Here is a 230001-nt window from a genome sequence, read left to right as displayed (position 1 = left end):
GTTCAAGCACTACATCACCGATGCCGGCGCCAGCGTGGTGATCTGCAGCGATGATCTCGCCGCCAACGTGACCGCCGCCAACGCCGACCTGCCCCAGGCGCAGCGCGTGCGGCACCTGCTCGCCACGTCCTATGCCGACGCGCTGCCGGCCACCTGCGACCATTCCGAGGATGTGCCACCCGCGTGGCTGACCGCGGCGCATCCGCCCCAGCCCGGCGCGGTTGCGTGGAAGGACGCCCTGGCGCAGCGCCTCGTGCCCGGCCCGCACACCGCCGGGCCCGACGACCTGGCCGTGATGCCGTACACCTCGGGCACCACCGGCTTTCCGAAAGGCTGCATGCATCCGCATCGCACCGTCATGCACAACGTCGTGGGCGGCGCGCTGTGGTCGCAGGCCACGATGGAGGGCGTGAGCCTGTCGATCATTCCGCTGTTCCACGTGACCGGCATGCAGTACGGCATGAACGCGCCGATCTACATGGGCTCCACCGTGGTGATGCTGCCGCGCTGGGACCGCGAGGTGGCCGGCCGGCTGATCTCGCGCTACAAGGTCACGCACTGGACCAACATCCCGACCATGGTGATCGACTTCCTGGCAAGCCCGCAGCTGGCGGCGTTTGATCTGTCCAGCCTGGTCTACATCGGCGGCGGCGGCGCGGCCATGCCGCAGGCGGTGGCCGAGCGCCTGCACAAGGCGTTCAACCTGCTGTACCAGGAGGGCTACGGCCTGTCGGAGACCATCGCACCCACGCACAGCAACCCGGCGGACCGGCCCAAGCTGCAGTGCCTGGGCATGCCCGTCTTCAACACCGACGCGCGCGTGATCGACCCGCAGACGCTCCAGGAGCTGCCGCCGGGCGAAGTGGGCGAGATCATCGTCAACGGTCCGCAGGTCTTCCTCGGCTACTGGGGCAAGCCGCAGGCCACCGCCGAGTCCTTCATCGAGTTCGAGGGCCAGCGCTTCTTCCGCACCGGCGATCTGGGCCGGATGGACGAGGAGGGCTACTTTTTCCTGACCGACCGCCTCAAGCGCATGATCAACGCCTCGGGCTTCAAGGTCTGGCCGGCCGAGGTGGAGAGCCTGATGTACAAGCACCCCGACATCCAGGAAGCCTGCATCATCGGCACGCACGACGCCTATCGGGGCGAGTCGGTCAAGGCGGTGGTCGTGCTCAAGGCGCATGCCAGGGGCAAGACCACCGAGGAAGACATCATCGGCTGGGCGCGCGACAACATGGCCGCGTACAAATACCCGCGCGTGGTGGAGTTCGTCGACGCGCTGCCCAAGTCGGGCACGGGCAAGGTGATGTGGCGCACGCTGCAGGAGCAGGAGAACGCGCGCAACGCGGCGGCGGAGAAGCCGGCCGCCGCCTGAGGCGCGGGCCGCCGGTGTGAAGACGAGGCAGAGGAAGGGGGCGCGGCCCCCTTTTTCAGTGGCCGCGCGCCTTGAACAGTAGCGCGCCGATGCCGTGGAAGCCGCGCTGCCGCGCATGGCGCATCGGCGTGATGCCGCCGCGGTCGGGCAGGTTGGGATCGGCGCCGCCGTCGAGCAGCAGCTGCACGGTCTTCTCGTATTTGTCGCTGCCGTCGCCCAGTGCCACGGCTTCGATGAGCGCGGTCAGGCCCAGGTTGTTGGTGGCGTTGACCGGCACGCCCGCCTTGACCAGCTCGTTCACCACTTCCACGTAGCCGCGCCGCGCGGCCGGGATCAGCGCGGTGTCGCCGTCGGCATTGGTGGCGCGCAGGTTGGCGCCGTGCGACAGCGCCAGCCGCACGGTCTCCGCATCGCCCTGGGTGGCCGCCAGCAGGAAGGCGCTGCTCTGGGCGTTGTCCTGCAGATTGACGTCGGCGCCGGCCTGGATCAGCAGGCGGGCCGCCGCGCCCATGTGGGCATAGAGCGCCGCGATCAGGGCCGTGCGGCCTTCGGCATCGCGCGCCCTGAGGCTGGCGCCGTCGGCCAGCAGGGACTGGATGGCCATCGTGTTGCCGGTCTGCGCGGCGACGATCAGGTCGTGGTCGCGCGTGGCGGAGTCGGCGCGGCGGGCGGCGCGGGCGTCGGGCCCGCTGCCGGCCGGGACGACCTTGGCCGGCGTGGTCGCCCGCACCGACGGCAGGTGCCGCTCCTGCCAGGCGCTCGCCATGTCGCCCAGTGCCAGCGCGATGCCCAGCATGATGCCGAGGACCTGGTTGAGCGCGGGGTGCGGGGCGAGGAGCATGGTAGGTTGGGCTCAGGCGCTGAGATAGGGATCGGGCAACGGGCCCGTGCCGTCGGTATCCGCGGTCTGCGATGGCGCGTTGGCCGCGTTTATGTCCATGGCCTGCAGCCGCTGCCAGAGCCGGTCGAGGTACGGATCGTGCAGCCCGTTGCTGGCCAGGCCGATCAGCGTGCGCTGCAGGTATTCGCGGGCCGGGCCGTACAGTCCGACGGCCTTGTGCAGGCAGCCGACCACGCGCTCGTCGGGCAGGCGGCCGGCATAGGCTTCATGGGTACGGTTCATCACGAAGGCCAGCGCGAGGATGCGCTCGCCGTGGATTTCCGTCGGCAGCCAGCGCGGCAGGTAGGCGCCGGTCAGCATCTCGCGGCGCCACAGCACGCGGAATTCGCGTTCGGCATGCGCGCGCGGCACGCGGAAGGCCACGCCGCTGCAACTGCCGCCGCGGTCGAGGCCGAGCACCAGGCCGGGATTGTCCCAGGTGCCCCGGTTGATGCGGGAATACAGGTAGAAGCCCCGGTGATAGCCGCGCACCGTGGCGCGCGCGACCTCGGTGTGGAAGATCATCGGGTTCCAGATCAGGGAGCCGTAGCCGAACACCCAGGCGTCCTGCCCCTCGCAGGGCGCCGCCGACAGCCGTGCGAGCGTCGATGCGAGCGACGCTTCCAGCGCAGCCTCGGTCAGCAGCGTCGACGCGACGGGTGAATCACCCAGGGCGGCGCGCAACCGGTTCTGTTCGAGGTCCTCTCGGGTGACGGCCATGTCGCAAGCATAGAGCAATCGTTCTGGGCGGTCACGCCGGGGGCGTGCGCGCGTGCCGGAAACGTGTGTTGCGGGCTGCTGGAAGCGTTTGGCTATGGCGTGGCCGCAACGGTCGGGCGTGCCGCCTGCATCCTCGGGGCGGTGGGCAATGCCGTGGCCGGCACGATCGCGGCGATCGGGCGGCCGCCATTTGTGATGCTGTGATGCCGCATCGACGTGGCGATTTGCCGGGGCCCGGACGGCAGGCTGCCCAACGGGTTGCCGGGGACGAAGGTCGGGGGCGGGGGGGAGGTGCTTGGATGCCGCGCCGGGCGATTGCCCTGCAGCCAGGGTAGCCAGCAGCGAGGAAGAACCGGCTCGCCGGATTCGGGAGACTGGAGGCGGGGGAACGGAATCGAACCGACTTATACGGCTTTGCAAGCCGCAGCATTGACCACTCTGCCACCCCGCCAGGGGAGGGATCGGCCGGCGCCCGTGCGATGCAGCATCGGCCGGCCGCGATTCTAGCGCAGGATCAGACTTCCAGCAGATCGACCTCGAAAAGCAGCGTTGCGTTCGGGGGAATCACCCCACCCGCGCCGCGCGCACCGTAGCCCAGCTCGGCCGGGATGATCAGCTTGCGCGTGCCGCCGACCTTCATGCCCTGCACGCCTTCGTCCCAGCCCTTGATGACGTGGCCGGCGCCCAGCGGGAAGGCGAACGGATCGTTGCGGTCCTTGCTGGAATCGAACTTGCGGCCGGCCTGGCCGTTCTCGTACAGCCAGCCGGTGTAGTGCACGGTGACGTACTTGCCGGCGGTGGCTTCGGCGCCGTCGCCCACGGTGACGTCTTCGTATTGCAGGCCGCTCTGGGTGGTGGTGATGGTCATGGTGAGCCTCGTGTGGGAAAGGTTGAGAGAGAGGGGCTCAGGCGCCGGCGGCCTTGAGCGTATCGAGCCGGACCTGGATGTTGTCCGCGTCGTCGGCGATCCAGATGTCGCCGTCCTGGATGGTGACCTGCAGCCGCATCGAGCGCTCCACCAGCGCGGCGAGCGCGGCCACGGTGTCGGGCGCGACTTCATAGACCGACAGGTTGGCGAAGCGCGCCACCTTGGTTCCGGTCTGCTGCCACCACACGCGCGTGGCGTTGCCGCTGTGGGTGTACACGGCCACTTGCTGCGAGCGGTTGCATGCCTTGCGGATGCGCGTCTCGTCCGGATTGCCCAGGTCGATCCACAGTTCCACGGCGTCGGTCAGGTCGCGCTGCCACAGGTCGGGTTCGTCGGGCTCGGAGAGGCCGCGCGTGAAGGCGAGCGTCTCGCTGGCGTGCCGGGCGAAGGCGAGCACGCGCACCATCATGCGCTCGTCGTTCTCGCTCGGATGGCGGGCGACGGTCAGCGCGTGGCTGCCGTAGTAGTGGCGATCCATGTCGGCGATCTGCAGATCGACCTTGTAGATCGTGGATTTCAGTGCCATGCGGACAGGTCTGGGGGCAGGGGTTGTTCAACGGAGCGCGCATTGTCGCACGGGCCGGTGACACGCATCGCACGCTTCTGTACTTTGGTGCATTCCCATTCCACGCCGATTGCGGTATATGCAAGCGGTGCATGCGTTTCGGGCCGGCGTCGGGAAGCCCGGGTGCAGGGGCAGGCACGCCACTTGCCCAACCAACAGGACAACCAGAACGATGCGTTGGATATTCGGAATCATCGGCTTGATCGTGGGCGCCGCGGTGGGCGGTGTCATGGGCGCCTTCCTGGGGGCGCTGATCGGCGTCGGCCTGGCGGCGGTCATTCTGCACCTGGACCAGCGCGCCAGTTCGCGGTGGACGCACCCGGACGCCGACGCGCCGCCTGATGCGGGCACCCAGCCCGGCGTGCTGCCGGTCACCGAGCGCGTGGCGCGGCTCGAGCACGAGGTGGCGCTGCTGCGGCGGCAGATCGCGGAGCTGAAAGGGCAGTCGTTCGCGACCGCGCCGTCGGTGCCGGAGGCGCCGGAGCAGGCTGCGGCCGCACCGTTGCCCGATCTTGCTTCGGCAACGACCGAGGTGCCGCCGCCCGTCATCTCGCCCGCGCCGACCATCGCGCCGCAGCCGGCGGCCGTGTCCGCCCCCGCCGCGGAGCCGGCGCCGCTGGAGCCGACATGGGCCGACCGGGCCGTGTCCGCCGCGCGCGACTGGCTGCTGGGCGGCAACAGCGTGGTGCGGGTCGGCATCCTGATCCTGTTCTTCGGCGTGGCCTTCCTGCTCAAGTACGCGGCGGACAACCGCCTGCTGCCGATCGAGTTCCGCCTGGCCGGCGTGGCGCTGGCATCGATCGTGCTGCTCGCCGTCGGCTGGCGCCTGCGCGACAAGCGCCCCGGCTATGCACTGGTGCTGCAGGGGGGCGGGGTCGGCGTGCTCTACCTGACGGTCTTCGCGGCGACACGCATGGTGCCGCTGCTCCCGCCGGGCGCGGCGTTTGCGCTGCTGGTGCTGATCTGCGCGCTGGCGGCCGGGCTGGCGGTCCGGCAGAACGCGCCGGCGCTGGCCTTCACCGGCAGTGCGGGCGGGTTCCTGGCGCCGATCCTGATCTCGACCGGCGCCGGCAGCCATGTCGCGCTGTTCGGCTACTACGCGCTGCTCAACGCGGGCATCTTTGCCATTGCGTGGTTCCGCGCGTGGCGAATGCTGAATCTGCTGGGCTTCGTGTTCACCTTCGGCATCGCCACGGCGTGGGGCGTGCTGCGCTATGAGCCCGCGCTGCTGGCGAGTACCGAGCCCTTCCTCATCCTGTTTTTCCTGATGTACGCGGGCATTGCGCTGCTGTATGCGCTGCGCCGCCAGGTCAGCCTCAGGCACTACGTGGACGGCACCCTGGTATTCGGCACGCCGCTGGTGGCGATGGGCCTGCAGGCCGCGCTGGTGCAGCACATCCCGTTTGCGATGGCGTGGAGCGCGACGGCGCTGGCGGCGTTCTACCTGGCCGTGGCGGCCTGGTTGGCGCCCCGGCGCTCGCAGCTGGGCCTGCTGTTCGAGGCGATGCTCGCGCTGGGCGTGATCTTCATCACGCTGGCGATTCCGCTGGCGTTCGACGGGCGCACCACCAGCGCCGTGTGGGCGCTGGAAGGCGCCGCCGTGGTGTGGGCGGGCGTGCGCCAGCAGCGCCGGCTGGCGCTGGCGGCCGGCTTGCTGCTGCAGTTGGCGGCGGGCGTGGCCTTCGGGATCGGGCAACGCTTCGAGTGGTCGGCGTCGGCGGGCTGGCCGGTGCTCAACAGCCGTTGCATCGGCGGGCTGCTGATCGCGGCGGCCGGCGTGTTCAGCGGCTGGCGCCTGCAGGGCAAGACCGAGGCGCGCGACTGGCTGAAGGCCGCGCCGGGGCTGGGCATCGCCGCGTCGGTGTGGGGGCTGCTGTGGTGGCTGGGCAGCGGCAGCGGAGAAATCGACCGCTGGGCATGGCGCCTGCGCAGCGCGCTCGTCGACCGGCCGGACATTCCGCTCTACGCCGCCTTTGCCGTGCTGACCGCGTGGCTGGCGCACGGGCTGCGCCGCCGGCTCGACTGGGCGCTCGCCGAGTGGCCGGCATTGGCGTTGGCTCCCGCGCTCGGGCTGGTGGCGATCGCGGCGTGCGGGCACTGGGTGCCGTCGCCGCTGGCGGGCTGGGGCGGGCTGGCGTGGATCGCCTCGGTGGCGCTGGCCTTCGCGCTGCTGCGCCGCCAGGAGCGCGACGTGGGCGATGCCATCCTGGCGCCGCTGCACACCGTGCTGTTCTGGCTGATCTGCGGCGTGCTGGCCACCGAAGGCTACTGGCGCCTGAACGCCTACGTGCCGGAAGGCACCTGGAGCTTCGCGGCCTGGGCGTACGCCTATGGCACGTTGCTGGCGCTGCTGGCCGGCGCGGGCTGGCGCATCCGCTGGCCGATCGCCCGCTTCGAGCGCGCCTATCTGCTGTGGGGCGCCGCGCCGCTGGCCGCGCTGCTGTGGCTGTGGAGCCTGGCGGGCGCCGCCAGCGACGGCAACGCCGCGCCGCTGTTCTACCTGCCGATCCTCAACCCGCTGGACGTGGCACAGCTGCTGGTGTTCCTGGCGATCGCGCTGTGGATGCGCCGCACCGCGCTGCAGCACCTGGTGCCGCAGCCCGCGGTGATCGGCTACGCGGTCGGCGCGACCCTGTTCATCTGGGCCAACGCGGTGCTGCTGCGCACGCTGCACCATTGGGCGCACGTGCCGTACACCGCGGACGGCCTGGGCAACTCGATGCTGGTGCAGGCTTCGCTGTCGATGTTCTGGACCGTGCTGGCGCTGGCGGTGATGGTGGCCGCCACGCGGCGGGCCAGCCGCGCGCTGTGGTTCACCGGCGCGGTGCTGCTGGGGGTGACCGTGGTCAAGCTGTTCCTGTTCGACCTGTCGCGCGTGACGGGGGTCGAGCGCATCGTTTCGTTCATCGGCATTGGCGTGCTGCTGCTGCTGATCGGCTATCTGTCGCCGTTGCCGCCGAAGGCCAGGGCGGAGGAGACGCCGGCATGAGCCATCAACGGATCGCGGGAGGCCGTATGAAATCGATCGTATGGGCGGCTGCCGCCGCGCTGTGCTGGTCCGCGCCGGCCGGGGCCGAGCGCTTCGAGCTGACCGGCGCGCCCGGCGCGCCGTATTACGCCGTCACGCTCGGCGCGGAGGTCTATGCCCATAGCCGCGATGCCGGCCTGGCCGATCTGCGCATCCTCAACGGCGACGGCGAGCCGGTGCCGTTCTCCATCGACAGGCCGCGCGATGCGGCGCCGCAGGCCCGCACGCTGCAAACGGTGCGCTGGTTCGCCGCGCCGGCCGAAGAAGACGGCAAGCCCGGCACAGCCGGCGTCGTGCTCGGCACCGACGGCGTGCTGCGCGCGACGGGGCCGCTGCCGGCACAGGCGTCGGCGCGCGCCTGGCTGCTCGACCTGAGTCCGCTGCGCGACACGGTGACGGCCGTGGTGGTCGGCCTGCCCGCCGCCGAATTCCAGGGCGAGGTGTCGGTGCAGGCCAGCGACGACCTGCAGCACTGGCGCCCGGTCACCCGCGCCACGCTGTTCCACCTGGCCAACCAGGGCAGCACGCTGGTGCAGGACCGCATCGAACTGGCCGGCGTGCATGCCAAATACCTGCGGCTGACATGGCAGGGCAAGCCACCGGTGCCCGATGCCGTGCGCGTGGAACTGGCCAGCGGCATGCCGGCCGCGCCGGCCGACAGCGACATCCAGTGGCGCACCGGCCTGGCGCCGGTGCAGGTGCCCGCCACCGGCGACTACCTGTTCGATACGGGCGGCGCGTTTCCGGTGGAGCGCGTGAAGGTTCGCCTGCCGCAGACCAATACGGTGGTGCAGGCGACGCTGTCCGCGCGCGCGAATGCCCGGGCGCCGTGGCGGCCGGTGACGTCGGCGCGGCTGTTCCGGCTGGCCGGCGCGGGCGGCCGGGGCGAGCAGGAAAGCCCGCCGATGGTCGTGCCGGCCACGGGCGAGCGCTATTGGCGCCTGCAGGTCGATACCCGCAGCGGCGGCCTGGGCGCGGGGGCGCCGGCGTTGTCGATCGGCTGGCGGCCGGCCACCGTCACCTACGCGGCGCGCGGCAACGTGCCGTTCGTGCTGGCGGTGGGGGAGGTCGCCGACGGCAGCCCGGTCGCCCGCACGGAACTGCTGGCGGGCGCATCGCCTGCGATCGTGCCGGCGCAATCGGGGACGATGACGGCCTCGCCGCCGGAGGCGCTGCGGCGCGAGCCGCCGGGCGGTGCGACGCGCCGGTGGATCCTGTGGGGCGCGTTGGTGGCCGCGGTGGCCGTGCTGGGCGGCATGGCCTGGCGGCTGTTCCGCGTATCGGGCACCCCGGCCGACACGCCGCACTAGCCCGCAATGGAAACGGCGCTCGTCACGGCGCCGTTTTCGTTCCGGGCACGGGTTGCGTCAGTGCACGAAGGCCGGCTGCACGAACAGCGCGATGGTGAGGACGAAGCCCACCGTCCACACCAGCGAGCGCGCCGTCGCCCAGTTCGCCAGGTAGCAGGCTGTGTAGAGCACCCGCACGGCGATGAACGCCACCGCCAGCCCGTTGACGCGATCCACCGGACTGCCGCCCAGGATCGCCACCAGCACCGCCACCGCGAAGAACGGGAACACCTCGAAGTGGTTCTGCTGGGCACCGTTGGCGCGCTGCGCCACGCCGGTCAGGCCGGCGGCCCATTGGCGCGGCTGGCGGTTGTCGCGCCTCGGTCCCGTGAACCGGGCGATCTGGATGCAGACATACGGCAGCAGGGCGGCGATCAGGACGCACCACAGGGCGATCGGCATGGTCGGTCTTCCTCGGCGGCGGGGGCGGGTGGTGTGGCCGGGCGCTACTCGGCGCCGTGCACGGCGATGCGCACGTCGCCCAGCATCACTACCTGGCCGGCGCGGATCTTGGCGGTCTTGCGGGTCTCGGGCTGGCCGTCGACGGTGACGCCGCCATCGGCGACCACCGCCTTGCCGGCGCCGCCGCTGTCGACCACGCCGGTCAGCTTGAGCAGCTTGTGCAGTTCGATGTAGTCGGTGGTCAGTTGGAAGTCGATGTTGGCCATGTGAGGGTCAAGGTTGTTTGGGCGAGGCTTCCACGCTGATCTCCAGATCGACGCGGTCGCCGACTTCCGGCAGGAAGCGCGTCATGCCGAACGCGCTGCGCCGGATGGCGAGGTGGAAATCGCCGCCGCAGACGTGCAGCGTGGCGGCAATCAGTTTGATATCGCCGCAATTGAAGCGGCGCACGTCCAAGCGCACCGGCTGTGTCACGCCATGCAGCGTCAGCCTGGCCTCCACGGCGACCAGCTTGCCGCCTTCCACGACGAAGCGGTCGCTGCGCAGGCGGATGATCGGGAACTGCGCGGCGTCCAGGAACTGCTCGGATTTCAGCACGCCGTCCAGTTCCGACAGACGGGTGTTGATCGAGGCGGCATCGATCGTGAAATCGAAGCCGCCCTGGTTGTCCGCTTCGTTGAAGTCGATGGCGCCGTCGATCTTGTCGAAACGGCCGCGCAGGGTGGTGCGGTCGAAATGCGATGCGCCGAAATAGACCGCCGTGTGCGCCAGGTCCGGCGTGAACGGCGCGGCAAGGGCGGAGGTGCTCAGCCCCCCCGCCAGCATCCAGATCCATGCACGCATGATGCCTCCTTGGTCAGGGGCCCACGGCGAGCATGGGCCCGTGCTTACTTGCCCCAGCTGTCCTTCAGGCCGACCACGCGGTTGAACACGGGCTTGCCCGGCTGCGAGTCGATGCGGTCGGCCACGAAGTAGCCGTGGCGCTCGAACTGGAAGCGGTCTTCCGGCTTGGCGGTTGCCAGCGTCGGTTCCAGGTAGGCCGTGACGACCCGCTTGGCGTCGGGGTTGAGCGCGTCCAGGAAGTTCTTGTCGCCCGAGTCCGGCTGCGGGTCGGTGAACAGGCGATCGTACAGGCGCACCTCGGCCTCGAGCGCATGCGCGGCGCTGACCCAGTGGATGTTGCCCTTGACCTTGACGCTGTCCGCACCCGGCGTGCCGCTCTTGGTGTCCGGGATGATGTTGGCGTGCACGGCGGTGATGTTGCCGTCGGCATCCTTGTCGCAGCCCGTGCATTCGATCACGTAGCCGTAGCGCAGGCGCACCTTGTTGCCCGGGAACAGGCGGAAGTAGCCCTTGGGCGGCGTCTCGGTGAAGTCCTCGCGCTCGATCCACAACTCGCGCGTGAGCGGGAACTCGCGGCGGCCCAGCTCGGGCTGCTTCGGGTGCACGGGGGCCGAGCACGGCTCGTTGAAGTCCGCCGGCACGTTGTCGAGGATGAGCTTGACCGGGTCCAGCACCGCCACCGAGCGCGGCGCGCGCGCATCGAGGTCGTCGCGCACGGCGGCCTCCAGGATGCTCATGTCGATCCAGCTGTCGGCCTTCGAGACGCCCACGCGCTCGCAGAACAGCTGGATCGATTCTGGCGTGTAGCCGCGGCGGCGCATGCCCACCAGGGTGGGCATGCGCGGGTCGTCCCAGCCGTCCACGCGCTTTTCGTTCACCAGCTGCAGCAGCTTGCGCTTGCTGGTGATGGCGTACGTGAGGTGCAGGCGCGCGAATTCGTACTGGTGCGGCAGCGGCGCGGGCAGCGCGCCGGCGTCGCGCAGGTGATCGAGCACCCAGTCGTACAGCGGGCGGTTGTTCTCGAACTCCAGCGTGCACAGCGAATGCGTGATGTTCTCCAGCGCATCGGAGATGCAATGCGTGAAGTCGTACATCGGGTAGATGCACCATGCGTCGCCGGTGCGGTGGTGGTGTGCGTGGCGGATGCGGTACAGCACCGGATCGCGCATCACGATGTTGGGCGCGGCCATGTCGATCCGGGCGCGCAGCACGTGCTGGCCGTCCTGGTACTTGCCGGCTCGCATGTCGCGGAACAGCGCGAGGTTCTCTTCCACCGAACGGTCGCGGAACGGCGACGGCGTGCCCGGCCTGGTGAAGTCGCCACGGTTGGCGGCGATCTGCTCGGCGCTCTGGCTGTCGATATAGGCGGCGCCGCGCTGGATCAGCACCTCGGCAAAGCCGTAGAGCTGCTCGAAGTAGTCGCTGGCGTAGTAGAGGTGCTCGCCGGTGCCGTTCTGCCACGAGTAGCCGAGCCAGTGCACGGCGTCGATGATGGAGTCGACGTACTCGGTGTCTTCCTTGACCGGGTTGGTGTCGTCGAAGCGCAGGTGGCAGCGGCCGCCGTATTCCTTGGCCAGGCCGAAGTTCACCCAGATGCTCTTGGCGTGGCCGATGTGCAGGTAGCCGTTGGGCTCCGGCGGGAAGCGCGTGATGATGGGCGGCAGGGCGTGGCCGGCGGTGTCCTGGCGCCCGGCGTAGGTGCCCTGCTCCAGGTCGGTATCGATGATCTGGCGCAGGAAGTTGGACGTGGAGGCGGCAGCGGCGCCGGTGGCGTTGTCTTGGCTCATGGGCAGGCGAAATTCGGCAATCCTGCGATTTTACAGTGACGGGCGCTTCGTGCTGCGTTGCCGTGTTTCATTCGTGCCGCGGGCTGCCGTTCAGTGCCTGTGCGCGCAACGCCTCATTCGATGCATGGAACGTTTGCCGGCGCAGCTGCGCGACCCGCGCGGCGCGGTCGGCCGCCGACAGGCCGGGGACGGCAGTGAGGCGGTCGCGCTCGCGGGCGTAGGCGGCGTAGCGGGCGTGCCGGTCGGCCCCGGCCTGGTCGGCGCGGACCAGCCGATCGGCGACGGCGGCATCGACGTCTTCGGTGGCCAGTTGCCGGCGGATCCGCGCTTCCGACGGCCCTTGCGCGTGCCACTGCGCCAGATCGGTGGGCAGCCGCGCGGGAGCGCCGGCGTCGATGGCGGTGATCTTCGCGGCGCGCACCAGCGAAAACCGGAGGGCGCGCCTCCGGTTGCGTGGTGTGCGTTGCAGCGAGGCGCGCGCCGCTATTCCTCCTGGAACGCCTGCTCGCGCTTGCGGCCGATGGCCGGCATCGCCACCAGCAGCACCAGCGCCGCCGCCCCGATCAGCAGCCCCAGCGACAGCGGCCGCGTGACGAAGATCGAGAAATCGCCGCGCGAGAACTGCATGGCGCGGCGGAAGTTCTCTTCCATGAGCGGCCCGAGCACAAAGCCGAGCAGCATGGGCGCCGGCTCGCAGCGCAGCTTGACGAACAGGTAGCCGAGCAGCCCGAAGACCGCCGTCTGGAACACGTCGAACGTGGTGTTCGACACCGAATACACGCCGATGCAGCAGAACACCAGGATGGCCGGATACAGGAAGCGGTAGGGCACCTTGAGCAGGCGCACCCACAGGCCGATCATCGGCAGGTTCAGCACGATCAGCATCAGGTTGCCGATCCACATCGAGGCGATCAGGCCCCAGAACAGCGCCGGGTTGCTGGTCACCACCTGCGGGCCGGGCTGGATGTCGTGCATGGTCATGGCGCTGACCATCAGCGCCATCACCGCGTTGGACGGAATGCCCAGCGTGAGCAGCGGAATGAACGAGGTCTGCGCCGCCGCGTTGTTGGCCGATTCCGGCCCGGCCACGCCCTCGATGGCGCCCTTGCCGAATTCATGCGCATACCTGGACGCCTTCTTCTCCAGCGAATACGACGCGAACGAGGCCAGCGTCGCGCCGCCGCCCGGCAGGATGCCCAGCAGCGAGCCCAGCGCGGTGCCGCGCAGCACGGAGGGGACCATGCGCCGGAAGTCTTCGCGGCTGGGCCACAGGTTGCGCACGTGGTCGACGAAGGTTTCGCGGTGTTCCTTCTGCTCGAGGTTGATGATGATTTCCGCAAAGCCGAACACGCCCATCGCCACCGACACGAAGTTCAGGCCGTCGGCCAGCTCCGGCACGTCGAACGCATAGCGCGCGGCGCCCGAATTGACATCGGTGCCCACCAGCCCCAGCAGCAGCCCGAACACGATCATGGCGATGGCCTTGAGCAGCGACCCCGAGGCCAGCACCACCGCGCCGATCAGCCCCAGCACCATCAGCGAGAAGTATTCCGCCGGCCCGAACCGGAACGCGAATTCCGACAGCGGCGTGGCGAACGCGGCCAGCACCAGGGTGGCGACGCAGCCCGCGAAGAACGAGCCCAGCCCGGCGGTGGCCAGCGCCACGCCCGCGCGTCCGCGCCGCGCCATCTGGTAGCCGTCGATGGTGGTCACCACCGAGGACGATTCGCCCGGCAGGTTGACCAGGATGGCCGTGGTGGAGCCGCCGTACTGCGCGCCGTAGTAGATGCCCGCCAGCATGATCAGCGCGGCCGCGGGCGGCAGCGTATAGGTGACCGGCAGCAGCATGGCGATGGTGGCGATGGGGCCGAGCCCCGGCAGCACGCCGATCAGCGTGCCGAGCACGCAGCCGATGAAGGCGTAGACCAGGTTCTGGAGCGACAGCGCGGTGGAAAAGCCCAGCGCGAGATTGGCAAGGAGGTCCATGTCGCGCGCTCAGCCGCCGATGAAGGCCGGCCACACCGGGAACTGCAGCTTGAGCCCGTAGACGAAGGCCGCCAGGCTCATCAGCACCATCACGACGGCCGTGCCGGCCGCGCCCTTCCAGGTGAATTCATGGCTCGCCATGCTGGAGACCAGCACGAGCACCACCAGCGACAGCACCAGCCCCAGCGGCTGCAGCAGCAGCCCGAACAGCACGACCGAGCCGAGGATCCACAGCAGCGTCTTGACGTCCCAGCGCGGGATGCGGTCGGCCACGCCCTTGCGCGACAGTGACCGCGCCATCACCACCGCGCCCAGCAGCGCCAGCACCACGCCGAGCCAGAACGGGAAATAGCCCGGGCCCATGTTGCTGGCGGTTCCCATGCGGTAACTGCGCGCCAGGATGGCGAAGGCTGCGCCTGCGATGATGAACAGGATGCCGGAGGCGAAATCCTGGTGACTGCGGATCACCGGAGGACGCAGCGGATCGGTGGGCAAAGCGGGTCTCCTCGTGCGGGCGCGGTAGGCCGCCGGCGGACCGGGGCCTGATGGGCGCCCAAGTGTGCACGCGAAGCCGGCCGACTTTCAAGCACCTTGCAGAGGGGTGGCGGGCCGCCGGGATGCCCCGGCGGGCGTGTCGGTAAAGGGGTTCAGGGTTGGTCCCGAGCCGTGCCGCAGGCGCGCTTGGCGCGGCGAGCGCGCACGCCGCATCACATGCCGATGCCGCGTGCCATCAGCACCGCCGCCAGCGGGATGAAGATGATCAGGTGCGCTTCGAGCATGACCCAGCGGCGCACCTTGGCGATCTCGGCGGGCGTCGGCACGAAGTCGGGCAGCGTCTTGCCCTGCCGCTTCCAGCGCAGGATGGCGAGGGTGGGCGGGATCGACATCAGCGCCACCAGGACGAACAGCCCCATCTTGATATGGAAGACCGGGTTGTGCACGTAGAACGCCACGCCCTTGGCGCCGTAGAACAGGCGCAGCAGGCCGCTGATCAGCACGGCACCCGCCGAGGCGCCGTAGACCGCGTCGTAGATCGCCAGGCGCTTGCGGATCGCCGGCGTCATGTCCGGGCGCAGCACCACGGCCTCGGCGGTGACGAAGACGATCAGCGTGAAGATCGACAGGTAATGCAGGTAAGCCAGCAACGCATCGGACCACATGGTGACCTCGTCTCGGTGGGGAATCGGAAGGCTAGATGACGCCCTGCGCGCGCAGCGCCGCGATCTGCGCCTGCGGCAGGTCCAGCACGTCGCGCAGCACGGCCTCGGTGTGCTCGCCCAGCAGCGGCGGATGGGCGACGGCCTGCGGCGGTGTCGCGCTCATCCTGACCGGGCTGCCGACCAGCGGCACGGTGCCCGCGCTCGGGTGGGGCAGGTCGACGCGCAGGCCGCGCGCCTTGACCTGCTCGTTGTCGAACACCTCGTCGAGCGAGTTGATCGGGCCGCAGGGCACGCCGGCGGCTTCGAGCCGGCGGATCCACTCGGCCTTGCCGAGGCGCCGGACCATGTCGGCCAGGATCGGCACCAGCACGTCGCGGTTGGCCACGCGCTGCGGGTTGGTGGCAAAGCGCGGGTCGTCGGCCAGTTCGGGGTTGGCGCCGGCCACGACAAAGCGGCGGAACTGCCCGTCGTTGCCGACCGCCACGATGATCCAGCCGTCCGCGGTCTGGAAGGTCTGGTACGGCACGATGTTCGGGTGCGCGTTGCCCCAGCGCCTGGGGGCCTGGCCGCTGGCCAGGTAGTTGGTGTTCATGTTGGCCAGCATGGCGACCTGCACGTCGAGCAGCGCCATGTCGATGTACTGGCCCTCGCCGGTGCGGTCGCGGTGCGCCAGCGCGGCCAGCACGGCGACGGTGGCGTACATGCCCGTCATCAGGTCCGAGATGGCCACGCCGGCCTTCTGCGGGCCGCCGCCGGGCAGGTCGTCGCGCTCGCCGGTCAGGCTCATGAAGCCGCCCATGCCCTGCACGATGAAGTCGTAGCCGGCGCGCGCGGCGTAGGGGCCGGTCTGGCCGAAGCCGGTGATCGAGCAGTAGACCAGGTCCGGCCTGACGGCCTTGAGCGCGTCGTAGTCCAGGCCGTATTTCTTCAACTGGCCGACCTTGTAGTTCTCGAGCACCACGTCGCTGTGGGCGGCGAGCCGGCGCACGATCTCCTGGCCCTCGGGCGTGCTGATGTCGACCGTGATGGAGCGCTTGTTGCGGTTGGCGGCCAGGTAGTAGGCGGCCTCGGCGGTGTCGCTGCCGGCCGCGTCCCTGAGCCAGGGCGGCCCCCACGCGCGGGTGTCGTCGCCCGCGCCGGGGCGTTCCACCTTGATGACATCGGCGCCGAAGTCGGCGAGGTTCTGCGCGCACCACGGGCCGGCAAGCACGCGGGTCAAGTCGAGGACTCGGAGATGGCTCAGGGCGCCCATGGGCAAGCGTTTCGGCATGGTTGGGACGCGTGCACTGTACACCAGCCTTCCGCGTCACCCCAGCCCCCTGCGACGAATGGGCGCGAACGCGGTGCGAACCCCGTATAATCAACGGTTTGCACTAATCCAAGACGCGCGGGAGCGGGTTGCTCCCGGGCGCGATGCTGACACCGGCACCCCGCGACATGAAAGCCTCCGATATCCGCCAAAAATTCCTGACGTTCTTCGAGACGAAGGGCCACACCGTGGTGCGCTCCTCGCCGCTGGTGCCGGGCAACGATCCGACGCTGCTGTTCACCAACTCCGGCATGGTGCAGTTCAAGGACGTCTTCCTCGGCACCGACAAGCGCCCCTACGTGCGCGCGGCCTCCGTGCAGCGCTGCCTGCGCGCCGGCGGCAAGCACAACGACCTCGAGAACGTCGGCTACACCGCGCGCCACCACACCTTCTTCGAGATGCTGGGCAACTGGTCGTTCGGCGACTACTTCAAGCGCGACGCGCTGGTGTGGGCGTGGGAGCTGCTGACCCAGGAATACAAGCTGCCGGCCGACAAGCTGTGGGCCACCGTCTATCAGACCGATGACGAGGCCTACGACATCTGGACCAAGGTCATCGGCCTGCCGCCCGAGCGCGTGGTGCGCATCGGCGACAACAAGGGCGCGCCGTACGCCTCCGACAACTTCTGGCAGATGGCCGAAACCGGTCCGTGCGGCCCGTGCTCGGAAATCTTCTACGACCACGGCCCCGAGATCTGGGGCGGCCCCCCGGGCTCGCCGGAAGCCGACGGCGACCGCTACATCGAGATCTGGAACAACGTGTTCATGCAGTTCGACCGCCAGCTCGATCCGCAGACCGGCGAGTACACGCTGACCCCGCTGCCTGCCCCGTGCGTGGACACCGGCATGGGCATGGAGCGCCTGGCCGCGATCCTGCAGCACGTGCACAGCAACTACGAGATCGACCTGTTCCAGGCGCTCGTGAGTGCCGCCGCGCGCGAGACCAACACGAAGGACCTGGCCAACAACTCGCTGCGCGTGATCGCCGACCACATCCGCGCCTGCGCGTTCCTGATCGTCGACGGCGTGATCCCGGGCAACGAAGGCCGCGGCTACGTGCTGCGCCGGATCATCCGCCGCGCCATCCGCCACGGCTACAAGCTGGGCTGCCGCGCCGCGTTCTTCCACAAGCTGGTGGACGATCTCGTCAAGGAAATGGGCGAGGCCTACCCCGAACTGCGCGAAGCGCGCGACCGCGTGGTCGATGTGCTGCGCACCGAAGAGGCCCGCTTCTTCGAGACCATCGAGCACGGCATGTCGATCCTCGACGGCGCGCTGGGCGAGCTCAAGGCCGCCGGCAAGGATGAGAAACAGCGGATGCTCGACGGCGAACTCGCCTTCAAGCTGCACGATACCTACGGCTTCCCGCTCGACCTCACGCAGGACGTGTGCCGCGAGAACGACGTCATCGTCGACGAGGCCGCCTTCGACGCCGCCATGAACCGCCAGCGCGAGCAGGCGCGCGCCGCCGGCAAGTTCAAGATGGCCGCCGGCACGCTCGACTACACCGGCGACAAGACCACCTTCCACGGCTACGACCAACTGCTGTCCGAGACCTCGCGCGTGACGGCGCTGTTCGTCGATGGGGCTTCGGTGCCGGAGATGCGCCCGGGCCAGACCGGCGTGGTGGTGCTGGACCACACGCCGTTCTACGCCGAATCGGGCGGCCAGGTCGGCGACCAGGGCACGCTCAAGGCCGCCACGGTCTGGTTTGACGTGGCCGATACGCAGAAGGTGCTGCCGGAGGTGTTCGGCCACCAGGGCACGCTGCGCACCGGCGTGCTGAAGGTCGGCGATGCGGTGGGCGCCGAGGTCGATGCCGTGCGCCGCGCGCGCACCATGCGCAACCACTCGGCCACCCACCTGATGCACAAGGCGCTGCGCGAAGTGCTGGGCGCCCACGTGCAGCAGAAGGGCTCGCTGGTCGACGCTGACAAGACCCGCTTCGATTTCTCGCACAACACGCCGATGACGCCGCTGCAGATCCGCGAGGTGGAAGCGCGCGTCAACGCCGAGATCCTCGCCAACGCGTCCACCAACGCGCAGATGATGGGCTTCGATGATGCGGTCAAGAGCGGCGCCATGGCGCTGTTCGGCGAGAAGTACGGCGACGAGGTGCGCGTGCTGACGATCGGCTCGTCCAAGGAACTGTGCGGCGGCACCCACGTGGCGCGCACCGGTGACATCGGCCTGTTCAAGATCGTCGGCGAGTCCGGCGTGGCCGCCGGCATCCGCCGCGTGGAGGCCATCACCGGCGACAACGTGCTGCACTACCTGCAGACGCTCGACACCCGCATCGGCGAAGCGGCTGCCGCCCTGCGCGCGCAGCCGTCGGAACTGACGCAGCGCATCGTCCAGGTGCAGGACCAGGTCAAGTCGCTGGAGAAGGAGCTGGAGCGCCTGAAGTCGAAGCTGGCCGCGAGCCAGGGCGATGAACTGGTCAGCCAGGCCGTGGACGTGGCCGGCATCAAGGTGCTGGCCGCCAAGCTCGACGGCGCCGACGCCAAGACGCTGCGCGAGACCATGGACAAGCTCAAGGACAAGCTCAAGACCGCCGCCATCGTGCTGGGCAGCGTGAGCGACGGCAAGGTCGCGCTGATCGCCGGCGTGACGGCGGACGCCACCGCCAGGATCAAGGCGGGTGAACTGGTCAACTTCGTCGCCCAGCAGGTCGGCGGCAAGGGCGGCGGCCGTCCCGACATGGCCCAGGCCGGCGGCACCGAGCCCGACAAGCTGCCGCAGGCGCTGGCTGGTGTGACGGCGTGGGTGCAGCAGAAGGTGTGATGCGGTAATCCGGCTTCTCGATCGGGTTGCGCCAGACGGCGCGCGCTTCCGGCAACGGGGCGCGCGCCGTTTTGCTTTTGGGGCGTGCGGTCGGGCATCGCGCACGCCGGTGGGGGTTGTCTACACAATGTGGACAAGTGCTTGGTACCCCTCATGCTGGTGACAGGCCGCGCCGTCGCCTATACCGGGGAAGCGCGCGGGTGGCAGGCAATTTGCATGGGTGGCGCCCGCTGTTTTTGCAGTCCCTGCAGTGTTCCCGCTGTTCCCCAATCCCCAAACGAGGAGAACCATGAGCGTCCTATCCGAACAGGTCGACGGCCGGCCGCCGCAGCCGCCGTCTGGGCGGCGCGGCAAACGATGGCTCCGGGCCATCGCCGCCGGCGCGCTGCTGGCGGCCGGCGTCGGCGCGTCCACGCAGCCGGTCGCGCAGCAGGCGCCGCAGTCGCACGCGCGCAAGGTCAAGGTGCTGATCATCAGCATGTTCGCGCCCGAGGCCCAGCCGTGGATCGACAAGCTGGGCCTGACGCAGGCGGTGCCGGTGCCGGGCCTGTCGATCGACTACCCGAGCGTCCACTGCAACGCCAGCGACGTCTGCCAGCTGACCACCGGCATGGGCAAGGCCAATGCGGCATCGTCGGTGTCGGCACTGATCCATAGCGGGCAGTTCGATCTGTCGCGCGCGTATTTCCTGGTGGCGGGCATTGCCGGCATCGATCCGTCGCAGGGCACGCTCGGCACGGCGGCGTGGGCGCGCTACCTGGTCGACAGCGATCTGGCCTGGGAGATCGACGCGCGCGAGGTTCCCGCCGACTGGCCCAACGGCTTCATCGGCATCAATACGCAGGGGCCGGGGCAGAAGCCGCCGCTGAACTACAAGACGGAAATCTTCCGCGTGAACGAGGCGCTGCTGCAGAAGGCGCTGGCGCTCTCGAAGGGCGCCGTGCTGGACGACAACGCCACCGCGCGCGCCTACCGCGCCAACTACCCGAGCGCGCCGGCCAACCAGCCGCCCGCCGTCGTGCAGTGCGACACCGCGGCCGGCAATACGTACTGGCACGGCGCGCTGCTCGGCCAGCGCGAAGCCGCCTGGGTCAAGCTGCTGACCGACGGGCAGGGCACGTACTGCACCACCCAGCAGGAAGACAACGCCACCTTCGAGGCGCTGACGCGCGGATCGAAGGCCGGCCTGCTCGATCTGCAGCGCGTGGCCGTGCTGCGCACCGCCTCCAACTTCGACCGGCCGTATCCGGGGCAGACGCCGTACGACTCGCTGGTGGGCAGCAACTCGGGCGGCTTTGTGCCGTCGCTCAACAACCTCTATCTGGCGGGCGGCCCGCTGGTCAACGACATCGTCACGCGCTGGAGCGTGTGGAAACACGGAGTGCCCTCGCCATGACCCATGCCCCGACCACGACGCCCCTGCGCACCGCCGCCAAGCTGCTCGCCGCCGGCGCGGCGGTGCTGACCCTGAACAGCTGCGCCTACGATGGCATCAAGGTCATCGTCATCAACATGTTCCAGGGCGAAGCCCAGCCGTTCATCGATCGCTACGACCTCAAGGAGAAGGTCTATATCGCCGGCCTGTCGCCCGACGCGCCGAACCTGCTGTGCAACTACGACGGCATCTGCCAGGTCACCACCGGCATGGGCTACGCCAACGCCGCCGCGACGCTGTCCGCGCTGCTCTACCGCAGCAAGCTGGACCTGACGCAGACCTATTTCGTGATCGCCGGCATCGCGGGCATCGATCCGGGGCAGGGCACGGTGGGCTCGGCCGCGTGGGCGCGCTATGCGGTGGACTACGGCCTGTCGCACGAGATCGACGCGCGCGAGATGCCCGCCGCCTGGCCCTACGGCTACTTCGGCATCGGCACCAAGGGGCCGGGCGAGAAGCCGCCGATGAACTACCGCACCGAAGTGTTCAGGCTCAACGAGGCGCTGCTGCAGAGGGCGTACGCGCTGTCGAAGCCGGTCACGCTGGAGGACAGCCCCGAAGCGATCGCCTTCCGCAAGCACTACGCGTACGCGCCGGCCAACCAGCCGCCCGCGGTGATCCAGTGCGATGTCGCCTCCGCCGATACCTGGTGGGCCGGCCGCAACCTGGGCCAGCGCGCGCGTGACTGGACCAAGACCATGACCGACGGCAAGGGCACCTACTGCACCACCGCGCAGGAGGACAACGCCACGCTGGAAGTGCTGGCGCGCGGTGCCCGCGCAGGCAAGGTCGATTTCAGCCGCGTCGCGCTGCTGCGTACCGGCTCGGACTTCGACCGCCCGTACGACGGCCAGTCCGCCGCCGACGGCCTGGTCAACTACGCGCAGCAGGGCGGCTTCGTGCCGGCCACGCACAACCTCGTCAATGCCGCCAAGCCGCTGCTGGACGACATCGTGTTGCGCTGGCCGCAATGGGCGCAGGGGGTGCCGGCGAATTAACCATTGCTTACATCTCATCTATCACTTTATAATGAGAACCATTCTCATCTGGTGGGCGGCAAAGGGTATCCTGCCTGAGCGCTGGCCATCGTTCCTGCCGGGCGAGCCAGCGGGCTTTTCAGCCGCAAGCCAGTTGACCGACGCGCTGCATGCCGACCGCATCGGCGCGTTTTCCATTCCCCAGCATCGTTCTGGGCGCGTCCGGTTTTCGCCAATCCTGATGGACCCTTGCTCGCGATGACCAGCCGTCTCGCGGCACGCGCGCTGTCGTGCGCGCTCGCCGCCATTCCTCTTGCCGTGTCGACCCTGGCGCGTGCCGATGCCGCCTCCGGCACGGATGCCGCCGCCACCGTCGATCTCGACGCAACCACCGTCACCGCGCGCAGCCAGCGCGGGTTCGCCGCCAGCACGGCCGAGGTCGGCTCGTTCCGCGGGCAGTCGCTGCGCGACATCCCGGCCACCGTCAACGTCGTCACGCGCGAGGCGCTCGACGCGCAGCAGGACCGCACGCTGTACGACGCGCTGCGCAACACCGCGGGTGTGACGCGACAGCAGCTCTCGGGCGAGACTTTCGACAACCTCGCCATCCGCGGCGTGACGCTGGAGAACCGCACCAACTTCCGCCTCAACGGCTCGATGCCGGTCTTCAACCTGATGGCGATCCCGCTGGAGGACAAGGAGCGCGTGGAGGTGCTCAAGGGCGTGTCGGCGCTCTACTACGGCTACACCACGCCGGGCGGCATGGTGAACCTCGTCACCAAGCGCGCGGGCAACACGCCGGTCACCTCGGTCGGCATGTCGGTCGACAGCAACGGCACCGCCATCGCCAACGTCGACGTGGCCCGCCGCTTCGGCGAAGACAACCAGTACGGCCTGCGCTTCAATGCCGCGGGCGGCCGGCTGGGATCGGCCACCAGCGGCATCGACGGCGATCGCCAGATGGCGAGCCTGGCCTTCGACTGGAAGGTCAACAGCCGCCTGAGCCTGAAGGCCGATGTGGAGTACGCGCGCCAGGTCATCACCGAGCAGTCGGTGGTGACGCTGCCGGCCGCGAAGAACGGCGTCATCTCGCTGCCCGCCATGCCGGACCCGACCAAGCGCCTGTCGCCGGACTGGGCCAAGTTTCGCGCCAACAGCACCACCGCGATGCTGCGCGCCGATTACGCGCTCAACGACGACTGGCTGGTGACGGTCGAGGGCGGCACCTCGGAGCTGGCGCGCACGCGGGCCTTCACGGAAATCGGCAGCGTCAACGCGGTGACCGGCAAGGGCACGATCTCGGGCAACCGCCAGGACGGCCGCTGGACCACCGGCCACCTGCGCGCCGACCTCAACGGCACCCAGATGACCGGCTCGGTCAAGCACGAGCTGACCTTCGGCGTGGCGCGCTCGGAGATGCGCCAGGCCGCGGTGTATTCCAGCCGCTTCTCCGGCACGCAGAATCTGTACAACCCGGTCGACCTCGGCTGGCTGCCGACCACCGGCACCAGCGTCACCGCCGCGCAGCGCGCCGTCGACACCGGCGTCTACGCGCTGGACCGCATGACCCTGACGCAGCACTGGCAGGTCATCGCCGGCCTGCGCTACACCAGCTACACCAGCGTGCAGGCGCCCAACCGCTACGAGGCCAGCAAGACCACGCCGCTCGGCGCGCTGATCTACAAGTTCACCCCGACCCTGTCGGCCTATGCCTCGTACGCGCAGGGCCTGGAGGCGGGCGACCGCGCGCCCAACACCGCCGCCAACGCCAACGTGGCGATGCCGCCCGCGGTCAGCAAGCAGAAGGAAGTGGGCGTGCGCTATGAAACGCCGGCCGGCACCCAGCTGTCGGCGGCGCTGTATGAGATCGACCGGGCCGCCAGCTATACCAACGCTTCCAACGTCTACGTGCAGGACGGCCGCCAGCGCATCCGCGGCCTGGAGCTGAATGCGCAGGGACGTGTCACGAACGACCTGTCGCTGCTGGCCTCGGCCGGCTGGATCGACGCCAAGTTCCGCGGCGTCGGCAACGGCCTCGACGGCAAGACGCCGGAGAACACGCCGCGCGCCACCGCCAGCCTGTTCGCCGAATACACCCTGCCGATGCTGCGCTCGGTGTCGTTCAACGCCGGCGCCTATTACGTCGGCCCGCGCCCGGTCAACGACGCCGACCAGGCGTGGCTGGGCGGCACCACGCTGTTCGGCGCCGGCGCGCGCTATGTCACGCGCGTCGCCGGCAAGCGCACCACCTGGCAGCTCAACGTCGACAACCTGACCGACAAGCGCTACTGGGCGGGTGCCGGCAACAACCGGCTGTCGATGGGCGCGCCGCGCGTGTTCAAGCTGTCGATGAAGATCGATCTCTGATGCCGTTCACTTCCGGAGCCAAACCGATGAAACCGTTCCTTCGCCTGTGCGCGGTCGCGCTGATGGCATGCGCCTGCCTGCGGCCCGCCGCCGCCGCCGCCGCCGAACCGCAGCCGGGCGCCGGCAAGACCGTGCTGATGGTGGTGCGCATGGAGGGCAAGAGCCTGCCCATCGACAAGCAGATCGCGGCGCACCTCGAAACGCGCGGCTATGCCGTCACGCTGTACGACCAGTCCCAGCCGACCGAGCGCGCCAAGGCGTTCGACCTGGTGGTGCTGTCGTCCACCGTGCGTTCGCGCGACCTGCTCGGCGCCTACCGAAACGTGCCGGTGCCGCTGGTCACATGGGAGAACGACCTGCTCGACGACATGGCCATGACCGGCAAGCGCCGCGATGTCGACTTCGGCATGGTCGACAAGGAACACTACCTGTGGATGGTCAATGCGCCGCATCCGCTGTCGGCCGGTCTGCCGGCGGGCGTCGCGGTCGGCTATGCCAAGGATGCGCCGATGGGCTGGGGCAAGCCGGGCCTGGGCGCGAGCATCATTGCCACGGTGTCGGGCGACCCGGCCAAGGCCGTCATCTTCGGCTACGAGAAGGGCGCGACGATGGACTACGAGGCGCTCGCCCCGGCGCGCCGCGTGTTCTTCTTCCTCGACAACGAGACCTTCCCCAACCTGACGCCCGCCGGCCGCAAGCTGTTCGACGCGGCCATCGACTGGGCCGCGACCGGCGGCAAGTGAGCGTCCGCGCTACGCCTTTTTGACCGCGCCCAGCATGTCCATCGGCAATGGGAACACGATCGTCGAGCTCTTGTCGCCGGCGATCTGCGTGAGCGTCTGCAGGTAGCGCAGCTGGATCGCCTCGGGCTGCTGGGCCAGCATGCGCGCGGCTTCCAGCAGCTTCTCGGCGGCCTGCAGCTCGCCCTCGGCGTGGATCACCTTGGCGCGCCGCTCGCGCTCGGCCTCGGCCTGCCGGGCGATCGCGCGGATCATCGACTCGTTCAGGTCGACGTGCTTGATCTCCACGTTGGCGATCTTGATCCCCCACGGGTCGGTCTGGATGTCGAGCACCTTCTGGATGTCGAGGTTGAGCTTTTCGCGCTCGGCCAGCATCTCGTCCAGTTCGTGCTTGCCGAGGATGGCGCGCAGCGTGGTCTGCGCCAGTTGGCTGGTCGCCTCCAGGAAATTGGCGACCTGGATGATGGCGCGCTCCGGATCGACCACGCGGAAGTACACCACCGCGTTGACCTTGACCGACACGTTGTCGTGCGAGATCACGTCTTGCGGCGGCACGTCCATCACGATGGTGCGCAGGTCCACCCGCACCATCTGCTGGATGGCCGGCACGATCAGCACCAGCCCCGGCCCTTTTACGCGCCAGAAGCGGCCGAGCAGGAACACCACGCCGCGCTCGTACTCGCGCAGCACGCGGAACGACGAGATCACCAGCAGCACGATCAGGAAGATGAAGCCGCCTGCGCTGAAGAAGCCATAGAACATTTTTATTCTCCTCAGGATGCCGCCGCCGCAGGTGCGACAGGCTCGACCATCAGCGTCAGCCCGTGGCGGGCAATGACGCGCACGCGGTCACCGCGCGTGATGCCGGCATCGCATCGCACGCGCCACCGTTCGCCGCGGATGTGTGCCCAGCCGTTGCTGTCGGCGTCCGCTTCCGGTGTGTCGACGTCGACGACTTCGCCGGTCATGCCGATCAGGGTGTCGCCGCCGGATACCTTGGGGCGACGCCGTGCACGGACCGCCAGGCTGGAGAGCGCCAGGATCACCGTCAGGCTGACGAAGGCGAGTCCGACGATCACGGGGATCGGCACGCCATAGCCCGGCGTCTGCGTATCGATCAGCATCACCGCGCCCAGGATGAAGGCGATGATGCCGCCCACGCCCAGCGCGCCGAAGGTCGGCAGGAAGGCCTCGGCCACCATGCAGCCCAGGCCGAGCGCCAGCAGCGCCAGCCCGGCATAGTTGATGGGCAGCATCTGCAGCCCGTACAGCGCCACCAGGATGCACATCGCCCCCAGGATGCCCGGCACCACCATGCCCGGCGTCGAGAACTCGAAGATCAGCGCATACACGCCCACCGTCAGCAGCAGCAGGGCCAGGCTCGGATCGGTGATGACGGCCAGGAAGTGGTTGCGCCAGTCGGGCTCGAGTGTCTCGGTGGGGGCCCCTGCCGTATGCAGCGTGACCAGACCCGTGGCGGTGCGCAGCGCGCGTCCGTCCACTTGCCTGAGCAGGTCGGGAATGTTCGTGGCGATCAGGTCGATCACGCGCTGCGTGGCGGCTTCGTCGGCCGACAGGCTGACCGCTTCGCGCACGGCGCGCTCGGCCCATTCGGCGTTGCGCCCGCGCAGGTGGGCCAGGCCGCGGATGTAGGCGGCCGCATCGTGCATCTGCTTGCGGGCGAGGGTGTCTTCGTTGCTGGAGGCCGCCGCCGGTGCGCTGGCCGGCTTGGCGGTGTCGCCGGGGGTGGGCGTCGGCCCGGTGGGCGCATGGCCGCCGATGCCGATCGCCACCGGTGAGGCGGCGCCCAGGTTGGTCGCCGGCGCCATCGCGGCGATGTGGCTGGCATAGAGAATGTAGGTGCCGGCACTGGCTGCCCGCGCGCCACCCGGCGCCACATAGCCCGCCACCGGCACCGGCGAGGCGAGAATGGCCTGGATGATCTGCCGCATCGAGGCATCGAGCCCGCCCGGCGTGTCCATCTGCAGCACCACGAGCTGCATGCCTTCCTTGCGGGCCAGCTCCAGCCCGTGCACCACGTAGGCCGCGCTGGCCGGCCCGATGGCGCCGGTCAGCGGCAGCACCATCACCGGGGCGGCGGCCGCGATGGCAAGGCCGCTCCAGGCGGCGGCCAGGCCTGCCGCCAGCCAGCCGATCCACTGCCGTATCCGCAACGACGGTCGCATGCGCGCCTCCGTTCGTTACTGCCGCGCTTGCTTGCGCTTCTTATTAGACCTGCGGCGGGGTCTTCGCATTCAGTTTAGGCGGCGACAGCCTCACCGGTGGGTGAAGGCGCGGCGGCATGCGCCTCGCTCAGCACCTGCACCAGCGCCTGCAGCGCCGGCCCGGCCATATCGCGGTGCCAGGCCAGCAGCGTGTCGACGCGCCCCGGATTGCCGAGCGCATGCACGCTGATCTCCGGCGCGTTGGTGTACAGATCCAGCACCGAGCGCGGCACCAGCGCCACGCCGATCCCCGCCGCCGCACACGCGATGATGGCGTGGTACGAACCCAGCTCCAGTACGCGCGAGGGCACCACGCCGCCGGCCTCGAACCAGTCGTCGATCAATTGGCGATAGGCGCAGCCGGGCTCGAAACCGAGCAGGGTGGGGGTCTGCACGTCGGCGGCGCGGCGGATGGGCGGATGCGCGCGGTGGGCAATCAGCACCAGTTCTTCGGCAAACGCCGGCAGCGTCGTCAGTGCGGAACGCATGTTGGCCAGGCACGTCGTCTCGGCAATGAAGGCGCAATCGACCTCGAAGCGGGACAGTGCCTGCACCGATTGCCGCGTCGTCATGGTGACGAGCTCGAGCTGGACCCTGGGCCAGCGCTGATGCAGCGACGCCAGCAGGGTCGGCAGGCGGCTGGCGGCCGTGCTTTCCATCGAGGCAATGCGCAGGCGGCCGTGCGGCTCGCGCGGCTGCACGGCCTGCCGGGCTTCCGCGGCCAGGCGCAGGAGGTCGTCGGCATAGGTCAACAGGGTCTGGCCGGCCGGCGTCAGCACCATGCGCTTGCCTTCGCGCACGAACAGCGGCACGCCCAGCGATGCCTCGAGCTGGCGGATGCGGGTCGTCACGTTGGACTGCACCCGATGCAGTTGCGCCGCCGCGCGTGTGACGCCGCCTTCGCGGACAACGGTGCGGAAGATTTCCAGCGAGGCCAGATCCATGGTGCATCTCAAATATGAATGGATCTGTTCAATATAATTCATTTTTCAGGATGGGTTGGCTTGCATAGCATGAGGTGCCGATTGCCTTCGTACGGATCCATGCCCGCCATGCAGCACACGCTCTCATCGTCGTTGTCTTCCCTGCCCGCCGCCCATGCGACACGCACCGCCGCCTGGCGCGTGGCGATTGCCGGCATGGTCGCGCTGTCGGTGGCCATGGGCATCGGCCGCTTCGCCTTCACGCCGATCCTGCCGATGATGCTGCACGACGGCAGCGTCACCCTGGGGCAGGGCAGTTGGCTGGCGACGCTCAATTACCTCGGCTACTTTGTCGGCGCGCTGGCCTGCATGGCGCTGCGCGGCGACGCGGCGCGGCTGATCCGGATCGGGCTGGTCGCGACCGTGCTGCTGACCGCCGGCATGGGCGTGCTGCAGGGCCAGCCCGCGTGGCTGGTGCTGCGATTCGCGGCCGGCGTGGTGAGCGCGCTGGTGTTCGTCTTCACGGCGGGCTGGTGCCTGCACCGGCTGACCGAACTCGGGCATGCCGCCCTGGGCGGCATCATCTTCTGCGGGCCCGGGCTGGGGATCGCCGTTCCGGGGCTCGTCGCCAGCGGCATGGTGGCCCTCGGCTGGCATGCGTCGTCGGCGTGGATCGCGTTCGGCGTGCTGTCCGCAGTGCTGTCGGCGGCCGTGTGGTCGACCGTTCGCCCGGAGCGCCGGCCGCATGCGGCCGCATCCGCGCCGGGCATATCGGGCGCGGCGCCCGGCCTGGGCCTGCCGACCGTCATCATCACGCTGGCCTATGGGTTGGCCGGCTTCGGCTACATCGTCACCGCCACGTTCCTGCCGGTGATCGCGCGCAGGGTGCTGCCGGCCGGCTCGATCTGGCCCGACCTGTTCTGGCCGATCTTCGGCGTGGGCGTAGCGCTGGGCGCGCTGCTGTCCACGCGCATCAGCCTGGCGCGCGACAACCGTACGCTGCTCGCCGCGGCGTATGCGATGCAGGCGGTTGCCGTGGCAGCCAGCATCGTCTGGCCGACGGTGGGCGGGCTGGCGCTGTCCAGCCTGCTGCTCGGCTTGCCGTTCACGGCCATCACGCTGTTCGCCATGCGCGAGGCGCGCCGCCTGTGGCCGCATGCCGTGCCGCGCCTGATGGGGCTGATGACGGCGGTGTATGGCATCGGCCAGATCGCGGGGCCGCCGCTGGCCAACCGGCTGTTCGCGGCCACCGGCGGGTTCGACGCCTCGCTGGCGGCGGCGGCGGCGTCCCTCGTGCTCGGCATGGCGATGTTCCTGGCGGTCAGGCGTATCGCGCCGGCCGGTGCGTGATGCCCGGCAGGCAGGGCACGGTGCCGCGCCGGTCGCCCGGCCGCTCTAGAATGCTTCCTCCACTGCCACTGGAGGCGCCCCGATGTCGTTTGCCATACGCCCCGGCGCCGCCGCATCCGGCGGCCGGATCAGCGAGGCCGAGCGCGCCGTGCGCATCGACCTGGCCGCCGCCTACCGGCTGGCCGCGCTCAACGGTTGGGATGACCTGATCTACACCCATCTGTCGGCCACCGTCCCCGGTGAGCCGGAGCACTTCCTCATCAACGCCTTCGGCCTGGCCTTCGACGAGATCACCGCCTCCAGCCTCGTCAAGATCAACCGCGCCGGCCAGCTGGTCGGCGACTGGCCTGATCCCGCCGCGCGCCCGTCCGTCAACGTCACCGGCTTCGCGCTGCATGCCGCCGTGCATGCGGCGCGTCCGGACGCGCATTGCGTGATCCACCTGCACAATACGGCGGGCATCGCGGTCTCCGCCCAGCAGCACGGGCTGCTGCCGCTGTCGCAGCACGCGCTGCGCTTCCACCGTCGCCTCGCCTATCACGACTACGAGGGCCTGGCCTTCACGCAGGAAGAGGGCGCGCGGCTGACCGCCTCGCTGGGCGGCCACCGCGCCATGCTGCTGCGCAACCATGGCACGCTCACGGTCGGCCGCACCGTGGCCGAGGCCCATGTGCTGATGGCCACGCTCCTCAAGGCCTGCGAGATCCAGATCCAAGCGCTGACGGCCGGCGCGGTCATCACGCCCGCACCACGTGTTGCCGACCGCGCCGCCGAGCAACTGGAGGACGGCGGCGCCATCGAGGGCGTGCTGGAGTGGCCGGCCCTGCTGCGCAAACTGGATAGAATGAACCGCTCGTATCGCGACTAACCCGGGACCACCATGCCGACATTCCACATCGAGATGTTCGAGGGCCGCAGCGCCGACCAGAAGCGCAAGCTGGTCGAGGAGGTCACGCGCGTCACCTGCGAGACCCTGGGCTGCGCGCCCGGCGCGGTCGACATCATCATCGCCGAGGTCAAGCGCGAGAACTGGGCCACCGGCGGCGTGCTCTGGTCCGAGCAGAAGTAAGCGCAAGACGATCTTCCCGCCCTCCCGCCCTCCCGCCTGGCCCCGCCAACCCGACCCGCCATGCAACACTTCGCCTCCGACAACTACGCCGGCTTCTGCCCGGAATCCCTGAAGTACTTCCTGGAAGCGAACGGCAGCGGCCACGAGCCCGCCTACGGCGACGACTCCTGGACGCAGCGCGTATGCGACCGCATCCGCGACCTGTTCGAGACCGATTGCGAAGTCTTTTTCGTCTTCAACGGCACCGCCGCCAATTCGCTGGCGCTGTCCGCGCTGTGCCAGTCGTACCACTCCGTCATCTGCCATGAGCTGGCGCACATCGAGACGGACGAGTGCGGAGGCCCCGAGTTCTTCTCCAACGGTTCCAAGCTGCTGACCGCCGAGGGCGCCGACGGCAAGCTGACGCCCGACGCGGTGGAGGCGCTGGTCACGCGCCGCTCCGACATCCACTACCCCAAGCCCAAGGTGGTCTCGCTCACGCAGTCGACCGAGGTGGGCACGGTCTACACGGTGGACGAGGTGCGGGCGATTGCCGCTGTCGCCCGCCGCCGGCAGCTGCGCGTGCACATGGACGGCGCGCGCTTCGCCAACGCGGTGGCCTCGCTCGGCGTGCATCCGTCCGAGATCACCTGGCGCGCGGGGGTGGACGTGCTGTGCTTCGGCGGCACCAAGAATGGCCTGCCGGTGGGCGAGGCGGTGGTGTTCTTCAACCGCCGCCTGGCCGAGGACTTCGCCTATCGCGTCAAGCAGGCCGGGCAACTGGCCTCCAAGATGCGCTTCATCTCCGCGCCGTGGCTGGGCCTGCTGGAGAACGACGTGTGGCTGCGCAACGCGCGCCATGCCAACGCGATGGCGCAACTGCTGCACCAGCGCATCCGCGAGGTGCCGGGCGTGCGCATCATGTTCCCGCCGCAGGCCAATGCCGTGTTCGCCGAGCTGCCGCTGCCCGCCATCGAGACGCTGCGCGCGCGCGGCTGGCGCTTCTACACCTTCATCGGCGCAGGCGGCTGCCGCTTCATGTGCGCGTGGGACTTGCAGCCCGAGACGGTGGAGGCGCTCGCAGGCGACATCCGCCTGGCCTGCGGACAGGTCGCATAGCACCGGGCACGACACGCCATGGGCTTCGATTACCGCTTCTGCCCGCAATGCGCGGCGCCGCTCGTCGAGCAGCATGCCGGCGGCCGGCTGCGCATCGCGTGCCCGGCGCCGGACTGCGGCTTCGTGCACTGGAACAATCCGCTGCCGGTGCTGGCGGCGGTGGTCGAGTATCGCGGACAGATGTTCCTGGCGCGCAACGCGCTGTGGCCGGAGGGCATGTTCGCGCTGGTCACCGGCTTCCTGGAGCGCGATGAGACGCCCGAGCAGGGCATCGCGCGCGAGCTCAAGGAAGAGACCCGCCTCGATGCCCGCGCGATCTCACTGATCGGCGTCTACGAGTTCATCCGCAAGAACGAGCTGATCATCGCCTACCACGTGGTGGCCGACGGCGAGATCGCGCTGTCGGAAGAACTGGCCGAATACCGCCTGCTGCCGTTCGAGCAGGTCCGCCCGTGGACGGCAGGCACCGGCTACGCGGTGGCGGACTTCCTCGCCGCGCGCGGCCTGCCGATCCGCTACATCGACCTGCGTACCGGCGCGCCCGCCGAACCGCCGCCGCGCCACTGGCAACCCGACGGCACGGCTACAATCACGGCATGAGCGCGGCGCGGCTGCCGCGCCAGCCCACAGAGGTCAGTCATGGAGTTCCAGAAAGAAATCGACGCGCGCGGCCTGAACTGCCCGCTGCCCATCCTGCGCACCAAGAAAGCGCTCGCCGACATGCAGAGCGGCGAGGTGCTCAAGGTGCTGGCCACCGACCCCGGCGCCACGCGCGATTTCCAGGCCTTCGCCAAGCAGACCGGCAACGAGCTGCTCGCGCACAGCGAGCAGGACAAGGTCTTCACCTTCTACATGCGCCGCCGCTGAGGCCGCATCCCGTCTAGGGCGCCGCGGGCCGGGCCGGCGCCGTCTCACTGGCGCGTTCGGCGCCGTAGGTCTTCACCAGGTAGTCCACCATGGCCGGGATGTCCTCTTCGGGGAAGGGCGCGCCGAACGACGCTTTCATCTTCTTGACGGTGGCTTCCCAGTAGCTGCGCGGCAGTGTCGGCGGTTGCCTCTGCACGTACTGCGCGGCGTGGCAGATCATGCAGTGCTGCAGCACCAGCCGGTACCCCGGCAGTTCGCTGGGGCGGTACTGCGCGGTCTCCGGCGGCAGCGTCACGTCCAGTGCCCAGACGGGCGCCGCCCAGGCGGCAGCGCAGGCCAATGCGGCACCCACGATGCCGCCGCGCGGGGGTTTGCGATCGGACATGGCAGTCTCCTCAGGCGGCGGTGACGCGCGTGGTCTCGACCACGTTGCGCATGTAGCCCGCCGGATTCCACAGCGCCGTCAGCGGCTGGCTCTGCCCGATGCGGTTGACAGCGCGCACCTTCAGCGCATAGGCGCCGCGCCGCGCGGGCCTGAACGGCGCACGCCATTCGCGAAACGCATACCTGCCCAGGTCTTCGCCCAGTTGCGCCTCGCTCCAGGTGCGTCCGCCGTCGGCCGAGAAGGCGACCTCCGCGATGCCATAGCCGCCGTCGAAGGCGATGCCCCGCACGATGTGCTCGCGGCCGGCCGCCACCGTCGCGCCGTCGGTCAGGCTGGTGATGAACGCGCGCACGTTGAGGCGGCCGATCGGCACCGTCCGCGCTGGCGCGGTGCCGGGTGCGACGCATGCGCAGGGGTCGTCGGGAATGCGGTAGGCCGTGCGCATCCAGAATCCATCGAACGGTTTGTCGACCACCCGGATCGCCGACAGGTGCTTGACCCAGTAGGTGCCGTAGTAGCCCGGCACGACCAGGCGGATCGGATAGCCGTTGAGCATCGGCAGGTCAGTGCCGTTCATGGCCCAGGCGATCATCACCTCGCCGTCGCGCGCGTGGTCGATGTCCAGGGCCTTGATGAAGTCCGGGCTGTTGGCATCGGCCAGCGGCGGGTGGTCGAGCCCGTCGAACACGACCTGCACGCTGCCGGCCCGCACGCCGGCCCGATCGAGCACCTGCCTGAGCGGCACGCCCGTCCAGCGCGCATTGCCCATCGCCCCGTTCGACAGCTGCCCACCGCCGACGCGCGGCTGGAAATAGCCCCGTCCGTTGCCCGAGCACTGATTGACGGCGACGATCTCGCGCGTCTCGCCAAGTGCTCTCAACTCGCTCAGCGACAGATCGAGCGGGGTGTCGACGTTGCCGCCCACCTGCAGCCGGTAGGTCGCCGGATCGATCGAGGTGGGGATGCCGCTCCAGTGGTAGCGCACGAAGAACGCGTCATTGGGCGTGATGAGGCCTTCGTTGAACACCGCAAACGGTGTCTCCAACTGCGGCGGCCGGCTGGTCTGCAGGATCAGCGCACGCTTCTGCGGAAAGACGACGAGCTCGCGCTCGCCGTTGTCGAACGGCAGGGTGATGCGGCTTGCGGTGGCGGCCAGCGCCGTCAGTGCGGGGTGGCCCAGGGTGGCGCCGGCACCGAGCGTGCCCAGCGCCTTGAGGATGCCGCGCCGGGTGGCGCGTCGCGGCGGATCGGGGGGAACCATGCGGTCGTCTCCTTGGTAGCGGCCTACAAGCTATCCAAGGACATGGCGACCGCCATGTCAATCCGGCGGGCTTACTTGCGGGCTTCCATCGCCATGCGCAGCGCCAGCCCCGTCAGCACCGAGCCCATCAGGTAGCGCTGGAGCGCCAGCCAGCTCGCCTTGCGGGAAAGCAGCGCGGCGATGCTGCCGGCGGCCGAGGCGATCATCGAGTTGATGGTCAGGCTCACGCAGATCTGCGTCAGCCCCAGGCAGACCGACTGCACCAGCACGCTGCCGTGCGCCGGCTCGATGAACTGCGGCAGCAGCGACAGATACAGCACCGCCACCTTCGGGTTGAGCAGGCTGGTCAGCAGGCCCATCGAATACAGGCGGCGCGGACTGTCTTCAGGCAGCTCGCGCAGCTGGAACGGGGCGCGCCCGCCGGGACGCACCGCCTGCCATGCCAGATAGAGCAGGTAGATCGCCCCGCCGAAGCGCAGCGTGTCGTAGGCAAACGGCACCGCCATCAGCAGCGCCGTGATGCCGAATGCCGCGCACAGCATGTAGAACACGAACCCGGTGGCGATGCCCGCCAGCGAAATCAGCCCCGCGTTGCGCCCCTGGCTGATCGACCGCGAGATCAGGTAGATCATGTTGGGGCCGGGGGTCAGGACCATGCCCAGGGCGACCAGGGCGAAGGTGAGGAGGTTGGTCAGGGTGGGCATGGCGGAGCGCTGCGGGTGGCGGAAAGATGAGCCTGCAGGCTAGCATCCATGCCACGGCGCATGACAGGTACAGAACGTCGGGTATTTGGCGAATTCTGTACCGGTCGGGCAGGCCGGCGCCGTGCGGTGGCGTCACCTCACCAGCGTGACCGGCACCCGCGACATGCGGATCAGCCGGTTCGGCAGCCAGCCCGCCATCAGCGAGCCCAAGCCATCGCCGCGCCTGCCAACGACCGGTCAAAATGTGCACGCTCCGCCCGGTGGCAACGGGCGGAGGATGCATCCCGTCACACTGTTGCAAGCATTCTTACCCAACGGTACGGCAACCGCATCCTAGACTGGATGGCACGTCCGGCATGAGGTGGACGTTTTCCTGGAGAACCGAACGATGCGGAAGACCAAGATTGTTTCCTGCCTGTTACTCGCGGCCAGCGCGCTGCTGCCGCTTGCCGGCCATGCCCAGGACCGGGGTCGGGGCGATGAGCGTGGCGGGCCCCCCATGGGCCGGGGCCACGGGGACAGGGATCGCGGTTGGGACCGCCACCACGGCGACGAGGGCCGTGGCCCGGTCGACATCGACCGCCGCGCCGATCGCGACCGTCCGGGCCGCTGGGCCAAAGGCGACCGGATTCCCCCGGAATACCGCCAGCGCCAATATATCGTCGACGACTGGCGCGCCTACCACCTGGCCCCGCCGCCGCGCGGCTACCACTGGGTCGGCGTCGGCGGCGACTATTTCCTGGTCGCCCCGACCGGTATCGTCTTCAACGTGATGATCGGCGGCTGACGCGCGCCTGCCGCAACAAAAACCCGCGAAGCCGCCTGGCGATCGCGGGTTTTTTGTTGCCTGGACGGCGCTCAGGCCGAGGGCGGCGAACTGTCCAGCGCGTGCCGCACGACCCGTCCGCGCGACTCGAGCGCATGCAGGCGCAGGCTCAGGACGCGCGCCGAAATCCGCGGCAGGTCATGGCGCAGCTCACCGAAGCGCCGGGCCTGATCGCGCAGTTGCCAGACGACGTTCAGCGCCCTGGCCCCGCGCAGGAATCCGAGCGCCTCGGTGACTTGGCACGCCGGCGGCGGCGCGGCTCTGTCCTTGCGTAGCGGCAGACCCATGGATGTTCGTTTCGGCGACAGCCGGTAACTTCAGCGTGACCGGATACTATCGGCGGCCCTGTGCCGCAGACCGATGGACTCGACTACCATGCACCGCGCGCGGCGAGTCCGGCGGAGGGTTTCCGGAGGCCCCGCGCCGTTGTCCAACCAATCGGAAAACACGATGAAGCTTTACTACTTTCCCGGAGCCTGTTCACTCTCGCCGCACATCGTGGCGCGCGAGGCGGGCATCCCCCTGCAGCTCGTCAAGGTCGACCTCAGCACCAAGCGCACGGAACACGGTGAAGACTTCCACCGGATCAGCCCCAAGGGCGCCGTGCCCGTCCTCGAACTGGACAGCGGCGAGCGGCTGACCGAAGGCCCGGCGATCACGCAGTACCTCGCCGACCTCGAGCCCGAAAGCGGCCTGGTTCCCGCCAACGGCACCATGGCACGCTATCGCCTGCAGGAATGGCTGGGCTGGATCAACTCGGAACTGCACAAGAGCTACTCGCCGCTGTTCAATCCGTCCACGCCCGAGACGGTTCGGCAGGACCGCAAGGATGCCCTGCACCGGCAGTACGCGCTGGTGGAGCAGCACCTGGCGGCCCATCCCTGGCTGCTGGGCGAACGTTTCTCGGCGGCAGACGCCTATCTGTTCACGGTCACCAACTGGGCCGGGCAGGTGGGCCTCGACCTGTCGGCATTCACGGCGCTGGCCGCATTCCAGCAGCGCGTCGCGTCACGGCCGGCCGTGCTGGCGGCGCTGGAGGCCGAGGGGCTGTTGAGCGAGGCGGGGGCGTAAGGCAGAAACGTTGTCAGCAACAATGCGCCAGTCAGAAACCGGGCTTTCGAGCCCGGTTTTTTTATCGGAATCCGGCAGCCGATTCGACACTCGAATGCTGCGTCATGGCCCGGGTGTCATGGAGCTGAACCTGCCAATGTCCGGCGACCCTGGGGCCGCGGGCTGATGCGGTCCGGTGAATCGATCGACTGGTCAGGAACGACGCCGCCGACCAGTGGTGACGGTCTCTTCCGCTTGTCGTCCGTGGTCGGCGCTGTTGATTCAATACGGATCAAATTACAAAAATTGGAGCAATGATTGCAAATCGATTCGATGCCGATTTTTAAACTTCATGTCGAAAATATTCTGGTCTATGGTGAATAGCCTTTCCACGCTCAATGCAGGAGGTGCGACATGCCATGTTTGAAGAAATGGCGATGGATTGCGGTCATGCTGCTGTCTCTTTCGGTTTGGAGCATGCATGCCAATGGCCAGGTCGTTGCGGCCGACAATGCCACCGCCGCGCAGCCTTCCTGTCTCGGCACCGGCACCACCGCGCCGGCCAACACCTGGGGCAGCACGTTCACCGGCATTGCGACCGCAACCGGCTCGGGCTATTCGGGCGGTGCTTTCCTGCTCGATCCGATCACCAAGGACCGGGAAATCACCGCGCTCAACCCGGCGCAGGCAAACCTCGGCGGCATCCCCGCGGCAATGGCCGGGGCCTATCTGCGCGTGCAGGGCCCCAAGGGCTGTACCACGGTGTACGTGACCGATCTCTACCCCGAAGCAGCATCGGGCGGTCTGGATCTTTCATACAACGCCTTCGCCAAGATCGGCGACCTGCAGCAGGGACGGATTCCGGTCCAGTGGAGGCTGATCCCGGGCCCGGTCACCGGCAACGTCGTCTACCGCATCAAAGAGGGCAGCACGATGTGGTGGGCCGCGATCCAGGTGCGCAATCACACCTTCCCGGTGGTGAAGCTGGAAGTCTTCCAGGGCAAGGCCTGGGTGAGCCTGCCGAAAGCAGACTACAACCACTTTGTCGGCACGCAGCTCGGCGACAAGCCCCTGGTCATCCGGATCACCGACATCCGAGGACGGATTCTTGTCGACAAGCTGCCCCCGCTGCTCAAGGATTGCACACCCCAGAAGGCGGGCGAGGCATCGCCGTGCAGCAAGCCTTATTTTGTCCAGGGGAAGGTGCAGTTTTCCGAGTAAGCGGTGGTGGGTGATCAGGGCTCGCCCGAGAGCTGCCGATGGATGTCCATGCGATCGAAGTGCGCTCGCTTCTCGATGATCTTCCCATCCGAGATCGTCAGCAGCATCAGCAGCATCAGCAGCGAAAAGCGCAGGCGCTTGCCCGCAGGGGCGATGCCATCGATCACGCCGCTCTTGTGCTCGCCGTCGAAGACCAGGTAGGCGGCCACCTGATCACCCTCGGCGACCATCCGCTCGATTTGGAAGCTGAAGCCCGGAAACGCCGGAAAGGTTCTGTACCGATCAGTCCTGAACGTCAAGGCGTGCGGAGATCCCGTAGCGAATAGGTTGCCTGGCCGTGATGGCCTCGGCTCCCGAACGGGGTAGATGGCTGACGCGTAATACGCTGGCACCCTCTTCAGCGTGCCGCGCCGGGGCGTTGCCGACACGTTGCCAAGCCCATCGAGCGCACTCTGATGTCAACGCTTCGAGCGGGTTGCCTTCTTCACGGGCACGCGCCCGATTTCAACGGCAGATCTTGCCGCTGGGCGTCGGAAGTACCCCTCCAAAAGCGCAACGACCTCATCGACGAAATCGGGGCGATCGAACAGTTCAGGCTGATGCGAGGCCGCTTCGTGGATGACGGCGTGCGCCGCGATGCGTGCGATCCGGAGCGCAAAGTGGGGATCGGGCACGTTCTTCATGAAGGGTTGCAGCACTTGCAAAGGCTGGTCGCCGCCGCGACTCTCGTCACCCAGCGGAACCCTTACCGATCGCGGCAACTCCGCATCGATCGCTCGATGAACCGCGGGCGCAACGCGATGCTCATCAATCATCGCGACGACAAGCAGGGTCAGCGCCTCGCGCAGCGAGCGCTGCTCGGAGACTTGCGGAAGCGCCTTTGACAGTATCTCGCGTGTCTGAAGGACATGGCGCCGCTGCAGTTCGGCAATGATCGCCTGCTTGTTCGGAAAGTATTGATAGAGCGAGCCGATGTTCACGCCGGCACGCTCCGCGATCGCGTTGGTTGTCAGGCGTTCCCACCCGAACTTCACCAGAATGTAAGTTGCTGCTTGCATTATGGCGTCCACGGTGGCCCGCGAACGCTCCTGTGTGGGAAGTTTCCTGGGTTTGACGGGTGTACGGGCTGTCTTCACGCGTTGCGTCCGAATGCGAGTATCAGAAAAATAAGCTAAAGCTTACGATCTCGGCATGAAAACGCAAGACACATCCATACTTTGGGGCGCCTTCCAGGCGCTGAACGGTCGACGCCGCGCCATACGCGACTTCGACGGCATCGCCATCCCGGACGAGCACGTACGTGAACTCCTGGCCGAGGCAGCGCGCGCGCCTTCCAGCGGGAATCTCCAGCCGTACCGGTTTCACTGGATTCGCGACACGACCCTCAAGGCGCGCGTTGCCGCCGTCTGCAACGGGCAGCGCGCGGCCGTTTCGGCATCGACGCTGATCGTGGTCACGGCCAGCCGGCAAATCGCGCTCAGCACAGCGGCTCAGCAACTGGCCTATCTCAACGCATCGACGGACTTGCCTGAGGCATCGAAGGCCTACCACCGCAAGCAAATGCAGATGTTTCTTCGCATCCTGAACGTCGGGTCATGGCCGGTCTGGACGCCGCTCACCGCGCTTGCCGGACTCTTCCGGCCCAGCCTCTCTTTGCTTCCAGTGGGGCACTTGGGCAACCGGTCCTGGGCGGCTCGCAACGCCACCTTTGCCGCGCAGACACTCATGCTGGCCGCTGCGGCCAAAGGGGTCGATTCCTGCCCGATGGAGGGCTTCTCGGCACCGAAGCTGACCGAGATGTTGTCCTTGCCGCGGGGGACCGTGATACCGCTGGTCATCGCGCTTGGGTATCGATCGCAGAACGCGAGGATCGAGCGCCAGTGGCGCAGGTCGTTGACTGACCTGATCGTGGAGCATTGACGTGGAGAGGTTCAGAGCAAAGATGGCCCTGGCCGATATCAACGATTTCGCAAACGCGAAGGCGACCGGCTGCGACGGCTATCCGGCAAGCCTTCCCCGGTAAGCGGGATGCATGGGCCGGCGTCTTCGAGAGCGGGGGGCACCGGCTTGAGGTGATCAGTGACTTGGAGCCGATCGGTCAGAAATCGAGCGGCGCCCGGGCCCCGATCTGGGGCGCCGTCGAATGGGATCACGATCGCCCCGGAGCGCGAGACTCCACGCCATCTGAATCCGGCTCGACCTCACCACAATGGATCACTGGCCCCTCTTTTTGTTGAGTGGCTGTTAGTCCGCCCTAGTCATCGTGACACCGATTTCGGACGATCTACCTTGATTGCGCGTCGGGCGCCTACTGTAGTGGTCAACCCATCCCGGACACTGCGTTAAGTTTTTGTTCCGCGACAGCCGGCGCGAGTCCGTCATTGAACTGATGTGGCCGTATCCAGTTGTACCGGTGCATCAGGTAATGGCTGATGTCCCGGTGTGCTTCATGCGCCGTCATGTAACCCACTGGCGGCAACCACTCGGTTTTCAGGCTGCGGAACAGTCGCTCCATCGGGGAGTTATCCCAACAGTTGCCACGACGGCTCATGCTCTGCTGTATCCGATAGCGCCACAGGCGCTGCCGGAACTTCCGGCTGGCGTACTGGCCACCCTGGTCCGAGTGAAACAGCAGTCCCTGCGGTCTGCCGCGCTGCTCATAAGCCATGTCCAGCGCCTGCACGACCAGATCGGCGTCGTGGCGTGTCGAGAACGCCCAGCCGACGACGCGCCGCGTGAACAGATCAAGCACCGCTGCCAGGTAATGCCAGCGACCCTGCGCCCAGACGTAGGTGATGTCACCACACCAGACCTGATTCGGCGCATCGACCTCGAACTGGCGATTGAGGTGGTTTGGAATGTCGATTCGCTCGACCGTGGCCCGTTGGTAGGCGTGACAGCCCGGCTGCTTGCAGATCAGCCCCAACTCCTCCATCAGCCGACTGACCTTGACGCGGCCAATGACCGTGCCTTCCTCGCGCATCATGCCCATGATGCTTCTGCTGCCAGCCGAGCTTCGGCTCTCGACGAACAGTTCGGGGACGCGACTGCGCAGCGCCATGCGCTCGACATCGACATGCCGAGCCCGCTCCCGATGGGCATACAGACAAGAGCGCAGCACATCACAGACCCCGCACACCAGTTCGACTGATTCGGTTTGGCAGACCCGATCGATTACCTCGTACGTTCGATGCCTTCCGACATCAAGAGCGCGGTAGCCTTTTTTAAAATGGCCTTCTCGCGCTCGAGGCGCTCAATGCGCGCTTCAAGCTCCTGGATATGCTGCTGATCCGGCGTCATGGCCAAGCCCCGCGGCGTGATGCCCTGGCGTTCCATCTGAAGCTGCTGCACCCAGCGACGCAGCACCGACTCGGCGACGCCGACCGAGCGACTCGCTTCGATATGGCTGTAGCCCTGGTCGAGAACCAGGCAGGCAGCCTGCTGCTTGAACTCGGGGGAAAACGAACGTCGTTGCTTGACCATCAGGCACCTCTCTCCTGCGAGCATTCTCGCCTAAGAGTCGCTTATGTGGACGCCTCCCGGATTGCAAGCTGTTTGGCATGTTGGTCGGCAGGTAAAGGCAGCACGCTTATGTCCGGCCCGTTGATGCAGGCCGTTTGGCCTGCTGGCCCATATGGATTTCGCTGACGAGGGTCTCATCTAACAATCGAACACGAAGGTTCATTTTTCTTACCAGACTTTCCTCGTCCCGGTCCAACCTGTTAGCCATTATGCGTAGTTGCTTGCGCTCCTTGGTGAAGAGGAACCGATGTACTCGAACCCAGCAATGTCGGCTTGTTTAGGCCGCACCATGGTACGGAGTACCTCGAGATAGAACCGCCCAGATCGTGCGGGCGAGCTTGTTTGCCAGTGCGGCAACCACCACGTTAAAGGGACGTCGAGCAAGCAGGCCGTCGAGCCACGGGGATCGCGTACCACGAGTAATAACTGATCGCGCACCGTGCATCAGTAGTGTTCGCAAATAGGTATCGCCGCGCTTGCTCAGTCCAAGTTGTCGAACTTTGCCGCCCGTTCCGACTTGTTTTGGCACCAGCCCGAGCCAGGCAGCAAATTCGCGGCCGGAGCGGAAGGTATGGGGGTCGCCGATGGTGGCGACGGCGGCGGTTGCAGTCAGCAAGCCAATACCAGGGATTTCAGCGATCCTTTGGCATTGCTGACTGTCGCGAAGTGCGAGCTTGAGCCGATGCTCAAGTAGGTTGATGTCTTTGTCCGTAGCCTGCACGCGAGCCCACTGCTCGCGCAGGCTGTCGATCAGCATGGCCGGCAAGCGATCCGAGACCTTGGCAAGGGCCGCAGGAATCTCCTTTGAGAGGGCCTGATAGCCTTCCGGCAACGCTTCGCCGAACTCGTGGAGCAAGCCACGCAGCGCGTTGGTCTGCATGATCCGGAACTTCATCAGTTGGGCGCGCAGGCGGTGCAGGGCGAGGATGGTTTGTTGCGCCTCGCTCTTGACCGCAACAAGGCGTGCCTCGGGTTGTTGCACTGCTGTCCAGATGGCACGCGCGTCGGCAGCGTCGCTCTTGTTGCGCAACACGAAGGGGCGTACGGACCGAGGGCAGATCAGCTTGACGTCATGTCCGAGCTGCAACAACTCTCGGGCCCAGTGATGCGCGCCACCGCAAGCTTCCATCGCCACCAACGAACGCTCCCGCTTCGCAAAAAACTCCAGAAGCTGGCTGCGCCTGAGCTTGATGCGCTCGATTTCGCCGGTGCTAGGGTTGACCGCGTGCAATTGAAAGACATGCTTGGCAATGTCCATGCCGATTACAGTAAGCTTCATTTTGGGTCCTCCCGCTCGGGTGGTTACTTGACATCTCCACTCTGGCACAGCGTTGCCGTCGCGGCGAGGATCCCTCGGATTCCGACTCTCATGGTCGGGCCTGCTCGTTGCCGGGGGGAGGCGTCCATACCATCTAACAAAACCGATCAACAAATCGCCCGCAGATGACAGCGCAAGCCAGGGTGAGCAAAGCGAGGTGAGTCTGAAGAGAACGCTCGAAACGAATGCGCAACTTGCCGAAGCCAGCAAGCCAGGCATGGGTGCGTTCGACCACCCAGCGATGCTTGCCGAGCCGGTCGTTCTTCTCGATGCCACGGCGAGCGATCCGGGGAGTCATGCCCCGCTTGCGCAGATGCCGGCGGCATCGCGCGAAGTCGTATCCCTTATCCGCGTGAAGCTTGTCGGGGCGGCATCGCGGGCGGCCATCGAGTCCTGGCACGCTCGGGATGGCGTCAACGAGCACCTCGAACACCACCGAGTCGTGACGATTGGCACCGGTGACCATCAGCGCCAACGGCACGCCGCGCCGATCTACGACGAGATGGCGCTTGCTACCGAGCTTGCCGCGATCTGTTGGATTCGGCCCCGTCTGCTCGCCCCCCGGGGGCTGGCCACCGTTGCACCGTCGACACTGGCTCGGCTCCAGTCGATCTGGTCGTGTTCGCGTAGGCGCTTGAGCAGAGCCAAATGCAGCCGCTCCCAAACGCCGTTGGCCTGCCACTCCCGCAGGCGACGCCAGCACGTCATGCCGCTGCCAAAGCCCAGTTCTTTAGGCAGCTCTTCCCACGGGATACCGGTATGCAGAACAAACAGGATGCCGTTGAGCGCCGCCCGATCATCCACGCGCGGACGACCGCCTTTGGTCGAAGGCTCCACAACCGGCAGCAGCGGTTGCAATGCCTTCCACAGTTCATTGCTGATCTTCTTTCGTGCCATGCCAACAACAACGCTCAACCACCTGCGTTCGATGACTTGGTTTTGTTAGCGACTCTAAGTCAGTGTCCGGATTCATTAGACCACTACACGCTGGCCTCGATGTTCTCGGTGAATGCGGCTGCAGTGAGGTTGTGGCTCCCGATAACCGCAGCTGTTTCGCCGCCCAAATCGAACGTATAGACCTTCGGATGAAAGAGCGAACCGTTCGGCGGATTAACCCTAAAGCTATCAAGATCTAAGAATTTTTCTAGCACGGCGGGGCTCGTGACGTAATTGTGAGTTCCGACGAGGAGATAGCTGAACTTCGCTTTGAGTTTGTAAGCTGTCTCGACGAGATCGTTATCGGTGGCCCACGCGACAGTCCAAGCCATGGACTCGCACTGCTTAGCCAAGCGAAGGATGGTGTCCCTAGCTGCCTTATTATTGGTCAGATACGTCACGTTCATCGCCGCCCCTTCCGTTTTTCGCTTGTGGAAGCCGCCTTGCATTCTCATCGGTGCAGTGTTTTGCGCCGCGTCGTCCTCTGACAATTCTCTATCGTCGTTCAATATAGGTGGGCAATAACCGTATCAGCATCCTTGTCGCGCTCGACGGTGCGGACGAGGGGCTCAAACGCGCCATCGCATCCGCCGAGCGTAGCCTCGGTGAACTGGTCGCATCCGCGAAGTCCGCAGGCGAGAAGGCCGCAGCCGGCCTCGCACAAGTGAAGGCGGGCGTCTCTGTCATCAGCGACGGTCACCACCGCCAGGACACAACTGCTCGCTTTCCTCTCGATCAATTGGGCAGTCGGCAAGACCCAGGAGATCGTTCAGGTCGCCGACGCGTGGAACATATTGGCCGGGTCGGTAGGAAGCGCTTCAAGGCACAGATTGCCGAGCTGATGCGTGGGGCAATGCCTACTTCGTGAAGAGCGGCCGGTGGAATGTCGTGCTGATGGCCGCGAACACCGGGGAGCGTGACTGGCCGCTGGTGGGTTTCAAGCGCATCAAACGTGGCGCCGACGTTCCGATTGCAGTGCCGGTGCCGAGGGTCGTGTTCAGGAAGCGGCTCGGCATTGATCTGCTGGTGGCGCGGCGGATCCCGCGCTTGGCCACCGCCATCGAGGCACGTATCCGGCAACTGGGCTGAGCGGTGTGCGACTCGTGGCGGCAGGCGACGCTTGTCGGCGGTAGCCCCAAGCGGGGCAGTGAGCTTTGCCGCCCTCTGTGGACTGTGTTGCCGGAACACTCCCTGTGTTACTTGATTCTTTCCAGCAACTGTTGCACTTGGGTTGGATTCATGTTTTGGGACAGAGCTGACGAAGCCGTTTTTGCGACCGCCTGCCGCGCATTAGCTTGGTCGCTATCGCTTTGCGCGATCCTTCCGATCATATCCGTAATGTTCTTGAGCATCTCATTAACGGTTTTCGCGTCCAGATCGTTATTGATTGATAGCTCGCATAGCCGATAAAGCGATTCGCGTGCGAGAAGAACGGTTTTGGTCCGACCAGCAAGCGCTACCACCTCAGCGGCGGATTCGAATTGGCCGCTACCGAGATCGACGCCTTGCGCTTTGACATCCGCCTGAACTTTGTTGACAAGACTCAGGGCAACATCCGGAGATTGCTCGGCGCAGTACTTATAGTTATCGCTTTTCGGTAGAATCACCGCACCACGCCGGGCTGCATCGTAGTTCAGCCAATATCCCCCATTTGGAAGATCCTGCTTTTGTGCGGGTGGAAAGAACGCTGTGCAACCGCTCATCAAGCAAGTAAGAAGCCCTACAGAAATTGCTCGCATGATTGTCTCCCACCTCTTGCCATGATCGTGGCCAGTCATTCTGGACAGTTCGCCCGAACCTCGTTTGACTGGCCATCTGTTTTACGACACTTTATTTTTATTTTGAGCGCTACTTTTCAGTATCAAATTTTCATCGCTCCTTGTGGAATGATTGGAGCGGGCGAGTTTTCTCCTCCAGGAGGCTGGTTGCCGCCAGGAGGCGTGGGGCCATCATTGGCACTGAAGCTCTGAACCACCTTGCCGATCATCAGAATTCCGATAAGTGTCAGGACGGAATTATCAATGCCGTGCGCTGATTCGGGGTGTGTTACTGATACGACTGCCCATACCACCAAGACGCCAATCACCCATAAAAGAAAGCCGAGTCGAGTGGCAGAGAGGGTGCCGGATCCATCTTGCAAAAATTGAACGATTTTCATACTCCCTCCATCCAGGAAAATAATTATTTTTGACGCGAGATTGAGTCATCCGAAAAATTTATTGCAATTTTTTGCAATGAACAGGAGATTCTCGCTTGCGTGGAATCTAGTTCTTGGAAACTGCCTCCGATACCCCTCTTCAGTGTTATGTTGTCGCGTTTAATCCTGGATTTAATTGGATTTATTTGAGCTGGCCGTGAGCGGGGGGCATGCAGAAAATTGTCCAGTCACACTTTTCGATTTTGACAATATCTGCTGGCGGAGCCGCTTCTAGTTAACCCTATGGCTACCAATCGCATTTCTATCCTCGTAGCCTTGGAAGGGGCTGACGAGGGGCTCAAACGCGCCATCACCTCCGCCGAGCGCAGCCTCGGCGAACTGGCTTGGCTGCATCAGCCAAGACCGCAGGCGACAGGGCCGCAGCAGGTATCGCCCAGGTCAAGGCAGGCGTGTCCGTGCTCAGCGAACAGGTCGCCGCAGCCAGGACTCAGGTGCTGGCCTTCCTGTCGATCAACTGGGCCGCTGGCAAGGCTCAGGAGATCGTGCAGGTCGCCGACGCCTACTTCGTGAAGAGCGACCGGGGGAACGTGGTGCTGATGGCCGAGAAATTGGGGAGCACGACCGGCCGCTGGCGGGTTTCAAGCGCCGCTACCGCAAGGCCGAAGGCGTCAAACGCATCAAGCGCGGCGCGGACATCCCGATTGCGGTGCTGGTGCCGCGTGTCGTGCTCAAGAAGCGGCTCGACATCGACCAGTTGGTGGCGCGGCGCATTCCGCGCCTGGCCGCTGCCATCGAGGCGCGCATCCGGCAACTGGGCTGAGCGGTGCGCGCCTCGTGGCGGCAGGCGGCGCCTGCCGGTGAATCAAGCGATCAGGTCGAATTTGCGTCCTCGCTGCGCTGAATGCTCGTAAGGTCTTGACTGCTTGAAAAGAACTCCGGATCTGCCGGGCTTCTTCTTTTTAATCCGTTTGCTTCAGCGCGCGAGCTCCGCACATTGTTGCCCTAGCAATATCGCGGCACTGAATGCGAGGTCTGACGAAATGAATCCTTCCGGGATTTCGGCCGTTGCCCAGCCGGTGGCGCGTCCATCATCGGGCGTGAAGCGATATTCGGAAAACCATCGCTGGTCGCCACGTTGCGTCGTGCGTATCTCAAGCTTTCCGTTTGTTAAGTTAAGCGAACTGATCATAGCAAGCCTCGTTGCGATTGACCCGGGATGCCGGAATGTGCCGGTGCACTGTTATTTTGTGATCCCAGCGTAGTTTGCGGGCAAGACCCTGTCGGCTCGGTACCGTACAGAAGTCGGTCAGTTATTGCCCTAGGTCGAAGCAGTTACATCGCCGCCAGCATGCGCGAAGATAGTGCAGCGTCAGGCACGCGACCAACGCGTCTGCCACCGTACCGACACCTTTCCAGCGAGAGAGGATCTTGGTTCCCGAGGCATTCGCGCGACACCTATCTGTTGCCGCAGGGATGGCCTGATGGGCTGTACGCCGTTCATGGGCTGTACAGAAAATTCAAGTCTCGCTTCGACGTCCTTCGCAACAAGATGCTTGAGGGTGCGATCGAGACGGAGGTGCACAAAATGCGTAACGATCGAATAGCAGGACTGTGCGGCGCGATGTTGCTGATCGCGACACTCGCAAGTGGGTGTACCGGGATGTCTCGGCGAGGCGCGGATACGGCAATCGGCGCCGGTGTCGGCGGTGTGGCCGGCGCGGCGCTTACAGGCGGGAGTGCGGCGGGGACAGTGGGCGGTGCAGCCGTAGGCGGGGTTGTGGGCAACCAGATCGGTAAATAGTCGCGGCCATGGAAATGAAATCGGCATTCCCACACCGTCGGGAATGCCGTCGAAAATCTGGCTGCAATGGCTACTTCTGCCGAGCCTAGGATGACGCGGAATTCGATACACCTGAGCGCTTTGTCCATCCGAAGACACGTGACCGGATATCGCCTTCAAAATCGATGGGCCAGTCCGGCCCCAGACTACCGTCGTATTCGTGGACAGTTTTGCCTATCCGCACAGTGACAGAGCGGTCCGGCGCCTCGGGGGCGAGACGCACGAACGCTATCCGGTACGGAAACGACCAGAGATGGCGGTTTGGCGAATGTACCGGGAGGGCTAGCTAGCGGTGATCGCGATCACGATCACGATCACGAGATTCTGAGCGATCGCCTTCATAGCCGCCATGTCGTTCGCTCTGATAGCCGTCATGTCGTTCGCCTCCGTAATAGCCGCCATCAGGGACCCACAGACAACCCGCCAAGATGGCTACCAACATCCCAAGACACATATAAATCACTGCGCGCATGCTGTCCTCCTGACAAGGCGACCGAAAAATGGCGCGTCGACGCGCCAACCACATGGAAACGGTCCGATTGCCCGGCCGCCGTGTCTGTACGCTTTCGTTCAAACGGGCTGCATGCCACTGGGGCAGACGGAGGCAATGGCGCCCGATGCGCGGGCGGTCAGATCGCCTGGAGGTCGGGCAGGAGACGGTCAAACTCCCGCTTGACCACGGCGTAGCATTCACAGACGCGGCATTCGAGGCCGGGCCGGTCCAGCACTTCGATCGTCCCGTGGCTATAGCGGATCAATCCTGCGGTCTGCAGCTTCAACGCAGCCTCGGTGACACCGGATCTGCGCACACCGAGCATGTTGGCGATCAGTTCCTGCGTCATCCGCAACTCATTGGACGGCAGGCGGTCCAGGCTCAGCAGCAGCCAACGACACAACTGCTGGTCGATCGAATGGTGGCGATTGCAGACAGCTGTTTGCGCCATCTGCGTAATGAGCGCCTGGGTGTAACGCAACAGCAGGCGTTGCATGGCACCGGCGCGGATGAACTCCTGTTTGAGAATGCGAGCGCTCAGGCGGTACGCGGCGCCCGCGCTTTGTACCACGGCGCGGCTGGGCGTGGTTTCGCCGCCCATGAAGATGGCAATGCCGATCAACCCCTCGTTCCCGACAATCGCAATTTCTCCCGACGAACCATTCTCCATGACATAGAGCAGGGACACGATGGATGTGGTGGGAAAGTAAACGTAGTCAGGCCGATCACCCGATTCGTAGACAACGTGCCCTAGCGGCATGTCGACCAGGGCAAGCTCCGGTACGATTCTCGACCATTCCTCGGGCGGGAGCACGGACAACAGATGGTTCAGCTTCGGATTCGGTTGCGCCATCATGGCAGCCTCCCTTCAACTCGAATCGGGCACATATCTGGTGGGGCTCCAGAAATGACGGCTGCCGTGTGCCAGGGCACCTCGCTGCCTAGGCTCTGTGCGACCCACGCTTGCGACAGCACAATTTTAGGGCGGCGATCACGGGTATGGATAAGAAATGCCCGCAACCCCACCGGGCTGTTCACCCGTAAGCAGCCTACGCAACGATGAGGAGCGGAGTTTTATTCACTCTTTCGCTCATCGGATAGGGGATCGGCACGTAGTCCCGGAACAGGCGGTACGCGACCATGAAACCGGGCGGCCAGAGTCAGTGCGGATAGCAGCAAGCGGGTTGGCTGAAGGTCCTGGTTCCAGGGGGCGCCGAGGCGCTATTTCTCCTTATTCCGCTGGCCGATGCCATCTTCTTGGCGGTGTATGAATGGCAGGCGAAGGCGACTTCTCCCATTCGCCGCGTGACGAGCCCCGGTGCCTCTGGGCACAACAACCGTACCGCCACGTCTGATCGAGGTTGCGGCGATCCCCCATCAGTTTCACCCGCGGGCCCGGATGTGCGCGCAAGAAACCGTCGAGTGCTGGCGCGAATAGCCGAGCGGAGAAAAACGGTGTGGTGGCCAAAGGCATAAGACCGGCAAGCTCACCGGCCGCTTTCAACTGCTGCTTGCGGCATTCCGTACCACTTCCTGTAAGAGAAAAATCGTAGGTGGCAAACCAACGCATCTCCATCCTCGTCGCGCTCGATGGCGCCGACGAGGGGCTCAAACGCGCCATCACCTCTGCCGAGCGCAGCCTCGGTGAATTGGCTGCATCAGCCAAGACCGCAGGCGACAGGGCCGCAGTGGGCATCGCCCAGGTCAAGGCTGGCGTGTCCGTCGTCAGTGAGCAGATCACCACTCGGGATGCGGGGCATGAAGCGCAGTATGCAAGATCAGGCCGCACACGAACTCCTCGCTCACCAAGCAGGGCGGGGCCAGACCATTCAGCAGGGCTTGAGCCTGCACTCGTACCAGAGCCAGTTCTCAGGGGGGATCGTCTATCAAGTGTGCGGTGCGGTTTGTGTGGTGTCGACACCATTCACCCGTCGCGCCTGGAGCGCTCACTTCGCGTGAGCGCGGCGCTTGCAAGGAGAATGATGCAACACCATTTCAGCTTCCCGTTTGATAGCGGGGCGACTGTAGCCCGCTCCACTCGGTGGATACGCTCGCGCCGCATGAGGCTCAAGAATCGCTGTGATGCGATTTCCCGTCGTTTCACCAGAAGCGAGAGCGTTACCGTGCATGAATCGCTGCAAGGTCGTCAAGGTTTTTGTCTTGCCTAGGTAAGCCCAATTTCGGATTGGGGTGGCTAATTTCGGTGGATCATTGCGAAGCGGAAATGCCTAGGCAATATTATATATGCACACTATCGATCACATTCGGTGTGCAGGAGGAAGGTGCTGCATATATTTATCGGCATATTTAAACTGTTGAATTTTTTATCCGAATTTGTGGGCTATATGTTTTCAATATTTTATTGGGATTGTGTAATTGTAAATTAATATATTTGAATGGGGTTGCCTCATAATCTTGGATAATTTATTTTGTTTTTTGATGAGAGATTTTGGGTATTAATTTTATTGAGGAAATAGAGGGCAAAATGCTTAATAGGCTTAAATTGAACTCAATCTTTCGGTCCCACAATAGTCAGGCCACATCTCGCCCCGAACGTGAAAATGAACGGCAGAATGCCTCGGATACAAGCGGGAGAGTGCGTTCAGGTCCCTTGGAGGGCTTGCGGGTAGGCGATGGCGCGCATCGGCGAAGCGGCGGACAGCGTAATTTGGCGAACCTGACGCGCCTCTCTGCGCAGGGCAGTCTGACGGGAAAACCCGATCTCCGCGAAGCGCGCATAGCGCAATCGCACTTGCGTGCTTCGCAGGAACCAGGCCCTTCCACGGGTCACCAAGAAGCTGCAGCGGCAGTGCGGCGCGAACTGCTTTTAGCTCCTTCCGTGGCACATTCGGTGCCTTTACCGGCTTCGGTGGGCAGCCAAATAGACAGGGCATTTGTCAATTTTCCCCGTGACGATCCTGGTAGCTTGCAATTTCAGGGGCGCGTGCAACTCGCCTCGACCATTGGCCAATTGCAGCAACTGCGAAAGACACTTCCTGATAGCCCGGTGTGCTTCTACCCGTGCGGAGGTGCGGACGGGTTCTACCCCGCGTTGTTGAGCAACGCCAAAATCACGGTGATGACCGGAGCAGAGCCTTGGGGGGGGACGGAAGACGTCAAGCGAGCCCTGAATTTTAAAAAAAATGCTGGCAATATTGGCGGAATGGGGTTGGGCGGTGGATTCGACGGAGTGCGGGACTGGGGCGAGGGAGCAGAAACACTCGGTTTCAACATGGGAACGCTCGGGCCGCTCGCCATCGCACGCGCTATTGCTGCGCAGGCTCTCAATGGGGAATCTGTGAAAAGCCTGAAGATCAGCGCATTTGATATCGGTGAAAATGGTCAGTTGAATTTTTCCAGAACCAAGCCTGACAACACCAACAATGATCATGTCGCGTTCTGGTTAACCAATCAAGATGGCGAATCCAAACTGTATCTGTACTATTCCCTCGATGTAGACGATGCCGCCGCTCTTGCCAAGATCGCCAATCTCCACGGGCTACTTTCCAGAATCAGCGATAAGGGTCAGACGCTTCTCATGGAGAAGGGGATTCCCTCCAATCTTTACAAACACGAGAACACGAAACATCTTCTGTCGCCGCAGGCTTCGCTGATCAGGGCGGTCGTTTGCGACACACACCAGAGCAATGATTGTCGCTCGCAGCCTGTTTTTCTCCGTGATGTCGCGCTGCAGCAGAAGACGGTTGCTTTGGATAAGGCGCCGGGAACCGCATCTTGGATATCGCCGAAATTCGGCTATGGCGACAAGGTTTTTATTCATACGCCGAGCGTCTGAACATCTGGGGCTACGGCGCTCACCGGAACGGCGAATGCGTGCCAAGGTTGGTTCCTGACACCGCAAAGCTAGTGGATAAGGACGCATCGCGGTGCAAAGACAGAACTCCAGCGCTCCGTGGGTCCATGCGCTGGCGGCCGGTGATCATGTAATGGTTTACGGCCCTGTATTGCGCGGCAAAGACCTCCGCCTCTTCCGCTATGCCATGCGGTCGGTTGCCGTGAACCTGGCGCGCGAAGCGAGCTTCCACACCGATGATTTCGAGACCAGCAGGTCGGCCGGCTGCGATGGTTTCACGCTGGCGATGCGGCAGGTCTTGCCCGGCAGGCGGCGGGATGCGTGGGTTGGCGTTTCCGAGCGGGGTGAGCAACGACTCGAAGTGCTTGGGCACCTTGAGTAAGCAACAGTGTGGCCGGGTAGCCCGGCCACGATTTTCTCTTCAAGCCATCGGATGCCGAGCGCTACAGCATCTTCTGAATGTCGCTCAGCGCGTCATCCAGTTCGAGTTTGAGCGGCACCAGCAGGCAGTGCAGGCATCGACATTCCCAAGCACGGTCGCTCCACAAGTCAAGCAGTTGCAGGATGCCGACGAGGCCGGTAGTGACATTGAGCAGACGCGCGCACTGTGCGTTTGCGGTTGCTCGCGGCTTCCGGCGTCAGTTGTCGAGCCAGCTCGCGCAACTGGGCCAGGGCGAGGGGCTGCGCGGATCGGTTTCGCTTACGCACCCGTTACCTCCATCCGGCTGACGATAAGATCGTGTAGCGGACGGTGGATGACATGTGGTGGTGGGGAAAGCGCTTGCTTGACGCAAGCAGAGATGTTGGGCATTGCGGGCTCCGTATGATGTGGTGGCCCGCTGCTCATTTCCACATAAGCAGGGCGGGCCAGACGGCGAGGGTGGAAAACCGGCATACGGTGACCGGCCAGCCCGAAGGCTGCCTCGCCCGGCCCGCGGCGCTTATTGTAAGCGTGCAAGTACGCTAGAAATAGAAATCGCCGTAGGAGGATCTTTTCACCATATGCCATTCGGGTTTCCACACCCGGTCACCGTTGTTTCGGCGACGGGGGACAGTCTTGGTGAACCCGCTCGGAGAGTCAATACGGATGCGCGGCAGGAAATTCTGACTGGCCACCTCAGGTAAGAGCCCGTTTGAAAATTCCCCGCGAGGGTGATGTAAAGGCGGGATGTGGAAAAAAGAACATCGAGAACGCGAGGCGAAGCTGGCTGGCAAGACCAAGCGTTACCGCAGCGACATGACGGACGTCGAATAGGCCGCTGTGCAGCCGCTGCTGCCACGCGCGGCCCTGCGTGGCCGGCGCCGGGAGTGCGACCTGCGGGAGGTGGTGAACGCCCTGCGCTATCTGGTGCGGGCGGGTTGCGGCTGGCGCATGCTGCCTCACGACTTCCCGCCGTGGCAAACCGTGTATTGGTGGTTTCGTCGGCTCATGCGCCGCTTCCTGTTCCGCACGCTGCACGACGTGGTGCTGATGCTGGATAGGGCGTTGGCTGGGCGGCAGCCGTGCCCGAGTGCGGGCGTCATCGACAGCCAGACAGTCAAAGCGCCCTCGGCCGACAAGCGTGGCTACGATGCGGCCAAGAAAATCGTCGGGCGCAAACGGCATATCGCGGTGGACACGGATGGGAGGCTGCTGATGGTGAACCTGACGCCAGCGGACATTGCCGACAGCACGGGGGCGCTGGCGGTGCTGGAGGCGATGAAGAAACGTTGGCCGGGCGTGAAACACCTGTTTGCCGATGGCGCATACGACCGTACAACGCTGACGGACAAGGCCGCAACCCTCGACTTCGTGGTTGAGGTGGTGCGCCGCCACGAGCAGCAAACGGGCTTTGCCGTTCTGCCGTGCCGCTGGGTGGTTGAGCTCATCTTTGGGTGGATGGTTCGCTGGCGTCGGCTCGTACGCGACTACAAGCAGCGCGCGGACGTCTCGGAGGCCATGATTCATATCGCGATGAGCGGCTTGCTACTGCGCAGAATCGCTCATCCTTGAATTTCCAAACGGGCTCTAAGACCCACCCCTTTCAAGGTCTTGTCGCACAGAAGTGCCGTATTCTTCCGCTCGCCTTGAGGAAACGGGAGAGAGGAAATCTGGCAAGCCGTTGTAGAGCGATTTGAGGAGCATGCGCCGGCGAGCGTGATGGCGCGTCTGGCGCTGGAGCGGGCGTTGCCGGCTACGTGGGTGGACGAGGTATTCGAAGTGCATCGAAATCGCCAGTACCCGCGAGAGCTGATGTTCTCCACCATCGTGGAGCTGATGACGTTGGTGACCCTGGGGCTGCGTCCTTCGTTACATGCGGCCGCGCGCAAGATGGGCAATCTGCCGGTGTCAATGGCAGCGCTGTACGACAAGCTCAACCGCACAGAGCCAGCGATTCTGCGAGGCTTGGTACGCGGCAGCGCACAGCGTTTGGCGCAGGTGGCGGTGCACCTGGATGAGCGCACCAGCCTGCCGGGCTGGCAGTTGCGCATCGTAGACGGCAACCATCTACCGGCCAGCGAGAAGCGGCTGGGGCCGCTACGCGGCTATCGTGGCGCCGCGCTGCCTGGGCACAGCTTGGTGGTCTACGACCCGGATCTGGGCTTGGTGTGCGATGTGGTGGCCTGCGAGGATGCGTACGGAAGCGAGCGAGCCGGCATGCAGCCCTTGCTCGACAGTGCCCAAGCCGGGCAATTGTGGATAGCGGATCGGCACTTCTGCACCCACACCATCATGCAAGGCTGGAGTCGGGCGGGAGCGGAATTCATCGTGCGCGAGCATGCGCGCCACCCGCGACTAAGCCGGCATGGCTGCTGGAGTGGGTACAAGCGTATCGACACGGGCCGCGTGCGCGAGCAGGCCATCGAAGTGCGAGTCGTTCACGATGACGAGTGCCAAGCCAGGCCGCCAAGTTGGCGCCGCATCGAGATCGAACTGGACACGCCTACCGAGGCCGGCGAAACCGTGATCGGGCTGTGGAGCAATCTGCCTGCCCAGGTCGATGCGGCAACGATCGCTGCGCTGTACCGCAAGCGCTGGCGCATCGAGAGCATGTTCCAGCGCCTGGAGTCGGTGCTGCACAGCGAGATCAAGAGTCTGGGGCATCCCCGAGCGGCTTTACTGGGCTTCACGGTGGCGGTGCTGGCCTATAACGTCGTGTCACTGCTGCAGCGTGCCGTCGAGCAGGCGCACCATGAATCGGCGCCGCAGTTGGAGGTCTCCAGCTATCACCTGGCCGAGCACATCAAAAGCGGCTATGAGGGCATGCTGATCGCTTTGCCAGCCGAGCACTGGCCCAGTGCGGCCGAAGCGTCTGCGCAGTCGCTGGCTCAAAGGCTGTTGCACTTGGCGCGGCGCATCTCACCCACTCAAGTGGCCACGAGCAAACGCGGCCCCAAGCTCGACAAGCCCACGGGCTATGTGGACGGCAGCATCGCCCGAGCCCATGTCTGCACTGCCCGCGTACTCAAAAAGGCCCGGGCGACAAGACCTTGAAAGGGGTGGCTCTAAGACCCGTCGTTAAACGAAACTTGCAGGTGCTAACGTCTGCGCATTGGATGGCGGCAGAGAGGGCCACCCAACAGTGGTGGCCCTCTATTCCTGGAGCGCGTTAATGGGCCGCTGCTGCATCAAAACTCAGTTCGCCCAGTTTTTGCGCCGCAGTCTCAATCCCAAACAAGGGAATGCTGTAGTGGTACGCCACAGGCAGTTGCTGGCCGTTAATCAGTGCAACGGCCCTGATTTCATCCTTGAGCATCATGGCGGCCGGCCCCGCCAGGAGCGAAACGGACCGCATCAAAAGGCTGCGTTCGGAGTAACCTCGGATCGTCAGGGTCATGTGCCTGTCATTGGCGATCGGGATCCCCGCCTTAACCGCTGCTGCCGTGTAGCTGGTGCGGATCAATTCCGGAACCGAAGGGCGTACCTCGCAGTCCCCACAATCGACTAGGACCGTGATATCCGGCACGCTCGTCGGGCGTGCCTGTGCGGTTGTTGGGCCTTTTTCGGCAGCGCAGCCGGCCAAGAGCGTGGCGACGGCCACCGAACCCAGTACTGCCGGTCGAATGAAGCCTTTCATGATATTCCCCCGAGATTGTTGTGTTTCCGCTTATGTTGATGTCGCCGGTGCTTTGCCCGGTCAGTAAGTGTTGGGCACCGCGACCGCCGCCCCATCCGTAGTGATGAAATCGTGGCCGGACTGTGGCGGGCCGGATTCCGTGGGAAATAGCGAACGCGGGCAACCCGACTATCGTAAGGGGCGCGTCGTTCACTGCGGTTCAGCAGCGTTAAGAAGAGTAAAAACGATAGGTTCCGATGGCGTCTGGGCTTATCGGTTCGGGCGCTGTCGTAAACAGCGCCGCATTTTTTACCGCCCTGAACGCTGCTGAACCGTGGTGAACGGACGGCGCTTTTACGATGCCTGCATCATCCCGACGCACTGAACAGGAGTGACATCATGCGGTGGAACCACTCCCGGCGGTCGGCCCTCTGCCTGGCGATGGCCTTACAGGCAAGCGCATTCGCACAAGCACAAGCGAAAGCAGGTAAATGGGAGCTGTCGGGCACGTTCAAGGGTGTGCCTTTCAGGCGCGACGCTCGGATCTATTCCTGAGAGCCCGTTTGAAAATTCCCCGCGAGCGTGATGTAAAGGCGGGATGTGAAAAAAAGAACATCGAGAACGCGAGGCGAAGCTGGGTCGCAAGACCAAGCGTTACCCGAGCGACCTGACGGATATCGAATGGGCCGCTGTGCAGCCGCTGCTGCCACGCGCGGCCGTGCGAGGCCGGCGTCGGGAGTGCGACTTGAGGGAGGTGGTCAACGCCTTGCGCTATCTGGTGCGAGCGGGCTGCGGTTGGCGCATGCTGCCGCACGACTTCCCGCCTTGGCAAACCGTGTATTGGTGGTTTCGTCGGCTCATGCGTCGCTTCCTGTTCCGCACGCTGCATGACGTGGTGCTGATGTTGGACCGGGAGTTGGCTGGGCGGCAGCCGTGCCCAAGTGCGGGCGTCATCGACAGCCAGACAGTCAAAGCGCCCTCGGCCGACAAGCGTGGCTACGACGCGGCCAAGAAAATCGTCGGGCGCAAGCGGCATATCGCGGTGGACACGGATGGACGGCTGCTGATGGTGAACCTGACACCGGCGGACATTGCCGATAGCACGGGGCGCTGGCGGTACTGGAGGCGGTGAAGAAACGTTGGCCGGGCTTGAAACACCTGCTTGCCGATGGCGCGTACGACCGTACAACGCTGATGGACAAGGCCGCAACCCTCGACTGCGTGGTTGAGGTGGCACGCCGTCACGAGCAGCACACGGGCCTTGCCGTCCTGCCGCGCTGCTGAGTGGTTGAGCGCACCTTTGGGTGGATGGTTCGCTGGCGTCGGCTCGTACGCGACTACAAGCAGCGCGCGGACGTCTCGGAGGCCATGATTCATATCGCGATGAGCGGCTTGCTACTGCGCAGAATCGCTCATCCTTGAATTTCCAAACGGGCTCTAAGGTGGTCAGAAGTCCAGCGGCGCCATCGGGACATCCCAGTCCGAGGCGCGCGCCTCGCTCGTCTGGTACAGCTGCTTGACGAGCTTGATGTAGTCCAGGAAATCCTTGTTTTCGGCCGCCAGCCGGTTGGCCGACTCCCAATCGATCTCGGCTCGCTCGCGTGCCGGGATGAGAATCTCGCTTTCGGATGGGTTCGTGGTGTCCAGCCGGATGAGCCCGATGCCGTGCACGCCTGACAGCATCCGCAATTCCTTCATCGTGTCGGCCTGCACTTCGCCCGCAACGAGGTAACCGAAGTTGGCCCAGGACGAGTTCGACACCGCCTGGAAGAAATGTTCCCGCACGTTCGAGCGGTTGAGCAGCAGCTTGACCTCGAAGGACCACAGCTTGGTCCGCTGGCCCGCGTACTGTTTGACGCAATCTTGGACTTCGCGGTGCCATTCTCGGCCCAAGTCCTCCATGCCGACCAAGTCCGGGAACAGCCAGCGGTTGCCATTGGAGCCGCGCTTGTTGGACGAGCGTTTCTCATCGATGCGCTTGGTGTAGATGTCCAGCTCTTCCCAGAGGTACCGGGCCAGCAGGGGGTAGAGCGCATGTTCGCCTTTTAAGCCAGGCTCTGCCGCAGTGGTGGCGATCTCGGCATCCTCGGCCAGCATCACCTCGTCGGCATCGGACTGCTCGGAGTGGTAGTACCGGCGCGGGCGCCCCTCGGTGATTTTCAATTCGGGATGCTTCTTCTGCAGCTGTGGCCGTTGTGAGCCGATTTCAGCTGCCAGTTGCTGCAGGAGTGCTGCGTCCGTTGCCAGCGCCTGGCTGCGCGCTTTCTTTGCCTGGCACTCGGCGGGGAAGGTCTCGAACACCCATTCGGCGATTTGCCGCGCGGTGAACTTCTCCCCACTGTGGGCCTGCAGGAAGGCAAGAACCGTCTTGCCCAGGTTCAGCTTGTCGCTTGCCACATCAAATCCTGTTCTGCGATGGCGGCGACAGCATCGTGTCGCCATTGAGAAATGGGCCGTGCCGGATGGCCCCTCGCCGTCGGCGAGCGGCCGCGATGGTATCCGGTTTCGCTTGCCGTAGTCTTGCCCCGCAAAGCGAATCAAAAGGGCAATGACTGGCCTGGCTCAAGAGCAAGCCAGGGTGTAACCCACCTAGCGCGGGAAACTTCCCGGGTGAATCTAGTTGTGTGAGTTTTGTTGAGAATTGGATGGGGTTGCGACTGATTTCCGCAACGTTGCCGCACAGATACCTCATATTGAGTAGTAATCACCACTTTGTGAAGCTGTTTTCGCTTAGAATCCGGGCCTCGTAAAAATTACAAAATCCGGGTTGTCATGAACGCGAAGTGCTATCGAACCGTTTTCAACGCTGTACGCGGCATGTTGGTTGCCGTAGAGGAATCGGCGAGAAGCACAGGCAAGGGGCGTCAGACCGGCGGGCAAGCCGGCATGTCGGCCGCATCGACCTCCACCGCCGCGCGCTTCGCCGTGCTGCCGGTGGTGTTCGGGGCATGGTGCGTATTGGGCATGTCCTATACCGTGCAGGCCCAGGTTGTCGCGGCCCCGGGGTCGGGCGCCCATGTCATCCAGACGCAGAGTGGATTGCAGCAAGTCAACATCGCACGTCCGAACGGAAGCGGTGTTTCGCTCAATACCTATACGCAGTTCAACGTTCCCGGTCAGGGCACCCTCCTCAACAACGCCCCCGGCATCACGCAAACGCAGCAGGCCGGCTACATCAACGGCAACCCGAACCTGCTGCCCGGCGGTTCGGCGCGCATCATCGTCAACCAGGTCACCAGCACGTCGCCGAGTACCCTGCAGGGGTATCTGGAGGTGGCCGGACCGCGTGCGGAAGTGGTGATCGCCAACCCGAACGGCATCCTGGTCAACAGCGGGGGCTTCATCAATACGAGCCGGGCGACGTTGACGACCGGGGTGCCCGTTTTCGGCGGTAGCGGCAGCCTCGATGCCTACCGCGTGACCGGGGGCCAGATCACGGTGCAGGGCGCGGGCCTGAACGCCAGCAACGTCGACCAGGTGGACCTGATTGCGCGGGCGGTGTCGGTCAACGCTTCCGTGTACGCCAACCAGCTCAACGTGGTGGCTGGCGCGAACCAGGTCGACCGTAGCACCCTCGGCGCGACGCCGATTGCCGGGGACGGCGCCGCGCCCGCCAACGGCATCGACGTGAGCCAGCTGGGCGGCATGTATGCCAACAAGATTCTGCTGGCCTCGACCGAGAAAGGTGTTGGGGTTTCCCTGCGCGGCGTGGCGGCGGCCCAGGCGGGTGATCTGACGCTGACGTCGCAGGGCAAACTGGTGCTCGCCGGCCAGACCAACGCGAGCGGCAACCTGTCCGTGTCCGCCCAGGGCGGCATCGATAACACCGGCACCACCTACGGCCGGCAATCCGCCTCCCTCAGCACGTCCGGTGACCTGACGAACAGCGGCACGCTCGCCGCGCAGCAGAACCTGAGCCTCAACGCGAACCACGTCACCTCCAGCGGGACGCTGGGTGCCGGCGTCAACAGCGACGGCTCGCTCGCGCATGCGGGCGACCTCTCCGTGGTTGCCGGAGGATCGATGTCCGCGACCGGCCAGAACGTGGCTGGTGGCAATGCGACCCTGCAGGGTGCGAGCGTCAATCTTGCCGGCAGCCAGACCTCGGCCAACGGCAACCTCAGTCTGAACGCCCAGACCGGCAATCTGGATCTGACCGGTGCGACAGCGAGCGCGGGCGGGGCGCTGAGCGCCAACGCCCAGGGCGCGCTGATCAACGACCGTGGCCATCTCGCCAGCCAGGGCGCCACAGCCATCACGGCCGGCAGTCTGTCCAACCAGGGCGGGCAGGTCGTCTCGCAGAATGCGCTGTCGGCCAACATCGCGGGCGTGCTCGCCAACCAGGGCGGCACATTGCAAGCGGCCGGAGCGCTCAATGCCAACGCGGGCAGCCTGGACAACACGGCGGGCCACATCGCCTCGCTCAATGCTGACGGTCTGAACCTCACCACGACCGGGCGGCTCACCAACGCCCAGGGCGGCACGATTGGCGGCAACGGCAATGTGACCGTGCAGGCCGGCCAACTGAGCAACGCCGGCACCATCAGTGCCGTGCAGAACCTGGGCGTTAGCACGGCGCAGACCCTGACCAATGCCGGCACGCTCGCCGCCAACGGCAATACCACGGTCTCCGCCGGGACGACGCTGACCAACGCGGGCGGCACGATTGCATCCGGCCAGCGGACAAGTGTTTCCGCCGCGACGCTCGACAACAGCGCGGGGACCCTCACCGGCAACCAGCTTGCGCTGGCCGCGGCCAACCTGATCAACCGCAACGGCAGCATCACGCAGTCCGGAACGGGGCCGATCACGATCGGAGTGTCCGGCACGCTCGACAACACCAACGGTTCCATCCAGACCAACAGCGCGGACCTGACGCTCGCACCGGCGACGCTGATCAACGACCACGGCACGATCACCGATGCCGGCACGGGCACGCTGTCGGTAACGGCCGCAAGCCTGTCCAACACCGGCGGCACGATCGCAACGAACGGCGCGCTGGACGTCCAGGCCGGCGCCGTGTCGAACCAGGGCGGCAAGCTGTCGGCGCAATCGCAGGCCACACTCAACGTCGCATCGCTCGACAACAGCGCGGGCGGCTACGTGGGCGCGCAAGGTGTCGCCATCACGGACCAGGGCGCGCTGAACAACGCGGGCGGTACCGTCGCGGCAAGCGGCGCGCTGACCGTATCGGCGGGTTCCATCGTCAATGCCGGCGGGGCCATCAAGAACGCCGGCACCCAGGCAACCCGCGTGAGTGCAACCCAAGCGCTCTCCAACACCCGGGGCGGCCTGATCGGCGGCAATGGCGAGGTGTCGGTGTCGGGCGGCAGCGTGGACAACTCGGGTGGAACCGTTGCCGCAGGCGGTGCCGTCACCGTGCAGTCCGGCAGTACCCTGGGCAACGCGGCAGGGCTGATCCAGGCCAAGGGCAACGCCTCGGTCACAGCGGCGGGCGCCATCACGAACACCGGTGGCCAGATCGAAGCGGACGGTGCGTCGGCAACGCTCCAGGTCACGGGCGCGAGCCTCGACAACACGAACGGCCGGATCGCCAACGCAGGCAGCGGCGCGACCACGGTCGGCGCGGCCTCGATCACCAATGCCAACACCGGCGGCGTTGCCGGGGCGGGCACCATCGGCGGCAACGGCGATGTGACGGTCTCCGGGCGGGCGTTGTCGAACACCCAAGGCGGGCAGATTGTTGCCGGCCACAATCTGACGCTCGCGACGGCGCAGTCTGTGAATAACAGCACGGGCTCGTTATCGGCCGCCAACAATCTGACGCTTGACCAGTCGGGTGCCGCTGTTATCAACCAGGGGGGCTCGATGCGCGGCAACGGCGCGGTGAGCCTCAATGTCGCCTCGCTCGACAACACCGCGGGCAAGATCGGAAACGACGCCGGCAGCGGCGGCAGTGTCGCGATGACGACCGGTTCGCTGGCGAACCAGGGCGGCGCCATCGGCAGCGACCGGAACCTGAGTGTCACGACCGGGCAACTGAGCGGCGACGGCAAGATCATTGCCGGTGGCGATGGCGCCATTACGATCAACGGTAACTACACCCACTCGGCCGCCAGCCAGATCCAGGCCAACCACAACCTGACCTTCACCACCACCGGCACCCTGACCAACCAGGGCACGCTGGCCGCCGTCAATGCGCTGACGGTCAATGCGGCGAGCGTCGACAACCGCGCCGGAGCCGACCTGAACTCGGCGTCCACCGCGGTCAACGCCGGCGGCGCGATCACCAACGCCGGCCGGATCGAAGGCGACACGGTCTCCACGCAAAGCGGGTCGTTCGCCAATACGGGCACCGTGATCGGCAACAACGTGACGCTGAACGCCCGAGCCATCAGCAACACGGGGGCGTCGGCGGCGCTGGCCGCGGCGACGCAATTGAACCTGTACGCGTCCGACAGCCTGTCCAACACGGGCGGCGCGACGATCTTCAGCCTGGGCGACATCAACATCGCCGCCAACGCAGCGCGCGATGGCAGCGGCCTGCTGGCCAACCGTTCGAACCTGGTCAACAACGATCAGTCGACCATCGAAGCGCAGGGCAACCTGGAGATCGCCACCCAGACGCTGAACAACACGCGGCCGGAGCCGATCGTGCAGACCGTGACGACGGGCACCAGCACGGCGCACGAAACCAAGCGCGGCAAGTACATCGCCTGCGCGACCATGAACGCCGCGCCGCACGGCGGCTGCACGCAGGCGGTCTGGAACAGCGGCTACAAGACGCCGATCGATGCGACCTTCTCCACGTCGCAGATCGTGTCGCAGACGTCGGGGCCGAATCCGGTCGACAACGTGCTGGTGGTCAACGTCAACGGCCAGAACCAGACGATCTACTACAACGCGGTCACCAACAACGGCAACGGCACGGTGAGCGTCAACTACTGGGACGCCTACGACCCGCATACCAACTACGTGCCCTCCACGGAGTATGCGACGCGCAGTGACGGCCACAACGGCTACCAGCGTGTCGAAATCGCCCGCGACACGACCACCACGACCCAGCAGGACCAGGTGAGCGGCGGCAGCGCACCGCAGGCCCAACTGCTGTCCGGCCGCAACATGACGCTGGCCAACGTTGGCACCATCAACAACAACTACAGCGCCATCGCGGCCGGCGGCTCGATCAAGATCGGCAGTTCGCAGCAAGGCGGCGCGGTCGGCAGCGGCAACTACGGCGGCACCACGGTCAACAACGTCGGGCGGACGCTTTATCAGTACCAGACCCGGAACATCGTCTCGACCTATGCATGGAACGAGGGGACGAACCAGGATGTCGGCACAGTGGCACAAGCGCCAGTGGTGGCGGCACCGGTGGCGATCGGCGGCACGGGCGGCACCCTCATTGCCAACAACGCAATCCAGATCAACGCGACGAACCTGAACAACACCAACGTGGCCGCCGCCAGCTCCGCGACCGGGGCGACGGGCGGCACGCTGGGCGCGAACCAGTCCGCTGCCGGCGTTGCCACCTCCGGTCAGCAGACGGTGGGGGCGGCCAGTGCCCAGCAGCCCGCCGTGAATGCGCCCCAGTCGGTGGCCGGCAGCAACGGCGCGCTCAACATCAGCCTGCCGACCAGCGGCCTGTTCTCGTTCCGCACGGCGCCCGGCCAGCCCTACCTGATCGCCACCGACCCGCGCCTGACCAGCTATACCAAGTTCATCTCCAGCGACTACATGCTGAGCGCGCTGAACCTGAACCCGCAGCAGGTCCAGAAGCGCCTGGGCGACGGCTTCTACGAAGAGAAGCTGGTGCGCGACCAGATCACGCAGCTCACCGGGCGCGTCTATCTGCAGGGCTACGGCAACAACGAAGACCAGTACCGCGCGCTGATGGCCTCGGGCGTCAACGCGGCCAAGCAGTTCAGCCTGGTGCCGGGCATCGCACTGACGGCGGCCCAGATGGACGCCCTGACCAGCGACATCGTCTGGCTGGTCAGCCAGACCGTGAAGCTGCCGGACGGCTCCACGCAGCAGGTGCTGGCGCCGGTCGTCTATCTGGCACATACGCACGCGAACGATCTGCAGCCCACCGGCGCGCTGATTGCCGCCGATGATGTACAGATCCATGCCGTAGGCAGCGCGACCAACTCGGGCGTGATCAAGGGTGGCACGCAGACGGTCATCACGGCCACGGACATCGTCAACCGGGGCGGCACCATCTCGAGCGACAAGGCCCACGGCACGACGGTGGTCTCCGCCACCCATGACATCCTCAATGCGTCGGGCGAGATCAGCGGCAACCGGGTGGCAGCGCAGGCCGGCCACGACATCGTCAACACGACGCTGGTGGATACCGTCGGCGCGACGGCGGTCGCCGGCAACAGTCGCGCAAACGTAACGCTGGTCGGCCGTCAGGGTTCGATTGCCTCGACGGGCGATCTGCTGGTGCGGGCGGGCAACGATCTGACCGTGCACGGGGCCAACATCACCGCCGGCGGCAACGCCCAGGTGACGGCGGGGCATGACATCCTGGTCGATGCGGTGCAGTCGACCACGTCGCAGTCGGTCACCAAGAACAGCCAGCATCATTGGGAAGCTGACAGCACGACCCACCAGGGCAGCACGATCTCGGCGGGCGGCAGCCTGGCCATGCAGAGCGGCAATGACACCACCTTCAAGGGGGCGAAGGTCAGTGCCGGGCAGGATCTTGTCGTCGTCGCCGGCGGCGATCTGACGGCAACAACGGTCACTGACACGTCGAAGTACAACAACGTTGCGGCAGACGACAAAGCACGGAAAGAGTCCAGCCGGACCTACGACGAGACGGTCGTCGGGACCACCTTCACCGCAGGCCGCGACGCCACCTTCGCCGCCGTGAACGCGAACGCAGGCGGGCAGGCGCGGACCGACGGCAAGGGGAATGTGACCTTCATCGGTTCATCGGTCACGGCAGGCACCGCGCAGCAGGACAGCACACCCGCGGCTGCCGCTGCAGGTAACCCCGAGCACATGAGCATCGGCCGTATCGATCCGACGGGCTCCAAGTCCACTGCATCGACCAAGGCGGGCGGCGTCACCATCGTGGCCGACCGCAATGTGACCCTCGCCGAGGCGCGCGAGGTGCATGACAGTACCCGGTCCGTGTCCAGCGCGAGCGGGAGCCTGTTGTCGTCCAAGTCGGCCTCGTCCAGCGACGCGATGCACCTGGACGTGGGGGCGGGGAGTTCAGTCTCGGGCAATTCCGTACGCGTGCAGGCCGGCAATGACCTGACCGTGCGCAACAGTGCCGTGGTGGGCTCGGACGATGTCAGCCTGAACGCCGTGGGCGGCAATGTGCTCATCACGGCCGGCCAGAACGTCCGTGACGAATCGCACAGCTTCGAGCAAAAGCAGTCGGGCTTCTCCGGCACCGGGGGGATCGGGATCGCCTACGGCCACAGCGGCGCCAACGGCCGTTCCGAACTGCACGAGGTCACGCAGAGCGATGCGCGCAGCACGGTCGGCAGCACCGGCGGCAACGTGTCGATCTCGGCCGGCAAGGACGCGGCCATCATCGGCAGCGATGTGATGGCGGGCTCGGCTGGCGGCGCCACCGGCAACATCGATGTGCGCGCGCAGAACATCCGGATCGAAGCGGGGCAGGATCACGCGTGGTCGAGCTCGTCCCAGGAGGCGCACAGCAGCGGCATTTCCGTCGGGCTGGTGGGCACGCCGCTGGACACCTTGCGCAACCAGCGCGAGGCGCAGCGTGATCCCAGCAAGGTCAACCGCGTGCGCAACTCGCTCAATGAGGTGGGCGCGGGGGCGCTGGATACGCCGCAACTGGCGATCGGGTTCAACGCCCGCGGCAGCAGCAGCCGGACGTCGAGCGAATCGCTGACGCACAGCGCCAGCCAACTGACCGCATCGGGCGACATCCGCCTGCGCGCCACGGGCAACGGCGCCACCGATGCCAACGGCCGCGCCGCCAGCGGCGACATCACCATCACCGGCAGCACCCTGAGCGCCGGCGGCACAGCAGCGCTGGATGCGCAGCGCAGTGTCGTGCTTCAGGCGTCCACCGACACCTACCAGGAGTCGAGTTCGGCCAGCAGCTCCGGCTCGCACTTCAGCACGGCCGGCCCCTCCTGGGGCGATCTTGGCCGCAATGTCGGTGGCGGGCCGAACAGCAGCGGGGTGGGGCTTGCACCCTACGGCTCCGCTCACAGTGCGGACAACGCCGCCGGCAACAGCAGCCGCCAGAACGCGTCGGTCGTGATCGGCAAGAGCGTGCAGGTGCAGGCGCGCACGGGCGACATCACCGTCGCGGGCAGTGGCATTTCGGCGCTGTCGGATGTGGACCTGCTGGCCAGGCAGGGCAAGGTCGACATCGTGGCGGGCAACGACACCTCCAGTCGCCACGAGGACCATTCCGACCGCACGATCGGAGATCTGGGCGGCAACGGTTACTCCGGCACGGTGGGCGTGCGCAGCGCCAGCAGCACGTTGGACACGGCCAAGAGCCAACAGAGCACGATCCGCAGCCAGGTAAGCAGCGCGGCGGGCAACGTCACCATCGCCGCGCGAGACGACGTAACGGTGCACGGTGCCGATGTGTCGGCCGGTGGGGACCTCAAGGTGACCGGCCGCAACGTGCTGCTCGATGCGGGGCAGGACGCTGAGCGCAGCCGGCAGACGGAATCGTCGAGCCAGTACGGCGTGACGCTGGCGATGTCGGGCTATGCGGTGAGCATCGCGCAGTCGGTGGAGCAGGCAGGGCGGGCTGTCGAGCAGCACAAGGATCCGCGCGTCGCGGCGCTGTATCTGGCGCAGGCGGCGTTGATGGGTTACAACGCTGCGGGGAATCCAGGTCTGAACTCCCAGAACGGATCTGCCATCCAGGTGCAGGCAGCGGCGCAGCCGCAAGCGCAGTCGTCCGCCATCGTCAAGGCCACGCTCAGCATCGGCGGCGGGTCGTCATCGAGCGAGTCGAACGCGAACGCCACGGTCAACCAGGGCAGCACGCTGCGCGCGGGGCAGAACGTGACCATCACGGCGACGGGTAAGGACGCGTCGGGCAAGGTGGTGGACGGCGACATCGTGGCGCGCGGCTCCAGCATCTCGGGGCGTAACGTCTCGCTCGATGCGGCACGCGATATCACCCTGGAAAGCCGTCAGGACAACACGCACCAGGACAGCAAGAGCGGCGGCTCGAATGCGAGCATCGGCGTGGGCGTGGCCCTGGGCGGCAACCAGACCGGTTTCACGCTGGAGCTGGCCGCGGGCTTCAACCGGGCGCATGCGGACGGGGATGCGGTCACACACGTGAACTCGTCGGTGAACGCCGCCGACACGCTGACGCTCAACGCTGGTCGGGATGCGAACCTGCGTGGTGCGCAAGCGTCGGGCAGCACGGTGAACGCCACGGTGGGCCGCAACCTGAACGTGGAGAGCCGACAGGACACGGACAACTACGCCAGCCGTTCGGAGAGCGGCGGCGCGCAGGTGAGTCTGTGCTTTCCGCCGTTCTGTTACGGGTCGACCTTCAGCGGCAACGCGAACGTCGCGGAGGGCAAGACCGACAGCACGTATGCGTCGGTGGTGCATCAGAGCGGTATCGCGGCGGGCACGGGCGGCTACAACATCAACGTGAAGGGCAACACGGATCTGGTGGGCGGGGTGATCTCGTCCACGGCGGCACCGAGCAAGAACGTGCTGCGCACGGGCACGCTGACCACGCGGGACGTGGAGAACCACGCGGCGTACTCGAGCGAGCAGAGCAGCGTCAGCGTGAGCTACACCAGCGCCAATCCGCTCAACTCGGAGGCGGTGCCGACGCCGATGCAGCAGGGGGTGAGCAACCTGGCGAGCAATGCGGTCGGCAACGCGCAGGGACCGATCGCGGGGAATGCGTCGGGCACGACGCGCTCGGCCATCTCGGCGGGCACGGTCGTCATTACCGACAACGCTGGGCAGGTGGCGAAGACAGGCAAGGACGCGCAGGCCACGGTAGCGGGCTTGAACCGGGACACGGAGCACGCCAACGACGGGGCGATCGGGAAGATCTTTGATAAGCAGAAGGTTGAGGAGCAGCAGGAGATTGCGCGGTTGCAGGCGCAGGTGGTGCAGCAGGCGGCGCCGATCCTGTACAACAAGGTCGGTAGCATGCTGGAGGGGCAGCCTCCCGAGGTGAAGGTGGCGGTGCATGCGCTGGTCGGCGGGCTGATCAGCCGGGCGATGGGTGGGGAGTTTGTGGCCGGGGCGGCGGGCGCGGGTGCGGCGACGCTCATCATGGAGACGTTCGGGAAGGAGCTGGAGAGCAGCGATGCGCTGCGCAACCTGTCTGAAAAGGACCGCAAGGCACTGATGCAACTGGTGTCGGGTGCAATCGGTGGGGTTGTGGCGGGAGCGACCAGCGGGTCGGGTACAGCGGCTGCGGCGGGTGGGGCGACTTCGCAGATGGCGGAGCAGTTCAATCGGCAGTTGCATCAGGAGGAAACGAGCCTGATCGCAAAACTTGCCAAGGACAAGGCCCGACAAATTTGCGGCAGTGATACTGCTTGCATATCCCAAAAGACTACGGAGTGGTCTGATCTGCTGGAGCGCACCGCCAAGGGCATGGTAGACGACGGGGAGAATGCCAAGAATATGGCTTATCTCCAAGCCCTTTTGCAAACAGGCAGTATCCCCAATAGTGAAGGTTCGCGCGGCGGCATCGAGGCGTATCTCAAGAATTTGCAAACCGCGCAGGACATGCTTGTGCCCTATATGGGCAAGGCCATCATAGTCAACGGCGTGGCTGCTACTGCCGATGGCGCAGTACAGACCTATTTCAGTGCCACGCCTGCTCAGCGTGCAGATCCGAACGGCAACTATTTGCTGAACGTTCAGCCGCCAGCTCCTATTGTTCCGGGCATGGAGTTGCGCGATCAGAACCGCCTCGAACAATTCGCCACGCCCAACGGCTCGGCGCAGCCGGTTTATCCGGTGGAGGAATGGCTGATTGGGGGGCAAGTCGCCGGCAAACTTGCTGGCACGATAGGCCGTCTATTGGAGTCAGTGGACGTGGCCATGCTGGGCCGTGTTACCGCGTCACCAGGCGGTAACATTAGCGCACAGCAGATCACTCAGGAGGGCTTAGCCTTGCGCATGAGCACTGCCGATCGAGCGCTCCTATCTCAGATTGGCAATCTGCCGAGCAGCGCCTTGCAAGGGGATCTACGAGAATACGTGGCAAACAATTACTTCGTGCGCAACGGCTTTACGCCGATGTATGGTAAATGTGGTAGCGGGAATTGCTTTGATGGTGTTTATGTCAAGGGAGACGCCGTCTACATCAACGAGGTAAAGCCGCTAAATGCGAATGGATCGATACAGTTGAGCGGGCAGTCTGGGAGCCTGCCAACTCAGATGACTGATGCATGGGTTGACAATGCGATTAGTCGTCTCGCTAAGTCAGGCAACCCCGATGCTGTAAGGACGGCAGAAATTCTCCTTCAGGCGAAAAAAGATAATACGTTGGTGAAGATTGTAACTGGAGTCGACAGTAAGGGTATAACCGCAGTCAAATTGTCTGGAGGGAAGTGATGAATTCAATTGGTCGCGAGAAGAAATTAGAAAATTTGATAAATTTCTATGAGAGTCAATTGCCAGGATTGCTTTATGATATCCGCAGTCGACGAAAAAAAATTAGGGTGGGAACGGTTCTTGGATTTCTATCCAGTCATGCGAAAGTGATGGGTGCTAGCGCCTATTTCATAGAGCATGATGTTGAAAAATGCAAGCAGTATTATCACCTTGCTTCTAAACTCACGCTGGCAAGCGTCGGGCAAGATGGAGGGGCTGAATTCGAGGTTGGTGTAGACATTCTTGCCGCTTTGCTCTCGGATAGTCGCGAAGTCATTGAAGCAATCGCGAGCGTAGAGACTCCAGCACTGGTAAAAGAGCGCAGTAATCCTCTCAATAACCGGTTCCATGTCTACATGCTGCAACTGGCGATCCGCGGCGAGGACGAGGCTCTTCGTAGCATGGTGGAGAAGATTGCCAAACATGGCAGGAAACCTCTGCGAGAAGAATGCGCGGAAGAGAAGGACTTCTATTCGCTCCTGCTCAAGAGAGACAAAGTCGCCCTGGAAAAATTGATTCAGGAAAAGCATGCCCCAATAAAGAGCCATGATCCAATAGATGAGGATTTCATGTCTTACTTCGGAACCCTCGAAGCAAAGCTCTGTTGGTATCGAGGTATCCCAGTCGAGATCGATCATCCGTTGGTACCAATGGAGTTGATGCCGATCCGTCCGCTGGCGGCTTACGACGATGTGTACGATTTCCTCAAACCGGGATGGGTACCGCCGCCACAAGGGCTGATGGGTAAGCTGTCTAGGTGGATCGGCAAGCGAACTTGAACGCGTAGTCAGCATTCCTAAACGCGAATCGGCGGGCCATCTCAATTGCTGCCCGCGTGAAGTATTGCTGTATTCCACATGAAACACAGAAAAAAATCACTGCCGATCGCGCTGGGCGCTATCGGCCTTCTGATGTCGTCTCTTTCAGCCGGCGTCTTCGCTCAAGCAACCCCCGCCCAGTCGGCCGCAGCCGCCAACACAGAACAGGAACAACGCCTGCGCCAGCAGCAACAAGCCCGCGAACGCGAGCAAACCGTGCAAGCTCCTGCGGTTCGGGCCGAGCAAGCCGCACCGGCCGAGTTCCCCGAACTCCCCACTGAAACGCCATGCTTCCGCATTGACCGTTTCGCGCTGGAGGTCCCTCACGACCTGCCCGAGGCCGCCCGTATCAAGGGCGCCTCTGCTTTGCCCCAAGACCCCTTCGCCTTCGCCCAGGCATGGCTTGACCACTACAACGGCACCTGCATCGGCAAACAAGGCGTGGACCTGCTCACCAAGGGCATCTCGCAAGCCATCCTGAGCCGAGGCTACGTGACCACGCGCGTACTGCTGCCCCAGCAGGACCTGAGCACCGGCACGCTGCGCTTCGTTCTGGTGCCCGGCATGATCGGGCAGATCCGCTTCGCGCAGGCCGATGTGCGGGGCACCTGGAAATCCGCCTTCCCCTCACGCCCGGGTGACCTGCTGAACCTGCGCGACCTCGAACAAGGTCTGGAGCAGATGAAGCGCGTCGCCAGCCAGGACGTCGACATGCAGATCGTCCCCACGGACGTGCCGGGTGTGAGCGACGTGGTGATCTCGGTCAAGCGGACCAAGCCTTGGACGGTCGTGGCCGCGGTGGACAACTCAGGCACGCGCTCGACCGGCAAGCTGCAAGGCAACCTGAGCGTCAGCATCGACAACCCGCTGGGCCTGAACGACCTGTTCAACGTGGGCTACAGCCAGGACTTGGATTTCAGCAACAAGGATCATGGCACCCACGGCTGGAACGGCTTCTATTCCGTGCCGTGGGGGTACTGGACGGCGACGGTGTCGGCGTATTCCAGCACGTACTTCCAGCAGATCGCGGGCGTCAACCAGACCTTCGTGTCGAGCGGCAATTCGCAGAACTTCGATATCAAGCTGCAGCGCGTCATCGAGCGCTCGCAGAACGATGTGCTGGGCGTGCAGTTCCGCCTGTCCAAGCGGTTCGGCAAGAACTTCGTCGACGACACCGAGATCCCCCAGCAGCGGCGCAACAACACGGTAGTGGAAACCGGCCTGACGGATCGCCACTACTTCGGGGCCGCGCAGTTCGACGGCAGCCTGATGCTACGCCACGGCGTGGGCGACCTGGGCGCGCAGGACGACACGCTGGCCGACGGCGGTGGCCCGACCTGGCACTATCGCATGCTGGTGGCGGATGCCAACCTGTCGGTGCCGTTCAAGCTTGGCGGGCAGCCGTTGCGGTACGTGACCACGTTCCGTGGACAGTTCACCAACGACCACCTGTATTCGATCGACGCGATCACCATCGGCAGCCGCTACACCGTGCGGGGCTTTGACGGTGAGATGTCGCTGATTGGCGACCGGGGTTTCTACTGGCGCAATGAGCTGCAAGCGCCGATCGGCAACACCGGCCTGTCGCTCTATGGCGGTCTCGACTACGGCCATGTCTATGGCCCGTCAACGGTGGGCCTGGCCGGCACCCAACTGGCGGGCGCTGTGATCGGGCTGCGCGGCGGATGGGGGACGCGGGCCGGGTCGTTCTCTTACGATCTGTTCGCCGGTACGCCGGTCTATAAGCCTGCGGCGTTTCAAACTGCCCGGGTGACAGCGGGCTTTCAATTGATCTATCAATACTGAAGCTTCCCGCGCACTGTAGATTCACGCATTGACGATGGAACGCTAACAGCCGCATGGTGCAGGTTCCACAGTTTGTCGCCCCAGCGCTGCGCTTCGCCATGGAAAGAGGTCAGACTGACCCAACCAACGAAGTGCAGCCCAGTGCTGCAACCGCGACTTGCCGACGTTTTCCAGGCCAGCTCAAAGAAAGCGCTGGGTTTTGCGCATTCGCGAGTTCGAAACCGGCAGCACGGTCCTTTTTCCTATCAATCAGCGCCCGGCAAGGCGCTCTATGGTCCGTACTCCGGCGCGCATTTTTTCTGCTGCCGACGCGTTGGCTGAGTGAATTGTGATTTTCGGTGGATTGAAGCCGCGAAGCGCCACAGCCTCTTCAATCCAAAGAATGACATCGTAGCCAGTACCGTGAGCATCATCGCCCAGGTCGTGATCAAGGCTAATCTCTTCGACGGAACCAGTTTCTAGCAACTGTATCGCCTCCTCGGGCCAGTACACTCGCTGCCAACCATCTGGCGTTTCCCGTTCGTCGTCAAGAAATACCTTCATCACCGTTTCCTAGCTTTTTCGATACCAATCGTCTTCATGGGGCGCTTGACCTTTCTTCACCAGCCGATAGCGCATCACTCTCGCTATCCCCCCAACACTGCCGCCACCGAGCGACGTCGCCTCCATACTACCGGCCGCCGTCATTACGGTTACAACAACTTTAACTTCGTGCACTTCTGCTACGCATCTACGGCCGTCTGTGTGAGCGCAAACTTCCATAATCTTCTGTGCAACTTCGGTAGGCTGCAATTCTGTTGAACCGGCCAACGACTCAGCACGCGTATCGCCCGTCGACGATGAGCTCGGCGGGCATCCAACTAGCGGGAGCCATGATCGGGCTGCGCGGTGGATGGGCGACACGAGTTGGGCCGTTCTTTTATGATTTGTTCGTCTGCACGCCAGTCTATAAGACTGCGGCGTTCCAGACTGCCAAAAGTGACAGCTGGCTTCCAGTTGATACATCAATACTGAAGCTCCTCAATCCACTCATGGGCGGTGGAGCGCTGACCCGTCTTACCATCGTGATCTGCTCGCCTTCGGTCGGAACATTGCCGGAACATCCCTCGGTCGCACGCCTCAGACGGCGTGCGGATCAGCTTGGTTTCATGTGCCTGGAATCGGAATGGAGGGGCTACCACGTCGCCTATGAGTTCTCCTGTGCGGCGGGTCATCACTTCAAGCGGCTCGCGAGTAGTATCGTCTACGGCAAGTCACCAGCGCCATGCCCCCATTGCGAGCGAGAAGCACTGCGCCAGCGCTTTCTGGCCCTGGCCTCCGAGCGCGGCGGCATTTGCCTGGAGAACGACTACCTGGGGCCGGAAGTGCGGCACCGCATGCGCTGCCAGCACGGCCATGAGTGGCTGGCGCTCGGGCGTAAGCTGCTGGCGGGCAACTGGTGCCATACCTGTGCGCGTGAAACGATCAACGCTAAGACACGGGCGCGCGGTAAACGGCTGGAAGACCTGCAAGCCAAGGCGGCCGAGCGGGGTGGGCGATGCTTGGCTAGCGAATACCGCGGCACCCGCGCGCATCACGAACTGATCTGCGCGCAAGGGCATCGCTGGACGTCGACGGGCAACGAAATCCTGCGCGGCACCTGGTGCCGGCTGTGTGCCAATCGGGAGACGAGCGAGAGGAAGACGGATCCGGAAGGGCTATCTCGCATCCAGGTCGCCGCCCAAGCGCAGGGTGGCGCCTGTCTGGACGAGGTTTATCTGGGGCAAAGCGCACGCTACCGCTTCCAATGCAAGGAAGGCCATGTGTGGAAAACCGCAGGTCAGAACGTCCTGAACGGAGGGTGGTGTCGCTCTTGCCACAACGAAAGCCGGCGTCTGGGCATCGACGCGATGCAGGCTGTTGCGCGTGAACGAGGCGGGCGCTGCCTGTCAGAGACATACATCAACAAGGCCCGGCGCTTGACGTGGGAGTGCCATCACGGGCACGTTTGGCAGACCTCGCCCCGTTCAATCTTTGCGGGCCACTGGTGTCCCTCCTGCGCCATCCTGGACCGTATCCGGGCAAAGAATCAGCGCAAGCGCGAGCGATACGAGGCCAAGAGTAAGTTGGACACGGTATCGGGCTAGGAGCAGGCCGAAGCGTGTCGGCTGGTGAGAACGCACCAGCGGCGACCATGCTGCAAGAGGCAGCCGATCAGCCTTGCTGGGAGCAGCGCAGGCTGGTGTTGATGGGCCAGATGTTCCCATCAGATGCGTATTCGCCGCGCTTTGCTGCTGCTTGAAGACGGGCTGACGATGGCTCCCTTGTCATTCCTGCCGCTCGTGCGTTACGCGCAGGATGTGAACTATGCGGTCGATATGCATTGGCCCGCGATCTACGATTGCACGCTCGGGCAGTGGACCCGGTGACCTTTGACGCATTGCTGAAGAGCCGTTCTGCATCGAACGACAAGCAGGACCGTTGCCGGATCTGCCCGGACTGTCACGGTGTCAGCTTTGCTATGCTCGTGTTTGGAGCGATGTCGCGTTGCGACGCGCTACATCTGGATGATCGATTTACCTGACACCTATCCTCTCTATGGCTACCAAAGCAAAGACAGCAACGAAGAAGACTGCATCGGCGAAGAAGCCCGCGTCCTCGAAGAAGGCCGCTGCCGCAACGCCGGCCGTCAAGCCGTTGAAAGACACGTTCACCAAAGCGAGCCTGGTGAGTCATCTGGCCGAGCAGGCCGAAGTCGACGCCAAGTCGGTGAAGGCGGTGCTGCTCCATCTGGAGAACTCCATCCTGGGGGCATTGCACAAGAAGGGCGCAGGCGAGTTCACGCTGCCAGGTCTGTTCAAGGTGACGTCGGTCAAGGTGCCGGCGACCAAGCGTCGTTTCGGGAAGAATCCCTTCACGGGTCAGGAGCAATGGTTTGAAGCCAAGCCAGCGACCGTGCGCGTCAAGGTGCGGGCGTTGAAGAAAGTGAAGGACGCCGCCGTCAATGGGTGACGATCAACTCGTCCATTGCCGGAGGGGGACGCAGGTGGCGATGTCGGCTTGACCGCCGCCGTCACCAAAGCGATCACGTTCCGCCGAAATCACTGATCAGTGTCCCGAAATACGCCCCGGCTTTGCAGATCAGGGGTGTTTCGTTGTCATTCGCCATTAGCGCTTGCCGATTCTGTGATGGCGTGCCGGCTCATGGACCAGCAGACTTTCATCCACTGATTTTGTGATGAGGACTGCTATCCATGAAACCCTTTACCCCTCTTGATCCAAGCAGCATGAGCGCCGAGGCGCGGGTCGCGGAAGTTGCGGCCACCCTCGTGCGGGCGCTTGTCCGGCTACGAGCGCAACCCAATCCCCACGACGTCAGAGAGAACCAAGAAGACCTTGGCTTCTCGCCGCCACAGCGCGTTCATTCAAACCCTGCTGTCCGAGTCCGCAAGGCCGCCCGGGCGGCAGCTGTCAAACAACAGCAAGGAGTTTGAATGACGACATCCACATCGCGACCCACCAAGTCCAGTATCGCTGCCCGCGTGGCGCGGCTGCCGGACACGCCATTTGCCGAGCTCAAAATACTGTGGTCGCAGCTATTCGATATACCCCTGCCAACCCACAACCGTAGCTACGTCGAGCGGCGCATCGCTTTCCGACTGCAGGAGCTGGAGATGGCGCAGAAGCAGCCGCAACTGCTGGCGAGCAACAAGATGCGCATCGATGCGTTGCTTGAGCAGATCAAGCCGGCGCAGAAGGCTGGGCGAGGTGAACTCGTTCGGTTGGCACCGGGCACGGTGCTGACCCGGGACTTCATGGGCCAGACCCACTGCGTTGTGGCCATGCCGAATGGTGAGTTCGAATACAACGGCAAGCCCTACAGCAGCCTGACCGCGATCGCCTGCGAAATCGCGGGGACGCGCTGGTCGGGGCCGGCGTTCTTCGGTCTGCGGGATGGCGCGAAGAAACAGCGCAAGGGGACCGGTGCATGAGCCTTGACGCAAGCAGGAAGCGCCGGCGCTGTGCGGTCTACGCCCGTAAGTCCTCGGACGAGGGGCTCGATCAGGACTTCAACTCGATCGATGCGCAGCGTGACGCGGGTCACGCCTACATCGCCAGCCAGCGCGCCGAGGGCTGGATTCCGGTGGCGGACGACTACGACGATCCCGCATACTCCGGCGGCAACATGGAGCGGCCGGGTCTGAAGCGTCTGCTGGCGGACATTGAGCGCGGCCTCATCGATATCGTCGTGGTCTACAAGATCGACCGGCTGACCCGCAGCCTGGCGGACTTCTCGAAGATGGTCGAGGTGTTCGAACGCTACGACGTGTCCTTCGTGTCGGTTACCCAGCAGTTCAACACGACCACCTCGATGGGGCGGCTGATGCTGAATGTGCTGCTGTCCTTCGCGCAATTCGAGCGCGAGGTGACGGGCGAACGCATCCGCGACAAGATCGCGGCGAGCAAGCGCAAGGGCATGTGGATGGGCGGCGTGCCTCCGCTGGGCTATGACGTGCTCCACCGTAAGCTGATTGTCAACGAGGCGGAGGCCACGGTGGTGCGCCGCCTGTTCGCCGAGTTTCCGCGCGCTGCGTCCACGACATTGTTCGTGCAGCGGCTGCGTCACGAAGGTGTGATGACCAAGTCGTGGGTCGCGCAGTCCGGCAAAGACCGGATGGGCAAGCTGATGGACAAGGGCGCGCTGTACAAGATTCTGAGCAATCCGGTCTACCTGGGCCAGATCCGACACAAGGAGATCAGCTACGCCGGCGAGCACGAGCCTATCGTGACGCAGGAGCAATGGGATGCCGTGCAGTCGGCGCTGACCAGCAAGCCCACCGGCGTGAGCCGCGGCCAGATCCGTACTGAACGTCCGGCGTTGCTCAAGGGACTGATTTGCACGGCAGACGGCCGGGCCATGACGCCGCATGCAACCAAACGGCGTGGTGGGCGGTTGTATCGGTACTACTTGTCGACACGGGATGCCCAGGAGGGATACGGCGCGTCCGACGTCAAGATGCTGCCGGCGGGCGAGGTCGAGGAGGCCGTAGTGGCGCAGCTACGCGGCATCATGCGCGCGCCGGAAATGGTCGCCCGGGTTTGGCGGGAAGTGGCCAGAAGCAACGATACCCACGACATGACCGAAATGCAGGTGGCCGTGGCGCTGTCCCGAATCGACATCGTGTGGGAGAACCTGTTCCCGCTGGAGCAGCACCGCATTGTGCAACTGCTGGTCGAGCGTGTCGTCGTATCGCCCCAGGAACTGCGGGTGCAGTTGCACCGCAACGGCATCGAGCATTTTGCGCTGGACGTGGTGCGTGCCGCCGGTGGGAAATCCGTGCCTGCCGCCGCAGGCGAGGCCCTGGCATGAGGCGCACGACGCTGGAATTTCCTGGGGAGCCGATGATGCTGCATACGGGCAACGGCGGTATCGAGGTGTCCATCCCGATTCGCGTGCGCCGCTACAGCGGCCGGCGGCAGGTGGTGGTGCCGCAGGGCATCGGTTCCACGCTCGGGGAAACGCGGGTGCCGACGGCCCTGCAGGTTGCGCTGGCCCGAGGTCATCGTTGGCTGAGGCAGATCGAAAGCGGGCAGGTGCGCAACATTGCCGAGGTTGCAACCCGGGAAAAAATCGACCGAAGCTACGTGAGCCGCATGGTCAATCTGACGGCATTGGCGCCAGACATCCAGGCCGCGATTCTGAATGAAACCTTGCCCGAGGAGGTCGCGTTGTTCGACCTGGCAGTCGACACGCCCCAGTGTTGGGAAGCGCAGCGCCGGCGGATCGATGAGGTGGTGGTGAAGGCGCGTGAGGGGAAAACGCGTACGGCTGCGCTGACTTGAGGTGGCTCTCTCTTTCTCTGGTTTTGATACGCCTTCCGGTACGGGGAAAAATTTCAGGGTTGGGGGTGTTGCCTAAGTCACTGATTTTTAGGGACTTCGCTTTGCGGACTTGGCGCTTTGCACGTCCGCAACGGGCAGAGAAAGAGAGAGGAAAAAGGGGAAAAAACGCCCGAAAACGGCCCGGGAGCGTAGGTGCCAAATTCGTAAGCAGAATGCGTATTTCGGGACGCGTGATCGGTGATTTCGGCTGAACGTGATCACCCGTGGGTCGGCGTTTTCGAGCGGGGTGAGCAACGGCTCGAAGCGCTTGGGCACCTTGAGTAAGCAACAGTGTGGCTGGGATAGCCCGGCTACGATTTTCTCTTCAAGCCATCGGATACCGAGCGCTACAGCATCTTCTGAATGTCGCTCAATGCCTCATGGTCACAGCAGGCTTGAGCCCTGACGCGCTTCTAAGCCAAACGCTCAGGATGTTTTGCGGCACTCCCAGGTCGCAGTGAAAATACGGAGACTTGGTCCAATAGGGTCGGAGACTTGGTACGTGAGCAAGTTCACCGACTTAATTCCTTTGTATTTGGCTCGGCAGGTGTTGTAAGCAGCATTCCATGTCGCGTTCCATGCATCCTTGCGCGTTGGATTTGCAGTGTGGTAGCCGGCTGGGACCTGAACCGTGTCGGCAGCTAGGGCGATGGGGCTATGTGCAAAAAGTGCAGCCATCATCGCCATGCTGGCCGCCACAAAAGCATATTTCTTGCTGTTTTTCGATTGCAGTCGTTTCATTATTCATCCTTTAAAAATGGAGGAGGACGTACCGCATCCGCAGCGCCGATCAATAGGGAATAGGGCGGGCAGCAGTGCGTGGTAGATTATTCTCCGCGCATTCCAATAGGGATTCAGCGCGGCAACGCGTAGAGTTGTGTGTGGAGCCGAATGGGGTGCGGAGCAGGGACATCGCGCATGGCGGGGGGGCGTTCTGTGCATGAGGCGAACGACGCTCGAGTTCCCCGGGGAGTCGATAGTGCTGCACACCACGCATGGTGCGATGCTGAGCCGCTACAGTGGGCGTACGCGGGTTGCATTGGCCGGTGGCAACCATTCGCCTAGCTATGGATCTGCTGTCCTGCACCACGAGTGTCATTACAAGCACACGGTTTCGACAAATTTCGCGCGATGACTGCGTCTTTCGCGTTGTGTAATTCTCTATTGGTATTTCTGTGAACAATAAAGCTTCCCCTTCTAGGAGCTATTCATGGGATGCTTTAACGTCACGGGCGCAAGCGGGAAAGCGAGCGACTATGTTGCCGAACGCCACGCCAACCAACCGTCCACAGAGTAGGCGACGCAACGACCGGCTGCGCGCAGTGCGGGCCAGGGAGTACTGCAGGGACTACAGAGACAAAACTCTACCAGCAGGCCCTCCGACGACGAAAGTGCCATCCAGCATGCAGTAGCCCAAGCGCGGGCGGGGGAGCGGTTTCGTCCTGGTCCGCTTCCGGAGCAAAAGGAACTGACTGGCCCCAAGATCGGCCGCTCTGACTGAGCCTCTCTCAGGCATCGCTGGTGCGTTACCAGCCAGCGATGCTTGAAGCCTCCAGTTAGTCGTCCAGCATTCCGTCACGCCGTATGGATCTTAGTTGCTCGAGAGGTCTCGATCGCGGCGCTGTATTGCTGGTGCTCACTGGACAGCAAATGATTCAAGGCGCGTACTTAACCGCGGTTCGTCAGCCGCATGATCAACCTGACGACGTTGGCCCCCCGATATCCAGGCCGCGATTCTGAATGAAACCTTGCCCGAGGAAGTCGCGTTGTTCGACCTGGCAGTCGACACGCCCCAGTGTTGGGACGCGCAACGCCGGCGGATCGATGAGGTGGTGGTGAAGGCGCGTGAGGGGAAAACGCGTACGGCTGCGCTGACTTGAGGTGGCTCTCTCTTTCTCTGATTTTGATACGCCCTCCGGTACGGGGAAAAATTTCAGGGTTGGGGGTGTTGCCTAAGTCACTGATTTTTAGGGACTTCGCCTTGCGGACTTTGGGCTTTGCACGTCCGCAACGGGCAGAGAAAGAGAGAGGAAAAAGGGGAAAAAACGCCAGAAAACGGCCCCGGAACGTGGGTGCCAAGTCCGCAAGCAGAAGTGAAAAACCCCGCCAGGCTTGGGGCCTGGCGGGGTTGATCGGAGTGCAAAGAGCGGCTCTTTGCAACTGTGACTGGTGGTGGACTATGGACGCGAATGCAGAAAGACTCTTCCATCGGTTGCGGGTTTTTGCATGCCAAAGTACTTGCAATGCAGAGACGCGGAATCGAGTCGGGATCGAACACTCAGCGGCGAAATTGCTTCAGCATTTCCATAAGTGCTGTCTGCAGTTGGATGAGTAGCTCGTGTTGGGAAGAACCATCTGCTATCCCTTCTCTGCTTCGAAGTTCGCTTGGGTGGCCGCTCCACGCAAGGCATGTCCTTGACCGACTCCAACCCACAGCACGTTTCGAGTGCCGGCAATCAGAAACACCATCGGTTCGTTTCTGGCGTTACAAATCCTTCGCCACTCGCGTTTGTCAATTGACGATGGAGTCGGTTCGGATTCCGGGTGGGTATGCCACTCACCGATGTAGTCCATCGTCTCGCGCTCAGCTTTCCACTGCTCAAGAGCGATATTCTGGTGCTTCTGAGCCTGACGTTGGAAGCCATAGCGGTGCTGGATATCACTTGGCTGAGGTGTAAGCGTGTCCCCAGCACCGTCTCGACGGTGTGAGAGGAAGTTGCCAGAGTGATCCCCACCAAAAAGTAGTGGGGACCACAGTGGCAACAGAAGCACCGAAGAGAAGCTCGCGCAAAGGCATCCCGAATCACCCCCTCGAATTCCGACGGCAGTTGGCCAAGCTGGCCTGCGAGCCAGGCGTATCGGTAGCGCGTCTGGCGATGGAGCACGGGTTGAATCCGAACCTGGTATTCAAATGGCGCCGGGCACTGCGTGCTGGTGAATATGATCCGGTCGGTTTGCTGCCCGTGACAGTGGAAGCACCGGTGCAAGAGTTCGAGCAGCCGGGCCCGGCGCCAGTTGGCAGTGCTGCTCCTGCGGGCGCCATTGAGATCAGCGTGGGCAACACCCGCGTGCGCGTCGAAGGCTCGCCCGATGAAGGCACGCTACTGCTGGTACTGCGCATGCTGCGCAGCACATCGGGATCGGCAGCATGATCGGCCTACCCAGCCGCACGAAGATCTGGCTGGCTGCCGGCGTGACCGACATGCGCTCGGGCTTCAACAGCCTGGCCGCTAAGGTCCAGACCGTACTGGAGCGAGATCCGTTCAGTGGCCACGTGTTCGTGTTCCGAGGCAGGCGCGGCGATCTGGTCAAAGTGCTGTGGTGGAGCGGTGACGGCATGTGCTTGCTGATGAAACGCCTGGAACGTGGCCGGTTCGTGTGGCCACGTGCCGATGGTGGCGTGGTGTGCCTGAGCCAGGCACAACTGTCGATGCTGCTCGAAGGTATCGACTGGCGACAGCCGGTCCGTACGGCGGAGCCGACATCGGCGTTGTAAACCTACCAGTCGCCGCGTAAACTGCCGGCATGACCACGGCAGACGCCTATCCGGATGACATCGAAGCGCTCAAGGCCTTGCTGCTTGAGCGCGATGCACGCATCGGACATCTGCAAGACGTGGTCGAATCGCACAAGGCGGCAAACGCTACCGCCAAGGCCGAGATCGAGCACCTGAAACTGCTGATTGCGAAGCTGCGCCGCATGCAGTTCGGTCGTAGCTCCGAGAAGCTCGACCACCAGATCGAACAACTCGAGTTGCGACTGGAAGAGCTCGAGGCTGACGAAGGCGCAGCGCCTATCGAGGTTCCAAAGACGCCACGCACGGCGCCGGAACAGGCGCCACGCAAACCACTCCCCGAGCATCTGCCCCGCGAGATACTGACTCACTGGCCGGAATCGGGTGAAACCTGCACGGCGTGTGGCGGCCCCACGAAGCAGCTCGGTGAAGACGTCTCCGAGCAGCTTGAATATGTACCGGCGAGCTTCCGCGTGATTCGCCATGTACGCCCCAAACTGGCGTGCACGTGCTGCGATCACATCGAACAAGCCGCTGCGCCGAGCCGCCCCATCGAGCGAGGCCTGGCTGGTCCGGGCTTGCTGGCCCATGTACTCGTCTCAAAGTTCGCGGACCATCTGCCGCTGTATCGCCAGTCGGTAATCTATGCGCGCGAGGGCGTTGAGCTGGATCGCTCGCTGCTGGCGAAATGGGTCGGCCACACCGCGAACCTGTTGCAACCGTTGGTCGACGCGTTACGTCGGCACGTCACGGCGGCAACAAAGCTGCATGCCGACGATACGCCGGTACCGGTGCTGGCACCGGGCAACGGCAAGACCAAGACCGGACGGCTGTGGGTCTATGTGCGCGACGACCGGAACTCAGGCGACATGACGCCAGCGGCGGTCTGGTTCACCTATACACCCGACCGCAGGGGCATCCATCCGCAGCAGCATCTCGCATCGTTCAGCGGCACGCTGCAGGCCGATGCCTATGGCGGTTACCGGGCGATCTACGAGACCGGACGCGTGGTCGAAGCAGCATGCTGGGCCCACGCCCGACGGCAGTTCTACGAATTGCATGCTGCGCGGCCGAATGCCTTGAATACCGAGGCACTGGAACGCATCGGCGCGCTGTACAAGGTTGAAGAGGCGATCCGGGGAAAACCGCCCGATGAGCGGCGAGCGTACCGGCAAACGCATGCCAAGCCCTTGCTCGATCAACTCCATGCGTGGCTGGGCGCCACGCTGGAGACGCTCTCGCGCAAATCCGACTCGAGCCGGGCGATCCTCTACGCCGTGAACCGCTGGGAGGCGCTCACGCGCTATTGCGACGATGGGCGCCTGGAGATCGACAACCTGCCGGTTGAGCGCGCGCTGCGCGGCGTGGCCATCGGACGGCGGAACTACCTGTTCGCTGGCGCAGACTCAGGTGGTGAGCGAGCAGCCGCCATCTACAGTCTGATCGGCACGGCCAAGCTCAACGGCATCGATCCCGAGGCATATCTGCGCCATGTGCTGGCACACATCGCGGATCACCCAATCAACCGCGTCGACGAACTCATGCCGTGGGTCGTGGCTGATCTGGTTCGCGATCACGCTTGAGATCCATCGCGTGCGTCAAGACGGCGCTGGCGACTCGCTTACGCTGAGGTGTCGTCATCATAGACACATGGAGATGCATGCCCCGTCGATAGCCCAGCAGGATGCCTCCGGACTCAGGTGCAGCAACGTTCGTTTGCCGAAAGCGCATCAGCGTCGCCAGCACCGACGGTTCAATCAGAACTCGAGCGTCCTCATGAAGTGGGTGCCGAAGAATCAGGGCGTCTGGCATGCAGGACACCCGTCCGACGGCGCGATATCTTGGTTTTTGACCCGCAGGGCATTAGCGGTTTCCAAGTATCGCGTACGAAATCTCGGGCTAACGTGATCCCTCAACCAGTCACCGACCATATCGGTGGCGAGCGCGGCCGCAGACATCGGGGCTGAGACTGCGTACGGTGTGAATGAGCTGCATCCCCGGAATTGTGTCCGAGGCGGATTCGCCAGAACTGGAAACCGGTCTTGACGATAGTTGGGCCCGATTCCGTGGCGCAGGCACTGAAAGCAACCGAACTTTGAAGAATCCGACCAGAGCGCCTGTACACATTCACCGTTACCCTTTACCCATACATACAGGACGGGCCTTAGCCGGTGCGCCATGTGTGAGGCATTCACGAGACTGCTCAGGGCTTCTTCCCCGGTGGCTTCAATGATGAGGTCCGTCGCAAAGAACTGGTCGTTCAGTCTCGGCGTATCAGTTTGTGCCGCGACCTGCAGATACGGGAACTGCCGAAGCAGTTCATCTCGAAGTGCTACAGCCTTGTTCTGATACAAGGAGGGGAACCCGAGGGCGTGTCGACCAAGGTTGTCCGGCTCGAGTTGCCCTACGTCGACGAGCCGCAACAGGCCTTCCTTTCCGGTGCCCGCCCCCAGTCGCACCAAGGCTTGCGCGAGATATCCGCCAACCGCCCCGCAACCTATGAGCGTCAGTCGCTTACCGGCCAGACTGGGGAACTCCAGGTTTCGTGAATGGATATAGGTAGCCCCAATGTCATCCATCTGCAGCCGCAAGATTGCCGCGTCCCCACCATCGTTGCACAAGTAGTTGCAGTAGCGTTTGGGGTTTTTGGCATAGCCAATGCGATGCATCCTGTCCAGCGAAAACGCCACGCCAAAACGCCCCGATGGCGTCGTTATGCCGATGACACACCCCTCGCGGGATAGGTAAGTCTTATCGGAACCAAGGCGACGCTGAATTGCTTTGGCCAGTTCACCATCCCACAACTTGATCCAGGCGAAGAACTGCTTGATGGTTGCCGGTAAACCATCGGCAGGAGCGCGGGGCGACTTTTCGCTCTGGAACAGGAAACACGTAGAGGCACCTTTGACGACCCTCTTAGCATCGATACCCGTGGCAATCCGTTGGGCCGCGAAGATATCCTGCGCTATAAGGGCTCGACGCTCCTGACCGGGCTGGTCCAGCAGGAAATGCATCGCAGACACAGCATCGGGTTCGAGCTCATCGATCAGAACAGGATAGGCCGCTGGTGTCTGTCCAACGGTCCAGTACGCGACAAATTCATCGGCAATATCTCTGTCCCGAGCTTGCCCTTGGGTGATACGGTTTAGCACATCGATGGCGGCGAGCACGCACTGATGAATCGCCACGTCGGGCTGGAACCGGTCAAGGACAACGGAGCCCGGTGCTAGATAGCACAAGCCGCCCAGTGCATCGACATGTTCCAGTAATTGCGGCGCGCCGGCTGGCCGCTTGAGCAGAGTGATACGCGGGTAACGCAAGAAGTCCCAGTCCTCAATTTCGAACCGAATCGGCACTACTCTGGCGTTTGTTTTCAGGTCTCCCTCAAACGCACGAACGCCTGCGCGGGCCTTGACTGGTTTCAGCCCGTATTGTGCCAACACGCGCAAGGCAAGACCGTACCTGCTTTGCGTCATCCGCTCAGCCCGCGTTCGTTGCTCGAACCACAGGGGGAGGCACCGAGACCGCCTGCACGCGACGAATGTCCTCTCCCGATGAGTCCGCTTCAATCCAGTCAGGCCGATTGGGTAAGCGGTCGCCCAACTGACCTTGCAGAATCGTGATGGCGCGCTGTGCTTGCGCAAGACTGTGCTCACGTGCCTCACGCAGCGAATTCGCCAGTGCTTGTGCGAGCGCAGACGCCTCAAGACGTTCCTTTGCGTTCAGCCGATTGAAATCGTCAGTTCCATTGTCGATGCCAGGTTCTCGAATGTCGGCGAGAAGAGCGTCCGCGAGTGAGCGCGTTGCATGCTCGAGCGCTAGGTCATCCCGACCGGAAACCGGCTCGAAGTTCTGGGCCACAGCAATCATGATGGAAACGGAACTCGGGCCTTTCTCCGCCCACTGGTAATCCCGCCAAGCCTTCAGGAAACGGCACACCCGCTGCAGTTGCTCGCGATGTTCTTCCAGCCGGTCCTTAAACCACTTGGCAACATCGTTCGGGTCTGAGGGTCTCCATTCTCCGGAACGCGTCGCCAGAACAATACCTTCCATTTCGTCCCAGGACTGGCCGACCAAGTCGCCAAACACCGAATTCTCGGCAAAGTCCGCCGAATCCATCGCGAACGACCTCCGCACGTCTGCTGCCTTCAGCATTACCTCATTCACTTTCTTGAACTCAGCTTCAGAGGCTGCGTAGAGCGGCACATCGATATGCGCCCAATCTGCCACGTTGACTCGGATGCAAGTGTCCTTGGATGTGTCCAGCGTCCAGCTCTCGCTCTTGCAGAGTCCTAGCAGAAGCTCCTCCACCAGTGCGAAATACGCTTTGGCCATATGGACAGGCGGCCCGTTCTCTTGCCAAACAGTGATGGGCAGGTAGACGCCGAAGTCCCAATCAATTTCTTGCGGAGGCAATGTGCAGGGATGCACGCAGGTCCCATAGGCCCAAGACCCCTGAGTGCGAAAGCGTGGCGTGACCTGCCGCTCCATGCCGAGTGTCGTCGTCGAGACTTTCTCGATAGCTGGGCGCAAATGGTCGCGAATCTTGTTCCTGCACGAAACCAAGAACTTCCGTTGTTCGGGCAAGACGGCGATGTTGTCCCCAAAAGTACCGTTCTTCACGGGAGAGTGCAGCAGGCGGTTCAGTTTCAGCATTACGCGACCTTTCGAAAGTTGGCGCGAGGGCCATAGTGATAGACCGGCGCAGCCGCCGTGTACTCCATGAATTCTTTGAAGGCAGCACTACCCACGAAGTCCTTCGCCGCTTCAGCGGCGGACCCGAGCAGCACTTCCCGGGCTGCTGCATCTGCCTTATCAAGAGCAACTGCCTGAGCACGCTCGTCCGTCAGGACGTCGTCGACGTGCACATATTTACTTCCGGGGAATTGATGCCGGAGCATATGGTCGGCCATCGCTTCCTGGGCAGAAATGCTCAAGCCGAAAAGTCGTTTCGGCGCATTGACCGGCCACCAACCACCCCAGTCAAGCGTTCCACCGGCGCGGTTCCGTTTGGGGTTGACCGTGAACTTGGAAGACATCGTGCCAATAGAGAGCACCCGGACGTCGCCCTCCGACCGGGACACGCCAAAGAACTTGTACGCTTCGTGGACGCCCAACTGCCCCGGAGCGTTGGCAAAGAGTCCGCCATCCACGTACTGGCAGTCGTTGAACACATAGCGGGGGAACACAATCGGCGCGGCACTAGTCGCCATGGCGACATCGACAATGCGGTGGCGATGGTCCGTCTTGAAATCTTCGTGGTGCGGAGTTTTGAAAACTACCGGCAGACCACGCGTGTAGTTGATGGACGGCACGATGACCGGATGCAAACACTCGCCAAGCAGCCGCTGACCAAAAACGTCGTCACTGGATAGGTGCTGCAATAGCGTCTGGCTGCTGTACTGGGAGCGAAAGAACCCGCGAATGGAGAATCGTCTGCGGAAGATGGCTTCCCCGTGCCCCTCGAAAAGCTCCACTATCTTCTGAGCTGGAAGCTCAAGAGCAACCGCTAAGGCTAGGATGCCGCCGATGGATGTGCCTGTAACCAAATCAAAGCGTGAGCCGATAGGCGCATCGATTTGCCGCTCGATTTCCGCTAGGATTCGAGCGGTAAACAGCCCTCGATAACCGCCGCCAGACAAAGCGAGGATTTGAAACCGCGATTTTTCTACAGCCATCCACGTCCCCAAAAAAATAGCGCAATCTAGATCACCACGTTGGCTTTTTCTGAATCGAAGGGCTGGTGCCACGCTGTGGTGCCGGACCTCTGGGCGAAATTGCCACTCTATGTTGGTGAGCGCTAATACCTACTATAGGCGCCGCAAGAATCCTGTCAAGGCACTATATGTAGTAACAAGTGATATAAAGATCACATTTATGTTTGATAAAGTTGTTGCAGTGTTCCAATTCAGAATCAGCTTGCTAGGGCGCAGTTCGCTGAGGGCTGGGGCGTGACATAATCGAATGGTCACGGAGCCGTTATGGGGGAGTTATGCCATGTTCGGTGCTGTGTATATCCACACCTATCCGCAAGGCAATCGCATTACGTTCACACCGTTACCGTAAGGCGGAGGGCAATGTTAGTTGGTTGGCGGCGAGGAGATGAGAGATCAAGGGGTAAGAGGATGGCCAGCACTCTCACGGAAGCCCTCAGCATCCTCGCGTCTAATGAGGAAGTTTGAAAATGTGGTGCCTCGCTGGGGCTGAGCGGGAGTTGGCAAACAATTACAATGCCAGTTCGGAAGCAAGCTGGCGTGATCAGTGACGGCGCTCGCTTGCCGACAAGAGTACAAAGCGGTTACAGCAGGTGGGGTTGTTGCAGTGAAGGTTTTCAATGCCCGGCATTTTCTGAGGCATATCGCGGCGCGCACGCTGCATGAGTTCGTGCAGGCGCATGTGCTGGCGCCGCGTCTGGTGGTGGACTGGTCCGGGCCGGACGACACCTTGTCGGGGGCGCTTTGCGACGCGGTTGAGGCGTTGGAGCACCAAGTTGCCACCACCGATCTCTCCCCACACGGCCGCGAAGCGCTTGAGTGCGATCTGTTGCTCTGGGCCGATGACCTGCGGCGGGCCCACCTGATGGCCGACGGGCTGGCGGTGGCCGAGTTTCGCAATGCCTGCCAGGCTGATCCCGATGCGCAGGATGCGTTCGCGTCCCGTGACGAGCGAGAGATCGCGCTGTGGATGCTGGCATTCCGCGACAAGATCTTTCGCGACGTCGAGCTGCACCTGGCCTTCCAGGCCAAGACCCACGGCAAGTTCTGGAAGAAGCAGCGCATCCAACGTGGCCTCGAGTTGACGCGCGACCGTGCACGGCTCGAACAGTTTTGCCACGCCGTGGCACAGCTGTACAAGAAGTCCGGTGGCGGCGACGGCGTGCATATCGAACTCTCGGAGCGCCGAAGCGCGGCTGCGGCCGACGCCATGTCCGCTCTCCAGCTGACCCTCTATGTCGAGGGACCGGTGACAGCGCTGACGCACTTCGCGCAGAGCCATTTCACCCGTGTCACCACGCGCGTAGCGCTGGAGTCGGCACTGGTTTACCACCCGGCGACCGGCGAGGTGGAAACGGTGGTCAAAGGTGGCGCCAAGAACCACACCGCGATGCTGGAGCTGTTTGGCAAGCATGTCGTCCAGCAGGATCTTGCCCCCGAGCGGATCGAGCCGCAGCGCTACAACCTTAATGCTTTGCGCGACGGCTTGCAGCCCTACGAGGACTGGTCGACCTATGGCGTGGAAATGGTCCGACTGCGCCGCGCACGCCTGACGCCAGTGGGCGTCGCGGGCGTCAGCTTCACCGTCGAGGCATCCCCCGACAAGGCCCAGGATGACGCTATTCGCATTGCCCGCGGCGCGTTGAAGGTGGAGCATATGTTCGAGGCCGAATACCACCTCGCCGCCGCGACCGTCATCGTCTACACGCAGGTGGCCGACGGCGGGCGCGCCGGCCACTTCAGCTTCAACATCCGTGCTTCGGGAGTGTCTACTATCAAAAACCTGTCGCTGAGAAACCAAGTGCTCGCGCGCAAGGTCCTGCAGGCGCTGATGGTGATCGACGCCGAGGACGATTTCGCCGTAGCCGCGCAGGTGCTCAGGGAGGCTGCAATCGTATGAGTCAGGCTCAGGTTGACGCCACGGTGCTGCTATGCCGGTTGCTGGAGCGCGATAAGCCCGAATACAACGGCCAGGCCCTGTTCGACGCAGGGGTGGAGGCTGCAACGCATCTGCTGCGCGAGCGGCTGCTGGTGGTCGGCCACCCGCTGGACTGGGTCAACTGTCCGGAGTGCTGCTCGGAAATCGCACGGGTCGTGCGCGATGTGTCGGCCGACCGGATCGCACTGTTTTGCCCGGAATGCGAGGATGTTGATGCGTCGCGTCGTCTGCGGGAAACGTACAAGGCGGTGCCGGCACGGGCCGTCGCAGCCGTGTTGAGCGGACTGGGGATGAACGCCGGCGGCATGAAAGTCATCGAGCCCGATCGGGTATGGCGGTTGGGCACGACGGAGCCGACGCGAGGTAAGCCGCTGACGTGGTATTTCGCCCGCCAGCTTGGGCGCCCGGAGGTTGGTGCGCGGCTGCGCGAGCAAATCCAGTTCGAGCGCACCGCTGGGTCCTGCGTGATATTGACCAGCAGTGATGTGACATTGCCAATCGGATCACCATTGGCAGGCTTCGACGTGCGCACGCTTCGAAGCGTGGCACGGATTGGGCAAAGTCGCTTCGAGTTCTTTGCGGACCGGCAGGCCGAGCCAGGGATGCAGCAGGCTGAAGAGGCTCAACCGCAGGCGAGGGCGCAGACCACTCTGCGCTACGTGCGCACGATGGGCAAAGCCTTCATCGAGGGCACCGAATACCCGCTGGAACCGCGCCAGCAAGCCATACTGCTCGCCCTGATCAGGGATATCGATCACGAGCTGGATAAGGAGGCGCTCAAGACCGCTTGTGGCTCGCAGGCGCAGCGGTTCTCCCCGAGCAAGGAGTTCGACCGGAACCTGGTCGCCTACAAGACCTTCATCCGCTATCTGCGAGATGATGACCGCTACGCGCTCATCATTCCCGATGACGATGGGGACTGGCTCAGGTAGGTGCAGGGGACTTGTCGCCCACATCGGCACTTACTGCTCAAGCCTTCCCACACACCGCCCAAACAATCTCACCAGCCCGGTTCTAAACGTAAGCGAGTCGCCAGCGCCGTCTTGACGCACGCGATGGATCTCAAGCGTGATCGCGAACCAGATCAGCCACGACCCACGGCATGAGTTCGTCGACGCGGTTGATTGGGTGATCCGCGATGTGTGCCAGCACATGGCGCAGATATGCCTCGGGATCGATGCCGTTGAGCTTGGCCGTGCCGATCAGACTGTAGATGGCGGCTGCTCGCTCACCACCTGAGTCTGCGCCAGCGAACAGGTAGTTCCGCCGTCCGATGGCCACGCCGCGCAGCGCGCGCTCAACCGGCAGGTTGTCGATCTCCAGGCGCCCATCGTCGCAATAGCGCGTGAGCGCCTCCCAGCGGTTCACGGCGTAGAGGATCGCCCGGCTCGAGTCGGATTTGCGCGAGAGCGTCTCCAGCGTGGCGCCCAGCCACGCATGGAGTTGATCGAGCAAGGGCTTGGCATGCGTTTGCCGGTACGCTCGCCGCTCATCGGGCGGTTTTCCCCGGATCGCCTCTTCAACCTTGTACAGCGCGCCGATGCGTTCCAGTGCCTCGGTATTCAAGGCATTCGGCCGCGCAGCATGCAATTCGTAGAACTGCCGTCGGGCGTGGGCCCAGCATGCTGCTTCGACCACGCGTCCGGTCTCGTAGATCGCCCGGTAACCGCCATAGGCATCGGCCTGCAGCGTGCCGCTGAACGATGCGAGATGCTGCTGCGGATGGATGCCCCTGCGGTCGGGTGTATAGGTGAACCAGACCGCCGCTGGCGTCATGTCGCCTGAGTTCCGGTCGTCGCGCACATAGACCCACAGCCGTCCGGTCTTGGTCTTGCCGTTGCCCGGTGCCAGCACCGGTACCGGCGTATCGTCGGCATGCAGCTTTGTTGCCGCCGTGACGTGCCGACGTAACGCGTCGACCAACGGTTGCAACAGGTTCGCGGTGTGGCCGACCCATTTCGCCAGCAGCGAGCGATCCAGCTCAACGCCCTCGCGCGCATAGATTACCGACTGGCGATACAGCGGCAGATGGTCCGCGAACTTTGAGACGAGTACATGGGCCAGCAAGCCCGGACCAGCCAGGCCTCGCTCGATGGGGCGGCTCGGCGCAGCGGCTTGTTCGATGTGATCGCAGCACGTGCACGCCAGTTTGGGGCGTACATGGCGAATCACGCGGAAGCTCGCCGGTACATATTCAAGCTGCTCGGAGACGTCTTCACCGAGCTGCTTCGTGGGGCCGCCACACGCCGTGCAGGTTTCACCCGATTCCGGCCAGTGAGTCAGTATCTCGCGGGGCAGATGCTCGGGGAGTGGTTTGCGTGGCGCCTGTTCCGGCGCCGTGCGTGGCGTCTTTGGAACCTCGATAGGCGCTGCGCCTTCGTCAGCCTCGAGCTCTTCCAGTCGCAACTCGAGTTGTTCGATCTGGTGGTCGAGCTTCTCGGAGCTACGACCGAACTGCATGCGGCGCAGCTTCGCAATCAGCAGTTTCAGGTGCTCGATCTCGGCCTTGGCGGTAGCGTTTGCCGCCTTGTGCGATTCGACCACGTCTTGCAGATGTCCGATGCGTGCATCGCGCTCAAGCAGCAAGGCCTTGAGCGCTTCGATGTCATCCGGATAGGCGTCTGCCGTGGTCATGCCGGCAGTTTACGCGGCGACTGGTAGGTTTACAACGCCGATGTCGGCTCCGCCGTACGGACCGGCTGTCGCCAGTCGATACCTTCGAGCAGCATCGACAGTTGTGCCTGGCTCAGGCACACCACGCCACCATCGGCACGTGGCCACACGAACCGGCCACGTTCCAGGCGTTTCATCAGCAAGCACATGCCGTCACCGCTCCACCACAGCACTTTGACCAGATCGCCGCGCCTGCCTCGGAACACGAACACGTGGCCACTGAACGGATCTCGCTCCAGTACGGTCTGGACCTTAGCGGCCAGGCTGTTGAAGCCCGAGCGCATGTCGGTCACGCCGGCAGCCAGCCAGATCTTCGTGCGGCTGGGTAGGCCGATCATGCTGCCGATCCCGATGTGCTGCGCAGCATGCGCAGTACCAGCAGTAGCGTGCCTTCATCGGGCGAGCCTTCGACGCGCACGCGGGTGTTGCCCACGCTGATCTCAATGGCGCCCGCAGGAGCAGCACTGCCAACTGGCGCCGGGCCCGGCTGCTCGAACTCTTGCACCGGTGCTTCCACTGTCACGGGCAGCAAACCGACCGGATCATATTCACCAGCACGCAGTGCCCGGCGCCATTTGAATACCAGGTTCGGATTCAACCCGTGCTCCATCGCCAGACGCGCTACCGATACGCCTGGCTCGCAGGCCAGCTTGGCCAACTGCCGTCGGAATTCGAGGGGGTGATTCGGGATGCCTTTGCGCGAGCTTCTCTTCGGTGCTTCTGTTGCCACTGTGGTCCCCACTACTTTTTGGTGGGGATCACTCTGGCAACTTCCTCTCACACCGTCGAGACGGTGCTGGGGACACGCTTACTTCTAAACCGGGCTTTTTTTGTCTTCGCGGATCTGCGGAGTGAGAGGAGGGGCCCAGAACGGCCCTCGCCGGCAGTTCCGTGTAGCTCCGAGCGATGGCCATTTCTGATGGCTACTCCCGTCATTGCCCCCCCCCTGAGAGACGGGTGTGTGGATTGCGGATGTTGTGTAGTGCTAGAACTTGGGTTCCTGCTTCACATACTGGCGACGATCAACGGCGTACGCGGTGGAGTTGACCTTCACCGAGTCCACGTGATGGACTTCGAGGGCGTCAGGTTCGACCTTGAGCGCTGCTTCGCGGAAATCGTCATCCCAGCATGGAGGTTCAGTGGGATGACCGCACCAAATGTCCCAAACCCCTTCATCAAGGGCAGATTGTTTCTGTGCTGGCTGTGGTGGTATGAGTTCCGATACCGAATACTCGAATTCCCACCCATCTTCGGTCCAAGAGCCGATGCTAGCTTCGATCTCCGTACCTTTAGGGAGCGAGGTCTCCACCACCCTCGCAGCGTGATGGAAGAGGACGACATTGCGCCCGGTCCGCGCCTGGGCTGAAGGAAAAATGATCCCATCGAGGCGGGGTTCGTTCATCGTTGCCAAGAAGTCAGCGACAGCCTGCGTCGGCAGATAGTCGACCACTTCATCGTCAGGCATCACGGGACGCGCCATCCGAGATCCCAGGGTTCGCAGGAACGAGGCCCGTTCGAGTCGCTGTTTCAGTGAGGAATCGAAGATGCTGCCTGTGTCGTGCACATCTTCAAGCGCAGTCAGATCGAGAAGGCGCAAAGGCCGGGTAATGCCGAACTTCGCGACAGCGACCTTGCTCCCGACCGGCGCGCGGACTTCAGCGATCGCTACATTCACATCGGTCGCGCCATAAAAGACCGAGATTCCCTGAGCGTTCATTCGCCCGGCACGGGCCAGGCGGGGTGGCGGCGAGCCGAGATAGAGGTCCGGGCGGCGGAGGGCTTCCTCGAGCTTGTCCACCGCCTGAAACACGCGGGCGCGATAGAGGTGATCGAGCGCGGTCTCTGGTCCTGCGCCGACGACAAGGGGGCGACCATCCCGCGTCTTGAGCTTGTCGATATCACCGAAGACTTGAGCGAGGTGATTAGCGGCTGTGTGGCTGAAGAATCTCGCTTGTGTTTTTAGCGAATGTTCAAAGTTGTGCCACTCCTCCTGCCATCCTTGGTCGTCGGGATTCTTCTCCTCGTAGTACGAGTCCGAGGAGAACTCCGATTCCTCGCCCATGGCATCTTTGTCGAAGTCACCGTGGCGCTCTTCAAGGATCGCAAGAACATCCTCCGCGGCCCCCTGAGGAATCTCTGCTGCGTCGGCAATGGCATCCACCACCGGGGTGCCGTCGCGCTCCCAATCGTAGTGCGACTCCTTGTCAGCTAGCATCCGCTCCTCCCACGAGTTCGGTTGGTCCGACGTGCGGTTATAGTGCTCCTCAAACGCCGTCTCGATGCGATCCGCGAGCTCCTCGATAGTGAGGGACGCTAGGAGCTCGCCGCAGTAGTCGCACGTGGCCACTGGAGCGGATTGCTCGATTTGAGCGGAGAGAAAGCTCTCACGGACGCATTCGTGGCAGATGCGCTTGGAGGGCAGGTCGTCATCATTGTTGGTGTTGGACATATGTCGTGATCGTCGTTTATTGCTCGCTAGTTATGTCGGAGATGTGTCATCAGACGCAAAAGCGACGTCCCAAAGCCTATGCGGTCTTGCGCAGCTTCCTGCTCGTACTCTGTCGAGTGAGTTTCTTGTTGCCAGATGTCTTGCCATTCCGGAATACCATTCTCGAATGCGCAGCCAGATACCCGGCAAGTCGGTCTCCGGGCGGTTTCGCCAGCGCGTGGGGAACGTGCGTTAGCAGCGATGCGCGCTGTATTGCATCAAGTTGCGGCGAAATCTCCATCTGGCCCGTTGCGTCAAAGCTGATCAGTCCTGAGTCGAACAGCGCGTCAAGCGTTGCAATTAGAGGCAACCCGTTATCGGGGTCGAGCCGCTCGTCGTCCGAAGACTCCCGCCAGGGTTTTGCGTGAGATGCGCGCAGCACCTGTGGCACCGCGCAACCCGTCACTGCACAACGGTGGCCCCAGCGTGCCAGGACTTCGCGCCGGAATTTTCCCTGCCCGAGTCGAGCTTTTATCAGCGCTTCGCATACGGTCGGTTTGTCGGCATGTTCTCTTTCTATAGCGCGCAAATCCGCCTCGATTTGCGCTGCAGCGTTGGTCGGTGCGACGCTGCCGGACGAACCCAGTCCTCCGACTTTGGGCACAATGTCAAAACCGAGACTCTTGAGCGTCCGATGCCAAGGACCGTCCCAGGTACCCTTGAATTCGGATGGCGCCGGGGGCTGTAAGCCAGCCAATTCGCACGCAATTGCCGCAATTGCCTTCGGCGGATACGGTTTGCCATCAACGAGAATGTCGTAGAGCGTGCTTTCGCGAAACCCGCCATAACCCGGTGCCTTCCGCCAGAGGGCGGCTGCTCGGACCACGTGTTGCGCTTTGATCCCGTCGACATTGATTGCCATGCTCGAAAACCCCCTCATCCGAATTGATTTCCGTGATCTCACTCGCATCGCTTTAGCGGACAGTGGGGCTCGTCAATAGGTCTCGCCTGAGACGTGCTCCGTCACACAAGTACCTGCTTCACGCGGGCGACCAGTTGTTCGGCTTCTTCACCGTTGTTGTTTAGCCATGCCATCGTCAACCGATCTCTTAACATGGCCTCGGTAATGCGCATTTCATGGGCGAGTGCGGGGAACACCGCCTTGGCCCACTTGCTGCCCTCACGACCGACTCCCGCGACTTTGGCACGTTCAAACGCGTCTGCGATGCCATTGATGATTTGCTCGGCTGCGGCGATATTGCCGCCGTCAAGCAGTAACGTCTCGGGCGCCATATCCCCAGGCAGCGAAAAAACATGATTGGCCGCATCCGGCCCGATGTCGGGGTCGCGTATGCCGACTGCACGTACCCCTTCGTCCCTGAAGCTCTTGACCAATCGGTACACGTCGTCAGTGTTTCCGACGGGCGCGATACAGGCATTCTCCAGGAGCACTCGGTCGTAGCGCCGGAGGATGTCCGTCAAGAATTCTCTCGCGACCGAGTCTTCCACTAAGATCAAGTCCTTGTTAGTCTTAACGACGCCCGCAAGTTCTCGGGCCGCTGCAATATGAGGTGGGCGGGGAACTACGTCGACTCCTCCTTTGCGACGAATGATCAACGCCCGCGCCTCATCTGGAAGAGTTTCGAAAATCTCTGCTGAATGCGTCGTGAGAATGATCTGATGACCCTTGCGCCGCGCGAGGTTCATCAGATACCAAGCTAAGCCGCGCTGCGCATCAGGATGAAGCGTGATCTCGGGTTCTTCCAAGAGCACCAGCGAGCGCTGTGGAAGCGCTTCCAAAGCGCGCACAAGCCGAACAACCTTTTGCTCTCCTGCCCCCATATGCGGCTCGGCATAGATGGTCTCACCGCGAGTTACTTGAGGAAGAACTTCACTCCAGTCTCCCTTCGCAAGGCCAACTGTGTGCATCGTGCCGCCCGAGTAAGTTACGCCGAGTACGCGGGAGATGGACGCCAACATGTCGTCGTCGATCGGCGCACTTTTCTTAATTTCGATCTGCGACCGGAATACGTGGAGACGGTCTTTCCGTTCAATGCGTGGAGCAAATGTGGTGATGCCGAAAAACTGAACAGGCCGCTCCGGGTTGTTGCGCCGCGGGTAGTCCCAGCGTGTTCTGTCCTTCCGATAGGGAATTAGTACACGGGGAGCATCGTTCCAAAAGCTGAAATTGACCCCTGACCCTTCTCTAAATGCGGGCGTCTCGCCCGCGAGAGCGTTTCGAATCCAGTCACCTATTTTGTAGTTTCGGCCGCCCTCCGGCTTGACGTAAGCAGCTGAACAAAGTTGAAGCAGCGTAGTCTTGCCACTTCCGTTGGCCCCGGCGAGGGCAGTGACTGGCCAAGAAAACTCTAGGTTCACAGTCATGCCACGGACAGCTTGGACATGCACGGATTTCAACATGTTTCCGAAGAGGCCATTGCGCACCTCCGGACTCTCGAGCTTACTTCTGATCTCGCGGATTTCCTTGTCGATGTCTGCCTGCGATGCCATTTACCCCTCCTCAAGCGCCGTACGCACGTGAAGTCGAGATTCTCCGTGAATCAAAAACAGTAAAGTAGACCTATCAAAAACTGCTATGAAGCGCGATCTCGAAATACCGCTCTTGGCCGAACTCGCCCTTCATACCTTCTTGGCGAAAAATCCCTGGAACACCACAGTCACCCTTTTATACTTGGACCGAAAAATGGGGTTTGAGGCGCGTGCTGAACGTTGCCACAAGCCTTTAGTCTACCGGCACTGATTGCATTCAAGCCGGGTTTTTGGGGAATTCACCGATTCACGGGAGGGGGAGGGTTCCAAGACGAGCCACAACCGCCTTTCGGAATAATGCTTGCGAACCACCGGGGCTAAGTTCGATCGATTGTTCACACTTCCTGCTGCTAGTTGTGATCTGCCGGCCCCCCAACACCGTCAAAAGTCAAAACAATGGGATGCTCGATTGCCTTCCAATTCAATACTGCAGTTGTCAAGCCCTGTGCATGACGATTCAGAATGGCAGCTCCCCCATCCAGTTGTGGCAACAACAACCGCGTAGAGATCCACAGACGACATGCGTGCTGTACCGAATCGGGGAGAAGAGATGCGTTGGGTGGTAGGGGCGATTGGTAGGCTCGCAAAAGAATTCGGGCTCGAGGGTGTGGGTGGCCACCGACTTCACAGTGAAGCCAATACTCCTGATCTCGGAACAGTCCATCAGATGCCTTGCGCATGGCCTGAGGTTTGAACTGCTGACGAAGCGTCTCCGAGTCTGCGGCATACCATCTTTCAAGCTGCGATGGGTCGGCATAGGCCAGAAATGTGAGGTACTCGACCTCGACAAGCTGTCTAAGGAGGGCGCCGGCAGGGTATTCCCGCTGGTTTCGCAAAAGCAGTGCAATCCCGCCTATAAGTTCGGCCCCGAGCCGTAACAGAAGCGCCGTTGCGTTGAGCCGATCGCTCTTTGCTATGTAGCCCGCAACGTGCAATTCCTCCGCCATCGAGTTGTAGGCGACAGTAGCTGAATCAAGGACCTCGTAGCGAGCGGCGACGATGTTTTCATTCGTCGCGGCGCTGCTGAAAGCGGCCACTAAGTTTGAGTCGCGTGACCCCGCTTGTGCTTCGTCGGATTCGGCCACGGCATCCCCCTCCTTGTCTGCCGAATCTAGCGCGACTGTTTCGGTGGGCTTTGATCGCGTCCATTCGACATGCCCCTGGGGCATTGCTTGGTATCGTGCACCGCACGCCCTCAGATAGAAAACCATGAACTTCGGTGCATAAGAGCCGCGCCAGTGGAATGGGGGGCTTTGAGCTACCGAAGTGTGACGTCCTAGATGTATAGGCTGTGCTGTCGTGCAGTGCTATCGAACAATTGAACTAACGCGCATCGGGTATTTCCCCTCGTTCCTCATTGTGTGCCGCGAAGCACGTCGGTGACGGACCGCGCAAATCGGGTTTGAGGAGCTCGGTTGAGGAATCCGAGGAACGTGCGGAGCATCCCCGATGGTGATCGGGATCGGCATCGGTAAGCGTCGATCCCCCCAACCCGGTGGCCCTCGCTGGCCACGGGCCATCCGTCCCCCGGCTCTGATCGCGATCAGACCGGGTTTTTTTGCATCTGGACCGCACAGATTCGATTTGAGGAACGAGTTTGAGGAATCTGAGGAACGGTCTGAGTAATCCCGTTCGAGACGATACGGACATCGGTTGCAGCGCTGGCGCAAGCCCCCGCAACCGGTGTGTATCCACCCTTGAACGCAAGATTCCATGTCGTCTGACCAGACCCTCGACGCCTCCGGGCGTCCCCATCTGACCCCGCGAGACCTCGCCCTCCGCTGGGGCAAGGCCGAAGCCACTATCGCACGCTATCGCTCGGACGGTTGCGGCCCGCGATTCCTCAAGATCGGCGGCGCCGTGCTGTACCGCCAGGAAGACGTCGAGCGCTTCGAGCTCGAGAACCTCTTCGCCAGCTCGAGCTGCCGCTCCGAGGAAACCGAGCGTGACATCGCCACGTGCCAACCCGCTACAGCCCAGTACCTGCAAGGAGCCGCAGAATGAACCTCGTCGCACTCCAACACGCCATGCACCTTCCCCCGGCGCACTACGCCGAGGCGCCGCTGGACACATACCGCCAGTTCATCGCCCAAGTCGAGCAACTGCACGCGTTCACCAAGGAGGTGCGCGCATTCGCCGATCAGATCAATGAACTGCGCTATGCCGATCTGGCTCGCCAAGCCATTCTGGCAACCGGCCGCGACCACGGCACGGTCCGCATTGACGACCACGGCCAGACCGTGAAGTGCGAACTGGTGAACAACGTGGTTTGGGACCAGGTCAAGCTGAGGCAACTGGCTTGCAATATCGCCGCCTCGGGCGACATCCCCGAGCAGTACATGACCATCACCTACAAGGTGTCGGAGAACAAGTACAAGAACTGGTCCGACGTCTTCCGCAAGCAATTCGAGGCGGCTCGTACCGTGCGCCCCGGCAAGTCCACCTTCACGCTGGAGAAGTCGGATGTCGTGCTCGCAGGTCGGGAGGCATGGCAATGACGCTGCCCATCATCAGCGCAGACCGGCGCCTGGCCGAGCCCCGCTGCGCCAAGATCGTCCTCGTCGGCATTCCCGGCGCGGGCAAGACCAGCCAGCTCAAGACGCTGCCCGAAGACAGCACCCTGTTTGTCGATCTGGAGGCGGGCGACCTGGCGGTGCTGGACTGGTACGGCGACACGCTGCGCCCGCGCTCGTGGCCGGAGTTCCGCGACCTGGTCGTGTTCCTGGCCGGACCCAACCCGGCGGCGAGCCCCGACCAGCCGTACTCGCAGGCGCACTTCGACGCGGTGTGCAAGCGCTATGGCGATCCGGCGCAACTGCGGAAGTACAGCACGTACTTCGTGGACTCGATCACCGTGCTGTCCCGACTGTGCCTTGCCTGGGCCAAGACGCAACCGCAGGCGTTCTCCGAGCGCACCGGCAAGCCGGACACGCGGGGTGCCTACGGCCTGCTCGGTACCGAGATGATCGCGGCGCTCACGCACCTGCAGCACGTGCGCGACAAGCACGTCGTGTTCGTGGCGATTCTGGAAGAGAAGGTTGACGAGTTCAACCGGCGGTTTTTTGCGATCCAGCTCGAGGGCAGCAAGACCGCGCTGGAGTTGCCCGGTGTCATCGATGAGGTGATCACGCTGGCGCTGCTGCGCCCCGACGCACCGGCGGAAGGGGAGGCGGCCGCCGAGCCAGCAGAGCCGTTCCGCGCGTTCGTCACCAACACCGACAACGCCTGGGGCTACCCCGCCAAGGACCGCTCCGGCCGGCTGGATGCCCTGGAGGAGCCGCACCTGGGCAAGTTGATCGCCAAGACCGCGGCGCCGCGCAAGCCTGTGCCGCTGGCCGGCGCCACGACTCAACCGAACTTTTCCTGAATCCTGAGAGCTAGACCATGACGTTTTGGAATGACTTCAACGACGCAGGCCGCCAAGTCGGCTTTGACCTGATCCCCAAGGGCACGCTGCTCAAGATCCGCATGACGATCCGTCAGGGCGGCTTCGATGATCCGTCCCGTGGCTGGACGGGGGGCTGGGCCACGGAATCCGAGCACACCGGCAGTGTGTATCTCGCCGCCGAATTCGTGGTCCTCGAAGGGCCGTACGCCAAGCGCAAGCTGTGGTCGATGATCGGTCTGCATTCGCCCAAGGGCGACGAGTGGGCCAACATGGGTCGTGCGTTCGTGCGCGCCGCTCTCAACTCCGCGCGTGGCGTGCATCCGGACGACAACACCGAGCCGGCCCAACTCTCTCGACGTATCCGCGATTTCGGCGAGCTTCACGGCATGGAATTCATCGGCCGTGTCGACATCGAGCTCGACAGCCGGGGCGACGCCCGCAACGTGATCCGGCAGGCGGTGGAGCCGAACCACAAAGACTACGCGGCGCTCATGGCCGGCAACGCGCCGCCGGTGAACGCCGCCAATGCCGGTGTCGGCCGCGCACACGCGCCTGCCGCGTCGGCACCGGCACGTGCTGCCCAACCCCGGCAGGCGGCCGGTTTCACGCGCCCGGCGTGGGCGCAGTGAGGAGGGGCCGTGCAATGCTGGGTTTGTCGCCAACAAGCACGTGGCTACCGGCACTCGGACCTGCGCTTCCGCGTGGGCGATCCGCGTCGCCATCCGCCCGACTGGGCCTTCTGCTCTCGCCGCTGCCAGGACGCTTTCCACGCCATGTACGGGGCTTGGCGCAAGACCGAGCCGCCGTTGTCCGAATCACTCACAAGGGAGGCGCATATGCCTGAGACCACTGGGCAGCAGCGTGCTGCGATGCGCCGATGCCTGCGACCGTTCGGGCAGGTGGCCGGCGAGATCGGCTTCGACAAGCCGCTGGCCCACTACACCGAAGAGGAAGCTCTGCGGGTGATCGAGGCCATCGTGTTCACGTACACGGAGGCAATGGCGCTCGACGCGCCTCGTGCCCAGGCCACCTCAATGGTGAAGGGACGTTCCGTAGGACTGTCGGCGGATGCGTTCGCCGACTTGGAAGATGACATTCCGTGGTAACCGAGATGCTGGATTTCAATCACCGTCCCAAAACCCGCAGCACCATCGATCCGCGCCGCACCAAGCGGGCCGCGAGGCCGCGCCCGCTGGTGACCATGCGCGCGGTCGAAAAGCTGCTGCTGCGCCACGTCCATGCGCCGGCCACTGGGCTCATGCCCGAGCAACGCCTGATCGTGGCGGTGCTCTGCCAGGCTATCGCCGATGCGCGCTATGCGGACCGCAAGCACCTGCAGGAGGACGCCGAGCGCTTCCTGCGCAGCGACGATCTCGCGCAGGTGGCTGGGCTGATCGACCTCAATCCCGCGTTCGTTCGCGAGGTGGCGGTCAAGACCGGCTATCTCTTGGCGGCCCCTGACGAACTGGAAGAACGGAGCGCCGATGCTCGACTTCAATGACAGCCCGCCGCAGAGCCGGGAGGTCGCACGCCCTGTATCCGCAGAGGCGGAGCGGGACCGCATCCGGGGCTTGCTGCTCGACCGGCTGGACTCGGTGCTGGCCATCCTGTTTCCAGCCGGCAAGAAGCGGCGGCACACCTTCGTGATCGGCGACATCCAGGGCAATCCGGGCGACAGCCTGGAAATCGTGCTGGACGGGGAGAAGGCGGGCTTGTGGACGGACCGCGCGACGGGTGACGGCGGGGATGTGTTCGCCGTGATCGCAGGCACCCTGGGTGTCGACGTGCACACGGAATTCCCGAGGGTGCTGGCGCGCGCCGCCGACCTGCTCGGTCTCGCCAGCACGCAGCCGGTGCGGCGCAAGCGGAAGGAGCCGCCAACGGACGACCTCGGCCCCGAGACCGCCAAGTGGGACTACCTGGACGCCGCCGGCAGGCTGATCGGGGTGGTGTACCGCTACGACCCGCCCGGCCGGGGCAAGGAGTTCCGGCCGTGGGACGCCAAGCGCCGCAAGATGGTCCCGCCCGATCCGCGCCCGCTGTACAACCAGCCGGGACTGGCGACCGCCACGCAGGTCGTGCTGGTTGAAGGCGAGAAATGCGCCCAGGCCCTGATCGACGCCGGCATTGTTGCCACCACGGCCATGCACGGGGCGAACGCGCCGGTCGAGAAGACCGACTGGTCGCCCTTGGCCGGCAAGGCCGTGCTGATCTGGCCCGACCGGGACAAGCCGGGCTGGGAGTATGCCGACCGGGCGTCGCAGGCGATCCTGCAGGCGGGCGCGTTGTTGGTGGCCATCCTGCTGCCGCCGGACGACAAGGCGGAGGGCTGGGATGCAGCGGACGCGATCGAAGAGGGGTTTGACGTCAGCGGCTACCTGGCAGCCGGCGCGCGGGTGCCCGTGGTGCCGGAGGTGGACGACACCGTGTCGACAGACGTGCTGGAGGGCGTGGATTGGGAAACCGAGGACGGGCTGGCTACGGCTTTCACGCGCCGCTATGGCGACGACTGGCGGTACTGCTCCCTGTGGGGCAAATGGCTGGTGTGGACTGGCGTGCGGTGGAATCCCGATCAGTTGCTCTACGTTACCCACCTGTCGCGTGGGATCTGCCGGGCGGCCTCGTTCAAGGCGGAAACGCCGCGGCAGAAGGCCAAGCTGGCGAGCTCGTCGACCATCGCCTCGGTCGAGAAGATCGCCCGTTCGGACCCCAAGCACGCGGCCACGGCCGACGAGTGGGATGCCGACGTGTGGGCGCTCAACACCCCCGGCGGGGTAGTCGATCTGCGCTCGGGCCAGCTGCGAGCGCATCGGCGCGAGGACCGGATGACGAAGGTGACCACGGCGACGCCTAAGGGTGATTGCCCGACCTGGCGGCAGTTTCTCTCGGAAGTCACGGGCGGCGACGTCGAGCTGCAAGCCTACCTGCAGCGGATGGCGGGCTACGCGTTGACCGGGTCAACGCAGGAGCATGCGCTGTTCTTCCTGTACGGCACCGGCGCGAACGGCAAGTCGGTGTTCGTGAACACGCTGGCCACGATCCTGGGCGACTACGCGGTCAACGCGGCGATGGACACCTTCATGGAAACGCGCGCCGATCGGCACCCGACCGATATGGCGGGCCTGCGCGGCGCGCGTTTCGTGGCGGCCATCGAGACCGAGCAGGGACGGCGCTGGGCGGAATCCAAGGTCAAGAACCTCACCGGTGGCGACAAGATCTCCGCGCGCTTCATGCGGCAAGACTTCTTCGAGTTCTTCCCGCAGTTCAAGCTGTTCGTCGCGGGCAACCACAAACCGGCCATTCGCAACATCGACGAGGCAATGAAGCGGCGCTTGCACTTGATTCCGTTCACGGTGACGGTGCCGCCTGCGCGGCGTGACAAGAACTTGCAGCAGAAGCTGCTGGCAGAACGTGACGGCATCCTGGCGTGGGCGGTTCAGGGTTGTCTCGACTGGCAGCGGCTGGGCCGGCTCGATCCGCCGCAACAGGTGCTGGACGCGACGGAGGAGTATTTCGAGGCCGAGGACGCGCTGGGCCGCTGGCTGGACGAACGTTGTGTGCGAGAGATCAACGCCAAGACGCTGACCGCCGAGTTGTTCAACGACTGGAAACAGTGGGCTGACTCGGCTGGCGAATTCGTCGGATCGCAAAGGCGCTTCTCCGATCTGCTGATCACCCGCGGGGTCGAGAAATGGCGCAACACAGCGGGTTTGCGGGGCTTCCGTGGTGTGAGCCTGAAGCATCCGCCGATGCCGACCTATAGCCCGTACTCGGACAACTGAGCTTCACGCCGACACATCCGACCGACGCAGCTGACGTACTACGTCGTAACTCCTACGCGTACGTGCGCGTACACGCACCTCAAGGGCGTTTCGATGTACTGCGCCAGCTGCGTCGGTCCGAACAAAACGAAGGACTGAAACCATGACGACGACCCATGTCGCCCAACATCAGAACAGCAAGCTTGGCCGGGCATTGCAGCCGCTGATGCTCCGAGACTTAGGGGGTGTGGCATGAAGATTCCCACACCGTCCTACAAATCCGCACTGGCCCGCACGCAGCCCGAGGTCGCGGACCTCGAAGCGTTCAAACGGCAAGGCTGGCGGGACCAGCGCATCCTCGTGGTGAACGAATCCGACGAGCGCCTGGACTTCCTCGAACGCGAGCTGGTGCGCCGCATCGGTGAACGGCTCTACGGTGAGGGAGGCAAGCGCCATGACCGGTAGCACGACCGCCTGGACACTTGATTCCGTCGCAGCGCGTTTCGAGGAGGCAGCACGTACAGGGCGCACGCTTCCACCCGTCCGTGTGCAGGGCTACTTCCGTGTCTGGCCGCACATCGTGCGCGAGCAATGGGAACGCCTGGCAGCGGACGACCAACCGCGTCACTACTATCCGCCCAGTCCCGCGGCCATCGACCGGATGCTGGAGACGATGCGGTGGGTGCAGTGGTTGGACGTGGACCATCGGCACCTGGTCTGGATGCGCGCGCAAGGCGACGAATGGCAGTACATCGCCAAGCGCTATGCGTGCTGCATCAAGACGGCGCAACGGCGCTGGCAACGCGCCATGCAGACCGTGGTCGACCGGCTCAACGGAGGCGAGCAGGTTGGCCGTGCGTGAAATTACGCAATATTGGCAACGCCTGCGCAATATTGCGAAGGGTTGCCAACGGTTGATAAGCCAACGCAAAAAGGGGGGTGTCGCATCTCCCCCGAAAAGCGGTACATTTACGCCTATCGTGATGACATGAGCGCCGGGGTCGTGAGGCCCCCCAGGGGGCGAAGGGGTCCTTCCTTCCTAAAGCGCAATACGGGAGGCACAAGCGCAAGGTTTGTCCACCGTCAGGGTGCGAACCTGGGTTCGCACGGTGCGCACCTCCGGCCGCAACGAACCGGCCATTCCCTCCAGACCCGCGCCAGCACTGCGTTTGCGCGGGTCTTGTGTTTTGGGGGCGGTGCGAACCTGCCCCAGTACTGGTTCGCACCCCACAGGTTCGCACCCCTCTCATTCCGCGCCCGCTTACGGTTCGCCGTCGGCGGGCGTTTTCATTTCCGCTCGGCCTGCGCCGAGATCCGTTCCCGCGCGGGCCGTCTTCTTTTGGGAACCCGAAACAGAACATGCTCAACGTCGAGTACCGCAAGGTCGCGGCGCTGATTCCTTACGCAAGGAACCCGAGGACCCACAACGACGAGCAGGTGGCCAGGATCGCCGCCAGCATCGTGGAGTACGGCTGGACCAACCCGGTCCTGGTCGATGGCGAGAACGGTGTGATCGCGGGCCATGGGCGTCTGGCCGCCGCGCGCCAGCTCGGCATGGACGAGGTGCCGGTGATCGAGCTGGCCCACCTGTCGCCGACGCAGAAGCGCGCGTTGATCCTCGCCGACAACCGTATCGCGCTCGATGCGGGCTGGGACGAGGAACTGCTGGCGCTGGAATTCGCGGAACTCGCTGACGCCGGCTACGACCTGGCCCTGACCGGTTTCAATGACGCCGAGATCGACGCGCTGTTGGCTGACGAGCTGGGCGAAGCTGAGGACGATGGGGCGAGCGATCCGGAACCGGATGAGGCGGACGACGTGCCCGCAGCATCGGCGGTGCCGGTGTCCCGGCCGGGCGACGTCTGGCTCCTGGGCGAGCACCGCCTGATCTGCGGCGATGCCACCGACAGCGCGGTGATCGCGGCCCTGATGGCGGGCCAACAAGCCGCGCTGTGCTTTACCTCGCCGCCCTACGCCAACCAGCGCAATTACACCACCGGTGGTATCGCGAACTGGGACGTGCTGATGCGCGGCGTCTTCGGCAACGTGCCAATGGCGGGCGACGGCCAGGTGCTCGTCAACCTCGGGCTGGTCCACCGCGACAGCGAGGTCGTCCCATACTGGGATGCCTGGATCGCGTGGATGCGCACGCAGGGCTGGCGGCGGTTCGGCTGGTACGTGTGGGACCAGGGACCGGGCATGCCCGGCGACTGGCGTGGCCGGTTGGCACCATCCTTCGAATTCGTCTTCCACTTCAATCGTGAGGCTCGCCAGGCAAACAAGACCGTGCCTTGCAAGTACGCTGGCCAGGACGAGCACCTGCGCCCCGACGGCACGTCGACCTCGATGCGGGGCAAGGACGGCGTTCGCGGGAGTTGGACACACGAGGGCAAACTTACCCAGGACACCCGGATCCCGGATTCGGTGATCCGTGTGATGCGGCACAAGGGCAAGATCGGCCGCGACATCGACCACCCGGCGGTGTTCCCGGTCGCCCTGCCGCAATTCGTGATCGAGGCGTACTCGGATGCCGGTGACGTCGTGTTCGAACCCTTCGGCGGCAGCGGCACCACCATGCTGGCTGCGCAGCGCGCCGGTCGCCTGTGCCACAGCGTCGAGATCGCACCCGAGTACGTGGACGTCGCGATCAAGCGCTTCCGGCAGAACTTCCCCGAGGCGCCGGTGACGCTGCAGTCGACCGGCCAGACCTTCGCGGCCGTTGCGGCCGAGCGCCTGGCGGGCGAGGAGGTGGTGCAATGACGGCCTCCTGGCTCGCAGGCAAGATCGAGCACTGGCCGATCCAGAGGCTCGCCCCCTATGCCGCCAACGCTCGGACGCACTCCGACGAACAGATCGCGCAGATCGCGGCCAGCATCGTGGAGTTCGGGTTCACCAACCCCATCCTGGCCGGTGGCGACGGCGTCATCGTCGCCGGCCACGGACGCCTCGCCGCTGCCATGAAGCTGGGCCTGCAGGTAGTGCCGGTGGTGGTGCTGGACCACCTGAGTCCGACGCAGCGGCGGGCGCTGGTGATCGCGGACAACCGCATCGCCGAAAACGCGGGTTGGGATGAAGCCGTACTGCGTGCCGAGCTGGCCGCGCTCGACGCGGCGAACTTCGACCTGTCGTTGACGGGTTTCGATGCGGACGCGCTGGCCGATCTGATGGACGGGGAGGAGGGCGACGGCCAGGCGGAGGAGTTTGCACTGCCGGAGGTGCCCGAGGATCCGATCTCTCGCCCAGGCGACGTGTGGGTGTTGGGCAGGCATCGGCTGCTGTGCGGGGATGCGACCGTCGCGGAGAACTACGACAGGCTGTTGCAGGGCGAGCCGGCGGACATGGCTTTTCTGGATCCACCCTATAACGTGAACTACGCCAACACGGCCAAGGACAGGCAGCGCGGCACGAGCCGGGCCATCCTGAACGACAACCTGGGCGGGGGCTTCTACGATTTCCTGCTGGCGGCGCTGAAGCCGACGATTGCCAACTGCCGGGGTGCCATCTACGTGGCGATGTCCTCCAGTGAGCTGGACGTGCTGCAGGCGGCGTTCCGCGAGGCGGGCGGGCGCTGGTCAACCTTCATCATCTGGGCCAAGGACCGTTTCACGCTTGGCCGCGCGGATTACCAGCGGCAATACGAACCGATCCTGTACGGCTGGGCCGAAGGGGCGCAGCGGCATTGGTGCGGCGACCGCGATCAGGGAGACGTCTGGCAGATCAAGAGACCTGCCCGCAACGACTTGCACCCCACGATGAAGCCGGTGGAACTGGTGGAACGGGCGATTCGCAATTCGAGCCGGCCGGGCGACGTGGTGCTCGACGCGTTCGGCGGTTCGGGGACGACGCTAATTGCTACGGAGAAGGCGGGGCGAGCAGCACGCCTGATTGAGCTCGATCCCAAGTATGTCGATGTGATCGTGCGCCGGTGGCAGGATTGGACGGGTGAGCTCGCCTATCGAGAGTCGGACGGGGCGTTACTGGACGACGCACGCGCGGATAGGCTCGCCATTTCAGGCGAGCCTTGACAATGGGTTACGCGTTGCGTGGCTTGTACTTGCTGCGCGCCTGCAAGCCTTGTTCCGCACGGATGGAGTTTTCCGTCGGTTCACCGGTGTAGGCGTGTGCGTAGGCCCCCAAGCCAACCGCCCTCAGCTCTTCCTGGCCTGCCTCGCTGGTTTCGTTGTAACGGTCGCCGCTCCAGGCTTTGGATGTACCTGCCATGACGTGGCGGGCATGGATCAGTTCATGGGCGAGGACAGCGAACGATTCTTTGGGGTCTTTATGCAGGCGCTTCGGCGAGCCGTTTCGGCTCAGCTTGATGCTGGTCTTGGGGTTCCAGTTCACGATCGCGCTGCAGCCGGCAGGTTCCGAAGAGACTTCTCCTCTCGCGAACTGTTTGGCGATTCTCTTGTTGGCTCGAAAATCCGATGGCTCGTACGCTGCAATCTGTGGCCTGGTGAGGACGGCTTCCGTACCGGGATCGTCATCGGAGTCGATCTCGCTGATGGTCAGTTTGCGCTGCCTGGTCGCACTCAGAGAGCTGATACCGCGAAGTAGTTCATCCCCCGAGCGCCCGGACGCAATTTTCCCTAACGCCTCGTTTACTTTGCCTGCATAACGGTCAGCTTCGCGTTGATTGTCACTTGCGGTTGCAATGTAAAACCCAGGGTACTGTGTCTGTATAAGCATCGTGTCGTTATTGCTCCAAGAGGTTGAATACACAAGCCCAGGCGGCGAGAGCGCCGGGCTTTCGATGCTAGCAAGCGCCATCGCGAAGCTCTATGCTCGACGCGAAGTTGTGCTCACCGGTGCGAACATGGACGAGAAGGGTGGTGCGGTTGCACCAACTGATGGGGCGAGTACACCGCGCACAGGAAGCGGTTATCCGCGAGGCGGCAGACTGAGGGGGCGCCAATTGAGCAGTCCCTCGGTTTCGCGGGCTCTACGCCGAAAGTTCGTCGGCGATCTCGCTGGCGGCCACAAAGGCCGTCAGGTGGGGCAGGTTGCGCGGGATGCCGTAGATTTTGCTGAGCCCGCCGTTCGTCTTGCGCTGCATCCACGCGGCCGCCGTCGCGTCGATGGCATCGGTAAGTGTCTGGCCACCGTGGAGGGCGTTGCAGATGTCATCCGCAAAGTGTCGTCCGAATGCGCTGTCGAGAAAGAGGCGCACGGCCTCAAATGAGGAGCCGGTGGCCTTAGAGACAGTTGTCATCGCTAGCGGCCAGGCTTCGGCGGCGCGCTCCTTCATCGTGCCGTAGAACCCCCAGCCTTCGTTGCGGGTGGTGGGAATCAGGTCAGTGGTGGTCATGGTGTGCTCCTTCTTGGGCGTCGTTGTGATGGCACCAGTAACGCGCTGTTCGAGCCGAAAGCCAAGGCTGGAGCTCAAACGCAACGCAGACCAGATCGAGAGCTTGGCTTGCGCGGCCGGCAGCGCGTTACTGGTGCCGTCACAACAGCACCGCGAAGCGCGGCAATGCAAAGCATGTATCAAGTGATCAACACAACCAATAGAGCAGCCGGCTTCTACGGCACGATGGGGCCGTACGCTGCCGGGGCTTGGCCGCTGGCGATGGTGGCGATCTCGAAGGCAACAGGCGCCGCGCCGCGAGTGGTGCGGTTCTTCTTGGATAGTGCGCACGGGGAGCGGTTTGGTGAAGACGTGCTCAACGCACTCGCACTGGGGCTGCAGAGGGCCATCGACCACGTGACCGAGGAATGGATGAACCGTGCGGTGGATGAGCAAACCGCCAAGACCTGCGGCATTCGTTCCGGCCCATCCTGCCTGAAGAGCCATCTGGTCGCCAATGCGCTCGAGGCCAGGCTCCTGGGGGATCTCGCGTAACACCCCGCCCATTGCGCAGCGTGCGGGCACAGTGCCCCGCGCGCACCAGGGCGAGGCACGCGCGGAACGGCGATGTGCGTGGCGCCCGGCCGCCGCGTTACCGTGCACGCGTTGGCGGTTATCGGCGCGTCGTCCGGTCAGGAAGCCGAGCGGAGCTAGGCTTCCTTGTCTAGAACCGATCAGCCTGCGCGGACCACGTATCGGGTGTGGTCGCCCCTTCCGGATTGACGTACGAGGTGGAGGCGACCGAGTGTAGTGACCTCGATGCAAAAGTAGAGGTCTGCTGGTGCTCAGTTACCAGCTGTATGGGGAATTATTCCACTCGTACCGGGCTTCTCTTTGCCGATCGACCGTGCTTTCCGCTATGCGGTCCATCGATTTGGAGGTAAAGCTGGAGTCACCGTAGCGGGTGCTTGGATCGTCGGCGGAGGTCTTCGTGTTGAAAAACTTGTTGGTATCGACGTACTGATCAATGTAGTCGAGCAATGCCGGGCCGACTTCTGGGCGGCTGTATTCCGAGAGGTATTGATTGACTTCCTCCGTCGTGACATGCCGGACATTGCGCAGATTGGCATCCGGGTCCGGAGGACTGTATCGGCTGCGCTGGAAAGGGGTCATGTTCGGGTGCAGATCATCGGCCTCTGCCAAGGTAAAGGCCGAGGGATGCGTCACCCAGGCATCCACGACGACCGTATCTCTGTCGCCCCAATATGGGTCGCGCGGGTCCCCGATCAGAACATACGCATGATCATCGTCGCCGTCGCTGGCCCGCAGCAAGGGTGCGTTCAGCTGACGGCCCGCCAGCAGCGCGTAGCTGACATTCGCGTGCTCAGCGCAGTTGCCCGCTTGGTAACGCACAACTTCCTTGGCGTGCTGGATCGGATTCTGGCAATACGTTTCATCACGCAGCATGCTCCGACGCGCCCAGGATTCGCCTTCGGTATAGGTGACGTCAGGCTTCTGATTGCCCCCGCCGTAGGGCAGCATGCACTTGACTTGCCGGACGGTCGTTTCGGCAATCTTGAGATTGTCCATGGTGTCCGAATCCACTCGCACTTTGCGTGAGCGAAACGAGCTCAGGCCGAATAGGCTTGGGTCGACGGATTTGTGAAGCTTAACGACCGACTCACGGTGGAAATCGTCCAGGGGATCGGTAGGACCTCTGCTGGTGAAATACCTATCATGCGATCTGATTCGAGGCATGCTCAATCCTGTGCGTTTTTTGAGGGGGTAAATTCTTCGTGTTCTCCTCCAAGGGCTCAGCGCAAAAATGCGCAGGGTTGTGCGTGAAGCCGAATGGGATGCCCGCGGGGCAGGTTCCATTCGAGTCAGAGCATGCCGACTTGATCGATTTGTATGACGCGGGTGTGGGGACCCGGTGCCGTGACGGAGATAGTTGCTCTCCTGAACCATCTCGTTGCGGCACCTGAATGAACGTGCTGCTCGACGGAGAAGCCAAGTTGTTTTTTTGACTTCTCAAGTCAGCCGCATCTAGTCGATGCAGGCCACATACCGTGCGTAGTCGCTACCCTCCGGATTGACATAGAGGGTAGGGCGATCGGGTGCGATGACCTCGATGCAGAAGTCGCTGCCGAGCCTGCCGCCGCCCTTGCCGCGCAGCCAGTCGCGGGACACCAGCAGGTTGCTCGAGAAATCGTCGAATTCAGCCGTGGTGAGTTCCTTGATTTCGGTGACGTAGACCTCGGCGTATTCCTGGCCGCGCACTTGGCTCAGATCGGCGGGCTTGCGGGCAAAGGGCAGGCGCTTGGCCAGTTTTGCGGCTTGGATGATGTTGTCACCGATGACAACAGTGCGGGGGGAGCGTTCGATGGTGTTGCTCATGGTGTTCTCCTTGAAGTTGGCGTCGTCAATCACGACAACGACATGAACGCGCTGTTCCGGTCACAAGCCAAGCGCTGTCCCCCGCTTGATGCGGGGCCGTCGGCCCCGTGCACCATCAGGCTGGTTGGTCGCCGTCTTCGGTTTCGATCCGGTACACGCGTTCACCGGTGGCCGGCTTGTGGGAGGTGATGTTCAGCCCGAGCCGCTTCTTGAAGGTGCCGGCAAACGCGCCGCGCACGGTGTGGGCTTGCCAGCCGGTGGCCTTGCAAATCTTGCCGATCGTTGCCCCTTCCGGGTGGCGCAGCATCGCGATTACCTGGGCCTGCTTGCTGTTCTCGCGCGTGCGCGGTGTCTTGCGCGCCGGCTCGGCCTCTGGAGCGGGTTCTTCGAGCTGCGGTGCTTTGAGCCCCAGTGCGTTGTAGCCTTCGGCTGCAACCAGCCAGTCGTCGCCGGCGGTGGCAATCAGATCCCGTTTGATCAAGCCTTCAAGCACCTTCTTGCGTGCGCCGCCTTTGATGTTGTCGGGGAACCATTCGATCTTGCCGCCGGTGTGCTGGATGGCGTAGGCGAGGATGGCGTGCTGTGCCGGGGTCAGTTGTTGCGTGGTCATGTGTTTCTCTTTCGAGGTGGTTTGAACGTGGTGTGATGAACGCGCTGTGTTGGGAGGAAGCCAAGCGCTTTTCGCTGGAGGTTGCCGGACGGGCTGCCGCCCAGCGCTGGACTTCAGCCGTTGTCCTCCTCGTCGTCTCAACCGTTCTCGATTTCGTCGATAAGGTCCTGCAGGGAGCCGCTGCCGTAGTCGCCAAAGAGCGCGGCGGAGATTTGATCCATCCAGCCACGCTGGCCGCCGATGTCGCTCGCGCTCAGCACGCTGCGCGCGTCGTCGATCAGGTTGAGCATCTGTTGCTGGATTTCGCGTAGTTCGCAGGCTGCTTCTTCTCGGGTCAGGGTGCCGATCATCGTTTGCTCCGGTTGAGGTGTTGTGTTGATGGACACATGAACGCGCTGTGCCGCACAGAAGCCAAGCGCAATCTGCAAAAGAACCAGCAAGATTCAGATGGGAATTTCAATTCGCGCCTATGCGCGGCACCGGGGCGTGTCGGACGCCGCCGTGCGCAAGGCAATCGCCGCCGGCCGCATCACGCCGGAAGCGGACGGCACCATTGACTCGGACCGCGCCGACGCCGAATGGGCACGCAATACCGAAGCGCCACGCACCGGCACGCGCACACGGCCCGTCAGAGCCGCCGTGCCGCAGGAGGGCGGTCAGACCCCGGACGGCCCGGCATCGTCGCCCACAGGCGGCACGTCGCTGCTGCAGGCCCGCACCGTCAACGAGGTGGTCAAGGCGCAAACCAACAAGGTGCGCCTGGCCCGCCTCAAGGGCGAACTGGTGGACCGCTCGCAGGCCATCGCGCACGTCTTCAAGCTGGCGCGTGCCGAGCGCGACGCGTGGCTGAACTGGCCGGCGCGGGTGGCCGACCGTGGGGATTGCCAAGCGCAACTCCAAGCAGCGGATTGATCCGTTGATCGAGGAGCCAGCAGTGCTGGCCGAGCGCATCGCGCCAGCCCGCTCACGCGATTCCTGCGGGTGAGTCGGGGTCCCACCGCGCGCAGGGGGGAAACGATCCCTGCGCCAACCGCAACCCGCCCGCACCAGATAGCGCAGGGCATTGGCGACCTCCCGCAAGTCGCACTCCCGGCGCCGACCTCGCACGGCTACGCGTGGCAGCAGCGGCTGCACAGCGGCCCATTCGACGTCCGTCATATCGCTGGGGTAACGCTTGGTCTTGCGAGCCAGCTTCGCCTCGCGTTCTCGATGTTCTTTTTTCCACATCCCGCCTTTACATCACCCTCGCGGGGAATTTTCAAACGGGCTCCTTATCGAAATAGCACCACACCCGTGGCCGACCATGGCAACGTTACGGCCTTCAGTGGCGGCCATCCTCGCGATCCGCAGACCCATTCCGCTCCTGCGCACCGTCGTGACGGTGCTTATCCAACAGCGGAATTCACCCTACGGTTCATGGCTACGACATCAGCATGGCTGGGATTCGACCCCAACTTCGCGAAGTGCTCTGGCAACTGGTCCCGCTTCATGGCGGCAACTCCAGGGATTGCCGCAGCGAGAGCCTCGCGCATCGTAGTCGCAACAGTACGATGGCGTTGACGGCTGTTGTCTCCAGGAGTCTTCGAGTGAGCCTGCGTCGACTGGATCGAACCCTGCTTGATTGACAAGTTCCATCGCTGTTTGCTTGGACCTTACGTCGTCTCCCGCCACGGCAATAGCAAGGCGGCTTGGCGTACCTTTCGGCTTTCCTAGCTCCGCAAGGGTATATGCCAAAGCGTTGTTGAATGCTTTGATCACGGGTCTTCCAATCTGCCGAGTTACCCAGACGCCCTCTGTCAGCCCGTCGTCGATCTCAGGAATGCGCGAATCCCGCAATCCCGGATAGTAGTTGCTCGTATCGATGATCGTCGTATCTATGGGTACTCAGTCGAACAAGTGGGCGGGCAGCTCGCGCATTGCAGGTAGAGGAATGGCCAGGATGATGACGTTGACGCTAGCGACTGCTCCGTGTACATCAGTCGGTTCTGCTCCGATCTCGCGGGCAAACGCGCGCGCACCTTTAGTGCCGCTCGAATTTGCGACACGCACGTCGTGTCCTGCAGCACTGAGCTTGCGGGCTAGAGCGCCGCCGATGTTGCCGGTTCCAATGATTCCGATTTTCATGATGCGGCCCTCCAATCCTTCAAAGCGGTTTTGTTGCGCCTGCCGTCAAGCGGCTGGCACATCGAAGACGAAGCACGTAGTGGTGGCATGCCCCACCAGCCTCGCAGATGCGCTGCTCTGCGTCGAAACGAACTGACTTCGGATCGGTGTCCATCGACATCTCCAACATGGTGTGCACGAAACGCGCCTTTTGCTCTATGAACGCGAGCGAAAATTACTGGGATTTGCCGATGGCCGCGGCAACGTGTTGACCGGCAGACACAGCGCTGCGGTAAGAAGCGCCAAGCTCATATGGCACAGGTAGAGCGCGTTGAAGTCGGCACGTTGCAAACTGGCACCACCGAGCAGCAGCACCGTCAGTGCGACTCCCACGACCGAACCGATTTGCCGTATCGCCTGATTGATTGCGCCACCCACTGCGTAATGGTCCGAGGGTAGGCGGCTGACGGCGGCGCCCGACAACGACGGCAATACCATCCCCACAGCCACGCCGCTGAGCAGCATGCCTGGCAGCCACTGCGTGAGATAGGCGGGTTCAACTCCGGGCACGAGCAAGAACCACACTGCACTGGTCGCGTAAAGCAGGCTGCCCGCCACCAACAATGGGCGGTGGCCATGCCGACTCGCGATTCGACCTGACAGGGTGGCCACCGGAGTCACCAGCAGCGGCCCTGGCGTGATGGCAAGCCCTGCCAATGGCAGCGAGTAGTGCCAGATCGAATTCATGTAGAAAAAGAAGGCGAAGAACATCATCGAAAACGCAATGCCGAAACTCAACGTTGCGAGATTGACGTAACGGTAAGTCGGGTTGCGAAACAACCCCAAATCCACCAGCGGTGCGGTAGCAACGCGAGCCCAGGCCACAAATCCGGCGATGCTCATGAGCCCGATGCCGGCAATACCGAGCAGTTCATGACGTGACCAGCCTGGCGATTCCGATTGCACAATGGATAGTGCCAAAGCGCCCGTCCCGACGGTCAGCAGGCCCATCCCGAACAGATCAAGCGGGCGGTTGCTGGTGTGCTGTTTTGTCTCGGTGAGAAGCGTCGCGCCGCGCCACATGGCGGCCAGGCCTAAAGGCACGTTCAGGTAAAAGGCCCACTGCCAGCCGATCGATGCGATGACGAATGCCCCAAGGCTTGGCCCCACTGCAGCAGCCAGAGCACCAACCGCCCCCCATAGACTGATCGCCACCGCGCGCTTGCTGATTGGAAACGCCGCCAGCACGAGTGACAGAGATGAGGGCGTTAGCAACGCAGCGCCGATGGCCTGAAGCACGCGTGCTGCAACGAGCCACCCTACGTTGACAGCCAAACCGCACGCAACCGACGCCGCCAGAAACAGCCCTACGCCGGCCAGAAATACCTTTTTGCGCCCATGCTTATCCGCCAACCCGCCAGACGGAATGAGCGTTGCAGCATAGGCGACGGTGTAGGCATTGAGCACCCAGGAAAGGTCCGCCGCAGTGGCTTGAGGAAACCCTGCGCGTAAGGCACTGAAGGCGGCGAACAGCATCGTGCCGTCCATCGAGACAAGGAACACCGCCACGCTGGCGACCCAGAACACCGGCCAAGGTGATGCGGTGTTGATCTGTGCATTGGGCAAAGCCGGAGCAATCGTGGCAGAGGCCCCGGTTGCTGATCTGTCTGGATTCATCATGGGGCTCTTCCGATGATGTGTGCGTCGGATCTGTTTCGGGTAACGCGCCTCAGGAGAGCCCGAACGTCTTCCGCAGACTTGCATCGACCGGGCCTGCCGGCATGAAACGGCGCAGCTTGCTCAGAAGGGATGCCTCGCCTTTGGGTGTACGGCGCATCTTCCACGCACCTAGGGCGGCATCGACGACCGTGCTCGCGACACCATCGGGTTCCGGTGCTTTTTGGACACTTTTTTGAATCGCCTGCGAAACGACGCTGCGCTCGTCGTCGTAGGCAGATACCTTGGAAACCGCATGGGGGGCATTGATATCCAGGCTGGTCTTGGTAAATGAGGGTTCGACAAGCACGACACGGATGCCGAACTTGCGCACCTCGTGGTCCAGCGTCTCGGACATCCCCTCCACGGCGTGTTTGGACGCCGAATAGAGGCCCATGTACGGCGCCGGCAGAAAGCCGAGCACCGAGCTGATGTTGATGATTCTTCCCGAACGTTGCGCGCGCATGTGCGGCAATGCGGCTTGTGTGGTGCGCAAGATGCCAAACACGTTGGTGTCGAACAGCGCCTGCGCTTCGGCGATCGACGTTTCTTCGGTCGCGCCGAGCAGCGTCACGCCGGCACTATTGACCAGCACATCGATGCGCTTGGCCTGTGCGATGAGGGTCTGGATTCCCTGCTGAACCGACGCTTGATCGCGGATATCCATCTCGACCAGTTCAACGCCCGGTATCGGCTGAGCTTTTGCGAGGTTGCGCACGGTGCCGAATACCCGGCAGCCCCGCAACGCAAACTTCGCTGCGGTGGCACGGCCGATGCCCGAAGACACACCGGTAATGAGGACAACTTTGGAGTTGGACATGGCAGTTTCTTTCTGTATGGGTGAATTGGAGCGGCGGTAAATCGGTTGTTGCGATGAGCCACGCTGGATGCGCAGCCTCATTCGCGGGGGGACTATTTGCTTGCAACGGCGGTCGATTCGTCAGGCTGCCAGCCGCCGCCCAGCGCCTTGAATGCCGCGACGGCAGCGCGCGCCGATTCCGTTTGCGCCTGGGCGCGCGCGTCTGATGCACGCAACAGGCTTTCGTCGGCTTGCAGGACTTCAATCAGGCTGACGACGCCTTTCTGGTAAGCGGCAAACGAAGCGTTTCGGGCGCGGCCAAGCGAATCCACGCCTTGCGTGAGCACGGCCGCTTGCTCCTCGCGCTTGACCAGGGCAGAGAAGGCGTCTTCCACGTCTTCCGTGGCGCGCAGCACGGCGAGCCGGTACGCGGCGAGCATCTCCGCCTCTTGCCCCTTGGCCTGATCGATTTGCGCATTAATACGGCCGAAGTCGAACAGGCGCCAGCGCAGGCCGAGCACGCCGGCAAATTGACTGGCGCCGCTGCCGAATAGACTGCCGGCTCCCACGGATGTGGCGCTGCCGAGCAGGCCGCTGAGCGAGAACTTCGGGTAGTACTCGGCAATGGCGACGCCAATGCGCGCGTTGGAAGCGGCTAGGCGGCGCTCGGCGACGATGAGGTCGGGGCGGCGCCTCAGCAGTTCGCCGGGGGATCCGATAATTGCAACCTGCGGGGCGGCCGGGATGTCGCCGCCTTCTGCCAGTTCGGCCCGGTGCGTGCCCGGCAGCGAGCCGAGCATCACGTCCAGCGCGTTCATCGCCGCATCGAGGCCCGCCTCAAGCTGTGGGATGGAAGCGCGAACCTGAGCGAGTGCGCCTTCGGCCTGCCTGACTTGAAGCTCGGCCGCCAGTCCCTTGCCGTACAGCAGGTTGACGGTGGAGAGCAATTCCTCTTGCGTCTGTACCTGATGGCGGGCCACCTTCAGGCGCGTCTGCAAGCCGCGGATGGTGATGTAGATATCGGCAGTCTGTGCGGCCACGACCAGCCGTGTGGCGACTGCGCCGGCTTGGGAGGCCTGGTAGTCGGCAAGTGCCGCCTCGCGGCCACGGCGTAGGCCGCCGAATACGTCCAACTCCCAGCTTGCGTTGACATCGGCCTCAAAAGCGTTGCCGTAGCGGTCGAAGCCGGGCCTCGAATTCAAGACGCGGCCCAAAGGGGTTTCGACGGACTGGTACGCACGCGCGGCCTGGCCCGTGACATTGCCGGAGGGCAGCAACGCGGCATTGGCAGCGCCAAGGCCCGCACGCGCTTGCGTGACGCGGGCGAATGCCTGTGCGAGGTCCAGGTTCTGTTCCAGCGAGAGCAGCACGAACCGCGTGAGTTGCGGATCGCCAAAGCCGGCCCACCATGCGGAGAGATCGGCTGCAGCATTGGCGGTGCGCTGCTCGACCGCCGTCTGGCCCTGGAGTCGTTGTGGAACCGGCACATCGGGCTTCACATAATCGGGGCCGACGGCACAACCGGTTGCCAGGCTGGCAACGAAAAGGGCCGCAAGGGAGCGTTTTGGCAACATGGGGTTTTTCCATCGGATTTTTAGTGACTATAGTACAAAATGGTCACAAGTTGTTCAACTATCGCGACTCGCGTAAGCTGGAGCCCATGAAGACCACCCCTTACCCCGTTCCCGTCCGCGGCCCGGCGGACCATGACGTGCGAGACCAGATTGTTGCTGCCGCTACCGAGCACTTCAGCCGCTACGGCTACGAGAAGACCGCCGTTTCCGATCTGGCCAAGGCCATCGGTTTTTCCAAGGCCTATATCTACAAGTTCTTCGAGTCCAAGCAGGCCATTGGCGAGATGATTTGCGCCAACTGCCTGCGCGAGATTGAGGCCGACGTGAGTGCCGCCCTGGCAGAGGCCGATTCACCGCCCGAAAAGCTCCGGCGCATGTTCAAAGCCTTGACTGAGGCGAGCCTTCGGCTGTTTTCCCACGACCGCAAGCTGTACGAGATTGCGGCCTCGGCAGCGACTGAGCGCTGGCAAGCGGTAATCGCCTACGAAGAGCGCATTCAGAAGGTGCTGCGCGATGTGCTGCAGGAGGGCCGGGAGACCGGAGACTTCGAGCGCAAGACGCCGTTGGACGAGGCCACGACGGCTATCTACCTGGTCATGCGCCCGTACATGAATCCGTTGCTTTTGCAGTACAGCTTTGACTACACAGAAAGTGCGCCCGGGCTGCTCTCCAGCCTCGTGCTTCGGAGTCTTTCTCCCTGACGCGCAGATTTTTTCTTTGTGACCATTGACTAAATTGGTCACAAGAACCAGAATGAAGGCCCAGATCATCTCGTCGATGGGGCTTTCATGCTTTCGCGTCGCTTTGTTACCTCTACCGTTATTTGTGCGTTGCCGCTGGCGTTGAGCGCTTGCGGCGAAAAGGCCCCCGCCGATCCGCGTACCGAGGCGCCCCTGGTGCGTGCCGCGTTCGTTCAGCCAGTTGCTTCGGCATCGCGTTCATTCACGGGCGTCGTTGCTGCCAGGGTGCAGAGTGACCTCGGGTTCCGCGTGCCCGGCAAGGTGTTGGAACGGCTGGTGGATGCGGGGCAAACCGTCAAGCGCGGGCAGCCGCTTATGCGCATCGACCCGGTCGATCTGAAGCTCGCCGCGCACGCACAGCAAGAAGCCGTGAGCGCCGCGCGGGCACGCGCGCAACAGACGGCGGAAGACGAAGCCCGCTACCGCGATCTGCGCGGAACGGGCGCAATTTCCGCCTCGGCCTATGACCAGGCCAAGGCTGCGGCGGACGCGGCCAAAGCCCAGTTGAGCGCGGCGGAAGCGCAGGCTGATGTTGCGCGTAACGCCAGCCGCTACGCAGAGCTCCTTGCCGATGGCGACGGCGTGGTCGTGGAAACGCTGGCCGAGCCCGGCCAGGTCGTCAACGCGGGGCAGGCTGTTGTGCGCCTGGCACACGCCGGCCGCCGTGAAGCGGTTGTCCAGTTGCCGGAAACGTTGCGGCCGGCGATTGGCTCTGTCGCACAGGCCACGCTTTTCGGTGGGGAAAGCTCGGGCGTACCTGCCAAGCTGCGGCAGCTGTCAGATGCTGCCGATCGGCTTACCCGCACCTTCGACGCACGCTATGTGCTGGATGGGGAACTGGCCAATGCGCCGCTGGGCGCCACCGTGACGATCCAGATTCCCGATCGACCGGCCACTGCGCAAGGCGATCTGCAGGTGCCGCTGGGTGCCGTGTTCGATGCTGGCAAGGGCCCCGGCGTGTGGGTCATCCAGGGGGATCCGGCCAAGGTGTCGTGGCGATCCGTCACCATCGTGCGCCTCGGCGACGAAGGTGCTCGGGTTGCGGGCCAAGTCAAGCAAGGGGACCGGATCGTCGCGCTTGGCGCACAACTGCTGCGTGAAGGACAGCAAGTCCGTGTGGCAGGTCAGGGTGCCAGTACTGCCATCGCGGGGGTGCGCCTGTGAGCCAAGGTCGTTTCAACCTATCGGCGCTCGCCGTGCGCGAGCGCGCCGTCACTCTGTTCCTCATCTGCCTGATCTCTCTGGCGGGGCTCATTTCCTTCTTCAAGCTGGGCCGTGCGGAAGACCCGGCGTTTACGGTCAAGGTGATGACCATCATCACCGCGTGGCCGGGCGCGACCGCGCAGGAAATGCAAGACCAGGTCGCCGAGAAGATCGAGAAGCGCATACAGGAGCTGCGCTGGTATGACCGCACGGAAACGTACACCCGGCCGGGCCTGGCGTTCACCACGTTGACCCTGCTCGATAGCACGCCGCCATCGGAAGTCCAGGAGGAGTTCTATCAAGCGCGCAAGAAGGTCAGCGACGAGGTGGCCAACCTCCCGCCCGGCGTGATCGGGCCGATGGTCAATGACGAATATGCGGACGTGACCTTTGCGCTGTTTGCGCTCAAGGCGCAGGGCGAACCACAACGTGTGCTCGTGCGCGACGCGGAGACACTGCGCCAGCGATTACTGCACGTGCCCGGCGTGAAGAAGGTCAACATCATCGGCGAGCAGTCGGAGCGCATCTACGTCGAGTTTTCACATGACCGGTTGGCGACGCTCGGCGTGAGTCCGCAAGAGGTGTTTGCTGCGCTCAACAACCAGAATGCCCTGACGGCGGCCGGCTCGGTAGAAACGAAAGGGCCGCAGGTCTTCATCCGCCTGGACGGTGCGTTCGACGAGCTGCAGAAGATTCGCGATACGCCGGTTGTATCGCAGGGCCGCACGTTGAAGCTGTCGGACATTGCCACGGTCAAGCGCGGCTATGAAGATCCGGCCACGTTCATGGTGCGCAATGGTGGGCAGCCTGCCTTGCTGCTGGGCATCGTCATGCGCGAAGGCTGGAACGGGCTGGACCTTGGCAAGGCGCTCGACAAGGAGGTCGGCGCCATCAACGCCGACATGCCGCTCGGCATGAGCTTGACCAAGGTGACGGACCAGGCGGTCAACATCAGCGCTGCCGTCGATGAGTTCATGCTCAAGTTCTTCGCAGCGCTGCTGGTGGTCATGCTGGTGAGCTTCGTCAGCATGGGCTGGCGCGCGGGCCTAGTGGTGGCCGCGGCCGTGCCGTTGACACTGGCGGTGGTCTTCGTGGTGATGGCGGCCACAGGCAAGAACTTCGACCGCATCACGCTTGGATCTTTGATTCTGGCGCTGGGCTTGCTGGTGGATGACGCCATCATCGCCATCGAAATGATGGTGGTGAAGATGGAAGAGGGCTACAGCCGCGTCGCCGCTTCGGCCTATGCGTGGAGCCACACTGCGGCGCCCATGCTATCGGGCACGCTGGTGACCGCTGTCGGCTTCATGCCCAATGGTTTTGCGCGATCCACCGCGGGTGAATACACCAGCAACATGTTCTGGATCGTGGGCATTGCGCTGATTGCGTCCTGGGTTGTCGCGGTGGTGTTCACGCCTTACCTGGGTGTGAAGATGCTGCCCGACTTCAAGAAGGTCGAAGGCGGCCACGATGCGATTTACGACACGCCACGCTACAACCGCTTCCGTGCGCTGCTCGGGCGTGTGATTGCGCGCAAATGGCTGGTCGCGGGTTCGGTCGTCGGGCTCTTCGCCTTGGCCATCCTCGGCATGGCGGTGGTCAAGAAACAGTTCTTCCCGATCTCGGATCGACCCGAAGTACTGGTCGAAGTGCAGATGCCCTATGGCACGTCGATCAACCAGACCAGCGCAGCCACCGCAAAGCTGGAAGCTTGGCTCGCCAAACAGAAGGAAGCCCAGATCGTGACGTCGTATGTTGGCCAGGGTGCGCCGCGCTTCTATCTGGCAATGGGGCCGGAACTGCCGGATTCGTCGTTCGCCAAGATCGTGATCCGCACTGACAGCCAGGAAGAACGTGACGCATTGAAGCAGCGCCTGCGCCAGGCCATTGCCGACGGTCTTGCCCCCGAGGCGCGCGTGCGTGTTACCCAGCTCGTGTTCGGTCCGTATTCTCCGTTCCCGGTTGCCTACCGCGTGACCGGCCCGGATGCGGAGACGTTGCGCCGCATCGCGGCCGATGTCCGGCAAGTCATGGACGCCAGCCCGATGATGCGCACGGTCAATACCGATTGGGGAATGCGTGTACCTACGCTGCACTTCACCTTGCAGCAGGACCGCTTGCAGGCCGTGGGGCTGACCTCCAGCGCCGTCGCGCAACAACTGCAATTCCTGCTCAACGGCATTCCTGTGACGGCGGTGCGCGAGGACATCCGCACCGTGCAGGTGACCGCGCGCTCGGCCGGCGACATCCGACTTGATCCGGCCAAGATTGGCGACTTCACACTGGCTGGCGCCAACGGGCAGCGCGTTCCGCTCTCGCAGGTGGGCAAGATCGATGTGCGCATGGAAGAGCCCATCATCCGCCGGCGCGATCGCATGCCGACCATCACGGTGCGAGGCGATATTGCCGATGGCCTGCAACCGCCCGACGTGTCGACAGCCCTCAGCAAGCAGCTTCAGCCGATCATCGAGAAACTGCCCAGCGGATACCGCATTGAACAAGCGGGTTCCATCGAAGAATCGGGCAAAGCGACGAAGGCCATGCTGCCGCTGTTCCCGATCATGCTGGCAGTTACCCTGCTGATTCTCATCTTCCAGGTGCGGTCCATCCCGGCGATGGTCATGGTGTTCCTGACCAGCCCCCTCGGCCTGATTGGTGTCGTACCCACCTTGATTCTGTTCGGGCAGCCGTTCGGCATCAACGCGCTGGTCGGCCTAATTGCGCTGTCGGGCATCTTGATGCGCAACACGCTGATCCTGATCGGGCAGATTCAGCACAACAAAGAGGAAGGGTTGGATCCGTTCACAGCCGTTGTGGAAGCCACCGTCCAGCGTGCGCGTCCAGTGATTCTTACCGCATTGGCAGCCATCCTGGCCTTCATTCCGCTGACCCATTCGGTGTTCTGGGGCGCGCTGGCTTACACGCTCATCGGTGGGACGTTCGCCGGGACGATCTTGACCCTGGTGTTTTTGCCGGCCATGTACTCCATCTGGTTCCGGATCCGGCCCAACAACGCGGCTGATGCCCAGCGCGATCGGCAGGAGCAAGTGCAGCCCACCGGACAACTGGTGCCCGAGTAATGCCGACTGGCGAGGGCATGTGCCCGCCACATTGCCCTTGATTTCAATCCACTTGCATTAAAGCGTCTTCTTGACGAGACGGGAGATGGAGTGCGTGGCCTCCACCCAAGGCGTGCTGCTGTGCGAGAGGCCATATAAATCATGGTGGGGAGACAAACGATGAAGGTAAAGCCAATTCTTCTGGGTGCCTTGAGCCTGTTTTTATGACACGGCCTGGGCTCAGTTAAACGTCATTCTTTATGGTGTTGCAGATAATAGGAATCGATATGAAATCCTCTCATTTCAAACGGAATACTACGTCTGTTTTCGCGGCGACCGCGTTGATGCTGATGGCGGCATTTCCCACGAGTAATGCTATTGCCAGAACAGTAGGGCAGCAGTCGTTCGTCACTCCCTTCAATGGCTCTCCGATACGCGCAAACGCTTGGAAAGCGGCCTGGGGCGCCGCCTGGAATCTCTGTCGAGCTCAATACCCAACAACGCGTTCGGTCAATATGACCGCCTATCGATATTCTGAGCAGAACCCCCAAGCGCCCAGTTTCTACACCATCCAGACTACCTGGGAATGCCGTGATACACCTTGAACCCACGGGCTGGCAGGACGCGCTCTAAACGAATCCCGGCAATCCCTCCGGCGCGCCGACTCCACCAAATTTTAGATTGGCACGCCGCTTTCACTTTCTTTCTCTATCTTCGATGCGTGCATTTCTTAGCCATACCCTGATGCTTGCCCTCTCAATCGGGGCAGCATCTGGTACGAGCCGAGCCACGCGGCTCCGACACGATGCTCCCCGTGCCGCCGGCCATCGACACCGAGGCTGCGTCCGCACATCCGCCGACGGTCTTCCGATTGGGTATCCGGGAAGCATTGCAAGGGGCACTGGCGCGCGCCGTCATCGTTCAGACCCAGCAGTTGGATTTGCAGCAGCAACGCGACCAAACCGAGCAGGCCAGCCATGAGTTTTTGCCGCAGACTGTCTTGTCGAGCCAACTTGAGCGCGATAGCGCTTCCGTCGTAGACGTGCCTACCACGCACAGTACGGCAACATCGGGCAATGTGATTTCCACGTGGAAGCTACGCTCGGGTACGCAGCTTTCGTTGTCGGAGGGGCGCCGGTACAACCGTTTGGCCAGGGTGCGCTAGCTTCGTCCTGGGCGCCAGTCTAAACACCAGCAACCGCATTACGTCGATCTCGCTGTCGCAGCCGCTCTTGCGCGGCTCGGGCAGCACTTATAACGAGCGCTGGGCAGCCCTCGCGCTGGAGAGCGCGCATAAGGGCTTCCTGCGGACCCAGCGCGACGTGGTGTTAAGCGGCGTGATGGCGTACTTCTCGCTGGAGCAGGCCAAGCAGAACGTCGCGCTTGCGCAGGCGTCGTTGAAGCGGGCGAACGAAGCCAAGGCGATCAACGAAGCACTGCTGGCGGCCGGACGCATCGCCCGGATTGCCCTGCTGCAGAGCGATGCCGATGTGGCGCAGGCTGACTTGACTTTGACGCAGTCCGAACAGGCCGAGAGCGTCGCCCGCCGTCAACTGCTGCGCGCGATCGGCAGGTACGACCTGGACGCCGACCGCACAGACATGACACTCACGGATTCCTTTACCTCCTACCTATCGCCGGCAACGCAAAACGAAGGTCTGACTATTCGGGACGCGCTTGCCAAGCGCATCGATCTGCAGCTTGCGAGAGACACGGTGATAGCAAACCAGTTCAACGTGATCGCGGCGGAAGACGGCATGCGCAACCAGCTGGATCTGTACGCACGGCTGAATCGGACGAGCGATAACACTACTGGCACGGCCACCCGCCAGATCAACCGAGCGGTCGGCCTGAGCTTTTCCATGCCACTGGACAAGTCCCAGACGCTGCCCGGGTCGGCCTGAAGAAGGCCGAACTGTCGCTGGCGGATCTGGAGCGTACCGCGCGCACCGAGGTAAGCGATGCGCTGAAGAATATCGACTTTGCCTTTCTTCAGCACCGGATGGCTCAGCGTACGACTGAGCTGGCGCAGCAACAGCTTGCAGGCGAGATCGAGAAAGCGCGCTCTGCGCCGTAGCACCGCGACGGATCTGTCGTTTGCTCAGGACAGGCTCAACCAGGCGATGTCTCAGGAGGTCCAGGCACGCTTTGCCATCTTCGCCGCGCAGCTTAAGCTGCAGCGAGCGGGTCAGCGGGACCGTGCTGGAACAATGGGATGTAGAGTCGCTCGCCCAGGACCACCAGGCGGGCAATTTCGCCCGCCGCGCCAACTGTCAGAATGGTCATGGAATTACCCTTCGAAACAGTTCAGGCGCGGTTGTTCATCCGCTCGAACATTGCTTCGCCCAACTGGCGTGTTTGGGCCGAAACTCCGACCAGGATCTCGTCCTTGTCTGCCTCGAGTTGTGCGAGGGCCTCGGTAGCGAATTCGTCCGCAGTGATTATCATGCGGTTGGCCGTCCCGGCGCTGCGCGTGTTGCCGCCCAGGCTCGTATCGACGATCGGTGGGGCGACCTCGATTACGCGGATGCCGGTTGCCTTCAACTGATGTCGCAGGCTGAGCGTGAAGGAGTGGATCGCGGCCTTTGTGGCGCAGTAGACCGGCACATCGGCCATCGGCGAGAAGGCCAGTCCCGAGCTGACGTTAATGATATAGGCCTTATCCTGCCGCCTGAGCGTGGGCAGCAGCTCGGCGATCAGGTGGATTGGGGCCGTGAAGTTGATCGCCACCTCCTGATCCAGGCTCTCCATCGACGGATTGGAGGTGAAGTCGTGCTGTGCCTGAATGCCGGCATTGTTGATGACCATATTGAGGGCAGGGTGCTCCGCCTTCAGCCATTCAACCATTTCGCGGCGGCTGAGCGTGTCGGCGACGTCGCAGACGCGCGTCACTAGCGCCGGCACTTCATCCTTCGCCTTCTGGAGAGCGACCTCGTTGCGGCCGCAGACGATCACCTGATTTTCTTCGGAGAGTCGTTTGGCAAGTGCGAGGCCAATGCCGGTCGCGCCGCCAGTGATGAGGATTGTATTGGCTGTGAGTTTCATGGTCGTACGTCCTTCTATTTCAAGAAGAAGGCGCGCCGACGATGAAATGGGGTAATCACGGACACACCTTCGCTACCGGCAAGCCGGGCTGGGTGTCGCGGATACCCCGAGGGGAGAAGTTGCCGTTCAGTTGAACGACGACCGGGCTACCATCCGGTCAGCACTCTTTCGACACACGACTTCTACCAAGCTTTTTGGCGGAGCACAAGAGACAGTGATTCCAATCCTCTTAGAGCCCGTTTGGAAATTCAAGGATGAGCGATTCTGCGCAGTAACAAGCCACTCATCGCGATATGAATCATGGCTTCCGATACGTCTGCCCGCTGTTCGTAGTCGCGTACGAGTCGGCGCCAGCGAACCATCCACCCAAAGGTGCGCTCGACCACCCAGCGGCGCGGCAGAACGGCCAAGCCCGTTTGCTGCTCGTGCCGGCGCACCACCTCAGCCACGAAGTCGAGGGTCGATGCCTTGTCCATCAGCGCTGTGCGGTCATACGCACCGTCAGCGAACAGGTGTTTTATGCCTGGCCAGCGCTTCTTCACCGCTTCCAGCACCGCCAGCGCACCCGTGCTATCGGCAATGTCCGTCGGTGTCAGGTTCACCATCAGCAGCCGTCCATCCGTGTCCACCGCGATATGCCGCTTGCTCCCGACGATTTTCTTGGCCGCGTCATAGCCACGCTTGTCGGCCGAGGGCGCTTTGACTGTCTGGCTGTCGATGACGCCCGCACTTGGGCACGGCTGCCGCCCAGCCAACTCCCGGTCCAACATCAGCACCACGTCGTGCAGCGTGCGGAACAGCAAGCGGCGCATGAGCCGACGAAACCACCAATACACGGTTTGCCAAGGCGGGAAGTCGTGCGGCAGCATGCGCCAACCGCAGCCCGCTCGCACCAGATAGCGCAAGGCGTTGACCACCTCCCTCAAGTCGCACTCCCGACGCCGGCCTCGCACGGCCGCGCGTGGCAGCAGCGGCTGCACAGCGGCCCATTCGATATCCGTCAGGTCGCTCGGGTAACGCTTGGTCTTCCGAGCCAGCTTCGCCTCACGCTCTCGATCTTCTTTTTTCCACATCCCGCATTTACATCACAACCGCGGGGAATTTTCAAACGGGCTCTGAGCCTGATAGGGGTGATCGGCCGCATCGTTGAATCGGTCGGTGGCTACGTCAACGCCCATCCGCGGCTGCGGACGCTGATGGCCAAGCCTCGGTATCCGGTGTTGCCCTGGAACTGGGCGGCCGAGGTTCCTGACCGGACGCTGCCCATTGACGTGGTCAAGACGCTGAACCTGCGCTGGCAGGAAAAGCCCACCTTCAACGCGGTGTACGTCTGCGGCGAGCGCCAGGGCGTCACCGGGCACGTGGTGCGCGCCGGCTCGGCGGGCGATCTGGTCGCGCCGACGATGGTCGATGCGCTGATCACCCACGCCGATGCCGCCCGTGAGCGGGGCCGCTCGATCCTGGCCGACGTGGGGCGGCAGGCCAGGGTGACCTTGGAGTTGCCGATGCTGAACACGCTCGGCCTGCTCGATCCTGGTCTGATGCTTGCGGTGGGCGAGGGCGGCTCGACCTGGCATGGCCTGGTGCGTGCCACCAGCATCGGCGCCGAATGGACGGAATCCCTAAGCGTGCGCCAGACCATCGAGGTCGAGCGCCATTACTTGTAGCCGTCCCTGATGCCCAGGGATTCCATTGCATTCGGCGTTGATTGGAACGCTGATGCGGCGTCAGATTTTGATCGTGTCCTCTTCGCCGGGATGGCGCATGAACCCAATCGGAGCCTGGCGCCGCAACGGACTCTGAGGCAAGCGTCCTTCAGCAGGGATCAATTCCGACGATGGTTCCGTGCGTACGCTTCCCAGTCGAACGGGGGCGCGTTGTCCGGAATCCATGGGCTGAGGTTGCTGAAAAAGCCTGCTCCCGGTGAGGCCGGCTGTTCGGGGGTAGGTGGATAGTGCGCGGGTGGCTGCGAGGCGCTATAGCCATACACCGGTGGTGCATTGTCGGGAATCCACGGAGAGACGTTGTGGAAGAAATCCGCAGGTGGAGGAGACCACTGTTCGCGGGCAGGCGAATGCTGCGTGGAGCCGTGTCGCGCCTCCCAATTCACCGGCGGCGCATTCTCTGGAATCCATGGTTGGAGATTGTGGAAGAAGTCCGCCGGCGGCGAGGAAGCCGCTGTGGGCGAGGAGGGAGCGGAGTGTTCCGGCGAAGACGGCCACGAGTCGTCAGAGGTGGCTTCACGTACCGTTACGGCCCGCTTGGGCAATGCCTGCCGCATGCTTTCGGGCGCGGATGTTTTGCGCCGCTCGCGCGAAGAACTGGACGATCCATCCGACTGGTGGGTCGGGTTCAATTTATGGGCGATGCTACTGAGCTTGCTGCTAATACGTTTCATGTAGTTATTTTGGCTATTGCCAGGGGAGTTGTGATTAAAAATCATTTCTTGGGACGGCAATAAAAAGTATCCATGAACATTGGATTGGAATTTAATTTTGGCGAAGAGATGTGTTTGTTTACGAACGCCCCTGATTGCCTTGTTTTATGCACCATAATTGGGATGTCCGAGTAATTTTGGATTCGCGGCTAGTGGTGTAGCTCTTTCCTGCGATCAGAGGTCGCAGCGACTCTTTGCTCGAAATTTGGTTCCGAGAAAGACTAAATTTTTAGTTTTGTTTTAAGTATCTATTGAATTCATTGGGCAGCCTATTGCACTGGTTCAGTAGAGAGAAAGGTGATATGGGCCAGTGCAATGTCCCTTTCATGACCCAGGAGAAGACAAGTGCCTAATCTGTGGCGGCAGTTCGAGGACTTGCTGCCGGATGCCCCCTTACTGGTCGGCGCGGTGGTGACCCGTCACAACGACGGCACGGTCACCGTCCAACTGCTGGGTGGCGGGCTTGTGCGCGTTACAGGCGCCGGAGAGCCCGGTGACCGCCTGTTCGTGCGCGGTAGCGAGGTCGTTGGTCCCGCACCGACGCTGCCGACCGTGGACATCGAAATCTGAATCCCCTTTCCCTTTTGCAACTGGAACCCGCCCTTGAGGCGGGTTTCGTCTTTTTGGAGCACATCAATGAACGTACCGATGGTGGCCGATGGCATGGTGACCATGCCGCGCGCCGAATTCGAGGAACTGCTGGAGCGGGTCGCCGAGAGCGGCGTGCGTGCGGCGCTGGCCGAAGTGGGCCTGGAGGGCGAGAACGCCGCGAACGATATCCGCGAGCTGCGAGGCTTGCTGGACGCCTTCAACGAGGCCAAGCGCACCGCCTGGCAGACCATGGTCCGGATGATCACGACCGGCCTGGTGCTGGCGCTGGTGGCCGGGGCGATCATCAAGTTCGAGCTGTTCAAGGGGGCGCGATGATCGAGACGCTCTTGGGCGGCCTGCTGGGCGGGACTTTCCGTCTGGCCCCTTGACTCCTGAAGTGGCTCGACCGCAAGGGCGAGCGCGGCCACGAGCTGGCGATGCAGGACAAGGCGCTGGAGTTCGAGAAGCTGCGTGGCGCGCAGCGCATGGCCGAGATCGGTGCGAGCGCCGATGCCGCGTGGAACACAGGCGCCATCGAGGCGCTGCGCGACTCCATCACGGCGCAGGGCGAGAAGACGGGAGTACGTTGGGCTGACGCATTGTCGACGACCGTCAGGCCTGTCGTGACCTATCTATTCGTCCTGATGTACACGGGCGTGAAGCTCTCGACCTTCGGCGGCTCGGCGCAAGCCGGTGTGGGCTTCGGCCCGGCGTTGCTGGCCGCCTGGTCGGAAGCAGATCAGGCGTTGCTGGCAGGCATCTTGAACTTCTGGTTCATCTCGAGAGTGTGGGAGCGGCGCGGTGGTCAGGCATAAGGGACGCCAGAGGCGACCACTGGCCGAGCGCTTCTGGGAAAACGTCGACAAGCGAGGGCCGGACGAGTGTTGGCCGTGGATCGGCTCCATCGACACACGAGGCTACGGAAGCATTGGCGCAGACGGCGGCAAGCCCCTGATGCGCGCGCACCGCGTTGCCTATGAACTTTGCGTTGCCCCGATACCTGACGGGATGGTGGCTTGCCACCGATGCGACAACCGCGCCTGCGTCAATCCAGGGCACATCTTTATCGCTACCCAGCGAGAAAATATTCTGGACATGGTGCGCAAAGGCCGTCGCCAGTGGCCCAAGGGCGAACACCATCCCAAAGCCAAGCTGAGGGCCTCGGAGGTCTTGGCGATTCGCGAGGATCCACGCCCACCTCGGCTCATCTGTGCGCAGTACGGCATCGGCAGAACCACGCTGTACCAGATCAAACGCCGTGAAACCTGGGGGTGCTTGGCGTGACCAACATCCCACTACCGGCCATCGAACTGGCCAAGCATTTCGAGGGATTTCATAGGGTGGCGAGGGTCGACCCCACCCGGGCTCAGCCGTATGTCTGTCCTGCCGGGTTTTGGACAGTTGGCTACGGTCACCTCTGTGATCCGACGCACCCGCCCATCACGCAGGCCCAGGCCGAAGTCTATCTGGCGGCGGATCTCGTGACAGCGCTCAACGCGACGCTGCGCTACTGCCCCGTGCTTGCCGCCGAGCCCCAGGGCCGGCTCGCCGCCATTGTGGACTTCACCTTCAACCTGGGGGCGGGGCGGTTGCAGACTTCGACCTTGCGGCGGCGGGTCAACCAGCGCGACTGGTCCGCTGCTGCAAGCGAGCTGCGCCGCTGGGTCTATGGTGGCGGCAAGGTGCTGCCGGGGCTCGCCGCACGTCGCGAGGCAGAAGTGGCTTTATTGCGATTGAACTGAGGTGACGCTTGGCTTCTGTGTTGAACAGCGCGTTCATGTCATCACACCAACCACACCGGAGTACAAGATGTCCAAGTCGATGCGATTCAAAACCCCTGTGATCGATGACGTGCTGTCCAGCAACGTAGACGTCATGCTGCAGGAGCGACTGCTCGACCTCTTTGAATACGCTATGCGGTCCGTAGCCGTGACCCTGGCACGCGCAGCGCAATTTGAGACCAGCGATTTCGCAAACACGGCGGTGAGCGGCTGCGACGGCTTCACGCTGGCTATCCGGCAAATCTTCCCCGGCAAGCGCGATGCATGGCTCGGCGTCTTCGAGAGCGGGGAGCAGCAGCTTGAAGTGATTGGGCACCTCGAATAAGCGCCAATGTGGCCGGGTGGACCGGCCACTGATCCATTCGGATGCCGAGCGCTACAGCATCTTCTGAATGTCGCTCAATGCGTCATCCAGTTCGAGTTTGAGCGGCACCAGCAGGCAGTGCAGGCATCGACATTCCCAAGCACGGTCGCTCCACAAGTCGAGCAACTGCAGGATGCCGATGAGGCCAGTACTGACATTGAGCAGACGCGCGCACGCGTCTTCGGTCGTTGTGTAGATCAGTGTGCCGGTCGTCTCCAACTGGCGCAGCGTCGCCGCGCTGGTGCGCACGGTGCGTTTGCTGCTGTGCTCCGGCATCAACCGATGTACCAGCTCGCACAACTGCGCCAGCGCAAGGGTCTGTGGGGAACGTTTCTGCTCACGCATGCATCGCCTCCGTTTGCTCAACGGGGGCAGAAAAGGCTCGGCCAGCGCCACAAAGCACAAGGCTCGGTAAGCACGGATGAATGGTGGTGGAGAAGCTGATGGGAAGAACTGGTTGCTCAGGACGAGCACGAACGTTAGCCATTGAGGCCTCCTGTTGTTGAAGGCCCGCCGCTCATTGTCACGTGAAGGACGGGCCAGACAGCGGGGGTGACAACCGGCCAACAGGATACCGGCCAGCCCGAAGGCTGCCCCGCCCGGCCCGCGATGCACATTGTAAGCGCGCATGCTTGCTGCGGATAGGACGCCGGCCGGTCGCCGCGCGTTGTTCGGGGTATCACTCCCGGTCACCGTCGTTCGATGACGGCGACAGTCTTGGGGAACCCCGGAATAGAGTCAAGGTGAACGCACCAGGCGGGAAGCGGCGGTGCAGCAAGCGATTACCGTCGCAGACAAGAGCGTGCTGTATAGCCGCGACTGGTGGCGGTTCGGGGTCAGACTTCGACCACCTCGTAGCGGCGCTTGCGCCGGGTCTCGTCCCGAGTGATGCGCGACAGGTAGTAGCATTGCGCGCACCAGTGGCCGGCGATAATGCTCCGGGGAGTGGTATGCCAGCGATGTCCGCTCTGTAAGCTACTCGCCTGATTCGCTACGCACCCGCTCCCTTACCTGGCACTACCCTTTGACTCCATTTGTTGGCATCTCGGCGAGGATGGGTTCGTGGCGGGCAATCAAGACGACGGCCACTGTGAGCTTGGCCATTCGTGATGCATTTGATGCGTGACATCTGCATGTTCAAACCACGCTTCACCTATCCCCACGGCGCGAACGTCTTTGGCTGGACAGCATCTGCCGGCGCCTGTAGTGATCGAACCAACCAGCAAGCTTGGGCAGCGCGAGCGTGTCGGCCGGGATCAGCTTGCTGATCTGATGGATTAAGAATTCATAAGATCAGATGTCCATTCTTTTCATTCCTATTTCATCGAATTTCACGATTTCGAGGGATGCCCTTCACATTGTGATTCGCTATGATCCTCCCCAAGTCTAAATAGGGGTGCCTACGGCCGGCAGACCGGCCGCCACGAAGCCACCCCGTACAACAAGACGTTCGGGGAGTTTCATCGATGCGCCAGCCGGTCACGGCCCGCGCACGCGCTGCGTTGGAGCAGCCGTGTGCCATTGCACAACAACACTGCGATCGCGCAGGTACCGCAGACACCGCCAGCCGGCACGACCGCGCCAGGCGCTCGTTCGTGGCACGGTCCATTGCTGCCGCCGTTGCGCTTATCAGCTGGCTCGGCCCGGTGCAGGTCTCCTGGCAGGCGGCCCGGCAGAGCGCCGCCACGATTGCACTGCACGGCACAACCGTCGATAGCCCATTCACATCGTGGCGCACCACAGGCCGCCTGCTGGTGCGCTGGGGCCTGCGGCAAGCGCAGGCTGGCGCCATCACCGATCCCACCGCGCCGATCCGCTTCACGCCCACCCTCACGCAGACCACGGGGCAGGGCGGGGGCGTACCGGTTGTGAACGTCACGACGCCGAACCCGAGCGGCCTGTCGTACAACCTGCTGCGCTCGCTGACGGTCGATGGCATCGGCCTGATCCTGAACAACAGCCTGGCCGGCGGCGGCACGCTCCTGGGCGGCAACGTCGGCGGTAACGCGAACCTGGCCACGTCGGGCCCGGCCTCGACCATCCTGACGCAGGTCACGGGCACCGATCCGATCCGCATCAACGGCACGGTGGAGGTGTTCGGCACGCCGGCCAGCGTGATCTTTTCCGCGCCAGCGGGCATCTATACGCAGGGCGCGGGGTTTACGAACACGCCACGGGTGACGCTGTCCAGCGGTACACCGCAGTTTCTGAACGGCAGCGGCGCAAACGTTTCATTCGACCAGGCCACCGCGGTGGGCTTCCTGGTCAATAGCGGGCGCATCCAGATCGACCCGGCGGCGGGCTCCACGGCCGGTGCGGGGATCGAGGGCACGGTCGGGGCGATCAACCTGATCGGCCAGACGGTGGGCGTCAATGCGCCGCTGTATGCGGGCAATCAGATCAACGTGATCGCGGGGAACCAGCAGGTCGTGCCGGTGGCGACGGGCACGGGCCGGGCGGGTTCCGACTGGCAGGTGAGCGGCGCGGGCGCCAATGCGGCGGCCAACAGCGCGAGCGCGCAGAACGGCCTGGCGATCGACGCGACGGCGTTCGGCGCGATGACGGCGGGGCAGATCAAGCTGATCTCGACGGCGCAGGGGCTGGGCGTGCGCGCCGCCGGCGACCTGGCGGCCAATACCAGCAACGTCAATATCGATGCCAATGGCGATGTCAGCGTCGGCAATGTGTACGGGCAGCAGACCGCCGGCATTACGACGACGGGGTCGGTGAGCACGAGCGGCGCCGTCCGAGCGCAGCAGGACGTGACGATCGGGGCGGGCGGCGACGTGACGCTTGGCGGTGCAGCGCAGGCGGGCAACAACGTGACGGTGAGCGCGGGCGGCAATGTTGCCGGATCGGGCGATCTGGCTGCGGCCAAGGCGCTGAACGTGAGCGCGGGCAAGAGCGTCAACCTGGGCGGCAACCTGAACGCGGCCAACATTGCCGTGACGGCGCAGGGTACGGGCGGTACGGGCGATCTCACGCTGGGTGGGAACGTGTCGTCTCCGAACACCATCCAGCTGAACGCGGCGCGCGACGCTTCCATTGCTGGTCCGCTGACCACGGGCGGCGATCTGCGATTGACGGCCGGCCGCGACATCGCGATCGGCGGCGCGGTGCAGAGCACGGGGGCATCGGTACTCGGCGCGGCCCGCGATCTCCATGTCGCCGGTACCGGTTCCGTCACGGCGGGCGCGACGACAACCGCGACGGCTGGCCGCAACCTGGGTGTGGACGGGACGGTTTCCTCCCGCGGCGATATCCGGCTCGATGCCATGGACGGTCAGGTGGCATCCACGGGGTCGCTCATTTCCGGTGGCGGCATCACGGCTACGGCCGGCGGTGCCAATGGGGACATCGCTCTGGGCGGCAAGGTCTCGGCGCCCGGCTCCGTGACGTTGGCCGCTGCGCGCAATGCGACGGTTGGCGGGCAGCTCGTGACCGGGACTGATTTGACGATCGGGGCCAAGCAGGATGTTGCCGTCACGGGGGCGGTCCAGAGCGTGGGCGCGACGACGCTCACGGGTGGCCGGGACATCGGCATCGCGAGCACCGGCGCCGTCACGGCGGGAACCACGACAACGGCGGCCGCCGGCCGTCATCTCCTCCTCTTGGGCAGTACGGCCTCGGGTGGCGACACCCAGCTGACCGCGACGGGGGTGCTGGCGACTGCGGGTACCGTGCTTGCGGGCGGTAACGTCAGTGCGAGCGGGCAGGGCGGTGTCGCCCTGGGCGGCACGGTGTATGCCACGCGGGGGGTGACGGCGCAATCGGGCGGTGGCGCCATCGGCGTTACCGGCAGTGTCATCGCTCACGGCGGTAGCGCCGTGTTGACCGGGACGGATGTGACCGTCTCCGGCACGACGCAGTCCAGTGGGGATACGGCGCTGACCGCGACCCAGGGAAGCGTGGCCGTCGACGGTCAATCCGCTGCGGTGGGCAACCTGAACATCTCCGCCGCGCAGGACATTGCCGGTCAAGGCACCACCACCAGCGTCGGCAGCACCACCCTTGCCGCGGGCCGCGATATTGCCCGCACGGGGGGCAGCCAGGCGGTGGGCAATCTGACCGCGACGGCCGGGAACCGTCTTGCCATGGCGGCACTGCCTGTTGTCGGCGGGGATGCCACCCTGAGCGGGGCGAGCGTCGCGCTGGGGGCCACCGGCAAGAGCAGCCAGATCAAGGGCACGCTCACCGCCACCGGGGCGCAAGGTGTCACGACGGCCGGCACCATCAACGCGGGGTCGGCGAAGCTGACCGGCGGTGCGGTCAACAATATTGGCACCGTCACGGCGTCGAACACGTTGACCGTCACCGGTTCCACCATCACCAACAGCGGCACGCTGGGCGGTGCGACGACCAGCGTGCACGGTACGGATGTGGCCAATGCCGGCCTGATCGGCGGCCAGACGGTCAGCGTCACGGCGGACAACACGCTCAGCAACCAGAACGGCACGCTGCTCGGTACCAAGTCGCTGGCCGTGGCCGCCAACACGCTGACGAGCAACCGCAACGGCGTGATGTTCGCCGGCAGCCCGTCCGGCACTACGGCTGGGCAAGGCGACCTGAGCGCCACGGTGTCCGGCGGGAACGGCAGCTTCAATAACGCCGGTGGCCAAATCCTGGCCGGCAACAACGCCACGATCAACCTGCGGAACCAGACTGTTGACGGCGCGAACCTCGGCACCATCAACGCCAACGGGGCGCTGACTTACAACGTCGGCGCTGTCGCCAACACCGGCGCATGGACCGTGGGCGGCAAGACCGCGACCATCAACGCGGCCAACGGCATCGCCAACACTGGCTCGATCCAGCACGCGGGCGATTTGACGCTGAGCACGCACGGTGCGGTGACCAACAACGGGCAGATCATCGCTGGCAACGACCTGGCGGTCGTGGGCGACAGCATCAACAACGCAGCCGGCGCGACGCTGCACGCCGATCATGACCTGTCTGTCACGGGTGCCACCACCAACCGGGGCACGGTCGAAGCGCTCAATGACGTCAAGATTGCCGGGGCCGGCTATGACAATGCTGGCGCGCTGACCCAGGCCAACCGCGACATCAACGTCAACGTGTCGGGCAGCGTGCTGAACCAGGGCGGCACGATCGGCGCGGGGCGCGATGTGAATCTGTCCGCAGGTCAGATCATCAACGATGCGACCGCGTCGGGTGGTGCCAGCACGACCGTGGTGACGGGGCAGGAGGTCAACCCGACGTACCTGTCGCGGATCGTGATCGGACAGAAGCAGGTGCTGATCTCGGTCGGGGGGACGGCAGACGATGGCCCCCAATACAGCCCATTCTATTTCCCGATCACGATCGGCGATCTGAAGCCTAGCGCCAGTGGCGTGATCTCGGCCTATCAGGCGATTGATATCTACACACCCAGCACTGGCGGAGGCGATAACGGTGCGTCCCCCCAATCGATGGAACTGTGGCATTTTGGCGAGCCGCCCTCCACGACGGGGGCTGCACCGGCCGGCAAGATGGCACCGCTCATCACGCTGCCGACCGTCACCCGTACGGAAACGACCACGCAGGATGGGGTCGCCGGCGTCATCCAGGCTGGCCGCAACTTGGCGGTAACAGCCTCCACCCTGTCCAACAACGGCGGGCGGATCAGTGCAGCTGGCAATCTGAGCATGACGGTCGGCACGCTGAACAATGGCACCTCGGCGGGCGCGACCAAGACCATCACTGAGTCGATCGATCAGGCGACGCTGAATGCCTTCATGCGGCAACTGGCGACCCAGCTCGGCTGGAACGCCTTCTACACGGGGCCGCTGGCCGTGCTCAGTGAAGGGTGTGGGTACCGCGATTGCAATCCGACCCAGGGACTGATTCAGCCGCATTGGATCTGGTTGAACTACACCTCCGACGGTACCGGCAGTGTGAACGGCTTCACCGCCACGCCGCCCGCCGCGCAGACGACTTTCCAGCAGGCCGCAGGCAAGCAAGGCGTCATCGCCGCCGGCGGCAACATCGACCTGACGCGGGTCGGCACGCTGAACAACGGCGGGCAGATCGCCGCCGCCGGCAACGTCGCGCTGGGTGGGTCGGTCAACAATGTCGGCCAACAGCTGGTCAATCGCACGACACTGCCCGGCTGCGTCGGGAATCCCGCAACGTGTACCAACTCGGTCTCCAACGGCTTCTTTGGCGCTGCTGCCGCCGGGCCGTGGGACAGCCCGACGTACGACGTCATCGATCCCAAGCAGCAGGTCGCCAGCATCGTGGCGGGCGGCACGCTGACCGCCAACGCCGCCCAACTGACCAATCAGACCGGCACCATCACCGCGGCCGGGAATGTCCTGATCACGGCGCCCACTGTCACCAACACGGGCGGCACGATCCAATCGAAGGCCGGTTCGGTCACGATCAATGCCGCCAATGGCCTGGTCAACCAGGCCGCACCGACGACCACGGTTCACCAGAGCCACGGCTCGGATGTCGGGCCATGCGGCAAGAGCGGCAGCGGCAACTGCGATACCGCTACGCAGACCGCCACCGGTGACGCCGGCATGATCCTCGCCGCAGTCGACTTGACCGTCAACGCCGGTTCGGTGCGCAACAACGGCGGCGCCATGGTGGCCGGCGGCAACAACACCATCACCACGGGCAGCTTTGATAACAGCCCGGTCTTCCTGCGCCAGTACTACCACTGGATGTTCCTGGACCAGGACAGCAACGCGAGCGATCGCTGGGGCTGCGACTCGGCGGGCGACATCTCCGGTTGCCAGCGGGCCTTTGGCGGCAACCTTCGCAATGGCACCAACGCCAATGCCGAGAACGCGCCCACCATCGGCGCGCTGAACTCATACGTGAGCGGCGGCAACCTGACCATCCGCTCGGGCGGCGCCATCGTCAACAGCGGCAACATCGAGGGCACGGCGATCTCGCTCTCGGGCGCGACGATCACCAACGGCATCACCAACCCGTCGATCCAGACGCCACCGCCCACCAGCGGCCGGCAGGTGGTGAGCCTGGGCCCGATCGGTACCGCCAATGCGCAGTTGCCGGTGACGGGGACGCCGGACACCTTCAGCGGTCCGACCACGGTTGTGCAGCAGGGCGTGCCGAACCCGTCCAACCCAGGCACGGCGAATGGGCGCTGGCAGTTCAACCCCGTCGTCGTGACGACCCAGAGCGGTGGCGCGGTGGCATGGCATTTCAATACGCCGCTCGATGGCGCGGCGATGAGCGCGCCGACGGCGTCCGGCTCCACGGCGCAATACCTGTCGAATAGCCCCGCCACGGCAGTGCTGGGCGGCGTCGGCCCGCAGACGCTGATCAACGCGCTGCCGGCCGACCTGCGCCCCGGCAGCACACCGTTCTACTACGACCCGCAAGCCGAGAACCAGCGCCTGGACCAGGCCGCCCTTGCGCAGACCGGCCGCACGAGCTTCATCAACGGCCTGACGTACGACAGCCAGACCCACCTGACGGTGGACGACCAGCAGAAGCTGATCCTGTACCAGAACGCCGTCGACTACGCGAAGGCGCACAACATCCAGTTGGGCCAGGCCCTGACGCCGGGCCAGCTGGCCGCGCTGGACAAGCCGATGCTGTGGTACGTGACGCAGCAGGTGCCGGACCCGAACTGCCTGAGCGGCGCATGCCCGATGGTGAGCGCGCTGGTGCCGCAGGTGTACCTGCCGCAGGGCTACAGCGGGATCGAGCCGGGCGGCAGCATCGTCGCGAGCAAGTCGCTTGAGCTGCTGGCCGACAGCCCGATCCGCAATACCGGCACGCTGGGTTCGTACGGCACGCTGACGAGCAACACCACCATCATCAACGAGCAGCGCGCGGCGGAGATGACGGCGGCGTGGCAGCCGATCGAGGACGGCTGGGCGCGCACGACGGGGCAGCAAGGGCAGGCCAATAGCGGGTTCGTGTTTGCGGCCAACGCGGCGGGCATCGCTGGGCAGATCCAGAACATCAATGGTGTCGTTGCGCAGTTGAATGCGGACGGCACGATGAGCGCGGCGGAGGCTGCGCGGGTGGCTGCGGCGGTTCAGGCTGGTATGCAGGCGGTGACGAGCACGCACACGGACACCTTTGTGCGCTCGGAAGGCTGGTTCGGACAACTGTTCGCCGGCGTGGTGATGGTGGCCATCGGGATCATGACGGGCGGCGCGGCGATGGCCGCGTATGCCGGGGTGGGCGCGACCCTGACCGTGGGCCAGGCCATGGCTCAGGCGGCGATTAGTTCGATGACAACCAATGCCATGCAGCAGACGAGCAGCGGCATGGGTTTCAGCTTCGGGGCGTTGGTCAAGGCGGGGGCTACGTCGGCACTGACGGCGGGTCTCACACAAGGAATCACGGTTGGTGCAGATGGCACGCTGGGGACGGTGGACAGCCTGAGCTCGGTGGCGTCGGATCGGAGCATTGCGGCGCTGTCGGGCACGAAGGCCGTTGGTGACGGCTTGACGCAGGCTAGCGCTGCGACTGGCACGTTGGGCCAGCAATTGGCTGCGCTGGCGCTGGATGCCAGCATCAAGGCGGGTGTCAACACCGCGATCAACGGCGGCAGTTTCCTGACGAATCTGCGTGATAGCGCTGTGAACGATTTGGCGGCGATAGCAGCGTACGGCATTGGGAATCTCAACGCGAACGGCACGCTGGTGGGGCCTGCGTACTATGCAGCGCACGCGTTGCTGGGCTGCGCCAGTTCTGCGGCACTGGGCACCGGGTGCGGTGGTGGTGCGATTGGTGGAGTGACCAGTGCCTTGCTGGCGCCGGACATCATCAAAGCGATCGATCCGACGGGGGCGCCGCTGGACGCGGGTCAGCAGGCCATGCTGGCTGCCTTTGCAGGACTGGCAGGCGGTGGCATGGCTGGCGTGCTGGGGCAGAACGTCCAGGGCGGAATGGCGGCGGCTCAGAACGAAGCGCTGAACAACTCGGGAAATCACGCCGAGGATGCGGCCAAAAAGGGCGGCTTGCTGAATCAATCTTGGGATGCCGTAGTCGACTGGGCGAAATGGACCTATAGCGATCCGATTGGTGATACCGAGCGAGGGCTTCGGCATTTCCTTTCGGTCGGGCAGCAGAATGGGCGTGATGCGCAGACGGATCCGAATCGCCAATTTGATCCCGATGGCGGCGGATCGAATACCGGGCGTCCGAGTGCACCTGCAGTCGTGGTTGCCTTCGGCGCGATACTGTGTTTACTGTCCGGAGGGACGGCCTGCGGCATGATGATGGTGCCCGTACCGGCACCATCGGGGCCGCCTCCGGGCAATGCAATTCTGTCGAGTAGCAGTGATAGTGGTGGTAGCGGGACCAGCCGCAACGCGGGTGGCTCGGGCCCAGATCGTGGGAGTGCCACAAATACATCTGCAACGTCTGAAGGTGCAGCCAACGCGGCCAGCTACCAAGGTTTGAAGAGTCAACTTGCGAATCAGAACCTAGCCGAAATTGCTGCGCAGGATCCGAGGTTAGCCGCCGCAGTGAATGGGAGCGGGACAAGCAACGTGAACTTTTCGATCGGGAGTGGAACAGTTGCGGAGGCTAACAAACTCGGGAAGATTTGGGTTGGTGATGGCGCAAAACTGACGAGCGACGGATCGGGGTTGGTCAGCGCAGATGGAACTCGCGTTTACCGTTTCCCTACGCAAAAGACATCATCTTATGCAACAACAGGTACGCAGGCGAACTTCGAAACCTACAATGTCAATTCGGTGACGGGGCAACGTATGAAAATTGGTAACGGTCACCTCAATGTGACCAACTAAGGAGTGAGGGATGCATGCAGTTGTAAAAAGCATTGCCAGTGATGAGGCTAATCTTGACGGGTTCAGGCCAGATGACACGGTTTGCTTTTCATTGAATGTTCGCATCCGAATTGGGGTCGACGGGGCCCCAGGGGCAGACGATTTTGAGTTGTGCGTGTGCACTCCGGAATGGCTTCGTCAGACGATATGGGAGCCCCGCTGGGGGCGCCACATGCTGATTGTTCGAGAGTACGATAGGTCAGTCATTGAGAAATACATCCACGATTACGTGGTGGAATGCGCGGGTGCTGACTGGAATGCCATCGCAAGCAAGCTCGCGCGAGTTTTTTCGTGGGAGTTTGAGGACTATCAGGGTTGACGTCGTGCGCTCTGTAACGTTGGTACCCCCCAATTATCGCTACACAGGAACGGTTCGCGGGACTGAGTTGTGAATCAGGAACGCCGGTATCGTTAACGGATCAGTCTCCTGCGAAAAGTCTCGGTTCTGCGGACCTTGATGTTGTCGTGCAAAAAGACAACCTAATTGCCCAGAAATATCATGGGAAATGAAAAAGCCTACTGTAACAGGCGCTGCTGCTACCGCAGCGTTCCAGTCGCCTATTGACGAGGATACGGTTGCACATGTAAGGCGCTAGTTCACACAGCGCGAGTCCTAGTGGAAATAGTCTGACTTGGGAGTGGGCGGATTCATCCGGTATTTCGAGTCAATTCGCTGCCACAACTTGGCGATCTTGCTTCATTAAAGGTGAGAGATGCGGAGCCAGAAATTTCCATTTGGAGATGCCCGCCAGGGGATTTGGAGCAAACTCAAGTTTCGGTTTTGCGAACAATGAGGTTCGATGTCGTGGTGGCGTTTAAACATGATATCTATGAAGTTTGCCGCGAGGTTGCGGCTGAATTCTCGGGGTGGAGATTTTCATCTGGCCAGTTAAGCTATGTTGCTAGGGAGCGTCTGCATAAAACTGCGCGTGATGTGGTTGCAAGCGGATACCTAGCCAGCGAGTAAGTAGTCCATGAGAAAAATTGTACGCGAGGGCTTAAGCGCCATGTTGAGCAAGAGTTGGATTACCCAAAGGCTGAGACAGCGAGTGGAGGCACTCGTGAGGCACAGTGAAAAAAGCCAATAGTAACTAGACGTGCCAAGCATCACTTGTAGCTTCGAGTGAATGTGCAGTGGGATGGCGTATCGCCATCCTTGATAGTTCTTTAAAAATCTAGCTTTCCCATTTGTATGGGGCACCCGTTGACATGAGCGATAACGCTTCATTAACGGTCTGACCTACGACAGCCAGACCCATTGACGGTGGATGGTCAGCAAAAGCTGATCCTGTACCAGAGCGCCGTCGACTACGCGAAGGTGTACAACCTCCAGTTGGGTCAGGCGCTGACGCCGGAGCAGTTGGCCGCGCTGTAATACGTGGTCCAGGGCGACAACATGGCGCCCTGCGGCAACAACACCATCACCACGGGCAGCTTTGATAACAGCCCGGTCTTCCTGCGCCAGTACTACCACTGGATGTTCCTGGACCAGGACAGCAACGCGAGCGATCGCTGGGGCTGCGACTCGGCGGGCGACATCTCCGGTTGCCAGCGGGCCTTTGGCGGCAACCTTCGCAATGGCACCAACGCCAATGCCGAGAACGCGCCCACCATCGGCGCGCTGAACTCATACGTGAGCGGCGGCAACCTGACCATCCGCTCGGGCGGCGCCATCGTCAACAGCGGCAACATCGAGGGCACGGCGATCTCGCTCTCGGGCGCGACGATCACCAACGGCATCACCAACCCGTCGATCCAGACGCCACCGCCCACCAGCGGCCGGCAGGTGGTGAGCCTGGGCCCGATCGGTACCGCCAATGCGCAGTTGCCGGTGACGGGGACGCCGGACACCTTCAGCGGTCCGACCACGGTTGTGCAGCAGGGCGTGCCGAACCCGTCCAACCCGGGCACCGCGAATGGGCGCTGGCAGTTCAACCCCGTCGTCGTGACGACCCAGAGCGGTGGCGCGGTGGCATGGCATTTCAATACGCCGCTCGATGGCGCGGCGATGAGCGCGCCGACGGCGTCCGGCTCCACGGCGCAATACCTGTCGAACAGCCCCGCCACGGCAGTGCTGGGCGGCGTCGGCCCGCAGACGCTGATCAACGCGCTGCCGGCCGACCTGCGCCCCGGCAGCACACCGTTCTACTACGACCCGCAAGCCGAGAACCAGCGCCTGGACCAGGCCGCCCTCGCGCAGACCGGCCGCACGAGCTTCATCAACGGCCTGACGTACGACAGCCAGACCCACCTGACGGCGGACGATCAGCAAAAGCTGATCCTGTACCAGAACGCCGTCGACTACGCGAAGGCGCACAACATCCAGTTGGGCCAGGCCCTGACGCCGGGCCAGCTGGCCGCGCTGGACAAGCCGATGCTGTGGTACGTGACGCAGCAGGTGCCAGACCCGAACTGCCTGAGCGGCGCATGCCCGATGGTGAGCGCGCTGGTGCCGCAGGTGTACCTGCCGCAGGGCTACAGCGGCATCGAGCCGGGCGGCAGCATCGTCGCGAGCAAGTCGCTGGAGCTGCTGGCGGACAACCCGATCCGCAACACGGGCACGCTGGGCTCGTACGGCACGCTGAAGACCAACACCACGATCGTCAACGAGCAGCGCGCGGCGGAGATGACGGCGGCGTGGCAGCCGATCGAGGACGGTTGGGCGCGGACGACGGGGCAGCAGGGGCAGGCCAACAGCGGGTTCGTGTTTGCGGCCAACGCGGCGGGCATTGCGGGGCAGATCCGGAACATCAACGGTGTCGTTGCGCAGTTGAATGCGGACGGCACGATGAGCGCGGCGGAGGCTGCACGGGTGGCGGCGGCCGTGCAGGCGGGTATGCAGGCTGTCACGAGCACGCATACCGACACCTTTGTGCGGTCGGAGAGTTGGTTCGGGCAACTGTTCGCCGGCGTGGTGATGGTGGCCATTGGGATCATGACGGGCGGCGCGGCGATGGCCGCGTATGCCGGGGTGGGCGCGACCCTGACCGTGGGTCAAGCCATGGCCCAGGCGGCGGTTGCGTCGATGACGACCAACACGATGCAACAGGCGAGCAGCGGCCAGGGCTTCAGCTTTGGCGCGCTGGTCAAGGCAGGCGCCACGTCGGCGCTGACGGCGGGGATTACGCAGGGGATCACGCTCAATGCGAATGGCACGCTTGGGACGGTGGATAGCCTGAACTCGGTGGCATCCGATCGGAGCCTTGCGGCGTTGTCGGGTGCCAAGAACGTCGGCAACGGTCTGACGCAGGCGGCGGCTTCAAGCGGCACGCTGGGCGAGCAATTGACCGCGCTGACGTTGGGCATCGGCATCAAGGCCGGTGTGACCACGGCCATCAACGGCGGCAGCTTTGGCCGGGCATTGACCAATACCGCCGCCAGCGATATCGGGGCGGTCGCGGCCAACGTACTCGGCACGCTGACTCCGGGGATCGGCGAAGTCAATGCCTCGCCGAACAGTGTCGTCGGCAACATCCTCGGGCACGTTGCACTGGGCTGCGCCACTTCGTCGATGCAGGGGACGGGTTGCGCGGGCGGCGCAGCGGGCGGTCTGGCGGGATCGGTGGTGGCGCCGCTGGTGGGCATGGGCCTCTATGCGGGCACGTCGGGCACGAACAGTGCCATCGATGCGGCGACGGTGGCGATTGGCGCGATGGCGGGCGGGGCGATTGCGCATGCGATCGGTGGCGACACCACGGCCGGGGCGTCGACGGCGCAGAACGCGGCCATGAACAACTGGCTGGAGCACCGTCGGCCCAACATGATGGTCTACTCGGAGCAGGAGCGTCGGGATAACGCAGCGGCGGCTTGTAAGAATGATCCCACGCAGTGCGATGCTGCCAACCGCTGGGATGTCGTGTCGAAGCAGCGCAATGCCGAATTGCAGGCCGCGTGCGCCAACCTGAGTTCCGACACCTGCCGTAGCGCGATGGCGACGGCGCAGGCGGCGGGCAACTACATCGTGTTTGCCGGCGGCAAGGTCTACGCGTACGGCAAGGAGGATCCTGTCGCCCGTTCGTTGGACCCCAGTCCGGCGGCGAAAACGCTGGACACGATGGTGGGAAGTCCGCTGGCAGGGATATTTGGGGGCATTCCGTATTTCAAGTCCAATGCGGACCCGGCTGCCGGTTACTACTTCGCTCAGTATGGGATGGCGCTGGAAGGGATCGGCGCGGGGGTGCTGGGCCTGCCGACGGGGCCGTTGGCTGGGCCTGGGTGGCGGGCGACGTTGGAGTCGCCGAATACGCTTTATGTTGGGTCGGGGGCGGGTAGTGCCTTCCCGACTTGGACCAATGTGGCGGGGCCGTATTCTGCTGTTGGCCAAGGCGGGGGAACTGCTACAACAGTTCGGCCTGGGCCGGGCTATACAGCACAAGATGTGTTGCCTCGCCCTGTGGCGCAGACATTTTCGGGGTCGGGTCAGGTGCCTGGCACTATAGCCCCGAATAGCGTAGGCGAGTCGGCGGCCGGTACCAACCAGCCTGCGATTACGCTCTATGGGTTTCGTGGCGCAGGCTCCACACAGGACCTTCTGGCGGCGGATGCTCCCCATCCCTACGTAGTCACGGGCCACGTTGGATATTCGTTCGATGGTGGACAGCAAATCTTTGGCTTTGGCCCCAAGGTGCCAGTGGGCATGTCTGTGTACGATGCCGTTCAGTCGCTTCGCAATGGAGCGAACTATCCAGGCATCATTACTGACGATACGGCGCTCTTCAGGTCAGTTGCAGAGAACCCTGCGGTAGGTCGTGGCGGAGTACCACAGGTGGTGATTCAGCAGAAAATTCCTGTCTCACAAGCTGATTTTGACGCAATCAAGGCTGCTCACGATGTGGTCGGGATCAACAACCCCATCAACAACGTGTCCTATGGCTTCCCTGGAAAAAATGTATGCACCTTCAACTGCGCTACTTTCCCCAGTAGTTTAGGGATACCAATTCCAGAGGCGTCAGGGAACATGCGGCTCTATTTCCCGGAGCTTGAGAAGCTGGGGCAACCGTGGGTACCGAAATGAGTAACGTAAAGAGTTTCTTGTCGGACAAAGTGGCGAACTGCGACTTGGTAATGGTGGAGATTGTGGGGTCGCCGCAGCCGCAATCCTTTCGGGCAAGAGTCGAGAGGGTATATGCAGCGCGTAAAGGGGTGGACGCCGGATTGCTTGGATCAGAGCTTGAGTTTGTTGGCGGTCCTGCGCATTGGGGGCAAGCATCACTTGCAGTGGGGGATACTGCGCTGGTCTTTCTCAAGTCAATCTCCGGCCGGCTGTACGAGGAAGCGTGGCATGGCCATATGGTTGTGGAGCAAATCGACGGTGATGCCTATGCGGTCTTCCAGCATCGGGAACTATGGTTGAGCCCGGATGTTCCAGCGTCACTTCGATATTGCTTACGACAAGACCCGAATCGTCCCTACGCTTCGGTAGTGCGCCTAGATGTTTTGGAGACTTACCTGCTGGCCTTGATAGAGCAGATGGATCACGGGGCCACGTGAGCCTCGATGCATGTGCGAAATTGATGAGATGGTGGGACTCCAGATGAGGAGACTCGCCCGGAGTGATTTGCATGAGTGAAAGCAAAATTGACCTGTCGCCCTTTTGCATGAGGGCGGGCGTTGTTGCATAAATCGAATTTGAAGACACAGGTCCACCTATGATCTTGAATTCAGGCGATACGGACGGAGTGCGGGCGAGCGAGAGCCGCCATGCGGTTGAGCACTCCCGCACGAATCGAAACCTCGGTTGCCTGGGAGTCAACTTTGCGCGCCCACAGGCACGGACCGGTGAGCGTCTTGAGCCGGTACATCAGGTTCTCCACCAGCGAGCGCCGGTGGTAGCCGCTAGCCTCCTTCCATTCGCACCTGCTGGTCTTGGCAATGGTGTCGATGGCAGCGTTGCGCCATGCCGCGCCGGGCGTGGCTTCAGGCCACGAACTTGCACCTTCGCGCGGTGGAATCGAGGGCCGCGCACCGCGCTTGGCAATCGCCGCATGACACTGCTTGCTGTCGTACGCGCCGTCCCCGCCGACGATGTCCACGGATATGTCGGGCGGCAATTGGTCGAGCAAGTCGGGCAGCACGTCAGCGTCGCCCACATCCTTGTGGGTCATCAGCGCCGCGCATATCTGGCCTGTTTTCGCGTCCATCGCAAGATGGACCTTGCGCCAGGTGCGACGCTTGGACCAGCCGTGCTTGCGCACCTTCCACTCACCTTCACCGAACACTTTGAATACTCGACTCACCACTGTAGCGCCAGACTTAGTCGAATTTGGAGCAGGCTTGTCTGCAGTTCAACGAAAAACCGTTGCGGGCGTAGCTGCGGAATGGGCTTGCCGCAAGAGTGGGGCTGTGAGCTTGCTTGGCGAGGACCGGTTGCAGCTTATGCTGCAATCCGCCCATACAGCTACACAGCAGGACCGGCAGACGCTTTCCGGTGAAGTGGAAGATTTCGATGAAAAGTACTTTGCTATCGTTGATAAGTACGATGGTCTAGATGAGGCAGGAGAGGCTTTGCTGTGGTTTGCGAAAGCAAGAGCTACAGCCTCATTGCTTTATTCGCTCGACTCAGAAGATCTTCTTAGTTTTTGCGAAGCGCTGTACGAGGCGCAGGCCGCGACTGATGATTTGGATGAATTGCGTGAATTGTGTCGTCAATAAGGGAGTTTTCTAGGAAATCGCTTCAGTTAAAATATTGGATTTTCCGTTGACTATATTTGGAACCAATGCCGTTGGTTCTTGTGGAATAAGGAACTTCACAGTAGTCCAGTTTTGCGGCCATCAACCATGTTGATCAAATAATGCTCTATGATCCTCTAAGAAAGCGGAAGGTAACGCAGGAAGGTGGACTTGATCGCCTTTTTCGAACTGAATTCGACGTGAAGCTTCCGATGGGAAATTTTGCGGCGTTTGATATCGAAGACGTCGTTTCCGCCTGGCTGGTTGGATTAAACAACGAGGTAACTGTCGTTATTCCACGTTCATTGGAGTGGTTAGATAGCGCTATCGAAAGCGGCGAGGAAAACCGGTTCGGTCCGCTGCCATGCATACATCGTGTGACACTTCACGCGGCTAAGGCGATGGGTATCTGGATGCGTGATAACAGGAATGACGAGCTCACATGGCTGATCGCGCAAACGGCCCAAGCTGAGTACATGCAAACCGGCTACGTCAAGGTTCTTGGTCCCGACAAGTTCGACTACGAACTGCAGCGCTTCGTACCACAAGAGGTGCATGGATTGCCATACAGTTCCAGCCAGATTGTCCGCGATGGCCTTCTGGATGACTTCATGGCTTTTGCTTTTCAGGCTGGGCAGTTCGAGCAAGGCATTGTGGAATACGAAAAACATCTCGTGCCAAAGGTGCCGTCCCTAAAGAAAGCACTGAAGCCGCGGGACTTCGCTTATGCGTTATGCCTACATCGTGCGGGGCGCCACATATTCGACGAGCCGGACTTGCTCAGTTCTGGGCGCAAGATGTTGCAAGCTCATCTGCAGGAAACGTGGTTGGGTCGTGGGCAGTACCTTCGGGCCGCTACTTGGCTAAAGATTGTGTATTGGCACCACGCCCCCTGAATGACGCCGCTGCAGACCGTGCTTAAAGCCTACGACGACATGCCAAAGGTTCCACGGCCTGATTTTGTGCCTGTTGTTTGACGCCTGATTCCGACGCCTGACAGAAGCGTTGTCGGGCGATCCAAAACTACAAAAGACAAATGCCTACGGCAGTAGGCGGGGGAAGTTTTGTGCAGTCACAACACCGTCCGGCCCAACTGGCCGCGCTCCTCGGCCTCTGCGCCGTCTTCATCCCACCGGTGGCCCATGCCGCCGGCATCGTCCCTGACGGCGGCACCGCCACGACAGTCACCACCGGCGCCAATGGCCGCCCCGTGGTCAACATCGTTCCCAGCACCGCAGGCGTCTCCCACAACACCTACACGTCATTCAACGTCGGCCCAGTCGGCGCCGACCTGAACAACGCCACCGTCCGCGCCCGTACCATCGTCAACCAGGTCACCAGCACCGACCCGTCCCTCATCCAGGGCAACATCGCCGTGCTCGGCCCGCGCGCCAACGTGATCATCGCCAACCCGAACGGCATCACGGTGGACGGCGGTTCGTTCACCAACACGGGCAACGTGGCGCTGACCACGGGCCAGGTGTCGTTCAACGACTTCACCACGGGCGCGGGCCAGCTGCAGCGCAACGTGGTGCTTAATACCGGCTCGGGCAGCATCAACATCGGCCTGGGCGGTCTGGCCGGGGCGATGCTGAACCTGGAGCTGATCGCCAAGCAGGTGCGCGTGGCGGGGGCGGTGCAGAACAGCTTCACCGATGCCAACAGCCGCGTGCGCATCGTCGCGGGCAACAGCCGGGCGGAGGTCGATACCAGCGTGTCGCCCACCGACAACCTGAACCCGTGGGTCACCTACAGCAGCACGGGGTCGGGCCGGCCGCTGGGGCTGGCGATCGATATCGCGTCGGGCGGGTCGCTCACGGGCGGGCGGATCGAGCTGCTGGTCACGGACCAGGGCGCGGGCGTGCGGCATGCCGGCGCGGCGTTTGCGACGGCCGGCGATTTCGTCATCAGCAGCACGGGTGACTTGCAACTGGGCGGCGGCAGCGGCAGCGCGGCCAATGATGTGCTGATCGGTTCGGCGGGGCTGTTGGGCAAGGGCGTGCTGTCGGCCGGTCGCAACCTCCAGGTGAGTGCGAACAAGGTGCATCTCGATGGCGCCGCGCTGTCGGCGGGCACGGCGTCGCAGGTCGGCAGCATCGTGATCGGCGCGTCGGGGCAGGTGCACACCGAGCCGGTCACGATCGACCACGGCACGCTGAGCGCGACGGGCGGCGTCGGCTTGTTCGATGGTGGACCCGGTGTGTCCATGACGGCGACGCAGCTGACGGCGGCCCAGAACGTGGTCGCGCAGGTCGGGTTCCTGTCGCTCGGTGCGGATGCGTCGGGCGCGAGCCGATGGACCTCGCAGCAGGGCACGGTGGCGATCACCGCGCCCGGTGCCGTGCAGGTGGCGGGCAGCAAGATCGACGGCACGGGCGGGACGACGGTGCAGGCCGGCTCCATCGCGCTCAGCGCGGTGAATGGCTCGGCGGCCACGGTGCAGTCCTCGGGCGGTGATGTGACGCTGGATGTGACGGGTGCCTACGCGCAGACCGACTCGAACGTCATCGCAGCAGGCAATGCGACGATCCACGGTGGCAGCGTCAACCTCGCGGCGTCAGCGCTGCCGGCGTCGGTGGCGGCCATGAGTGGCGGGGTGCTGATCCGGAGCGATGCGGATCTCGTCAACCTCGGCGGGCTGATCCAGGGCAAGGTGCGCAACGCCGGCCAGTCGGCCTCCGAAGGCGCGGTCACGCTGATTGCGGCTGGAGTCGTGCGCAACGATGCCACCGCGGGCACGCAGGGCATCGTCTTCGGTCAGGACGATGACGTGGTGGTGCGCGCCGGCGGCGACATCGTCAACCACCAGAGCCGCATCCTGTCGAACGCGAAGCTGACGCTGGCCGCGCAGGGCGATGTGTTCAACACGCTGGACAAGACCGCCGGTGCCAACGGCGAGCGGCCCGTGGCCTGGACCAGCAGCGGCACGCGCTGGCTGTTCCTGCGCAACCACAGCGCGGGGCTCGATGTGGACTACGGTTCCATTGCGCAGACGGGCCAGGTGTCGTATTTCGTGTCGCAGACGGGCACGGTGGTCAGCGGCCGCAATGTCAGAAACGTCGGCGGGCAGGTGCTTTCCAACGGCGGCGATATCGCCATCACGGCCGCCAACGTGTTCCATAACGAGGCGTTGCCGACGGGCTCGGCGCACTTCAGCCGCAGCTGCATGATCTTCTGCCGCAGTGAGGCGTCGAGCACGGTGTCGACCACGGGCGGTACGATCTCGGCGGCGGGCAACCTGTCCATCCGGGCCGGCACGCTGGCCGAGAACATCGGCGGGCAGGTGCTCTCCATCGGCAGCATGACCGTGACCGCGCCCAAGGTGCGCGCGGTCGGCATCACCGGCTACACCGCGCTGGCGCGCGAGCGCGGCTTTAAGGCATTCTTCGGCGATACGTGGGCGCGCCTGTATTCGGCCGACGTGGGCGGCAACTGGTTTGCCATTGGCGGCGCGCTGACGATCAACGGCCAGGGGCAGATCGAGGGCGGCAGTTTCGACGGGCAGACTGTCACCGCCAGCGATGGCATCGTGACGGTGCGGGCCAGGTCGCGGCAGCCGGTGTCGGTCGAGTCGCATGTCGGCTTGACGTCGTGGTTGTGGCAGTGAGGGGAAGCGCGATGGCATGGAAACCTCTCACGTTGGCGGCGGCGTTGCTGTCCGTGGCAACCGCCCACGCGCAGGTCCTGCCGTCCGCGCCACCGGGTCCGGTGCTCGAAGACCCGGCCCAGCGCGCCCTGCGCGAGCGCCAGGACACCGAGCGCCGCCGCGAGGCCACGCAGCCCGCGCCGCAGATTGCCGTCGCGCCGTCGGTGCCCGATGACGCCGCCGTCGATGCGGTGGTCGAGCCGGGCACGACCTTCGACATCCACCGCATCGAGCTGACCGGCAACACGGTGCTGGATGCCGACACCGTCGAACGTGTCACGCAGCCGTTCCTGAACCGTGCGCTCGGCACCAACCGCATCAACCTGCTGCTGCGCCGGCTGACCGAAGCGTTCGTCGCGCGCGGCTTTGTCACCACGCGCGCTTACCTGGCGCCGCAGAACCTCAAGGTGGGCGTGCTGACCATCGCCGTGGTGCCGGGCAAGGTCGAGGCGCTGCAGATCAACGGCAAGACGGTCCGTACCACGGTGCCCGATGCCAAACTGGCCGAAGGACCGCAGGCCGGCGGCTGGCTGACCGATGCCGGCACGGTGTGGTCGATGCCGGCGGTGGGCGACACGCTCAGGCTGTCCGATCTGGAGCAGGGCGTCGACCAGATCAACCGCCTGCGCCGCAACCAGGCCGAGGTGCAGATCCTGCCGGGCCAGGCGCCGGGCGGCTCCGTGATCGCGCTGGCCAACCAGCCGGGCGACCGCTTCCGCTTCAGCGCCGGCACCGACAACTACGGCAGCCGCGCCACCGGCACCACGCGCCTGCGCGCCGGCATCGACGCGGACAACGCGCTCGGCTTGCAGGAGGCCGTGTCGCTGTCGTACATCGGCACGCGCGACACCAACGCGACCATCGTCTCGGCGGCCGTGCCGTTCGGCTACAACACCTTCAGCTATACCGGCTCGCTGTCGGAGTACAACAGCCTGATCGGCGATACCGCGCTGCTCTATGGGCGCACGTTCGCGCATGCCTTCGGCTGGAACCGCGTGATCGAGCGCGACCCGGGCGGCCGCACCGCGTTCGACGTCACGCTCACGCACCGGCGCAGCGAGCGCGAGGTCAACAACCTGCTGTTCGAGCCGCAGAGCCTGTCGGTGCTGCGCGTGGCCGTCAACGGTCTGCGCAAGTTCGCCGTCGGCAACCAGGGCGGCTATGCGACCTGGGAGGCGGGGCTATCACGCGGCATGGACGCGCTCAATGCGAGTCACGACGCACCGGACATCACGCGCGATGAGGCGCACAGCCAGTTCTGGAAGCTGGACGGCAACGCCAGCACCCAGCTGCCGCTGCCCGCCATCGGCCGCGCCGCGCTGGCCTACCGTGGGCAGGTGTCGGCGCAGTGGTCGAACGTCGCGCTGTTCGGCTCGGAGCAGATCTTTGCCGGCGGCATGGGCTCGGTGCGCGGCTTCCGCGAGGGGCTGATCAGCGGCGATCGCGGCCTGACGCTGCGCAACGAAGTGGTGTGGGGCAACGTGCCCGTGCTGGCCGGCGTGCGCATCGAGCCCTATGTCTTCCTGGACGGCGGACAGACGCAGCTGGTGGCGAACCAGCACTGGCAGTACCTGGCCGGCACCGGCATGGGCGTGCGGCTGGCCGCGAATGCCGGCAAGCATGCCTTCACCAGCGAACTGCTGCTTGGGCGCGCGCTGGTGCAACCCGCGGAACTTGGCAGCAAGGCCACGGTCTTGCTGGCCACAATGAACTACTCGTTTTAGCGAGCAACCAAAATGAATCGTCCTACCCAATTCTTGAAGATCACCATCGCTGTTCTGTCGGCTGTAGCCGCCATGGCGGCGTCATCAGCCTACGCGGATGACCTGCCGCCGGGCGTCGTGGCCCTCGTCAACGGCACTCGCATCACGCAGGAACAACTCGACCGCGCCATCGCCCAGAGCGGCGCGCAGGCCAATCCGCAGGTCGCGCAGGCGCTCAAGCAGCAGTTGATCGCGCGCGAGCTGTTCCGCCAGCAGGCCGCCAAGAACCCGGCCTACGACAAGCTGCCGGCAGTCAAGCAGGCCATGCAGGAAGCGCACGACGCGGTCATCACCCAGGCCTGGCTGAAGGACAACATCAAGCCCGCGCCCATCACCGACGAGCAGGTCAAGGCGCGCTACGACGCCATCGTCGCCAGCCTGGGCGACAAGGAGTACAAGGCGCGCGTGATCCAGCTCGGCGACGATGTGACCGCCGCGCAGGTTCTGGCACAGCTCAAGCAGGGCGGCGACTTCGCCAAGCTGGCCCAGCAGTACAGCACGGCGCCCAACAAGGTGCGCGGCGGCGACATGGACTGGGTGAGCTTCAAGGTGCCGGTGGAAGAGGGCAAGACGCAGAACCTGCCGCTGCCGCTGGCGCGCGAGATCGCGGCACTGGGCACCGGCGCGACGAGCACCGCGCCGGTCGAAGTCGGCAGCCAGCGCTACATCGTCAAGGTGGAAGCCGCGCGGCCGACGCAGGTGCCGGGGTACGACACGGTCCGGCCGGCGATCCGGCAGGCGCTGGAAACGGCCGAGCTGGAGCGTGTGACGGTGCAGGTGGTGGGCGGGTTGTTGAAAGCAGCGAAGATTGTTCAATGACGAGCGGCATGCATGCATGCGTCGTGCAGCCACGCCGGAGATTGATCCGGGCCACTCAGGCACCTTTGTGGAGAAGCTGAAGGGAAAGCCGCGGGTGGCCAACTGCGAGGGAAATGCGAATGAGCGGTAATGTCAAGACAAGCGGGGCCAGGGGGCGACGACCGAGCACTGGGCAGGCATCCCGAAGGGAGTCGGCGTTGCCGCTACCGGAATCGTCCGATGACGCCCCATTGCCGACGGACGTTCCAAAGGACGCTGCCGAGGCACTGGTCTGCTTTCTGACTCAGCATGTCCGTGCACTGATGTCGCCCCACGCGGATCCTGTGCCGTCCTGTCCGCGATGCGGCGGCACGCAGATCCACAAGAAGGGATATGCGCCACTGCAGACGGGGCCACTTCCGACCTATCAGTGCGAGGGGTGCGACCACTACTTCAGTCGCTTGAGCGGCACGCCGCTTTCCGGGCATCGGATTCGACGCAGCGCTGAGGAGCTGATCACGATGCTGCCGCAAGCGATCGGCTGTCCGGAGGCGGCGCGTCGGCTCGGGGTGATGGAGCGGACCATTCGCAACACGGTCAGGATGTTTCGCCGTTGGGTGCTCGAATTGGATCCGAGTGGCCACCATGAGCGCCATATTCGGCTGGGAGGGCGTTTCACCGCGGTTCGGGATCAAGCGCCGCCGGTGGTTGATGAGCAGATCGCCTATGAGGATGTGGCGCTTACCGCGAAACTGCTCGAAGACTTTGAGACTATCCATTCCAACAAGCACTTTCCGATGCCGGACTGCCCGGCATGTGGTGCTGATCGTCTGGTGACAAAGGGCACTTTCAGCGGCTTTGCACGCTTCAAGTGCGCCTCGTGCGGCAAACAATTCAATCGGCGCACCGGGACGCCGTTCACACGCAACCGGAAGGTGTATGAGCGGCAGCGGGCATTGATTCGCTACCTCGGGCTACCGCTCTCGATCACGCAGCTGGCAGAGATCGTCGGTGGCGACCACGGCAACGTCGCCAGGCTGATACGTGAGTTCCGTGAGCGCTGTGATCAACTGGATCCAACCGGGCAGCTGTCCCATCGCATTCGGGCCGGCGCGCGTCCGGCGGAGGACACGCCATGCATACAGTGTGGGGCACGGCATGTGCGTTTCGATGTCCGGGGGATCACGCCTGGAAAATGCGCTGTTTGCGGCCGACTGATCTCCATGCGGCGCGCGATCATCGAACGCGATGGAGTACTGGAGGTCGGTCCGTGGCAATGGGCCGAGCAACTGCAGCAGGGCAATCAGTAGTCCATCCTGAACAACTCGTTGTCCCTGCTGCTCCGCCCTATGTCATCGCCAGACGGCCATCCATCCACTTCGGCGGACGCTTCACTAACGCCCTACGCTAAGATTTGGTCAGCGGTCACTATGAGGCGATGGTGCGGCTGGGGCTCAAACCGGCAGCGCCCATTTTGTTTTGTTCGGGCTGTCAGGACATGCGCCAAGTCACCTTCTTTGGCTACGCCCAGGGTTCGACGCACTTGCCGTACGAGAGACGGGTACGGAAGTTCCGCTGCCAAACCTGTCAGACCATCTTGAGCAGTGCGCCGGAAGCCGAACCATCGGAACGGTCCCGACGCTGACGAGGGTGACTGCGGTCATGCGTTGCACAGCACACAGAATGCACTGACGAAGGGCACTCTCATCGCAGGGAGGAGCGTGTTCTCGCCCATACCCGGGAGGCATGGGAAACCTGGACTATTGCGCAAACTGACGGACACCAGTTCAGAGATCAGACGCGAGTTCGGTCCCCGATTGCACCACCACCAGTTGCCGGAAGCCCAACCGTTCTCGGTTGGGCTTTCCTCTTGCCTGACGTCTTTTTGCCGGCATCAAAGCGGGTGCCCTCGCTTTATCCCTGTAGGCAGAGAAGCTGTGCGGACCTGATTGTGAGACGAAATGTGCCTAGGTTTGCTGATCAGAGGTGCATCGTTGTCATTCGCCATCAACGCTTGCCGATTCTGTGATGGCGTGCCGGCTCATGGAACAGCAGACTTTCATCCAGTGATTTTGTGATGAAGGACGGCTATCCATGAAACCCTTTACCCCTCTCGATCCAAGCAGCATGAGCGCCGAAGCGCGGGTCGCGGAAGTTGCGGCCACCCTCGCGCGGGCGCTTGTCCGGCTACGAGCGCAACCGAATCCCCACGACGTCAGAGAGAACCAAGAAGACCTTGGCTTCTCGCCGCCACAGCGCGTTCATTCAAACTCTGCTGTCCGAGTCCGCAAGGCCGCCCGGGTGGCAGCTGTCAAACAACAGCAAGGAGTTTGAATGACGACATCCACATCGCGACCTACCAAGTCCAGTATCGCCGCCCGCGTGGCGCGGCTGCCGGACACGCCATTTGCCGAGCTCAAAATACTGTGGTCGCAGCTATTCGATATACCCCTGCCAACCCACAACCGTAGCTACGTCGAGCGGCGCATCGCTTTCCGACTGCAGGAGCTGGAGATGGCTCAGAAGCAGCCGCAACTGCTGGCGAGCAACAAGATGCGCATCGATGCGTTGCTTGAGCAGATCAAGCCGGCGCAGAAGGCTGGGCGAGGGGAGCTCGTCCGGTTGGCACCGGGCACGGTGCTGACCCGGGACTTCATGGGCCAGACCCACTGCGTTGTGGCCATGCCGAATGGTGAGTTCGAATACAACGGCAAGCCCTACAGCAGCCTGACCGCGATCGCCTGCGAAATCGCGGGGACGCGCTGGTCGGGGCCGGCATTCTTCGGTCTGCGGGATGGTGCGAAGAAACAGCGCAAGGGGACCGGTGCATGAGCCTCGAAGCAAGCAGGAAGCGCCGGCGCTGCGCGGTCTACGCCCGTAAGTCCTCGGACGAGGGGCTCGATCAGGACTTCAACTCGATCGATGCGCAGCGTGACGCGGGTCATGCCTACATCGCCAGCCAGCGCGCCGAAGGCTGGATTCCGGTGGCGGACGACTACGACGATCCCGCGTACTCCGGCGGCAACATGGAGCGGCCGGGTCTGAAGCGCCTGCTGGCGGACATCGAGCGCGGCTTGGTCGATATCGTTGTGGTGTACAAGATCGACCGGCTGACCCGCAGCCTGGCGGACTTCTCGAAGATGGTCGAGGTGTTCGAACGCTACCACGTGTCTTTCGTGTCGGTCACCCAGCAGTTCAACACGACCACGTCGATGGGCCGGCTGATGCTGAACGTGCTGCTGTCCTTCGCGCAGTTCGAGCGCGAGGTGACGGGCGAACGTATCCGCGACAAGATCGCGGCGAGCAAGCGCAAGGGCATGTGGATGGGCGGCGTGCCTCCGCTGGGCTATGACGTGCTCCACCGTAAGCTGATTGTCAACGAGGCGGAGGCCACGGTGGTGCGCCGCCTGTTCGCCGAGTTTCCGCGCGCTGCGTCCACGACATTGTTCGTGCAGCGGCTGCGTCACGAAGGTGTGATGACCAAGTCGTGGGTCGCGCAGTCCGGCAAAGACCGGATGGGCAAGCTGATGGACAAGGGCGCGCTGTACAAGATTCTGAGCAATCCGGTCTACCTGGGCCAGATCCGACACAAGGAGATCAGCTACGCCGGCGAGCACGAGCCTATCGTGACGCAGGAGCAATGGGATGCCGTGCAGTCGGCGCTGACCAGCAAGCCCACCGGCGTGAGCCGCGGCCAGATCCGTACTGAACGTCCGGCGCTGCTCAAGGGACTGATTTGCACGGCAGACGGCCGGGCCATGACGCCGCATACAACCAAACGGCGTGGTGGGCGGTTGTATCGGTACTACTTGTCGACACGGGATGCCCAGGAGGGATACGGCGCGTCCGACGTCAAGATGCTGCCGGCGGGCGAGGTCGAGGAGGCCGTAGTGGCGCAGCTACGCGGCATCATGCGCGCGCCGGAAATGGTCGCCCGGGTTTGGCGGGAAGTGGCCAGAAGCAACGATACCCACGACATGACCGAAATGCAGGTGGCCGTGGCGCTGTCCCGAATCGACATCGTGTGGGAGAACCTGTTCCCGCTGGAGCAGCACCGAATCGTGCAACTGCTGGTCGAGCGTGTCGTCGTGTCGCCCCAGGAACTGCGGGTGCAGTTGCACCGCAACGGCATCGAGCATTTTGCGCTGGACGTGGTGCGTGCCGCCGGTGGGAAATCCGTGCCGGTCGCTGCAGGGGAGGCCCTGGCATGAGGCGCACGACGCTGGAATTTCCTGGGGAGCCGATGATGCTGCATACGGGCAACGGCGGTATCGAGGTGTCCATCCCGATTCGCGTGCGCCGCTACAGCGGCCGGCGGCAGGTGGTGGTGCCGCAGGGCATCGGTTCCACGCTCGGGGAAACGCGGGTGCCGACGGCCCTGCAGGTTGCGCTGGCCCGAGGTCATCGTTGGCTGAGGCAGATCGAAAGCGGGCAGGTGCGCAACATTGCCGAGGTTGCAACCCGGGAAAAAATCGACCGAAGCTACGTGAGCCGCATGGTCAATCTGACGGCATTGGCGCCAGACATCCAGGCCGCGATTCTGAATGAAACCTTGCCCGAGGAGGTCGCGTTGTTCGACCTGGCGGTCGACACGCCCCAGTGTTGGGAAGCGCAACGCAGGCGGATCGAGGAGGTGGTGGTGAAGGCCCGTGAGGGGAAAACGCGTGCGGTTGCGCTGACTTGAGGTGGCTCTCTCTTTCTCTGATTTTGATACGCCTTCCGGTACGGGGAAAAATTTCAGGGTTGGAGGTGTTGCCTAAGTCACTGATTTTTAGGGGCTTCGCCTTGCGGACTCGGCGCTCTGCACGTCCGCAAGGGGCAGAGAAAGAGAGAGGAAAAAGGGGAAAAAACGCCCGAAACCGGCCCGGGAGCGTAGGTGCCAAATTCGTAAGCAGAATGCGTATTTCGGGACGCGTGATCGGTGATTTCGGCTGAACGTGATCACCCGTGGGTCGGCGTTTTCGAGCGGGGTGAGCAACGGCTCGAAGCGCTTGGGCACCTTGAGTAAGCAACAGTGTGGCTGGGATAGCCCGGCTACGATTTTCTCTTCAAGCCATCGGATACCGAGCGCTACAGCATCTTCTGAATGTCGCTCAATGCCTCATGGTCACAGCAGGCTTGAGCCCTGACGCGCTTGTAAGCCAAACGCTCAGGATGTTTTGCGGCACTCCCAGGTCGCAGTGAAAATACGGAGACTTGGTCCAATAGGGTCGGAGACTTGGTACGTGAGCAAGTTCACCGACTTAATTCCTTTGTATTTGGCTCGGCAGGTGTTGTAAGCCGCATTCCATGTCGCGTTCCATGCATCCTTGCGCGTTGGATTTGCAGTGTGGTAGCCGGCTGGGACCTGAACCGTGTCGGCAGCTAGGGCGATGGGGCTATGTGCAAAAAGTGCAGCCATCATCGCCATGCTGGCCGCCACAAAAGCATATTTCTTGCTGTTTTTCGATTGCAGTCGTTTCATTATTCATCCTTTAAAAATGGAGGAGGACGTACCGCATCCGCAGCGCCGATCAATAGGGAATAGGGCGGGCAGCAGTGCGTGGTAGATTATTCTCCGCGCATTCCAACAGGGATTCAGCGCGGCAACGCGTAGAGTTGTGTGTGGAGCCGAATGGGGTGCGGAGCAGGGACATCGCGCATGGCGGGGGGGCGTTCTGTGCATGAGGCGAACGACGCTCGAGTTCCCCGGGGAGTCGATAGTGCTGCACACCACGCATGGTGCGATGCTGAGCCGCTACAGTGGGCGTACGCGGGTTGCATTGGCCGGTGGCAACCATTCGCCTAGCTATGGATCTGCTGTCCTGCACCACGAGTGTCATTACAAGCACGCGGTTTCGACAAATTTCGCGCGATGACTGCGTCTTTCGCGTTGTGTAATTCTCTATTGGTATTTCTGTGAACAATAAAGCTTCCCCTTCTAGGAGTTATTCATGGGATGCTTTAACGTCACGGGCGCAAGCGGGAAAGCGAGCGACTATGTTGCCGAACGCCACGCCAACCAACCGTCCACAGAGCAGGCGACGCAACGACCGGCTGCGCGCAGTGCGGGCCAGGGAGTACTGCAGGGACTACAGAGACAAAACTCTACCAGCAGGCCCTCCGACGACGAAAGTGCCATCCAGCATGCAGTAGCCCAAGCGCGGGCGGGGGAGCGGTTTCGTCCTGGTCCGCTTCCGGAGCAAAAGGAACTGACTGGCCCCAAGATCGGCCGCTCTGACTGAGCCTCTCTCAGGCATCGCTGGTGCGTTACCAGCCAGCGATGCTTGAAGCCTCCAGTTAGTCGTCCAGCATTCCGTCACGCCGTATGGATCTTAGTTGCTCGAGAGGTCTCGATCGCGGCGCTGTATTGCTGGTGCTCACTGGACAGCAAATGATTCAAGGCGCGTACTTAACCGCGGTTCGTCAGCCGCATGATCAACCTGACGACGTTGGCCCCCCGATATCCAGGCCGCGATTCTGAATGAAACCTTGCCCGAGGAAGTCGCGTTGTTCGACCTGGCAGTCGACACGCCCCAGTGTTGGGACGCGCAACGCCGGCGGATCGATGAGGTGGTGGTGAAGGCGCGTGAGGGGAAAACGCGTACGGCTGCGCTGACTTGAGGTGGCTCTCTCTTTCTCTGATTTTGATACGCCCTCCGGTACGGGGAAAAATTTCAGGGTTGGAGGTGTTGCCTAAGTCACTGATTTTTAAGGACTTCGCCTTGCGGACTTGGCGTTCTGCACGTCCGCAACGGGCAGAGAAAGAGAGAGGAAAAAGGGGAAAAAACGCCCGAAACCGGCCCCGGAACGTGGGTGCCAAGTTCGCAAACAGAAGTGAAAAACCCCGCCAGGCTTGGGGCCTGGCGGGGTTGATCGGAATGCAAAGAGGGCGTCTTTGCAATAGAGACTGGTGGAGCCGGCGGGAATCGAACCCGCGTCCGCAAGTCCTCTACAGAGCGTTCTACATACTTAGTTCAGTCATTTGATTTAACCGGCGCGACGCGGACGAACACGCTGCGCGACGACGAGTCACTTGGAGTTAACCCCGGCCGTCGTGACACCGGCCGAAGCGATCCGATATGAATGACCTCGCGTGGCCTTGCGGCCCTAGCCTATCGGCAAGCTAGTGCGAGGACGGCGCGCAATTAAGCGGCCAGCTGGTAACGGTTGTCGTTAGCAGTTATTGCGTTCCCATTGATTAACGAGGTGACGGGTCCTCGGTATGCCCGCTACTGCTTCGCAACCCACGTCGAAACCAGGTCGGCCCCAGTAGGAAAGGAAGATTATCCCATAGATGGGCTACTTGAGCGAGAAATCAACCCGCGAGGTCTTGCCCTTGTCCTTGATGCCCTCCGGGTCGAGCTTGGGCGCTACCACGAAGAGGCGCGCGGGTTCCACGCGTTCGGCCAGTGCCACGTGCACCGCGTTGGCGCGGCGCTGGGCCAGCTCGCGCAGGTCCGAGTCGGTCACCTGCACGTTGGTCTCCATCAGCTTGCGCATCTCGTCCGGCGGCAGCGATTTCGCCAGGCCGATCACATTGCGCGGCTTGGGGAATTTGGCGGCCTTGTAGGCGCGCTCAAGATACTTGTCCATCTCTTCGGGCTTGACCGTGCTGTCGGCTTCGGTGGCATCGCCGGCGTCCTTGAGTTTCTGTTCGCGGATCTGGCGGTTGACGGTTTCGCGGCGCAGGCCGTCGCGGTCGACGGCCGGATCGACGCGGCCGATGATGTCCAGCTTCAGCGCCGGGCGGTCCTTCAGCGCCGTTGCCAGCTTGTCGATCTTGGCCATCGATGCCTGCGAGAGGACGGCCGTGCCCGGGTCGAATTCGATGTAGCCGAGCTCTTCGCCGCCGCTGCCGCCGAAGGCGTTTGCCAGCAACGAGAAGGGCGCGGTCACGGCCCGCACGATCAGGTTGACGAAGGCGCGCACGATCACGCCCCCCAGGCTGAACTGCGGGTCGTCCAGCGAGCCCGACACCGGCACGCGCACGTCGATTTCGCCGCGCGAATTCTTCAGCAGCGCCACCGCCAGCCGCACCGGCAGGTTGGTCGCATCCTTGCTCTCCACGCGCTCGCCGAAGGTCAGCTGGTCGATGAAGATGTGGTTGTCCGCGCTCAGCTTGCCCTGGTCGAGCAGGTAGTGCAGGTCCATCGTCAGCTTGCCTTTGGTGATCGGGTAGCCGGCGTATTTTGCGGAGTAGGGTGTCAGGTTGGTCAGCTCGATGTCGTTGGCCTTGGCGGAGAGGTCGACGAACGCGGTGGGCGCGAGCGGGTTGACCTTGCCGTGGATGTCGACCGGCGCGGTGCCGTCCACGCTGCCGCGCAGGGTCACGTCGGCGGGCTGCTGGCCGGCCGACGTGCTGATGGTGCCGACCGAGCCGCCGATGGTGGTCAGGTTGGCGGTGTAGTTCGGCTTGATGAAGTTGTCGGTGAAGCGGATGTTGCCGTCCTGCAGCGTGATCGCGTCGATTCTCAGGTCTGCGCCGCCGGCCTTGGGTGCGGCCGCCATGGCCGAAGCGGGCATGCCCGCGGTCACGGCCGAAGCCGGGTTTGCCGCCGGCACCGATGCGGCTGCGATAGCGTTGCCGGATGTTGCCGCAGGGGATGAGGCCGGGCCGGGTGTCGCCTGCGTGAGCGAGCGGTGTTCCTCGGTCGGCTGCACGCGGATGTCCTGCAGGTTCAAGCGGCCGTTCGGGTTGATGATGATCCGCGCATAGAAGGTTGATAGCGCCAGCGCCCCCACGCGCACGCGCGGCGTGGCACCGTCGTAGCTGACCTGGATGCGGTTGAGCGCGAGCGAGCGCCAGCGCAGGAAGTCGTCGGAGCTCACGCGGTCCTGCAGGCGTACGTTGCCGAGCGTGGCATTGCCCTGGTAGTTCACGGTCAGCGCCTTGCCCTGGTTGAGCGCGAGGTGGCCGTCCATCGTCAGCAATGCGCTGGTGATCGCCGCGTTGAGCGATTTGTCCAGATACGGGTCGAAGCCCGCCAGCGACAGGTTCTGCGCATTCACTCGCAGCTCCGCCTTGAGCGGTTGCGGCACCACGTTGCCGCGCACGTCGAGCTTGCCCTTGCTGCCCAGTCCCGCGCCGATCTGCACATCGACCGGCTTGCCGAGATCGGTCGAGGCGTTCTGCACCAGCACGTTCAGCGGTTCGACGCGCACCTTCACCGGTCGCGAGTTGGTCTGGTCTTCAAAGCCGATCGCGCCGTTGTCCAGGCGCAGCGCCTGGACGGTCACGGCCCATGGCTTCTCGGCCGGCGCGCCCGACGTGGTGGGCGCGGCCTTCGCCTTGGCGGCGGCTTGCTGAGCGGTATCGAGCAGGGTCAGCACGGTGCTGCCGTCCTGCTTGCGCAGCACGTCGAGCTGCAAACCGTCGGCGCGCACCTCGTTCAATGCCAGCGTGCGCGCTGCCAGATCGAAGCTTTTGATGTCGGCACGCAATTGCTTGGCGCGCAGCGCGGTGTCGTTGCGGGTGGCCGGCGCCAGCGCCAGATCGGCCAGCGTGGCGACCAGCGGTTCCGCGTGCACGTTGAACTTGTCGGCACCGAACTCCAGCGCGATCTTGCCGTCTGCCGACAGTGCGCCGTTCTGCAACTGGGGCGCGCCGGCCTGGCGCAGGTAAGGCCCGATGCCCGCGAGCTTGAGGGCCTCCAGCTTCAGCTCCAGCTCGCCGGTGCGTTTTTCCAGCGAAGTGCTGCCCTTGACGTTGAGCGTGCCGCCGCTGGCCAGCTTCGCGCCCACGTCGAGCGTGGTCGGGCCGCCAAGGGTGCGCACGGCCGCGTCGCCGTGGAGGTCGTCCAGCACGAGATCGGCTGCGGGCTGCGTGGTGGCATCGCGCCAGTGGACGCTGCTGTTTGCCAGCTGCAGCTTGCCGACCGCCACGTCGAGCGGCTTGGGCTGGGCGGCGGGAACGGGGGCTGCCGGCTTGGCTTCCGGGGCGGGCTTGCCGCCCAGTTGCGCAAAATTGATCGAGCCGTCCGGCGCGCGCACGGCATCCACGCGCACGCCGTCCAGCGACAGCACATCCAGGTGATACACGTTGTCGAGCGGGCGGACATCGGACAGGGTCGCACGCAGTTGCTTGGCCGCCACCAGGGGCGCCTTCTTGGCATCGGTCACTTCCAGGCCATCGAGGCCGGCCGTGCCGTGCACACGCAGCACGGGGTTGCCGGTGCGGGGTTTCTGGAAGTCGATCGTCAGGTTGGTGGTCAGCTTGCCCTGCGGTACGGCCACCGGCAGGGGGCCCGGCACGTAGCCGAGGTAGCGGGGCAGTTCCAGGCCGTCGAGCTTGATGTTCAGGCTGGATTCGAGCGACTGCGCAAACGGTTTCGTCTTGCCGGCGAAATGCAGTGGCGCGCCGTCGATCCGCGCGGCCAGCAGCGGCTGCACAAAGATGTCGACGTCGGCTGGCAGGCTCGCCAGGAAGGGCACGCCAATCTGCAGCCCGTCCACGGTGTGCTGCGCCCCGAGCGGCTGATCGACGAACTGGATGGCGCCGTTGTTCAGCTGCAGGTTGGCGAAGACGAAGCGCGCCGGCTCGTTCGACTTGGGTTTGGGCGGCACCTCCGGCTGGGTCAGCTTGTCGACGATGTCGGAGAAGTTGAAGCGTTGCTCGGCTGTCCGCACGATGCGCACGCGCGGGGCATCCACCTTCAGTTCTTCGATGACGGGGGCGCGGCGGAAGACCGAACTCCATGCCGCGTTGACATGCAGATGGCCGATGTCGATGAACGGTGTCTTGCCGTCGCGCTCGGCGATGTGCAGCTGGTCGATCTCGAGCCGCAGCGTGTACGGGTTGAGGCGGATCTTGCCGACCGTCACGGGCCGTTCCAGATACTTGCTCAACTGCGTCTCAGCCAGGTGATGGAGCAGCGGCGGGCCGCCCACCGCACCGAGCAGGCCGAACACGGCCAGGAAGATCAGCACGCCCAGTCCGATGCGCCTGGTGCGCCGCGATGCCCGTACCTGCTCGCCGAGTCGGGCCGCGCGCTGCCAGCCCGGGCTGCTCCGCCAGCGGCCGAGCCGTGCCCGCCAGCCGGTGGCGTTGGGTTGCAGGTCGGAGTGCGAATCGGGGGAGGTCGTCATGCTGGTGTCGGTCCGGCCACGGCGTGGCGTGCTTCGTCAGTCAGTCGTGGCCGTGGCTTCACAGCAGAGCCGGTGGCCCGGAAAGAGCGTGCCGGTTCGTCGGCACGCTCAGGCGCGCTGCGATGCGAACAGCAGCGGAATCAATTCGGTCGCGTGCACGATCAGCGCATCGGCTTGCCACTCCGCGGGGGGCGGCCCATTACCACAATAGCCGTAACTGGCGGCAATGGTAGGCATGCCGGCGGCACGGCCCGCTTCGATATCACGCACGTCGTCGCCAACATAGACGACCTGCTGCGACGGCACGCCGATCGCGCCGGCCGCATGCAGCAGCGGGGCGGGGTGAGGCTTGCTGTGCGGAGTCGTGTCGCCGCTGACCACGCAGGCGGGCGGCACCGGGAACGCCAGCTGTGCCACCAGCGGCACGGTGAACCGCGCATGCTTGTTGGTCACGATGCCCCATGGCACGCCCGCGCGGCCCAGCTCGGCCAGGACGTCGTCCATGCCGGGAAACAGCCGCGTGTGGACGCAGATGTCGGCCTCGTAGTTGGCCAGGAAGGCGTGCTTGAGCGATTCGAATTCCGCATCTTCCGGCCCGATGCCGAATGCCACGCCGATCAGGCCGCGGGCGCCATGCGACGCCATGGGCCGCAGCGCTTCGTAGGCCAGCGGTTCCAGGCCGCGATCCACGCGGACCTTGTTGGCCGCTGCGGCCAGGTCCGGCGCCGTATCGGCCAGCGTGCCGTCTAGGTCGAACAGCACCGCGCCCAGCGGATCGGGAAACCTCGTCGTGGTCATGGCGCGTCCGGCCGGCGGGTCGCTATCAGGTAGTTGACGCTGGTGTCGTGCGTCAGCGCGTAGCGGCCCGTGAGCGGGTTGTATTCGAGGCCGCGCAACTGCGCCGGCTCCAGTCCGGCCGTGCGGGCAAATCCCGCCAGCTCCGACGGGCGGATGAACTTGGCGTAGTCGTGCGTACCGCGCGGCAGCATGTTGAGCACATACTCGGCACCGATCACCGCCAGCAGATAGGCCTTGGCATTGCGATGGATGGTCGAGAAGAAGACATGGCCGCCGGGCTTGACCAAGGTCGCGCAAGCTCGGACAACCGAGGCGGGATCGGGCACATGTTCAAGCATTTCCATGCAAGTCACGACATCAAAGCTGCCCGGTTCGCGTGCTGCGAGGGCTTCCGCGGCGATCTCCTCGTAGTCGACCGCCACTCCGGCTTCCAGGCTGTGGAGGTCGGCCACGCGCAAGGCCTTGCGCGACAGGTCGATGCCTTTGACGTTGGCCCCGGCGCGCGCCATGCTTTCGGAGAGGATGCCGCCGCCGCAGCCGACATCGACCACACGCTTGCCCGCCAGCGGCGCCGTGGATTGGATCCAGTCGAGGCGCAGCGGATTGATTTCGTGCAGTGGCTTGAACTCGCTGTTCGGATCCCACCAGCGGTGGGCGAGTTCGCTGAATTTTTCGAGTTCGCCAGGATCGGCGTTCGCGTAAGTCGTCGTCATGTTGCGCTGCGCCTGTGCTGAACGGCTGAGGTGAGGAAATGTACCAAAAAGCCTTGTCCGGACCAAATCACCTCGCGCGATAAAAGCGTTTCATATTGAAACAGGAACGAACAAACGTGCGCTTACGCTCTCCAATTGTCACCCTTGCTCTGGGAGAAATCATGAAGCAGAAACGTGTTCTGGCGGGGCTTGGCCTCGCCGGCCTTGCAGTGTTGGCAGGTTGTGCCGCGCCTGGCTATGGCGGCGGTTATGGCGCTGGCTACGGTGGTGGTGGCGGTTATGCGCCCGCGCCGGCGTACGGTGGTCAGCCCCAGCAGTCCGGTGCTCTCTATGGCCGGGTCGAGTCGATCGAGCCGATGCAGGCTCCGGCCAACAGCCCCGGTATTCTCGGCACCATCATCGGCGGCGTGGCGGGTGGCGTGCTGGGGCACCAGATCGGTGGCGGTACCGGCAATACGGTGGCCACCATCGGCGGCGCGGCCCTGGGTGCCCTGGCGGGCAATCAGGTGGAGCGGGCTGCCGGCGCCGGCGGGCAAACCGTCTATCGCGTGACCGTCAGGCTGGACGACGGCCGGGTCGCCACGGTCACGCAGCGCAATCCGAATAATCTGCGCGTAGGCGACCGTGCGATGGTCGCCAACGATCAGGCAACGCCGTCCTATTGAGGAAGCGTGTCCGGCGACAGATTGCCGGAGGATCCAAACGTCAGAGGGCGATGACGCGAAAACGTCACCGCCCTTTTTCATGCCCTGCGAAGCTTGGCTGAGGCTGGGCAAAAAAAAGCCCAGCTTTCGCTGGGCTTCTTCATCGGCAGGTGCCGAATTACTGCGCGCTGCGCGTACCGACCACTTCGACTTCCACGCGGCGGTTCGGCTGTTGGCAGGCGATTTGTGCCTTGCGTGCGCCCTTGCAGGACTTCGGATCCACCTTCAGCTGGCGCTTGCCCTTGCCTTCCGTGTAGACGCGGTTGGCTTCGATGCCCTTGCTCACCAGGTAGCCCTTCACGGCTTCGGCGCGGCGGACCGACAGGCGGTCGTTGTACTTGTCCGAACCGAACGAGTCGGTGTGACCCACGGCGATCACGACTTCCAGGGTGATGCCCTTCAGCTTCGAGACCAGGTCGTCCAGCTTGGACTTGCCTTCGGGCTTCAGCACAGCCTTGTCGAAGTCGAACAGGGCGTCAGCCGCGAACGTGACCTTCTCCGAGCCAACGACCGGCTTGGCGGCCGGGGTCGGTTGTGCTTGCGGAGCGGCAGCCGGAGCCAGGGCGCCGTCGCACTGCACATTGGCAGTTGCCGGCGTCCAGAAACCATTGCGCCAGCAGAGTTCGTTCGTGCCGTTCTTCCAGACCCACTCGCTCGTACCGTTACCCCAGTTGTCGTTGACGGCCTTCTTCTCGTAGGGCACCGACTGAGCGTAAGCGGACGCAGCCATGGCTACCGCAGCTGCAGCGAACGCGAGCTTGGTAAATTTTTTCATATTTCTCCTCTCAGGATGAGATCACCGCAGAAGACTGCGAGCAGATGGGACGAAAACAAGTCATACATTCTTCGGAGTATAACATTCTCGTGTGGTGAAGGCTCCACTTCGAACAATGTCTGCCTCTTCGCTGGGGGATTGTGCCACAAGCACGCACTCCTAAAAAGCAAATATAAGCGATTCGAACGGGGCGCTACGGCCTTGTGGCGTGTGCGCAACAAGGCAAGAAACGGCTCGCAAACCCTTATGGGGACTGGGTCGCCGGTTTTGCCGGCGGTCGCAGGGAACGTGCCCGGGGTTGATGATGCGTCGCCTCCGGCAGTGAGGGGGGAGGGCTGGCGGCATGGTAAAATAGTCTGTTATTCGCGCAACCGCAGCGCCCTTTGCGGGGCCCCCATCGTTCGCCCAATGGATCAATTCGCCAAAGAGACACTCCCGGTATCGCTCGAAGAAGAAATGCGCAGTTCATACCTCGCTTACGCCATGAGCGTAATCGTGGGCCGCGCGCTTCCGGACGTGCGGGATGGTCTCAAGCCGGTGCATCGCCGCGTGCTGTACGCGATGCACGAGCTGAACAACGACTGGAACCGTCCCTACAAGAAGTCGGCACGTATCGTCGGTGACGTGATCGGTAAGTACCACCCGCACGGCGACTCCGCGGTCTATGACACCATCGTGCGGATGGCACAGGATTTCTCGCTGCGCTACATGCTGGTCGACGGCCAGGGCAACTTCGGCTCGGTCGACGGCGACAACGCGGCGGCGATGCGTTACACGGAAATCCGCCTGTCGAAGATCGCCCACGAGCTGCTGGCCGACATCGACAAGGAAACCGTCGATTTCGAGCCGAACTACGACGGCAGCGAAACCGAGCCGTCCATCCTGCCCGCGCGCATTCCGAACCTGCTGATCAACGGCTCGTCCGGGATCGCGGTCGGCATGGCGACCAACATCCCGCCGCACAACCTAAGGGAGGTGGTGGACGGCTGTCTGCACCTGCTGCGCAACCCGGATGCGACGGTCGACGAACTGATCGAGCTGATCCCGGCGCCGGATTTCCCGACCGCCGGCATCATCTACGGCATCTCGGGCGTGCGCGAGGGCTATCGCACCGGCCGTGGCCGCGTGGTGATGCGTGCCAAGACGCACTTCGAGGATATCGACCGCGGTCAGCGCCAGGCGATCATCGTCGATGAGCTGCCCTATCAAGTTAACAAGCGCACGCTGCTCGAGCGGATCGCCGAACTGGTGACCGAAAAGCGCATCGAGGGCATTTCCGATATCCGCGACGAGTCCGACAAGTCGGGCATGCGCGTGGTGATCGAGCTCAAGCGTGGCGAAGTGCCGGAGGTCGTGCTCAACAACCTCTATAAGAATACGCAGTTGCAGGACACGTTCGGCATGAACATGGTGGCGCTGGTCGACGGCCAGCCCCGCCTGCTGAACCTGCGCCAGATGCTGGAGTGCTTCCTGCTGCACCGCCGCGAGGTGGTGACGCGTCGCACGGTGTTCGATCTGCGCAAGGCGCGCGAGCGGGGGCACATCCTCGAGGGGCTGGCCGTGGCGCTGGCCAATATCGACGAGTTCATCGCCATCATCAAGGCTGCGCCGACACCTCCGATCGCCAAGCAGGAACTGATGGGTCGCAACTGGGATTCGGGCCTGGTGCGCGAGATGCTGTCGCGGGCCGAGAGCGACACCGTCGGCGGCCGTGCCGCCTATCGTCCGGAAGGGCTGCTGCCCGTTTTCGGCATGCAGGAGGGGGGGCTCTACAAGCTGTCCGACACGCAGGCCCAGGAAATCCTGCAGATGCGCCTGCAACGCCTCACGGGGCTGGAGCAGGACAAGATCGTCCAGGAATACCGCGAAGTGATGGCGCAGATCGCCGACCTGCTGGACATCCTGGCGCGCCCGGAGCGCATTACTGCGATCATCGTCGAGGAACTCACGCTGATCCGCGCGGAATTCGGCGACGAGCGTCGCTCGCAGATCGAGCATAATGCGACCGAGTTGGACACCGAAGACCTCATTACGCCGCAGGATCTGGTGGTGACGCTGTCCCACAGCGGCTATATGAAGAGCCAGCCGATCTCCGAATACCGCGCGCAGAAGCGTGGCGGGCGCGGCAAGCAAGCCGCCGCCACCAAGGAAGATGACTGGATCGACACGCTATTTGTCGCCAACACGCACGATTACATCCTCTGCTTCTCCAATCGCGGCCGTCTCTACTGGCTCAAGGTGTGGGAGGTGCCGCAAGGCAGCCGCAATTCGCGCGGGCGCCCGATCGTCAACATGTTCCCGCTGTCGCCCGGCGAGAAGATCAATGTGATCTTGCCGGTCAAGCAGTTCGACGAGCAGCACTTCGTCTTCATGGCCACTTCCAAGGGCACGGTCAAGAAAACGGCGCTCACCGAATTCTCCAACCCGCGCAAGGCCGGCATCATCGCCGTGGACCTCGATGACGGCGATTTCCTGATCGGCGCGGATATCACCGATGGCCAGCATGATGTGATGCTGTTCTCGGACGCCGGCAAGGCGGTCCGCTTTGACGAGAACGATGTCCGTCCGATGGGCCGTCAGGCGCGCGGGGTGCGGGGCATGAACCTGGAGGAAGGCCAGCAGGTGATCGCCATGCTGGTGGCGCCGGCCGAAACGGCGGGCGAAGGCGAGCAGGCGGTGGCGGGCAGTGTGCTGACCGCTACCGAGAACGGCTACGGCAAGCGCACGCCGATCTCCGAGTACACCCGCCATGGCCGCGGCACCAAGGGCATGATCGCCATCCAGACCTCCGAGCGCAACGGCAAGGTGGTCGCGGCCGCGCTGGTGGCGCCCGAGGACGAGATCATGCTGATCACGACCGGCGGTGTGCTGATCCGTACCCGCGTGGATGAGATCCGCGAGATGGGGCGCGCCACCCAGGGCGTCACGCTGATTGCGGTGGGCGAGGGTAACAAATTGTCCGGGCTGCAACGTGTGGTGGAGTCGGATGCCGAGGGCGAAGATGCCGCCGATGGCGGGGCGGAATCCGATGGCGAAGCGCCGGACGCGGATACCGCCGAAACATAATTCGAAACATTTTTCGCTTGCCGCGATGCTTCGTTCTGGCATGATGCCGGACTTGCGTGCGGCATGGCCCGGAACTCGGGACCCGCTGTCCGGACTAAACGCAACGCTTTTCTCATGGGAGCAACAATGCACAAGAGTCTCAAACATCTGATCGTGGTGGCCGGTTTCGCCCCGCTGCTCGCCTTCGCGCAAGCCGCCGGCGCAGACGCCGACAAGACGGCGGCCATCAAGGAACTGCTGACGGTCATGAACGTTGACCAGGCGATCCGCGGTCAGGGTGAAGCACTGGAGAACAGCGCCAAGCAGGAAGCCCCGCTGGTGCTGGAGCAGGCACTGGTCGAGAACAAGTCCCTGAACGACAAGCAGAAGCAGGCCGCGGTCGACAAGCTGAAGAAGAACGGCGCTGTGCAGCGCATGACCGATGGCGCCGGCAAGGCTTTCGAAACCGACGGTTTCCGCAAGGACGCTCTGCAGGCCCACTACGATTCGCTCTCCAAGTACTACTCGGCGCAGGAAATCAAGGACCTGACCACGTTCCTGAAGACTCCGAGCGGCCAGAAGTTCATGACCAACCAGGGCAAGGCCATGCAGGAAGTGTGGGGCGGCGTGATGCAGAAGTACGGCCCGCAGGTCGGCAAGGCGATGCGCGACATGGCTGACAAGGAAATCGCCGCAGCATCGAAGTAATTCGATGGCGTAGACCGATGATCGGCGCGCGATCCCCGTCGCGCCGCTGATTGATGGATAATGGCTGTTTGGGTTTGCGCCCAGACAGCCATTTTTCTTTTGCCCCTTTGTCCCATGAACCAAGCGGATCGAGCTCTTCAAGCCAGCCAGGCGCGTGTCTACAACTTTTCGGCGGGGCCGGCCGTGCTGCCGACCGAGGTGCTGGAGCAGGCAAGGGAAGAGATGCTCTCTTGGCAAGGCAGCGGCATGAGCGTGATGGAGATGAGCCATCGCGGCCGCGAGTTCGAAAGCATCATGGCGCAGGCATTCGCCGATTTGCGCGAATTGCTGGCGGTGCCCGACAACTACGAGATCCTGTTCCTGCAGGGCGGCGCCATCGCCGAGAATGCCATCGTCCCGCTCAATCTGATGCGCCGGCTGTCGCTCGACGCGCCCAAGGCGGATTACGTCGTGACCGGCACGTGGTCGGTGAAGTCGCAGCAGGAAGCGCGCAAATACGGTGAAGTGAATATCGCCGCATCGAGCGAGGCCGAGCGTTTCCACCGGATCCCGGATGTGTCCGCCTGGAAGCTGTCGGATGACGCGGCTTACGTGCATCTGTGCACCAACGAGACCATCGTCGGCGTCGAATACCAGGAGACGCCGGACATTGGCCAGGCGCATGGGCGCGTGGTGGTGGCCGATGTTTCGAGCCACATTCTGTCGCGGCCGGTCGACTGGAACGGCTATGCGGTGCTTTACGGCGGCGCGCAGAAGAACATCGGGCCGGCGGGCCTGACCATCGTGATCGCGCGCAAGGATCTGCTGGGCCACGCGCACCCGCTGTGCCCGTCGGCCTTCAACTGGCGCCTGGTGGCCGAGAACGGCTCGATGTACAACACGCCGCCCACCTACGCCATCTATGTCGCCGGACTGGTGTTCCAGTGGATCAAGCGCCAGGGCGGCGTGGAGGCGCTGGAGACCCGCAACATCGTCAAGGCGAAGATGCTGTACGACTTCATCGACGCCAGCGGTTTCTATCGCAACGACATTCATCCGTCGTGCCGTTCGCGCATGAACGTGCCGTTCTTCCTCAACGACGAATCCCGCAACGAAGCCTTCCTCGCGCAGGCGCGCGCGCAAGGGCTGGTGCAGCTCAAGGGCCACAAGTCCGTGGGCGGCATGCGGGCGAGCATCTACAACGCGATGCCGCTGGAGGGCGTGGAGGCGCTGGTCGACTTCATGCGCGAATTCGAGCGGACCGCCGCCTGAGCCGCGCGTCGCAATCACGGCAGAACATTGCGCAAAGCCCCTGCTTTGCGCGGCAATTAGCAATCTGTTGCCGAACCCGATCTCTACAATGACCAGTCAGTCAGACGAAACGAGTCAAAACAAGGACGCCGCATTGGCGGCGGAGCTGGCACCCCTGCGCGCGCAGATCGATGCCATCGACAGCCAACTGCTCACCCTGCTGTCGGACCGCGCCAAGGTGGCGCAGGCCGTGGGCGAGGTGAAGAAGCACTACGCGTCGCCGGCATTCCGGCCGGACCGCGAGCTGCAGGTCATCCGCAAGATGCAGTCGGGCAATCCGGGGCCGCTGCACGGCGAGAGCATCGCGGCCATCTGGCGCGAGGTGATGTCGGCATGCCGGGGCCTGGAGCAGGCGCTGCGCATCGGCTATCTCGGCCCGGTGGGCACGTTCACGGAGCAAGCCGTGTTCGCGCACTTCGGCCACGAGATCCAGCCGATGCCGTGCCCGAGTATCGACGAGGTGTTCCGCGCGGCAGAGGCCGGCACGGTCGATTGCGGTGTGGTGCCGGTCGAGAATTCGACCGAGGGCGTGGTGTCGCGCACGCTCGATCTGTTCTTGCAGACGTCGCTGAAGATCAGCGGCGAGATCGCGCTGCGGGTGCACCACAACCTGCTGCACAAGACCGGCGACATGTCGCAGGTGAAGGTGGTGCGGGCGCATGCGCAGGCGCTGGCGCAGTGCCAGCGCTGGCTCAACACGAACTACCCGAACCTGGCGCGCGAGGCGGTGTCGAGCAACGCCGAGGCCGCGCGCATGGCCGGCGAAGACGAGACCGTCGCCGCGCTGGCGAGCGTGCAGGCGGCCAACCGCTATGGGCTGCACGTGGTGCGGGCCAACGTGGAGGACGACCCGCACAACCGCACACGCTTCGTGGTGATCGGCAACTACGAGACCGAGCCGAGCGGGCGCGACCAGACCTCGCTGATCCTCTCGGTGCCGAATGAGGCCGGGGCGGTCTACCGGCTGCTGGCGCCGCTCGCCGAGAACGGCGTGTCGATGTGCCGCTTCGAGTCGCGGCCCGCGCGCAGCGGCGCGTGGGAGTACTACTTCTACGTCGACGTGGAAGGCCACCAGCGCGACCCGCAGGTGGCGCGCGCGCTGGAGAAGCTGCGCCACGACGCCGCGTATTTCAAAGTGCTGGGGTCCTATCCCTCGGCACGCTGAGGGATTCAGAAAGAAGAGCCCCGCACGGGCGGGGCGCCGATACCAGAGGAGCAGCCCCATGTCGTTGCAGTTCGGCCCCGAATATGTCCGTGCCATTGCCCCCTATGTGACCGGCAAGCCGATTTCCGAAGTCGCGCGCGAGTTCGGTCTGGAGGCGGCGCGCATCGTCAAGCTGGCGTCCAACGAGAACCCGCTGGGCATGCCGGCATCGGCCAGGGTGGCAATGACGGCTGCCATCGATGGGCTGGCGCGCTATCCGGACGCCAACGGTTTCAGCCTGAAGGCCGCGCTGCACGCGAAGTTCGGCGTGCCGGAGGCCTGGATCACGCTCGGCAACGGCAGCAACGACATCCTCGAACTCGCTGCGCGCGCCCTGGTGGCACCGGGGCAGGGCGTGATCTACGCGCAGCATGCGTTTGCCGTGTATGCGCTGGCGGCGCAGGAGGTCGGTGCACGGGCCGTCGAGGTGCCGGCCCGCGACTATGGCCACGATCTGGACGCGATGGCCGCCGCCATCACGCCGGACACGCGCCTGATCTACGTCGCCAACCCGAACAATCCGACCGGCACCTTCCTGCCGGCCGACGCGATCGCTGCGTTCCTGGCCAAGGTGCCGCCGACGGTCGTCGTCGTGCTGGACGAGGCGTACAACGAATTCCTCAAGCCCGAGCAACAGTACGACTCGATCGCGTGGGTGCGTCGGTATCCGAACCTGCTGGTGTCGCGCACGTTCTCCAAGGCCTACGGGCTGGCCGGCCTGCGTGTCGGCTACGGCATCGCGCAGCCGCAGCTGACGGCGCTACTCAACCGGATCCGCCAGCCGTTTAACGTCAACAGCCTCGCGCAGGCCGCAGCTGTCGCCGCGCTGAGCGACACCGAATTCCTGCGCAGATCGGCCGAACTGAATGCCGCGGGCTATGCGCAGCTGACGCAGGCGTTTGCGCGCCTCGGGCTGGAATACGTGCCGTCGTCGGGTAACTTCGTGCTGGTCCGTGTCGGCGACGATGCGGATGCGGGCGCGCGCGTCAATCTGGCGCTGCTCAAGCAGGGCGTGATCGTGCGGCCGGTGGGCAACTATGGCCTGCCGCAGTGGCTGCGCATCAGCATCGGGCTGCCGGAGGAGAATGCCGCCTGCATCGCTGCGCTGGAGTCGGCGCTGGCGCAGGCCGAGGCCGCCGCCTGACCGGCAGCGCGTCGCAAGGCGGTCGCGGCCGGCACATCGGGCGCGATGCACATCGGGCTACAATGCCGCTTTGCTTTTTTCTGGCAGGGCAGTGTTGTGGCCTCTTCTTTTTCCAGTTCCCGGTTGGTGATCGTGGGTGTCGGCCTGATCGGCGGTTCGCTGGCGCTGGCGTTGCGCCGCGCGGGCGTGGTCGGGCAGGTCATCGGCGTCGGGCGGTCGGGGTCGTCGCTGGAGGCGGCGGTCCGCCTGGGGGTGATCGACGAGGCGTTGCCGATGGAAGCTGCGGTGCGCGGCGCCGACATGGTCGTGCTGTGCGCACCCGTGGCGCAGACGCTGCCGCTGCTGCTCGCGATGCAGCCGCACCTGGGGCCGGACACCATTGTCACCGATGCCGGCAGCACCAAGTCCGACGTCATCATGGCGGCCAAGACGGCGCTGGGCGACCAGGTCAGCCAGTTCGTGCCGGCGCACCCGATCGCCGGGCGCGAGCTCAATGGCGTCGAAGCGGCGCTGGCCGATCTCTATGTCGGCAAGAAGACCGTGCTGTGCCCGCTGCAGGAAAACCGCCGCGCCGACGTCGCCCGCGTGCAGGCGATGTGGGATGCCGCGGGGGCGTATTGCCATGTGATGTCGGCTGTGCAGCACGATGCCGTGTTTGCCGCGGTGAGCCATCTGCCGCATGTGCTTTCGTACGCGCTGGTTGCGCAGATCATCAATGCGGAGGACGCCGCGCTCAAGCTCGATTTCGCCGGCGGCGGCTTCCGCGATTTCACCCGCATTGCCGCGTCGTCGCCCGAGATGTGGCGCGACATCTGCCTGTCGAACCGCGAGGCGCTGCTGCGCGAGCTGACCACCTATGAAGCCGTGGTGGGCCGCCTGAAGGCGATGATCGCCGAGCGCGACGCTGAAGCGCTCGAGCGCGTGTTCCGCCGCGCAAGCGAAGCGCGCCTGGCCTGGCCGCAGCGCGCGGCCTCCGCCACACAACCCGAATAACGTTTCTCTCTGACTGGATCCATGGAACACCTCGACGTCGGTCCGCTGAAGGCGGCGCGCGGCACGGTCAAGCTGCCGGGCTCGAAGAGCATCTCCAACCGCGTGCTGCTGCTGGCCGCCCTCGCCGAGGGCGAGACCGTCGTGCGCGACCTGCTCGATTCCGACGACACCCGCGTGATGCTGGCCGCGCTCGACACGCTCGGCGTGCGATGCGAGCCCCTCGGCACCGCCAACGCCTATCGCGTGACCGGCACGGGCGGTCGTTTCCCGGCCAAGTCCGCCGATCTGTTCATGGGCAACGCCGGCACCGCCATCCGCCCGCTGACGGCGGCCCTGGCGCTGCAGGGCGGCGAGTACACGCTGCACGGCGTGCCGCGCATGCACGAGCGGCCGATCGGCGATCTGGTCGACGGCCTGCGGCAAGTCGGCGCGCGCATCGACTACACCGGCAATGAAGGTTTCCCGCCGCTGGCGATCCGCGCGGCCTCCATCCGGATCGACGCGCCGATCCGCGTGCGCGGCGATGTGTCGAGCCAGTTCCTGACCGCGCTGCTGATGGCGCTGCCGCTGGTGGAGGGGAGCGGTCGGCCGGTGACCATCGAGGTGGTCGGCGAGCTGATCTCGAAGCCGTACATCGAAATCACGCTCAACCTGATGGCGCGCTTCGGAGTACAGGTCGAGCGCAACGGCTGGGCGTCGTTCAGCGTGCCGACCGGCGTGGCTTACCGTGCGCCGGGCGAGATCTTTGTCGAGGGCGACGCGTCGTCCGCGTCGTACTTCCTGGCGGCGGGCGCGCTCGGCGGCGGGCCGGTGCGCGTGGAAGGGGTCGGCATGTCGAGCATCCAGGGCGACGTGCGCTTTGCCGATGCGCTCAATCGCATGGGCGCCAACGTCATGGCCGGCGACAACTGGATCGAAGTGCGCGGCGTGGAGCGCGACGACGGCAAGCTGCATGCGCTGGAGCTCGACTGCAATCACATCCCCGACGCCGCCATGACGCTGGCGGTGGCCGCGCTGTTCGCCGATGGCACCACCACGCTGACCAACATCGGCAGTTGGCGCGTCAAGGAGACCGACCGGCTGACCGCGATGGCCACCGAGCTGCGCAAGCTTGGCGCCGCGGTGGAAGAGGGCACCGACTACATCCGCGTGACCCCGCCGTCGCACTGGACCGCGCCTGCCGGCGGGATCGACACCTACGACGATCACCGCATGGCGATGGCCTTTTCGCTGGCGGCCTTCGGCCCGGTGCCGGTACGCATCAATGACCCGCGCTGCGTGGCCAAGACGTTCCCCGAATACTTCACGGCGTTCGGCGGAATCGCCGCCTGAAACGCAATTAACCGCCAATCATCATGTCTGACGTTGCTGCTTTTACCGCGTACCCGGTCATCGCCATCGACGGTCCGACCGCGTCCGGCAAGGGCACGGTCGCGCACCAGATCGCCGATTTGCTGGGGTTCCATTATCTCGACAGCGGTTCGCTGTACCGCCTGGTAGCGTTCGTCAGCATCCGCGAGAACATCGACGATCACGACGTCAACAGCCTCGTGCGGATCGCATCGGAGCTCGATGTGCGCTTCAAGGCGGATCACATCTGGCTCAAGGGCGAGGATGTGAGCCTGGCCCTGCGCCATGAGTCGGTCGGCAACCAGGCCTCGGCGATCGCGGTGCACGGGCCGGTGCGCGAGGCGTTGCGCGCACGTCAGCGGGCCTTCCTCGAAGCGCCGGGGCTGGTGGCCGATGGGCGCGACATGGGAACGGTGATTTTTCCCGAGGCGGTGCTCAAGGTATTCCTGACGGCGAGCGTGCAGGCGCGTGCCGAGAGACGCTATAAACAATTGATTGCAAAGGGGTTTTCTGCTACAGTGGAAAGTCTTTCGCGGGACTTGGAAGCGCGTGATTTGCGGGATCGCACCCGCAGTGTCGCGCCGCTGCGGCCGGCGGAAGCGGCGCGGTTGCTCGATTCGTCCGACATGTCGGTCGATGAGGTGGTCGCGCAGGTGCTGGACTGGTATCGGCAAGTGCAGGGCGTCAAGGCGCGCTGAACCGTCGGCTGGTCCGTTCGGTGCCGGTGAGTCGCTTCAGCGATTTGCCGGCGGTTGTTCAACTCGTAACCCCGCATGCGTGTCTTCGCCCATCCTGAGCGAAAGCAATGCGAGGCATGTTCTGCGGATGCCTATTTTTATGTCCCAAACTAACGAATCTTTTGCCGCCCTGTTCGAAGAGTCGATCGCCCGTTCCAATATGAAGGCGGGTGAAGTGATCTCTGCGGAAGTTGTGCGTATCGACCACAACTTCGTCGTTGTGAACGCGGGCCTGAAGTCCGAAGCTTTTGTTCCGGTCGAAGAATTCCTGAACGATCAGGGCGAGCTGGAAGTGCAAGTCGGCGACTACGTTTCGGTCGCGATCGACGCACTGGAAAACGGCTACGGCGACACCATCCTGTCGCGCGACAAGGCCAAGCGCCTGGCTTCGTGGCTGAACCTTGAGAAGGCACTGGAATCCGGCGAGATCATCTCCGGTACCGTGACCGGCAAGGTGAAGGGCGGCCTGACCGTCATGGTCAACGGTATTCGTGCATTCCTGCCGGGTTCGCTCGTCGACGTGCGTCCGATCAAGGACACCACGCCGTACGAAGGCAAGACCCTCGAATTCAAGGTCATCAAGCTGGACCGCAAGCGCAACAACGTTGTGCTGTCGCGCCGCGCCGTGGTGGAAGCCACGCTGGGCGAAGAGCGCCAGAAGCTGATGGAAACGCTGAAGGAAGGCGCGATCGTCAACGGTATCGTCAAGAACATCACCGACTACGGCGCATTCGTGGATCTGGGTGGCATCGACGGTCTGCTGCACATCACCGACCTGGCATGGCGTCGCGTGCGTCATCCGAGCGAAGTGCTGTCGGTTGGCCAGGAAATCACCGCCAAGATCCTCAAGTTCGACCAAGAGAAGAACCGCGTCTCGCTGGGCGTCAAGCAACTGGGCGAAGATCCGTGGGTCGGTATCTCGCGTCGCTATCCGCAAGGCACCCGCCTGTTCGGCAAGGTGACCAACCTGACCGACTACGGCGCGTTCGTCGAGATCGAAGCCGGCATCGAAGGCCTGGTGCACGTGTCGGAAATGGACTGGACCAACAAGAACGTGGCCCCGTCCAAGGTTGTCCAGCTGGGCGACGAAGTGGAAGTCATGGTCCTGGACATCGACGAAGACAAGCGTCGTATCAGCCTGGGCATGAAGCAGTGCAAGGCCAACCCGTGGGACGACTTCGCTCGCAACCACAAGAAGGGCGACAAGCTGGCCGGCCAGATCAAGTCGATCACCGACTTCGGCGTGTTCATCGGCCTGCCGGGCGGCATCGACGGCCTGGTGCACCTGTCCGACCTGTCGTGGCAAGAAACCGGCGAAGAAGCCGTTCGCAAGTACAAGAAGGGCGACGAAGTGGAAGCCGTGGTGCTGGCCATCGACGTCGAGAAGGAACGCATCTCGCTGGGCATCAAGCAGCTGTCGGGCGATCCGTTCAACAACTTCATCTCGGCCAACGACAAGGGTTCGATCGTGTCCGTCACGATCAAGGCCGTTGATCCGAAGGGCGCCGTGGTGCAGTTGGCTGACGACGTGGAAGGCTACCTGCGTGCCTCGGAAATCTCGAGCGACCGCGTGGAAGATGCCCGCAACGTGCTGAAGGAAGGCGAAACGATGACCGCGATGATCGTCAACATCGATCGCAAGTCGCGCAACATCAACGTTTCGATCAAGGCCAAGGACAGCGCCGACCAGCAGGAAGCCATGCAGAAGTTCGCGCAGGACACCGGTACCGCCGGTACCACGAACCTGGGCGCGCTGCTGAAGGCCAAGCTGAACGAAACCAATCAGTAAGCATCCACCGAGTCACGCCCCGAGGACGCGCGCACGATGCCCATGACCAAGTCCGAACTCGTGGAAAAATTGGCCGCCCGCTTTCCGCAGCTGCTGCTGCGGGATGCGGACATCGCGGTCAAGACGATCCTGGATGCGATGTCCGACGCCTTGGCGGACGGCCATCGCATCGAGATTCGCGGGTTCGGCAGCTTTGGCCTGAATCGGCGTCCACCGCGCGTCGGGCGCAACCCCAAGTCCGGCGAGAAGGTGCTGGTGCCCGAAAAACGGGTGCCGCACTTCAAGGCGGGCAAGGAGCTGCGCGAACGGGTCGACCGCAGCCTCGAGCGGCAGGGCGATTCCTCTTCGGAGGGCGAGCCCGTGTCGCTGACGGCTGTGAAGGCGGCGCGGCAGGCCGGCGGTCACCATGCCGCCGGTTTCCCGGCGGAAGCGACGCCGACGCTGGTCATGTCGCGCTGAGCCTTGCGTGTTGCACAGTGGTTTCAAGAACGCCCTGGTTTTCCCGGGGCGTTTTTTTTATGGCGCGGACGTGCCGCCGGGGCCTTGGCGCGTGGCTGGGCCCAACCCGAATCCGCTACAATGCGGCACAACCCGGCCATCACGCGCTGCGCGGGTCTCCGCGTCGCCGTCCGTTCCCGAAACCGCATGAAATTGTTCGTCTGGGTCGTCCGCATCCTGTTGTTTGTGCTGCTTTTCGTGCTTGCGCTGCACAACACGGCGGAAGTCTCGCTTGTGCTGCCGTTCGGCGTTGTCTGGCATGCGCCCCTGATCCTGATCGCCCTGGCGTTTTTCGTGGCCGGCCTGCTGCTGGCCATGCTGGCGATGGCGCCGCGCGTGATGCGGCACCGGTTCACCGCCAGCCGGCTGCGCAGGCAGCTCGGTCGCATGAAGGCCGAGGAGGCCGTCGAGCCGAAGGTGCCGGTCGCCGCCGATTCTCCCTACCACGTTCCCGGCCCCAAGGTCTGACGCATGGATTTTGATCTCTGGTGGCTGCTGGCCATCCCCCTGGTGTTCGGCTTGGGCTGGGTGGCGGCCCGGCTGGATGCCCGACAACTGCTGACCGAACAGGCGTCGCTGCCGCGCTCCTATTTCAAGGGGTTGAATTTCCTCCTCAACGAGCAGCCGGACAAGGCGATCGACGCCTTCATCGAAGTCGCGCGCCTGGACCCCGAAACCACCGAGCTGCACTTCGCGCTGGGCAGCCTGTTCCGCCGCCGCGGCGAAACCGAGCGCGCCATCCGCGTGCACCAGAACCTGGTCAACCGGCCGGACTTGCCGGCCAACGAGCGCGACCACGCGCTGTATGAGCTGGGCCAGGATTTCCTGCGTGCCGGCCTGCTGGACCGTGCCGAAGAATCGCTGCGCATGCTGATGGAAGGCGTGTTTGCCGAGCCGGCCAAGCGTGTGCTGCTGGAGCTGTACGAGGTCGAGAAAGAGTGGCGCAAGGCGATCGATGCCGCGCGCGAATTGCAGACGCTGCAGGGCCAGGACTATTCGGTGCAGATCGCCCAGTTCTGCTGCGAGCTGGCGCAGGAATCGCTGCAGCGCAAGGACGTGTCGGCTGCCGTCGAATGGCTTGAGCGCGCCCTGCAGGAGAACCCGAAGAACGTGCGCGCCACCATCCAGCTGGGCGACGTGGCGCTGGGCAAGGGCGATACCGAAGGCGCGATCAAGCGCTGGCGCAGCATCGAGCAGCAGAACCCGGCCTTCCTGCCGCTGGTGGCCGAGCGCTTGATGAAAGCCTTCGCGCAGCTCGGCCGTGCCGCCGAAGGCCTGGCCTGGCTGCGCTCCAAGATGGACGCGCGCCTTGGCCCCGAGCTGCTGGACGTCGTCTACCGCTATGAGCTGGACGTGCACGGCATCGACGATGCCGTCGCGCTGATGCGCGAGCAGATCCGCCGCCAGCCTTCGCTGATGGCGCTCACGCGCCTGGTCGAAGCCGAGGCGACGCGCGCCTCCGAAGCAGTGAGCCACGAGGCCGCGGCGGTTGCCGCGCCCATCAGTGACAGTGCGCTGGCCGATCCGGTGGAAGCCGGCAGCAACGCCGACATCCAGCGCGCGCAAGACCTCGGCGCCATCCGCGACCTGCTGCAGAGCCGCACCCGCAACCTGGCCCGCTACACCTGCCAGGAGTGCGGCTTCCGAGCGCGCCTGTTCTATTGGCAATGTCCGGGCTGCAACCGCTGGGAAACCTACGCGCCGCGCCGTACCGAAGCGCTCGGCGGCAGCGGTGGCGCCAGCATGTAATTCAGTCCGGCGTGGCCACGGGGCCGCGCCGGCACGTTTTCAACTTTTGAATTATTCGCATGAGAATCACCATCATCGGTAGCGGCTATGTCGGCCTGGTCACCGGCGCGTGCCTGGCGGAGCTGGGCAACGACGTGTTCTGCCTCGACGTCGACCAGAAGAAGATCGATCTGCTCAACGCCGGCGGCGTACCGATCTACGAGCCGGGCCTGAAGGAGCTGATCGACCGCAACCGCACGGCGGGCCGCCTGCAGTTCTCGACGGACGTGGCAGCCAGCGTGGCGCACGGCGACGTGCAGTTCATCGCCGTGGGCACGCCGCCCGACGAAGACGGCTCGGCCGACCTGAAATACGTGCTGGCGGCCGCCCGCAGCATCGCCGAGCACATGGACGGCTTCAAGGTGATCGTCGACAAGTCCACCGTGCCGGTGGGCACCGGCGACAAGGTTCGCGCCGTGGTGGCCGAGGCCCTGGCCGCGCGCGGCAAGTCCGGCATCGGCTTCTCGGTGGTGTCGAACCCCGAGTTCCTGAAGGAGGGGGCGGCGGTGGACGATTTCATGCGCCCGGACCGCATCGTGCTCGGCACCTACGCCGACGAACCCGGCCTGCGCGCCAAGGCCACGATGCGCGCGCTGTACGCACCGTTCAACCGCAACCATGAGCGCACGTTCTACATGGACGTGCGTTCGGCCGAATTCACCAAGTACGCCGCCAACTCGATGCTGGCCACGCGCATCTCGTTCATGAACGAGATGGCCAACCTGGCCGACAAGGTCGGTGCCGACATCGAGCTGGTGCGACTGGGCATCGGCTCGGATCCGCGTATCGGCTACAGCTTCCTCTACGCGGGCACGGGCTACGGCGGCTCGTGCTTCCCGAAGGATGTGCAGGCGCTGGTGCGGACCGCCCAGGAGCACGGCCAGACGCTGCACGTGCTGGAAGCGGTCGAGGCCGTCAACGACAAGCAGAAGGAAGTGCTGGTCGGCAAGATCGTCGACCGGCTGGGCGAAGACCTGTCCGGGCGCACCTTCGCCATCTGGGGCCTGGCATTCAAGCCGAACACCGACGACATGCGCGAGGCGCCGAGCCGCATCGTGATCGCCGCGCTGCTCGCGCGCGGCGCCCGCGTGCAGGTCTATGATCCGGTGGCGATGGAGGAGGCCCGCCATGCGCTGGCGATCGACTTGTCGCCCGAACAATTGGAACGCGTGACGTTCTGCGCGGGTCAGATGGATGCGCTCAAGCATGCCGACGCGCTCGTCATCGTGACCGAGTGGAAGGCATTCCGCAGCCCCGACTTCAACGCCGTCAAGGCATTGCTGAAGTCGCCGATGGTGTTCGACGGCCGCAATCTGTTCGAGCCGCAAGCCATGCGCGACGCGGGGTTCGAATACCAGGCCATCGGGCGCTCCACCCAATCGCCTTCGCAGTAACCGGAGGGCCGCTTTTGCCCGCAGCCATGACCAAGACCACGCTCGCTTCCGAACAGATCCATGCCGCTCGCATCCTCGTGGTGGGCGACATGATGCTCGACCGCTACTGGTTCGGCGATGTCGAACGGATTTCGCCCGAAGCCCCGGTGCCGGTGGTGCAGATCAAGCGCTCGGACGAACGGCTGGGCGGCGCCGCCAACGTGGCGCGCAACGTGGCCGCGCTGGGGGCGCAGGCTGGCATGCTGGGCGTGATCGGCGAGGATGAGCCGGGCCGCACCATCGAGGCGCTGCTCGACGCCAGCCATGTCCGCAGCCATCTGCACCGCGATCCGAGCGTCAACACCACCATCAAGCTGCGCGTGCTGGCACGCCAGCAGCAGCTGATCCGCGTCGATTTCGAGAACCCGCCGACGCATGAAGTGCTGATATCGGTGCTGGACCGCTTCGGCACGCTGCTGCCCGAACACGACGTGGTGGTGCTGTCCGACTACGGCAAGGGCGGGCTCACGCATGTCGCCAAGATGATCGAGGCGGCGCGCCAGGCCGGCCGCCGCGTGCTGGTCGATCCGAAGGGCGACGACTACTCGCGCTACAAGGGCGCGACCATGATCACGCCCAACCGCGCCGAGATGCGGCAGGTGGTCGGCAGCTGGAAGACCGAGGCCGACCTGACCATCCGCGCGCAGAACCTGCGCCGCGAACTGCAGCTCGAGGCGCTGCTGCTGACGCGCTCGGAAGAGGGCATGACGCTCTACACCGAGCATGAGGTGCTGCATGTGTCGGCCCAGGCGCGCGAGGTGTACGACGTGTCCGGCGCGGGCGACACCGTCATCGCCACGCTGGCGACGCTGCTGGGCGCAGGCGCCAACATCAAGGAAGCCGTGCAGTACGCCAACCGTGCGGGCGGCATCGTGGTCGGCAAGCTGGGTACCGCCGTCGTCACCTACGCAGAACTCTTCAATCAAGCATCATGACCATCATCGTGACCGGCGCGGCCGGCTTCATCGGCGCCAACCTCGTCAAGGGCCTCAATGACCGCGGCGAGACCGACATCATCGCGGTCGACAACCTGACCCGCGCCGACAAGTTCAGGAACCTGGTCGACTGCGAGATCAGCGACTACCTGGACAAGACCGAGTTCGTCGAGCGCTTTGCGCGCGGCGACTTCGGCAAGGTCCGCGCGATCTTCCACGAGGGCGCCTGCTCCGACACCATGGAGACCGACGGCCGCTACATGATGGAGAACAACTACCGGTACACGCTCGCGCTGATGAAGGCCTGCCTGGACCAGGGCGTGCAGTTCCTCTACGCGTCGTCGGCGGCCACCTACGGCGCGTCGGACACCTTCCGCGAGGACCGCGAGTTCGAGAAGCCGCTCAACGTGTACGGCTACTCCAAGTTCCTGTTCGACCAGATCGTGCGCCGCACGCTGCCGGGCGCGCTGTCGCAGATCGTTGGCTTCCGCTATTTCAACGTCTACGGCCCGCGCGAGCAGCACAAGGGGCGCATGGCGTCGGTGGCCTTCCACAACTTCAACCAGTTCCGCACGGAAGGCACCGTCAAGCTGTTCGGCGAGTACAACGGCTATCCGCAGGGTGGCCAGATGCGCGACTTCGTGTCGGTGGAGGACGTGGTCAAGGTCAACCTGTTCTTCTTCGACCATCCGGACAAGTCGGGCATCTTCAACCTCGGTACCGGCCGCGCCCAGCCGTTCAACGACATCGCGACCACCGTGGTGAACACCCTGCGCGAGGCCGAAGGCAAACCGGCGCTCTCGACCGAAGAGCTGGCGCAGGAAGGCCTGGTCGAATACGTGAAATTTCCTGATGCGCTGCGCGGCAAATACCAGTGCTTCACCCAGGCCGACCAGGGCAAGCTGCGCGCGGCTGGCTACAGCGCGCCGTTCCTGACCGTGCAGGAAGGCGTGGCGCGCTACTGCCGCTGGCTGATGGCCCAGCCGGCCTGACGACCGGCGATCGGACGGTTCGTTACTTTTCGTTGGCGCGGGCCTCCCGGCCTGCTGTCCTCCCTAAGATGCATTGAAGCCGCCACGCCGTGTGGCGGTCCTTTCAATCGTTCATCCCAGGAGGAATCCATGTTGAAGAAGCTGTTGGCCGCCGCGTTGATGTGCCTGTCCGCGCTGTCGGCATCATGGGCGGCCGTCGACGTGAACACGGCCGATCAGTCCGCGCTGGAAACGCTGTCCGGCGTCGGCCCGAAGCGCTCCAAGGCGATCGTCGAAGAGCGTGCCAAGAACGGTCCCTACAAGGACGCCGCCGACTTCATGGCGCGCGTGCCGGGCATCGGCGAGAAGTCGCTCGCCAAGTTGCAGAACGAGGGCCTGGCCTTCGGCAAGGGCGGTGCCGTTCCGACCCCGGCCAGGAAGGACGCCAGGGACGCGAGGAAGAAATAAGCGGTCCGCCGATGCCCCGCCCGCGCGGGGCGGCGCGATGAGCCTGTCGCCAGCAGGGTTGCCGCGCTGCATTACAATGCCCCGATTCCATCCGATACGCACCATGGCTTATCCCACCATCGAAGACACCATCGGCAATACGCCGCTGGTCAGGCTCCAGCGCATTCCCGGCGAGGACAACGCGCGACGCGGCAACGTGATCCTCGGCAAGCTCGAGGGCAACAATCCGGCCGGCTCGGTCAAGGATCGTCCGGCGCTTTCGATGATCAAGCATGCCGAGACGCGCGGCCGCATCAAGCCGGGCGACACGCTGATCGAAGCCACCTCGGGCAATACCGGCATCGCGCTGGCGATGGCTGCTGCCATCCGCGGTTACAAGATGGTACTGATCATGCCGGAGGACTTGTCGGTTGAGCGCCGCCAGAGCATGGCGGCGTACGGCGCGGAGATCGTCCTGACGCCGGTCAAGGGCGGCATGGAGTACGCCCGCGATCTGGCCGACGCGATGGAGCGGGACGGCAAGGGCGTCATCCTCGACCAGTTCGCCAATCCCGACAATCCGCTGGCGCACTATGAAGGCACCGGCCCGGAAATCTGGCGCGACACCGAAGGGCGCATTACCCATTTCGTCTCGGCGATGGGCACGACCGGCACCATCACCGGCGTCTCGCGGTTCCTGAAGGAGAAGAATCCCGCCATCCAGATCGTCGGCGCGCAGCCGGCGGAAGGCTCGCGCATTCCCGGCATCCGCAAGTGGCCGGAGGCGTATATGCCGAAGATCTACGATCCCAAGCACATCGATCGTACCGAGTCGGTCTCGCAGTCCGATGCCGAGCACATGGCGCGTCGCATGGCGCGCGAGGAAGGGATCTTCTGCGGCATCTCGGCGGCGGGCGCGCTGTGCGTGGCGCTGCGGGTGGCGGAGGCGGTCGAGAACGCGACCATCGTCTTTGTCGTTTGCGACCGGGGCGACCGCTACCTGTCCACCGGCGTGTTTCCGGCCTGAGCGGCACCACGCATCGGCATGAAAAAAGCGCAGCCAGGGCTGCGCTTTTTGTTTGCGGTGCGCCGGTGCGCGACCCGGCTTCAGCCCCGCATGGCCTGACGGACCGCCTGGCCCAGCTCGTACACCGCGGCGGCGTAGAAGAAGCTGCGGTTGTAGCGCGTCAGCACATAGAAATTGCGCAGGCCGACGCGGTATTCGGTCGGCAGGCCGGGGGAGGGCAGGTCGACCACAAGCACATCGGTCTCCTGCTCGCGGGCGGCATCGACGCCGGGGGCCAGGGCCAGCCCGGCGCGCGTCAGCCGGGACAGCGTCATGCGTGGATAGGGCTGGCCATCGGCTGCCGCCGCCGCGATGCCCTGGCTGTCGGTGTCGCCCGCGATGTTCCACATCACCGGGCGGTTGGGCTCCCAACCATGCATCTGCAGGAAGTGCGCGACGCTGCCGATGGCGTCCACCGCGCTGTTGCGCAGGTCGATGCGTCCGTCGCGGTCGTAGTCGAGGGCATATTCGCGGATGCTGGCCGGCATGAACTGCGGAATGCCGACCGCGCCGGCGTACGAGCCCAGCACCGAGAAGGCATCCGTCCCGGTGTCGCGGCACCACAGCAGGAAGTCCTTCAGCTGGTTGCGGAACATGGTGCTGCGCTCTTCGCGGTTGGGCGTGTCCGGGTAGTCGAAGGCGAGCGTGGTGAGCGCATCCATCACGCGGAAGTTGCCCATGTCGCGGCCGTAGATCGTCTCCACGCCGAGGATGCCGACGACCACGTCGGCCGGCACGCCGAACTCGGCTTCGGCCCGGCGCAGTGTGTCGCCGTATTGCTGCCAGAATTCCACGCCGGCGCCGATCCGCACCGGCTCGATGAAGCGGCCGCGGTAGGCCGTCCAGCTGCGGCGCGCCGGCGTGGGCGGCGGCAGGATCAGCCGCGCCACCGTGGCGGAATAAGCGGTGCCGGCAAACAGCGCGTCGAGCGCGGCGCGGTCGAAGTTGTGTTCGGCCACCAGCGTGCCGATGAAGGCTTGCGTCTGCGGATTGTTGCGATAGCGGTCCGGGTCGATCTCCTCCTCGTGCACGGCGACGCGGCGTCTGGCAGCGCGCGCGGCCAGCGACAGCGAAGACAGGGAAAGCGTGGAGAGTGCGGCACCCGCCATCAGGGCGCGCAGCACGGGACGACGGGAGGGGGACGTTTGGCTCATGGGCATGCGCAGGACGAGACCGGGGCATTGTAGCGGATGGGTCCGCCGGCCGCCCCGGCACGGCCGTGCTAACGTAACGGCTGGAGACACCACGACGCACCGGCACACAACACCAACATGGCGACCGGCCTCTACACGCATCCTGAATTCCTCAAGCACGAGATGGGGCACCACCACCCCGAGTGTCCCGACCGCTTGCGTGCGATCGAAGATCAACTGATCGCGAGCCGCATCGAGCAGTTCCTCGTGCCATGCGAGGCACCGCCGGCCACCGAGGCGCAGCTGTGCCGCGTGCATCGTCCCGAATACGTGCGCGAACTGGTCGCCAGCGTGCCGATCGCCGGTTATGCGCCGATCGATCCCGACACGGCGATGAACCCGCACACCTACATGGCGGCGGTGCTGGCGGCCGGCGCAGCGGTGCAGGCCACCGACAAGGTGATCGCCGGCGCGCTGGAGAACGCCTTCTGCTGTGTGCGTCCACCCGGCCATCATGCCGAGCCGGGCCGGGCCATGGGGTTCTGCTTCTTCAACAATGTGGCCGTGGCCGCGCGCCATGCGCTGGATCATCACGGGCTCGCACGCGTGGCCATCGTCGACTTCGACGTCCATCACGGCAACGGCACCGAAGCGGCCTTCCGCGACGAGCCGCGCGTGCTGATGTGCAGCTTCTTCCAGCACCCGTTCTATCCGTATTCCGGCACGGAGGGCGTGGCGGCCAATATGGTCAACATCCCGTTGCCGGCCTACACCAACGGCCTGACCGTGCGCGAAGTGGTCGAGACGATCTGGCTGCCGCGCCTGGACGCATTCCGGCCCGAGATGCTGTTCATTTCCGCCGGCTTCGATGCGCACCGCGAGGACGATCTCGGCCAGATGGGCCTGGTCGAGGCGGACTACGCCTGGATTACCCGGCAACTGATGCAGGTGGCGCGCGCACATGCCAAGGGCCGCATCGTCAGCTGCCTGGAAGGCGGCTACAACCTGAGCGCGCTCGGGCGTAGCGTGGTGGCCCACGTGAAGGCCCTGGCCGAGCTATGAAGACGAATTGTCCTCAACATTTGTAAAAGTAATAAAGACATCGTCAAAAAATCGTTCAGCGCATGTAGGGCCTGCCTTACACTAGCGCCTCATTCCAACGATAAAGAGACGGCAACCGCCTGCGATCCAGCGAGTTGCCGTTTTTGTATGTAACGCATGATCGAACTCAAGGGGATATCGCAGCACTTTCGGGGAGCGGGCGGCACCGACGTCCACGCGCTGCGCGACGTCGACCTGTCCATCGACAAAGGCGAGATCTTCGGCATCATCGGCCGTAGCGGCGCGGGCAAGAGCACGCTGGTGCGCGTCATCAACCTGCTGAACCGGCCGACTTCGGGCACCGTCACCGTGGCGGGCCAGAGCCTCACCGCATTGAATGCCGACGGCCTGCGCCAGGCGCGCCGCAAGATCGGCATGATCTTCCAGCACTTCAATCTGCTGTCGTCGCGCACGGTGTATGACAACGTGGCGCTGCCGCTGGAGCTGGCCGGCACGCCGCGCGAGCGCATCCGCGAGATCGTGCTGCCGCTGCTGGAGCTGGTCGGCCTGGACGCGCACAAGGACCGCTATCCGGCGCAGATTTCCGGCGGCCAGAAGCAGCGCGTGGGCATCGCTCGGGCGCTGGCGAGCCAGCCGGACGTGCTGCTGTCGGACGAAGCGACTTCCGCGCTGGATCCGGAGACCACGCGTTCCATCCTCGACCTGCTGCGCAAGATCAACCGCGAGCTGGGTCTGACCATCGTGCTGATCACGCACCAGATGGAAGTCATCAAGCAGGTGTGCGATCGCGTGGCGGTGCTCGATGCCGGCCGCGTGGTGGAGCTCGGCCGCGTGATCGACGTGTTCCTGAAGCCCAGGCATGACGTGACCCGCGCGCTGATCGGCGAGGTCATTTCGCAGGAGCTGCCGCCGTCCGTGCTGGCGCGCGTGGAAAGCCGCCTGGTGGCGGCGCGCGAACGGGGCGGGCGTGACCACCTGTTCCGGCTGGCCTTCACCGGCGCGGGCGTGGACCAGCCGGTGCTGGCCCAGGCGATCCGCAATTACGGGCTCGATTTCAACATCCTGCACGGCCATATCGACGAGATCCAGGGCCAGGCCTTCGGCTCGCTGGCGATCCTGGCTTCGGGCGAATCCGCCGACATCGACAACGCGATGCACTTCCTGCGCGAGCAAGGCGTGGTGGTCGAGGAGATCAACCATGTGGTCTGACCTGACCGATCTGTTTCTGCCGGCCTTCGGCGAAACGCTCGCCATGGTGGGCGTGTCCGGCGGCATCGGTGCGCTGTTCGGCGTGCCGCTGGGCGTGCTGCTGTACCTGACCGGGCCGGGCGGCGTGCTGTCGGCGCCGGCGTTCAACCGCATCGCCGGGCTGATCGTCAACGCGGTCCGTTCGGTGCCGTTCATCATCCTGCTGGTGGCGGTGATTCCGCTCACGCGCCTGCTGGCGGGGTCCTCGATCGGTACGGCGGCGGCCACCGTGCCGCTGACGCTCGCGGCGATCCCGTTCATCGCGCGCCTGGTGGAGACCGCGCTGCGCGAAGTGGACCGCGGCCTGATCGAAGCGGCCCAGTCGATGGGCGCGACCACCGGCCAGCTGGTCTACAAGGTGCTGCTGCCCGAAGCGATGCCGGGCATCCTCGCCGGCCTGACCATCACCTTCGTCAGCCTGGTCGGCTACTCGGCCATGGCCGGCACCATCGGCGGCGGCGGCCTGGGCGATCTGGGCATCCGCTACGGCTACCAGCGCTACGAATCGGACATCATGCTGGCGGTGGTCGTCATCCTGATCGTCTTTGTGCAGGCGGTGCAATCGACCGGCGATTGGCTGGTCCGTCGCCTGAGCCACCGTTAATCATTCAATCGACAGACAACCGAGGGAGTCTCATGAATCGCCGTCAACTGCTGCAATGGTCTGCAGGCCTGGGGGCCGCGCTGGCACTGGCTGCCGGGGGCGCGCTGGCGCAGGGCAAGCCGATCAAGATCGGCGTGACCGCCGGCCCGCACGCCGAGATCATGGAAGCGGTGAAGAAGGTCGCCGAACAGGATGGCCTGAAGCTGCAGATCGTCGAGTTCAACGACTACATCCAGCCCAACGCCGCGCTGGCCGCCGGCGATCTCGACGCCAACAGCTACCAGCACCAGCCGTACCTCGACGACCAGATCGCCACGCGCGGCTACAAGTTCGTCAGCGTCGGCCAGACCATCACCTTCCCGATGGGCGTCTACTCGAAGAAGATCAAGTCGCTCAAGGACCTGAAGGACGGCGCACGCTTCGGCCTGCCCAATGACCCGACCAACGGCGGCCGCGCGCTCCTGCTGCTGCAGGCGCAGGGCGTGATCAAGCTCAAGCCGAACGCCGGGTTCAAGGCTTCGCCGCGCGACGTGGCCGAGAACCCCAGGAAGCTGAAGTTCGTCGAGCTCGATGCCGCCCAGCTGCCGCGCTCGCTGGATGACCTGGATGCAGCCGCCGTCAACGGCAACTATGCCGAGAAGGCCGGCCTGGACCCGACCCGGGACGGCATCGCCATCGAAAGCCCGAAGGGTCCGTATGCCAACGTGATCGCCGTGCGCGCCGCCGACAAGGACCAGCCCTGGGTCGCCAAGCTGGTCAAGGCGTATCATTCCGACGCGGTCAAGGCGTTCGTGAAGACGAAGTACAAGGATGCCGTCATTGTGGCCTGGTGAGCACTTCCCAATCTGTTAGAGGGCTCTACCAAGCCGATTGCCGGGCGAGCCTATGGTGTCCGGCAATTTTTCGCGGTTAAAATAGCACGACCGTTCGTAAAAATAACGCGGCCGACCGGCCGCCCGTATAATGGCCGGCGTTTTGCAAAATTCTCTTATCAATAGTGGAGTGAGCGCATGAAAGTCCTGGTCGCAGTCAAGCGCGTGATTGACTACAACGTGAAGGTTCGCGTGAAGTCGGACGGCAGCGGTGTCGATCTTGCCAACGTCAAGATGAGCATGAACCCGTTCGACGAAATCGCCGTGGAAGAGGCGGTGCGCCTGAAGGAAGCGGGCGTGGCCACCGAAGTGATCGCCGTGTCGTGCGGCGTGGCGCAGTGCCAGGAGACCCTGCGCACCGCCATGGCCATCGGCGCCGACCGGGGCATCCTGGTCGAGACCGGCGAAGAGCTGCAGCCGCTGGCCGTGGCCAAGCTGCTCAAGGCGCTGATCGACAAGGAACAGCCGCAGCTGATCATCCTGGGCAAGCAGGCGATTGACGACGACGCGAACCAGACCGGCCAGATGCTGGCGGCGCTGGCCGGCTTGCCGCAAGCCACCTTCGCCTCGAAGGTGCAGATCGACGACGGCCGCGCTTCGGTCACGCGTGAAGTGGACGGCGGCCTGGAAACGCTGTCGGTCAAGCTGCCGGCGGTGGTCACCACCGACCTGCGTCTGAACGAGCCGCGCTACGTGACGCTGCCGAACATCATGAAGGCCAAGAAGAAGCAACTGGACACGGTCAAGCCGGAAGACCTGGGCGTGGACGTGGCGCCGCGCCTGAAGACGCTCAAGGTGGCCGAGCCGCCCAAGCGCAGCGCCGGCGTGATGGTGCCCGACGTGGCGACGCTGGTGGCCAAGCTCAAGACGGAAGCCAAGGTGCTGTGAGGCGGCCAGCCGCATTCCGCACGTCTTTCAAGCACACCGAACAGGCAGATCAAGATGACCGCACTCGTTATTGCTGAACACGACAACCAATCCATCAAGGCCGCGACGCTGAACACCGTGACCGCCGCGCTGCAATGCGGCGGCGAGGTCCACGTGCTGGTGGCCGGCGCGGGCTGCGCCGCCGCCGCGCAGGCCGCCGCGCAGATCGCCGGCGTGGCCAAGGTGCTGGTGGCCGACGCGCCCCAGTTCGCCGACGGCCTGGCCGAGAACGTCGCCGAGCAGGCGCTGGCCGTCGCCGGCAGCTACAGCCACATCCTGGCGCCCGCCACCGCCTACGGCAAGAACATCCTGCCGCGCGTGGCCGCCAAGCTGGACGTGGCGCAACTGTCCGACATCACCAAGGTCGACAGCCCCGACACCTTCGAGCGCCCGATCTACGCCGGCAACGCGATCGCCATGGTGCAGTCGGCCGACCAGGTGAAGGTGATCACCGTGCGCGGCACGGCATTCGACGCGGCCGCCGCCACGGGCGGCTCGGCAGCGACCGAGGCCCTGACGCCGGTGGCCGATGCCGGCATCTCGCAGTTCGTCTCGCGCGAGGTGACCAAGAGCGACCGTCCGGAGCTGACCGCCGCCAAGATCATCGTATCGGGTGGCCGGGGCGTGGGCTCGGGCGAGAACTACACCAAGGTGCTGACGCCGCTGGCCGACAAGCTGGGTGCCGCGCTGGGCGCTTCGCGCGCGGCGGTGGACGCCGGCTTCGTGCCGAACGACTACCAGGTCGGCCAGACCGGCAAGATCGTCGCGCCGCAGCTGTACATCGCCGTCGGCATCTCGGGGGCGATCCAGCACCTGGCCGGCATGAAGGATTCCAAGGTGATCGTGGCGATCAACAAGGATCCTGAGGCGCCGATCTTCCAGGTGGCCGACTACGGCCTGGTGGGCGACCTGAACACCCTGGTGCCCGAGCTGGTGGCCGCGCTGGGCTGATCGCCGGGCGCGGCGCGACAGCGCCACCATGCCATGCCGCCGAAGCCGTTTCCGACCCGTTTGGAAACGGCTTTTTCATAGAGGGATTGGAGAGAGACATGACCTATCAAGCCCCCGTCAAGGACATGCTGTTCGCAATGAACGAACTGGCCGGCCTGGACAACGTCGCCAGGCTGCCCGGCTTCGAGGAGGCCACCGCCGACACCGCGCAGGCCGTGCTGGAGGAGAGCGCGCGCTTCACCGGCGAGGTGATCGCCCCGCTGAACGTGGAGGGCGACCGCAACCCGAGCCGCTGGAAGGATGGCACGGTGACGGCCAGCGCGGGCTTCAAGGAAGCCTTCCAGCAGTTCGGCCAGGGCGGCTGGCAGGGCGTGCAGCATCCGGTCGAATACGGCGGCCAGGGTTTGCCCAAGCTGATCGCCACGGCCTGCATCGAAATGCTGAACGCGGCCAACCTGTCGTTCGCGCTGTGCCCGCTGCTGACCGACGGCGCCATCGAGGCGCTGCTGACGGCCGGCAGCGAGGCGCAGAAGCAGCTTTATGTGCCGAAGCTGATCTCGGGCGAGTGGACCGGCACGATGAACCTGACCGAGCCGCAGGCCGGCTCCGACCTCGCCCTGGTGCGCACGCGTGCCGAGCCGGTGGGCGACGGCACCTTCAAGGTCTTCGGCACGAAGATCTTCATCACCTGGGGCGAGCACGACATGGCCGGGAACATCGTCCACCTGGTGCTGGCGCGCACGCCGGGCGCGCCGGAGGGCGTGAAGGGCATTTCGCTGTTCGTGGTGCCCAAGTTCCTGGTCAATGCGGATGGCTCGCTGGGCGCGCGTAATGACGTGCACTGCGTGTCGATCGAGCACAAGCTCGGCATCAAGGCGAGCCCGACCGCCGTGCTGCAGTTCGGCGACCATGGCGGCGCCATCGGCACGCTGGTCGGCGAGGAGAACCGCGGCCTGGAATACATGTTTATCATGATGAACGCGGCGCGCTATGCGGTCGGCATGCAGGGCATCGGTGTGTCGGAGCGCGCTTACCAGAAGGCTGTGGCCTATGCGCGCGAGCGCGTGCAGAGCCGTCCGGTGGATGGCTCGGCGGCCAAGGCAGTGCCGATCATCCACCACCCGGACGTCAAGCGCATGCTGCTGACCATGCGCGCCATGACCGAAGGCGCCCGCGCGCTGGCCTACGTGGCCGCTGCCGCGTGCGATGCCGGCCACCACGCTGCCGATGACGCCACGCGCAAGCAGAACGAGGCGCTGTACGAATTCCTCGTGCCGGTCGTGAAGGGCTGGAGCACCGAGATGTCGATCGACGTGACCAGCCTCGGCGTGCAGGTGCACGGCGGCATGGGCTTCATCGAGGAGACCGGCGCCGCGCAGTACTACCGCGATGCGCGCATTCTGCCGATCTACGAAGGCACCACGGCCATCCAGGCCAACGATCTGATCGGCCGCAAGACGGTGCGCGATGGCGGTGCGGTGGCGCTGGGCATCTGCGCCGAGATCGCCAGGGTGGAAGCGCAGTTGGCGGCCAAGGGCGGCGCGCATTGCGAGGCGATGCGCCAGCGCCTGGGCGCGGGCCGCGAGGCGCTGGAATCGGTGGTGCGCTTCGTGGTCGCGCAGACCAAGGCGCAGCCCAATGCCGTGTTCGCCGGCAGCGTGCCGTACCTGCGGCTGTGCGGCATCGTGCTGTCGGGCTGGCAGATGGCGCGCGCACTGCTGGCGGCGCTCGACCGCGAGGGCGACGATCCGAACTTCTACGGCGCCAAGATCGCCACGGCGCGCGTGTTTGCCGACGTGCTGCTGACGCAGGCCCCGGGGATCGCGCAGAGCGTCCTGTCGGGCGGCGAGACCATCGGCGCCGTGCCGGAAGCGCAGTTCTGAGCCGGCGTTGCCGGCATGAAAAAAGGGAGGCTTCGGCCTCCCTTCTCATTGGCGCCGCGCCGGCGTTCAGGCCAGCGCAGGCTTGGTCGCCGGTGCCTGGCCGCCGCGCAGGTAGCGATAGACCGACAGGTCGTCCGCGCGGATGGCGGGCGAGCGGCCCGAAACGAGGTCCGACAGCAGTTGGCCCGAGCCGCACGCCATGGTCCAGCCCAGCGTGCCGTGCCCGGTGTTGATCCACAGGCCGCGCACCGGCGTCGGGCCGACGATCGGCGTGCCGTCCGGCGTCATCGGGCGCAGGCCGGTCCAGAACGTGGCGCGCGAGACGTCGCCGCCGCCGGGGAACAGGTCGCTCACGACGAACTCCAGCGTCTTGCGCTTGCCCGGATCCAGGCGCTTGTCGTAGCCGACGATCTGCGCCATGCCGCCCACGCGGATGCGGTCGTCGAAGCGCGTGATCGCCACCTTGTAGGTCTCATCCAGCACCGTGGAGACCGGGCTGCGCTCGGCATCGGTCATCGGCACGGTGATCGAGAAGCCCTTGAGCGGATAGACCGGCACACCCACCAGGTTCTTCAGGAACGGCGTGCTGTAGCTGCCCATCGCGACCACCACCAGGTCGGCGGTCATCGCTTCGCCATCGACCAGCGCACCGCGTACGGCATTGTTCTGCACGATCAGGCTGTTGATGCGGCTGTTGAAACGGAAGCGCACGCCCTGCTTCTCGGCCATCGCGGCCAGGCGCGTGGTGAAGAGCTGGCAGTCGCCCGTTTCGTCGTTGGGCAGGCGCAGGCCGCCGGCCAGCTTGTGGCGGGTGGAGGCCAGGCCCGGTTCACTGCGCACGAGGTCGTCGCGCGATAGCAGTTCGTAGGGCACGCCGGCGCGCTCGAGCACCGCGATGTCGTTCGCGGCGCCATCGAGCTGCTGCTGGGTGCGGAACACCTGCAGCGTGCCTTGCTGGCGGCCTTCATAGGCGATGCCGGTCTCGGCGCGCAGGGCGCGGATGCAGTCGCGGCTGTACTCGGCCAGGCGGACCATCCGTTCCTTGTTCTCGGCATAGCTGGCGGCGTTGCAGTTGCGCAGCATCTGCCACATCCATTGCAACTGGAAGAGGGTGCCGTCGGGGCGGATGGACAGCGGTGCGTGCTGCTGGAACATCCACTTGATGGCCTTGAGCGGCACGCCCGGCGCGGCCCACGGCGATGCATAGCCCGGCGAGATCTGGCCGGCATTGGCGAAGCTCGTGTCGAGCGCAGGACCGGCCTCGCGGTCGACGACCGTGACCTCGTGGCCCGCGCGGGCCAGGTAATAGGCGCTGGTCACGCCGATGACGCCGCTGCCAAGAACGAGCACGCGCATGGTGATACTCCCCGGAGATGCGATCGCGATAGATGGCGCTATCGTATTCCCACCTTTGTGCAAATTGTTTCTGTATATTCCTGAAAAACAGGAATAAATTCGATTTCCGGCGATGCGAACCCAGCGAAAACCCGTGCGCGCCCTCGACAAGCTCGACCGGCGCATCCTCGACCTGCTGCAGAAGGACGGCCGGCTGTCCATGAAGGAGCTGTCCGACGCGGTCGGCCTGACCATCACGCCCTGCATCGAGCGGGTCAAGCGGCTGGAGCGGGAGCGCTTCATCCTCGGCTACTACGCGCGGCTGAATCCGGCCATGCTCGGCGCATCGCTGCTCGTGTTCGTGGAGATCAGCCTGGGTAGCAAGTCCGGCAACATGTTCGAGCAGTTCCGGCGCGAGGTCCTGCGCATTCCCGAGGTACTGGAGTGCCACCTCGTCTCCGGCGATTTCGACTACCTCATCAAGGCGCGCATCCGCGAGATGAGCGAGTACCGGCGCCTGCTCGGCGACATCCTGCTGCAGCTGCCGGGCGCGGTGCAGTCCAAGAGCTACATCGTGATGGAAGAGATCAAGGAGACGCTTGCCATCGACGCGATCGGCGAAGACGCGTAGCGGTAGTGCCCGCTGCCGCAAGGCGGTGGATGTGGCGGCGCGTCGCCGCGGCATGCATGAGGTGGTGGCCACGTCCAGCCGGCCGCCCGTCGAACTGACTTGCGCGATGCGTGCGCCGGGAATGGCAAATCCCCATGGGTCATGGCACCGAGGCCGAGGCGAGCTGGCAGCCGCCTTCACAGGTCTGCAGCGGAATGCGGACGAATCGGATACGATCGACACGCCCCCGCAATCCGCACGTCCCGCTGTGTCCGATTCATCCGATCGCCATGTTCCGCGCAAGGGGCGTGGCGCCACCTCCAATCTGCAAGGCCGCTTCGAGCGCGACGAACGCACCCGCGTCGATGACGGTTGGCAGCCGCTCGTCGGGCAGCAGGATCCGGACGCGCCGCCGCGATTGCAGACCACCGTCTCCATCGAGCGGGCGCGCTCGATCCTGAGCCGCAACCAGTCCCCGGATATCCCGTTCGGCGTGTCGCTCAACCCGTACCGGGGTTGCGAGCACGGCTGCATCTACTGCTTCGCGCGCCCGACGCATGCGTATCTGGAACTGTCGCCTGGACTGGATTTCGAGACCCGGCTGTTCGCCAAGACCAACGCCGCCGAGCTGCTGCGCGAGACGTTGGCCAAGCCGGGCTACCGCTGCGAGCCGATCGCGCTGGGCGTCAACACCGATGCCTACCAGCCGATCGAGCGCGAACTGTGCGTCACGCGCGATGTGCTGCAGGTGCTGCACGATTGCGATCACCCGGTCGGGTTGATCACCAAGTCGACCTTGATCGAACGCGACATCGACCTGCTCGCGCCGATGGCGGCGAAGCACCTGGCCGTGGCGGCGGTGACCGTCACCACGCTCGATGCCGGGCTGGCGCGCAAGCTGGAGCCGCGCGCGGCCACGCCGTCGAGGCGTTTGCGCACGATCCGCACGCTGGCCGAAGCGGGGATTCCGGTCGGCGTCAGCGTCGCGCCGGTCATCCCCTTCATCACCGACGATCACATGGAGCAGATTCTGGAGGCCGCGCGCGAAGCCGGCGCGATGTTCGCCAGCTATATCGTGCTGCGTCTGCCGCACGAGCTGGATGCGGTGTTCCAGGACTGGCTGGCGGCGCATTTCCCAGACCGTGCGCAGCGCGTGATGAACCGCATCCGCGACTTGCACGGCGGCCAGGACTACAACCCCGATTTCGGCACCCGCATGCGCGGCACCGGCATCTGGGCCGACCTGCTGCGCCAGCGTTTCTACAAGGCCGCCGACAGGCTCGGCTTCAGTTACCACCGCTACGACAAGCTGCGGCTGGACACAGCGCAGTTCAAGCCACCCGCGCGCTCCGTCAAGGCCCGGCCCGTCGACGCGCGGCAGGGCAACCTGTTCTGAGCTACTGCGACAGTTCCTTCGCGGCCTGCACCTGCGATTCGAAATAGGTCTGGAAGGTGATGGCGAGGCCGGCCATGAGCAGGCCGGTACCGATCATCAGCGTGAGGATCGCCAGCAGTACGACCGGCCAGCCTGAACGTGTCGGCGTGCCGTCCGGATTGAATTGCGCGTCCCATCGGTCATCGGGGCGCAGCCCGTAGATCAGCGCCGACAGAAAGCCGGCGAGCACCGAGGCCGCGCCGATGATCGCGCATGCCCAGCCGGGCAGGCTGCTCCGATCCGTCGACCACAGCAAGGCGACACCGATGATGCCGAGCGCCATGGCCGCGACTTGCGCCCACGCCCAGAAATCGCGTCCGCCTTTCAGATAGAAACGATGGGCGCCCATGCTGCCGAACAGGAAGGCGAGCAGCACGGTCAGCAGTTTGGATTTCTTGAGCGGAGCGGTTGTAGGCATGGCAGGCGCGGGACACACGGCGAGACAGCAACGGCGCCGGGCATTCTACGCCCAAGACACGCGGCGGCGCACACTGCGCGGTGCGCCGGGCCTGGTCTCATCGGCTCCGCTGGCAAAGGGAATCAGCAATCGGAAGCGGTAGCCGCCGATCCGGCCGGATGCGCGCAGCGTCGTGATTCGCCGACAGCGGGGAGGGCAGGGACGCTAAATCGGAACGGGGCGCAGCGCTGGCACGCTGGTCGATGCCGTCAGGTCCTGCAGCAGCCGGGAAGCCTGCTGGCGCAGGCTGACTTCGCCGTAGAGCAGGTGGGCAAGCATCGCCATGAAGGCCGATGACCACAAGAGACCGAGAATGAGCCGCGTGTAGCGGGAAGGATGGAACGGCATGAGGCACCTGTTGTCGTGATGGCCGCGGCATGCCAAACGGTTGCCGCAGCTATCCAGTCCGACCGGGCGGCCTTGGCCGGGTTCCTCGGTGTGGCGTCGGGGCGTGCGGGGCCGGGCAATCAGCCGCGCCGGTTGCCGTGCCAGTTGCCGTAGCCACCGGGCGGGTTGCCGCGTTCCTGGCGCATCTGCTGATCCTGCTGTTGTTGCCAGTCGCCGCGGCCGCCGCCTTCGCGGGGCTGGACGCGGCCGTTCAGGCGGTCATCGGCGCGGGCGCGCGCTTCCATGCGCTCCATCTGCGCGCGGATGCGGGCGGCCTGGTCGCCGCGTGCGTCGACGAAGAAGACCTGTGCCAGCAGGGAGCGGGCTTGCGCCGGCGCCTCGGTAGGTTGGGCCCAGGGCGGTGCCGGAGAATCGAGCGCAACGGATGCCTGACGCGTCGTTGCGTTGGCAGCCAGGGCGCCCGCAGAGGCGACGATCAGAGCACCCGCCGCAAGAGTGCTGAGCAATGCGCGGATCGGCATGGCTGGCTCCTGTCGGACAAGTGATCGGAAGGGACGCATGCCGCACGGATGCCGGGCAGTTGCAGACGGGTGGCGGTGCATGTCCATGTGTGTCAATGTAAGGCTTCACCCTGGACGCATCCACTGTCCGAAGGTTACCGGTGTAACGAGATGTTTCCCGCACGCCCAGCCCAGGCAGCGGCTCATTTTCCGGTGTAGCGGACGCGATACACCGCGCCCGCGTAGTCGTCACTGACGAGCAGGCTGCCGTCCGGCGCGACCAGCGCATCGACAGGCCGTCCCCAAGCTCGTTCGCCGCGCAGCCAGCCCTCGACGAATGGCTCTTGCCGTACGACCTTGCCCGCGGCATCGAGTACCACGCGCACGACCCGGTAGCCGACCTTGGATGACCGGTTCCAGGAGCCATGCTCGGCAATGAAGAGGTTGTGGCGGTACGCCTGGGGAAAGTTGCTGCCGGTATAGAAGCGCATGCCGAGGGCCGCCACATGCGCGCCGAGCTTGCCCACCGGCGGCACATATCGGCTGCACGGATGTCCCGCGCCGAATTCCGGGTCCGGCACGTCGCCGGCATGGCAGAACGGATACCCGAAATGCTGGCCAGGCGCGGTGATGCGGTTGAGCTCATCATCGGGCACGTCGTCGCCCATCATGTCGGCGCCGTTGTCGGTGAACCAGAGTTCGTGCGTGACCGGGTGCCAGTCGAAGCCGACGGTGTTGCGGATGCCGCGCGCCACCACCTCCAGGCCGGTGCCGTCGGCATTCATGCGCATCAGGTTGGCGTAGCGGTCTTCATCGCGGTGGCAGACGTTGCAGGGTGCCCCGACCGGCACATACAGCTTGCCGTCCGGCCCGAAGGCGATGAATTTCCAGCCGTGGTGGGTTTCGGTCGGGAAGCGGTCGCTGACGACCACGGGGACAGGCGGATCGTCGAGCCGGCTGTCGATGCGGTCCAGCCGTACCACTCGCGACACGGCGGACACATACAGGCTCCCGTCGCGCCAGGCGACGCCCACCGGCTGCTCCAGTCCCGAGGCGACCACCCGCACGGTCGCGCCTGGCACCTGCAGTGGCAGCGCATAGACTTTGCCCGTGCGGCTGCCGACGTACAGGATGCCGACCGGCGACAGCGCCATCTCGCGTGCCGACGGCATCGCCTCGGTGAGCAGCTCGACCCGGAAGCCGGGCGGCACGCGCAGCGTTTCGACGGGGAGCCCGGCGGCAGCGGGCAGCACGCATCCAAGCCACGCCGCCAGCACAATGGCCCACCGTCCGTACCGTGCGCGCCACGCGGAGTGTCCGGTACGGCGGCGCGCCTGGTCTAAGTGTTTGTTTGGTCTGGAAAACTGCGCTATACTTGCATGTTTCTCTGTACGCATACCCAGTTTTTCAAGGAAAAGATCCATGGTCGTGATCCGTCTGGCCCGCGGTGGCTCCAAGAATCGCCCGTTCTTCAACATCGTTGCGACCGATTCGCGCAATCGCCGTGACGGCCGTTTCATCGAGCGCGTGGGTTTTTATAACCCGCTCGCCACGGAAGGTGAAGAAGGTCTGCGCATTGCCCAAGACCGCCTGTCGTACTGGCAAGGCGTGGGCGCGCAACTGTCGCCGACGGTTGCCCGTCTGGTGAAGCAAGGCGCCAAGAAGGCGGCTGCCTAAGTTTTGAGTTTGAACATGCGTCGATCGATGATGGCGCCGTTCGTGCACGTATTGCCGTGACGCGCCCCATGTCGACGCAGATTCGCACGCGGCCCGGTCCGCTAGCGGCCTCCGCTCAGGCTACCTCGCAAAAGGTGGCGGAGCGTCTGGCAGGCATGCGTCCGGGAGCCGGCGCGAACCCGTCGCTGCCCGACGATCTGGTCGAGGTGGGCTACGTGGGCGGTGCCTATGGCGTTCGCGGCTGGATCAAGGTGCAGCCGCACGGCGATGCCGAGGCGCTGCTGCACGCGAGCACTTGGTGGCTGAAGCCGGCTGCCGGTGCGCCTGCCGTTTCGTCCGACTGGCGGGTGCTGCCCGTCGGGACTTCGCGGGAGCACAGCGGTTCGGTGGTGGCAGGGTCGCCCGCCGTGCCGGATCGCAATGTCGCCGAGGCGCTGCGCGGCTGTACCGTGTGGGTCCGCCGTGCCGAGTTTCCCGCGCCGGCCGACGACGAGTTCTACTGGGTCGACCTGATCGGCTCGACGGTCGTCAATGAGCAGCAGGAAACGCTCGGCACGGTCGCCGGGCTGATCGACAACGGCGCGCACCAGATCCTGCGCATCGTGGACGAAGGCGGTACCGAGCGGCTCGTGCCGTTCGTCGAGGTGTATGTGAAGTCGGTGGATGTGGCGGGCAAGCACATCGTCGTCGACTGGGGTCTGGATTACTGAACATGCGGCCGGAGAATTCGGCAATGCAGTTCGATGTCATCTCGCTGTTCCCGGAGATGTTCCGGGCGTTGACCGACTGGGGGATCACCAGCCGGGCAGCCAAGCAGCAGGTGTACACGTTGCGTACCTGGAACCCGCGCGACTTCACGACGGACAATTACCGTACCGTGGATGACCGGCCCTATGGCGGCGGCCCAGGCATGGTGATGCTGGCCAAGCCGCTGGAAGCGGCGCTCGATGCGATCCGCGAGGCGCAGGCGCCCGCGCCGTCGCATGTGGTGCTGCTGTCGCCGCAAGGCCGGCCGCTGACCCACCGGCGGGTGATGGAGCTGGCACAGCTGCCGGCGCTGACGCTGCTGTGCGGCCGCTACGAGGCCATCGACCAGCGTCTGGTCGACCGGCGCGTCGATGAAGAAATCAGCCTCGGCGATTTCGTGCTGTCCGGCGGTGAGATCGCCGCCATGGCTATCATCGACGCCGTGGTGCGGCAGTTGCCCGGGGTGCTGGGCGATGCGCAGTCGGCGGTGCAGGACAGTTTCGTCAACGGCCTGCTGGATTGCCCGCATTACACGCGGCCGGAAGAATACGAAGGCGTGCGTGTGCCTGATGTGCTGCTGGGCGGCCACCACGCCGAGATCGAGAAGTGGCGCCGCCAACAGGCGCTGTTGAATACGATGCGCAAGCGGCCCGATCTGATCGAGGCGGCGCGCAGGCAGGGTTTGTTGTCCCGCAGCGATGAGGTCTTCCTCGCTGCCGCGGCGACGACGGCAAAGGGGTCGGGCGCTTCCCTATCGGAAGCCCCGGCCAAGTGATGTTCCCATCCTCTACCGGGGCCGCGGTCGGTTGACCGGGCAGAACGCCGGCATGATGGTTCAGGAGAAAAAGATGAATCTCATCGAGCAAATCGAGCAGGAAGAAATCAAGCGCCTGACGGCCAACAAGACGATCCCCCCGTTCGCCCCTGGCGACACCGTGATCGTCAACGTGAACGTCGTTGAAGGCAACCGCAAGCGCGTGCAGGCGTATGAAGGCGTGGTGATTGCCAAGCGCAATCGCGGCCTGAATTCGTCGTTCATCGTGCGCAAGATTTCTTCGGGCGAAGGCGTGGAGCGTACGTTCCAGCTGTACTCGCCGCTGCTGGCCAGCATCGAAGTGAAGCGTCGCGGCGATGTTCGCCGTGCCAAGCTGTACTACCTGCGCGAGCGTTCGGGCAAGTCGGCACGCATCAAGGAGAAGCTGTCCTTCAAGCGCAAGGAAGTCGCTGCGCAGTAAGCTGCGGGCTTTGCGAAAAGGCACCTTCGGGTGCCTTTTTTCTCTTTTGCGGCGGGTGATTGTCTCCATGCGAGGATTGTCCGTCCCATCACCATTCCAGCCCGTTCCCCAAAATGCGCCGTCCCGCATTCGATCCTGAGCAGTTGCCCGTGTTGCCGTCCGCGGCAACGCTACCTGCGCTCGGGCCGGTGCGGCTGACGCCGGCATTCGTGCGCGAACGCCTGCATGCCCCGCCATCCTGGGCGCCCGAGCATACCGACGAATCCCGCCTGATCGACACCTCGCTCAAGCTGCGCGAGGCCGCCGTGCTGGTGCCGCTGGTGCAGCGCAGCGCCGGATTGACCGTGCTGCTGACGCAGCGCAATGCCACCCTCAGCCAGCATGCCGGGCAGATCAGCTTTCCCGGCGGCGGGCGGGAGTCCTCCGATCGCGATGCGGTGGACACGGCACTGCGCGAGACGGTGGAGGAGGTCGGCATCGGCGCCGAGCATGTCGAGGTGGTCGGGCGCCTGCCGGACTACATCACGGGCAGCGGCTTTCATGTGAGTCCGGTCGTGGGCCTGCTGACGCCCGGCTTCATTGCCCGGCCGGACCCGAGCGAAGTCGCCGAGGTCTTCGAGGTGCCGCTGGCCTTTCTGATGGACCCGGCCAACCACGAAGTGCGCGAGCTGCGTTGGGATGACCGCGTGCGCTGCTTCTATGCCATGCCGTACCGTCGCCCCGGCGGCGGCCGCTACTTCATCTGGGGCGCGACCGCCGGGATGCTGCGCAACCTCTATCACTTGCTGGCGGCGTAGCGAAAGCGGCACGGTGCGCTGTGATGCGCACGCCCTGTGCTATCGTCTAGCTCATCGCTTCCATGGCGCCCGCGCGCCCCAGCAACGCCAGTCCAATGACCTTTTTCTCCGTACTCTGCGCGCTGATTCTCGAGCAGTTCCGTGCGCTCAGCCGGGACAACCCGATCTACGACATCGTGCGCGCATTGGCCGCGCGGGCGGAAGAATGGTTCGACACGGGGCAGCGCCGCGATGCCGTGCTGGCATGGGGCCTCGTCACGCTGCCGGCGGTGGTGGTGGTGGCGCTGGTGCACTACCTGCTGTCGTCGATCAGTATCGCGCTGGCGTTCCTATGGAATGTGCTGATGGTCTACCTGACCCTCGGCTTCCGCCAGTTCAGCCACTACTTCACGGACATTCACGAAGCGCTGCGCCGTGACGATCTCACCACGGCGCGGCTGATCCTCAGCGAATGGTCGGGGCGCGACACGGCCGACATGCCTGTCAACGAGATCGTGCGGCATACGCTGGAATGCGCGATCGTGGCGGTGCACCGCCACGTGTTCGGTGTGTTCTTCTGGTTCCTGGTGCCGATCGGGCCGGCCGGCGTGGTGCTGTATCGCGGCGCCGAATACCTGGCCCGCCACTGGAGCGAACCGTCGATGGACCGCAGCCCGGTGCTCGGCCTCTTTGCGCGCCAGGCGTTCCGCGTCATCGACTATGTGCCGGCGCGGCTGACGGCGATCGGTTTCGCCATCGTCGGTGACTTCGAAGACGCCGTGTATGCCTGGCGCAACCTCGCCGCCAAATGGAACGATGAAGTGAACGGCATCCTGCTGGCGGCCGGCGGCGGCGCGCTGGGTGTGCGCCTGGGCGTGCCGATCGCCCAGCGCGATTCCGCCGAGCGGATCGCCGACGAGGACAGCGCCTATCCGATGGATGTCGGGCAGGAACCGAGCGTGCGCACGCTGCAGTCCGCCGTGGGGCTGGTGTGGCGCGCGGTGGTGCTGTGGATGCTGCTGCTGGCGATGCTGTCGTTCGCCGTGTGGCTGGGCTGATCCGGCCTCAGGCGATCGCGTCGCGATCCTTGCCGCAGCGCCAGCACTGGGCGAACTGCGGCTCGTGCTCCTCGCCGCAATGCGGGCAGCGCCACGCCGGTCCGGCCGGCGGATGGCGTGCCTGGTCCAGCAGCGCCTGGGCCTGCGGTTCCTGCTCCGGATGGACTAGCCAGACCTGCGCGGCGCAGTCCTGCGGCGGGATGTCGCCCGCCACGCTGCTCAGGTAGATGTTGCGCAGCTCCGTGCGGATGCCGGCTGCGGCCAGCACGTTCTGCCAGTGTGCCGCCAGGCCGAGCGATGGACTGCTGACCAGCAGTTTCATCGATCTGTCCTCCTCCCGGTTGGGTCACCAGGGCTTCTGTTGCTCCGATTCGTGCAGCAGCTGCGCGTACAGTGCGTGGCGGCGCGGATCGATCTTGCCCTCGGCCATCGCCCCCAGGATGCCACAGCCGGGCTCCCGCAGGTGGCGGCAGTTGTAAAAGCGGCATTCGGTCAGGCGCGGGCGGAATTCGGGGAAGGCGCGCTCCAGCATGCCTTCGGTCAGGTGGTGCAGGCCGAATTCCTGGAAGCCGGGCGAGTCGATCAGCGTGCCGCCGTGGCCCCAGCCGGAGGGCAGGTGATAGAGCCGCGTGAAGGTCGTGGTGTGCTTGCCGGAGTCGAGCTTTTCCGAGATCTCGCGGGTCTGCGCGTCCACACCCGGAATCAGCAGGTTCAGCAGAGACGACTTGCCCATGCCGGACTGCCCGATCAGGATCGAGGCGCGCCCCGCCACGTGCGCCGCCAGCACGGCGTGCGCCGCCTCGGGGGCGGCGTGCACCGACAGTTCCACGACCGCGTAGCCGAGCGCGCGATACAGTGCCAATCGCGCCCGGGCCGTCTCGAGCCGCGCGGTCAGGTCGATCTTGTTGAGCAGGATCAGCGGGGTGATGCCCAGCGACTCCGCCGCCACCAGCGCGCGGCCGAGCAGGTCTTCGGAAAAGCCCGGCTCGGTACCGAGCATGATCAGGACCTGATCGATATTGGCGGCCAGCTGCTTGGACTTGAACTGGTCTGACCGGTGCAGCAGGTTGCGGCGTTCCTCCACGCGTACCACCACGCCCTGGTCGACGGCGGTGGCCTCGAAGATGACGCGATCGCCGACCGCGCATTCGCTGCGCTTGCCGCGCGGAAAGCATTGCAGCAGGCCGCCGCCTTTCCGCTCGACGAGGTAATGACGGCCATGCGCGGCGATCACCAGCCCATGTTCGCCGGTGCTGGTGTGCCGCCTGTCGTGACCCGCGCGGCCCGGTTTGCCGTGCGTCATGCGGCAGCCTGCACCAGTCGTGCCACGCGCTGCGACGCGGTGGGGTGGGAGTAGTAGAACGCCGAGTAGACCGGGTCGGGCGTCAGGGTCGAAGCATTGTCCTGGAACAGCTTGACCAGCGCCGAGACCAGGCGCGACGCATCGGCATGCTGCGCCGCGAAGGCATCCGCCTCGAACTCGTGCTTGCGGGACGACAGGCTCGACAGCGGCGAGACGAAGAACATGAAGACCGGCAGTACCAGGAAGAACAGCACCAGCGCCAGCGCATGGTTGTCGGCGAGCAGATTGGGCGCCACGCCCAGGCCCAGGTAGAACCACGCGCGCGTCATCAGCCAGCCGAGCAGGGCCAGCAGCCCCAGGCTCAGCACGAACATCACGGCGATGCGCTTGGTGATGTGGTGGCGCTTGAAATGGCCCAGCTCATGCGCCAGCACGGCTTCCATCTCGGGGGCATCCAGCCGCGCGAGCAGCGTATCGAAGAAGACAATGCGCTTGGTGGCGCCGAAGCCGCTGAAATAGGCGTTGCCGTGGGCGCTGCGGCGGCTGCCGTCCATCACGAACAGGCCCTTGCTGGCAAAGCCGCAGCGCTTGAGCAGGCCCTCGATGCGCGTGCGCATCTCGCCGTCCTCGAGCGGGGTGAACTTGTTGTAGAGCGGGGCGATCACGTTGGGGTAGATCGCCTGGACGAACAGCGTGAAGGCTATCCACACCAGCCAGGTGTACAGCCACCAGCGCTCGCCCATCGAGTGCATCAGCCACAGCACCGCCAGCAGCAGCGGCAGCCCCAGCGCGGTGCCGATGGCCAGCCCCTTGAGGTTGTCGGCCAGCCACAGCTTCCAGGTCATGCGGTTGAAACCGAAGCGCTCTTCGATGACGAACTGGCTGTACAGCGAGAACGGCAGCTCGATCAGGCTGCTGATGGCGATGACCGAGGCGATCAGGGCCACGCCATACGCGTAGCCGGGGCCGAAGGCGGACAGCCAGGCCTGGTTGAGCCAGTTCAGCCCGCCCAGCAGCGTCAGCGCGATCAGCAGCGTGGCCTGCACGGGGACTTCCAGCATCGCCAGGCGCGTGCGGGCGATGGTGTAGTCGGCGGCCTTGTGGTGCATGTCCAGTGTGATGGATTCGGCGAACTGCGCGGGCACGGTGTCACGGTGGCGCGCCACGTGGCGGATCTGCCGGGCGGCCAGCCACAGGCGTGTGGCGGCCATTAGCACGAGGGCGATCAGGAAGACGGCGGTGAAGGCGGGCATGTGTGGGAACAGCTATCAGATATGCGAAAATTATAGCCTTCCGTTCATTTCTCAAGGCTTTCGCGTGAGCACCCCTCTTTCCCAGCCGGCTGCGGCATCTTCGAGCGCCACCCACGTCGCCACCAAAATCGCCGCCAAGAGCGACAACAACCTGGTCTGGCTCGACATGGAGATGACCGGCCTGAGCCCCGAGAACGACCGCATCATCGAGGTGGCCATGGTCGTCACGGACTCGGAGCTGAACGTGCTGGCCGAAGGCCCGGTGCTGGTGATCCACCAGCCGGACGAGATCCTCGACGGCATGGATGCCTGGAACAAGGGCACGCATGGCCGCTCGGGCCTGATCGACAAGGTGAAGGCCTCGACCACCACCGAAGCGCAGGCCGAAGCCGATCTGCTGGACTTCCTGAAGAAGTGGGTGCCCAAGAGCAAGTCGCCGATGTGCGGCAACTCCATCTGCCAGGACCGTCGCTTCATGGCGCGCTACATGCCCAAGCTGGAGGCGTACTTCCACTACCGCAACCTGGACGTCTCCACGCTCAAGGAACTTTGCAAACGTTGGCAGCCGGCCATCGCCAAGGGCTTCATCAAGCGCCAGCAGCACACCGCGTACGCCGATATCGTCGAATCGATCGAAGAGCTGCGCTACTACCGCCAGCACTTCATTCGCGACGTGCCGCAGACGCCGGAAGCCGAAGCGCTGGCCTCCTCGGTCGCGCCGTAAGCCTCAGACCTGCAGCGGCCTGGCGCGCACGGCGTGCTTGGGCCGCCAGGTCTTGACCACGCTGTCGTGCGTCTCGATGTAGGGGCCGCCGATCAGGTCGATGCAATAGGGCACCGCGGCGAAGATGCCCGGCACCGTTGCGCGGCCCTCGGCGTCCTTCAGGCCTTCCAGCGTTTCCCGGATGGCGCGCGGCTGGCCGGGCAGGTTGATGATCAGCGCCGCGCGCGACGGCGTTTCGCGGATCACCGCCACCTGCCGCGACAGGATCGCCGTCGGCACGAACTGCAGGCTGATCTGCCGCATCTGCTCGCCGAAGCCCGGCATCTCCTTGGTGGCGACCGCCAACGTGGCTTCCGGCGTGACGTCGCGGCGCGTGGGGCCGGTGCCGCCGGTGGTCAGCACGAGGTCGCAGCCGACGCGGTCGACCAGGTCGATCAGCGTAGCGCTGATGGTGGCCTGCTCGTCCGGAATCAGGCACTCCACGCCTTGCCACGGCGACGACAGCGCGGTGCCGAACCAGTCGCGCAGCGCGGGAATCCCCTCGTCCTGGTAGACGCCCGTCGATGCGCGGTCGGAAATCGACACGAAGCCGACGATCAGCTCGTCGGGATGGCGGCGGGTGACGGCGGCGGAGGCGGTCATGCCTGGTCGTCTTCCAGGTTGGAGGGTTCGGCGTCTTCGCCGGCCTGATCATGACCGGCCAAGGCCTGCTTGACCGCCTGGAACAGCTCGCGCGAAGACTTGGGCGGCTTGCCCAACTGCGCTTCCTTGCGGGCGTTGCGCACCAGGGTGCGCAGGGCCTGCACGTCGGTGTCCGGGTGCGCGGCGATGAACTCGGTGATGGCGCCATCGTCGGCGAGCAGGCGGTCGCGCCAGCGCTCGATGGCGTGCAGGCGCGCGGTCTCGGCCTTGGATGCGCCCACGAAGGTGGCCAGCACGCGGCGGATGGCCTCGATGTCATCGTCGGTCAGCGCGCGCATCAGCTTGCCGATGTACTGCATCTGGCGGCGTTTGCCTTCGTGGCTGGTGATGCGGCGCGCCTCGCGCAGGGCGTCGGCCAGCGTCTCGGGCAGCGGGACCTTGGCGAGTCGGTCCTTGGGCAGCGCTTCCAGTGCGGTGCCCAGATCTTGCAGGGCGGTGACCTCGCGCTTGCGCTGCGATTTGCTCTTGGGCGTACCCGGATCGTCCTCGTCACCGATGTCGGTGCGCACGACGGGTTGCAGATACGAAGGGTTGTGGCGGGATGCTCGGCTCATGGCGCGCATTGTATCTTGCTATGATGGCCGCTTAAGCTAAAAGCGCGCCGAAAACGCACCAAGCGGCGCCCCAACGATTTCCTCTCTCCTGCCTATGTCCGACACGCTCGATTCCAAGACCGATTCCGTTTTTGCCTACCGCCGCGAGCGGCTCGAGGAAATGGCTCGCGATGTGCTGCGCATTGCACGCGAACTCGGCGCCACCGATGCCGCCACGGAAATCTCCGAAGGCCAAGGCTTGTCGGTCACGGTGCGCAAGGGCGAGATCGAGACCATCGAGCAGAACCGCGACAAGGTGGTCGGCGTGACGGTGATGCTGGGCAAGAAGCGCGGCAACGCCAGCACCTCGGATTTCTCGCCGGCCGCGCTGCGCTCCACCGTCGAGGCGGCCTACAACATCGCGCGCTTCACCGCCGATGACGACTGCGCCGGGCTGGCCGAAGAGGAATTGCTCGAGCGCCAACCGCGCGACCTGTCGCTGTACCACCCGTGGACGCTCGACGCCGAAGCGGCCGTGGAGATCGCCCGTGCCGCCGAGGCCGCCGCCTTCGCGGTGAGCCCGAAGATCCGCAACAGCGACGGCGCCAGCGTGTCGGCGCAGCATTCGCATTTCGTCCTGGCGACCTCGCGCGGGTTCCTGGGCGGCTATCCGTATTCGCGGCATTTCATTTCGTGCGCGCCGATCGCCGGCTCGGGCCAGCAGATGCAGCGCGACGACTGGTATTCATCCAAGCGCTCGCCCAAGGACCTGGCGGCACCCGAGGCCATCGGCCAGTACGCTGCCGAGCGCGCGCTGGCGCGGCTCGCCGCGCGCCGGCTGAGCACCCGCAAGTGTCCGGTGCTGTTCGAGGCGCCGCTGGCGGCGGGCCTGCTGGGCGCGTTCGTCCAGGCTGTGTCGGGCGGTGCGCTGTATCGCAAGTCGACCTTCCTGCTCGACTCGCTCGGCAAGGCAATCTTCGCGCCGCACGTGCAGATCAAGGAAGACCCGCACGTGCCCAGCGGGATGGGCAGCGCGCCGTTCGACGAGGAAGGCGTGCGCACGCAGCGCCGCGACGTGGTGAGGGATGGCGTCGTCGAAGGCTATTTCCTGTCGACGTATTCCGCGCGCAAGCTGGGCATGCAGACCACCGGCAACGCGGGCGGCTCGCACAACCTGACGCTGTTCTCCGACCGGACGCAGCCGGGCGACGATTTCGCCGGCATGCTGCGCCGCATGGGCACGGGCCTGCTGGTGACGGAGCTGATGGGGCAGGGCGTCAACTATGTGACCGGCGACTATTCGCGCGGCGCGTCGGGCTACTGGGTGGAGAACGGCGTGATCCAGTACCCGGTCGAGGAGATCACCATTGCCGGCAACCTGCGCGACATGTTCCGCCAGATCGTCGCCATCGGGGCGGATGCGCTGATCCGGGGCACCAAGGAAACCGGTTCGATCCTGATCGAGCAGATGACGATCGCCGGCGAGTAAGCCGCGTCGCCCCAACGAAAAACGCGCTCACCGATGAGCGCGTTTTTTCATGCCTGTCTCATGCCGGTTGCCGCCGGCTTCATTGCTCGTCCGACGGCGGACGCTCGTAGGTGACGAAGGCGTAGTCGAAGTCGTTGGGTGCCGCCGCGTGGTGGGTTTCGCGCGCGACCTCGTGCCAGACCGCCGGGTCGGGCGCCGGGAAATGCGCGTCGCCCTCGAAGTCGGCGTCGATCTCGGTGACGATCAGCCGGTCGGCGCTCGGCAGCGCATCGGCATACAGCTGTGCGCCGCCGATCAGGAAGATCTGCTCGACGCCGATGCACAGCCGCTGCGCGTCTTCCAGCGAATGCGCGATCTCGCAGCCGGGCAGGGCCAGCTTCGCGTTGCGCGTGACGACGATGTTGCGGCGGCCCGGCAGCGGGCGGCCGATCGATTCATACGTCTTGCGGCCCATCACGATGGGCGCGCCCATGGTGGTGCGCTTGAAGTGCGCCAGGTCTTCGGGCAGGCGCCAGGGCAGGGTGTTGTCGCGGCCGATCACGCCATTGCGCGCGCGCGCGACGATCAGGGTCAGGAGCGTCATACGGCCACGGGCGCCTTGATCGCGGGATGGCTTTCGTAGCCGACGATCTCGAAGTCTTCGTACCGGTAATCGAAGATGCTGTCCGGCTTGCGCTTGATGTGCAGCTTCGGCAGCGGCAGCGGCGTGCGCGCGAGTTGCGTCTCGACCTGTTCGAAGTGGTTGTTGTAGAGATGGCAGTCGCCGCCGGTCCAGACGAAGTCGCCCACGTCCAGGCCGGTCTGCTGCGCGATCATGTGCGTGAGCAGCGCGTAGCTGGCGATGTTGAACGGCACGCCGAGGAAGATGTCCGCGCTGCGCTGGTAGAGCTGGCACGACAGCTTGCCGTCGGCCACATAGAACTGGAAGAACGCGTGGCAGGGCGGCAGCTTCATGCGCGGAATGTCGGCCACGTTCCAGGCCGAGACGATCAGCCGGCGCGAGTCCGGATTGCGCTTGATCTGCGCGATCAGTTCGGCGATCTGGTCGATGTGCTCGCCGGACGGCGTCGGCCACGAGCGCCACTGGTAGCCGTAGATCGGGCCCAGTTCACCTTCTGCATCGGCCCATTCGTCCCAGATGGTGACGCCGTTCTCCCGCAGCCAGCGCACGTTGGTCGCGCCCTGCAGGAACCACAGCAGCTCATAGACGATGGACTTGATGTGGACCTTCTTGGTGGTCACCAGCGGAAAGCCCTGCTGCAGGTCGAAGCGCATCTGATGGCCGAACACGGAGCGCGTGCCGGTGCCGGTGCGGTCGGCTTTGTCGGTGCCATGCTCGTGGACATGGCGCATCAGGTCGAGATAGGGCTGCATGGCGCGGCGGGGCGGCGGAAACAATCGAGCCGCATTGTAACGTGACCGGCCTGGCACGGCCGGGGGACTGTACCGGCTGCTCCGGCGAACTGGCCCGGTCGGAGCGGCGGAACAGTTTGACCGACAAATCGCGGAATTGTCGATGTCGCCGGCGGTGGCGGGCTGGGAAGATCGGGCCATCTTCCGAACTGTCCGCAGGAGCCCGCCATGCCGTCGATCGCCAATGCCGCTTCGCTCAATCGTGCCGCTGAACTGCGCCGTCTGCGCGCGGCTGCCGCCGTTGTCAATGCCGTGATCCCGCCGACGCCGCAGTACTGCTGGCCGCTGTTGTCGCAGGCGTTGGGGGCTGCCGTGTGGGTCAAGCACGAGAACCATACGGAAGTGGGCGCCTTCAAGGTGCGCGGCGGGCTGAACTATCTGCACGCCTTGCGCCGTCGCGATCCGGAACTGCGCGGCGTGATCGCGGCGACACGCGGCAACCATGGGCAGTCGATCGCCCTGGCGGCGCGCAAGCAAGGCATGTCGGCCACCATCGTGGTGCCCCACGGCAACAGCGTGGAAAAGAACGCCGCCATGCGCGCGCTCGGCGCCGAACTGGTCGAAGCCGGCGAAGACTTCCAGGCGAGCCGCGAAGCCGCGGCAAGGCAGGCCGCCGAGCGCGGCCTGCACCTGGTGCCGGCCTTCCACGAAGACCTGGTGGCCGGGGTGGCCAGCTATTGGCTGGAGTTTTTCGAGGAGGCCGCGCCGCTGGACGTGGTCTACGTGCCGATCGGCATGGGCTCGGGCATCTGCGCGGCGGCGGCGGCGCGCGATGCGTTCCGGCTGTCGACGCGCATCATCGGCGTGGTGTCGGCGCATGCGCGATGCTATGACTACTCGTTCAATTGCGGCGCGCCGATTTCCGCGCCGGTATCGACGCAACTGGCCGACGGCCTGGCATGCCGGACGCCGGATGCGACGGCGCTGGAGGTGATCCGCGCGGGCGTCGACGAAATCGTCACGGTGACGGACGACGAAGTCGCCGAGGCCATCCGCCTGTACTTCTCCACCACGCACAACATTGCGGAGGGTGCCGCCGCCGCGGCCCTGGCGGCGGCCTGGCAGCAGCGCGACCAGTTGGCCGGCCTGCGCGTCGGCCTGCCGCTGACCGGCGGCAACATCGACCGCGCCACGCTGGCGCGGGTGCTGGCCGGTCAGCCGATCGGCGCTTAAGCCGGCTGCTGGCGGCGGCGCTGTACCAGCCAACCGCCGCCGAGCACCACCATGAACACGATCGCGTAGACCGCCCACGCCAGCAGGGGCTGTTCGGCGAAGACCGGCTTGACGACCGGTTCGGCCACGATCATGTGCGCTGCGGTATACGCCAGCACCGCTGCGCCGCCGTAGATGATGATCGGAAAGCGTTCGATCAGCCGCAGCACGACGCCGCTGCCCCACACGACCACCGGCACGCTGACCAGCAGTCCCAGCACCACCAGCAGGAAGCTTCCGTGCGAGGCGCCGGCAATGGCGAGCACGTTGTCGATGCCCATCACCGCGTCGGCGATGATGATGGTTTTCATGGCGCCGAGCAGCGTATGGCTGGCTGTGCCGTGTGCGCCATCGTCCTGGCCATCGTCGGCCAGCAGCTTCCAGGCGATCCAGACCAGCGCCAGGCCGCCGACCAGCATCAGGCCGGGGATCTTCAGCAGCCAGACCACCGCCAGCGTCATCAGCGCGCGCACGATGATGGCGCCCGCCGCGCCCCAGAGGATGGCCTTCTTCTGCAGATCGGGCGGCAGGTTGCGCGCGGCCAGTGCGATGAGGATGGCGTTATCGCCGGCCAATACCAGGTCGATCACGATGATCGATGCCAGCGCGGCGGCAAATTGCATGGTGAAGATTTCAGACAACCACTCCATGACGGCTCCAAGGTCAGACAAGAAACGGGTTGACCGGATGCATGGAAGGCTGGGGCGAGACGCTTTGCAGACCATGGATCCGGTTGCAAAGGTCTTGCTCGACACCGGCAGGCCAGGAACCTGCGGATGCCGGCACGACCGGAAGCGTGCGCTTCGTCATGACGATCGTGCCTGGGGCTGAAGAACCCCCGAGCTACTCCCCTTTGAGGAAGTCGGCATTATAGCGCACACAGTGCCTGCTGCGCTGCAAACGTGCGGTATCTGCGCAATGGCTGGCCGTGCGCGGAAATTGCAGCCCCGCGGGCGATTTTTACGATGCCTGCCATGCGGCATCGCCGGGCTCTCGGGTGAACGGACGGTAGCGGTGTCTCCGGGCGGCGTCTACGCTACACATTCGCCAGTGCGAAGGCGGTGGCACATTTTTCGCTGCCATGGAGCCTTATGACAAGGCCGTATCGTCCCGTTTCACCCCACCGGGAGACACCATGCAGGGCACCAAGCCGTCCGCCGATGCCTACGCCCGCCGGGCGCTGGCTCGCCTGATCCAGCACCAGCCGTCCGTCGATGCGACCGGCGCCGGCCTGGCGTTCTACCAGCTCTTTGCCGAGGACGACGCGGCGCTGCGTGCCGAAGCCCAGGCCGGCCTGCTGGCGCCAGCCGCTCGTGTCAGCCCGAAGTTTTTCTACGATGCGCTCGGATCGCGGCTGTTCGAGGCCATTACCGATCTGCCCGAGTACTATCCGACCCGCACCGAGGCCGCCATCTTCAGCCTGCACGCCGCCGAGATCGCGCTGCGCGTGGGGCGGGGCGCGACCCTGATCGACCTGGGCGCAGGCAATTGCCAGAAGGCTGCACGCCTATTCCGGACCCTGGCGCCGGCATGCTACGTCGCGATCGACATCTCGGCGGATTTCCTGCGCGGCACGCTGCGTGCGCTGGCCTGCCAGCATCCGCAACTGCCGATGGTCGGCATCGGCGCCGACCTGTGCGCGCCGCTGGCGCTGCCCGAGGCCGTCGGGCAAGGGCGCCGCGTCTGGTTCTATCCGGGGTCCAGCCTCGGTAACTTCACGCCGGACGAGGCGCTGTCATTCCTCGTTCGCCTGCGGGAGGCGTCGTCGCCGGGCGATTGCGTGCTGATCGGGGTCGACCTGATCAAGGCGGCCGGCAGGCTGGAAGCCGCATACGACGACCCGCTCGGCGTGACAGCGGCGTTCAACCTGAACGTGCTGCGCAACCTGAACCGCCTGCTGGGCACGGATTTCGATGTGCGGGACTGGCGCCATGTGGCGCTGTATCGGGCGGAGGTGCATCGCATCGAGATGCACCTGGAGGCCCGGCGCGATCTGACGGTGCGCTGGGGCGAGCACGCGCGCGCCTTCGCCGCGGGCGAGCGGATGCATACCGAGAACTCCGTCAAGTACGACCTGCCGCGCCTGCGCGCGCTGTTCGAGGCGGCCGGCTTCGAAGCACTGCATGCCTGGACCGACGCCGACCAGGATTTCGCGGTCTGCCACGCCTGTGTCGGCCGGTAGAGGCCCACGCCGTCGGGCGGGAAGAGGCGGTGGACCGGTGCGATAATGAAACGGTCCCCGCTTGCCAGAGGTCGCCGCGATGGCCGAATTCTTTATGCTCCCCGACCCGACGTTCATCGGGGCGCTTTCCGACTGGAACGATGGGCGCCGCTTGCCGCGCCAGGGCATCGCCCACAGCCTGGTCGATGCGCGCAACCGAACGCTGGCTCTGCTGACCGCCTTCGGCGATACGCAGCGCGGCTGGCAGATCGAGCGCGTGCTCCATCATGCGCCGCCACTGTGGACGCTCGGGCAACTGGCCTGGTTTGCCGAATTCTGGTGTCTGCGCGAGCCGCGCCGTGTCGGTGAGGACGCGGTCGAGGACGGCGGCGGCACCGAATGGGCGCTGCCGCGCTGGCAGGCGACCCTGCCGGCCGGGCTGGACGGTGCCGACAGCTTTTTCGACATGGACCGCATGCCGCCCGACGCCTGCTGGGCGCTGACGCTGCCGGGCATCGCGACGATCAAGCAGTACGCGCACGATGTCCTCGACCGCGTGCTGCGCAAGCTGGCGACGCTCGGCACCGATGAGGACGCGGCGCTCGAGCCGTTCCGCTGGGCGGTGTTCCATGAAGACTTGCGCGCCGAGCATCTGCATGGCCTGCTGCAGGTCCTGGGGTTGCAGCCGGCCGGGCAGCCGCCGCTGGCGGCCGTGGCGGTGCCCGCCGCGCGGACGCTGTCCCTGCCCGGCGGCCGCTTCCAGATGGGGTGGCCCGATGCCGACGGCTTCGTGTTCGACAACGAGTGTCCGCCGCACCGGACCTACGTGCCGGCCTTCGAGATCGACGCGCAGCCAGTCACCAACGGCCAGTATCTGGAGTTTGTCGAAGACGGCGGTTACGACCATCCGCAATGGTGGTCGGCCGCGGGCATGGAATGGCTGATGATGCAGGAGCGCTCGGCGCCGCTCGGCTGGCGTCGCGATCCGGCCTCGCGCACGTGGCAGGTGGTGCGGTATGGCCAGCCGCGCACGCTCAATCGCGACGAGCCGGCGCGCCACGTCAGCCTGTACGAGGCGCAGGCGTGGTGCCGCTGGGCCGGCCGCCGCCTGCCGACCGAAGACGAATGGGAGATGGCCGCCGTGCTTGGCCGCGCGGGCTTCCACTGGGGGCAGGTGTGGGAGTGGACGTCGTCGCCATTCGAGCCGTACCCCGATTTCGTGCCGGGTGCGCCGCGCGGGCGGGTGGCGACGCTGTCCGCGCCGCATTTCATGACCATGCAGACGGTGCGGGGCGCGGCAGCGCATACGCCGCAGCGGGTGCGGCATCCGCGCTTCCGCGGTTTCCTGCTGCCGGAGCGGGATGATGTCTTTGTCGGCTTCCGCACCTGCGCCCTGTAAAGCGGGCGCCGGAAAACAGAAAGGCCCCGGATGGGGCCTTTCTTCATGGCGGCGATGCGCGTAGCCGATCAGCGATCGAAATCGCGCGAGCGGCCCTTGCTGCCGTAGCTGTTGCCATTGCTGTTGCCATAGCTGCGGCGGGGCGCGCCGTTGCTGTTGTCGTCACCGAAGCGGCGCGGGGCGCCATCGCGGTTGCCGTAGCTGCTGCCATTGCCGTTGCTATTGCCGTAACCGCCGCGTGCCGGGCGTTGCTGCCAATCGCTGCGGCCTTCCTGGCTGCGCGGCTGGCGCGGGTCGAAGCGGTCGCCGTTGCGGGTTTGCTGGCCGTACGACTGGCGCGGGGCGGCGTTGTCGCGGTTGCCCCAGTCGCGTTGTTGGCCGCCTTGATAGCCGGTGCCGCGGTCGCCACGGTCATCGCGGCGCGGGGCGAAGCTTTCGCGGTCACCGCCGAAGCTGCGCTGGAAGCGGCCTTCGCTGTTGCCGCCATTGCCGCCGTTACCCGTGCGCGCGGCGTAGCCGTCACGCTGGCCACGCCAGTTGCCGCCGCCATTGCCACGGTAGCCGCCGCGGTCGCCACCGGCGCGCGGGCCGCCGCTGCGCGGCTTGGGCGAGCGCTTCGGTTCGAGGCCCTCGACGACAGTCGCGTCGATGCGGCGGTCGACAAAGCGCTCGATGCGGCGCCATTGGAACGTATCGCCGTGGTTCACCAGGTTGATGGCGATGCCGCTGCGGCCGGCGCGGCCGGTGCGGCCGATGCGGTGCACGTAGTCTTCAGCCTGCTTGGGCAGGTCAAAGTTGACCACGTGGGTGATGTCCGGCACGTCGATGCCGCGCGCGGCCACGTCGGTGGCCACCAGCACGCGCAGTTGGCCGCGGCGCAGCGCCGTCAGCGTACGATTGCGCGCACCTTGGTGCATGTCGCCGTGCAGGGCGCCGGCGGAGAAACCGGTCTCGGTCAGGCGCTCGGCCAGCGAGTCGGCATCGCGCTTCGTGGCGGTAAAGACGATGGCCTGCTTGAGCGTCGCATCGCGCAGCAGGTGGTCGAGCAACTGCTGCTTGTGCGACAGGTCGTCGGTGAAGTGCAGGCGCTCTTCGATATGGCTTTGGTCGATACGCGCGGCGGCGATCTCGATGCGTTGCGGCTCGCGCATCATGCGCTCGGCGAGCTGCTCGATGCGGCGGTCCATGGTGGCCGAGAACATCAGCATCTGGCGCGACGCCGGCGTGGCGCCGACGATGGCTTCGATGTCGTCGGCGAAGCCCATGTCGAGCATGCGGTCGGCCTCGTCGAAGACCAGCATGTCGAGCGCCGACAGGTCGATGCGGCCGGAGTCGATGTGGTCGAGCAGGCGGCCCGGCGTGGCGATGATGATGTCAGGCATGCGCGCCAGCATGTCGAGCTGCTTGGGGTAGGGCATGCCGCCCAGGATGCTCGCGCAGACGATGCGGCGCAGGTGGCGGCCGTATTGTGCGGTGGCGGTCGTCACCTGCAGGGCGAGTTCGCGCGTGGGCGTGAGCACCAGCAGCGACGGCTTGGCCGGCGCCGGGCGCGGACGGCGGCCTTTGACGCGCTGCTGCGGGCCGTCGGCGCGCGGGCGCTGCGGCTCGGGCTGTTCGCTGATGCGCTGGATGGCCGGCAGCATGAACGCCGCGGTCTTGCCCGAGCCGGTCTGGCTCGTGACCAGCAGGTCGCGGCCCGACAGGCAGGCGGGAATCGCTTGGGCCTGGACCGGCGTCGGCTGGGTGTAGTTCAGTTCGCCGAGCGCGCGGGCGATGCGTTCGTCCAGGCCGAGCGCGGCAAAAGCGCTGGCCTGGGTGGCGGCGTTGGCGATCAGGGTATCGGTATCGGATTCAGCGTGCGCAATCGCGCCGCTGCCGTTTTGAGGCTGCGTCATGTCGAATCGTAGGTTGGGCTGCCGCGTTGCCGCATCATGCGATGCAGACAACGGAAAAGAGAACGGCGACCGGTTAATCACGGGGCGTCGGCGCCAATCGGAGAAGCCGGTTCGACAGACGAGGCTGCAAAAACGGACAGGCGGGGGAGCAGGCCGGCCTCAAGCTGAACCCATTCAGCGAGGTGGGGCGGCGGCGGTCCCTGCGGCGTGGTTTGAAATCACGCGGGATCGGAGACGATGCCAAACAAAAATGGCAATCGGCTGCGCATGCAAGAGGGCGGTATCGCGGACGATGGGCGCCGGTGAATGGAACCCGGCACATCGGCCAACCGCAAGACGGGCAGTAAGCAGCCAAGCCCGGAACTGTAGCACGATTTTTTGCGGTGCGTCAAAATATGATGCTGGCGTTGTTGGCGGGTTGCCGCATCCGGAACGCGGCCTATACTCGAAACACCGGCCAATGCAGGCCGGCAAAGGGGCGGATGATGGAACACCCGATGGCCTTCTCCAACCTCTATCTGTTGCTCGCCGTCTGTGTGGCGGGCCTGATCGGCTTGGCTTCTGCGCCACTGGTGATTCGAAGTGCGCGGGTAGGGGTCCGCGTGCTGTTGACGGTGATCGGGGTGCTGCTGGGCCTGCTCGTGCTCGAGGCGCTGCCGGTGCTGACCTAGAAGGGGCCGGTGCATCCGCTGCCATGGGCCCGCCCGCGCATCGATGGCGGGCCTCGTCGTTTGTGCGGTGGCGGAAGCGAAAAAGCCAGGCGGTTGCCTGGCTTTTTGTCGTATCGGTGGTCCCGCCGACAGGAATCGAACCTGTATCTCACGCTTAGGAGGCGCGTGCACTATCCATTGTGCTACGGCGAGTGACCTTGTCCGGGCGGCGTGCGGGCCGCCCCGGGCGAGCGGCGATTCTACGCAATTTGCTCGATCAAGGCCAGCCGCCCCAGGCGCGCGCGGCTTGCCCCCATGCCGTCGCCTCCACGCTCAGCGCTTCGCGGCGGAAGCTTCGCGAAGCCGCGTGGTAGACCGGCCGCAGGCTGAATTGCCGGGCCACGGACGATGCCAGCAAGGCCGCCGCCAGCAGGTGGCGCATCATGTTCTGGCTGCAAGTCATCTCCATGACGATGACGATCGCGCTGGCGGTGATCGGCTCGGCCAGGAAGGCCGCTATCGACACCAGCACCGGCACGCGTTCGTCGGTCGGGTCGGCGGTGAGCTGCCACAGGTGTTCGCCGAGCCCCGCGCCGATCGCCAGCGACGGCGTGAAGATGCCGCCGGGAATGTCCGCGAAGTAGGACGCCCCGCCGCCGCCAGCTTGGTGATGTTGAATCCATGCGTCGCGATCGGGTGGCCGTTGAGCAGCGCGGCGGCCTGGTCGTAGCCGGTGCCGCAGGTGGCGCCCTGCGTGGTCGCGCTGATGCCGGCGATTGCCACGCCGCAGCCGAACGCCACCCACACTGGATGCCGCTGCGCTCGCTTGGCGAGGGCGACGGCGCATCATGCATGGCTGGCTGGCTGGCTGGCTGGCTGGCTGGCTGGCTGGCTGGCGGGCGGGCGGGCGGGCGGGCGGGCGGGCGGGCGGGCGGGCGGGCGGGTGGGTCGATGGGCGGGCAGCGCATAGCCACGGCCGTGTGAAAATCGGATGATCGCACCGCTCCTGTGGACCATTCACCACAGTTCCATGGAGGTTTCGGAGTGGCAAACGCTAACGTGCACCAACGATTGGTCGACGAATCAGACTTAAGTATTACGAACTTTGCGGGGGCTGTTTGAAGAAGTTATGCTTTACACCTCAGTCGAGGGAAAGCCATGGCGACCATTACGCTTGCATCCGAAGAACGGGACGATCCGTGGACGGTGGAGCCGACGCTTGAGGGTCTGCTCCCGAAACAGCGGTCGGGTACGCTCGATCGCCCCATCTATTTCCGTCACACCGATACGCCGGACGGCCACGTCATCAAGCAGTATCCGGACGGCTCGCGCCAGCTGGTGCGCTTCGTCGGCCTGGAAGAGCAGGTCGTCAAGCACTTTCTGTAGTCCCTCCATCTTTTATCGGACCCTGTCCCGAACATGCCGCATGGCGCGCTGACTGTGCCATGCGGCATGTTTCATTGTCTTTCCTGACGATGCGCTTGCATGAGGAACGCACTATGATTCGTGCCAAATCACAGGCAAGCGATCTTTAAGTTCATGGGTAGTCTGAAAGGGTTTGTGCCGGTCACGCCGCCGGTCAAGGGGAAGGGGGCGGAGTCGACCGCCGCGCCGCGCGCGATCGACATGGTGACGCCATGGCCGGTGCGCGACTGGGCGCCGGAGGTGGCACCGGACGAGGCGGCCGCGATGCGCACGGCGCTGGAGCGCGGCAACGTGCTGCATTTCCCCGCGCTGGCGTTTCCGCTCGATGCGCGCGAGCGGCGCTTTCTCGACGCCCGCTGGTCCGACGGCAAGACCAAGAACATCAACCTGCGGGCCAACGAGGCGAACGTGCGCGGCGCGGTGGGCGACCCGGCCGACCTGCGCGATCTCGCCGCGCTGATCCGCCGCTATGCCGACGCCGCCGAGCAACTGGTGCGGACACTGTTTCCGGCCTACGTCCCGTACCTGAAGCGGGCCGGCACCTCGCTGCGGCCGGCCGAGATCGCCGGACGGGCGGTGAGCTGGCGCAAGGACGATACGCGCCTGCATGTCGATGCGTTTCCGTCGAATCCGCTGCAGGGCCAGCGGCTGCTGCGCGTGTTCCACAACGTCGATCCGGATGCGCCGCGCGTGTGGCGCATCGGCGAGCCGTTCGGCGATTTCGCCCGGCGCTTCGTCCCGCAGACGCACGGCATGCTGCCCGGCCAGGCGTGGCTGATGCATCGGCTCCACATCACCAAGCGTCCGCGCTCGGAATATGACCACCGCATGCTGCAGCTGCATGACCTGGCCAAGGCGGACGCCGGGTATCAGCGCACCGCCCCGCAGCAGACCTTCGCATTCGCGCCGGGCGCGACCTGGGTGGTGTTCAGCGACCAGGCGCTGCATGCGGCCATGCACGGCCGGGCGATGATGGAGCAGACCTTCTACCTGGATCCCGCCGCCATTGCCGACCGCACGCATTCGCCCGAGGCCGTGCTGTCGCGCATGCTCGGCAAGCCGATGCTGCCGGGGCAGCGCTGACGCGCACGGCCGTCGCGCGCCGCGGCGGCCGATGCGCGGCCGCGCGGCCCGAGGTCAGTCGGCGACCTTGTCGCTCGGGTACTTGAACGAATCCCGCAGCAGGAAGTTCATCGGCATGTCGAGCTTCGCGCTGTTGGGCGGGATCGGTTGCTGGAACCACTTCTTGTAGAGCTTCTCGGCGTCGTAGTCGAGGATGATGGCGGTCATGGCTCGGTCGACCATGCGCTTGAAGTCGGGATCGCTCTTGCTGAGCATGATCGCGTAGGGCTCGACCGTCATCATGTCGCCCACCACGGTGTAGTCCTGCGGATGCTTCGCGTTGGCGCGGAAGCTGTAGAGCTGCACGTCATCCATGACGAACGCATCGGCCTTGCCGGATTCCACCATGGCGAAGGCCTCGGCATGCTCCTTCACTTCCTCGAACTTGATGCGCAGCACGCGCGAGTCGTTCATCTTGCGCAGCTCGGCGACGCTGGTGGTGCCCTTGGTCGAGACCACGGTCTTGTCGCGCAGGTCGTCCCACCTGTGGATGCCCGACGCGGTCTTGACCAGCATGCGGATGCCCGCGATGTAGTGCGGAATGGTGAACGCGACCTGTTCGCGGCGCTCGCGGTTGTTGGTGGTCGTGCTGCATTCGAGATCGGCCTTGCCCTCCTGGATCGTAGGGATGCGGGTCGATGGCGTGACCAGGACGTACTGCACCTTCAGGTCGGGCCGCTTGAGCTCCGTGCGCAGCTTGTCGACCACGCGCAGGCACAGGTCCACTGCGTAGCCGACGGGTTTTTTGTCGGCGTCGTAGTACGAGAAGGGCGAGGCGCTTTCGCGATGCGCGATGCGGACGATGCCGGTGTCGCGGATGCGGTCGAGGACGGGTGTGGTGGATGCCAGGGCGGTGCCCGGCGAAAAGATGGACAGCGAAGTGCAAAGCAGCGCGGCCGCAGGCAGCGTGCGTGAGACGAACAGCATGGTTGTTTCCCCCGGAATAGGATCGGCGGCCCGCCTTTTAGTTGTACCCGGCTCATGGCCGGAGGGCCTGCTGCATGATACGGCGCGGCGCAATCGTGTGCCGTCCTGTTCTACCCGAGTGTTGTAAGGAGGCCGCAGGCCCGGGGACGGCTTCAAAGTATGTCGGCGGCCGGGCTGCCTGCTTGTGGTGCGCCGTGCACGCGGGCCTGCCGGAACGCGTGCAATTGCGGTATCCGGATGGTGCGCGGCGATGTCTGCCGGTGCATCGCGCGCACCGTTGCCGCGGGATGCGTTGCCGTGGTGCAGAGCCGCACGGCGGCTGGGTGTACGCGTTTTTCCCTACCGGGTTTGTCCTGACTGCCCGAGAGCGCGGGGGGGCTGTTATGCTGCGTCCATGTCTTGTTCGCAAGGCATCGAGGAGAGACTCTTCCGGCCCGCGCATGCGGGCCGTTTTCTTTGGCGCTCGAGTCGCGCTGCCATGGGCGCGTGCGGGCGCTGTCGGTTAGCTCCGGGGTCAGCTTTGGTTGGGCAGCACCTTGCCGGGTTCCGAGGACTGGCGCGGCCACGTGGAGAACGCAAAGATCCACAGCGCTACCAGGTTAACCAGCGGCACCAGCACCAGCAGCGTCCACCACTGCGAGAATCCGGTCCGCAGCAAGACCTGCCGTACCGGGGTGCCTACCGCGATCAATATGATCAACAGGCCGAACAGTCCGCGCATGGCTTTCTCCTTTCGGGTGGGTTGGAGACGCCGCCGCCGGAAAGCGAAGGGGGCGGCACAAGCGTTATAGCATCGGTGCCTGCAAGCGCAATGACGCACCGCGTGGCCCGCGCGCGCCGACTACAATACGCGGCTTCCGGGCGCCGTCGTGCCCGCTTCTTTCCGTTTTCCGGCATGGCCCTGTTTTCCATTACCGATGCGCAATTGGCCTTTGGCCATGTGGCGCTGCTCGACCACACCGATTTTTCGCTGGAGGCCGGCGAGCGCGTCGGCCTGATCGGCCGCAACGGCACCGGCAAGTCCTCGCTGCTCAAGATCGTGGCTGGCCAGACGGCGCCCGACGATGGGCTGATCGCGCGCCAGAGCGGCGTCATCTCCGCCTACGTGCCGCAGGAGCCGGTGTTCGATCCGGACCAGACCGTGGCCGAGGCGGTCGCCATGGGCGTGCCGCAGGCCGCCGCGCTGCTGGCCGAATACGAAGCGCTGGTCACCTCGATGGGCGAATCGCACGACGAGGCCGCATTGCAGCGGCTGCACGCGCTGCAGGCGCAGCTGGAGGCCGCGGACGCCTGGCAGTTGCGCACGCGTGTGGAGACCACCATCGCCCAGCTCGGCCTGACGCCCGGCGTGCGCATCGGCGCGCTGTCGGGTGGCCTCACCAAGCGCGTGGCGCTCGCGCAGGCGCTGGTCGGTGCGCCCGACATCCTGATGCTGGACGAGCCGACCAACCACCTCGACTACGATTCGATCCGCTGGCTCGAAGACCTGCTGCTGGCCTTTCGCGGCAGCGTGCTGTTCATCACGCACGACCGGGCGTTCCTGGACCGCGTCGCCACGCGCATCGTCGAGCTCGACCGCGGCAAGCTGCGCTCGTATCCCGGCAACTTCTCCGCCTACCAGGCGCGCAAGGCGCAGCAGCTCGAGGCCGAGGCGCTGGAGAACGCGCGCTTCGACAAGCTGCTCGCGCAGGAAGAGGTCTGGATCCGCAAGGGCGTGGAAGCGCGCCGCACCCGCAGCGTGGGCCGCGTGGCCCGGCTCGTGCAGATGCGCGAGGAGCACGCCGCGCGCCGCGAGGTGCAGGGCAACGTCAAGCTGGAGGTGTCGCAGGGCGACCGCTCCGGCAAGATCGTCGCCGAGCTGGTCGATGTGGCCAAGCATTATGGCGACAAGGCCGTGGTGCGCGATTTCTCCGCCACCATCCTGCGCGGCGACAAGGTCGGCCTGCTGGGCCCGAACGGTGTCGGCAAGACCACGCTGCTCAAGCTGATCCTGGGCGAGCTGGCGCCGGATGCGGGCACGGTGCGCAACGGCACCAACCTGCAGGTGGCGTATTTCGACCAGATGCGCGCGCAGCTTGACCTGAACCGTTCGCTGGCCGATACCATCAGCCCGGGCAGCGACTGGATCGACATCAACGGCCAGCGCAAGCACGTGATGAGCTACCTGGGCGATTTCCTCTTTCCGCCCGAGCGGGCGCGCTCGCCGGTGGCGTCGCTCTCGGGCGGCGAGCGCAACCGGCTGCTGCTGGCGCGCCTGTTCGCGCGGCCGGCCAATGCGCTGGTGCTCGATGAGCCGACCAACGATCTCGACATCGACACGCTGGAGCTGCTCGAAGAGCTGCTGCAGGAATACAGCGGCACCGTGTTCCTGGTTTCGCACGACCGTGCTTTCGTCGACAACGTCGTCACCTCGGTGATCGCGGCCGAGGGCGACGGCGTGTGGCGCGAATACGTGGGCGGGTTCTCCGACTGGCAGACGCAGTCGGCGCGCTCGGCGCGGCTCGCGCAGGTCGCCAGGCCGGTCGCCGAAGAGAAGAAGGCTGAGCCGGTGCGTCTGCGCGAGCGGGCCACCGTCAAGCTGTCGTACAAGGAGCAGCGCGAGCTGGATGCGCTGCCGGCCCGGATCGAGGCGCTGGAGGCTGAGCAGAAGGCCGTGGGCGCCGAGCTGGAAGACGGCACGATCTACGGGCGCGATCCGCAGCGCGCGCAGCAGCTGGCCGAGCGGCACGAGGCGATCGAGCTCGAGCTGCTGGAAGTGCTGGAGCGCTGGGAAACGCTGGAAAGCAAGCGCGCCGGCACGGCCTGACGCTGCGCCATGCGTCCGGGCAGGCCCGGGTGATGCGCCCCGATATCGGCCCGGCGCTGCCCGGCCGGCGGCGTCCACATTTCGTGTCACGTTGGCCGGGGCGGCTTCCTTTACAATGCGCGCTGCACTCCTGCCCGTCCGATGCGGGCTGTTTTTCCGTCCTCCATGAGCAAAACTCCCCAATACAGCGAAGCGTCGATCAAGGTCCTGAAGGGCCTGGAACCGGTCAAGCAGCGGCCGGGCATGTACACGCGCACCGACAATCCGCTGCACATCGTGCAGGAAGTGATCGACAACGCCGCCGACGAAGCGCTGGGCGGCTACGGCAAGCGGATCCAGGTGACGCTGCACAAGGACGGCAGCGTGAGCGTGGAAGACGAGGCGCGCGGCATTCCGGTCGGCATCCATCCGGAAGAGGGCGTGCCGGTGGTGGAGATCGTCTTCACCCGGCTGCACGCGGGCGGCAAGTTCGACAAGGGGCGCGGTGGCGCGTATGCGTTCTCCGGCGGCCTGCACGGCGTGGGCGTCTCGGTCACGAACGCGCTGTCGACGCGGCTGGAGGTGGCGGTCTGGCGTGACGGCAGCGTCTCCACGCTGGCGTTCTCCGGCGGCGATGTCATCGAGGCGCTGGCCACCCGCCGCGCCGAGCGCGGCGAGAAGAAGAACGGCACGCGCGTGCGTGTCTGGCCGGACGGCAAGTATTTCGATTCCGAGAACATCCCGCAGGCCGAGCTGCAGCGGCTGCTGCGCAGCAAGGCGGTGCTGCTGCCGGGCGTGAAGGTGTCGCTCACGATCGAGAAGAGCGGCGAGACGCTCGAATGGCAGTACGACCAGGGCCTGCGCGGCTACCTGATCGAATCGCTGGCGCAGGGCAGCGGCGCCGACCCGGTGATCCCGCTGTTCGAGGGCGAGCATTTCGCCGATCCCGACCGGCCCGGCGAAGAGGGCTTCGCCTTCGGCGAGGGCGCATCGTGGGTGGTGGCCTGGACGGACGAGGGCTCGCCGGTGCGCGAGTCCTACGTCAACCTGATCCCGACGCCGGCCGGCGGCACGCACGAGTCCGGCCTGCGCGAAGGCCTGTTCCAGGCGGTCAAGAGCTTCGTCGAGATGCACGCGCTGTGCCCCAAGGGCGTCAAGCTGATGCCCGAAGACGTGTTCGCGCGCGCCTCGTTCGTGCTGTCGGCCAAGGTGCTCGATCCGCAGTTCCAGGGCCAGATCAAGGAGCGCCTGAACAGCCGCGATGCGGTGCGGCTGGTGTCCACCTTCAGCCGCCCGGCGCTGGAGCTGTGGCTGAATCAGCACGTCGAGTTCGGCAAGAAGCTGGCCGAACTGGTGATCCGCCAGGCTCAGGCCCGCACGCGCGCGGCGCAGAAGGTCGAGAAGAAGAAGGGCTCCGGCGTGGCCGTGCTGCCCGGCAAGCTGACCGATTGCGAGTCGGACGATGTCTCCCGCAACGAACTTTTCCTGGTGGAGGGCGATTCCGCCGGCGGCTCGGCCAAGATGGGCCGCGACAAGGAATTCCAGGCCATCCTGCCGCTGCGCGGCAAGGTGCTCAACACGTGGGAGACCGAGCGCGACCGCCTGTTCGCCAACAACGAGGTGCACGACATCGCGGTGGCCATCGGGGTGGACCCGCACGGTCCGGCCGACAGCGTGGACCTGTCCGGCCTGCGCTACGGCAAGATCTGCATCCTGTCGGACGCCGACGTGGACGGCGCGCACATCCAGGTGCTGCTGCTGACGCTGTTCTTCAAGCACTTCCCGCAACTGATCGGGCGCGGCAACGTGTGCGTGGCGCGGCCGCCGCTGTATCGCGTCGATGCGCCGGCGCGCGGCAAGAAGCCGGCGCAGAAGCTCTACGCGCTGGACGACGGCGAGCTCGAGGCCATCGAAGACAAGCTGCGCAAGGAGGGCCTCAAGGAAGGGTCCTGGCAGATCTCCCGCTTCAAGGGCCTGGGCGAGATGAGTGCCGAGCAGCTGTGGGAGACCACCATGAACCCCGACACGCGGCGCCTGCTGCCGGTTTCGATCGGCGAGCCCGGCGCGGAGCAGACTGTTCACGTGATGAACATGCTGATGGGCAAGGGCGAGGCCGGCGCGCGCCGCACGTGGCTGGAGGCGCGCGGCAACGAGGTCGAGGCCGATATCTGACCGATTGCGATGAAGCTGCTCCGACGCGCCGCGCTGCTCTGGATGGCCCTGGCCCTGCTGGCCGGCCAGCCGGCGCGCGCCGACGTCTACGGCTACATCGACGAGAACGGCTTGGCGCACTTCGCGGCCGCGCGGCTGGATGACCGCTACGTGCTGTTCATGAAGGGCACGGCGGTGGCCGGTGCGTCCGGCATTGCCCAGCCGGCCGGTGACCCGCCGGATGCCGATGCCGATCGGAACGCCGCCGGGCGCGATGCGCCCGACAACGACGGCATGCGCCGGCGCCTGGCGCGCGCGGTGCTGCAGCATCCCAACGTGCCGAGGGTCGAGCCGCTGATCCGGCAGGCGGCCCGCAAGCATGGCGTCGACCCGGCGCTGGTGAAGGCGGTGATCGCGGCGGAGTCGG

General features: G+C 64.6%; 199 protein-coding genes, 2 tRNA genes, 1 other RNA gene and 13 pseudogenes (2 of these 215 cut by a window edge). 128 read left to right on the top strand and 87 right to left on the bottom strand.

Going from position 1 to position 230001, the window contains the following annotated elements; all coding sequences use genetic code 11:
* A protein-coding gene (locus GO999_RS12675; RefSeq protein ID WP_016727141.1) for a long-chain fatty acid--CoA ligase crosses the window boundary here: on the top strand, positions 1-1375 show its 3' portion. The gene continues 332 nt to the left of window position 1, outside the view; the window shows 1375 of its 1707 coding nt (coding positions 333-1707); the start codon falls outside the window, past its left edge; its stop codon occupies positions 1373-1375.
* 55 nt (positions 1376-1430) lie between these two features.
* On the opposite strand, the gene GO999_RS12670 is transcribed toward GO999_RS12675, so the two are convergent.
* The 5 genes from GO999_RS12670 to GO999_RS12650 form a co-directional block, all read right to left on the bottom strand.
* Positions 1431-2216 (bottom strand): ankyrin repeat domain-containing protein, encoded by a 786-nt coding sequence (locus tag GO999_RS12670; protein WP_011000735.1) that lies wholly within the window; start codon positions 2214-2216, stop codon positions 1431-1433.
* A 12-nt stretch (positions 2217-2228) separates the two neighbouring features.
* On the bottom strand, positions 2229-2975 hold the full coding sequence (locus GO999_RS12665) for a gamma-glutamylcyclotransferase (protein ID WP_011000736.1): 747 nt from the start codon (positions 2973-2975) through the stop codon (positions 2229-2231).
* A 375-nt stretch (positions 2976-3350) separates the two neighbouring features.
* Positions 3351-3426, bottom strand: a tRNA-Cys gene (locus GO999_RS12660).
* 63 nt (positions 3427-3489) lie between these two features.
* Positions 3490-3843, bottom strand: a complete 354-nt coding sequence (locus tag GO999_RS12655; RefSeq protein WP_011000738.1) for an FKBP-type peptidyl-prolyl cis-trans isomerase — start codon at positions 3841-3843, stop codon at positions 3490-3492.
* A gap of 37 nt (positions 3844-3880) precedes the next feature.
* Positions 3881-4429 (bottom strand): YaeQ family protein, encoded by a 549-nt coding sequence (locus tag GO999_RS12650; protein WP_011000739.1) that lies wholly within the window; start codon positions 4427-4429, stop codon positions 3881-3883.
* A 211-nt stretch (positions 4430-4640) separates the two neighbouring features.
* Here GO999_RS12650 and GO999_RS12645 point away from each other — a divergent pair, with 211 nt between their 5' ends.
* Together GO999_RS12645 and GO999_RS12640 are read left to right on the top strand one after the other, a co-directional pair.
* Positions 4641-7457 carry a DUF2339 domain-containing protein gene (locus tag GO999_RS12645; protein WP_211906288.1) on the top strand — a complete coding sequence of 939 codons (2817 nt, stop codon included), beginning with the start codon at positions 4641-4643 and terminating at the stop codon, positions 7455-7457.
* Entirely contained in the window at positions 7454-8806 is a 1353-nt protein-coding gene (locus GO999_RS12640; protein ID WP_209318826.1) for a DUF3999 domain-containing protein, read from the top strand. The genes GO999_RS12645 and GO999_RS12640 overlap by 4 nt, the downstream gene beginning before the upstream one ends.
* A gap of 57 nt (positions 8807-8863) precedes the next feature.
* Here the strand turns inward: GO999_RS12640 and GO999_RS12635 are convergent, their stop codons facing one another.
* The 9 genes from GO999_RS12635 to GO999_RS12595 all read right to left on the bottom strand — a co-directional run bounded on the left by GO999_RS12635 (position 8864) and on the right by GO999_RS12595 (position 16275).
* Positions 8864-9247, bottom strand: coding sequence for an MAPEG family protein (locus GO999_RS12635; protein WP_020831449.1), 384 nt, complete (start codon positions 9245-9247; stop codon positions 8864-8866).
* Between the two features lie 44 nt (positions 9248-9291).
* Positions 9292-9513 (bottom strand): RNA-binding S4 domain-containing protein, encoded by a 222-nt coding sequence (locus GO999_RS12630; RefSeq protein WP_016723370.1) that lies wholly within the window; start codon positions 9511-9513, stop codon positions 9292-9294.
* Positions 9514-9520: 7 nt separating this feature from the next.
* Positions 9521-10090 carry a YceI family protein gene (locus tag GO999_RS12625; protein ID WP_165591559.1) on the bottom strand — a complete coding sequence of 190 codons (570 nt, stop codon included), beginning with the start codon at positions 10088-10090 and terminating at the stop codon, positions 9521-9523.
* 44 nt (positions 10091-10134) lie between these two features.
* Positions 10135-11877 carry a glutamine--tRNA ligase/YqeY domain fusion protein gene (locus GO999_RS12620; RefSeq protein WP_211906287.1) on the bottom strand — a complete coding sequence of 581 codons (1743 nt, stop codon included), beginning with the start codon at positions 11875-11877 and terminating at the stop codon, positions 10135-10137.
* A 67-nt stretch (positions 11878-11944) separates the two neighbouring features.
* Positions 11945-12298 carry a lipase secretion chaperone gene (locus tag GO999_RS12615; protein ID WP_211906286.1) on the bottom strand — a complete coding sequence of 118 codons (354 nt, stop codon included), beginning with the start codon at positions 12296-12298 and terminating at the stop codon, positions 11945-11947.
* A gap of 62 nt (positions 12299-12360) precedes the next feature.
* Positions 12361-13863: a tripartite tricarboxylate transporter permease gene (locus GO999_RS12610; RefSeq protein ID WP_011000747.1), complete on the bottom strand. Its 1503-nt coding sequence runs from the start codon at positions 13861-13863 to the stop codon at positions 12361-12363.
* Between the two features lie 9 nt (positions 13864-13872).
* Positions 13873-14358 carry a tripartite tricarboxylate transporter TctB family protein gene (locus GO999_RS12605; protein ID WP_011000748.1) on the bottom strand — a complete coding sequence of 162 codons (486 nt, stop codon included), beginning with the start codon at positions 14356-14358 and terminating at the stop codon, positions 13873-13875.
* Positions 14359-14570: 212 nt separating this feature from the next.
* Positions 14571-15023 carry a DUF2214 family protein gene (locus GO999_RS12600; protein ID WP_016723368.1) on the bottom strand — a complete coding sequence of 151 codons (453 nt, stop codon included), beginning with the start codon at positions 15021-15023 and terminating at the stop codon, positions 14571-14573.
* Between the two features lie 31 nt (positions 15024-15054).
* Positions 15055-16275, bottom strand: a complete 1221-nt coding sequence (locus GO999_RS12595; protein WP_016723367.1) for a CaiB/BaiF CoA transferase family protein — start codon at positions 16273-16275, stop codon at positions 15055-15057.
* A gap of 185 nt (positions 16276-16460) precedes the next feature.
* Between GO999_RS12595 and alaS the strand changes: the two genes are divergently transcribed.
* The 6 genes from alaS to GO999_RS12565 all read left to right on the top strand — a co-directional run bounded on the left by alaS (position 16461) and on the right by GO999_RS12565 (position 24637).
* Positions 16461-19115, top strand: coding sequence for an alanine--tRNA ligase (gene alaS / locus GO999_RS12590; RefSeq protein WP_011000751.1), 2655 nt, complete (start codon positions 16461-16463; stop codon positions 19113-19115).
* A 289-nt stretch (positions 19116-19404) separates the two neighbouring features.
* Positions 19405-20511 (top strand): purine-nucleoside phosphorylase, encoded by a 1107-nt coding sequence (locus GO999_RS12585; protein ID WP_021155849.1) that lies wholly within the window; start codon positions 19405-19407, stop codon positions 20509-20511.
* Positions 20508-21548, top strand: a complete 1041-nt coding sequence (locus GO999_RS12580; protein WP_211906285.1) for a purine-nucleoside phosphorylase — start codon at positions 20508-20510, stop codon at positions 21546-21548. Before GO999_RS12585 ends, GO999_RS12580 begins: the two co-directional genes overlap by 4 nt.
* A gap of 31 nt (positions 21549-21579) precedes the next feature.
* Positions 21580-21789 carry a hypothetical protein gene (locus tag GO999_RS12575; protein ID WP_211906284.1) on the top strand — a complete coding sequence of 70 codons (210 nt, stop codon included), beginning with the start codon at positions 21580-21582 and terminating at the stop codon, positions 21787-21789.
* The gene (locus GO999_RS12570) at positions 21786-23894 is read left to right on the top strand and encodes a TonB-dependent siderophore receptor (RefSeq protein ID WP_021155847.1); all 2109 of its coding nucleotides are present in this window, start codon (positions 21786-21788) and stop codon (positions 23892-23894) included. Before GO999_RS12575 ends, GO999_RS12570 begins: the two co-directional genes overlap by 4 nt.
* A gap of 26 nt (positions 23895-23920) precedes the next feature.
* Positions 23921-24637, top strand: a complete 717-nt coding sequence (locus tag GO999_RS12565) for a hypothetical protein (protein ID WP_165591552.1) — start codon at positions 23921-23923, stop codon at positions 24635-24637.
* Positions 24638-24646: 9 nt separating this feature from the next.
* Here GO999_RS12565 and GO999_RS12560 read toward each other — a convergent pair whose 3' ends face one another.
* The 3 genes from GO999_RS12560 to GO999_RS12550 all read right to left on the bottom strand — a co-directional run bounded on the left by GO999_RS12560 (position 24647) and on the right by GO999_RS12550 (position 27803).
* Entirely contained in the window at positions 24647-25396 is a 750-nt protein-coding gene (locus tag GO999_RS12560) for a slipin family protein (protein ID WP_011000756.1), read from the bottom strand.
* A gap of 11 nt (positions 25397-25407) precedes the next feature.
* Positions 25408-26820 (bottom strand): NfeD family protein, encoded by a 1413-nt coding sequence (locus GO999_RS12555; protein ID WP_211906283.1) that lies wholly within the window; start codon positions 26818-26820, stop codon positions 25408-25410.
* Between the two features lie 74 nt (positions 26821-26894).
* Positions 26895-27803 carry a LysR family transcriptional regulator gene (locus GO999_RS12550; RefSeq protein ID WP_016723362.1) on the bottom strand — a complete coding sequence of 303 codons (909 nt, stop codon included), beginning with the start codon at positions 27801-27803 and terminating at the stop codon, positions 26895-26897.
* A gap of 108 nt (positions 27804-27911) precedes the next feature.
* Between GO999_RS12550 and GO999_RS12545 the strand changes: the two genes are divergently transcribed.
* The 6 genes from GO999_RS12545 to GO999_RS12520 all read left to right on the top strand — a co-directional run bounded on the left by GO999_RS12545 (position 27912) and on the right by GO999_RS12520 (position 32166).
* Positions 27912-29132 carry an MFS transporter gene (locus GO999_RS12545; protein WP_071012877.1) on the top strand — a complete coding sequence of 407 codons (1221 nt, stop codon included), beginning with the start codon at positions 27912-27914 and terminating at the stop codon, positions 29130-29132.
* 82 nt (positions 29133-29214) lie between these two features.
* A complete protein-coding gene (locus GO999_RS12540) occupies positions 29215-30000 on the top strand; it encodes a class II aldolase/adducin family protein (protein WP_211906282.1) in 786 nt (261 codons plus the stop codon).
* 12 nt (positions 30001-30012) lie between these two features.
* On the top strand, positions 30013-30201 hold the full coding sequence (locus GO999_RS12535; RefSeq protein ID WP_011000761.1) for a 4-oxalocrotonate tautomerase: 189 nt from the start codon (positions 30013-30015) through the stop codon (positions 30199-30201).
* Between the two features lie 60 nt (positions 30202-30261).
* The gene (locus tag GO999_RS12530) at positions 30262-31299 is read left to right on the top strand and encodes a threonine aldolase family protein (protein WP_028860301.1); all 1038 of its coding nucleotides are present in this window, start codon (positions 30262-30264) and stop codon (positions 31297-31299) included.
* A gap of 18 nt (positions 31300-31317) precedes the next feature.
* Positions 31318-31899: an NUDIX domain-containing protein gene (locus GO999_RS12525; protein ID WP_011000763.1), complete on the top strand. Its 582-nt coding sequence runs from the start codon at positions 31318-31320 to the stop codon at positions 31897-31899.
* A 39-nt stretch (positions 31900-31938) separates the two neighbouring features.
* The gene (locus tag GO999_RS12520; protein ID WP_003263554.1) at positions 31939-32166 is read left to right on the top strand and encodes a sulfurtransferase TusA family protein; all 228 of its coding nucleotides are present in this window, start codon (positions 31939-31941) and stop codon (positions 32164-32166) included.
* Between the two features lie 13 nt (positions 32167-32179).
* Here GO999_RS12520 and sorB read toward each other — a convergent pair whose 3' ends face one another.
* From sorB to GO999_RS12505, 3 genes are all read right to left on the bottom strand, one after another.
* Positions 32180-32551, bottom strand: coding sequence for a SorB family sulfite dehydrogenase c-type cytochrome subunit (sorB, locus tag GO999_RS12515; protein WP_028852734.1), 372 nt, complete (start codon positions 32549-32551; stop codon positions 32180-32182).
* A 10-nt stretch (positions 32552-32561) separates the two neighbouring features.
* Positions 32562-33812: a SorA family sulfite dehydrogenase catalytic subunit gene (sorA, locus tag GO999_RS12510; protein WP_071012848.1), complete on the bottom strand. Its 1251-nt coding sequence runs from the start codon at positions 33810-33812 to the stop codon at positions 32562-32564.
* 71 nt (positions 33813-33883) lie between these two features.
* Positions 33884-34516 carry a LysE family translocator gene (locus GO999_RS12505; protein ID WP_028860303.1) on the bottom strand — a complete coding sequence of 211 codons (633 nt, stop codon included), beginning with the start codon at positions 34514-34516 and terminating at the stop codon, positions 33884-33886.
* Positions 34517-34904: 388 nt separating this feature from the next.
* Between GO999_RS12505 and GO999_RS12500 the strand changes: the two genes are divergently transcribed.
* Complete coding sequence (locus GO999_RS12500) at positions 34905-35303, top strand: RcnB family protein (protein ID WP_011000768.1); 399 nt, start codon at positions 34905-34907, stop codon at positions 35301-35303.
* A 71-nt stretch (positions 35304-35374) separates the two neighbouring features.
* On the opposite strand, the gene GO999_RS12495 is transcribed toward GO999_RS12500, so the two are convergent.
* Entirely contained in the window at positions 35375-35629 is a 255-nt protein-coding gene (locus tag GO999_RS12495; protein WP_011000769.1) for a winged helix-turn-helix transcriptional regulator, read from the bottom strand.
* A gap of 163 nt (positions 35630-35792) precedes the next feature.
* On the opposite strand from GO999_RS12495, the gene gstA reads away from it, so the two are divergent.
* Together gstA and GO999_RS12485 are read left to right on the top strand one after the other, a co-directional pair.
* Positions 35793-36413 carry a glutathione transferase GstA gene (gene gstA, locus GO999_RS12490; protein ID WP_211906281.1) on the top strand — a complete coding sequence of 207 codons (621 nt, stop codon included), beginning with the start codon at positions 35793-35795 and terminating at the stop codon, positions 36411-36413.
* Positions 36414-36806: 393 nt separating this feature from the next.
* Positions 36807-37613 carry an expansin EXLX1 family cellulose-binding protein gene (locus GO999_RS12485; RefSeq protein WP_211906280.1) on the top strand — a complete coding sequence of 269 codons (807 nt, stop codon included), beginning with the start codon at positions 36807-36809 and terminating at the stop codon, positions 37611-37613.
* Between the two features lie 14 nt (positions 37614-37627).
* Here the strand turns inward: GO999_RS12485 and GO999_RS12480 are convergent, their stop codons facing one another.
* Both GO999_RS12480 and GO999_RS12475 read right to left on the bottom strand, forming a co-directional pair.
* On the bottom strand, positions 37628-37843 hold the full coding sequence (locus GO999_RS12480; RefSeq protein WP_249215032.1) for an ester cyclase: 216 nt from the start codon (positions 37841-37843) through the stop codon (positions 37628-37630).
* A gap of 228 nt (positions 37844-38071) precedes the next feature.
* Positions 38072-38671, bottom strand: a complete 600-nt coding sequence (locus GO999_RS12475) for a TetR/AcrR family transcriptional regulator (protein ID WP_016727157.1) — start codon at positions 38669-38671, stop codon at positions 38072-38074.
* 133 nt (positions 38672-38804) lie between these two features.
* Here GO999_RS12475 and GO999_RS12470 point away from each other — a divergent pair, with 133 nt between their 5' ends.
* Positions 38805-39533 (top strand): nitroreductase family protein, encoded by a 729-nt coding sequence (locus GO999_RS12470; protein WP_016727158.1) that lies wholly within the window; start codon positions 38805-38807, stop codon positions 39531-39533.
* A gap of 400 nt (positions 39534-39933) precedes the next feature.
* On the opposite strand, the gene GO999_RS12465 is transcribed toward GO999_RS12470, so the two are convergent.
* The 4 genes from GO999_RS12465 to GO999_RS12450 all read right to left on the bottom strand — a co-directional run bounded on the left by GO999_RS12465 (position 39934) and on the right by GO999_RS12450 (position 43880).
* Positions 39934-41096, bottom strand: a protein-coding gene (locus GO999_RS12465; protein ID WP_211906279.1) for an IS3 family transposase whose coding sequence is annotated in 2 segments (ribosomal slippage) — positions 39934-40841 and positions 40841-41096 — 1164 coding nt in all. Because the reading frame shifts where the segments join, the coding sequence is not laid out codon by codon here.
* 316 nt (positions 41097-41412) lie between these two features.
* A complete protein-coding gene (locus GO999_RS12460; protein ID WP_020829879.1) occupies positions 41413-42414 on the bottom strand; it encodes an IS110 family RNA-guided transposase in 1002 nt (333 codons plus the stop codon).
* A 133-nt stretch (positions 42415-42547) separates the two neighbouring features.
* Positions 42548-43350, bottom strand: a protein-coding gene (locus tag GO999_RS12455; protein WP_103025478.1) for an IS5-like element IS1421 family transposase whose coding sequence is annotated in 2 segments (ribosomal slippage) — positions 42548-43023 and positions 43023-43350 — 804 coding nt in all. Because the reading frame shifts where the segments join, the coding sequence is not laid out codon by codon here.
* Positions 43351-43433: 83 nt separating this feature from the next.
* Entirely contained in the window at positions 43434-43880 is a 447-nt protein-coding gene (locus GO999_RS12450) for a phospholipase D-like domain-containing protein (RefSeq protein ID WP_211906278.1), read from the bottom strand.
* A gap of 23 nt (positions 43881-43903) precedes the next feature.
* Here GO999_RS12450 and GO999_RS12445 point away from each other — a divergent pair.
* Positions 43904-44210 (top strand): annotated as a pseudogene (locus GO999_RS12445) (hypothetical protein); the annotation flags it as partial.
* Positions 44211-44283: 73 nt separating this feature from the next.
* Positions 44284-44478 (top strand): DUF6441 family protein, encoded by a 195-nt coding sequence (locus GO999_RS12440; protein ID WP_081049992.1) that lies wholly within the window; start codon positions 44284-44286, stop codon positions 44476-44478.
* A gap of 107 nt (positions 44479-44585) precedes the next feature.
* Here GO999_RS12440 and GO999_RS12435 read toward each other — a convergent pair whose 3' ends face one another.
* Both GO999_RS12435 and GO999_RS12430 read right to left on the bottom strand, forming a co-directional pair.
* A complete protein-coding gene (locus tag GO999_RS12435; protein WP_135006014.1) occupies positions 44586-45128 on the bottom strand; it encodes a hypothetical protein in 543 nt (180 codons plus the stop codon).
* 122 nt (positions 45129-45250) lie between these two features.
* Complete coding sequence (locus GO999_RS12430; RefSeq protein ID WP_135006013.1) at positions 45251-45547, bottom strand: hypothetical protein; 297 nt, start codon at positions 45545-45547, stop codon at positions 45251-45253.
* Positions 45548-46101: 554 nt separating this feature from the next.
* Here GO999_RS12430 and GO999_RS12425 point away from each other — a divergent pair.
* Positions 46102-46367: pseudogene (locus tag GO999_RS12425) on the top strand (DUF6441 family protein); the annotation flags it as partial.
* A gap of 153 nt (positions 46368-46520) precedes the next feature.
* Here GO999_RS12425 and GO999_RS12420 read toward each other — a convergent pair.
* Positions 46521-46736 carry a hypothetical protein gene (locus GO999_RS12420; RefSeq protein ID WP_071615547.1) on the bottom strand — a complete coding sequence of 72 codons (216 nt, stop codon included), beginning with the start codon at positions 46734-46736 and terminating at the stop codon, positions 46521-46523.
* Between the two features lie 27 nt (positions 46737-46763).
* Between GO999_RS12420 and GO999_RS25035 the strand changes: the two genes are divergently transcribed.
* The gene (locus tag GO999_RS25035; protein WP_311134545.1) at positions 46764-47348 is read left to right on the top strand and encodes a YMGG-like glycine zipper-containing protein; all 585 of its coding nucleotides are present in this window, start codon (positions 46764-46766) and stop codon (positions 47346-47348) included.
* Positions 47349-48016: 668 nt separating this feature from the next.
* On the opposite strand, the gene GO999_RS12410 is transcribed toward GO999_RS25035, so the two are convergent.
* Positions 48017-48736: a Crp/Fnr family transcriptional regulator gene (locus tag GO999_RS12410; protein ID WP_019717754.1), complete on the bottom strand. Its 720-nt coding sequence runs from the start codon at positions 48734-48736 to the stop codon at positions 48017-48019.
* Between the two features lie 697 nt (positions 48737-49433).
* On the opposite strand from GO999_RS12410, the pseudogene GO999_RS25100 reads away from it, so the two are divergent.
* The 3 genes and pseudogenes from GO999_RS25100 to GO999_RS24740 form a co-directional block, all read left to right on the top strand.
* Positions 49434-49619: pseudogene (locus GO999_RS25100) on the top strand (hypothetical protein); the annotation flags it as partial.
* Between the two features lie 929 nt (positions 49620-50548).
* Positions 50549-51676, top strand: coding sequence for a hypothetical protein (locus GO999_RS12405; RefSeq protein ID WP_225891674.1), 1128 nt, complete (start codon positions 50549-50551; stop codon positions 51674-51676).
* A 151-nt stretch (positions 51677-51827) separates the two neighbouring features.
* Entirely contained in the window at positions 51828-52076 is a 249-nt protein-coding gene (locus GO999_RS24740) for a hypothetical protein (protein WP_249215069.1), read from the top strand.
* A gap of 61 nt (positions 52077-52137) precedes the next feature.
* Here the strand turns inward: GO999_RS24740 and GO999_RS12395 are convergent.
* Positions 52138-52314 (bottom strand): annotated as a pseudogene (locus tag GO999_RS12395) (DUF1484 family protein); the annotation flags it as partial.
* 548 nt (positions 52315-52862) lie between these two features.
* Here GO999_RS12395 and GO999_RS12390 point away from each other — a divergent pair.
* Together GO999_RS12390 and GO999_RS12385 are read left to right on the top strand one after the other, a co-directional pair.
* Positions 52863-53687, top strand: a pseudogene (locus GO999_RS12390) (IS5 family transposase).
* Positions 53688-53834: 147 nt separating this feature from the next.
* Positions 53835-55169, top strand: a complete 1335-nt coding sequence (locus GO999_RS12385) for an IS4-like element ISRso13 family transposase (protein WP_211906276.1) — start codon at positions 53835-53837, stop codon at positions 55167-55169.
* 115 nt (positions 55170-55284) lie between these two features.
* On the opposite strand, the gene GO999_RS12380 is transcribed toward GO999_RS12385, so the two are convergent.
* Positions 55285-55752, bottom strand: coding sequence for a hypothetical protein (locus GO999_RS12380; protein WP_249215031.1), 468 nt, complete (start codon positions 55750-55752; stop codon positions 55285-55287).
* A 613-nt stretch (positions 55753-56365) separates the two neighbouring features.
* Between GO999_RS12380 and GO999_RS12375 the strand changes: the two are divergent.
* A pseudogene (locus tag GO999_RS12375) lies at positions 56366-57153 on the top strand (IS5 family transposase).
* A 24-nt stretch (positions 57154-57177) separates the two neighbouring features.
* Here GO999_RS12375 and GO999_RS12370 read toward each other — a convergent pair.
* Positions 57178-58128, bottom strand: coding sequence for a COG2958 family protein (locus tag GO999_RS12370; protein WP_211906275.1), 951 nt, complete (start codon positions 58126-58128; stop codon positions 57178-57180).
* Between the two features lie 375 nt (positions 58129-58503).
* Between GO999_RS12370 and GO999_RS12365 the strand changes: the two genes are divergently transcribed.
* The 3 genes from GO999_RS12365 to GO999_RS12355 all read left to right on the top strand — a co-directional run bounded on the left by GO999_RS12365 (position 58504) and on the right by GO999_RS12355 (position 71924).
* Complete coding sequence (locus GO999_RS12365; protein ID WP_249215030.1) at positions 58504-69261, top strand: hemagglutinin repeat-containing protein; 10758 nt, start codon at positions 58504-58506, stop codon at positions 69259-69261.
* Positions 69261-70079 (top strand): Imm49 family immunity protein, encoded by an 819-nt coding sequence (locus GO999_RS12360; RefSeq protein ID WP_071615550.1) that lies wholly within the window; start codon positions 69261-69263, stop codon positions 70077-70079. The genes GO999_RS12365 and GO999_RS12360 overlap by 1 nt, the downstream gene beginning before the upstream one ends.
* Before the next feature lie 78 nt (positions 70080-70157).
* Positions 70158-71924 (top strand): ShlB/FhaC/HecB family hemolysin secretion/activation protein, encoded by a 1767-nt coding sequence (locus GO999_RS12355; RefSeq protein ID WP_211906274.1) that lies wholly within the window; start codon positions 70158-70160, stop codon positions 71922-71924.
* Positions 71925-72173: 249 nt separating this feature from the next.
* On the opposite strand, the gene GO999_RS12350 is transcribed toward GO999_RS12355, so the two are convergent.
* Positions 72174-72467: a cyclic-phosphate processing receiver domain-containing protein gene (locus tag GO999_RS12350; protein WP_029240249.1), complete on the bottom strand. Its 294-nt coding sequence runs from the start codon at positions 72465-72467 to the stop codon at positions 72174-72176.
* Positions 72468-72796: 329 nt separating this feature from the next.
* Between GO999_RS12350 and GO999_RS12340 the strand changes: the two genes are divergently transcribed.
* The 6 genes from GO999_RS12340 (at position 72797) to GO999_RS12315 (ending at position 77747) form a co-directional block, all read left to right on the top strand.
* Positions 72797-74050 carry a hypothetical protein gene (locus tag GO999_RS12340; protein ID WP_241771643.1) on the top strand — a complete coding sequence of 418 codons (1254 nt, stop codon included), beginning with the start codon at positions 72797-72799 and terminating at the stop codon, positions 74048-74050.
* 123 nt (positions 74051-74173) lie between these two features.
* Positions 74174-74332, top strand: a complete 159-nt coding sequence (locus GO999_RS12335) for a hypothetical protein (RefSeq protein ID WP_019717768.1) — start codon at positions 74174-74176, stop codon at positions 74330-74332.
* Between the two features lie 169 nt (positions 74333-74501).
* Positions 74502-74915: an HU family DNA-binding protein gene (locus GO999_RS12330; protein ID WP_029240251.1), complete on the top strand. Its 414-nt coding sequence runs from the start codon at positions 74502-74504 to the stop codon at positions 74913-74915.
* 482 nt (positions 74916-75397) lie between these two features.
* The gene (locus tag GO999_RS12325; protein WP_038938302.1) at positions 75398-75895 is read left to right on the top strand and encodes a DUF2924 domain-containing protein; all 498 of its coding nucleotides are present in this window, start codon (positions 75398-75400) and stop codon (positions 75893-75895) included.
* Positions 75892-77274 (top strand): recombinase family protein, encoded by a 1383-nt coding sequence (locus GO999_RS12320; RefSeq protein WP_211906273.1) that lies wholly within the window; start codon positions 75892-75894, stop codon positions 77272-77274. The genes GO999_RS12325 and GO999_RS12320 overlap by 4 nt, the downstream gene beginning before the upstream one ends.
* A complete protein-coding gene (locus tag GO999_RS12315) occupies positions 77271-77747 on the top strand; it encodes a ParB/RepB/Spo0J family partition protein (protein ID WP_019717773.1) in 477 nt (158 codons plus the stop codon). Before GO999_RS12320 ends, GO999_RS12315 begins: the two co-directional genes overlap by 4 nt.
* Positions 77748-78212: 465 nt before the next feature.
* On the opposite strand, the gene GO999_RS12310 is transcribed toward GO999_RS12315, so the two are convergent.
* Positions 78213-78527, bottom strand: a complete 315-nt coding sequence (locus GO999_RS12310; protein WP_071615194.1) for a hypothetical protein — start codon at positions 78525-78527, stop codon at positions 78213-78215.
* Positions 78528-79464: 937 nt separating this feature from the next.
* Here GO999_RS12310 and GO999_RS24735 point away from each other — a divergent pair.
* A pseudogene (locus tag GO999_RS24735) lies at positions 79465-79666 on the top strand (LacI family transcriptional regulator); the annotation flags it as partial.
* A 478-nt stretch (positions 79667-80144) separates the two neighbouring features.
* Here GO999_RS24735 and GO999_RS12305 read toward each other — a convergent pair.
* Positions 80145-80360 carry a Mov34/MPN/PAD-1 family protein gene (locus tag GO999_RS12305; RefSeq protein ID WP_249215029.1) on the bottom strand — a complete coding sequence of 72 codons (216 nt, stop codon included), beginning with the start codon at positions 80358-80360 and terminating at the stop codon, positions 80145-80147.
* Between the two features lie 170 nt (positions 80361-80530).
* Here GO999_RS12305 and tnpA (GO999_RS12300) point away from each other — a divergent pair, with 170 nt between their 5' ends.
* From tnpA (GO999_RS12300) to tnpC (GO999_RS12290), 3 genes are read left to right on the top strand one after another with little or no spacing between them, the layout of a single operon-like run.
* On the top strand, positions 80531-80938 hold the full coding sequence (gene tnpA / locus GO999_RS12300) for an IS66-like element accessory protein TnpA (protein ID WP_211906266.1): 408 nt from the start codon (positions 80531-80533) through the stop codon (positions 80936-80938).
* On the top strand, positions 80935-81282 hold the full coding sequence (gene tnpB / locus GO999_RS12295; protein ID WP_211906267.1) for an IS66 family insertion sequence element accessory protein TnpB: 348 nt from the start codon (positions 80935-80937) through the stop codon (positions 81280-81282). The genes tnpA (GO999_RS12300) and tnpB (GO999_RS12295) overlap by 4 nt, the downstream gene beginning before the upstream one ends.
* 29 nt (positions 81283-81311) lie before the next feature.
* Complete coding sequence (gene tnpC / locus GO999_RS12290; RefSeq protein WP_211906268.1) at positions 81312-82883, top strand: IS66 family transposase; 1572 nt, start codon at positions 81312-81314, stop codon at positions 82881-82883.
* Between the two features lie 213 nt (positions 82884-83096).
* On the opposite strand, the gene GO999_RS12285 is transcribed toward tnpC (GO999_RS12290), so the two are convergent.
* Genes GO999_RS12285 through GO999_RS12275 form a run of 3 tightly spaced genes read right to left on the bottom strand, consistent with a single transcriptional unit; the run spans position 83097 to position 86978 of the window.
* Positions 83097-84776, bottom strand: a complete 1680-nt coding sequence (locus GO999_RS12285; RefSeq protein WP_211906272.1) for a ThiF family adenylyltransferase — start codon at positions 84774-84776, stop codon at positions 83097-83099.
* A gap of 4 nt (positions 84777-84780) precedes the next feature.
* Positions 84781-85956, bottom strand: coding sequence for a CBASS cGAMP synthase (locus GO999_RS12280; RefSeq protein WP_211906271.1), 1176 nt, complete (start codon positions 85954-85956; stop codon positions 84781-84783).
* Complete coding sequence (locus GO999_RS12275; protein WP_211906270.1) at positions 85956-86978, bottom strand: CBASS cGAMP-activated phospholipase; 1023 nt, start codon at positions 86976-86978, stop codon at positions 85956-85958. Before GO999_RS12275 ends, GO999_RS12280 begins: the two co-directional genes overlap by 1 nt.
* 583 nt (positions 86979-87561) lie before the next feature.
* Between GO999_RS12275 and GO999_RS12270 the strand changes: the two genes are divergently transcribed.
* The gene (locus tag GO999_RS12270; protein WP_249215028.1) at positions 87562-88914 is read left to right on the top strand and encodes a glycine hydroxymethyltransferase; all 1353 of its coding nucleotides are present in this window, start codon (positions 87562-87564) and stop codon (positions 88912-88914) included.
* Positions 88911-89885 (top strand): hypothetical protein, encoded by a 975-nt coding sequence (locus GO999_RS12265; RefSeq protein ID WP_211906269.1) that lies wholly within the window; start codon positions 88911-88913, stop codon positions 89883-89885. Before GO999_RS12270 ends, GO999_RS12265 begins: the two co-directional genes overlap by 4 nt.
* A 130-nt stretch (positions 89886-90015) precedes the next feature.
* Here the strand turns inward: GO999_RS12265 and tnpC (GO999_RS12260) are convergent, their stop codons facing one another.
* The 7 genes from tnpC (GO999_RS12260) to GO999_RS12230 form a co-directional block, all read right to left on the bottom strand.
* Positions 90016-91587 (bottom strand): IS66 family transposase, encoded by a 1572-nt coding sequence (gene tnpC, locus GO999_RS12260; protein WP_211906268.1) that lies wholly within the window; start codon positions 91585-91587, stop codon positions 90016-90018.
* Between the two features lie 29 nt (positions 91588-91616).
* Positions 91617-91964 carry an IS66 family insertion sequence element accessory protein TnpB gene (tnpB, locus tag GO999_RS12255; RefSeq protein ID WP_211906267.1) on the bottom strand — a complete coding sequence of 116 codons (348 nt, stop codon included), beginning with the start codon at positions 91962-91964 and terminating at the stop codon, positions 91617-91619.
* The gene (gene tnpA, locus GO999_RS12250; RefSeq protein ID WP_211906266.1) at positions 91961-92368 is read right to left on the bottom strand and encodes an IS66-like element accessory protein TnpA; all 408 of its coding nucleotides are present in this window, start codon (positions 92366-92368) and stop codon (positions 91961-91963) included. The genes tnpB (GO999_RS12255) and tnpA (GO999_RS12250) overlap by 4 nt, the downstream gene beginning before the upstream one ends.
* A gap of 243 nt (positions 92369-92611) precedes the next feature.
* Entirely contained in the window at positions 92612-94075 is a 1464-nt protein-coding gene (locus GO999_RS12245; protein WP_211906265.1) for an RES family NAD+ phosphorylase, read from the bottom strand.
* A 76-nt stretch (positions 94076-94151) separates the two neighbouring features.
* On the bottom strand, positions 94152-94976 hold the full coding sequence (locus GO999_RS12240) for an HNH endonuclease (protein WP_249215027.1): 825 nt from the start codon (positions 94974-94976) through the stop codon (positions 94152-94154).
* Positions 94977-95077: 101 nt separating this feature from the next.
* On the bottom strand, positions 95078-96565 hold the full coding sequence (locus tag GO999_RS12235; RefSeq protein ID WP_211906263.1) for an ATP-dependent nuclease: 1488 nt from the start codon (positions 96563-96565) through the stop codon (positions 95078-95080).
* Positions 96566-96954: 389 nt separating this feature from the next.
* Positions 96955-97689 carry a hypothetical protein gene (locus tag GO999_RS12230; protein WP_211906262.1) on the bottom strand — a complete coding sequence of 245 codons (735 nt, stop codon included), beginning with the start codon at positions 97687-97689 and terminating at the stop codon, positions 96955-96957.
* A 628-nt stretch (positions 97690-98317) separates the two neighbouring features.
* Here GO999_RS12230 and GO999_RS12225 point away from each other — a divergent pair.
* From GO999_RS12225 to GO999_RS12175, 11 genes are all read left to right on the top strand, one after another.
* Positions 98318-98608: a helix-turn-helix transcriptional regulator gene (locus tag GO999_RS12225; RefSeq protein WP_211906261.1), complete on the top strand. Its 291-nt coding sequence runs from the start codon at positions 98318-98320 to the stop codon at positions 98606-98608.
* A complete protein-coding gene (locus tag GO999_RS12220) occupies positions 98605-99102 on the top strand; it encodes a hypothetical protein (protein ID WP_016724995.1) in 498 nt (165 codons plus the stop codon). The genes GO999_RS12225 and GO999_RS12220 overlap by 4 nt, the downstream gene beginning before the upstream one ends.
* Positions 99099-99971, top strand: coding sequence for an ATP-binding protein (locus tag GO999_RS12215; RefSeq protein WP_211906259.1), 873 nt, complete (start codon positions 99099-99101; stop codon positions 99969-99971). The genes GO999_RS12220 and GO999_RS12215 overlap by 4 nt, the downstream gene beginning before the upstream one ends.
* A gap of 17 nt (positions 99972-99988) precedes the next feature.
* Positions 99989-100621 carry a hypothetical protein gene (locus GO999_RS12210; RefSeq protein WP_028861247.1) on the top strand — a complete coding sequence of 211 codons (633 nt, stop codon included), beginning with the start codon at positions 99989-99991 and terminating at the stop codon, positions 100619-100621.
* Positions 100622-100630: 9 nt separating this feature from the next.
* Entirely contained in the window at positions 100631-101098 is a 468-nt protein-coding gene (locus tag GO999_RS25095) for a DUF6511 domain-containing protein (protein WP_211906258.1), read from the top strand.
* A gap of 5 nt (positions 101099-101103) precedes the next feature.
* A complete protein-coding gene (locus GO999_RS12200; RefSeq protein WP_211906256.1) occupies positions 101104-101493 on the top strand; it encodes a hypothetical protein in 390 nt (129 codons plus the stop codon).
* Positions 101477-103774, top strand: a complete 2298-nt coding sequence (locus GO999_RS12195; protein ID WP_211906255.1) for a phage/plasmid primase, P4 family — start codon at positions 101477-101479, stop codon at positions 103772-103774. The genes GO999_RS12200 and GO999_RS12195 overlap by 17 nt, the downstream gene beginning before the upstream one ends.
* 231 nt (positions 103775-104005) lie before the next feature.
* Complete coding sequence (locus GO999_RS12190; RefSeq protein ID WP_211906253.1) at positions 104006-104218, top strand: hypothetical protein; 213 nt, start codon at positions 104006-104008, stop codon at positions 104216-104218.
* Positions 104208-104615 (top strand): DUF6362 family protein, encoded by a 408-nt coding sequence (locus GO999_RS12185; protein WP_064820741.1) that lies wholly within the window; start codon positions 104208-104210, stop codon positions 104613-104615. The genes GO999_RS12190 and GO999_RS12185 overlap by 11 nt, the downstream gene beginning before the upstream one ends.
* 497 nt (positions 104616-105112) lie before the next feature.
* Positions 105113-106513, top strand: a complete 1401-nt coding sequence (locus GO999_RS12180; protein WP_211906252.1) for a site-specific DNA-methyltransferase — start codon at positions 105113-105115, stop codon at positions 106511-106513.
* Positions 106510-107778 (top strand): site-specific DNA-methyltransferase, encoded by a 1269-nt coding sequence (locus tag GO999_RS12175; RefSeq protein ID WP_211906251.1) that lies wholly within the window; start codon positions 106510-106512, stop codon positions 107776-107778. Before GO999_RS12180 ends, GO999_RS12175 begins: the two co-directional genes overlap by 4 nt.
* Positions 107779-107785: 7 nt before the next feature.
* Here GO999_RS12175 and xopG read toward each other — a convergent pair whose 3' ends face one another.
* Both xopG and GO999_RS12165 read right to left on the bottom strand, forming a co-directional pair.
* Positions 107786-108523, bottom strand: a complete 738-nt coding sequence (gene xopG, locus GO999_RS12170) for a XopG/HopH/AvrPtoH family type III secretion system effector (RefSeq protein WP_223259888.1) — start codon at positions 108521-108523, stop codon at positions 107786-107788.
* A 172-nt stretch (positions 108524-108695) separates the two neighbouring features.
* Positions 108696-109061, bottom strand: coding sequence for a hypothetical protein (locus tag GO999_RS12165; RefSeq protein WP_071015378.1), 366 nt, complete (start codon positions 109059-109061; stop codon positions 108696-108698).
* A gap of 174 nt (positions 109062-109235) precedes the next feature.
* Between GO999_RS12165 and GO999_RS12160 the strand changes: the two genes are divergently transcribed.
* A complete protein-coding gene (locus GO999_RS12160; RefSeq protein ID WP_249215026.1) occupies positions 109236-109595 on the top strand; it encodes a hypothetical protein in 360 nt (119 codons plus the stop codon).
* 294 nt (positions 109596-109889) lie between these two features.
* On the opposite strand, the gene GO999_RS12155 is transcribed toward GO999_RS12160, so the two are convergent.
* The 4 genes from GO999_RS12155 to GO999_RS12140 form a co-directional block, all read right to left on the bottom strand.
* Entirely contained in the window at positions 109890-110630 is a 741-nt protein-coding gene (locus GO999_RS12155; protein WP_249215025.1) for a type III effector, read from the bottom strand.
* Between the two features lie 456 nt (positions 110631-111086).
* A complete protein-coding gene (locus tag GO999_RS12150) occupies positions 111087-111437 on the bottom strand; it encodes a hypothetical protein (RefSeq protein ID WP_071015384.1) in 351 nt (116 codons plus the stop codon).
* A 115-nt stretch (positions 111438-111552) separates the two neighbouring features.
* Positions 111553-112047, bottom strand: coding sequence for a DUF3489 domain-containing protein (locus tag GO999_RS12145; RefSeq protein WP_211906250.1), 495 nt, complete (start codon positions 112045-112047; stop codon positions 111553-111555).
* A 137-nt stretch (positions 112048-112184) separates the two neighbouring features.
* Positions 112185-112397: a hypothetical protein gene (locus GO999_RS12140; RefSeq protein WP_071015363.1), complete on the bottom strand. Its 213-nt coding sequence runs from the start codon at positions 112395-112397 to the stop codon at positions 112185-112187.
* 97 nt (positions 112398-112494) lie between these two features.
* Between GO999_RS12140 and GO999_RS12135 the strand changes: the two are divergent.
* Positions 112495-112917, top strand: a pseudogene (locus tag GO999_RS12135) (elements of external origin); the annotation flags it as partial.
* 135 nt (positions 112918-113052) lie between these two features.
* Here the strand turns inward: GO999_RS12135 and GO999_RS12130 are convergent.
* The 5 genes and pseudogenes from GO999_RS12130 to GO999_RS12110 all read right to left on the bottom strand — a co-directional run.
* A pseudogene (locus GO999_RS12130) lies at positions 113053-113274 on the bottom strand (transposase); the annotation flags it as partial.
* A 657-nt stretch (positions 113275-113931) separates the two neighbouring features.
* Positions 113932-114171 carry an NAD(P)-binding domain-containing protein gene (locus tag GO999_RS24725; protein WP_249215024.1) on the bottom strand — a complete coding sequence of 80 codons (240 nt, stop codon included), beginning with the start codon at positions 114169-114171 and terminating at the stop codon, positions 113932-113934.
* A gap of 195 nt (positions 114172-114366) precedes the next feature.
* Positions 114367-115830 carry an MFS transporter gene (locus GO999_RS12120; RefSeq protein ID WP_211906248.1) on the bottom strand — a complete coding sequence of 488 codons (1464 nt, stop codon included), beginning with the start codon at positions 115828-115830 and terminating at the stop codon, positions 114367-114369.
* A gap of 49 nt (positions 115831-115879) precedes the next feature.
* The gene (locus GO999_RS12115) at positions 115880-116686 is read right to left on the bottom strand and encodes an oxidoreductase (RefSeq protein WP_028861132.1); all 807 of its coding nucleotides are present in this window, start codon (positions 116684-116686) and stop codon (positions 115880-115882) included.
* A gap of 92 nt (positions 116687-116778) precedes the next feature.
* The gene (locus GO999_RS12110; protein WP_071507945.1) at positions 116779-118239 is read right to left on the bottom strand and encodes an efflux transporter outer membrane subunit; all 1461 of its coding nucleotides are present in this window, start codon (positions 118237-118239) and stop codon (positions 116779-116781) included.
* Between the two features lie 86 nt (positions 118240-118325).
* Between GO999_RS12110 and GO999_RS12105 the strand changes: the two genes are divergently transcribed.
* From GO999_RS12105 to GO999_RS12085, 5 genes are all read left to right on the top strand, one after another.
* On the top strand, positions 118326-118940 hold the full coding sequence (locus tag GO999_RS12105) for a TetR/AcrR family transcriptional regulator (protein WP_011003095.1): 615 nt from the start codon (positions 118326-118328) through the stop codon (positions 118938-118940).
* 87 nt (positions 118941-119027) lie between these two features.
* Positions 119028-120143: an efflux RND transporter periplasmic adaptor subunit gene (locus GO999_RS12100; RefSeq protein ID WP_011003094.1), complete on the top strand. Its 1116-nt coding sequence runs from the start codon at positions 119028-119030 to the stop codon at positions 120141-120143.
* Positions 120140-123262 carry an efflux RND transporter permease subunit gene (locus GO999_RS12095; protein WP_011003093.1) on the top strand — a complete coding sequence of 1041 codons (3123 nt, stop codon included), beginning with the start codon at positions 120140-120142 and terminating at the stop codon, positions 123260-123262. The genes GO999_RS12100 and GO999_RS12095 overlap by 4 nt, the downstream gene beginning before the upstream one ends.
* A gap of 784 nt (positions 123263-124046) precedes the next feature.
* Complete coding sequence (locus tag GO999_RS12090; protein WP_016725028.1) at positions 124047-124406, top strand: hypothetical protein; 360 nt, start codon at positions 124047-124049, stop codon at positions 124404-124406.
* 67 nt (positions 124407-124473) lie between these two features.
* Complete coding sequence (locus tag GO999_RS12085) at positions 124474-125145, top strand: TolC family protein (RefSeq protein WP_249215023.1); 672 nt, start codon at positions 124474-124476, stop codon at positions 125143-125145.
* A gap of 403 nt (positions 125146-125548) precedes the next feature.
* Here GO999_RS12085 and GO999_RS12080 read toward each other — a convergent pair whose 3' ends face one another.
* Together GO999_RS12080 and GO999_RS12075 are read right to left on the bottom strand one after the other, a co-directional pair.
* Positions 125549-126286 (bottom strand): SDR family oxidoreductase, encoded by a 738-nt coding sequence (locus GO999_RS12080; RefSeq protein ID WP_019717165.1) that lies wholly within the window; start codon positions 126284-126286, stop codon positions 125549-125551.
* 248 nt (positions 126287-126534) lie between these two features.
* A complete protein-coding gene (locus tag GO999_RS12075) occupies positions 126535-127359 on the bottom strand; it encodes an IS5 family transposase (protein WP_211906247.1) in 825 nt (274 codons plus the stop codon).
* A gap of 36 nt (positions 127360-127395) precedes the next feature.
* Between GO999_RS12075 and GO999_RS12070 the strand changes: the two are divergent.
* The 8 genes and pseudogenes from GO999_RS12070 to GO999_RS12035 all read left to right on the top strand — a co-directional run.
* A pseudogene (locus GO999_RS12070) lies at positions 127396-127953 on the top strand (hypothetical protein); the annotation flags it as partial.
* A gap of 477 nt (positions 127954-128430) precedes the next feature.
* Complete coding sequence (locus tag GO999_RS24720; protein ID WP_016724645.1) at positions 128431-128688, top strand: hypothetical protein; 258 nt, start codon at positions 128431-128433, stop codon at positions 128686-128688.
* Positions 128689-129068: 380 nt separating this feature from the next.
* Positions 129069-129293 (top strand): hypothetical protein, encoded by a 225-nt coding sequence (locus GO999_RS12060; protein WP_011003084.1) that lies wholly within the window; start codon positions 129069-129071, stop codon positions 129291-129293.
* Positions 129294-129359: 66 nt separating this feature from the next.
* Positions 129360-129650, top strand: coding sequence for a DUF6127 family protein (locus GO999_RS12055; protein WP_071624189.1), 291 nt, complete (start codon positions 129360-129362; stop codon positions 129648-129650).
* A gap of 56 nt (positions 129651-129706) precedes the next feature.
* Positions 129707-130129 carry a hypothetical protein gene (locus GO999_RS12050; RefSeq protein ID WP_249215068.1) on the top strand — a complete coding sequence of 141 codons (423 nt, stop codon included), beginning with the start codon at positions 129707-129709 and terminating at the stop codon, positions 130127-130129.
* A complete protein-coding gene (locus tag GO999_RS12045; protein WP_011003081.1) occupies positions 130116-130598 on the top strand; it encodes an HNH endonuclease signature motif containing protein in 483 nt (160 codons plus the stop codon). Before GO999_RS12050 ends, GO999_RS12045 begins: the two co-directional genes overlap by 14 nt.
* A complete protein-coding gene (locus tag GO999_RS12040; protein ID WP_011003080.1) occupies positions 130595-131056 on the top strand; it encodes a lysozyme in 462 nt (153 codons plus the stop codon). Before GO999_RS12045 ends, GO999_RS12040 begins: the two co-directional genes overlap by 4 nt.
* 67 nt (positions 131057-131123) lie before the next feature.
* Positions 131124-131420, top strand: a complete 297-nt coding sequence (locus GO999_RS12035; RefSeq protein WP_019719020.1) for a hypothetical protein — start codon at positions 131124-131126, stop codon at positions 131418-131420.
* A gap of 51 nt (positions 131421-131471) precedes the next feature.
* On the opposite strand, the gene GO999_RS12030 is transcribed toward GO999_RS12035, so the two are convergent.
* Positions 131472-131804, bottom strand: coding sequence for a DUF1484 domain-containing protein (locus GO999_RS12030; RefSeq protein WP_011003078.1), 333 nt, complete (start codon positions 131802-131804; stop codon positions 131472-131474).
* A 1121-nt stretch (positions 131805-132925) separates the two neighbouring features.
* Here GO999_RS12030 and GO999_RS12025 point away from each other — a divergent pair.
* The 4 genes from GO999_RS12025 to GO999_RS12010 all read left to right on the top strand — a co-directional run bounded on the left by GO999_RS12025 (position 132926) and on the right by GO999_RS12010 (position 146731).
* Positions 132926-141202 (top strand): two-partner secretion domain-containing protein, encoded by an 8277-nt coding sequence (locus GO999_RS12025; RefSeq protein ID WP_249215022.1) that lies wholly within the window; start codon positions 132926-132928, stop codon positions 141200-141202.
* 10 nt (positions 141203-141212) lie between these two features.
* Positions 141213-141560 carry an immunity 8 family protein gene (locus GO999_RS12020; protein WP_211906246.1) on the top strand — a complete coding sequence of 116 codons (348 nt, stop codon included), beginning with the start codon at positions 141213-141215 and terminating at the stop codon, positions 141558-141560.
* Between the two features lie 1059 nt (positions 141561-142619).
* Positions 142620-146255 carry a DUF6862 domain-containing protein gene (locus GO999_RS12015; RefSeq protein WP_249215021.1) on the top strand — a complete coding sequence of 1212 codons (3636 nt, stop codon included), beginning with the start codon at positions 142620-142622 and terminating at the stop codon, positions 146253-146255.
* On the top strand, positions 146252-146731 hold the full coding sequence (locus tag GO999_RS12010; RefSeq protein ID WP_127591983.1) for a hypothetical protein: 480 nt from the start codon (positions 146252-146254) through the stop codon (positions 146729-146731). Before GO999_RS12015 ends, GO999_RS12010 begins: the two co-directional genes overlap by 4 nt.
* Before the next feature lie 170 nt (positions 146732-146901).
* On the opposite strand, the pseudogene GO999_RS12005 reads toward GO999_RS12010, so the two are convergent.
* Positions 146902-147462, bottom strand: a pseudogene (locus GO999_RS12005) (IS5-like element IS1420 family transposase); the annotation flags it as partial.
* A 52-nt stretch (positions 147463-147514) separates the two neighbouring features.
* Here GO999_RS12005 and GO999_RS12000 point away from each other — a divergent pair.
* From GO999_RS12000 to GO999_RS11960, 9 genes are all read left to right on the top strand, one after another.
* Positions 147515-147892: a replication initiation protein gene (locus GO999_RS12000; RefSeq protein ID WP_127591981.1), complete on the top strand. Its 378-nt coding sequence runs from the start codon at positions 147515-147517 to the stop codon at positions 147890-147892.
* Positions 147893-148032: 140 nt separating this feature from the next.
* A complete protein-coding gene (locus GO999_RS24715) occupies positions 148033-148806 on the top strand; it encodes a hypothetical protein (RefSeq protein WP_232111351.1) in 774 nt (257 codons plus the stop codon).
* Between the two features lie 170 nt (positions 148807-148976).
* A complete protein-coding gene (locus GO999_RS11990; RefSeq protein ID WP_211906245.1) occupies positions 148977-151517 on the top strand; it encodes a two-partner secretion domain-containing protein in 2541 nt (846 codons plus the stop codon).
* An 11-nt stretch (positions 151518-151528) separates the two neighbouring features.
* Entirely contained in the window at positions 151529-153280 is a 1752-nt protein-coding gene (locus tag GO999_RS11985; RefSeq protein WP_211906244.1) for a ShlB/FhaC/HecB family hemolysin secretion/activation protein, read from the top strand.
* Between the two features lie 12 nt (positions 153281-153292).
* Positions 153293-154138 (top strand): peptidyl-prolyl cis-trans isomerase, encoded by an 846-nt coding sequence (locus GO999_RS11980; RefSeq protein WP_127591976.1) that lies wholly within the window; start codon positions 153293-153295, stop codon positions 154136-154138.
* Between the two features lie 197 nt (positions 154139-154335).
* The gene (locus GO999_RS11975; RefSeq protein WP_011003067.1) at positions 154336-155427 is read left to right on the top strand and encodes a DUF746 domain-containing protein; all 1092 of its coding nucleotides are present in this window, start codon (positions 154336-154338) and stop codon (positions 155425-155427) included.
* Between the two features lie 1024 nt (positions 155428-156451).
* Positions 156452-156949, top strand: a complete 498-nt coding sequence (locus GO999_RS11970; protein WP_038938302.1) for a DUF2924 domain-containing protein — start codon at positions 156452-156454, stop codon at positions 156947-156949.
* Positions 156946-158328 carry a recombinase family protein gene (locus GO999_RS11965; RefSeq protein WP_211906243.1) on the top strand — a complete coding sequence of 461 codons (1383 nt, stop codon included), beginning with the start codon at positions 156946-156948 and terminating at the stop codon, positions 158326-158328. The genes GO999_RS11970 and GO999_RS11965 overlap by 4 nt, the downstream gene beginning before the upstream one ends.
* Positions 158325-158801, top strand: a complete 477-nt coding sequence (locus tag GO999_RS11960) for a ParB/RepB/Spo0J family partition protein (protein WP_249215020.1) — start codon at positions 158325-158327, stop codon at positions 158799-158801. The genes GO999_RS11965 and GO999_RS11960 overlap by 4 nt, the downstream gene beginning before the upstream one ends.
* A gap of 465 nt (positions 158802-159266) precedes the next feature.
* Here GO999_RS11960 and GO999_RS11955 read toward each other — a convergent pair whose 3' ends face one another.
* Positions 159267-159581 carry a hypothetical protein gene (locus GO999_RS11955; protein ID WP_071615194.1) on the bottom strand — a complete coding sequence of 105 codons (315 nt, stop codon included), beginning with the start codon at positions 159579-159581 and terminating at the stop codon, positions 159267-159269.
* Positions 159582-160518: 937 nt separating this feature from the next.
* Between GO999_RS11955 and GO999_RS24710 the strand changes: the two are divergent.
* A pseudogene (locus GO999_RS24710) lies at positions 160519-160720 on the top strand (LacI family transcriptional regulator); the annotation flags it as partial.
* A 287-nt stretch (positions 160721-161007) separates the two neighbouring features.
* Here the strand turns inward: GO999_RS24710 and ssrA are convergent.
* The 4 genes from ssrA to ubiG all read right to left on the bottom strand — a co-directional run bounded on the left by ssrA (position 161008) and on the right by ubiG (position 166695).
* Positions 161008-161367, bottom strand: a transfer-messenger RNA (tmRNA) gene (gene ssrA / locus GO999_RS11950).
* A gap of 31 nt (positions 161368-161398) precedes the next feature.
* Positions 161399-165184, bottom strand: a complete 3786-nt coding sequence (locus tag GO999_RS11945; protein WP_211906242.1) for a DUF748 domain-containing protein — start codon at positions 165182-165184, stop codon at positions 161399-161401.
* A 108-nt stretch (positions 165185-165292) separates the two neighbouring features.
* Positions 165293-165982: an HAD-IA family hydrolase gene (locus tag GO999_RS11940; protein WP_011000849.1), complete on the bottom strand. Its 690-nt coding sequence runs from the start codon at positions 165980-165982 to the stop codon at positions 165293-165295.
* The gene (gene ubiG, locus GO999_RS11935; protein WP_019717804.1) at positions 165979-166695 is read right to left on the bottom strand and encodes a bifunctional 2-polyprenyl-6-hydroxyphenol methylase/3-demethylubiquinol 3-O-methyltransferase UbiG; all 717 of its coding nucleotides are present in this window, start codon (positions 166693-166695) and stop codon (positions 165979-165981) included. The genes GO999_RS11940 and ubiG overlap by 4 nt, the downstream gene beginning before the upstream one ends.
* Positions 166696-166856: 161 nt before the next feature.
* Between ubiG and GO999_RS11930 the strand changes: the two genes are divergently transcribed.
* Positions 166857-167360, top strand: a complete 504-nt coding sequence (locus GO999_RS11930) for an outer membrane lipoprotein (RefSeq protein ID WP_011000851.1) — start codon at positions 166857-166859, stop codon at positions 167358-167360.
* A 157-nt stretch (positions 167361-167517) separates the two neighbouring features.
* Here the strand turns inward: GO999_RS11930 and ompA are convergent, their stop codons facing one another.
* The gene (gene ompA / locus GO999_RS11925) at positions 167518-168174 is read right to left on the bottom strand and encodes an outer membrane protein OmpA (RefSeq protein ID WP_011000852.1); all 657 of its coding nucleotides are present in this window, start codon (positions 168172-168174) and stop codon (positions 167518-167520) included.
* 408 nt (positions 168175-168582) lie between these two features.
* On the opposite strand from ompA, the gene gyrA reads away from it, so the two are divergent.
* The 17 genes from gyrA (at position 168583) to cysM (ending at position 187533) form a co-directional block, all read left to right on the top strand.
* On the top strand, positions 168583-171240 hold the full coding sequence (gyrA, locus tag GO999_RS11920) for a DNA gyrase subunit A (RefSeq protein ID WP_064047659.1): 2658 nt from the start codon (positions 168583-168585) through the stop codon (positions 171238-171240).
* Positions 171241-171366: 126 nt separating this feature from the next.
* The gene (locus tag GO999_RS11915; protein WP_016723349.1) at positions 171367-171927 is read left to right on the top strand and encodes a DUF2059 domain-containing protein; all 561 of its coding nucleotides are present in this window, start codon (positions 171367-171369) and stop codon (positions 171925-171927) included.
* Between the two features lie 114 nt (positions 171928-172041).
* Positions 172042-173178 (top strand): 3-phosphoserine/phosphohydroxythreonine transaminase, encoded by a 1137-nt coding sequence (gene serC, locus GO999_RS11910; RefSeq protein WP_011000855.1) that lies wholly within the window; start codon positions 172042-172044, stop codon positions 173176-173178.
* An 88-nt stretch (positions 173179-173266) separates the two neighbouring features.
* Entirely contained in the window at positions 173267-174382 is a 1116-nt protein-coding gene (gene pheA, locus GO999_RS11905) for a prephenate dehydratase (protein ID WP_019717806.1), read from the top strand.
* Between the two features lie 58 nt (positions 174383-174440).
* Positions 174441-175565: a histidinol-phosphate transaminase gene (hisC, locus tag GO999_RS11900; protein WP_016723348.1), complete on the top strand. Its 1125-nt coding sequence runs from the start codon at positions 174441-174443 to the stop codon at positions 175563-175565.
* A 96-nt stretch (positions 175566-175661) separates the two neighbouring features.
* Complete coding sequence (locus GO999_RS11895) at positions 175662-176558, top strand: prephenate dehydrogenase (RefSeq protein ID WP_023470323.1); 897 nt, start codon at positions 175662-175664, stop codon at positions 176556-176558.
* A 21-nt stretch (positions 176559-176579) separates the two neighbouring features.
* The gene (gene aroA, locus GO999_RS11890) at positions 176580-177890 is read left to right on the top strand and encodes a 3-phosphoshikimate 1-carboxyvinyltransferase (protein WP_011000859.1); all 1311 of its coding nucleotides are present in this window, start codon (positions 176580-176582) and stop codon (positions 177888-177890) included.
* A gap of 23 nt (positions 177891-177913) precedes the next feature.
* Complete coding sequence (gene cmk / locus GO999_RS11885; RefSeq protein ID WP_011000860.1) at positions 177914-178606, top strand: (d)CMP kinase; 693 nt, start codon at positions 177914-177916, stop codon at positions 178604-178606.
* Between the two features lie 139 nt (positions 178607-178745).
* Positions 178746-180434 carry a 30S ribosomal protein S1 gene (gene rpsA, locus GO999_RS11880; RefSeq protein ID WP_211906241.1) on the top strand — a complete coding sequence of 563 codons (1689 nt, stop codon included), beginning with the start codon at positions 178746-178748 and terminating at the stop codon, positions 180432-180434.
* 36 nt (positions 180435-180470) lie between these two features.
* Entirely contained in the window at positions 180471-180893 is a 423-nt protein-coding gene (locus GO999_RS11875; RefSeq protein ID WP_016723345.1) for an integration host factor subunit beta, read from the top strand.
* A gap of 186 nt (positions 180894-181079) precedes the next feature.
* On the top strand, positions 181080-181400 hold the full coding sequence (locus GO999_RS11870) for a LapA family protein (protein WP_016723344.1): 321 nt from the start codon (positions 181080-181082) through the stop codon (positions 181398-181400).
* A 3-nt stretch (positions 181401-181403) separates the two neighbouring features.
* Positions 181404-182681, top strand: coding sequence for a lipopolysaccharide assembly protein LapB (gene lapB / locus GO999_RS11865; protein ID WP_019717810.1), 1278 nt, complete (start codon positions 181404-181406; stop codon positions 182679-182681).
* Positions 182682-182740: 59 nt separating this feature from the next.
* A complete protein-coding gene (locus tag GO999_RS11860; protein WP_016723343.1) occupies positions 182741-184114 on the top strand; it encodes a UDP-glucose dehydrogenase family protein in 1374 nt (457 codons plus the stop codon).
* 26 nt (positions 184115-184140) lie between these two features.
* Positions 184141-185088 carry a D-glycero-beta-D-manno-heptose-7-phosphate kinase gene (gene rfaE1, locus GO999_RS11855; RefSeq protein ID WP_019717811.1) on the top strand — a complete coding sequence of 316 codons (948 nt, stop codon included), beginning with the start codon at positions 184141-184143 and terminating at the stop codon, positions 185086-185088.
* A complete protein-coding gene (rfaD, locus tag GO999_RS11850) occupies positions 185085-186080 on the top strand; it encodes an ADP-glyceromanno-heptose 6-epimerase (protein WP_011000867.1) in 996 nt (331 codons plus the stop codon). The genes rfaE1 and rfaD overlap by 4 nt, the downstream gene beginning before the upstream one ends.
* Before the next feature lie 129 nt (positions 186081-186209).
* Positions 186210-186527, top strand: coding sequence for a ComEA family DNA-binding protein (locus GO999_RS11845; RefSeq protein ID WP_011000868.1), 318 nt, complete (start codon positions 186210-186212; stop codon positions 186525-186527).
* A 103-nt stretch (positions 186528-186630) separates the two neighbouring features.
* On the top strand, positions 186631-187533 hold the full coding sequence (gene cysM, locus GO999_RS11840) for a cysteine synthase CysM (RefSeq protein WP_011000869.1): 903 nt from the start codon (positions 186631-186633) through the stop codon (positions 187531-187533).
* 80 nt (positions 187534-187613) lie between these two features.
* On the opposite strand, the gene mltB is transcribed toward cysM, so the two are convergent.
* Entirely contained in the window at positions 187614-188726 is a 1113-nt protein-coding gene (gene mltB, locus GO999_RS11835) for a lytic murein transglycosylase B (protein WP_029240257.1), read from the bottom strand.
* Between the two features lie 117 nt (positions 188727-188843).
* Here mltB and GO999_RS11830 point away from each other — a divergent pair, with 117 nt between their 5' ends.
* The 7 genes from GO999_RS11830 (at position 188844) to GO999_RS11800 (ending at position 196252) form a co-directional block, all read left to right on the top strand.
* On the top strand, positions 188844-189767 hold the full coding sequence (locus GO999_RS11830; RefSeq protein ID WP_011000871.1) for a histone deacetylase family protein: 924 nt from the start codon (positions 188844-188846) through the stop codon (positions 189765-189767).
* A gap of 156 nt (positions 189768-189923) precedes the next feature.
* Positions 189924-190976, top strand: coding sequence for a methionine ABC transporter ATP-binding protein (locus GO999_RS11825; protein WP_011000872.1), 1053 nt, complete (start codon positions 189924-189926; stop codon positions 190974-190976).
* Entirely contained in the window at positions 190966-191619 is a 654-nt protein-coding gene (locus GO999_RS11820; protein WP_016723338.1) for a methionine ABC transporter permease, read from the top strand. Before GO999_RS11825 ends, GO999_RS11820 begins: the two co-directional genes overlap by 11 nt.
* 32 nt (positions 191620-191651) lie before the next feature.
* Positions 191652-192452, top strand: a complete 801-nt coding sequence (locus tag GO999_RS11815; protein WP_011000874.1) for a MetQ/NlpA family ABC transporter substrate-binding protein — start codon at positions 191652-191654, stop codon at positions 192450-192452.
* A 177-nt stretch (positions 192453-192629) separates the two neighbouring features.
* Positions 192630-193379 (top strand): electron transfer flavoprotein subunit beta/FixA family protein, encoded by a 750-nt coding sequence (locus tag GO999_RS11810; protein ID WP_167798227.1) that lies wholly within the window; start codon positions 192630-192632, stop codon positions 193377-193379.
* Between the two features lie 54 nt (positions 193380-193433).
* A complete protein-coding gene (locus tag GO999_RS11805; protein ID WP_019717815.1) occupies positions 193434-194369 on the top strand; it encodes an electron transfer flavoprotein subunit alpha/FixB family protein in 936 nt (311 codons plus the stop codon).
* A gap of 98 nt (positions 194370-194467) precedes the next feature.
* The gene (locus GO999_RS11800; protein ID WP_016723335.1) at positions 194468-196252 is read left to right on the top strand and encodes an acyl-CoA dehydrogenase; all 1785 of its coding nucleotides are present in this window, start codon (positions 194468-194470) and stop codon (positions 196250-196252) included.
* A 66-nt stretch (positions 196253-196318) separates the two neighbouring features.
* Here GO999_RS11800 and GO999_RS11795 read toward each other — a convergent pair whose 3' ends face one another.
* Positions 196319-197608, bottom strand: coding sequence for a D-amino acid dehydrogenase (locus tag GO999_RS11795; protein ID WP_211906240.1), 1290 nt, complete (start codon positions 197606-197608; stop codon positions 196319-196321).
* 112 nt (positions 197609-197720) lie between these two features.
* Between GO999_RS11795 and GO999_RS11790 the strand changes: the two genes are divergently transcribed.
* Together GO999_RS11790 and GO999_RS11785 are read left to right on the top strand one after the other, a co-directional pair.
* A complete protein-coding gene (locus GO999_RS11790) occupies positions 197721-198218 on the top strand; it encodes an Lrp/AsnC ligand binding domain-containing protein (RefSeq protein WP_016723333.1) in 498 nt (165 codons plus the stop codon).
* A 247-nt stretch (positions 198219-198465) separates the two neighbouring features.
* The gene (locus GO999_RS11785) at positions 198466-199593 is read left to right on the top strand and encodes a PA0069 family radical SAM protein (protein ID WP_104071013.1); all 1128 of its coding nucleotides are present in this window, start codon (positions 198466-198468) and stop codon (positions 199591-199593) included.
* Position 199594: 1 nt separating this feature from the next.
* Here the strand turns inward: GO999_RS11785 and GO999_RS11780 are convergent, their stop codons facing one another.
* From GO999_RS11780 to GO999_RS11765, 4 genes are all read right to left on the bottom strand, one after another.
* Positions 199595-200050, bottom strand: a complete 456-nt coding sequence (locus tag GO999_RS11780; protein WP_016723331.1) for a TM2 domain-containing protein — start codon at positions 200048-200050, stop codon at positions 199595-199597.
* Between the two features lie 204 nt (positions 200051-200254).
* A complete protein-coding gene (locus tag GO999_RS11775) occupies positions 200255-200437 on the bottom strand; it encodes a hypothetical protein (protein ID WP_019717818.1) in 183 nt (60 codons plus the stop codon).
* Between the two features lie 119 nt (positions 200438-200556).
* Entirely contained in the window at positions 200557-200958 is a 402-nt protein-coding gene (locus GO999_RS11770) for a hypothetical protein (RefSeq protein WP_016723329.1), read from the bottom strand.
* 182 nt (positions 200959-201140) lie between these two features.
* Positions 201141-202214, bottom strand: coding sequence for a PQQ-dependent sugar dehydrogenase (locus GO999_RS11765; RefSeq protein WP_211906777.1), 1074 nt, complete (start codon positions 202212-202214; stop codon positions 201141-201143).
* Positions 202215-202359: 145 nt separating this feature from the next.
* Here GO999_RS11765 and rpsP point away from each other — a divergent pair, with 145 nt between their 5' ends.
* The 6 genes from rpsP to GO999_RS11735 all read left to right on the top strand — a co-directional run bounded on the left by rpsP (position 202360) and on the right by GO999_RS11735 (position 206430).
* Positions 202360-202614, top strand: coding sequence for a 30S ribosomal protein S16 (rpsP, locus tag GO999_RS11760; protein ID WP_011000885.1), 255 nt, complete (start codon positions 202360-202362; stop codon positions 202612-202614).
* A 155-nt stretch (positions 202615-202769) separates the two neighbouring features.
* Complete coding sequence (gene rimM, locus GO999_RS11755; RefSeq protein WP_011000886.1) at positions 202770-203324, top strand: ribosome maturation factor RimM; 555 nt, start codon at positions 202770-202772, stop codon at positions 203322-203324.
* A gap of 23 nt (positions 203325-203347) precedes the next feature.
* Complete coding sequence (gene trmD / locus GO999_RS11750; protein WP_011000887.1) at positions 203348-204136, top strand: tRNA (guanosine(37)-N1)-methyltransferase TrmD; 789 nt, start codon at positions 203348-203350, stop codon at positions 204134-204136.
* 73 nt (positions 204137-204209) lie between these two features.
* Complete coding sequence (gene rplS / locus GO999_RS11745) at positions 204210-204596, top strand: 50S ribosomal protein L19 (RefSeq protein WP_011000888.1); 387 nt, start codon at positions 204210-204212, stop codon at positions 204594-204596.
* A gap of 113 nt (positions 204597-204709) precedes the next feature.
* Positions 204710-205393 (top strand): CoA pyrophosphatase, encoded by a 684-nt coding sequence (locus GO999_RS11740; RefSeq protein WP_016723326.1) that lies wholly within the window; start codon positions 204710-204712, stop codon positions 205391-205393.
* 95 nt (positions 205394-205488) lie between these two features.
* Entirely contained in the window at positions 205489-206430 is a 942-nt protein-coding gene (locus GO999_RS11735; protein WP_028852819.1) for a CobD/CbiB family protein, read from the top strand.
* A 7-nt stretch (positions 206431-206437) separates the two neighbouring features.
* Here GO999_RS11735 and GO999_RS11730 read toward each other — a convergent pair whose 3' ends face one another.
* From GO999_RS11730 to GO999_RS11720, 3 genes are read right to left on the bottom strand one after another with little or no spacing between them, the layout of a single operon-like run.
* A complete protein-coding gene (locus GO999_RS11730; protein ID WP_011000891.1) occupies positions 206438-206752 on the bottom strand; it encodes a putative signal transducing protein in 315 nt (104 codons plus the stop codon).
* Between the two features lie 24 nt (positions 206753-206776).
* A complete protein-coding gene (gene rsgA / locus GO999_RS11725) occupies positions 206777-207733 on the bottom strand; it encodes a ribosome small subunit-dependent GTPase A (protein WP_211906239.1) in 957 nt (318 codons plus the stop codon).
* A complete protein-coding gene (locus GO999_RS11720; RefSeq protein WP_211906238.1) occupies positions 207730-208986 on the bottom strand; it encodes a M48 family metallopeptidase in 1257 nt (418 codons plus the stop codon). Before GO999_RS11720 ends, rsgA begins: the two co-directional genes overlap by 4 nt.
* Before the next feature lie 64 nt (positions 208987-209050).
* Here GO999_RS11720 and orn point away from each other — a divergent pair, with 64 nt between their 5' ends.
* Entirely contained in the window at positions 209051-209710 is a 660-nt protein-coding gene (gene orn / locus GO999_RS11715; protein ID WP_071012526.1) for an oligoribonuclease, read from the top strand.
* 3 nt (positions 209711-209713) lie between these two features.
* On the opposite strand, the gene mog is transcribed toward orn, so the two are convergent.
* Together mog and yjgA are read right to left on the bottom strand one after the other, a co-directional pair.
* Positions 209714-210352 (bottom strand): molybdopterin adenylyltransferase, encoded by a 639-nt coding sequence (gene mog / locus GO999_RS11710; protein WP_058907679.1) that lies wholly within the window; start codon positions 210350-210352, stop codon positions 209714-209716.
* Positions 210349-210966: a ribosome biogenesis factor YjgA gene (gene yjgA, locus GO999_RS11705; RefSeq protein WP_272481884.1), complete on the bottom strand. Its 618-nt coding sequence runs from the start codon at positions 210964-210966 to the stop codon at positions 210349-210351. Before yjgA ends, mog begins: the two co-directional genes overlap by 4 nt.
* 94 nt (positions 210967-211060) lie before the next feature.
* Here yjgA and pmbA point away from each other — a divergent pair, with 94 nt between their 5' ends.
* Positions 211061-212434, top strand: a complete 1374-nt coding sequence (pmbA, locus tag GO999_RS11700) for a metalloprotease PmbA (protein ID WP_011000897.1) — start codon at positions 211061-211063, stop codon at positions 212432-212434.
* A 79-nt stretch (positions 212435-212513) separates the two neighbouring features.
* On the opposite strand, the gene GO999_RS11695 is transcribed toward pmbA, so the two are convergent.
* Both GO999_RS11695 and GO999_RS11690 read right to left on the bottom strand, forming a co-directional pair.
* A complete protein-coding gene (locus tag GO999_RS11695; protein ID WP_016723320.1) occupies positions 212514-213017 on the bottom strand; it encodes a dihydrofolate reductase in 504 nt (167 codons plus the stop codon).
* A complete protein-coding gene (locus tag GO999_RS11690) occupies positions 213014-213808 on the bottom strand; it encodes a thymidylate synthase (protein ID WP_011000899.1) in 795 nt (264 codons plus the stop codon). Before GO999_RS11690 ends, GO999_RS11695 begins: the two co-directional genes overlap by 4 nt.
* Before the next feature lie 207 nt (positions 213809-214015).
* On the opposite strand from GO999_RS11690, the gene GO999_RS11685 reads away from it, so the two are divergent.
* Positions 214016-215020 (top strand): threonine dehydratase, encoded by a 1005-nt coding sequence (locus GO999_RS11685; RefSeq protein WP_011000900.1) that lies wholly within the window; start codon positions 214016-214018, stop codon positions 215018-215020.
* Here GO999_RS11685 and GO999_RS11680 read toward each other — a convergent pair.
* Positions 215017-215709 carry a TerC family protein gene (locus GO999_RS11680; RefSeq protein ID WP_019717827.1) on the bottom strand — a complete coding sequence of 231 codons (693 nt, stop codon included), beginning with the start codon at positions 215707-215709 and terminating at the stop codon, positions 215017-215019. The two genes, GO999_RS11685 and GO999_RS11680, sit on opposite strands and share 4 nt — an antisense overlap.
* Before the next feature lie 485 nt (positions 215710-216194).
* Between GO999_RS11680 and egtD the strand changes: the two genes are divergently transcribed.
* Positions 216195-217241: an L-histidine N(alpha)-methyltransferase gene (gene egtD / locus GO999_RS11675; RefSeq protein ID WP_016723316.1), complete on the top strand. Its 1047-nt coding sequence runs from the start codon at positions 216195-216197 to the stop codon at positions 217239-217241.
* Between the two features lie 79 nt (positions 217242-217320).
* Entirely contained in the window at positions 217321-218619 is a 1299-nt protein-coding gene (locus tag GO999_RS11670) for an ergothioneine biosynthesis protein EgtB (protein WP_197360750.1), read from the top strand.
* Positions 218620-218687: 68 nt separating this feature from the next.
* Here GO999_RS11670 and GO999_RS11665 read toward each other — a convergent pair whose 3' ends face one another.
* Complete coding sequence (locus GO999_RS11665) at positions 218688-220514, bottom strand: DEAD/DEAH box helicase (RefSeq protein WP_011000904.1); 1827 nt, start codon at positions 220512-220514, stop codon at positions 218688-218690.
* A gap of 482 nt (positions 220515-220996) precedes the next feature.
* Here GO999_RS11665 and GO999_RS11660 point away from each other — a divergent pair, with 482 nt between their 5' ends.
* The gene (locus tag GO999_RS11660) at positions 220997-221185 is read left to right on the top strand and encodes a hypothetical protein (protein ID WP_016723313.1); all 189 of its coding nucleotides are present in this window, start codon (positions 220997-220999) and stop codon (positions 221183-221185) included.
* A 117-nt stretch (positions 221186-221302) separates the two neighbouring features.
* Here GO999_RS11660 and GO999_RS11655 read toward each other — a convergent pair.
* Together GO999_RS11655 and GO999_RS11650 are read right to left on the bottom strand one after the other, a co-directional pair.
* Positions 221303-221377 (bottom strand) — tRNA-Arg (locus GO999_RS11655).
* Between the two features lie 64 nt (positions 221378-221441).
* Positions 221442-222001: pseudogene (locus GO999_RS11650) on the bottom strand (chloride channel protein); the annotation flags it as partial.
* A gap of 321 nt (positions 222002-222322) precedes the next feature.
* Between GO999_RS11650 and GO999_RS11645 the strand changes: the two are divergent.
* Together GO999_RS11645 and kdoO are read left to right on the top strand one after the other, a co-directional pair.
* The gene (locus GO999_RS11645; RefSeq protein ID WP_011000923.1) at positions 222323-222550 is read left to right on the top strand and encodes a hypothetical protein; all 228 of its coding nucleotides are present in this window, start codon (positions 222323-222325) and stop codon (positions 222548-222550) included.
* A gap of 153 nt (positions 222551-222703) precedes the next feature.
* Positions 222704-223672 (top strand): Kdo hydroxylase KdoO, encoded by a 969-nt coding sequence (kdoO, locus tag GO999_RS11640; RefSeq protein ID WP_019717831.1) that lies wholly within the window; start codon positions 222704-222706, stop codon positions 223670-223672.
* Positions 223673-223726: 54 nt separating this feature from the next.
* On the opposite strand, the gene GO999_RS11635 is transcribed toward kdoO, so the two are convergent.
* Both GO999_RS11635 and GO999_RS11630 read right to left on the bottom strand, forming a co-directional pair.
* On the bottom strand, positions 223727-224638 hold the full coding sequence (locus GO999_RS11635) for an amino acid ABC transporter substrate-binding protein (protein WP_011000925.1): 912 nt from the start codon (positions 224636-224638) through the stop codon (positions 223727-223729).
* Positions 224639-225152: 514 nt separating this feature from the next.
* A complete protein-coding gene (locus tag GO999_RS11630) occupies positions 225153-225359 on the bottom strand; it encodes a hypothetical protein (RefSeq protein WP_011000926.1) in 207 nt (68 codons plus the stop codon).
* A gap of 174 nt (positions 225360-225533) precedes the next feature.
* Here GO999_RS11630 and GO999_RS11625 point away from each other — a divergent pair, with 174 nt between their 5' ends.
* The 3 genes from GO999_RS11625 to GO999_RS11615 all read left to right on the top strand — a co-directional run.
* Positions 225534-227444: an ATP-binding cassette domain-containing protein gene (locus GO999_RS11625; RefSeq protein WP_211906237.1), complete on the top strand. Its 1911-nt coding sequence runs from the start codon at positions 225534-225536 to the stop codon at positions 227442-227444.
* A gap of 165 nt (positions 227445-227609) precedes the next feature.
* Complete coding sequence (locus GO999_RS11620) at positions 227610-229595, top strand: DNA topoisomerase IV subunit B (RefSeq protein WP_016723308.1); 1986 nt, start codon at positions 227610-227612, stop codon at positions 229593-229595.
* Between the two features lie 9 nt (positions 229596-229604).
* Positions 229605-230001, top strand: the 5' end (the start) of a protein-coding gene (locus GO999_RS11615; RefSeq protein ID WP_016725707.1) for a lytic transglycosylase domain-containing protein. Its footprint extends 461 nt past the window's final position; 397 of the gene's 858 nt are visible here — the first part of the coding sequence; the start codon lies at positions 229605-229607; its stop codon lies beyond the right edge, outside the window.

The organism is Ralstonia nicotianae (genome assembly GCF_018243235.1).
In the GTDB taxonomy this organism is placed as follows: Bacteria; Pseudomonadota; Gammaproteobacteria; order Burkholderiales; family Burkholderiaceae; genus Ralstonia; species Ralstonia nicotianae.
The sequence above is the reverse complement of the archived record's forward strand: the minus strand, read 5'-3'. Positions and strand labels throughout refer to the sequence as shown.

Excerpts from the sequence above, each read along its gene's own strand:
- GO999_RS12670 (WP_011000735.1), bottom strand. The coding sequence starts at position 2,216 with ATGCTCCTCGCCCCGCACCCCGCGCTCAACCAGGTCCTCGGCATCATG.
- GO999_RS12665 (WP_011000736.1), bottom strand. The coding sequence starts at position 2,975 with ATGGCCGTCACCCGAGAGGACCTCGAACAGAACCGGTTGCGCGCCGCC.
- GO999_RS12655 (WP_011000738.1), bottom strand. The coding sequence starts at position 3,843 with ATGACCATCACCACCACCCAGAGCGGCCTGCAATACGAAGACGTCACC.
- GO999_RS12650 (WP_011000739.1), bottom strand. The coding sequence starts at position 4,429 with ATGGCACTGAAATCCACGATCTACAAGGTCGATCTGCAGATCGCCGAC.
- GO999_RS12645 (WP_211906288.1), top strand. The coding sequence starts at position 4,641 with ATGCGTTGGATATTCGGAATCATCGGCTTGATCGTGGGCGCCGCGGTG.
- GO999_RS12640 (WP_209318826.1), top strand. The coding sequence starts at position 7,454 with ATGAGCCATCAACGGATCGCGGGAGGCCGTATGAAATCGATCGTATGG.
- GO999_RS12635 (WP_020831449.1), bottom strand. The coding sequence starts at position 9,247 with ATGCCGATCGCCCTGTGGTGCGTCCTGATCGCCGCCCTGCTGCCGTAT.
- GO999_RS12630 (WP_016723370.1), bottom strand. The coding sequence starts at position 9,513 with ATGGCCAACATCGACTTCCAACTGACCACCGACTACATCGAACTGCAC.
- GO999_RS12625 (WP_165591559.1), bottom strand. The coding sequence starts at position 10,090 with ATGCGTGCATGGATCTGGATGCTGGCGGGGGGGCTGAGCACCTCCGCC.
- GO999_RS12620 (WP_211906287.1), bottom strand. The coding sequence starts at position 11,877 with ATGAGCCAAGACAACGCCACCGGCGCCGCTGCCGCCTCCACGTCCAAC.
- GO999_RS12610 (WP_011000747.1), bottom strand. The coding sequence starts at position 13,863 with ATGGACCTCCTTGCCAATCTCGCGCTGGGCTTTTCCACCGCGCTGTCG.
- GO999_RS12600 (WP_016723368.1), bottom strand. The coding sequence starts at position 15,023 with ATGTGGTCCGATGCGTTGCTGGCTTACCTGCATTACCTGTCGATCTTC.
- GO999_RS12595 (WP_016723367.1), bottom strand. The coding sequence starts at position 16,275 with ATGGGCGCCCTGAGCCATCTCCGAGTCCTCGACTTGACCCGCGTGCTT.
- alaS (WP_011000751.1), top strand. The coding sequence starts at position 16,461 with ATGAAAGCCTCCGATATCCGCCAAAAATTCCTGACGTTCTTCGAGACG.
- GO999_RS12585 (WP_021155849.1), top strand. The coding sequence starts at position 19,405 with ATGAGCGTCCTATCCGAACAGGTCGACGGCCGGCCGCCGCAGCCGCCG.
- GO999_RS12580 (WP_211906285.1), top strand. The coding sequence starts at position 20,508 with ATGACCCATGCCCCGACCACGACGCCCCTGCGCACCGCCGCCAAGCTG.
- GO999_RS12575 (WP_211906284.1), top strand. The coding sequence starts at position 21,580 with ATGAGAACCATTCTCATCTGGTGGGCGGCAAAGGGTATCCTGCCTGAG.
- GO999_RS12570 (WP_021155847.1), top strand. The coding sequence starts at position 21,786 with ATGACCAGCCGTCTCGCGGCACGCGCGCTGTCGTGCGCGCTCGCCGCC.
- GO999_RS12565 (WP_165591552.1), top strand. The coding sequence starts at position 23,921 with ATGAAACCGTTCCTTCGCCTGTGCGCGGTCGCGCTGATGGCATGCGCC.
- GO999_RS12560 (WP_011000756.1), bottom strand. The coding sequence starts at position 25,396 with ATGTTCTATGGCTTCTTCAGCGCAGGCGGCTTCATCTTCCTGATCGTG.
- GO999_RS12555 (WP_211906283.1), bottom strand. The coding sequence starts at position 26,820 with ATGCGACCGTCGTTGCGGATACGGCAGTGGATCGGCTGGCTGGCGGCA.
- GO999_RS12550 (WP_016723362.1), bottom strand. The coding sequence starts at position 27,803 with ATGGATCTGGCCTCGCTGGAAATCTTCCGCACCGTTGTCCGCGAAGGC.
- GO999_RS12545 (WP_071012877.1), top strand. The coding sequence starts at position 27,912 with ATGCAGCACACGCTCTCATCGTCGTTGTCTTCCCTGCCCGCCGCCCAT.
- GO999_RS12540 (WP_211906282.1), top strand. The coding sequence starts at position 29,215 with ATGTCGTTTGCCATACGCCCCGGCGCCGCCGCATCCGGCGGCCGGATC.
- GO999_RS12535 (WP_011000761.1), top strand. The coding sequence starts at position 30,013 with ATGCCGACATTCCACATCGAGATGTTCGAGGGCCGCAGCGCCGACCAG.
- GO999_RS12530 (WP_028860301.1), top strand. The coding sequence starts at position 30,262 with ATGCAACACTTCGCCTCCGACAACTACGCCGGCTTCTGCCCGGAATCC.
- GO999_RS12525 (WP_011000763.1), top strand. The coding sequence starts at position 31,318 with ATGGGCTTCGATTACCGCTTCTGCCCGCAATGCGCGGCGCCGCTCGTC.
- GO999_RS12520 (WP_003263554.1), top strand. The coding sequence starts at position 31,939 with ATGGAGTTCCAGAAAGAAATCGACGCGCGCGGCCTGAACTGCCCGCTG.
- sorB (WP_028852734.1), bottom strand. The coding sequence starts at position 32,551 with ATGTCCGATCGCAAACCCCCGCGCGGCGGCATCGTGGGTGCCGCATTG.
- sorA (WP_071012848.1), bottom strand. The coding sequence starts at position 33,812 with ATGGTTCCCCCCGATCCGCCGCGACGCGCCACCCGGCGCGGCATCCTC.
- GO999_RS12505 (WP_028860303.1), bottom strand. The coding sequence starts at position 34,516 with ATGCCCACCCTGACCAACCTCCTCACCTTCGCCCTGGTCGCCCTGGGC.
- GO999_RS12500 (WP_011000768.1), top strand. The coding sequence starts at position 34,905 with ATGCGGAAGACCAAGATTGTTTCCTGCCTGTTACTCGCGGCCAGCGCG.
- GO999_RS12495 (WP_011000769.1), bottom strand. The coding sequence starts at position 35,629 with ATGGGTCTGCCGCTACGCAAGGACAGAGCCGCGCCGCCGCCGGCGTGC.
- gstA (WP_211906281.1), top strand. The coding sequence starts at position 35,793 with ATGAAGCTTTACTACTTTCCCGGAGCCTGTTCACTCTCGCCGCACATC.
- GO999_RS12485 (WP_211906280.1), top strand. The coding sequence starts at position 36,807 with ATGCCATGTTTGAAGAAATGGCGATGGATTGCGGTCATGCTGCTGTCT.
- GO999_RS12480 (WP_249215032.1), bottom strand. The coding sequence starts at position 37,843 with ATGGTCGCCGAGGGTGATCAGGTGGCCGCCTACCTGGTCTTCGACGGC.
- GO999_RS12475 (WP_016727157.1), bottom strand. The coding sequence starts at position 38,671 with ATGCAAGCAGCAACTTACATTCTGGTGAAGTTCGGGTGGGAACGCCTG.
- GO999_RS12470 (WP_016727158.1), top strand. The coding sequence starts at position 38,805 with ATGAAAACGCAAGACACATCCATACTTTGGGGCGCCTTCCAGGCGCTG.
- GO999_RS12460 (WP_020829879.1), bottom strand. The coding sequence starts at position 42,414 with ATGAAGCTTACTGTAATCGGCATGGACATTGCCAAGCATGTCTTTCAA.
- GO999_RS12440 (WP_081049992.1), top strand. The coding sequence starts at position 44,284 with ATGGCCGCGAACACCGGGGAGCGTGACTGGCCGCTGGTGGGTTTCAAG.
- GO999_RS12435 (WP_135006014.1), bottom strand. The coding sequence starts at position 45,128 with ATGCGAGCAATTTCTGTAGGGCTTCTTACTTGCTTGATGAGCGGTTGC.
- GO999_RS12430 (WP_135006013.1), bottom strand. The coding sequence starts at position 45,547 with ATGAAAATCGTTCAATTTTTGCAAGATGGATCCGGCACCCTCTCTGCC.
- GO999_RS12420 (WP_071615547.1), bottom strand. The coding sequence starts at position 46,736 with ATGATCAGTTCGCTTAACTTAACAAACGGAAAGCTTGAGATACGCACG.
- GO999_RS25035 (WP_311134545.1), top strand. The coding sequence starts at position 46,764 with ATGCCGGAATGTGCCGGTGCACTGTTATTTTGTGATCCCAGCGTAGTT.
- GO999_RS12410 (WP_019717754.1), bottom strand. The coding sequence starts at position 48,736 with ATGATGGCGCAACCGAATCCGAAGCTGAACCATCTGTTGTCCGTGCTC.
- GO999_RS24740 (WP_249215069.1), top strand. The coding sequence starts at position 51,828 with ATGGTTTACGGCCCTGTATTGCGCGGCAAAGACCTCCGCCTCTTCCGC.
- GO999_RS12385 (WP_211906276.1), top strand. The coding sequence starts at position 53,835 with ATGGCGCGTCTGGCGCTGGAGCGGGCGTTGCCGGCTACGTGGGTGGAC.
- GO999_RS12380 (WP_249215031.1), bottom strand. The coding sequence starts at position 55,752 with ATGAAAGGCTTCATTCGACCGGCAGTACTGGGTTCGGTGGCCGTCGCC.
- GO999_RS12365 (WP_249215030.1), top strand. The coding sequence starts at position 58,504 with ATGAACGCGAAGTGCTATCGAACCGTTTTCAACGCTGTACGCGGCATG.
- GO999_RS12360 (WP_071615550.1), top strand. The coding sequence starts at position 69,261 with ATGAATTCAATTGGTCGCGAGAAGAAATTAGAAAATTTGATAAATTTC.
- GO999_RS12355 (WP_211906274.1), top strand. The coding sequence starts at position 70,158 with ATGAAACACAGAAAAAAATCACTGCCGATCGCGCTGGGCGCTATCGGC.
- GO999_RS12350 (WP_029240249.1), bottom strand. The coding sequence starts at position 72,467 with ATGAAGGTATTTCTTGACGACGAACGGGAAACGCCAGATGGTTGGCAG.
- GO999_RS12340 (WP_241771643.1), top strand. The coding sequence starts at position 72,797 with ATGATCGGGCTGCGCGGTGGATGGGCGACACGAGTTGGGCCGTTCTTT.
- GO999_RS12335 (WP_019717768.1), top strand. The coding sequence starts at position 74,174 with ATGCGTATTCGCCGCGCTTTGCTGCTGCTTGAAGACGGGCTGACGATG.
- GO999_RS12330 (WP_029240251.1), top strand. The coding sequence starts at position 74,502 with ATGGCTACCAAAGCAAAGACAGCAACGAAGAAGACTGCATCGGCGAAG.
- GO999_RS12325 (WP_038938302.1), top strand. The coding sequence starts at position 75,398 with ATGACGACATCCACATCGCGACCCACCAAGTCCAGTATCGCTGCCCGC.
- GO999_RS12320 (WP_211906273.1), top strand. The coding sequence starts at position 75,892 with ATGAGCCTTGACGCAAGCAGGAAGCGCCGGCGCTGTGCGGTCTACGCC.
- GO999_RS12315 (WP_019717773.1), top strand. The coding sequence starts at position 77,271 with ATGAGGCGCACGACGCTGGAATTTCCTGGGGAGCCGATGATGCTGCAT.
- GO999_RS12310 (WP_071615194.1), bottom strand. The coding sequence starts at position 78,527 with ATGAAACGACTGCAATCGAAAAACAGCAAGAAATATGCTTTTGTGGCG.
- GO999_RS12305 (WP_249215029.1), bottom strand. The coding sequence starts at position 80,360 with ATGGACTACATCGGTGAGTGGCATACCCACCCGGAATCCGAACCGACT.
- tnpB (WP_211906267.1), top strand. The coding sequence starts at position 80,935 with ATGATCGGCCTACCCAGCCGCACGAAGATCTGGCTGGCTGCCGGCGTG.
- tnpC (WP_211906268.1), top strand. The coding sequence starts at position 81,312 with ATGACCACGGCAGACGCCTATCCGGATGACATCGAAGCGCTCAAGGCC.
- GO999_RS12285 (WP_211906272.1), bottom strand. The coding sequence starts at position 84,776 with ATGACGCAAAGCAGGTACGGTCTTGCCTTGCGCGTGTTGGCACAATAC.
- GO999_RS12280 (WP_211906271.1), bottom strand. The coding sequence starts at position 85,956 with ATGCTGAAACTGAACCGCCTGCTGCACTCTCCCGTGAAGAACGGTACT.
- GO999_RS12275 (WP_211906270.1), bottom strand. The coding sequence starts at position 86,978 with ATGGCTGTAGAAAAATCGCGGTTTCAAATCCTCGCTTTGTCTGGCGGC.
- GO999_RS12265 (WP_211906269.1), top strand. The coding sequence starts at position 88,911 with ATGAGTCAGGCTCAGGTTGACGCCACGGTGCTGCTATGCCGGTTGCTG.
- tnpC (WP_211906268.1), bottom strand. The coding sequence starts at position 91,587 with ATGACCACGGCAGACGCCTATCCGGATGACATCGAAGCGCTCAAGGCC.
- tnpB (WP_211906267.1), bottom strand. The coding sequence starts at position 91,964 with ATGATCGGCCTACCCAGCCGCACGAAGATCTGGCTGGCTGCCGGCGTG.
- GO999_RS12245 (WP_211906265.1), bottom strand. The coding sequence starts at position 94,075 with ATGTCCAACACCAACAATGATGACGACCTGCCCTCCAAGCGCATCTGC.
- GO999_RS12240 (WP_249215027.1), bottom strand. The coding sequence starts at position 94,976 with ATGGCAATCAATGTCGACGGGATCAAAGCGCAACACGTGGTCCGAGCA.
- GO999_RS12235 (WP_211906263.1), bottom strand. The coding sequence starts at position 96,565 with ATGGCATCGCAGGCAGACATCGACAAGGAAATCCGCGAGATCAGAAGT.
- GO999_RS12225 (WP_211906261.1), top strand. The coding sequence starts at position 98,318 with ATGTCGTCTGACCAGACCCTCGACGCCTCCGGGCGTCCCCATCTGACC.
- GO999_RS12220 (WP_016724995.1), top strand. The coding sequence starts at position 98,605 with ATGAACCTCGTCGCACTCCAACACGCCATGCACCTTCCCCCGGCGCAC.
- GO999_RS12215 (WP_211906259.1), top strand. The coding sequence starts at position 99,099 with ATGACGCTGCCCATCATCAGCGCAGACCGGCGCCTGGCCGAGCCCCGC.
- GO999_RS12210 (WP_028861247.1), top strand. The coding sequence starts at position 99,989 with ATGACGTTTTGGAATGACTTCAACGACGCAGGCCGCCAAGTCGGCTTT.
- GO999_RS12200 (WP_211906256.1), top strand. The coding sequence starts at position 101,104 with ATGCTGGATTTCAATCACCGTCCCAAAACCCGCAGCACCATCGATCCG.
- GO999_RS12195 (WP_211906255.1), top strand. The coding sequence starts at position 101,477 with ATGCTCGACTTCAATGACAGCCCGCCGCAGAGCCGGGAGGTCGCACGC.
- GO999_RS12190 (WP_211906253.1), top strand. The coding sequence starts at position 104,006 with ATGAAGATTCCCACACCGTCCTACAAATCCGCACTGGCCCGCACGCAG.
- GO999_RS12185 (WP_064820741.1), top strand. The coding sequence starts at position 104,208 with ATGACCGGTAGCACGACCGCCTGGACACTTGATTCCGTCGCAGCGCGT.
- GO999_RS12180 (WP_211906252.1), top strand. The coding sequence starts at position 105,113 with ATGCTCAACGTCGAGTACCGCAAGGTCGCGGCGCTGATTCCTTACGCA.
- GO999_RS12175 (WP_211906251.1), top strand. The coding sequence starts at position 106,510 with ATGACGGCCTCCTGGCTCGCAGGCAAGATCGAGCACTGGCCGATCCAG.
- xopG (WP_223259888.1), bottom strand. The coding sequence starts at position 108,523 with ATGGCGCTTGCTAGCATCGAAAGCCCGGCGCTCTCGCCGCCTGGGCTT.
- GO999_RS12165 (WP_071015378.1), bottom strand. The coding sequence starts at position 109,061 with ATGACCACCACTGACCTGATTCCCACCACCCGCAACGAAGGCTGGGGG.
- GO999_RS12160 (WP_249215026.1), top strand. The coding sequence starts at position 109,236 with ATGTATCAAGTGATCAACACAACCAATAGAGCAGCCGGCTTCTACGGC.
- GO999_RS12155 (WP_249215025.1), bottom strand. The coding sequence starts at position 110,630 with ATGGACAATCTCAAGATTGCCGAAACGACCGTCCGGCAAGTCAAGTGC.
- GO999_RS12150 (WP_071015384.1), bottom strand. The coding sequence starts at position 111,437 with ATGAGCAACACCATCGAACGCTCCCCCCGCACTGTTGTCATCGGTGAC.
- GO999_RS12145 (WP_211906250.1), bottom strand. The coding sequence starts at position 112,047 with ATGACCACGCAACAACTGACCCCGGCACAGCACGCCATCCTCGCCTAC.
- GO999_RS12140 (WP_071015363.1), bottom strand. The coding sequence starts at position 112,397 with ATGATCGGCACCCTGACCCGAGAAGAAGCAGCCTGCGAACTACGCGAA.
- GO999_RS24725 (WP_249215024.1), bottom strand. The coding sequence starts at position 114,171 with ATGAAAATCGGAATCATTGGAACCGGCAACATCGGCGGCGCTCTAGCC.
- GO999_RS12120 (WP_211906248.1), bottom strand. The coding sequence starts at position 115,830 with ATGATGAATCCAGACAGATCAGCAACCGGGGCCTCTGCCACGATTGCT.
- GO999_RS12115 (WP_028861132.1), bottom strand. The coding sequence starts at position 116,686 with ATGTCCAACTCCAAAGTTGTCCTCATTACCGGTGTGTCTTCGGGCATC.
- GO999_RS12110 (WP_071507945.1), bottom strand. The coding sequence starts at position 118,239 with ATGTTGCCAAAACGCTCCCTTGCGGCCCTTTTCGTTGCCAGCCTGGCA.
- GO999_RS12105 (WP_011003095.1), top strand. The coding sequence starts at position 118,326 with ATGAAGACCACCCCTTACCCCGTTCCCGTCCGCGGCCCGGCGGACCAT.
- GO999_RS12100 (WP_011003094.1), top strand. The coding sequence starts at position 119,028 with ATGCTTTCGCGTCGCTTTGTTACCTCTACCGTTATTTGTGCGTTGCCG.
- GO999_RS12090 (WP_016725028.1), top strand. The coding sequence starts at position 124,047 with ATGCTCCCCGTGCCGCCGGCCATCGACACCGAGGCTGCGTCCGCACAT.
- GO999_RS12080 (WP_019717165.1), bottom strand. The coding sequence starts at position 126,286 with ATGAAACTCACAGCCAATACAATCCTCATCACTGGCGGCGCGACCGGC.
- GO999_RS12075 (WP_211906247.1), bottom strand. The coding sequence starts at position 127,359 with ATGTGGAAAAAAGAAGATCGAGAGCGTGAGGCGAAGCTGGCTCGGAAG.
- GO999_RS12055 (WP_071624189.1), top strand. The coding sequence starts at position 129,360 with ATGAACGTACCGATGGTGGCCGATGGCATGGTGACCATGCCGCGCGCC.
- GO999_RS12035 (WP_019719020.1), top strand. The coding sequence starts at position 131,124 with ATGTCCAAGTCGATGCGATTCAAAACCCCTGTGATCGATGACGTGCTG.
- GO999_RS12030 (WP_011003078.1), bottom strand. The coding sequence starts at position 131,804 with ATGCGTGAGCAGAAACGTTCCCCACAGACCCTTGCGCTGGCGCAGTTG.
- GO999_RS12025 (WP_249215022.1), top strand. The coding sequence starts at position 132,926 with ATGCGCCAGCCGGTCACGGCCCGCGCACGCGCTGCGTTGGAGCAGCCG.
- GO999_RS12020 (WP_211906246.1), top strand. The coding sequence starts at position 141,213 with ATGCATGCAGTTGTAAAAAGCATTGCCAGTGATGAGGCTAATCTTGAC.
- GO999_RS12010 (WP_127591983.1), top strand. The coding sequence starts at position 146,252 with ATGAGTAACGTAAAGAGTTTCTTGTCGGACAAAGTGGCGAACTGCGAC.
- GO999_RS24715 (WP_232111351.1), top strand. The coding sequence starts at position 148,033 with ATGCTCTATGATCCTCTAAGAAAGCGGAAGGTAACGCAGGAAGGTGGA.
- GO999_RS11985 (WP_211906244.1), top strand. The coding sequence starts at position 151,529 with ATGGCATGGAAACCTCTCACGTTGGCGGCGGCGTTGCTGTCCGTGGCA.
- GO999_RS11980 (WP_127591976.1), top strand. The coding sequence starts at position 153,293 with ATGAATCGTCCTACCCAATTCTTGAAGATCACCATCGCTGTTCTGTCG.
- GO999_RS11970 (WP_038938302.1), top strand. The coding sequence starts at position 156,452 with ATGACGACATCCACATCGCGACCTACCAAGTCCAGTATCGCCGCCCGC.
- GO999_RS11965 (WP_211906243.1), top strand. The coding sequence starts at position 156,946 with ATGAGCCTCGAAGCAAGCAGGAAGCGCCGGCGCTGCGCGGTCTACGCC.
- GO999_RS11960 (WP_249215020.1), top strand. The coding sequence starts at position 158,325 with ATGAGGCGCACGACGCTGGAATTTCCTGGGGAGCCGATGATGCTGCAT.
- GO999_RS11955 (WP_071615194.1), bottom strand. The coding sequence starts at position 159,581 with ATGAAACGACTGCAATCGAAAAACAGCAAGAAATATGCTTTTGTGGCG.
- GO999_RS11945 (WP_211906242.1), bottom strand. The coding sequence starts at position 165,184 with ATGACGACCTCCCCCGATTCGCACTCCGACCTGCAACCCAACGCCACC.
- GO999_RS11940 (WP_011000849.1), bottom strand. The coding sequence starts at position 165,982 with ATGACCACGACGAGGTTTCCCGATCCGCTGGGCGCGGTGCTGTTCGAC.
- ubiG (WP_019717804.1), bottom strand. The coding sequence starts at position 166,695 with ATGACGACGACTTACGCGAACGCCGATCCTGGCGAACTCGAAAAATTC.
- GO999_RS11930 (WP_011000851.1), top strand. The coding sequence starts at position 166,857 with ATGAAGCAGAAACGTGTTCTGGCGGGGCTTGGCCTCGCCGGCCTTGCA.
- ompA (WP_011000852.1), bottom strand. The coding sequence starts at position 168,174 with ATGAAAAAATTTACCAAGCTCGCGTTCGCTGCAGCTGCGGTAGCCATG.
- gyrA (WP_064047659.1), top strand. The coding sequence starts at position 168,583 with ATGGATCAATTCGCCAAAGAGACACTCCCGGTATCGCTCGAAGAAGAA.
- GO999_RS11915 (WP_016723349.1), top strand. The coding sequence starts at position 171,367 with ATGCACAAGAGTCTCAAACATCTGATCGTGGTGGCCGGTTTCGCCCCG.
- serC (WP_011000855.1), top strand. The coding sequence starts at position 172,042 with ATGAACCAAGCGGATCGAGCTCTTCAAGCCAGCCAGGCGCGTGTCTAC.
- pheA (WP_019717806.1), top strand. The coding sequence starts at position 173,267 with ATGACCAGTCAGTCAGACGAAACGAGTCAAAACAAGGACGCCGCATTG.
- hisC (WP_016723348.1), top strand. The coding sequence starts at position 174,441 with ATGTCGTTGCAGTTCGGCCCCGAATATGTCCGTGCCATTGCCCCCTAT.
- aroA (WP_011000859.1), top strand. The coding sequence starts at position 176,580 with ATGGAACACCTCGACGTCGGTCCGCTGAAGGCGGCGCGCGGCACGGTC.
- cmk (WP_011000860.1), top strand. The coding sequence starts at position 177,914 with ATGTCTGACGTTGCTGCTTTTACCGCGTACCCGGTCATCGCCATCGAC.
- rpsA (WP_211906241.1), top strand. The coding sequence starts at position 178,746 with ATGTCCCAAACTAACGAATCTTTTGCCGCCCTGTTCGAAGAGTCGATC.
- GO999_RS11875 (WP_016723345.1), top strand. The coding sequence starts at position 180,471 with ATGCCCATGACCAAGTCCGAACTCGTGGAAAAATTGGCCGCCCGCTTT.
- GO999_RS11870 (WP_016723344.1), top strand. The coding sequence starts at position 181,080 with ATGAAATTGTTCGTCTGGGTCGTCCGCATCCTGTTGTTTGTGCTGCTT.
- lapB (WP_019717810.1), top strand. The coding sequence starts at position 181,404 with ATGGATTTTGATCTCTGGTGGCTGCTGGCCATCCCCCTGGTGTTCGGC.
- GO999_RS11860 (WP_016723343.1), top strand. The coding sequence starts at position 182,741 with ATGAGAATCACCATCATCGGTAGCGGCTATGTCGGCCTGGTCACCGGC.
- rfaE1 (WP_019717811.1), top strand. The coding sequence starts at position 184,141 with ATGACCAAGACCACGCTCGCTTCCGAACAGATCCATGCCGCTCGCATC.
- rfaD (WP_011000867.1), top strand. The coding sequence starts at position 185,085 with ATGACCATCATCGTGACCGGCGCGGCCGGCTTCATCGGCGCCAACCTC.
- GO999_RS11845 (WP_011000868.1), top strand. The coding sequence starts at position 186,210 with ATGTTGAAGAAGCTGTTGGCCGCCGCGTTGATGTGCCTGTCCGCGCTG.
- cysM (WP_011000869.1), top strand. The coding sequence starts at position 186,631 with ATGGCTTATCCCACCATCGAAGACACCATCGGCAATACGCCGCTGGTC.
- mltB (WP_029240257.1), bottom strand. The coding sequence starts at position 188,726 with ATGAGCCAAACGTCCCCCTCCCGTCGTCCCGTGCTGCGCGCCCTGATG.
- GO999_RS11830 (WP_011000871.1), top strand. The coding sequence starts at position 188,844 with ATGGCGACCGGCCTCTACACGCATCCTGAATTCCTCAAGCACGAGATG.
- GO999_RS11825 (WP_011000872.1), top strand. The coding sequence starts at position 189,924 with ATGATCGAACTCAAGGGGATATCGCAGCACTTTCGGGGAGCGGGCGGC.
- GO999_RS11820 (WP_016723338.1), top strand. The coding sequence starts at position 190,966 with ATGTGGTCTGACCTGACCGATCTGTTTCTGCCGGCCTTCGGCGAAACG.
- GO999_RS11815 (WP_011000874.1), top strand. The coding sequence starts at position 191,652 with ATGAATCGCCGTCAACTGCTGCAATGGTCTGCAGGCCTGGGGGCCGCG.
- GO999_RS11810 (WP_167798227.1), top strand. The coding sequence starts at position 192,630 with ATGAAAGTCCTGGTCGCAGTCAAGCGCGTGATTGACTACAACGTGAAG.
- GO999_RS11805 (WP_019717815.1), top strand. The coding sequence starts at position 193,434 with ATGACCGCACTCGTTATTGCTGAACACGACAACCAATCCATCAAGGCC.
- GO999_RS11800 (WP_016723335.1), top strand. The coding sequence starts at position 194,468 with ATGACCTATCAAGCCCCCGTCAAGGACATGCTGTTCGCAATGAACGAA.
- GO999_RS11795 (WP_211906240.1), bottom strand. The coding sequence starts at position 197,608 with ATGCGCGTGCTCGTTCTTGGCAGCGGCGTCATCGGCGTGACCAGCGCC.
- GO999_RS11790 (WP_016723333.1), top strand. The coding sequence starts at position 197,721 with ATGCGAACCCAGCGAAAACCCGTGCGCGCCCTCGACAAGCTCGACCGG.
- GO999_RS11780 (WP_016723331.1), bottom strand. The coding sequence starts at position 200,050 with ATGCCTACAACCGCTCCGCTCAAGAAATCCAAACTGCTGACCGTGCTG.
- GO999_RS11775 (WP_019717818.1), bottom strand. The coding sequence starts at position 200,437 with ATGCCGTTCCATCCTTCCCGCTACACGCGGCTCATTCTCGGTCTCTTG.
- GO999_RS11770 (WP_016723329.1), bottom strand. The coding sequence starts at position 200,958 with ATGCCGATCCGCGCATTGCTCAGCACTCTTGCGGCGGGTGCTCTGATC.
- rpsP (WP_011000885.1), top strand. The coding sequence starts at position 202,360 with ATGGTCGTGATCCGTCTGGCCCGCGGTGGCTCCAAGAATCGCCCGTTC.
- rimM (WP_011000886.1), top strand. The coding sequence starts at position 202,770 with ATGCGTCCGGGAGCCGGCGCGAACCCGTCGCTGCCCGACGATCTGGTC.
- trmD (WP_011000887.1), top strand. The coding sequence starts at position 203,348 with ATGCAGTTCGATGTCATCTCGCTGTTCCCGGAGATGTTCCGGGCGTTG.
- rplS (WP_011000888.1), top strand. The coding sequence starts at position 204,210 with ATGAATCTCATCGAGCAAATCGAGCAGGAAGAAATCAAGCGCCTGACG.
- GO999_RS11740 (WP_016723326.1), top strand. The coding sequence starts at position 204,710 with ATGCGCCGTCCCGCATTCGATCCTGAGCAGTTGCCCGTGTTGCCGTCC.
- GO999_RS11735 (WP_028852819.1), top strand. The coding sequence starts at position 205,489 with ATGACCTTTTTCTCCGTACTCTGCGCGCTGATTCTCGAGCAGTTCCGT.
- GO999_RS11730 (WP_011000891.1), bottom strand. The coding sequence starts at position 206,752 with ATGAAACTGCTGGTCAGCAGTCCATCGCTCGGCCTGGCGGCACACTGG.
- rsgA (WP_211906239.1), bottom strand. The coding sequence starts at position 207,733 with ATGACGCACGGCAAACCGGGCCGCGCGGGTCACGACAGGCGGCACACC.
- GO999_RS11720 (WP_211906238.1), bottom strand. The coding sequence starts at position 208,986 with ATGCCCGCCTTCACCGCCGTCTTCCTGATCGCCCTCGTGCTAATGGCC.
- mog (WP_058907679.1), bottom strand. The coding sequence starts at position 210,352 with ATGACCGCCTCCGCCGCCGTCACCCGCCGCCATCCCGACGAGCTGATC.
- yjgA (WP_272481884.1), bottom strand. The coding sequence starts at position 210,966 with ATGAGCCGAGCATCCCGCCACAACCCTTCGTATCTGCAACCCGTCGTG.
- pmbA (WP_011000897.1), top strand. The coding sequence starts at position 211,061 with ATGTCCGACACGCTCGATTCCAAGACCGATTCCGTTTTTGCCTACCGC.
- GO999_RS11695 (WP_016723320.1), bottom strand. The coding sequence starts at position 213,017 with ATGACGCTCCTGACCCTGATCGTCGCGCGCGCGCGCAATGGCGTGATC.
- GO999_RS11690 (WP_011000899.1), bottom strand. The coding sequence starts at position 213,808 with ATGCAGCCCTATCTCGACCTGATGCGCCATGTCCACGAGCATGGCACC.
- GO999_RS11685 (WP_011000900.1), top strand. The coding sequence starts at position 214,016 with ATGCCGTCGATCGCCAATGCCGCTTCGCTCAATCGTGCCGCTGAACTG.
- GO999_RS11680 (WP_019717827.1), bottom strand. The coding sequence starts at position 215,709 with ATGGAGTGGTTGTCTGAAATCTTCACCATGCAATTTGCCGCCGCGCTG.
- egtD (WP_016723316.1), top strand. The coding sequence starts at position 216,195 with ATGCAGGGCACCAAGCCGTCCGCCGATGCCTACGCCCGCCGGGCGCTG.
- GO999_RS11670 (WP_197360750.1), top strand. The coding sequence starts at position 217,321 with ATGGCCGAATTCTTTATGCTCCCCGACCCGACGTTCATCGGGGCGCTT.
- GO999_RS11665 (WP_011000904.1), bottom strand. The coding sequence starts at position 220,514 with ATGACGCAGCCTCAAAACGGCAGCGGCGCGATTGCGCACGCTGAATCC.
- GO999_RS11660 (WP_016723313.1), top strand. The coding sequence starts at position 220,997 with ATGATGGAACACCCGATGGCCTTCTCCAACCTCTATCTGTTGCTCGCC.
- GO999_RS11645 (WP_011000923.1), top strand. The coding sequence starts at position 222,323 with ATGGCGACCATTACGCTTGCATCCGAAGAACGGGACGATCCGTGGACG.
- kdoO (WP_019717831.1), top strand. The coding sequence starts at position 222,704 with ATGGGTAGTCTGAAAGGGTTTGTGCCGGTCACGCCGCCGGTCAAGGGG.
- GO999_RS11635 (WP_011000925.1), bottom strand. The coding sequence starts at position 224,638 with ATGCTGTTCGTCTCACGCACGCTGCCTGCGGCCGCGCTGCTTTGCACT.
- GO999_RS11630 (WP_011000926.1), bottom strand. The coding sequence starts at position 225,359 with ATGCGCGGACTGTTCGGCCTGTTGATCATATTGATCGCGGTAGGCACC.
- GO999_RS11625 (WP_211906237.1), top strand. The coding sequence starts at position 225,534 with ATGGCCCTGTTTTCCATTACCGATGCGCAATTGGCCTTTGGCCATGTG.
- GO999_RS11620 (WP_016723308.1), top strand. The coding sequence starts at position 227,610 with ATGAGCAAAACTCCCCAATACAGCGAAGCGTCGATCAAGGTCCTGAAG.